Below are 230,686 nucleotides of genomic sequence, written 5' to 3'. Positions count from 1 at the left end.
AGTTGATGTGCTTCCGGCGCCGAAATGGTTTTTGCAAGAAGGCAAAGTTCCAGTACTTTTCTAGCCGGCATGATAGGAAGTAACGCTCCCATAACCTGCATGGGGAAAAGGCCGCGCTGCACTTCCGTTAAAGAAAAATCCACCTCGCGGGACGCTACCGCGAATGTACATCCCGCAACAATCAGAAAACCACCAGCATAAACATTGCCTTCCACGCAAGCGATTGACGGTTTCGTAAATGATCGAAAAATGTCGCCTAAATTCGGGTCGTTTTCAGCAACAGGAAGTGACGGATTCAGTTGATCCAAGTCAGGATTTTTAAACACTTTCAAGTCCATTCCGGCACAGAAAACCGGGCCTTCAGCCTTTATAATAACGTTCCATATGTCGCTGTTTCGTTGAGCATATTCCAGCGCAAAAGCCAGTTCCCTTATCATTGTCGGTGTAAAAGCGTTGCGTTTTTCCGGACGGTTTAGTGTGATCTCTAATAATTTATCTGCAAGTTCTGTTTTGATGAGCGATAACGAGACGTCTTCGAATCGATCAAGGTCTTCGGGTTTAAAATACATAGTCAGTGGTCAGAAATTAACTGTTTAAATGATTGAATCTGCTGCTGAAGTTGCTCAGTACGGATCCCTGTCGGGATACTCTTTTCATCAAAGAAACTGAGCAAATTTTCAGTAGCCATATTACCTACCAATTCGTCAGCAGCCATCGGGCATCCCCCAAATCCCAGCACCGCGCTGTCGAAACGCCGGCATCCGGCATTCCATGCCGATTCAATCTTCTCCTTCCAATTATCAGGCCTGGTATGGAAATGAGCGCCAAATTCGAGTCCCGGATGTTCAGTTAACAGGTTAGTAAATAAATAACTTATCGTTTCGGGTTCGGCAACGCCAACGGTATCAGCCAGGGAAAAGGTTCTAATCTCAAGTTTTTCCAGTTCGCCCATCCATTTTAACGCAACATCTGCGTTCCAATCGTCGCCATAGGGATTGCCAAACGCCATCGAAATATAGATAACGAGTTCTTTTTCATATTTGTGGCAGAGCTCCGCGATGACTTTAACGCGTTCAACAGATTCTTTTATTGTCGCGTTAGTATTCCGAAGCTGAAATGTCTCGGAAATCGAAAACGGATATCCAAGGCAGCTAACCTGGTAGAATTTGCAAGCCTCGGTTGCTCCCCGCTCGTTGGCTATAATAGCTAACAGTTTTGATTTTGTCGAACTGGTATCAAGCAGTTCCAAAACTTCTTTTGTATCAGCCATTTGAGGAATCGCTTTTGGCGAAACAAAACTTCCAAAATCAATTGTATCAAAACCGACACCTAAAAGCTCATTGATATATCGTACTTTCTTTTCAGTTGGAATAAATGGATTGATTCCCTGGATGGCGTCCCGGGGGCACTCGATGAGTTTTATCACGCTTTAGCTTCCTTTAAAATTTCCCTGGAAATTACGATTTTTTGAATTTCGGTGGTGCCCTCGCCTATTGTGCACAATTTCACATCGCGGTAGAATTTCTCGGCAGGATAATCCTTGGTAAAACCATAACCGCCATGAATCTGAACAGATTCATTAGCAACCTCAACAGCGATTTCCGAAGCGTAATATTTGGCCATTGCAGACACTTTCGTAACCTTTTGGCCCTGATCTTTTAACGAGCCGGCTTTCATAATTAGTAATTCTGCCGTTTCAATTTTAGTTGCCATTTCCGCCAGTTTAAAACCTATTGCCTGAAATTGCGCGATTGGTTTACCGAATTGTTCACGTTGCTGAGCATAATCTAGAGCCGCTTTATACGCACCTTTTGCAATTCCAAGCGCTAAAGTTGCGATGGAAATCCGGCCGCCGTCTAGCACTCCCAGCGATTGTTTAAAACCCTCGCCGACTTTACCTAAAACATTTTCGTTCGGTACGCGGCAGTTATCAAAAAACAAACAAGCGGTTTCCGAGGCACGCATTCCCATCTTATTTTCCTTTTTCCCGGCGGTAAATCCCGGGGTTCCTTTTTCAATTATAAAGGCAGTGGTACTATTTGATTCGCCTACAGCGCCTGTTCGCGCGATAACAACTGATACATCGCCGCTGATGGCGTGTGTGATAAAATTCTTTGATCCGTTCAGGATCCAGTCATTTCCATCGCGAACCGCCACCGTTTGCATGGCACCAGCATCCGAACCAGTGTTTGTTTCAGTTAAACCCCAGGCGCCGATCCACTTTCCACTTGCCAGTAACGGCAGGTATTTTGATTTTTGATCTTCATTGCCGAACAGTAAAATGTGATTGGTACATAGAGAGTTATGTGCCGCTAAAGAAAGCCCGATTGAGCCGCAAACCTGCGATATCTCATCCAGTACAGCGATATAAGCTTCATAATTCAACCCAGATCCGCCATAGGACTCAGGAACCAGAACACCCATAAAGCCCTGGTCTCCCATCTGTCGGAATATTTCTACAGGAAAAGTTTGCGACTCATCCCATTCCATCACGTGTGGCTTGATATACATTTGTGCAAAATCACTGGCGCTGCGCCTGATCAGATCTAAATCTTCGATCTGCGCATTTAAATTTTCGTTCATATTGGTTATAATTGGTTTTTAATAAACAACTAATAATAAATTTAGTTGGAGGGCGCAAATTTCAAATCTATCATTAGTTTTGAGATTCCTTATTAACTAACCAATTTTCCTTCCAAATGCAGCAACTACTTCAGGAACTCGAAGAAAGATACCAGGCCGTACAATTAGGTGGCGGAGTTGAAAAAATCAAGTCCCATCATAAAAAGAACAAGCTTACCGCCAGGGAACGAATTGATCATTTGTTAGATGAAGATACCGATGCCCTGGAAGTTGGTGCTTTTGCAGGAGATAATCTGTACGACGAATCCTGCCCGGGCGGAGGAGTGGTAGTGGTACTTGGATATGTTTCGAAACGGCTTTGCGTTGTTGTTTCCAACGATGCCACGGTGAAAGCCGGCGCCTGGTTTCCAATCACCGCGAAGAAAATCTTAAGGGCGCAGGAAATCGCGATGGAAAATAAAATTCCGGTGATTTACCTGGTTGATAGCGCAGGCGTTTATCTACCTATGCAGGAAGATGTTTTTCCCGACAAGGAACATTTTGGAAGGATTTTCCGGAACAATGCACATATGTCTTCTGAAGGCATTTTACAGGTTTCCGCCATTATGGGAAGCTGTGTTGCGGGCGGCGCTTACCTGCCGATTATGTCGGATTATGCCTTGATTGTTGAAGGAACCGGCTCTGTTTTTCTGGCAGGATCTTATTTAGTAAAATCAGCAATTGGTGAAGATGTAGATAACGAAACGCTGGGTGGGGCTTCCACTCATTGTGAGATTTCCGGAGTTACGGATAATAAGTTTCCGGATGATCAGTCATGTATAGAGGCGATAAGGAAAATCATCGATAAAACCGGGCACGCTTTAAAAGCCGGGTTTGATCGTATTGAGCCAGCTTCTCCGCAGAAAAACGAGGAAGAGATACATACGCTGTTACCGGAAGACCGAACTAAGCCCTATAATATGCTCGAAGTTATCGAGCGGCTGGTTGATAACTCTGAATTCGAGCAGTATAAAGAACTCTATGGTCAAACGTTGCTTTGCGGATTCGCCCGCATCGATGGCTGGTCGGTGGGAATTGTTGCCAATCAACGTAAAGTGGTGAAATCAAAAAGCGGCGAAATGCAGATGGGCGGCGTTATTTACTCCGATTCAGCGGATAAAGCAGCGCGTTTTATCATGAACTGCAACCAGCAAAAAATACCGCTCGTGTTCCTGCAGGATGTTTCCGGCTTTATGGTCGGCAGCCGCTCGGAACATGGGGGAATAATAAAAGATGGCGCCAAAATGGTATCGGCAATGGCCAATTCGGTGGTTCCCAAGTTTACGTTCATCGTCGGCAACTCATATGGTGCTGGTAATTATGCCATGTGCGGTAAAGCTTATGATCCCCGGTTAATTTATTCCTGGGTAACCGGAAGAATGGCGGTGATGAGCGGTTCTGCCGCCGGCAAAACGTTGCTTCAAATCCAGGAAGCAACTTTAAAGGCGAAGGGAATTGAGATTTCGCCTGAAGAGGAAAAAGCATTGCTTGATAACATCACAAAAAAATATGATGAACAGCTGAGTCCTTACTACGCCGCTGCACGGTTATGGGTTGATGGTGTGATTGATCCGCTGGAAACACGAAAAATCATTTCGATGGGAATTGAAGCGGCTAATCACGCGCCGATGACAAAGCGGTATAATGTGGGTGTGATACAGACGTAGGATTTAAGGTTAAAAAAAGAAGTTGAGACTTAGCGGGTTAGAAATAAAGATTGATATTAGGTTAATGTTTTTAGGTTTTGGATTTTCGAGAGCTTTAGTTGAATCGGGAAACTATTGTTGAAATTGATTGGAAAGCAATAGCAGTTTTCCATAGAACTGATAGTCCCGTCTTCCGCTTTTACTCCTCGCTCATCCGCACCGGCCAGGCTTCGCTGCGGGGTAACCGCTTCAACCGGGTTTAAAAATATTCTGTCCATCTTACTATTGACTGCGTAATCCAATGCCTAGTTTCTGATATGAGTTTTAGAAATATGCTTATGAAATTAATTTCGAAATTATCATTTGTCTTACTTCTTTTTTGCGGAAGTGAAATTGACGCACAGACGTTACGAACGGATTCCCTTCCCTCCTGGGCATTTGGCGGCTTTGTCCGGCCGAAGGATCTTAACCCCATAATCTCTCCAAATGAAAATTCGAGGTTTCCGGATCCGATTCAGAATAAGCTGGTAGACTGGGAATCGAATGACACATTTAACCCGGGAGCTACCAAAAAAGGAAAAGAAGTTGTGTTGCTTTACCGTGCCGAAGACAAGTTTGGAATTGGAATTGGATTCAGGACATCGAGACTTGGTTATGCTTCAAGTCGCGACGGGCTTCATTTTAAAAGAAGAAAACATCCGGTATTGTTCCCTTCAAACGATGATCAAAAGCAATTTGAATGGCCTGGCGGCTGCGAAGATCCTCGTGTTGCAGTCACGGAAGACGGAACTTACGTGGTTTTCTACACACAATGGAACCGGGATCTGCCACGGCTGGGCGTCGCCACTTCAAAAAACTTAAAAAAATGGACGAAACATGGGCCTATCTTCCAGGATGCGTACGACAACAAATTCTTTCATATTGCAAATAAATCGGCATCTATCCTCACCCAAATTAAAAACGGCAAACAGGTTATCGCCAAAGTGAACGGCAAATACTGGCTTTACTGGGGCGAGCTTCATGTGTTTGCTGCTACATCGGAAAATCTGGTCGACTGGCAACCATTGGTTGACAAAAACCAAAAATTGGTTGAACTTATTTCCCCACGAAAAGGCTATTTTGATAGCGAACTAACTGAATGCGGCCCACCGGCCTTGCTTACAGACAAAGGTATTTTATTATTCTACAACGGAAAAAATAAGGCTGGAGCTGACGGTGATCCGCGATTTAACGCCAACACGTATTGCGCGGGCCAGGTTTTGTTCGATAAAAACGATCCTACGAAAGCAATCGCGCGTCTTGATGTTCCTTTTTTGCGGCCGATGGAGCCGTTTGAGAAAAGCGGGCAATATATCAATGGAACCGTTTTTATACAGGGTATGGCCTATCTTAAAAATAAGTGGTTTTTATATTACGGCTGCGCTGATTCAAGGGTTGCCGTTGCAGTTTATGATCCCGCAAACCGCTCATTGCCCGACCCGATTCCGGTTAAATAATTCTTCTAAATTTGGAACTGAATTCAAAGGCTTACCAATGCAAAAATCTTCAAAACAAGACCAATACGAATCCCCGGATTATTACCTGCTCGACGAATTGCTTTCCGAGGAACATAAACTGATTCGTTCGACGGTTCGGCAATGGGTAAAAAAGGAATTAAGCCCGGTTATTGAAGATTTCGCTCAGCGCGCCGAATTTCCAAAACACCTGGTTAAGGGCCTTGCCGAAATTGGCGCTTTCGGACCGACGATTCCGGAAGAATACGGTGGTGCCGGTTTGGATTACATCTCATATGGCATCATCATGCAAGAGCTGGAACGCGGAGATTCGGGCATCCGCTCAACTGCTTCTGTCCAGGGATCGCTGGTGATGTACCCGATTTTTGCATTTGGAAGCGAAGAGCAGAAGAAGAAATATCTTCCAAAGTTGGCTTCAGGAGAATTCATGGGTTGCTTTGGTTTAACAGAGCCGGATTTCGGAAGTAATCCATCAGGCATGGTTACCAATTTTAAAGATGCCGGCGACCACGTTATTTTGAATGGCGCCAAAATGTGGATCTCTAATGCTCCTTTCGCGGATATCGCCGTTGTTTGGGGCAAGGATGAAAACGGCGATGTTCACGGATTGATCTTAGAACGAGGCATGGAAGGGTTTTTAACCCCTGAAACGCATGGTAAATGGAGTTTACGTGCCTCAGCAACCGGCGAGTTGGTTTTTGATAATGTGAGAGTTCCGAAGGAGAATATTCTTCCCAATGTTAAAGGAATGAAAGGCCCGTTAGGCTGTCTGAACCAGGCACGGTTTGGAATTTCATGGGGAGCACTAGGCGCTGCGATGGATTGTTACGACACTGCTTTACGCTATTCCAAAGAGCGTATTCAGTTTGATAAGCCTATCGGCGGTTTCCAGCTGCAACAAAAAAAGCTGGCGGAGATGATCACGGAAATCACAAAAGGACAATTACTTGTCTGGCGCCTGGGAACCCTTAAAAATGAAAACCGTGCAACTCCTGCCCAAATATCTATGGCAAAACGGAACAGCGTGGAAACGGCGCAAATCATTGCCCGTGACGCCCGGCAAATGTTAGGCGGAATGGGCATTACGGGCGAATACTCCATTATGCGCCATATGATGAACCTGGAATCAGTTGTTACTTACGAAGGAACACATGACATTCATTTGCTGATTACCGGCATGGATGTGACAGGGTTGAATGCGTTTAAGTAAAGACCAAGTATAGTATTATTGTTGAGAACACGAATACCGGGCAAGAAACAGATTTTAAGAGAATAATTTTTAGAAAAGCAAGGTTTAGCTTTCATCGGTTAATTCGACCCTGCTTTCCATTACAAGTCCGCACTCGTACCTCGTTTGCGGGCTTTCCATTTCAATCAGGTTTAAAATCGGCGGGATAACTAAGCTATTTACGTTATGTCGCGATTCCTTTTGTATACAATCCTTACATTTTAAACCCGGGCAAAGCGGATACCGGCCAATGTGGCTAATGCCTGTGCAGTATGAGCGGAGCACGGGAACAACCGTCCATATGAAAAACTATCATTGCTTTTCCATCAATAATTATTCAACTAAACTTCATTTTTTTGTTCTCGCTTTTACTATCAGAAAAATCGCGATAAACTGCCATTGCTTTTCAAAACCTAAATTTCAGACTCTAATGATATTTCCTCTTGTTCCCTTCTAATTAGACAAAATACTAACTACTCTTTCCGAACACCTCCAAATCCAACTTTTTCCGCATCTTTTTGACAGGTTTGTCTGCTGGTTCCTCATCGCCAAGCAGCATGCCCCAGGGTTTCAAGGTATCGATCCGATCAAAAATCACCTTCATGATGGCGATATACGGAATACAAAGAAACATACCCGGAATACCCCACATCATTTCACCGACCACAATTCCAAGCATAACGATCAGTGCATTTAGCTTCACCTTGCTGCCAACAATCAGCGGCATAAGGACATTGCCATCCAGCGCGTGAATACAAACCATCGCAATAGCGACAATTAGTGCCTTGCCTGCAGAAACTGTGGCAAAGGTTATAAGTACACTGATCAGCAAAGCGGTGAAGATTCCTATGTACGGAACAATATTGAAAATTGCAGTTACCAAACCAAGCAGGATCGCATACTTCACTCCTAAAATGGCTAGCACCGTGCAGGTTATAATGGCGATGACACACATTTGCAAAAACAACCCTAAAATGTATCGCTTAATGATATACTTAATTTGTTCAGATATTTCGTGAATGGTTTCTTTATGCTGACTATGGAAAACTCCTACGATGAAACTGAAAAGCAAGCGCCGGTTCAGCAACATAAAAAAGGTAAACAGCAATACGAACGCATAAAAAAGAAATGTGCTTGATACCGTTAAAAGCGTGACACCAACAACGGAAACCGTCGAACTAAGCATTTTTGACGTTCCCTCGTCAATATAGGACATTTGTTTATCAGCATTTATTTTAAAGGTTCGCTCCACCCAAATATGTAATTCACTAATCGCTTTGCCAACTTGCTTTTGAAGAACCGGCCAGTCGTTTACCAGGTTACTTAGCTGTGAACCAAGAAAATAAAGAATTAATCCAACGATGATCATTAGCACTAAAATTGATGCCAACGACGATATAGCTCGCGAAAACTTCCATTTCCGTTCAAAAAAATCGGCGACGGGAATTAGCAGAATAGCGAAAAGAAACGCAAACATGAGCGGAGAAATTATTTCCTTGCCAATAATAGCGAGATAGCCTAACGCAATCAGGCTAACCAGGATATACATTAACCGGCTATAGAAAGGAGTTTGTGATCGTTCCATATATTAAGGATACATCGAAGCTGTTAGTAAAGTTTGCGGCTCTTCTAACTTAAGAGATTTTATCTATTTTGCCGCAAATAACTATGATGAAGTTTTGCCTGGCCGCCTGCTTCCTGCTTTCAGGAACGCTTTCTTTTGCTCAACATGTAAAAATTAATGATACACACATCCGTTATTCCGGAAGAATTGGAATGAAAAAAGAGTTTGCTGAATTTTACTGGTCGGGCTCTTCAGCCACGCTGCGTTTTAAAGGGACCGGAGTTAGCGCGGACTTAAAAGATGAGCGTGCCGACAATTATTTTTACGTAGTTATTGACCGGGACAGCACCTATAAACTTAAGGTAGACTCTGTAAAAAAAACCTATCAGCTTGCCGCCGATCTTCCGAAAGGAAATCACCAGGTCGAGTTGTTCAAAATAACAGAATATGATCGCGAACGACCAGATTTTATGGCTTCAAGCTAAATTCAGGAAGCAAACTCAAAAATCCTCCAACCGCTGCTAAACACCGGATCGAATTTTATGGAAACTCAATTACCTGCGGCTACAGCGTCGAAGATACCTCCGACAAAGATTCCCCGGCAAGCCAGTATGAAAATCATTATTTAAGCTACGCCGCGTTAACTGCCCGGCATTTCAACGCAAATTATAACTGCATCGCTAAAAGCGGTATCGGAATTTTGATCAGCTGGTTTCCGTATGTAATGCCGGATGTTTATGACCGGCTTGATCCGAATGATCCCAAAAGCAAGTGGGACTTTTCAAAATTCAGTCCCGAAATTGTCGTGATTAACCTATTCCAGAATGATTCGTGGCTAACCAAACGCCCGGAACATGTAGAGTTTAAACGGTTGTTCGGCACTATACCGCCTACTGAGGACAAAATTGTCAGTTCTTACTTGTCGTTTCTAAAATCAATTCGGGAAAAATATCCCAAAGCGAAGATCATTTGCGCTTTAGGCAATATGGATGCAACAAAAGAAGGTTCACCATGGCCGGGATACATCAGCAAAGCGGTCTCACAGTTGGACGACCAAGCTGTATACACCTACTTTTTCCCGTATAAAAACACAGCCGGACATCCAAAAATAAATGAGCAAAAAGTAATGTCTAACCAATTAATTCAGTTCATTGAAGAAAAATTCAAGTGGTAACTGTAAAACAATTTCAGTCATTTTTCTTTTATGTGAAAAAACTTTTATGATATGAACAGAACCGTTGGCTTAATATTAATTGTACTTGGCGTTGTCATGCTTATCTGGACAGGCTTCACTTATACCAAGAAAGAAAAAATCATCGATGCCGGACCGATACAGGTATCAGCAGATAAACAGAAAACCGTAAACTGGCCTCCGTATGTTGGCGGGCTGCTGCTTGTTGGCGGAATTGTTGTTTTAGCTACTTCAAAGAAAAGCTAGAATTAAATTTCAATCGTTTGCCGTCCTGAGGGGAGTCGAAGGTCTACAATTGTCTCGACTCCACTCAACATGGCATATCTCTTCCTTAAGAATATACTGACTTAACTTTCTCTCTCAAGTTATATCCTGAAGCCATTACCTCGCCATAAGCACCGGCGGTTCTGATAGCTATTAAATCATTACGCTCTGACGCAGGAAGTTCCACTTCTTTTCCGAAACAATCAGTTGATTCGCAGATAGGGCCAACGACATCGTATTTATTACTTTCGGCAACATCACCTTTGGAAATATTCTCAATCTTATGATAAGCCTGGTAAAGCATCGGGCGCATCAGTTCTGTCATACCCGCATCCAGGATAAGGAAGTTTTTCTTTATACCGTTTTTTACATATAAAACCCGGCTGATCAGGCTGCCCGACTGCGCAACCAGCGCGCGACCTAATTCGAAGTGAATTTCCTGTGCCGGTTTCCTTTCCAGAAACTGATCGAACACTTTAAAATATCCTTCAAAATCAGGAATTGTATTAGTATCAGGATGGTGATAATCCACCCCGAAACCACCGCCCACATTTAGAACTTTCAAATTGAAGCCCCGCTCTTCAAACCATTGATGCAATTCATTTACCTTCACACAAAGGCTTTTAAAAACATTCAGGTCAGTGATTTGCGAGCCGATATGAAAATGAATACCAATAAGTTCGAGATTTGGCGACTGCCGCAGCGCGTCCGCGCAATCATTTAGCTCCCATTGGTTTATACCAAATTTATTCTCTTCTAAACCGGTTGTAATGTTGTGGTGAGTATGGGCGTCAACATTGGGGTTAATACGGATTGCAACCTTAGCTTTCTTACCTTTTACACCGGCCAGCGAGTTTATCACGCCTAATTCCTGTAACGACTCAACGTTAAATGAAAAGATATCAAGATCAAGGGCCTGATTAATTTCCTTATCAGATTTCCCAACGCCGGCAAAAACGATTTTGGAAGGATCAAAGCCAACTTCAGCGGCTTTTAAAACCTCATTTCCACTAACGCAATCTGCACCCAATCCGGCTTGTCTAATCTTTGAAATCACAGTTGGGTTAAAGTTGGCTTTCATAGCATAATGCACATGAAAGTTATACCGGTTTGCAGCGTTGGTGCAGGCGTCCAATGTTTGCTGTAAAACATTCAGATCGTAGTAGTAAAATGGTGTTTCCTCATTTTGGAAACGATTTAATATATCTTGATTAAACATGAATTATCCACTTTGTGACGTTAATTTTCGCTGATTTTGTCAGGCTGAGCGGAGTCGAAGCCTTATTTTAATTCAAATTTCGACCCGCTCAATGTGGCACTTGTAACTATTATTTGTCAAGTTGAGCCGAAATCCTGATTTAAAACAACCTGTTATGCAAACTTCGAAGCGCTTCCGTTTTATCTGCTGTATTTACAAGAAGCGAAATATTGTTGTTGCTGCCTCCGTATGATACCATGCGAAGCGGAATGTGCTTTAACGCGTCGAGCACCCTGGAAGCGTAACCATGTTGCTCGGCACCGAAATCGCCTACTACACAAATGATAGTTTGATCCTTATCGAGTTCTACCGAACCAAAGTCATTTAAATCCTTAATGATATCCTGCAAATAATCAGTTTCATCGATTGTTAAAGAAACGGCCACTTCCGAGGTAGTGATCATATCGATCGGTGTTTTATAGCGCTCGAATATTTCAAACACGCGGCGCAAAAATCCATAAGCAAGCAGCATACGGCTCGACTGAATTTTAATAGCCGTAATTCCGTCTTTGGCTGCAATCGATTTGATTTTTCCTTTCTCGCTATCGTTTGTAATCAATGTTCCGGCAGCCGAAGGCTCCATCGTGTTTAATAAACGAACGGGAATTTTATATTTCTGAGCCGGAAAAACGCTCTGCGGATGCAGGATTTTAGCTCCGAAATAAGCAAGCTCGGCTGCTTCGTCGAATGAAAGCTGCGCAATCGGTGAAGTTCCTTTAACGATACGCGGATCGTTATTGTGCATTCCGTCAATATCAGTCCATATCTGCACTTCTTCCGCCCGGATAGCGGCACCGATGAGCGAAGCTGTATAATCGCTTCCGCCACGACGAAGGTTATCGATTTCGCCAAATGAGTTGCGGCAGATGTATCCCTGGGTGATGAATAAAGTTTTATCCGGATGTTTATCAATCAGGGGCTGTAAATGCTGACCGATAAATTCAACCATCGGCTCATTATCTTCATCGATCTTCATAAAATCAAGCGCCGGTAAAAGCACCGATGATACGCCGATCTCATTTAGATAAAAATGGTACAAGGTAGTTGAAAGCAGCTCGCCCTGCGCCAGGATAATCTTCTCTTCGATTGGCGTAAACAGCTCATTCGAAAAACCCGATATCAGGTTAAAATGATAATCGATAAGGTTTTTACCGTTTGTAAGCCCTTCCTTAGAAGTGAAAAGTTCATTAATGAACAACTCATATTTATCGTGTAATGCCTTTGTAAGTTCTTTCGCCTTTCGCTTATCGCCGTTCAAATAGGCGTTAGAAATTTCGACAAGGCTATTCGTGGTGCCGGAAACAGCTGACAATACCACAATTTGTTTTTCCTCCGGACGGACGATATCCAGTAATTTTTTCATCCGTTCGGGACTACCTACAGAGGTTCCTCCAAATTTTAAAATTTTCATTCTACGGCTTAAGCTTCGATATTTTAACTAAGTAAATAAGGTTTTATTCGGGCGCTAAAATTAGTCAAAAAGGTGGGATTAACGCGTTTAAAGTGAATTAATTTGAAGAAAAATCACGTTCTGAAATTGATGGGAAGCAACGCTGTGAAGTTCATAGAGATGGCTTTTTTTAGCTACTGTATACGTGCTTCTCGACTGCAAGAAAAACTTACGATTTTTTTTTAAAAAAACAATGACAGACACTCTTTGGTCGCTTCTGTCCGCTGTAGTTTTGCTTGATTACGCAAATGAGCGGAATTGCTGAACGATACAAAAGCTGCCGCTTCCAATGAGTTTATTGATGTTAATACAATTCTTCTATGTTCAGATTGCCGGGCGCAACCGAAAACCAAGGATTAGTCCTTGCCCTTTAGCCCCGATAGCAGCGGTTACTCCGAACGAAGGGAAGATTTGTGTAGCGGGGTTAGGAGTAAAAGCGGATAGCGGGAACAAACTTTAAATCTTGAACTAACATTGCGCTTCAATAATAATCTGTTTAACGACGTAATTAATGTTGGCTAAAATTCATTGACTGGATGAAAATTAAAATGATTTTTCTATAAAACTTTAATTGATTTTAATTTCTTTTTAAGAAAAGCAATGACGGCATACATTGGCCGCTTCAGTCCCACTGTCCGCTGTAGTTTTGCTGGTTATGCAAAAATGATCGCAACTGCTGAACGACGCAAAAGCTGCCGCTACCATTGGGTTTATTGATGGCAGGACAGTTCTGCTATGTTCAGCTTGCCCGGCAACTGCCAAAAATTATGGAACAGCCCTTGCATTTTAGCCCGGATTGAAGCGGATACCGGCCCAAGTGGCTAATGCCTGTGTAGTATTAGCGGAAAGCCGGAATATACTTTAATTGCAGGATGGACATTGCGCTTCAAAAAGATTTAATTAAACAAAAATCAACTCATTTAAATACAGTCTAGCGTTAAAATAAAATGCCGCCATTATCAGTATGATTGCTCAAAAAACAAATCGCTCAAAAACTCATCTTTCAATACAACAGCTTAGCATTCTTTAAAATCAAAATTTACATAGCTCACGTTCTAAGCTGAATTTAAATCCATACCTTTACCCCATTCTCATGGGGTGCCTACTCTTCCTAACCGAAGTAACCAGGCTGAGATTATACCCATCGTTTGAGTTTAAAGTCATAAGTACTAAGTTATAAGCCCTGCCTTGATACTTTCTACTAACTACTCAACCGAGCACCTGATCCGGATAATGCCGGCGTAGGGATTTTGATAAACAAGCTTACATATTGCCCCTGTATGTTGTGCGCAAATAAATTTTATGCCGCAATTATTACTTTTTGACGTCCAGGAATGGGTCTCGCTTTTTATCGATCAGTTTAAGCATACCACAGTTTTTGAATGGCTGGCCGTTGGATTTGGCGTTGCCGAAGTATTGCTTGCCAGGAAAAATAACGTTCTCCTCTATCCTGCCGGGATCATTGCAACTGTTATTTCTACTGTGCTGTTGTTTAATGTCCAGTTATATGCAGAATCTGGATTAAATATTTATTACCTGGTGATGAGTGTTTACGGATGGATCCATTGGCACCGGAACAGAAATGAACCGGAACTCCCGATCACATCATCAAGCCGTGATGATTGGTTCATCACCCTGGCGGTTTCATTCGGCGGCTGGCTTGTATTATATCTTATTCTAAAATATTTTACTCCTTCCACGGTCCCTGTTTTGGATTCTTTTGTCTCGGCGACAGCCTGGGCCGGGATGTGGCTTTTAGCCCGAAGAAAGGTCGAAAACTGGATCTTATTGAATATTTCGAACCTGGTAGCCATTCCTCTTTTGTTTCACAAACAACTGATTCTGTTTGCATTGCTAACTATTTTCCTGTTCGTAATCGCCATTTTTGGTTATCTCGACTGGAAAAAACTTTTAAAAAAGAACCCGACACAAACCTTACAAGCCGCATGAATGTGATTGCTGATCATCCATCTAAACAATTAACTTCCGGCCAGGCAGACCTTATTCGGAACGAAGCTCCAGAAGCTGAAAAGATCAGCCAGTTAACGCCAAAACAACTCGGCCTTATTTATGATCAGAGATGGTTCAACGCCTATATCCCTAAAGAATTGGGCGGACTTGAGCTTAGCCTTCCAAAAATCGTTAAACTGGAAGAAGCCCTTAGCTGGGCGGATGGAAGCCTGGGCTGGACGATGACACTTTGCAGCGGCGCCGCTTTTTTTGCCGGATATCTTGACAAACAACTTGCGGCGGAAATCTTTAGTGATAAAAAAACAATTCTTGCAGGAAGCGGTGCAAGTACCGGCACTGCCGACATAACCGATGACGGATTTATAGTTAACGGAAACTGGCTTTATGCCTCCGGAATTCTGCACGCGACACATTTAACGGCCAATTGCATCATTCGGAAAAATAACATCGTGCAAAAGAACGAGGACGGCAGTGATATGATCCGCTCGTTTATTTTCAGGAAAGAAGAAGCAACGATACTTCCGGGCTGGAATTATATGGGGTTAAAGGCTACCGGTAGTCACTGGTACGAAGTCAGGAATTTAACGGTTCCGAAAAACAGGATGTTCTGCATCGATCCGGAACATGCAACAGATCAAAATATAATTTTTAACTATCCCTTCCTGCAGCTCGCCGAAGCTACGTTGGTCGCAAACTTCAGCGGAATGGCTATTCATTTCCTGGAGTTGGCTGAAGTGTGTGTTCAATCAAAAAATAATCTATCCAACGCTAAGTCGAAATATATTGACGGCAAAAAAGAACAACTTTTAAACGATTTCAATATCCACCGCGGTTCATTCTTCAAAGCGCTCGACGCTTCATGGAATGAATTGGAAACGCGGAAACCCATCACTGAAGAAACCTTAAAAAACGTCAGTACAACCAGTCGGAAACTGGCTCATAGCGCGCTTAAACTTGTCGACGACTTATACCCTTTCTGCGGAATGCAGGCCGCCAACAGCGATTCAGAAATTAACCGTGTCTGGCGGGATATTCATACGGCGAGCCAACATTCATTGTTAACTTTTCCGTTTAACTAAAGTTGAGCCGGATTATTCTTTTACCTGTTTGATAAAAATATTCCTCAAAATGAGTGCGACGACACATAGCGCCAGAAATATCAGGAGCCACTCTGTCAACCCAATATGATATTGTCCAATTTTCATGTTACTATTCAGTTTAATATCGGCATGCAAATGGGTAAATGAAGTACATTCCATAATATAACCGGCCGATAATGACGATATTAAAGGAAAGCAACCCGATGACTTTAAATATAGGCTTAATTAAAGTAGTAACCCGCAGTTTATCTATTTATATTAATTTAAATTGATCGCCTTCTGGCTGAACGAGCTTGAGCTTATCTATTCATAAAACGTTACGGGGCAATTTATTAGGTTTGGTTTTGGCTTAAAAGTAACAATAAGACCGTCACAAGTTCTGATTTGTTCTAACAGTGTGTCATTAGCTCCGTTCAGGTCGCTTTATAGCGCGTTAATTTTATTCGTATTTTTCTTATTTTGGATACCACTCAAAACCTTCCCTAAATGGACACCCAACTTCCCGGAAACAAGAAGACCTTGTATATTGTCGCAGCGGTTGCCGCCTTTTTATGTATCGGCATCGGCAGTTACTTTCTCCTTAAAAAACCCGCCTCGGAAAAAATCGATCCGGCGTTCGGTAAATACATCGATTCGTATACTTCGGGGGTTATTTCCAAAAGAGGAACCATTCTGATTCATCTCGCTTCTGAGGTAAGCACACTTCACAATCAGGGCCAGGCTGAGGATCAGGATTTATTTGAGTTCGACCCCGCTGTTAAAGGAAAAAGCTATTGGCTGGATGCGAAAACAATTGAATTCCGGCCCGCTCAGCCCCTGGCACCAGGAACGGAATATCACACCATTTTTAAGTTAGGAAAAGTCACCAAAGTGGCTGCTGATCTGGACGAATTCGAGTTCAATTTCCGGATAGTAAAACCATCCTTCGAAATGGAAGAAAACGGTTTAAAAGCGGCCGTCACCTCTTCACTCGATAAAATGAAATTTACGGGCGTCATTTATACGGCCGATTACGAAAATGACGCCAGCATTCAAAAGCTTATTACCGTTACTTACCAGGGTAAAAACTTACCCGTGAAATGGGCACATAACAGCGAACAGCATACATCTGCTTTTACCATCGAAAACATTGTACGCGGCAAAAGTGAACAGGAACTGCAGTTGAAATGGGACGGCGCGCCAATCAATTCGGATAAAAATGGTGAAAGCAAGATCAAAGTTCCTGCAGTGGGCGATTTTAAAGTGCTTACAGTAAAAGCCATTCAGGATCCGGAGCAATATGTGCTGGTTCAATTTTCGGATCCTATCCTGGTTTCGCAGGATTTAACGGGCCTCATCAGCGTCAGCAATCAAAAGGATTTACGATACACCATTGACGGAAGTGAAATAAAAATTTACGCACCCGACCGCCTGGAAGGCGATTATTCCGTAACAGTTAATGAAGGAATCGAAAATATCGTCGCTAAAAAGATCACGGCGACAATGGCCGCTAACGTCAACTTCGAAAACCAGTTACCCTCAGTTACAATTCCGGGAAAAGGCACCATTTTGCCTAATTCAGGCAAGCTTACGTTTCCTTTTGAAGCAATTAATCTAAATGCCGTTGACGTTACTATTATTAAGATTTATGAAAATAATATCCCCCAATACCTGCAGGCAAATGATGCAAATGGCGGCAACGATCTGAGAAGAGTTGCCAAACCGGTGATACAAAAAACCATCCGGCTGGACGGCGACAAAAGCTTGAATCTGAAGAAAAAGAACCGCTTTTCCTTAGATATTGACAAGTTTCTGCGCGCCGAGCCTGGAGCCATTTATCGCATCACCATTGGATTCCGGAAGTCGTACTCCATTTTCGCCTGTCAAGATGTATCAGCTTCCGGAACGCAAAGCGATGATGACGAAGACGGGAATAACTATGGTGAAAAGATCGACGAAGATGATGACTTCTGGACTCGTTACAACAACTATTATCCCGCAGGTTATAACTGGGATGAGCGTGAAGACCCCTGCTCGGATTCATATTACACTACCGAACGCTGGGCGTCGCGGAATGTACTTGCATCCAATATTGGTTTAATTACCAAGCGGGGCAACAACGGACAAGTGACCGTGATAGCAACGGACATTCTAACTACAATGCCGCTGCAGGGAGTTGAGCTGCAATTACTGGATTACCAGCAGCAGGTTTTACAGACTGCTACCACGAACAGTGATGGTTTGGCAACGATTGAAAATATCCGCAAGCCATTTATTCTCATTGCAAAAAAAGGTTCCGAGCGCGGCTATCTGAAACTTGACGATGGCAGTTCGCTTCCTTTAAGCCGCTTTAATGTAAACGGCGATGTAGTGCAAAACGGCATCAAAGGCTTCATTTACGGCGAACGCGGTGTTTGGCGTCCGGGCGATTCAATTTACATGAGTTTTATCCTGGAAGACAAGGAAAACAAGCTACCGGAAGGGCATCCGATCAGTCTCGAGTTTTATAATCCGAAGGGGCAACTGAATAACCGCATCATTCAAACGAAGTCGTTAAATGGATTTTATACATTCCGTTTAGCTACTAACACTACCGCTCCTACCGGTAACTGGCTGGCAAAAGTAAAGGTTGGAGGCGCAGTATTCCAGAAGTCGGTTAAAGTCGAAACCGTTATGCCCAACCGGCTTAAAATCAACCTAGACTTTGGAGGTAAAAAAGAATTGGTCAAAGGCACATCCGCGAATGGGACCCTTTCAGCGAGGTGGCTTTTTGGAGCGAGCGTTCAAAATTTAAAGGCAAAAGTAGATGTCACTCTAAATCCCGGAAAAACGACTTTTAAAAACTTTAATGGCTATGTTTTTGATGATCCCACAAGTGCTTTCCAGGCTGAAAATAAAACGATATTCGATGGCCGCTTAAACGGCAATGGCAGTGCGGCGATCCAGGCGGATATCAGTTCAACTACTGCAGCGCCGGGGATATTGAATGCTAACTTCACAACAAAAGTATTTGAGCCGGGCGGCAATTTCAGCATCAATAACTTCTCTATTCCCTACCATGTTTATAATTCATACGCGGGAATAAAGGTTCCGGAAGGCGACCGTTTGTCAGGGCGGCTGCTTACCGATCAGAACCACGTCATCAGTATTGCAAATGTTGATACTGACGGAAAACTCATTGGCGGAAACCGGCAGGTACAGGTTGAACTGTATAAAATTCAGTGGCGCTGGTGGTGGGATCAGGAAGATCAGAGCCTGAGTAACTTTACTCAAAACCGCTACAACCAGCTTTTGCGTAAAGAGGTAATTAGCCTTACTAACGGAACGGCCAAATGGAACTTAAAAATCAACTATCCTGATTGGGGCAGGTACCTTGTACGGGTTAAAGATCTGCAAAGCGGCCATACTACCGGCGAAACATTATACATCGACTGGCCGGGCTGGGCCGAGCGTGAACAGCAGAACAATCCAACCGATGCTTCGATGTTGTCGTTTACCGCGAATAAAGAAAAATACAAAGTTGGCGAAGAAGTGACCCTGACAATTCCATCTAGCAAAGGCGGCCGCGGGTTGGTAAGCATCGAAAATGGAAGTAAGGTTTTAAAAACCTGGTGGATTGAAACGCAGCAGGGACAAACCAGTTTCAAATTTAATATTGAAAAAGAGATGGCCCCTAACGTTTACGCGAACGTGACGCTGCTGCAGCCACATGCCCAAACAGCCAACGATCTTCCGATCCGGATGTACGGTGTTATTCCGCTGCTGGTGGAAGATCCGCAAACGACATTAAAGCCTGTGATCAGCATAGCCGGTGTTCTGAAACCGGAAACACAAAGTTCCATCACCGTTTCCGAAAGTTCGGGTAAAGCAATGACCTATACGATTGCACTTGTAGACGATGGCTTACTCGATCTTACACGGTTTAAAACGCCGGATCCTCACGGCAGCTTCTATGCCCGTGAAGCGCTGGGCGTTAAAACCTGGGATCTGTTTGACCAGGTGATCGGTGCCTGGGGCGGCGATTTGGAACGCATACTAAGCATCGGTGGCGACGGCGACCTGAACAGGAATGTAAATCCCGCGAAAGCGAACCGCTTCAAGCCTGTGGTCAAATTCCTCGGTCCGTTCGCTATTGGCAAAGGCGAAAAGAAAACACACCAGTTTAAGCTTCCGCAATATGTCGGCTCAGTTCGGGCAATGGTGATCGCCGGCCAGGATGGCGCTTACGGTTATGCGGAAAAGACAGTAGAGGTAAAACAACCGCTGATGTTGCTGGCAACGCTCCCGCGTGTCGCCGGTCCGGGCGAAACTTTCAAACTTCCCATCACGGTGTTTGCCATGGAAAACAGGATTAAAACGGTTAACCTGAAAATCGAAACGAATAACATGCTGACATCCTCGGGAACTAATCAGGTACTGACGTTTGATAAGCCTGGTGAAAAAATGGCTTTCGCCGATATAAACGTGAAGGATTTAATCGGTGTGGCGAAGGTCAAAATTACCGCAACAAGCGGAAGCGACAAAACTTCGTACGAGGTTGAGCTTGATGTTCGAAACCCGAATCCGTATATCACAGCTGTAACCGGCGCTGAATTACCTGCCGGTAAAAGCTGGTCGGCCACACTAACACCGATTGGAACCGGTGGAACAAACAGCAGCATGCTGGAGATCTCCGCAATTCCGCCAATGAATCTCACCAAAAGATTAAATTATTTGATCCAGTATCCGCATGGTTGTGTAGAACAGATAACTTCAGCGGCTTTCCCGCAATTGTTGTTAAACCAGGTGACCGACTTAACCGAGCCGCAGAAGGCAAACATCACCCGGAATGTAAAGGCTGCCATCAATCGCCTTCGCGGATTTCAAACTACCGACGGCGGCTTAAGCTACTGGCCGGGCGAAGGAAATTCCGATGACTGGGGAACAAATTACGCCGGACATTTTATGCTCGAAGCCCAGGCACGCGGTTACAGTTTGCCGGCAGGATTTTTAGACCAATGGAAAAAATACCAGCGTAACAAAGCCGTGTCCTGGATTCCAAACTCGGCGAACTTTTATGGCGGTGATCTGATCCAGTCCTACCGGTTATACTTGCTTGCTTTGGCAAAATCGCCCGAAATTGGCGCGATGAACCGGCTCAAAGAGTTTCAATATTTATCGTCCCAAGCAAAATGGCGGTTAGCGGATGCTTATAAAATGATTGGCCAGAACGAAATTGCAGGCAGCCTGGTTAAAGGGCTGACAACTGCAGTCAAACAGTATAATCAATTGGGACAAACATTCGGCTCTGATCTGCGCGACCAGGCAATGATCATGGAAACATTAACAGATTTGGGAAACCGGCAGGAAGCGGGTAAACTTCTGCAGTCTATTGCTGCCCAACTTTCGCAGGACCAATGGTACAGCACACAAACAACCGCCTATTCGCTGATCGCGATTGCTAAATATTGCGGCGTTGCCAAAACCGGCCCCAAACTAACATACACATATGCTTTAAACGGTTCGAAAAAATCGGTTAGTTCCGGCTCATTCATCAACCGGTTCCCTGGCGGTTCAACAGGTAATGTATCGGTTGTTAACCAGGGAAGCAACAGGTTGTACGTCAGGCTTATCCGGCAAGGTCAGGCTCCGGTCGGGTCGGATCTTCAAACCACAAATGATCCGTCTTCATTGGATATAAATGTAGTTTATAAAACTCAGTCCGGCGAGGTTGTGGATGCTGCAAAACTGCCTCAGGGCAAGGATTTCGTCGCGGAAGTTACCATTAAAAATCCAGGCAACAGGGGTTATTATGAGCAAATGGCGCTCACGCAGATATTTTCTTCAGGCTGGGAGATTATAAATACACGGCTGAACGACCAGGAAAGCGCAGCGGCATCGTCGTCCTACACGTATCGTGATATTCGCGATGACCGGGTGCTGACGTATTTTAACATCCGCGCAGGCGAAACGCTGACGTTTAAGGTATTGTTGAATGCTTCTTATTTGGGCAGATATTACCTGCCGGCAACGAATTGCTCGGCCATGTACGATAATTCGATCCAGGCAACGACAACTGGAAAGTGGGTGGAAGTAGTTAAGTAAAAAGCTGATTGAAAAAATTTTATAGTCGGTTAAGGCGGCCCAAAGTATTTATACCGGTTGTTTTGGGAATCGGCATGTTAACCTGGTTTTGGTTTTCACTTCCTCTTACACTGTTTAAAGCGCCTACTTCTTTCGTGGTTGAAGCCGATAACGGTGAGCTTTTAAGCGCATCCATTGCCAGCGACGGGCAGTGGCGTTTTCCGGCAAATGATTCCGTTCCGGAGAAATTTGCAAAGTGTATCACTGTTTATGAGGACAACCGGTTTTTTTATCATCCAGGTTTTGATCCGTTGGCGATGGCGCGTGCCATTAGTCAAAACTTGAATGCAAAGCGTGTTGTAAGCGGAGGAAGTACATTAACCATGCAGGTTATCCGGCTCAGTCGAAACAGGCCGCGTACCATTTGGCAAAAAATTATTGAATTAATCGTCGCCCTAAGGTTGGAAATGACCTTTTCGAAAAAGGAAATCCTGACGCTTTATGCCGGCAATGCACCCTTTGGAACCAATGTAATTGGCCTGGAAGCAGCAGCCTGGCGTTATTTCGGCCGAAGTGCGGACAAATTATCCTGGGGAGAGACAGCGACCTTAGCCGTTTTGCCAAATTCTCCATCGCTGGTTCATCCGGGCAGAAACAGGAACAGCCTGTTAGCAAAACGCAACCGTTTGCTTGACAGATTGCAAACGGAAAAAGTTATCGATCCGGTTACCTGCCGCCTTGCCAGGCTGGAACCTATTCCCGATAAACCGCTGCCTCTCCCGCAGCTGGCTCCTCACCTGCTTTCGAGGTTTAAAGCGGATTATAAAAAACAGCCGGAAGGTGTTACCCTTATCAAAAGCACCGTTAAACTTGCGTTACAGCAAAATGTCAGTTCGTTGCTTCAGCGCTATCACCAAACGCTTAAAGCAAATGGAATAAATAATGCCGCCGCCTTAGTTTTAGATGTAGAAACAGGGAACGCGCTGGCCTACGTTGGTAATATCAACGAACCGAACAATCCTGAAATGGAAAGCTACGTAGATATGATTCCTTCGCTGCGAAGCCCGGGAAGCACGCTCAAGCCCTTGTTATATGCTAGCATGCTTACGGACGGATTGATTTTACCGAACACCTTAATCCCGGATATCCCAACACAAATTGGTGGTTACACACCTCAAAATTTTGATTTGGGTTATGACGGAGCCATTCCCGCTTCAAAAGCGCTGAGCCGGTCGTTGAATATTCCCGCGGTTAAAATGCTGCAGCAATATAAATACGAACGTTTTCATCAGCAGTTAAAAAAGCTGGGAATGACAACATTAGTTAAACCAGCGGATTTCTACGGGTTATCGCTTATCCTTGGCGGCTGTGAAACTTCCATGTGGGAACTCTCGGGTATTTATGCAAGTATGGCCAGAACGCTGAATCATTTTGATCAAAATAATCGTCAGTACGATCAGGCAGATTATCATGCTCCGAAATATATCTTAAAGACGTTAGAGAAGTCTGAACATTCAAAGTCCCCTTCATCTGTTATCGATTACGGGTCGTTATGGTTTACCTTCCAGGCGATGCAGGAAGTAATGCGTCCGGGGGAAGAAGGATTGTGGGAGCAGTTTTCATCATCACAAAAAATCGGGTGGAAAACAGGTACAAGCTTCGGCTTCCGCGACGGTTGGGCGATTGGCTCAACCTCAAAATATGTAGTGTGTGTTTGGGTTGGAAATGCCGATGGCGAAGGCCGTCCCGGCTTAACGGGAATTGAAACGGCTGCTCCCATCCTGTTTGATATTTTCGACCTGCTGCCGCGATCAGATTGGTTCAAATCGCCGGTCGACCGGCTCATGCGAATCGAAGTTTGCAGACAGAGCGGCTTTCGTGCCGGTAAAAATTGCCCGGATAAGGATACGACCTTCGTTCAGATTCCAGGGGTTAAATCACCGGTTTGCCCGTACCATCAATTGGTTCACCTGGATAAAACAGGAACATTCCAGGTTACTTCGGATTGCGAATCACCGGAAAACATGCTTCATAAAAGCTGGTTCGTCTTGCCGCCGTCGATGGAATATTATTATAAACTACGTCATCGCGATTACGAGTCGTTGCCTGCTTTTAAAACATCTTGCCTGATTAACCAGGATGATTACCGGCCGATGGAACTCATCTATCCGAAAAACAATGCGAAAGTTTATATACCAGTCGAAATTGACGGCAGTCGTGGTAAAATGATCCTTAATGCTGCGCACAGGAATTCGGAAGCAAAGATTTTCTGGCACCTGGATAATCAATATATTGCAACCACAACCGACTATCATGAACTGGCTTTAAGTCCGCCCGACGGAAAGCATACTATCACCCTGATTGACGATAAAGGAAACAGGCTGGTGCAGGTTTTTGAGGTTTTGGATAAGAAGAGGTAGACACGTTGAGCTTATTTTTACTAACTTTGTTAGCAATGAAGCGTTCCGGATCGGCAGATTTACCTTTACATAACGGGCATGTACCCAAGTGGCTGGCCGAGAGAATGGGAAAACTTGGCCTGGCTATCACGGAAGCTATTCTGACTGAATACGGAAAAGCGGAAATGATCAGGCGCATGAGCGATCCCTTCTGGTTTCAAAGCCTCGGCGCTGTAATGGGAATGGACTGGCATTCGTCAGGAATTACAACATCTGTTATGGGTGCTTTGAAACGAGCGATCAATCCGCATTCTAAGGAAATGGGAATTTACATTTGCGGTGGCAAGGGTAAATCATCCCGTGAAACGCCGAATGAATTGATCGCAGTTAGCAACCGTACAGGACTTAACGGTAATTACCTGGTAAGATGCAGCAAGTTAAGCGCCAAGGTTGATAATACGGCCATACAAGATGGCTTTCAACTGTATCTTCATAGCTTTATTGTCAGCGATGATGGACATTGGGCAGTTGTGCAGCAAGGCATGAGCGACCGCAGTTCAACGGCAAGACGCTATCACTGGCATTCATCAAACTTAACTTCCTTTGTAAACGAACCACATACGTTCATTTACGGTAAGAACCAGGGAAAAATATTGAATATGGTAAGTCGTGATGCTTCGAACGCACGCAACACGATGCTGGAAATAAGTGCAGAGCATCCGGATAAAATGCTTTCCGAAGCCCGGAAACTGATCATGCCGGCTCATCACGATGTATGTTCCAAAGATGTAGATTTAAAACGCCTCGGTACGGTTCTTTGGCTGGCGCACGAAAAAAAACCATCCGATTTTGAGGATTTACTTTTGCTGGAAGGCCTTGGTCCGCGCACATTGCAGTCCCTTGCCCTGGTTAGCGAGGTTATCTATGGCGCACCGACCCGCTTTAATGATCCGGCGCGATTTTCGTTTGCACATGGTGGGAAGGACGGACACCCCTTTCCCGTTCCCTTAAAAGTTTATGATGAAACAATCGGAACACTTCAGAAAGCAGTTCATCAGGCTAAAATCGGGTATACAGATAAGCAGCAAGCAATAAAAAAATTGACCGAAATAGCCCAACGCGCGGAAAAAGATTTCCGGCCGAGCGCGAACTTTGAGCAGGTTATCCAAAATGAACGCGACAATTCATGGCGCTATGGCGGCAGAACTGTTTTCGGTAACGCTAAAGCGCCGGTCGATATCCAGCTTAAGCTATTTTGATGCCGCACAAACTTTATTCTCTTTATAACAAGCTGTTTGCTTAGGCCGGCCAGCCAATTATGTTGATTTTTCATTTTATCTGTTAAATTTACAGACATGCTAAATCAAATCGATCTGCAGCAGGTGCTTGTTCTGGATATAGAAACAGTGCCTCAATATGCCAATTTCAGTGAAGTTCCACCGCATTTGTCTGAACTGTGGAATCAAAAATCCCTTTATAAACGCAAGGAAAATGAAACGGCTGAAGAATATTATTCCAGGGCTGGTATCTGGGCGGAATTCGGAAAAATCGTCTGCATCTCGGTAGGTGCTTTTACCCGCCAAAGCGGAAAATTAGGTTTTAGGGTAAAATCGTTTTTCGGCCATGATGAAGCAGAATTGTTACACGGCTTTATCGATTTGTTGAATAAACAGCCGGCAGGCATTCAGCTGTGCGCCCACAATGGAAAAGAATTTGACTTTCCTTACCTCTGTCGACGCATGCTGATCAACTGTATTCCGATTCCCGAGCAACTTCAAATTAGCGGAAAAAAACCATGGGAGATCAATCACCTGGATACAATGGAACTCTGGAAGTTCGGCGACTATAAAAATTACACGTCGCTAAACCTGCTGGCTGCGATATTTAATATTCCAACTCCCAAAGACGATATTACCGGCGCAGATGTGCAGCGCGTTTACTGGAACGAAGGCGATGTAGCCCGGATTAAAACTTATTGCCAGAAAGATGTGATAACCACAGCCCAGCTATTGCTGCGTTTCAGGTGTCAGCCGCTTATTGCTGACGAAAACATTACGATTGTAGAATAGTTGAATTAAGAAAACGAATTAATGGCTAAAAACAAAGCTAACCACGTTCAGCTGGTATTAACACAGCTAATCAGCGATGTATTTGAAAAAACCGGCAACAAGCCGCTTAACTATAAACAGGTTTCAGCTAAACTCAATTTATCAGATAACGAGTCGCGTGACACTATTCGCGATATTCTGATTGAAGAAACCAGGAAAGGCCTGTTCCAGGAAACGGAAAAAGGCAGATTCAACCTGAAAGAACTCAAGAACTTTATTACGGGCAAGGTAGATATGACCGCCGACGGCTCAGCTTTTATCGTACCCGATGATGAGTTTGAGAATGATATATATGTAGCTCCACGTAAATTGCGAACTGCTCTCCATAGCGATATCGTAAAAGTATACGTTTACGCAAAAAGTAAAGGACGGCGTAAAGAGGGTGAAGTGGTAGAAATTATAAAGCGGGCCAAAACCGACTTTACAGGAATCGTAAAACTTTCCGAACGCTTCGCATTCTTCGTACCCGACGACCGCAAGATGCTGCATGATATTTTTATTCCGCTTGAGGACCTTAACGGCGCTAAAAACGGCGAAAAAGCCGTCGCAAGTATTGTCCAATGGCCCGAAGATGCTAAAAATCCGATCGGGAAGATTAAGCACGTATTGGGGGCCCAGGGCGAGAACAATACCGAAATGAATGCTATTCTCGCCGATTTCGGATTCCCGCTAGAGTTTCCGGCAGATGTAGAAAATGAAGCCAATGCAATTTCGGAAGAAATAAGCCAGGATGAAATTGCCAGAAGAAAAGATTTCAGAAACATTCTCACATTCACCATCGACCCTGTTGATGCTAAAGACTTTGACGATGCGATCTCTTTCCGCAGGCTCGATAACGGCAATGTCGAAGTTGGTGTTCACATCGCTGACGTTTCACATTACGTAAAGCCCAATACACACCTTGATAAGGAGGCGTTCGAACGGGGCACATCCGTCTACCTTGTAGACAGAGTGATTCCAATGCTTCCCGAAAGGCTTTCCAATGGTGTCTGTTCCTTAAGGCCTGATGAAGATAAATTATGTTTCGCTGCTGTATTTGAGTTAGATAAAGAGGCAAATGTGATCGATCAATGGTTTGGAAAAACAATTATCCATTCTGACAAACGCTTCGCCTATGAAGACGCACAAAAGCTAATAGAAGATAAGACAGGAGAATACAGTGAAGAGATTCTGGCGTTAAACGAACTTGCCTACAAACTCCGCGACCGGAAATTTAAACATGGTGCAATCAGCTTTGAATCAACAGAGGTAAAATTCAACCTCGATAAAAACGGAAAGCCAATTGGAGTTTATGTGAAGGAACGGAAGGACGCGCATAAGCTTATCGAAGATTTTATGCTTCTTGCAAACAAGAAAGTCGCTGAGTTCATTGCTAAAAAAGGAAAAGGGAAACAGAAGCTTACGTTTGTTTATCGCTCCCATGATGCACCGAACGAAACTAACTTGCTCGGATTTGCTCAATTCGCTATGAAATTTGGCTATAAGATTAACACAAAATCCGACCGTGAAGTTGCCCGTTCACTAAACCACCTGATGGAAGATGTGGAAGGAAAAAAAGAGCAAAATGTACTGACACAGCTTGCCATCCGGTCGATGGCGAAGGCCATTTATACTACAAAGAAATCGAGCCATTATGGCTTGGCCTTTGATTATTACACACACTTTACATCGCCGATCCGCCGTTATCCTGATGTGCTGGCGCATCGCTTACTCGAGCATTATCTTGATGGAGGGAAATCTGTAAATGAAGAAGAATACGAGAAAATGTGTGTCTATGCGTCACAAATGGAAAAGAAAGCTGCGGATGCGGAACGGGCTTCCATCAAATACAAACAAGCTGAATACCTGGAAAATAATGTTGGTGCCGAATACCAGGGAATAATTTCTGGGGTAACCGAATGGGGAATGTATGTTGAGATAATTGAAAATAAATGCGAAGGAATGGTACGTTTGCGTGATATTACCGACGACTTTTATGTCCTGGACGAAAAAAACTACTGTATCATCGGCCAGCGCAAAAAGAAAAAGTATCAGCTCGGCGATGAAGTGAAAATACGTGTTAAGAAAGTGGATTTAAGTAAGCGCCAAATTGATTTTACATTGGTCACAGACCGCTAAGAAACCAGAACATGCAATCTTTACATACTTTACAAAACCTGATAAATGAGGCTATAGAGGAAAAGCGTTTTAACGAAAAGCCGGCCGAACTTTACGATCCTATTAACTATATCATGTCACTGGGCGGCAAAAGAATGCGGCCCGTGTTTTTGCTAATGGCTTGCGATCTTTTCGGTGGTAGCGTGTTAAGCGCCCTTGACGCCGCGGTCGGGATTGAAATGTTTCACAACTTTACTTTAATGCATGATGACATTATGGATAAAGCACCGATACGCAGAGGCAAGGAAACGGTACATGTAAAATGGAATGAAAATGTAGCTATTTTATCAGGAGATATCATGTTTGTGGAAGCTTACAAACTGATGATCAAAGTAGAGGATAATATTTTACGTGATGTTCTAAAGGTTTTCGGAGATACTGCAGCTTCTGTTTGTCAAGGTCAGCAAATTGATATGAATTATGAACAAACAGATGAAGTAAGTGTAGATGAATATTTGGAAATGATTCGTTTAAAAACCGCTGTATTGCTAGCTGGCGCATTGGAAATTGGTTCACTCATCGGCAATGCAGGTCATGAAAATGCTCAAACGATGTATCAATTCGGCGAGAATCTGGGTATAGCGTTTCAACTTCAGGATGATATCCTGGATGTATACGGCGACCCGGAAAAGTTCGGCAAACAGGTCGGCGGCGATATACTGTCCAACAAGAAAACATTTCTATTGATTAAAGCCCTCGAAGACGCCGGAGAGCTGGATAACGAAGAGTTATCCTATTGGATTAATGCCGAGAATCCCGAACCGCAAACTAAAATACAGTCAGTTACTTCGATTTATAACCGCCTGGGAATTCGTCAACTTGCTGAACAGGAAATGAACAGGCACGCGGAAAAGGCCCTTCAATACCTTGAAGCATTGCCTGTCGACGCCGATAAAAAACAAATATTGCGAAGATTTGCAGAAGATCTGCTGGTGAGAGAAAATTAAAATGCAGGATTATGTCGTCATACAGCATCCTGATCATTTTGAGCGGGCTGGTAGTCTTATCTTATTTATTCGATCTCTTTGCGTCCAAAACCCGGGTGCCATCTGTTTTGCTATTGCTGTTTCTTGGAATCGGTCTTAGGTATCTTACTGATTACTTTAACATTAGACTATTCGACTTTAACAAAATATTACCCACATTAGGGTCACTTGGATTAATTCTTATTGTATTCGAAGGAGCGCTTGAGCTAAAATATTCAAACGAAAAAAATAAGTTTATAATTAACACTCTTCTCATTGCCTTCCTTATCCTTATAACGACGACGATCGTTATCGCACTACTGCTTTCCTATCAAACCGGAAATGCGTTTATGAGATGCTTTGTTAACGCTATCCCACTAAGCATCATTAGCTCGGCAATTGCAATCCCATCAGTGAGCGGCTTGAGCAAGCGAAAAAAGGAGTTCGTTATTTACGAATCGTCTTTTTCAGATATTCTGGGTATTGTGTTTTTTAATTTCGCGATAGAGAATCAAACGATCTCGATTACCTCGTTTGTTAATCTTGCAAAAGACACCATCCTCGTTATTGTGTTTTCGGCTGCGGCATGCCTTGTGTTGCTTTACCTGATGGGTAAAATAAGGCATCACATAAAATTCTTTCTGATCATTTCGATATTGATCATGCTTTATGCGCTGGGCCAGCAGTACCAGTTATCGTCCCTTATTCTCATCCTGGCTTTTGGCCTCTTTTTGAACAACGCCAACCAGATACATCTTCCCTGGTTTCAACGGTATTTTATTTATCATCATTTGTCACGCGATTTAAACCAGCTTTTACAGTTGTCGGCCGAAAGCGCTTTTCTACTCCGAACCTTCTTTTTCGTGATTTTTGGATTTACTATGAGGATAAACGAGCTGCAGAATCTCGAAATCGTCGAATACGGGCTGATTATTCTTTGCCTGATCTATCTGATCCGAATCTTCTTTATGAAGATGATCAATAAAACGGATATTCTACCGGAGACATTTATTAGCCCGAGAGGCTTGATCAGCATCCTGTTATTTTTTCATCTGCCCACAACGCTGCGATTGACTGAAGTTGGAACCGGCCTTTTGTTTATGCTGATAATCGGGACAAGTATCGTTATGACGACCGCTATTTTCTTATCCTCAAAAAAGGAAGTTTAAAAAAGTATCGCAAGCCTTCCGGTCTGCGATACTCGATATTAGCTACTTTACCTTTACATAAGGAACGATCGTTTTAATCGAGCCGTCCGCATTATGCGTAAGTTCTGTTACTTTAATGTTTCTCAAATGCGTTTTTCCAGACAATTGCGTATCATGGTAGAAGATATACCACTTATTTTTAAACTCAACAATTGAATGGTGCGTTGTCCATCCCTGAACCGGCTCCATCAGCACTCCTTTATAGGTAAACGGCCCATAGGGCGAGTCGCCTACGGCATAGGCCAGAAAATGAGTATCGCCTGTTGAATAAGTGAAGTAGTATTTACCCTTGTATTTGTGCATCCAGGAGCCTTCAAAGAAACGCCGGTTATTGTCGCCTGCTAAAAGTTCTTTTCCGTTTTCATCTAAAATCTTGATTTCTTTCACGGGTTCTGCAAACTCAAGCATATTTTTCGATAAACGTACCACTCTGCAGCCAATTGCAGGCTCGGTTGCTGCCGGTTCTTTACTATTCGCGTTATAATTGCCGGTTTGCCAGCGCTGAAGCTGCCCGCCCCAAATACCGCCAAAATACATGTATGAGCTACCGTCGGTATCGGTAAACACAGCCGGGTCGATGCTGTAACTGCCTTTTATAGGTTCAGGCTGTGCTTTGAACGGTCCTACCGGTGACTTCGATGTTGCTACTCCCATACGAAACACGTCTTGTTTGTCTTTTACGGGAAAATAAAGAAAATATGTTCCGTTCTTGTATGCGGCATCGGGTGCCCAAAGCTGTCGACCAGCCCATGGAATATCTTTAATATCCAGCGCAATGCCATTGTCGACAGCTTTACCAGGAATACTAGTCATAGAAAAGATATGATAGTCCTTCATGGCAAAATGCCCGCCTACATCATCCTCCGGAATTTTCGCATCGATATCATGCGACGGATAAATATATATCTTGCCATTAAACACATGGGCCGAAGGGTCGGCAGTGTAAATATCCGTAACCAGGGGTTGCGATATTGGCTTTAAACTATCCGGGATAGTCTGCGAAAAAGTTGTCCCTGAAACAGTCAAAAACAACGCGGTAATAAATAACTCTGATTTCATTTACTTAGGTTTTGCAATCGGTTGCAAAATGTAAGAATTATTCTTGAAATAGTCGCTATAAAAAACATATATAATTGTAAATCAGATTATAATTTTGTTTATCAAAACAACTTATTAACACCTCCACTTACCTGTTAAAATTAATGCCGGCAAACAGCTGTTTGAATCAGGTTTTCATAAAAATTACTGATGTTCATCCCTGCAGCTTTGACTTGCTGTGGAATAAAACTTGTTTCAGTTTGTCCCGGAATCGTGTTGATCTCAATAAAATAAAATTTGTCGGTGGCTTTCTCCAGGAAGTAGTCAATCCGCACCATTCCCTGGCAGTTAAGCTTTACATAAACATCTGTCACAACTTGTTCTACACGACTTCGCTCCTCTTCATTCATGCGGCCTGGAGTAATTTCTTCCGTCATACCCGGCGTATATTTTGCTTCAAAATCGAAAAACTCTTTTGGACTGATCACCTCGGTAGCTGGCAAAACCTTCACTCCTTCTTCATCGCGGTAAACGCCTACCGAGAATTCTCTGCCATCGATAAATTCTTCAACCAGGATTTGACTGTCTTCATTAAAAGCTTTTTCAAGTGATTCTGCAAGTTCAGAAATCTCCTTAACCTTGCTCATACCGATACTGCTGCCGCCGTTGTTAGGTTTTACGAAATAAGGAAGTTGTAAATTCGATGTTATAAGATCCTCTGCATTCTTTTGTCCCGCGAACAGTTGAACCGAACGGGCAATATGAAGGTTACGCAAGCCGTCTACAACAGCCTTCGTATATCCCTTATTCATGGTAAGAGCCGACGTAAGGGCGTTGCAGCTCGTATAGGGTAAACCGATCATATCGAAGTAACCCTGCAACTTTCCGTCCTCGCCTGGCGCACCATGAAGAATGATAAATGCAACATCAAATTTTATGATTTCATTATCTACAGCAATGCTAAAATCATTTTTATCTACCGGCACTTTTTGCTGGCCGATTTCAACGTACCAATCTTCTATTGTGATAATCACTTTATAAACATCGTACCTGGCAGGATCGATTTTACTCATAACAAAATCAGCGCTTTTAAACGATACGACTGACTCGCCGGTGAAACCACCGGTTACAAGGGCAATTCTCTTTTTCATCGAGCCAAAGATAGGAAAGCACCGTACGAAAATTTTAATTTCAATACTAAATAGTACTTTTGGAACCATTGTAATTAAACTTGATGAGCAACTTTTTTTTATATCTAAAAACCAGCGAATTCCGAAAAAACTTTCTATTCGCCCTTATTTCAGTTGTTGCATTTATTCTGGTCGTTTTCTTCAGTCTTCGCTTTTACACCCGTCATGGCGAAGGCACGCCGGTACCAAAATTAAAGGGCCTCAGTGTTGAAAATGCAATAGAAACTTTGGAAGCGCAGGGATTCAGATATCAGATAGATTCGGTGTACCAGATTGATAAACAGCCGGGATTGGTTGTAGAGCAGGATCCCGATCCGAATACAAATGTTAAGAAAAACAGAACCATCTATCTTACCATTATTACCCGCCAGGCGCCAAACGTCGGCTTCCCGGATATTTTGAAAATGACTTTTCTTGAGGCGCAGGCTATCTTAAGCAATTACGGCCTGAAAGTTGGCGACACGAGCTATATATCTGATATCGCACGGGATCGTATCCTCGACGTTAAATTTGGCGGGGAAAGCATTGCCAAAGGCCAGCAGATACCAAAAGGTTCAAAAGTCGATTTGGTATTAGGCGACGGTATGGGAGCCAGTGAGGTGGATCTTCCAGACCTGACCGGCTTTGGTATCGATGAAGCGAAATTCTCTCTTCGCGGCGCTTCCTTAAATCTCGGAAACATCACTTACGAAGGAGCCATAACCGATTCGGCAAACGTAAAAATCGTCAAACAAACGCCTGCATTGAGCGACAGCCTTACAAAAGTCTCAATTGGAACGCGTATTGATATTGTCGTCTCTAATCAGCAATAATGGATATTTTACCTGCCGAACTGAAACAGGCATTGACAGCAGGAAAGCCTGTGACTCTAATTGATGTGCGTGAAGAACTGGAATTCAATACGTTTAACATTGGCGGCATCAACGTTCCTCTGGGTCGGTTACCTTCCTTCCTGGAAGATGGCGACTTCGATACAGACGCAGAAATCGTTGTGATATGTCAGCGCGGCTTGCGTAGCGAGACTGCAAGACGTCAATTTGTGGCGGCGGGATACTTAAACGTAAAAAACCTTAAAGGCGGTTTATTGTCTTATAACAGATAAAAACAAAATATAATCATGACTGAAAAAAAGTCGGGACTTACAAAAAAGATAATCATCTCTCTGGCAGTTATCATCGTTATTGCGCTTGGAATAACTGTGTTTAATTACTACCTGAGGTATTTTGGGCCAAATGTAACTGGCGAGAAAAAATACTTATATATCAAAACCGGGGCAACGTTTGATGACGTTTTTAAAACCGTCAAAGACAGCAACATCGTTAAAGATACCACCTACTTTTTATGGACGGCTCATAACATGGATTATACCACACGCGTTAAGCCCGGCCGGTACACCTTAAAAAAAGGTATGAGTAACCGCGGCCTGATCAATATGCTAAAGGCCGGAAACCAGGAACCTGTAAAACTCAAATTCCACAACATACGCCTCAAAAAAGATTTTGCTAAATATATATCAACACAACTTGAAACGGACTCAACTTCGCTTCTTGATCTGCTGAATTCATCAGACTTTGTTGGAAAATATGGATTTACTACCGACAATGTTTATGCGATGTTCATACCGAATTCCTACGAGGTTTACTGGAACACACCTGCCGATAAGTTCTTCAAACGAATGTACGACGAATACCAGAAATTCTGGACAGCTGAGCGCAAGCAAAAAGCGCAGGCAATCGGGTTAACCGAACAACAGGTAAGCTCATTGGCGGCAATTGTCGACGCGGAAGCGCTTCATGATGATGAAATGCCGATGATCGCCGGGCTGTATATGAACCGTTATAAAAAAGGAATGAAACTGGAAGCAGATCCGACCGTCATTTTTGCCACGGGAGATTTCAATATACATCGCGTTCTTAATAAACATCTGCGTACAGAGTCGCCTTACAATACCTATCTGCATACCGGCCTCCCTCCCGGACCGATTATGATGCCAAGTATAAAAGCAATCGATGCAGTGCTTAATTACAAGAAACACGACTTTATTTACATGGTTGCGAAGGAAGATTTTTCCGGCTATCATAACTTCTCATCGAACATGGCGCAGCATCTTGCCTATGCCCACAAATTCCAGGCGGCCCTTGACGAAAGGAACATCAAGAAATAATGTTTGTTGTTGAGACAAGCCTCCGCGTCCGTTACGGAGAAACCGACCAGATGGGTTATATGTACTATGGCAATTACGCATCGTTTTACGAAGTTGGCCGTGTAGAAATGCTCCGTTCTATTGGAATGACTTACTGCGGAATGGAAGAAAGCGGCGTCATGATGCCTGTGCTGGAACTTAAATGCAAGTATATTAAGCCTGCCTATTATGATGAGAATATCAGAATTAAGGTTATTTTAGAGAAGATTCCGACAGCTCGAATCGTGTTCAAATATGAACTTTATAATGAGAAGGATGAGCTGATTAATATCGGAGAAACAACTTTGGTATTTATCGACATGGAACGAAACAGGCCATGTGCGCCGCCGAAAGATTTTATGGAAAAATTAAAACCACATTTCACCTAAAAACAAACCTGATAAAAGCAAGTTAAGACTAGATGAACTGGCTACATAAACAGCTTTGTAATGTAAAACCCTACCGCCAATTCATTGAGTGGACCAAAGTCGTTGTTTTTCCTGGCTTTAGTCCGCTCCCCATTTACACCGTAGCCGTTTTCTTTTTCAGAGAAATTGGAAAAGATTCTTTGGTTAACAAGGCATCGTCGCTTGCTTACAGTTTTATGCTGGCGATATTTCCTGCGATCATCTTTTTATTTACGCTCATCCCGTACGTACCGATAGCGCATTTCCAGGATCAACTGATGGAGATCATTCATTCTGTACTTCCAAACAACGCCTACCTGGCTGTTGAGTCTACGATAAAAGATATTGTGAAGATCCAGAACAGCAGTTTACTGTCGTTAGGATTTATCACCGCTTTGTTTTTTGCAACAAATGGGGTACACAATCTGATGCAAGCTTTTAACAAATCGTCGCTGATACTGGAAACCAGGGGTTGGTTAAAACGTCGTGCAGTAGCGCTTGCCTTAACGCTTTTAATGGTGATGGCGCTTATCATCAGCATTACTATTTTAACTATCAGCGAATACATATTCAGTTACCTGCAAAAGGAACTAACTTTTAAAGAATCGTTTTGGATCACTTTAATTGGCCTGGGGCGTTGGATTATACTGATCGGCATGTACCTTATAACTATCTCACTGCTTTACAGGTACGGCCCCGCCAACGCAAAAAAATGGAAGCTCTTTAGTGCCGGCTCGTGGTTAGCAACATTGTTAGCAATGCTTACGTCATGGGGCTTCGCCTTTTACATTAATAACTTTAGCAACTACAACAAACTTTACGGCTCGATCGGAACGCTGATCGTTATCATGATCTGGTTATATCTTAACTCGCTGATCATTTTAATAGGATTTGAGCTCAACGCAAGCCTGGATCTGTCGAAAAAAAGCATTCGAATCATTAAACCAATGTTCAATTCGTTCAAGGAACCCGTTGAAGAAACTCTAAAAAAGTAGGTTTCAGATAGCTTGAACAAATTTTTCTTCCTCAATTTGAAGCACTTAAGTTATAACACCAATAAAATAATCATTCCTATTTGCAGATTAAGTTCGTATTTGTACTTTTGCCCCCGGAGAAATGGCAGAGTGGTCGAATGCGGCAGTCTTGAAAACTGTTGACTGTAACAGGTCCGGGGGTTCGAATCCCTCTTTCTCCGCTGATAACTATATCAAAACATATAAAAAGCCTGTTAATGTATCATTAACGGGCTTTTTTGTTTTTGGGCCACACCAAAATATTCATCTAAAACCATGTTTCTGGTGAGTATTCTGGTGAGTTATTATCCAAAAGCACACAACTCACCAGAAATGGTTTAAACTACTGATTTACAACCAGTTCGATAGATAAACATCTTTTTTTAGCCACGCTGTTAAGTTAATTTTAAAACGCTTAAACAGATCGTTATGGAGAGTTATTTTAAAATCCTCTTTTATTTAAAGAAACCAAAAGGTTATTCAAGCGGCCGTTTACCAGTTTACGCACGAATTACCGTTGACCTTCAACGTATTGAAATGACTTCAGGCTGTCATGCCCTGCCCGGTCAATGGAACAAGACATTTGAGCGGCTCAAGGGCAAAGACGATGAAAGTCGAAATACCAACCAGGCTCTCGATAACCTTGAACAGAAGCTTAACAACATTTATCGGTTTTACCGCGAAATGGAACCTGATCTTGTTATAACTCCCAAATTGATTAAAGACAGGTTCCATGGTAAAAAAATAACCTGCAGAAAAATTCTCGAAGTTTTTCACGATCACAATGAAAAGGTAAAGGCCCTGGTCGGCAAAGAATATGCACCCGGCACGTATGAACGGTATCAGACATCTTTAAAACACACTGCTGATTTCCTCAAATGGAAATACAATCTCTCCGATATAGATATTCGTAAAATCGATCACGATTTTATTCGCGAATATGATTTTTATCTGCGGAGCGTTCGCAATTGTGCCAACAATTCGGCGGTAAAGTATCTGAAAAATTTCGGCAAGATTATCCGGCTTTGCCTGGCGAATGGTTGGATCAGTATAAATCCATTGAGTAATTATAAGATAAAAACCAAGACCGTAGAACGGGAATTTCTGACTAAAGAAGAAATTGCTTTAATGGCCACCAAGCGCTTTAATATACCGAGATTAGGACAAGTACGTGACATTTTCTTGTTTAGCTGTTATACAGGGCTGGCCTATGCAGATGTAAAAAAGCTAAAACGTTCAGAGCTTGTAAAAGGAATCGACGGAGAGATGTGGATACACACATACAGGCAAAAGACCTCTACACCCTCAAAAATCCCATTGCTCCCTTTTGCTTTAGAACTGATAAAAAATTATCAGGACTATCCGCAATGCCAGGTCAGCAATTCCCTCTTACCCGTTTTAAGCAATCAAAAGATGAATGCATATCTCAAGGAAATAGCTGATCTCTGCAATATCAAAAAAGATCTGACCTTTCATATTGCCCGGCACACCTTTGCAACAACCATTACACTTTTGAATGGGGTGCCTATCGAAACAGTGTCCAAAATGCTGGGACACACTAATCTTAAAACAACCCAGCACTATGCGAAAATCTTAGATATCAAGGTTGGTGAGGACATGGCCGCCCTTAAAAAAAGGTTAATGTGATTTGCAAATGAATACGAAACTCGCCATGATAGCATTCAAAAACTGCAATATGATTAGAATTGGCCATTGTCTGCATTTGTTATAATAAACAAATTTGTATGACGGTAAGATATAACCAGTTTTAGCGATGGCTGATAGAATTAATTGGTCTGCTTTTCCAAATCTGCGGGACTTCGACCGGTTTAATGTCGTTGAAACTACCGGCACACCAGGTGAAATAACAATTACCATGAACACCGCCTCAGCTGTAACCTTGTGGAAAAGCATCAAATTTATTAATATTCACACCGGCCGGATCCTTACCGAACAACAAACACAGGATGCCAACCATGGTCCTGTAAGGATCAGAATTTCGTCCGCCGACTACCCGGCGCATAAGTTCACCATCGCCAAAGCGAAGATATTCGGTATACATACCGACATGTACGACATTTTTGAACTGGTTGAAAAAGACGGGCGATCGATCACGTTGACCTGGCTTACCGACGGGCCGGACAATGTATTCAGCGCCATCGGGAGTTTTTTCAGTGACTTGGTTAACGGTGTTATCGCTGCCGTGACAACCGTCGTAAGAGCGGTCGTTACCGTTATTGATGCCGTTGTCGGATTTATCCTCAATGCCCTCGCCTGGGTTGCCGGATTCATTTTTTCTTTACCGGTCATCGGCAGAATCATTGAAGGCATCGTCAACATTATCGGCTGGTTGGTTTCCACTATCATTAACGCTGTCCTGGACATTATTTTCGGACTTCTCAGCATTATCGGTATCCGGCCTCCGGAAAAGTTACTGCGTATTGTCATTATCGTCCAGCAAGATGGGTTTGGTGTACCTGTAGCAACTGCCGCCGAGGTACAGGCCCAACTGGACGTCATGATCGAATTATATAAAGTAAGGGCCAATATCAAAGTCATCCCGTTCCGGCCGTTTCAGTTCACTACACCGTTTTCATCCCATGCTGCAACCGCCGTTGAAGACTTTACTGTATTTGAAAACCGGCCAAGTACCCCGCAGACGCTTGATGTCAATTGCGGCGCGGCCGCCTTTGGAGACGACCTTTTAACTACCGGGTCAAGCTTCGAGCTAAAAATCAATAATTTGTTTTGGGGGAACGCACGACGGCTGGTCGGGCACGGAGCGCCCATCTATGTTTTCGCCGTCAGAAGTTTTATTGGAGGAACATCGGCAGGCTGTTCCCTGGCCTTATGGTCCAATTATGTGACCGTACAGTTTAACAGCGGACAACCAGTAACCGGTATGGCCCACGAATGCGGACATGCCTGTAATTTATGGGCTCATACAACATCACCTCCAGCCTTCCCCAGCAACTTAATGCGGACCGGTACTCCCGCCACGTTGCCTGCGACCCTGGAAGACGGCCAGGTTATACTAATGAGAGCAGCCCACCATTGCACTTTCTTTTAATAACAGACAGAACCTACTCTAATGCCGGCCATCCGGGCAGACAGTTCCATAGCCGCGATGATCGTCAGCGAACGCACGACACCGATCCCCTTAAACCTGCATAGCTCATCGCTTGTCAATCCGGCCAATCGTTTCAAGTCCCCCTGGACACTGCTCATCATTTGCTGTGCTAAGTCAACCACCGTCCTGCCCGGTGTACCCGAACCGATAAGAATAGCCAGAAGTTCCGCATCGCTCAAATTTTCAGGTCCGTGTTGAACCAGTTTTTCGCGCGGCCGTTCTGACACCGGCCAGCTCTTAATTCCTGACGGTTGGCCTTCCTCAGAACATGATCGCTTTAAATCCTGTACCCGCACCTCTTTGCCGCTATACGCAGCAGTACGAAACAGGGATGCAAAAGCCTGGATCAGGAATTCAAAATCCTCCTCGAATACAACTACCGTCCGTTTATCAAAGCGATTACCCCCAAGCTCATCATTCCGGGAGATTCGTATGTAATCACGCTGGTTCACCGCCCTGTTAAAATCTAAATAATAATGTCTCCTGCCGGAAGAAAATGACTCGCTCGCTAAATGTACTGGTTTCATAATACCCTGTTTTCAGCAAATCTGCAAACACATACTGCAACTATCCGGTTAACATTCGCGTATACCGGATATACGCGATCCGGATCGGATATTCAGTTAATTATCAAGTTGATACAATTATACAAAGATCACCCTGAAAAGAACTGCCGCAACTGCGGAAAGGAACTGCACGGCCGTTCCGACCAGGTTTTCTGTAACGATACCTGCCGGAACACCTACAACCGCGGAAAACGCAGGGAAAGCCAGGGATCCCTGGATCCCTATATTGCCAAAGTCATCCGCGTCATCCAGCGCAACCACCAGATCATGATCCGGTATATGCCCGGCGGCGAACCAAGAGTAATCAGCCGTTATGAACTTATTGACGCCGGCTTTCATTTCAAATACTTCACCAGCATTTCCATTACCCGAAAACAGGAAATTTATCATTACTGCTTTGACCGTGGCTGGAAAGAGCTCGAAAACGGAAAGATATTACTCGTATTTAGTTTTGAACAACTGGAAATCTGATTTTAATCCAGGAATCGCTATATACAAAAGGCGAACCTCATCGATTCGCCATTGTTAGAGAGCATTTAGATACGCTAATATAAGTTACAACACCCATATCTGCAAATATTGTGAACGCTTACAAATTAAAGTTCGGTTTTAATACTTTTTCATACGCCCTTCTCGCGCCGCCCCGAAAATACACCTCCCCGCAATAACTATAACCCAGCTTTTCAAAAGTCTTCATCATTGCCGGGTTATCAAAGTTAGTATCTGCTTTAATACTCACTATTTGCATGCTCATCGCGTATTCTTCCACAAAGCGAAGTATAATTTTAGCTAAACCTTTCCCTGTGTATTGGTCGGAAACGGCGACACGATGTACAGCTACAAAATCACCATTAGTTAACCACTTGCCATCGATCTTTTCATAAGCCGGCTCATCATTTACAAAAACTGCACAGTAACCGATGACGGTATCTGCATCACATAACATAAAGCCGGCTTGTTTGTCAATGTCACTTTGTACGACTTCCGGATTTGGGTAACCGTCCTGCCATTGGCGGCTGCCATCTTCTTTTCTGCGAGCGATCGCCTGTTGCAGGACATCCCAGATATTATTTACATCCTTAGTTTCTGCTTTTCTGAATTCGTAGTGCATGATATGTTTATGTCTTCTAATAATTTAATTGATTGCCGGCGGGAACTGCTGATGACCACAGAGGCAGTTAAGATCAATGTCCCTTTAAGAGATAGCCGATGATCAATCCCACGATAACAGCGATTACAACTATCGTCCAGTTAACGGAAGCCTTTCCTTCGATTTGGGCAATCTGCTTTTTATAACTGTTAATCTGATCGTTTAATATGCCGACCCGTTCGGCCTGTAATTTTTGTTCACCGGCTAACTGACCGTTCAGCAACTCCATTTTTTCTTTGTAAACCAGTTCCAGGTCTTTGGCTGTTTTCAAACGAAGCTCCTCGTTTGCTTTTAATTTCTCATTCAGATTATCTATTTGCTTCTGATAACCGGCCGTAAGCTGGAGTTTGACGGATTCAATGAGCCTGGCTTTAGAATTCTCAAGTTCCGCTACAGTCTCATTGTAAACGTCGTTTAGAAACTGGCCTAATTCAGACGGCGTAATAAAGGATTTGTCAGCGACCCTTTGAAGCAGGGTAACATCATCTTTATGCCCGATGGCCGTAACAAATAAGGATTGAAGACTGACAGCCTTCTCAGCAATTGTAAACCTGTTAAAAATATCAAGATTTTCGCCACCACCGCGGGATACTGCTACCAGGCCGTAGTTTTCATTGCTGAGCCGGTCAAGTATCGTTAAAATTTCTTCCTCAGAACTCAAATTGACCCGATGAAAACTAAGATCATAAAAACCGATCGATTCCCGCAGCTGATGTTTGATATCGTTGTCGATTATCCCCGTTTTACCAATGACTATACCGATCTTGAACGGCTCTTCCGTAATTATCTTTTCCTTCAGCCAGCTGTAAACATCGCGGTAACCTGTAGCAGCTTTTGCCTGCATCAACTGAATTTTCCTGACATCATCCTCCGTGTATTTGTTCTGAGTCTGCCCGACCAGATCAGTAACGGTAAGCTGTATCTGAATGCTGCCCGATGAATTAATAATGCGCCGGGTTATAAAGCCGTTAACCGTAACAGTTTTATTTGGCTGCAGTTCGTTACGGATTAGTGGCGGCACCAGGATAGTAATCGCGGCATCAGTTGATTCGTCACGGAAAATATCGTAAAAGTATCCGCTGTACTGCATACCCTTGCCCTGGATATATATCCCCTTAAGCTGTACAATCCGCTTCGTCTCATTAACAGATAAGGAATTGTTGAACAGGTTTAAAACTGCCGCGGGTGAGTAAGTAACAGTTGCTGACTTTTCGGATTCCATCAGCGATAAAATTATCAATTTATCTATATGGGTACACTCTTTACAACAAAAAATGCCCGGCAAGCCGGGCATTCATATAAAGTGTGTTCGGGAATACGTCGCTATTTGGTATTCTTTTTTTCGGTGACCTCGGTGCGTATTTCCTGGGCCAGGTTTTTTAAGTCCTGCATTGCCTTACGCACCCGCGTCCCAGCGGCCGAGTTTTGTTTGCTGTAAAATTTGTCCGCGTCAGCTTCCACCGAAGCTACCAGTTCCTTTAATTTTTGAAATTTGTCCATAGTACATTTATAATTAGTGCCGTAAAAATAAAAGATTAAAATACACCTCCAAATGCAGCCCGCTTAAATTTTCAACCCGGAACGCTGGGTAACTTCTTCTGCCTGCCCCTTGCTGCGTGACGCTCCCAGCGACTGCGAGCTTTCCTTTAAAAACTGTTCCCTTTTTTCCATCTTCCCGTTCTCTGCAAAAAAGTTCAGCTGCTTAAAACGCGGCACCGCCTCGATAAACAACTTGACCTCCTGCCCTTCCTGCATGGAAGTGACCATCGGCCGGTTACCGTTTTTAAGCGAAGTCTCCAGCCTCTCCCTGTGACCCGGATCGCCCAGTTCGCGGATCGCATATTTATCCAGCACCTCCGCCAACTGAAAGCCATACGCCTCGGTATAACGTGTTACTGAAAGCTGCCCGTGCTGATCTTTCCCCTGTTCCTTATCCAGCTGCGTCCAGGCCTCATACGGCTTGCCGCTTAAGTTCAGCATATCCTCCCGGTACACCGCCCGGCCCTGAACCATATTAGCCGCCTGTTCCACCGAAAAGCCCTTGCCGCGTTCCAGCCAGAAATTCTGGGCTACGGGAGGCGCATAAAAAGCCCTGCGGAAGTCCTTATCGACTTCCGTCACTTTTCCATTCTCCATGCGTGCCAGCGTTATTTTATCGGAAGCATCCTTCCCCGCAGCCAGCTCATGCGTTCCCTTCTGGTCCCTGAAATATTCCACCGCCTCAGTCAGGTTTCCCAGCTTCTTAACCACATTACTACCCTCTGCCGGGGTGATCATCATATAAGCATGTCCCTCCTTCAGGTTATGCGACTGGTTATGTGAAGCCTCGAACTTATTCAGGTAATAATAATCCGACTTGTTACTCCGCTTAAAATACAGCGCCAGATCAACCTGTCCCCGGCTGGCCTCCGTATGCCCATACAGCTTAAACTCCGGCACATCCTTTTTCATCTGCGCCTCCATCTGCTTGATCAGCCCGGCGCTGAATCCCAGCGCGCCCATCTCCTTTTTCAGGTTCTCCAAATTGTTTTCATTCATCGCTACACATATTAGTTTATACTCTGTTAATTATCCTTACAAAAACTCAGTGACCATGCGTCTTATCCCGCAGTAATACCCGCTTACCACCCTCAAGACGCACCCTGATTGGCTTCGCCCTTCTTTCCAGCAGTGAACGCGCTGCTTCCATCCCCGCCTGTAATGCCTGGCCGCCCGCCGAAGCGTCCATGCCCGAAAGCGAAAAACCTCCCGCAACACGGGGCAACTGGCCGCTCAAACCTGCCAGCACCGCTTCCGGTGCGGCTAAGCCTTCCATTCCGTCCAGGTCGAAAGCCGCAAGATCAACCGGAACAATACGGTCACCGACCCTGATCGTGCGTACATCCAGCAATACCCGCTGGTTAAGCACCCGGCAGGCGCCGTAGAGCAGCTGACCTTTCGGCAAAAGCAGGCCTCCCGTCCGCACGCTGTCGGCAAGAGCCAGGCAAACCACTTCACCGTCACTTACCCGCTGCGCACCGGAAACTACTGCCGGAACGGTCTGGAACGCCGTATCCCTTGGAATAAGGGGGTCCTTCTGCGATCCCTCTGTCTGCCCCGCTCCCGATACGTCCGCACGCTGGATCTGCATTATCTTATCCAGCAAGCCACCCAGCTGACTGATCTCGGGATCCGCCTCCCCGTTTTCCCTAAGCATCGTCATCAAATCTTCCAGGCGATCCACGTCCCCTTTCATTTCTGCCGGCCTGGCTGCTTTTTGAATCATCCCGGCATCCGGCTGAGCTTCGTTGCGGCCGATCGCCCTGTTGATTTCTGCCAGCTTCTCATCGATCTGCCTGGCCGGCGCATCTACCGCAGAACCACCATCAGGCTGCCCGTTAAAAGCCAGCTCCCGCTGTACAGCCTTGTCAGCGCTTTTTATCCCGCTATCCCGTTCCGCCCGCTCATAAAAACCCAGTTTTCCCGACGGCTGCTTATCCCTGAAGTTTGCCTCCGGCAGCGAAGCGCTGATCTGAGCGCCAGGAATAACACCATTCCGGCTTTCAACCCCGCCCTCCATGCCATAAAAAAGCAGCGCCAGCAGCGGCAGACCAGCCACAGGCAGCAGCCACAGCATCCATTTTTTCTTTGTTTCCTTATCCATAAAATCACCGATTAATTTAAAAATCCACCAAACACCATATACAGGCACCAGCACACACCGCTTACCAGGAACACTCCAAGTACAAGCTTCCAGCGTCCCGGCGGCCAGCTACTCGTCCGGTCATTCAGCCAGCCTGCCAGCCGCCGGGAAAGACCATCCATCCAGCGCACAAAGCAACCTGCAAACACAGCCAGCCTGCCATCTTTCCTGCTACCATTTAACCTGTCCATCCGCTTCATCTGCCGGCAGGTAAGTCTCTATTTTCCAGTACCTGCCAGCGTTCAATTAAAAACCCGTGCGGATTCTGGTCGCTCCGGCTCACCTGCCGGAGGTAACCGGAAGTCACCAGTCGCCGCTGCACCGTGGAGCTGCTTCGCACCAGGGTTTCACGCGCAAAGCAGGTAAAGGACAGCGGCACCGCCAGCGTGTCCAGGGCAATGCTGTCCACCGAAATCCGCACAGAAATATTTCCTGCTATCAGCCCCGCATAAAAGCCCTGTTCCCGCAAATTGTCATAGGCCCGTTTAGCCGTCACATCAGCAAGGTTCAGCGCTGAGGCGATATGCCGGCTGATGACCTCATTGTCCGGGTCAAGAGAAAAGAAAGCCTCATGAAACCGGCGCACATGATCACGCGCCTCCACTGCCAGGTTATCCCCGCGCGAGGAAGCCAAAGCTTCTATTGCCGCGCCGCCGGCAAGCACATACACCTTTCCCTCCGCCAGACGCACCGCCTCAAAAGACTTCCAGCACACCCACCCGGACAGGAGCAGGCAGCAACACATAAATACCACGCAAAATCCCCGAACCAGCTTAAAAGCCGACTCGATATTCCGTAACTGAGAAAACATATCGTTTAGAATTAAAAAGACCTGAAAAAAACCACCCGCCGCTAAAGCGATGTCAATCCCCCTTAAGACGCTCCCGCTGATAGACAGATGCCGCCCCGTCCGGAAAATAGTCGCCATCAGCCCGGCCCTGAAACCCCTGAACCATGAAACGATCGGCATTACCCAGCGCATCAGCTGCCATACCCGCTGCTGCGGAACCGCCGGCCACCCCGGCCGAGGCGGTACCCGCAGCCAGCGCGGTCATTTTCACCAGGATCGAATTACCGCCCCCGGCATGAACCACATAATTGGCCACATTCGGCACCGAGCAATAACCCACGATCCCCATTACCAAAAAAATCAGGTAAGCCGTATCCGTCGCGCTGAAAAACGTATCCCCCTGCTCGCTGATCTGCGAGAGATCCAGCCGCAGCATATTCTCCTGTATCTTACCCAGGATACTGCCGAAGATATTGGCGATAGGCAGCCATAAAAAGATATTTACATAACGCGCCAGCCAGACCGTCAGCGTATTCTGAAATCCGTCGTACACTGAAAACCCCAGCACCAGCGGCCCCAGTATCGCAAGCACCACCAGGAAAAACGTCCGAAGCGTATTGATGCACAGACCGGCTGCCGCATAGAGCACTTCCAGTACCTGGCTCATCCACTGCTTGATCGAGTTCCGGAAATTATACGACTGCTTTTCCATCCAGAAACGCAGGTCGTTTCCCAGTCCGTCCAGCATGCCCTCATCCTTGCGGCCCGGATCATCCGGGTGCAGGTACTTATACCACTTATCGCTGTCGCCCATGCCGTCATCACCCACATATAACTGGTAATCCAGACTGTTTTTCACCGCTTCCTCCTTCTTCTTCAGCAGCGCAGCGATCGTACGGTTGCTCCCGCTCACCATCGCCGCCGTTGCGCTGACCGTCGGCTGCAGCGCCCCGTTCAGCAGGGCGATAACACCTGGAAAAAACACGATGGCAAGTCCCAGCGCAAAAGGCCGCAGCAGCGGATAAAAATCCACCGGTTCAGCCGCTGACAAATGCCGCCATACCCTTGCCGCGATATACCACAGCGCGCCGAATCCTGCAATCCCCCGCGCCACCCCGATCAGCTGCGAGCATAGCGGGATCATTTCCCCGTACACCCGGTCAAGTACCGGCTGCATACCCGTAAGGCTCGCCGCAACACCGCCCTGGGCAAACAGGCTTCCCGGCAAAAACAGCAATACCGGCATTATCAAAATAAACCAACTCCTTTTCATAACAATCCTGTTAACCGGCCGATCATTCGCCCGGATTATGCTAGCAATAAAATATTGATCTACTAACAGTTAAGAATAATCACTTAGACAAACCCAACACATTCCGTAAGCCTGAGTTCTCAGCGTTCGCAGCGATCCGCTGCAGGCGCAGTTCCTCCACCTGCCTGTTAAACCGCCTCAAAAACGTCAGCCTGTCCAAGGTCTCCGCATAGATCCGGTCGACAGCGCTAAGCCGTTCCTGATCGCTCATGCGCAGCGAAGAAGAAGTGATCACCATCGCCAGCTCATCGAGGTTTCGCAGGCTTCCCTCAAAAAGCTGCCTGTATACCGATGACAAATAAGACAGTTCCCCGGAACCGAACACCGCCGAAAGCCTGAACGCTTTCATCGCCGCCTGGTACTCCTGCACAATCGCTTTTTGCGACCGGGCGATATCAGCCACCCGGCGATATTTTTTCACTTCCGGGCTCACCAGCATCAGGCCGTCCAGGAATACCTCATGCAGCGAAAAATTGCCCTGCGAAATATCCCGAACCGCATTATAGCCCGAGGACACTACCTGGTAACCCTTTTTCATATCCTCCAGGATATTTTTCATCTGGCTCAGCTTTTCCACGTTCAGCAGCAATTGCTGAATTTCCGCCGACTGGGCATTCGCCCTGCCAACTCCCCACAGTAAGCCATTTAAAATCAACGCAACTACGATCAGGCACTTCCATAATCCCTTCATCATTCACCTGTTTAAAACCTGTATCCTAATTAAACCCATCAACAAAACCTACTCCTCCAGACCCTGCCCGAATAAAGCCCGCAAATGTTCGGTCTCCGCCTTTTCCTGCGAGCGCTGCTTTGCCAGCACCTGCACAGCCGACACAAACCTATTGCAAAAACCATATCGCTCTTCCACAGAAGCGTACAGCATTTGCAGGCGCCTTAATCGTTCCTCGTCGGAGAGCTGCAGGCGTCCCTGAGAAAGTACATCGGCCAATTCAACAAGATCTTCTGCACAACCTTTAAGCAAATCCGCCCTCACCTTCCTGCCATAAACTTCATACGCCGCCGGCAAAGCCCCTAAGCTGCCCAGCGAAGTCAGGCGCGCGGAGATCAGCAGCTGCATCCTCAGCACACCCGCTACCCGGCTGTCACCCGAAACTAGCGGGCTTACCGCAGACAGGGAACCAAAGAACACTTCGTGCAGGCCCAACTCACCGCGGGTGATTCCCTTGATTGTCTCCAGTCCGCCACTAACCAGCTCGTAACCCTTACGCGCATAACCCGCATACATTTCCAGCGCCGCCAGCTGTCTGACCAGGTACTGCTTCTGCGTCTTCTTCTGGTTAAAAAACTCTGCCCATGTCTGCGCGCGAACTGCACCGCAAAATCCCACAAAAAGAAAAGCCAGAAGCATAACTCTCAGCATGCCAACTATCTGTTCAGGCACATCTGAACTTTTACTCCGCGATTCCATACAACTCTTTTACACGCTTAACCTCCTCCAGCGAACCGGCCCGCTGCACACTCAGCAGCGCATTCTGCGAGTTAAACCGGCGCAGCCCCGCATAAATCTCATCCATCGCATTTGCCGCAGACGAGATCATTTCCAGCCGCGCAGCATCACTCATCTGCGTTTTAAAAGAATTCACCACAGCCAGGATACGGTCCAGGTTCTTTACGCTTTCCTCCAGCATTCCCGCATACACCTTTCCCATCGTCTCCACTTCGGAGGCCGAAAAATGCCCGTCCGCCTGCAATACCTCCCAAACGCGCCGGTATTCCGAAACGATCGCCAGCTGCTTATCCGTCAGCTCGCGGATCCGTTTATAGTAAGTGATCAGCGATTTAACCTTCCACAGCTCCTGGTAATACTTCCCGTATAAATCCCGCTGCCGCTCCGTCCAGTCCGCGATCTCCCCCAGCTTAAGCCTTGACAGCTGGTTTTCCAGCACTTTCTGCGCATTCTGCAGCCAGAGCGTCTCGTTCTGCAGGCGCTGAACCTTCAGGTCCACCGCCTTGATCACCTTTTTTACCCCCGCTTTGATCACCTCTGCGATAGCCAGCTGTGCGCTCGCGCCCTTTGGCAGCGCCACAAACACCGTCATCGTGCTCAGCGGCAGGATCACCATATACTTTTTCATTACCCTTCGTAACTCTTTTAAAAACATACCTCACAATTTTCTAAGCCCGTCAACCCATACCCCGGGGCAAGCCGAACTACCTAAACAACTAAGTTTTAGAACGCATCTCCGCAGCCAGCGCGGCAATGCCCCTAGCCATACTGCCATACCTGGCCGCATATTCAGCCACCCGCAGCTTCTCGCTCTCCTCGGTCGTATAAGCCAGGTATTCCTCCTCCGAGACTTCCGTCCGGTAAACCTTGCTCAACTGCCCTCCCAGCGAGATAAAAACCTCCTTATAGCGCCGCCCTGGATCGTTCGCCCGGTTCATGGAAAGGATCTGCGCCTTCTCCTTATCCGTCAGCCCCAGCAATTCCTGGATCTGGCTGAACTTATTCTGGTACTTTCGCTGATCCAGCAGGATCTTGCAGTCAGAGTTGCTGATAATCGCCTGTTTAACCACCGGTGAAGAGATAACATCCTCCACCTCCTGGGTAACCACCACCGCTTCCCCGAAAAACTTGCGGACCGTTTTAAACAAGTATCGGATGTACTCGGCCATCCCTTCACGGGCGATCGCCTTCCAGCACTCCTCGATCAGGATCATCTTACGAACGCCCGGCAGCTTGCGCATCTTGGCGATAAACACCTCCATGATAATCAGCGTCACCGCCGGGAACAGGATCGGGTGATCCTTGATCGCGTCCAGTTCAAAAACGATCAGCCGCTTATGCAGCAAGTCAAGGTTCTCCCGCGCGTTGAGCAGGTAATCGAACTCCCCGCCGCGGTAAAAGGGATTCAGCACATACAGAAAGTTACCGATATCGAAGTCCTTCTCCTTTACCTTGCCATCTGCCAGCACCTGGCTGTATTCCGCCATCAGGAACTCGTAGAAAGTATTAAAGCAGGGAAAGATATCCGGGCGCCCGGAAAGAAACTCATAATACAGCGTCAGCGCCGCCGACAGGGCCACATATTCCGAACGGCGGAACGACTCGTCATCCTTCTTCCACAAAGCCAGCAGCAGCGTCTTAATGCTTTCCCGCTTTTCCGTATCCAGCACATCCCCTTCAGCCAGGTAAAACGGATTAAATCTCACCGGATCCGCCTCACTGTACGTAAAATAATACCCTCCGGCCAGCTCGCACAATCCCCGGTAACTGTGACCCACATCCACCAGCAGCACATGACTGCCCTGCTGGTAATAAGAGCGCACCATATGATTGGTAAAAAAAGATTTACCGCTGCCGCTCGGTCCCAGGATAAACTTATTGCGGTTGGTGGTATAACCCAGGCGCATGGGCTCGTCCGACAGATCCACCAGCACCGGTTTACCCGATAAACGGTCGCCCAGACGAATACCGAAAGCTGAAACTGAACTGCGGTACGATGACTCCAGGTTCAGAAAACAGCAAGCCTGCTCAGCGAACGTATCGAAGGTATCGTTCATCGGAAAATCCGCCTCGTTACCGGGCAGCCCGGCGAACCAGATCTGCGCCTGCCCGTCCGTTTCCACCTTGGCCACCGCGTCAAGCTGCGAGCAGGCCGAAGACACCAGGTTTTTTACTTCCCGCAGCCTAGCCGGATCCTCCGACCAGCACAGCACATTGAAGTGCGCCTTCACCGGCATCCGCTGTCCCGCCACCGCCTCATTCAGGTAATCGTTCACCGCCTCGCGGCTCACCGCATTCTCCCGTGAATAAGCCGAAAGCGACTGCAAACGCAGCTTCCTTGTTTCCAGCCGTTTCAGCGTCGCAGCCGGATCATCCAGGAACACGTACTGGTTATAAATATGATCGCAGTTCAGCAGCCCGCCCAGCGGGCTGGCAAAACCGACAGAAAACTTCACCCGGTCGGAACTGTATTTATCGTAATTCGCCCGGCTGCCGCAAAGCCCGGGCAGGCTGTCCGGCTCGCAAAGCGTAAACAAGCGGCATTCCTTATCACCCACACGTAAACCATCCTTCAAGCCCACATCCGAAATTACCGGCATCCGGCCCGGCGGGATCAGAAAACAATACCGTTCCAGTACCCCCGCCGAAACCGCATTACCGGCCAGCCCCTCGTCATCCAGCCGCTTCATCCGCACAAAACCACTGTCCTCCATTATTTGCACGAACTGCTCCGCCCGGTCCAGGAACTCCCCGGCAAATACCCTGTTAAGTGCCGGAGCAGGCACCAGCGAGCGCCGCAACACATTGCTGTATCCCGAGGAAGAAAGCCGCCGCCCGGCAGGCTTCCGCGTCAGAAACACATAACAGCGATGCTCCAGGAAAGGGCGCTCGTGAAAGAACCGCTCACTGGAATGGGAAAGAAAAGCAGCCCCTGAATCTGTCCCGGCCGCCGCTGTACTTTCAAAATCCCCCTGGAAAGCCCCTCCAGTAAACCAGTCCTGCTTATGAAACACCGAATGATCAGGCAAGACCTTCAGCGCCCTCACCCAGGCCTGATGAAAAGCCTCGTACTCGCTTTCCGAAAGCGTAAAGATCTCAGGAAGCTCAAGCTCGTAACCCACCGTCAAATCTCCCTGCCCGGAAATCATACAGTCCTGCTCCACCTTATACACCGGAAAAATCTTTGAAATATCCATCGCTAATGAGTAGTAAGTAAAAAGTAGTTAGTACAATGAAGATCCGTCTTCGATCGCCGCTCTGAAACGAACGGTCATAACCGCTCAAGCATTCTCCGGTCCGCAAATCCCGCATACCGCAGGCCAGTAAATAAACGCCGCCCGGAAAAGCGCAGGCTAGCGGGCATCCGCCTGGCAGCCATCAGTTTTTCCAGCCCGTGTTCACCAAAACGCCCGTTCAGGTAAAACACCAGCCGGAAAATCCCAAGCCCCAGGCCGAATACTAATGGCAGCAGCAGCCACAAACGCACATCCATCACATACAGGACCGCAAAGCAAACCAGCAGCCCCACCAGACCCGCGCAAAACCAGGCAATATACTGTCCCTTCAAACCCTGGAAGAGTACCGGGCGGCCGACGCCCTTATTGATCCTGTAAACCGAGGCCATCTTAAATACCGAAAAAAGATTTCAGAACCGTCGCTACTACCACCAGGAAAATACAGCTGCCGAACCAAGCCGCCGCCACCTTATTGGTATCGGGTTCCCCCGCGTTCCATTTATTAAACACCTTGACCGCGCCGATAATCCCCACCACAGCGCCGATCGCATACATCAGGTCCGTACCCGTATCGAAGTAACCCTTCACTTTATTGGTCGCTTCACGGATCCCTGCATTCCCGTCCTGGGCTAAAACCGGCAGGCCACACACACAAACTAACAGGCACAAAAACAGCAAAGCAGTGGCTCGGCGGCCTCTAAAGCCGCTATAAAAAGCTTTCATCACAAAATCGTTAATGTTAAAAAATCAGATAAATCAGATTAAGGAATAAAGAACAAGGACAAAAAGAATAAGGACGGAAGACTAAACCAGTAATTCATGCCTGCATCGTCTACCCTAGTTCCACAAATTCTCCAGTTCCTCCGCGTTCAGTTGAAAAGGCGCATGCGCCGCCACATACCCGTTGATATGAGCAATCGCAGGGTGAGAAGCCAGCCCCGGATACCGCTCGCTCAGTTCACCGGCCGATTTAATAAAATCCCGCTTCGTCCCGTCCCTGTCCGAAATCGTACGGAAAATAGTCTTCAGCTCCTCCAGCACATCCGCCACCAAACCCAGCTGATCCACCCGCCGCTCTTCTTCCGAGACAAAGCAAAGATCCGAAGCACTCACCCTGCTCACCCCATCCGGCAATTTCGGCTTACCCATCACCTCAGGCACCGCCGCCGTTCCTGCAGATCCCTCTTTCTTTAAAGCAACACTTCTCTCCCGTTCCGGCAAACGCAGCGGCGGCCTGTCCGGCAAAAACCGTCCGCTGCGCAGCAGACCCGCCAGTTCCCTGCGGTAATACAAAGCAATCAAACCACCATACCAAAGCAGCGATAGAACCACAGCCGAAACCAGGAACTGCTGCCAGCTAAACTCACGTAACATAACTCAAGCTTTAACCCGCCGCCCCATTGCCGCGGGATTACAAAGCAAAAGTTCAAAACCTGGAAACAGGAAATTGACAAGCACCATGCGGAGCACAAAGAAATTTTTTGTCATCAACCGTGAGGTTAACGAACGCAAATAAAGAAACTGGCAAGTGCCATTTCGGAAATAATTTTTTGCCCCAAAACCCAATTATCAGTAATGAGAACATGGAAGCCATACAGCGCTGTCACAGTATAGTCTTTTTGCACAGAGTTTATAAACGATGATAGTTGGATAGCCCCAGTACTGCTGAATTGCCAGCCATATAGTCAAGGTCAAAGTATCGTTAGTTAATCCTCTTTTGCGAGTTTCATCTTGAATGAAATTTGCAATTTTTTCACACTTTAACGGTTTTTGACCAATCCACTTAACTGCCACTTAATTTCTTAGCGCGAATACTACTTTAGATAAACCCAAAGTACTATATAGGAAATGGCGGCAAATCAAACTCTTCATGAAAAATAAACATTTATGGATGTTGTGCCTTTCGGGACTCATTCTAAATTCTTGCCAAAAGAACCAGTCTCTTACAAGACCTCTATCTCAGAAGAAGTATCCTGTGACATTCAGGGTCGACGGGTTCGGAGTGGAAGTAAAACACATAGGAACTACCAAAAACCAAAACACAGTAAGTGGCCTACGAGATCAAATTAAATATTTAACATATTCTGTATGGGAGGAGTATTCACCGCACTATGATTCCCTAGTCCACGAAATAACCCAAACAGCAGATAATCCTAATTTTGGAACTATTGCTGATTCGTTGCCGGACAGGAAATTTAAGATTACGTTCGTTGCTTCGGATAAAGACGATTACGCAGTGACACTGGTTACTGGCCGAGCCACAAGCTTTATCATACCCACATTTAATTTTCGGACTGTGTACGGCGGAGATATATTTTACAGAGCAATCGGAGAATTTACTCCATCTTCAGCAGAGACTCAACATTTTACCTTAACTAGAGCAGTAAGCAAAATTGGAGTCAAAATAAAAGATGAACTGCCCGTGAATGCGGTGAAAGCAGTAATAACATTTGCCGATGAAGGATTGGGATTTGATCTTCTTGGTGATGGAGCAAATACCTATCCTGGGGTGGAAAATGAACGACGAGTACCATTTGCTATTAAAGATGAGGACAAAGGAAAATCGAATGTTCAATTTTCTACTTACATATACGGGAATAAGCGTTATTACCTTATAAAATTGGCGTTATATGACGCTTCAAATAATTTGATTGTAGATAAAGCCATCGTCTCGACAGACACGCTTTATAAGATAAATACTGAATATATCTATACTGGGTATTTGATGCCGCAGAGCAATACGTCTTTCACAGTTGCTGTGAATGATACTTGGAGCACGCCGGTAAACGTTGGATTCTAAACGCCAAAGCCCTTTTTAGGGCTTTTGACAATAATGTGTGTTTGGCGGGCGAAAGTATACGCATCACTGTGGCAGCATTCAAGCCAACACGCTCCCGTTTGGATTGCGTGAGCAAACCTTACTGATGGTCATACCGCTTACGAACAACTTGCAACAATTACTTAAATATGCTTTGCGCCTTTTTAATCGTTTTTTCAAGATCGATACCATCTCCCAAAACACCTCTGAAAAGATCTCCCGTTTCTTTTAAACGGTCCATCGTGTTATGAATGTTAAAATGCTGAATCGTCAGCCCCGGCTTCACCTCCTCCCAGCTCAACGGCATCGAAACTGTCGCCCCCGGCTTCGGGCGTAATGAATACGGCCCTGCAATAGTTGCCCCGGGACGGTTTTGCAGAAAGTCTAGGTACATCTTCCCTTTCCGCGCAGCGATGCTACGCTCCAGGCTTGTATATTCCGGGATTTGCTTATGCACCAGTTTCACCACAATATTGGCGAACAGTTGGGATTGCTGATAACTGTAACGGGCTCCCAGCGGTATATAAATATGCATGCCCGTAGAACCCGAAGTTTTCGGGTAAGACGGAACATCCATCGCGTCAAGAACATCCTTAGTAATACACGCTGCCTCCACCACCTGGTCATACGTATGTTTATCCGGGTCCAGGTCGATCACGCAGTAATCCGGGTTATCCGGTGTTTCCGCCCGACTGAACCAGGGATTTATTTCAATACATCCCAGTGAGTTCATCCACAGCAAACTTGCTTCGTCTGTCCCGACCAGGTATTTGGTCACCTTACCTTCATCCGTCACATGATCAAACGTCTTTGCCCAGTCAGGCGCCTTATCTGTCACGTTCTTCTGGTAAAAACTTTGCCCGTGAATGCCCCCGGGAAACCTGTTCAGCGACATCGGCCGGTCTTTCAGGTAAGGCATGATATATTCGCCGACCTTGTAATAATAGTTCAGCATTTCACCCTTGGTAATTTTATCCTCCGGCCAGTAAAGCTTGGTCGCATGATTAAACTTCAGGGAATGACCACAAACCTTTTTAACCTGCGTATCTTCCGTAGGATTAAGCAGCGTTTTGCGTTCCGTATTCCTGACCGGTTCCAGTTTCAGGTCCGCCTTTTTTGTTGCAGGCTTTTTAACCGGCGTTTCCTTCTGATCAGCATCTGCTTCGGCCACTGTCTTCTCCGTATCAACAGGAGTTTCTAGTACCACATCCTTGGCTTTTTTATCCGACCGCATACCTTTAAAGGAAGCCTGCCGGAACACCCCCTCGCTGGTCACTTCGGCATAATTCACCTCGCAGACCAGCTCCGGCTTCAGCCAGGTCGGTTTCGCTCCCAGGCGCTGTGGCCGGAACCGCGAAGGCTTATCAACATCTACCTCGACATCGAAGGGGCTTTTATTCGTAATAAGCGGCCTGAACTGCGCCATCATCTCTTTTTGGAGAGCGTCCGAAAAACCGGTACCTACTTTACCTGCATATTTCAGTGTGTTGCCATCATACACGCCCAGAACCAGGGCGCTGAACTGCTTCCCGGTTCCCTGGTTTTTTGTAAAGCCCGCGATCACTACTTCCTGCCGGCGCTGTACTTTGATCTTCAGCCACTCGCGCGATCTCAGATCTGACGTATAGACGCTATCCGCTTTCTTAGCAATAATACCCTCCAGCCCGGCTTTTTCAGCCGCCGCAAAAAAGTCTATGCCACTGGCCGGAAACACTTTACTTTGCCGCACAATGTCTTCACCTGCCGGCAATACCGATTCCAGTATCGCATGCCGCTGGACGAGCGGCAGTTCCATGAGGTTTTTTCCCTCATACCACAGGATGTCGAAAACATAGTACACCAGGTGCCCATCCGCCTCGCTGCGCCAGTTTTGTAAAGCACCGAAATCGGAGATCCCCTTATCATTCAGCACCAAAATCTCCCCGTCCAGCACCGCGTTCATTTTCCAGCCCGAGAGTACTTTTTTTACCGGGTAATATTTATCGAAGGGTATATTATTCCTGGAGATAAGCGACACCTCTCCTTCGTTAATAATAGCAATAGCCCGGTAACCGTCCCACTTCACTTCGTATAACCAGTCAGGATCATCGAAAGGCTCGTCCACCAGCGTAGCCTTCATAGGCTTTACTTTTTCCGGAATTCCGGACCTGGATGCCCTTTTCAATAACCCGGCAATATCCAGTCCGGAACTGTCCGCCGTTTCCACCGCTTCTTCCAGTTGCTCCTCGGGTTCTGTGGCTACAATCGATTCCGACTTTCGTTTATCTTCTTTCAGATCCTCCTCATGCCCATACTGCCATACCTTTTCACTCGATTTCTCCATCTCCGCGATCGTCTTGCCAGATAAAACCGAACGGTCGATCCTAGTGATGTCCTTTGTTGAAGCATATTCATCCTTGTGTTTGATCAGCAGCCAGCCATTCTCGCCCATGCCATGCGTTTTCACCAGCGCGAATTCACCATGCAGTTTTTCCCCGTGCAGTTTAATTTTCAGCGAACCAGCGTTTAGCTGTTCCAGCAAATGCTTTTCCTGCGCTTTTTTTCCTTTGACCGGCTCAATTGGCTCGTACGTACCTTCGTCCCAGACGATCACCGTACCGCCCCCATATTCACCTTCGGGAATAATGCCTTCAAAATTCCGGTAATCAAACGGGTGATCCTCCACCATCATCGCCAGGCGCTTTGCCTTGGGATCGGTTGACGGGCCTTTCGGCACCGCCCAGCTTTTCAGAACGCCGTCCATCTCCAGCCTGAAATCATAATGCAGCCTGCTGGCATCATGCTTCTGTATCACGAACATCAGGTGATTTTTATCCTTGCTTCGCCCCGCTTTGGGTTCTTTCGTTTTGCTGAAGTCCCGCTTCTGGACGTATTTTTCGAGCGCCATCGGATGTTATTTCTTCTTCAGGTAAGCTTCTACCGCTGTAGCTGAAGTACCGGCAGCTTTAACCGCCGCTTTTAATTCATCAGCGCTCACGCCGAACTTTTCTGTCCAGTACTGAACCTCGTAATCTTCATTGACATTCACCCGGTCCCTGTCCGGGCTGCCTACTGTTTTTTTGTCATCCATGTTTTCATTGATTGATTGGAGAGATAACAGGAAAGCGGATGAATGGTTTACTGCCGGAATCAGCGCTAAGTTCCGGCAAAAGAGATTAAAACATTCGCCAGCCGCCAGTGGTTACTGTTACGTAAACTCATACAGATGAAGAAAACTGTCCTTCCAACTCTCTTTTTACTGGTTTCAATCAGCTTAAGCAGCTGCTCTGCTATTGAAGGAATATTTAAAGCCGGCGCCTTCGTCGGGATCCTTGCCGTTGTCGTCGTTATTGCGATCATCATCTGGGTGATCTCCCTTATCCGCGGAAGAAATTCCTAGCGTGCGTAACTTGAAAATTGTATAAAAAAACATAACCATGAATAAATATAAAATCAAAGACGAAAAGTCATTCCTGGCACCCGTTGTGATTGGCGTAACTCTCGCCGCCGTTGCCGCCTTTTTATTTACCACCGACAGCGGAAAGAACGCACGCAATGAACTTGCAGACAGAGCTGGTGATGAATGGGATAACCTGAAAGACAAGCTACCCAAAACGCAGCACGTTGAACAATTAAAAAACCGGCTTCTGAAAGCGGTGCTCACGGGAGTGAAAAACAAGCTCAGTGCTATAATTGATGAGCTTAAATAAAGCGTGAGAATTCCGGTGAGCTCGGTTTAGGCTTTATATGTTTTCCTTAGAAAAGAATCAACAACCAAAAATTTAAGACGATAGGCGGTTATGTTCGCCTAACCTTAAACTTACGAAACCACAACTAAGACGTGAGGATAAACCTTTGGCTTCCGATACAACAGCTATCAGGTGTTAATCTCAGGCGCCGGCACGTCAAATCCATTTAAAATTGTAGCGATAAGGCTATATCCACTGATCAGAAAGATAAGCTCGGCTACGCCGTCGGACCCAAGGACATGTACCGCATGTTGATAGCCCGAATTCGGGATTAAACGGTGAGAGACCAACGCATAAGCAATGTCATGAGCGATGATCTCCTGTTCGTTTAAGCCGTAAGGCCTTCCGCCGGCGGCGAGTGTTGCGATAATATCTGCAGGAATACCAAAGGCCGTTGCCATAATCTCGTGCGCGTATAGTTCGAAACGTGAACTATACGCCCCGCCTACCGTCAGGATGGCCACTTCCCGTACACGTTTGTCGAGTGTTGCGTGCTGGTCCAGCGACCGGAGAAAGGTTAATGCTGGTACGCCAAACTGTGGAAATTGTAACATTGGAGGAAAAGGCCCCAGCAAGGTACCCTGATCGTCGACCATACCCACCTCTCTTTGACTGTTCGTTATCAGACTAGCAATCTCATCGTGCACATAGCGAAGCTCCGGGCTAAGCGTTTCGGGCGGTAAGGGTTTAATACGCATAAATTTTATTTGATTGTTAAACGATTCCGCTAGTATAATGTCCGTCAATGAGTACAAAGGCCATACGGCAGTTGTGACCCGAACGATTTGACCAGGCATGATTCGTGCCGGCTTGGATGACGATATCCCCGGTGCGGATCGTTGTTTCTTCGCGATCAAGAATCAGTGTCATTTCGCCTTCAAGAACGATTCCGTAGTCAAGCGTTTCTGTCCGATGCATCAATGGATGCGGTGCGCCGGCAACGGATGCCGAAGCATTTTCGTCCCCCATCGATTTGAATTTAGCCGCCGCATCAGCGCCGGTAAGTTGACGTATCGCTTCGCTCTCCGGCGGGAATTCAATCACCCTTATACGGGTGCCGTTCTTTGGCGGAGGCAACATCAGTTTGTCTTCATCTGTTAATACAGGTTGTGGCTGAATGAAAGCCGGCGTTTCTGAAGTATGCCACACCTCAATGAAGGTCGGTCCGCCAGGCCCGCCGATAAGTTGTGCGTGTACCGGGGCTGCATCGGAAATAATGATGGCTTTACCATCTGCATCGTGACCCGTCACGATACGTCTGAATTTTTTTTGCTGCTGATCCATGTTTCAACTTTTAATAGACTTTTGATTTCTTAAAAACATATACCCCGAGGTAATGGAAGACTATCCCGATAGCCCAAGCAGGCGTTGACCATAGCGGCCAGGGATAGGCGCTGCCTGTTAAATACCAGACTAGCCAAATAATCGGAGTAACGATGACGAAAACAAGCAGGTGGATCCTAAAACCTTTTTTGGGATCAACTGACACAGGCAGATCATAATTAATTTGTTGTTTCATGATTTCGATTTATGATGTATTGATTTAAAAAGTCAGACCGGCAAAATACGCCTCATTAAAGGGGATTCATACTCTTTCATCTAACCAGCGTATGATGTCCTTAATTATAATTCCGTTGTACTTGTCATTAAGTAAGTCGTGATAATGTCCTTCATATAATTTGAGTTCCTTATCAGCCGAGCCAGCATTTTCCATGAAGTATTGGCTTCCTTCCGGCTTAGCTGCTTTATCTGCCGTACCATGAAGTATCAAAAGCGGCAGTTGTATCGCAGGCATTTCCTTCTTCAGGTCATCAGCAGCAAGCAATAGTTGCTGCGTTGGTTTTGAGCGGCTGTTTTTCATTGCGCAGTAAAGGGTCCTTGTTCGCCAGGCGAACTAAGCGCTGGGAATACCAGTAAACATTTGACCAGCTAATCAATAAATGCTACAAGCTGGTTAAGGTAAGCGGCTACCAGCTTATTAACTCGGGTCACCATGCAATCGTCCGCGAACAGGTTGACAGTAATCTCGTGGCAGGCAAGCCGCCGGCTTGACAGTATGTAGTATCAGCAAACTTTATGAACTGTTGTGCAAGGGGATTCCGGCTGGTTGACGTGAGCGGTTACACGGTTGTCACTCAACTTATAACCGCCGTCGTTTCAGCTTCCAGGATCTCTTTCTCCGAACGATAATCCGCCATTTCCAGTTCCCGGACATACTTGCAATTTGACGGACTGTGCGGCTCCAGAAATACCGGCATGTCAAAACCCAGGTTCGTATAATACTGCGTAATAAAAACGACCACCGGAAGTTCATTGGCAGTTTTCATAATTTCAGGCGTCAGCTGGGATAAAGGTTTTAGTAACAATTTAACCTCGTAAAGGCTGAACCCGTCGTCCTGGTGTATCCATAAGCGATGATTATCGATTTTAACCTGTATCGCATCCGTTTTAACCCCCGTCAATATTCCGAACTGATGTTCCCTCTCTTTTCCATATAAATAGCCGTGTAGACTTCTGATCCATACTTTCTGGCCGATGAATTTTGAAAAGATCTTTATTCTGTCCCAAGTAGTTAAGGAAAATGCCATAAAGCAAACATACAAATTACTAAATATATTAGCAATTATTTTAGTTAACAACTAAGTTCACTTCTATTTAATCTAGGCAAAATCAGCGGGGTTCTGACAATATGTTACTGCTCAGAAATAACTTCGTCCAAACTAGTACTAGTTATAGGATCGATTTTGTTTAAAAGGGTCTTAGTCGTAAACAAATTCGGAAAATGTTAATTATTCCGCTTTTTAAAAGCCTCCAATTCCGCCCACAATTGCTTATTTAAATCCTTTTGTTCCCTGTTTTCATTCCTTAACTCAATTAAGTAAAGCGTTACTTCTTCGATCTTTTTGAGTAACAACGCATTCATCTCAGCAAGATCGATACCATTTGCCTTCATTTCTGTGGCTGAAGGTACTTCGGGTAAATGATGATTTAGTAAAACAAAACGGCTCACAGAATCAAGTGATAATAAGGGGTACCCCTGTTCAAAAACGTAATCCGGTCCGGGAACCCTTAAGTCGACCTTTACTTGCTGGGCATGAACAGTTCCGCTGACGGCCAGCTCCGCATCCGGCACAGTTGTTCCAATTCCAACCTTTCCTGCAAAATAATTTGAGCTGCCGTTAAAATATGCGTTGGTAGCCAGCGTAGTGCCGTACGAATTGACATATGTGTCAACAGACGTTTTAAAAGTATGACTAGGACCGCCGGCTTCCGCCAGCGGCAAAGCATTTTGAATGCCATCATAAACCACCGGATCTACCCCGTAATTGCCATGATAAAAATAAGTCGTCCCACCTCCTTTTAACCAAATTATTATTCTTGAACTACCATTTCCGCCGCTTGCATCCTGCCAACCGGCGATAAAAGGAGTTGCACCTGTTCCACCATAATTATTTCGATTTTGAACCACATGCGCATTGATATAAGCTGAACCATTTCCCCAGCTGCTTGTATGAAACTCCAAGTCAGCCATCAGCGAGCCACGCCATGTACCATCCTTGTGAACTTCGGAGCGTCCTATTGCTAAATGGGTCGGTTCATTTCCACCCCAAAATCCTCCATCTAACCAGCTTACTGGGTAAAACTTATCTTCGTCGCCACCCACACGTATAGAACCGGATGATTGACAAAATACATTCACCGACCCGAATATTCCGGCAACAAAGATTATTACGCTGACTAACTTACACTTCATTTGCTTTTAGATTTTAAAACCTCTAATTCCCGCCTAAGCGACTTGATATCTTTTTGCTGCTCGACGAGGTATAAAGTAAGCTCTTCTATTTTTTTTAACAACCTTGTGTTTATATCGGCCACATCTATCCCAGATGTCTTAATTTCATTTTCCGATGGAATATCCGGCAGATGCTTATTAACAGAAATGAAATTCTCGACCTCCGACAAATCAGGGAGCTGGTAACCGCTGTCAAACACATAATCTGGCCAATTTGCCTGGAGCTTAACATTCACCGATTCCGCAACTACACCTCCTCCCACGGCAAGCTTATAACCTTTCGGGTCAGCAACGCCAATCGATACCGGATATGAATAGAAAACCGGGCTCTGATAAGTCAGTTTTTCATCGAGATCCGAAGAAACTGCTCCCACGGGCGGCGAAGCCATCATAAATCCAGGAGTCCAGTTACCTCCGGCAGCCAATAGTGACAAGGTGGCCCCATTCCCTGTGTAAGTCGCCAGAAGCGCATAAAAGTCCCAGGTGGAGTTATTTAGTTGAACTACCCGGACAGCGCCAATAAATTTCAAAGACCCGGTACTGGAAAAATACCCGCTGGCCAAGAAGCCATTTGTATTTGACTCATTATTGCTTGTCCGAAAATGAATCTGGCACTCCCCGTTTTGCCCATTAGTGGCATTATATCCACTTCCTCCGACAATGGTAATCTGGGCATCATTGCCCTGCTGTGTTAACGAAAGCGTCCCTAAGCGATACCATCCCGCTAAATGAATAGTATTTCCGAGCGGAAACTGCTGCGAAAATGCCTGCAAATGAAATCCTGCAAGCAGGAAAAAAATAATTAAACGGGTTATTTTATGCATAAGATGAACTTTGACGTAAATATCCGATAGCATACTGTCACGATATGACAGTGACAACTATTTTACGTTTTATCTTAGCCGTCATCTAACAATTCATTCGCCAAGCTCCCGATTTAGCGTTTCAGCAAGCGATATTTGCACAAACAGCTAGATTTAAAAGGAATCTCCCCAACTGTAATTACGCGGGTATATGACCTTCATTTTTTTTTTAAGCTTCTTAATTTCACAAGCCTGCCCTTCGATCAGCGATTGCTGCCTTGCCAGATCCTTTTCCATTTCAATTAAATACAGTGTCAACTCCTCTATTTTCTTTAACAGCTTTGCATTCATCTCCACTATATCGATTCCTGTTTTTTAAGTTCCTTTTCCAAAGGAATGTCCGGCAAATGCAGGTTCGATCTAATATAATTTTCAACTTCCAACAATGAAAGGCGCTTGATAAGCTTTCTCAACCACATAATCCGGCCAGCTACCCTGAAGTTTCACATTGACCGACTCAGCAACCATAGAGCCGCCGACTGCCAGCTTATAGCCCTTAGGATCGGTAGTAACGACACCCACATTACCCCTAACATACAGGCGGTCAGGTGAACTATATGCAGTGGGTCCGTTCCCATGCCTACGCCATCATATCCTCCCACTGTAAAACCTTCCCGCCCTCTGTAGAAGCAATATCAAACGATTGGTAATTTGTTGCATAATCTACAGTTCCCCAGGTACCTGCGTAAAATATTTCAGGTTAGTAGTCGTAGAAAGATCCCGCGCGCTATAGATATGGAGTTTCGCTGCAGGCTCCAGGATACTGATTCCCACTTTTCCATCCCGTTATATTCTGAAAGAAAGCGAGCAGAAAAGTAAGAGAAAGAAAACGTTTAATTTTATTTGAACGGGCTATAAGACAAGTTCTACACCTCCACTGCAACAAGGTGGCAGTGGAGATTAATCGATCTTATTTTTTTTCGACAAAGCCTTAATTGCCTGGTCCTGCTGATCGAGCCGCTTATTCTGTTCGATCAGCAGCAGAGTCAGTTCCTCAATCTTCTTCAATAAACCCATATTCAGCTTACCCAAGTCGATCCCATCTTTTTCAACCTGTGCCGCTGAAGGAATTTCCGGCAGGTGTTTATTTTTCCGTATATAGTCTTCGAGTTCAACAAGGTTCACCCGGGGGTAGTTATCGTCGAACACATAGTCCGGGAAATTTTCCAGTTCAACCTTGATTGCCTGCGCGTGGATTTTTCCCTTCACGTTAAGCAAGTAATCCTGAAAGGGAGATTCTGTGCCCAGGTTAAGCCTTCCCAGCAAGCTTAACTGGCTGACATTATTTACCTGGGACATATTGGGGTTGTAATCCTGGATGTCTGTCAGAATACTCTGATTCACCGGTTGACCATTAACCCGGTAATTGACACATTTTAATTTTTCACCGGTAGAATTTACCCAGCCGGCAAACTGATAGCCGTAATCATGAAATGCAGGGCTGTAAGGTACATCCAGCGCCATGTATTTCTTACCCTGATATATACAGGTCTTTAGTTTCCAGTGATTGTCCGTGGTTGAGGACTGGAGAGTAGCCGAAACACCGCCATAAGCCGACATGCTAGAAATTGTCGCGACACTCATCCGGTTAAAAGACACCGAGTTACCTCGGAAAGCGGTTAATGTACCCACAACGTTATTAAAATCCAGAAGCGTACCGTTATAAATCTCATGTAGTAAGATCAGGGAATAGGTATAATCACCCTGGCTGTTGTTGCCGATATCAATAACCTGGTAACCCTTTGATTCTGTGAGCGTTTGCGCAGATAAATCGATAAAGCCGGCGCAACAAATGAACAGTAAAAAAAATTTTCTCATTGTATTTAACTAAAAGTTCTTAAGTATTTACTCCATTTACAGCAGCCTATTTATTTCCGGGACAGTTGATCTTCCAAGCATTTAACAGTTTCCCGAAGACTTTTAATGTCGTCCTGCTGACTGATCAGGTAAAGGGTTAGCTCTTCGACTTTTTTAAGCAGTTTCATATTCATTTCGCCGACCGTGATTCCTTCTTTAGCAATCTGCGCAGCAGAAGGAATCTCAGGCAAATGATGATTTTGCCGCACGTAGTCTTTAATACTACTTAACTCCGGCAGCATGTAGTTATCTTCAAAAACATAATCGGGAACCGGTATATTCTGATCAACCCGGACCTCCTTAGCATGAACGGTTCCCGCGACGGTGAGCCTTGCATCCGGTGAAAACGTTCCGATACCTACCCTTTCCTGCTGAATGGACATATATTGACGAGTAGCCTGGTTTGGAACAACGACAGGTGATGCAACAGCCAAAGACCGCTTTATGGCGTCTACAGCCTCGGCATAAATGAGCGTACCTGCTATTTTGACGGTAATCAGGTTGCCTGTATTGGTTAGGTGGTAAATGGGTATGCGAAAGTTCTGGGCGTCAAAATCGCCCAACGCCCATTGATTGGCCATATTACCCGAGGCAGCCAATACTTCCGTCTGTTGATCAAAATAATCAGGAGTTCCGGCATTCTTGATAAGCATATAGCGTTTACTGACCAGCCCTTTTGTGTTTTGGTAATTGTAGCCGCCTGTAATTGAAACTTCGATGTTGCCCCAATAATGATAAGTAGGAAAGTTGATGTAAGCTACCTGATTCGCTACACCATCCGGAAACGAGACAGAAAAGCTCGAATCGAAGGTATAAGGCTGCGCCTGCGTAGATCTGGCGGCCAGTAAACCAAGACCGATAGAAAGAAAAGTGATTAATCGTTTCATGTGATTGTTTAGCGTTTTCTATTTTTAATATCGGCAGACAAGCCTGTAACTGCCGATCCTGCGGATAAGAAAAAGTTCTCATTAAGCCGGCTTGTTAGACAAATTATGCTTTTAACCGGCTGAAAATAAAAACCCACACTGCCATTTAACGTCATTGTGAGAAATATTGAAAAACTTTTCTGCGGGACCTAAGGATTGTTGCCTTCCAATTGCCGGATCTTTTCAGCTTGCTGATTAATGCTGATTCTTTGACTATCGACCTGCTTTTTCATGTCGATCAGGTAGAGCGTTAACTCCTCGATTTTTTTCAATAGTAAGGCATTCATCTCCCCCACATTAATACCGTTTACTTCAACGTGTTTGGCAGAAGGTATCTCCGGCAGGTGTTTATACATCTTTACATATTCCCCTACTTCAGCTAATGAGGAAAGAGGGTACTTGTCCCCGAAGATATAATCCGGCCAGGGAGAAGCTTCCACTCTGATTTCTTTTGCCCTGATTTTTCCATTTACGGCTAATTTTTCAGTTGGATTATTGGTTGCTATTCCAAAATTTCCATTCAGGCTTATTATCGCCTCATCGCAGTTATAAACCCTAACCTGCGTTCCCTGTTCGAAGTCATTATCGAGGCTTTCCACCATTAATGCGTTTGGATTAAAAGGCCTTACGCCTGTAGCTTGGTAAACATGCTGATTACGTCCATCCATTTCTTCAACCAACAATCTTACATTTGAAAACGGCGACCAATCAATCGTATTAATTAGGTGAGGCCCGGAAGTTACCGTGGCAACGGCATTAGGAGCATTTACAACCAGCGTGCGGGGCTTAACAACGTAAACCCAAACCGCTGTATTTTGAGGAAAATCCAGATCGATTCCTGGTACATTCATCGCGTTTAGATTGGCAGGCCTTACAGCGCCACTATAAAAATGACGATTGGTGCCGTCGAGGTTTTCCACTGAAATTGGGTTAGTTGCGTAAACGGACCAATCAATCGTTTTTAAAAGATGCGCACCCGCGCCAACCGTCGCTTGAATCTTTTGCGCCGTCGCTTGAACATTAATCAGGATTACCAGACATCCGATTGTCAAAAGTTTCTTCATTTATGGTATATTAAGTTGATACATAAGCTCTGCTACTTACTCAACAAGTTTCTTTTTTTCTTTAGCATTTGATACTGAGTTTGCGCGATCACTAATTATTAGCACCAACAAACTAGAAATGGAGTCCGAAAGAGGATTTCGTCTAATGGTTAGTTAAACAACTTAGTTAATATTGTTTTTTACGATACTATCTCCCAGTAATTTGATCTTTTGATTCTGTTGTAGGATCTTCTTGTTCTGATCTTCATTCTCTTTCTTCAACTCCAGTACATAGAGCGTAAGTTCCTCCACCTTTTTTAACAAAAGCATATTCATTTCACCGACGTTCATCCCGTTCTTCTCGATTTCGGCAGCCGAAGGAATCTCTGGGAGATGCCTATTTGCATCGATATAGGATCTGACGCTGGCCAGGGGCCTTAAGTCATAGTCCTCGTTAAACACATAATCCGGAACTGGCACGTAGAGATCTACCTTTACTTCACTTGCATGCAAGGTACCTTTCACCGCCAGCTTTGCATCAGGGTTCAAAGTTCCAATCCCAACATTGCCGCCCGGAATTATCACCTTTCCACCATACTGATTGAACTCAGGTGATCCTAACAGCAAAGTATTACCCCAACCGGAAGTTACCTGAAGATTCCGTCCGCTGCCCGATATAAAGTCATCCAGATTTGACTTCTGACCAAATTCCAATCCAAAATGGGGCACTTCCGAATTTTGAGCAATTCTTACGGAAACAACATCCCCATCCCCCTTCATATCCAGCTTGACAGCAGGGGAACTTGTACCCATACCGATATTTCCATTAGGTAAAATCTTAAACGGCGAGCTGCCGCTTCCCCTCCAGTTAAGTTCGATAGGCGTCTTAGAATTATCAGCTAATAACGGTGCCTCCAGTAACAAACCAGCTGATGTTGAATAAATACCTGATGCCTGGTACATAGAGCCGTCTAAACCCGCTCCCCAGATCAATAAAGGTGAATTCTGCGCCTCTGCAAAATGGAGCAAGAAAAAAACAAATGGAACAGAAAGTAAAAGCTTCTTCATTAAACAACTATTTAATACCGTCAAAAATAAAAAGCCACGCTGCCATTAACTGACAGTGCGGCTCCATTTGAATGACAAAAATCTTTAAACTTATTCCGACGTTAATAAAAACCTAAGCTCCTTGCGCTTTATTCTTTTTGAAGTATGAGCCTGCCTTTTTCATCAGGCGGTTGAATAAACTTATATTCTTCTTTTTAACCTTGGGCTGCTGTGCCTTGCCAGCTTTGTACATTGTGATTGTTTGTTTACCACCCTCAAAAACCACCTGCTTACCATTCAGCTTTCCCGCCTTATAAACACCCGATTCCACCATTATACCTGCAGTATCATACCTGAAATAACGTTTTTCCTTCAATCCACCAACGTAACCCACCAGGTCCTTAAGCCTGCCGTTCTCATACCAGTTCATCCAGTTTCCTGATTTCAGCCCATCTTTAAAAAAGCCACTTTCCCGCAAATTCTTGGTCAAATATATATCCACGTACTTCCCGTTCAGCAGCTTGCCGCTAAACCCGCCCTGCGTTTGCTGGATCGAATTCCCTGCGTACCAGAAATAAAAACGGTCAAGCTCTGTTTTAACCCGGTGTTCCACCGGATTAACTTCAGCAGTCACCACATGTTCCGGATAATTGACCGTTACCCTGTGAGGCACTAAATTTTTTAAGTCCTGGGCCAAAGCGTCCCCGCAGAAAACAGCCAGCAAAACGCAATAAACAGCTCGTTTCATCTTTATCTAAGTTTAACATATTTTGTTTCCCCGGCATAACGTACCTTGAGGGAGTCTTTAAAGTTCCTTACGATCTCCACTCCGGCAAACCGCTCGCCTTCGGCCAACAATTTTTCCTGCCCGCTGATTGTCAACAGCGCGATCAACTGGTGGGATGCCTGTCGCACTACAAAACCATTATACGACATCATAGGCCAGCTTACCACTGGTTTACGTACAACAGGTGCCTGAAGCATAACTTGCTTTTCCGGTACAACGGTGCTGACTGACTTATCAGCTATTGCACCGGTTTCCCCTGTAAACGGATCCGGGTAATTCAGCCAAAGCCTGGCGGTATCCGAAACAAAGTCTTTATCCGACAGAAACGCCGCCTGCACCCCTGGCCCAACACCAGGCACTGGTAACAGCTCGTCCTGCCCACTGAAAATCAGCCGGTAAATGATAATCCCCCATATTCCCAGAACAGCCAGGAGCAACAGATAAGTCAACTGCTTTTTTTTCAATTTACTGAATACTAAAACTTCGCAACGGGCTAAACACCCCTTTATTCCCAACGGCATCCACGGCGCGAACCTTCCAAAAAACCGTCTCGCCGGACGCACCTTCTGTAAAAGAATAAGACGTCCCGGATTGAATAACAGGAAAAGTTGCGCTGTATAAGCTAACTGAATCACTCTTATAGACATACAGCTCATAAGATTTCGCATCTGCTATAACCTCCCACGACAATTTCGCCGGCTTACCGACCACAGCCTTGTCTGCAGGATTTAACAGTGAAACAAGCTGCGGTGAGGTATTATCAAAACCAATTTTATAGACCGTCGACCATTTGGATTGCGCCGTATCCGATTCCGCCCGTACCCTCCATTGATAATGGCCATCTTTAGTGAACAAAAACGAAGACTCCGGACCGGATACCTTTTCATCGGCCACCAGGTTATTTTCATCTTTAAAATTATTGGTATCCAATTGAAACCGGTAGCGGCTGGCCCCGTACATTTTATCCCACTGAAATATCTGCGAAGCCGCATTAGTAAGAAATCCGTCCTGCGGGCTGCGCAGCTGCACCTGCTGGTTACTGATCGCCGAAGAAAACACCGTCAGCGACGCCGCGCTATAGCCCGTTTTACTGCTTCCGTTTTCAGCCCTGACACGCCACTGGTAAATCCCTGGTTCCAGTGTAAAAGAAAATTTGTTCGACGAAACTACCGTATCCATCACCAGGCGGCTTACCTTATCAAAAGACGGTGCAACGATCTGTAAACGGTAATTGAGCGCATCCTCCACCTGGTTCCACCAGAACGTTTGATTATATGTTCCGCTAACCGTGCTATCAGCGGGTGCCAGGAGTCCAACCTTCCTGCCCGAGATCGACGGTTCGATAAATTCCTTGCACGAAACCATCAAAAAACTTAGAAAAATCATCCAAACAAACTTCTTCATATATATATGTTCTTTTACATCGATCAATGGCTGCGCCTACCCGCAGAAGCACCCGAACCCTTCGCTTCCAGCTGCTTAATTCGTTTATCCTGCTCAATCAGGTATAAAGTTAGTTCCTCAACCTTTTTCAACAACCGGGCATTCATATCACCCAGCGAAACGCCATCCCGTCCTACATCCGCTGCTGAAGGTATACCCGGTAAATGCCGTTCAGCCTTCAAATAGTCCTCAACCGAAGACAGCGAAGGCTTCTGGTAAGAATCTCCAAAGACATAGTCCGGCCAATTCTCCGCTTCCACCTTCATTTCTTTAGCCCGAATCTTTCCGTTAACTGAGAGTTTCTCCCCCGGCTTCAGCGTGCCTAGCCCGATAGAACCATCACCTCTAAAAAAAGAAACAGACTCCTGGTTGCCTTGCGAACTCCAAACTAAACCTGTTGCCGGCGGAGTCTCCGAAGCAAAAAAAGGACTGCAGTCATAATCCCGCAGCAGGAAAGTCAGTCCAACGTGCCAGGCCGGCATTTTCAAATAAAAATCATAATACTCCTGGCCCGGCCCATAGGAAGACTGATAAACATACCAGCTGAAGTTATCCGCTGAATTTCCATTCAGAAGCAGTACCGGCTTTTGTGAGGAATTTAACGACTGCGGAAACGAAAAGTCCACATAGCTGCCACCCTCTCCCTGGTAATCAACAAAATACACACGTCCCGCAGCACCGCTTCTGCCCCAATTGCCCTGATTGGCATCAAAATTCTTGACACGAAACAAATGAACCCATTCCACTCCTGTGTGATTATAATACTCATAGACCTGGAGTATCGTCGCGTTACCAGTTCCAATATTCGTTTGAGCATAGCCGTCACAAAAACAAAGGCTAAACAGGCTAATCAGTAAATAGTAATAATATTTCATCTTGGCTGCTTCCCCTTTTTGTTTTCCAGCGAATTTACCCTCTCGGTCAGCTTCCCGATTAAAACCCGATCCTGGCCACGCTGTTTATCCTGCTCGATTACATACAATGTCAGCTCTTCAATCTTCTTTAAAAGCCTGGCATTCATATCACCCAAATCAATCCCTGTTTTAGACACTTCCCCCGCCGATGGAATTTCCGGGAGATGTTTATTTTCCACGATAAAACGTTCCACTTCGGCCAGCGGCGAAGGCTTATTCCCTTCTGAAAACACTTCATCCGGCCAGGCTCCCTGTAATTTTACTTTCACCGATTCAGCAATCATATTGCCAGCCACCGCAAGCTTATAACCTTTAGCATCGGTAGTACCGATGGAAACGTTACCTCCGGAAGAAATCCGCATGCGCTCGTCAGCTGCATTACTATTGGAAGCCGATGTCAAAAATGCCAGCCCCAGGCCATCACTTGCACCAATCCCCCGAACCATTTGAATTTCTGCCAGGTTGTTTGCGTACCAACTGAATCGAATTCCGCCTACGGGCGAATTAACCGGGTTATTAGGCGATGAAAAAATTGCCAAACCTTTTGGCTCACCATTAGAGAAATTAACATCCAGTTTACCGGCCGGATTAATCGTTCCGATTCCAATATTTCCGTTTTGATGCAATACCATGGCCGGAGCGGAACCAAGCTGACTGCTCAGAAAACCTAAGGCATCGGAGTTTCCTTCCAACTGGATAGAATATTTTTCCGACCCGATGGATCCGATATTCTGACCCGACGATGCGGTATTTTTAGCAAAGACAATTGAATTCCTCCCATAGGTTCCAAATGCCCATCCGTCGTTACCGTTTTGCAGTCTTCCTGTTAATACCAGGTTTGCGCGGCCATAGTCACTGGCATTATTGGTAATCCGCAACGCCGTGGTTCCATCATAATCCGATGGCGCCTTTAATTCCAATAGCGATGTAGGCGAGGTTGTTCCAATACCTATATAACCAGCATGATCGATATGTAAGCGAACAGATGGTTCACCTCCCTGATTCGTATTCTGACTCGTTAAAAATTGCAGATAGGTATCCCAGCCGCCACCCCTGTAAGAACGAATCTGCGCTTTGCCGGCAGCTTCAAACTCATAGGAGATCATACGCGCACTAGCGTCCCAAGCCGGCGAATTCTGACCGGTAATCCGTAGCGATACCGGATCTCCAGATAGCTTGGTTGTCGTAACCGTGTTGAACGAAGCGTCCTGGGCAAGAACTTGCGAACACGTTCCGCAAAAAGGTAGTAAAACGACGCCTAATAGTATATTTTTCATTTAACACCAGTATTTAGTTTTCTCTCCAATAATGCCAGGCGATCCTCCAGCTTCTTTTCCCGGGCAGTCTTTTCATCCAGTCGCTGTTGAGATTGCAACCGTTCATCCTGGCTGATCAAATGCAGTGTCAGCTCTTCTATTTTTTTAAGCAATAATGCATTCATTTCGCCCAACTTCAATCCATTAGCAGCCATTTCAGCTGCCGAAGGAACCTCCGGCAAATGATGATGTACAGTTACGTAGCTTTTAAGATCTTTCAGATCAGCAAGACGGTATGATGAATCAAATACATAGTCCGGACCTGGAACCGTTAAATCGACCTTTACTTCCGTAGCGTGCACTGTCCCGTTGACAGCAAGCCTGGTATCCGGCTGAGTTGTCCCGATGCCAACATTTCCGCTGGAATTCCATATTCCATTTCCCGGCAAACCGATATTAGCTTCGCCCCAGCCACCGTTGAAACCCAGCTGAATCAACCCGCCGCCGCTCCGGATAAAGTCAACGCGGCTGCCTGAATCGTGAAAACTAATGGAGGTATGATCGGCGCCATTTAACAATAACGTACTACCCTCGCCGGTCCAATTGTTTGTTGATGGTGTATAGTCCACCGCTGTATTACCCAGGCTTACTGCACCATCTGAATTCATCGGAATAGCATTTGAGCCGACGGTCAAACCTCCTCCAACAACATGCAGCCGGCTTTGCGGGCTGGCTGTACCAATTCCAATATACCCACGCCAGATCCTCATACTTTCATAAGGCGTCGTACCACCACCATTCCCGGTCCAAAATGAAATTCCGCCATGAATCGAAGTTAGTCCCAGGCCAACATTGCCCAGCCCAAACAAGCCATAGCCAAGATCCCCGGCATTATTACTACCCTGTATGCTAACATAGGGATAGGTTTGCGCACCGGCGGACAGGTAGATACAACACGCAGATACTACCACGATAAGTTTCTTTAGTCCACAGATAATTCTTCTAGTCATAATTATAGATTTATTTAAAATATGCAGCAAAACGAAGCAACATACCGACCTGCCTGTCCTTTTGGTCCTTCATTCCGGGTTCATCCCTTCTTTTCAAAGCCAGGGAATAGATCTTTCCGCAGCCCTTCAAATGCTCCAGTGAATCCAGCGATACAATCAGCTGGCGAAATTCTCCGTTCATGACAATCTCCTGCTTAGCAACAACCGATAACGAATCAGTTAGATAATTCTCCGTTTGCGGCTCATACACTACATCGCAGTTATTGCGGCTCCCTATACGCGAAACTTTCAGCCAGAAATCATTCCGCCATTCGGTGCTGTCCACCCGGTAGACCTTTAACACTGAATCAAGAAGGTGATCCTTCCGTTCCAGAAATTGCGGACTAAAGGCCAGACTCGCGCCCTGTTCAGCTTCCGTAGCCAGGCGATTATACCTACTTAACTCGTCCAGTGTAGGGCTAATCGCCAAACGATAAGAAAGCAACAATAAGCAAGCAGCCGCAGCCCAAAGCAGCCGGTTTTTAACAACAAATGACCATTCAGAAACCTTCATCATTTCAACTCAATTTGTACCCGGAACCGGTGCCCACCCTCGTTTTCATCCGGTTTGTATTGCTTCAATACTACCCGTTCCACCCAGTTCATATCTTTCAACCGGTAAATCCATTCATTTAAAGCGTCCGTTTCCCGGCAATCACCAGAAACTTCAATCCGGTCAAAAAAAACCACCGGCTCAGTTAACTGGCCCGACCTGGCCTCTGCAACCGGGTTAATTTCCAGTTTCTCCAACCTGAGTTCCCGCGGCATTGACCGGCCCATTTGATCGCATACCCAGGAAAACCGGAAACCTTTACGCCAGCCAATTTTTTTCAGCAGCTTTTCCCGTAATTTAACCGATTGATCCAGTACCTCGGACTGCCCGGCGTGAACCGATCTGCGATCCACCACATCCTTCAGCGCTTCATTTCTGGAATGATAAAAACTGAAGACAGCAAAATTCACCAGCAAAATCAAAAAAAATGCTGCCAGGATCGCGGCTGCCCGAACATGCATACGCTTTGTTTCCAACAAACTGGCTAAGGCATTCTCCAGAGAAGGGATAGTTATTCGCACCGGTTCCAGAAACCCCGTCATCAATAGCTGAAAACCTGTACCGTACGCTACAACATATTCCTCCGGTAAGATTTCCCGGTCAATCCTCAGCGGAAACGGCGCCCGGCGATCTTTCAAAAAGCTATATGATACCAGCTGCCCCGCATCCGAGAAGTTCAGTACGTGACCGTTAAAAACCAGCTCTGGCGAAAAATGATTAAAATGCTTTTTCACCGCAGCAACCGCAAAGGGACCTGCACTCAGTATCAGCAGCGACAATCCAGCCTTTTTAAAAGCAGCTATCAACTCATCAACAATCTCGCGCCGGCAAACGCTTAGCCAGGATATATCTCCAGCCTGGGCCAGCTGGCAATAAAAAGCAGCCGGATCGGTATGCGGAAAGACTTCCTGAAATACCGCAGAACCTAAAGATTCCACCCTGGCAGCCTGACGGATCAGCAAGCCCTTGCCCGTCAGGCTCAAACTTACCGGAATACCAGATGGCAAAGCCTTAAGCACTTCCTCCAAACTGCCAGAAACAGAACCCTTGGCTTCAATCCTCAGCTCAGCACCGCGCAGCGAAAGCAGGCAGTAGTGCAACACATAACCGCCCCCCGGCAAGAGTTCCAGCTCAAGGCCCAGGCAAGATTTTATCCGTTTCAGATCACGTAATCCCATCCCGTTAATACATGATAGTCGGTTTGATAAAAACCACTGTCACTACTTTATTAGTCGATTTTTCACGACTGCTAAACAGCCACTTTAATACCGGGATTCTCGATAACAACGGCACACCCGATCCTGATTCACTGCTCTCAGTCCGCTCCAGTCCCCCAAGAACAATCATATCCTCGTTTTTCGCCCGGATAATCGACTCGAACTTACTGGTTGAAGTCGGCGGTGGCGCATTTTCCGGCGGGTTGCCGATAAAATCCGAGATATCCACCTTGATATTCAGCGTCACCTGGTCATCTCCCGAAACCAGCGGCCGGATATTAATCGCCAGGTTAGCTTCTACCGGCGTAAACTGCTCAGTTACTACCGTCTGGGTCGTCAGTGAAGGAATCACATTCTGCGTTTTGGTACTATAATACCGTTTACTGCCGATCGTCAGGTTAGCCACATGGCCGTTCAGCGTCGACAACTTCGGTACAGACCGCACTTCCACATTATTATTATTTTCCAAAGCGCTGAGGCGCACATAAAAGTTTGGCGTCACCCTCCCCAGGTTCAGCGAAGTATTTCGTCCAAGCCGCGCCAGGAAATCATTAATAGAATTGGCGCCAAACGTGTAATCAAGTCCCGGCAGCACCGTGCCGCCCGTTTTCACGCTATCCGACACACCCGCGCTGATACCAGTTTTTACCGCTTTGCCTTTCCTGATATCCACCAGCGTCACTTCAATCAGCACCATCGGCACCACCTTGTCAATCTGCCGGATATAATTTTCAATTGCTGAGATCTGCGGCGATGAACCTGAAAGCAACAGCGTATTCTGCTCCCGGAACTCTTTAATTTCAACCCCTTTCTTCCACTCTGCCGGAATCATCGCCTGCACCGTATCCATCGAACGATATTGCAGCTGAATTACCTTATTGGTGCGTAAACCCTCCAGGTCCCTTTCACCAATGAGGTAAATGCCGTTATCCACCCGATAGGTATAATTGGTACCCTGGAACATCGACGTTAAAAAACTATCGTACGGAATATCATTTACCCGGGTCGTAATAGTACCCTTGATATCTGAGTAGATAAAGTAATTGGTTCCCGTTTCCTGTGAAGCCGCCTTTAGCACATCCAGGATACCGGCATTGCCAGCCTCGATACTTAGCACCTTGCGGCCCAGCAAACTCCTGCTGCTGATATTAAAGCCCCCGGCTCCCTGCTGCTGCGGCGCAGCCAATTTGACGCTTTTGCGTACTGCCGTATTACGGTCACCCGTCACATATAATTCCTCGCCTTCCCCCAGCGCCTGGAAAAGATAAATATGATCATTAGTCAACGTCAGTTTCAAACCATTGGCATAAGCCAGTTTCTCCATCGCCGTTTCAAAGGGAGCCTCCGTAAAAAAACCGCTGACCCTGTTATTCAATAAAGCCGCCGGCACCACCACATTTTTGCCCGAAACCTGTGATATCTTCTTAGCTACCTGGCCCAGGGTATCGTTTGTTAATTCCATGCTCAGCGCGTTACTCTCCGCCTGATAACGGATCGCTAGTGGTCTGGCCGGCACGACCGCCGGCGGGGGCAACGCCTCACGGGTAATAGACATAATCGATCCGGTCAGGTTAATATCCAAGCCATATTCCTTCACCAGGAAAAGCAACACATTCAGCGCCGTCTCATTGCTAAAGCTGTTAAACACCTTAAAATTCAGCTGCGGGTCAATATTCATATTCAGATTATTGGCATTAGCCAGCGAGCGCAAAAACTCCTGCGCCGAGGCACCCGACATATTCATCTGGACCTTCTGGTTCAAACCCGGCACCGTAACAGCCAGGTTGCGCAAACGCTCCTCCACCTGTTTGGTCCTGTCCTGCCGGCTTACATCCTGGGCAAAAGCCACCGAACCCATCAGCATCACTAACATTATCGCGTTGTAAACAACTCGTAAACTCTTCACGTACACCTGCTCAATAATTAAATAATAATGGATAAATTTCTTCTATCGTCGTCTGGCCGGCTGCAAAAAGCTCAAAAGCATTCTGCGCCAGCGTGCGTATCGAACGTTCAGCCAGCAGCTCTTCAATCCCAAGCCGGTCCTGCTTGATCACTTCCGCCAGCTCCGGGTCCACCGGAATCACCTCGTAAACTGCCTTGCGGCCTTTATATCCCGTATTAAAACACTTTTGGCATCCCACCGCCAGGAAATGCGTTTCCACCGGGTAATAGGGCCGGAACTGACGTGGATATAAAGACTCATCAAACGCAGCCTGCCGTTTGCAATCCGGGCACAGCAAACGCAGCAGGCGTTGTGCGACACTCGTATTAAGTGTATTGGCAACCATAAAACCAGGAATTCCCATATCCTTCAGCCTGGAGATCGTTCCCCAGGCCGAATTCGTGTGAATCGTCGATAAAACCAAATGCCCCGTCAGCGCCGCCCTGATCGCCATATTAGCCGTCTCAGGATCACGAATCTCACCTACCATAATCACATCCGGGTCCTGGCGTAAAAAAGTCCGAAGCGCCGAAGCAAAATTAAGCCCAATGCTTTCCTTTAGCTGTACCTGGTTAATTCCCTCCAGAGTATACTCTACCGGATCCTCAATAGTCAGAATATTGCGGGTCTCCCGGTTAAGATACTTCAGCGTCGCATATAATGTCGTCGTCTTCCCCGAACCCGTCGGACCGCTAATCAGCAAAATTCCATTCGGCCTTTTTATTCCCTGCATATAATTAGCCAGGTCAAAACCCGAAAAGCCCAGTTTCTCCAGGTCAATATCCGCTGCATTATTGTTCAGCAAACGCAGCACTACCTTTTCGCCATGCAACGTGGGAAGCACAGACACCCGGATATCAAACCTGTCGCCACCGTTATCAAAATGAATACGTCCATCCTGCGGCAAGCGTTTTTCAGCGATATCCAGACTGGACATAATTTTAAGCTTATTCACCATCGCCGGATATTCTTCCCTGGCGATCGTATACCGTTCCACCATCATTCCGTCAATCCGGATTCTTACCCGGCAAGTCTGTTTATAAACTTCCAAATGAATATCACTGCTTTTCAGCACTTTGGCTTCCCGGATCAGGTCATGCAAAAACTCCCCTCCCTCCTGCGTAAACGCGATCTTCTGCAAATCATACCCCGCATTCATACGCGGATAATACAGTGACAGCAATCCGGAAATCTCCTCCGGATCCCGTTTATCAATTTTCACTCTTCCTCCCAGCAGGACCTCCAGCTCCGCCTCAAGAACCTCTGAATCGCAAGAACTGTCTGCCAGAAACAGCAACTCCCGGCCGGAAACCGCAACAGGAATCACACGGTAATGCCATGCCTGCTCCCGGGAAATAATATTGCGAACCTCCGCCGAATCTAAATCCTGTTCCCCCATGTTAAAAAAACAACAACTGTAAGTTCCGGTCATTCACCCAATCAGGCAGTTCACAAAAACGACCCAACAGCAAGCATAGCGCTAGAAACACGGCCTGCAGTCCTGCCAGTGGAATCCGGTTAACGCCCTCTGAAGACTTTAGCCAAAGCAAAAACGCGACTACCATACAAAAAACCAGGCTTACCAAATAAAAAGCGAAAAAAACCAGCGGCGAAAGGTAGCACGCCGCGCAAAAGAGAAAGAGAACGTCGCCTAAGCCCAGATACCCCTGCGTAATATTAACGAGGCGGTGTTCCTTCAACGAAAAATAAAGCATCACTACCAGCAACTGCAAGGCCAAAAAAGCCAGGTTCAGTAAAGTGCCTTCCAACCAGCCGTCAAACCCATCTGTGTTAAACAGAGCTATCAGAATCAGAGTCAGCAGCAAAGGAAAAGTCCACCAGTAAACCGCCCGGTACCGGAGGTCCTGGTAAAATATGTAGATCAGGCAAAGCACCAGCAGCACAAAAACAAGCATTAATCCGGCGTTACTTCCTTTAAATTCTTATCCTGATCGATCTGCCAGACATTGAACGTCCCGTTTCCGTTAAAATCCGCCACCGCCGTCGCCCGGGCGACAAAAGCAGCGGCACCCGACTGAATAATCTCAATCCGGTAGTTGGCCCGGCCGTCCTTGCTATCCGAGCTCAACGGCTCCTGTACAAAACCCAGTTCAGCCAGATCCGAAGAATACTTGGACTTTTCAAAGAAATAATTGTGTTCCAGCGTATAGACATGCTCCAGCTGCACTTTGGCTTCTGTGCTCTTTGCCTTGGTAATCAGCGGCAACAAATTAGGAAGCGCCAGCAACACCAGGATTCCGATAATTACCAGGACCACCAGGATCTCGGTCAAGGTATACGCATCCAATTTTTTAGAATAAACTGATTTCATGAAAAATAGTGATTAAAGGTTAAAGGCAATAAACTAAACACAACATCAACGCTCTCCGGCAACAGAAACACCGACCGGTAGGCAAACTCCCTGAATATTAAATTTTTCAAAGCTATATTCCCTCACTGCCAAAAAATGGCAGTGAAAAAAATTCTCTAAAATCCGTTACTATTTTTTCGTTTCCAGCTTCTTCAGGCGCTCGGATAACTGGCCGATCAATTCTGCCTGGGACGCGCTTTTCTTTTCCTGTTGAATCAGGTATAACGTCAGCTCCTCAATTTTTTCCAGAAGCACCGAATTCATTTTTCCCAATTCGACTCCATCCTTTTCAACTTCATCCGCCGAAGGGACAGACGGCAGATGCTTATTCAGCCGGATAAACTGCTCCAGATCACTGAGTGAGGGAAGCTTTCGGTCCTGCTCAAATACATAATCCGGCCAGGGAGCAGCCTCCACCCGGATCTCCCGCGCCCGGATCTTACCATTGACCGACAGGCGCTCCGAAGGACTCGTCGTGCCAATACCGATATTGGCCGTGCTGCCCGAAATTACCAGCGCATCGCCATTTACCAGGGCGCCTGAACCATTAAAAACCTGGATATGCAAATCCTTGTCCGGCCCACCGTTATTAATCTGAAAAGCATTTCCCGCAGGATTGAAAATCTGCCCAGTATTCACCTCCCTGTTCAACCCGAAACTGCCGAAATAAGGATTCAGCCCCGGACTCATACTGATACCCGAACCATACTTCCTCAAAGTAAACATCGACTGCGGATCAGCAGTCCCCAGACCCAGGTTTCCGCCTTTCAGTGTCAGGTACGTATTAGCTGCATTACCCCAGCTCTGAATATCATGATTCGGATCGCGCTCCCACCATGTACGGGTATCCAGGCCAGGCGTTACGAACGACGCATCCACGTTAACTCCGTCATGAAGAGCTGTTGTAAACCAGTCGCTGCCAGCGCCACGGCGTACTAGCCAGTTTTTTTGCCGCATCATATTAGGCCCGGCAAGTCCTTCTACCGAGGATATCTCCAGGTTGCTCCCGTCCGAGCTGCCGAGCGTCTGCGCTACCGCGCCGGAGCCTGTAAACATCAGCACCCCTAAAAAACTATTTTTCAGGTAAGTCTTTACCAGCTTTTTGCATTTCATTTTTATCCGATACTTTTCATTACTTAATTTTTTCTTCCTGCCCCTTAAGCTTGGTATTCAAGCCATCAATCTGCTACTTTTCATCATATACAGCGTCAGTTCCTCTATCTTCTGCACAAGCAGCTTATTCAATTTCGCACGATTACCCCCCGTGGCGAGCCACCTCGGCGCAGCCGGAACATCCGGCAAGTGGCCATTATTACGGATATATGCCGCCACCTCTCCAACCCGCTTCAACGGATATCCCGGCTCGAACACATAGTCCCGCCAGCCAGTTTCTACCTTAATTTCATTCGCACGAATCTTAACATTCACTGAAAGCTGGTCATTTGGACCCACCCGGCACCAGGACCGTGCAAATATTGCACCCGGCATAGCCAAACAGCCCACTAGGCCCGCCCTTAAACACGTCCTTTAGATTCTGACAAACGGCTCCGGCGATCCGTTCGAGGCCGAAGACACACCGGGTGTCTGACTTTTGTAATTGATCCACTGGCTTTAATAATTTAACGAGAAATCATTGGTTCAAACGCTGAAAGGTTGCTAACCGGTTAATCTTTCGGACATACCGGTGTATTAACCGACAAGGCCTCTACCCTGGCTTCCAGCTGTTCCAGCCTTCTTTTTAGCTGCCCGTTTTCGGTAGCCGCTGCAGTCAATTGTTTGTCCTTTGCTATCATATACAAGGTCATCTCTTCGATCTTCTTTAACAGCAAGGCACTAATTTCACCCAAGGCGACACCGTCTCTTAATACATCAGCAGCAGAAGGTATCTCCGGCAAGCGCCGGTTTGTCTGAATAAACTTTTCAAGGTCCTGCAGACAAGGCAAGATGTGCTCCGGCCCGAACACGTAATCCGGCCAGGGTGAGGCCTCTACCCGAATTTCCTTTGCCCGGATCTTGCCGTTAACGGAAAGCCGTTCAGTAGGATTGGATGTGCCGATACCTACATTACCATTGAACTGGATTCGCATACGTTCCAAATTGGCTCCATCGCCACCAGCACCGGTGGCCCAGCTCGTCCGGAAGATCATACCCGTCACATCATCGAACGATCCCTGGTACCGGGTAATGTCAATCGATGCAAATTCCGCCCCCCTTCCAAAGGCAAGTTTTCCCATGGAACTACCATCCTGAGGGTTGATCTCATGATCAAATATCTGCAATACAGGAGTCGAATTATAAATCGTCAACGCAGCTCCGGGCGACAGGGTGCCCACACCCACATTACCGGTAGGCGGAAAGCTGTTAGTTTGTGCAACGGACATTTTGATGATAAAAAAACCGCATGCCAGGATTAAAAATTGCTTTTTCATTATTTAACAAATTGTTTTTTTAACTCACCAACTTCCTGTTGCAGCGTTTCGACAACCTGGGTAAGCTCCAGCAGGCGTTTTTGATTACGATCTTCCGTCTCCCGCTTGTCCTTATCCAATTCTATAATATACAAGGTCAATTCCTCGATCTTCTTCAATAACCGCAGGTTCATATCACCCAATTCAAGCCCTTTCTCCGCCATTTCCCCGGCTGAAGGAATCTCCGGCAAATGCCGGTGTTCCCTGATATAATTATGCAGCTCCGTTAAGGAGCCCAGCGAATAATCCTTATCAAACACGTAGTCCGGTGCGGGAACGTTCGCGTCTACCTTCACCTCCTGCGCATGCACGCGTCCGCTGACAGCCAGTTTCGCATCAGGAGATTGCGTGCCTATCCCAATATTACCATCGCCGTCTATCAGAATTCCTGAGCGACTGTTGGTCATGTTGTAACCGATAGAAAAAGATCCTGGTATTTCTACATAATCCCCAATAGCCCAGGTACGTCCATTCCCGGTATTGGCTATTTGGATTGCCGCTCCACCAGCTGAGCTTTCAAAACGTGCAGTAGTACCCTGCCCGACCACATGTAACTTAATCGTCGGTGTCGTAGTCCCAATCCCCACGCGGCCATCTGTTATACTCATTACGAAGTTCGCCCCCGTTGCCGCGTCATAGGCACCTGGGTAACCCTGATTATAAAACCGTATTCCGCCGTATAAGGAATGTGCAGACAAAGTCAACCCTGTATGATGGTTAATCATAAAAGGCGGAGCACCAGGAGAATAATATGGCCTTGGATCCAAAAGATTACTGGCTGCGTTGCCCCAGCCATAAACCGTCGCCGCCCCACCAGACTTTTCCAGGTCAGAAATACTAATCCGGTTATAAACAGCATCCTGGCCGAAAGCCAGCCGGCCGCTTGCAAGCAGCAATGAGAAAATCAGCGTTCTTTTCATTTAATTGTTTTCATGTTAAGTTTTGTTTCAATTGATGAGAGACGCTTTTGAAGCCGCTCAATTTTTTCGTCTTTTTCAAGCAGGTACAGCGTCAGTTCCTCGATCTTCTTTAAAAGCCGCATATTCATATCACCCAATTCAAGCCCTTTCTCCGCTATTTCCCCGGCTGAAGGAATCTCCGGCAGATGCCTGTGTTCCCTGATATAATTATGCAGCTCCGTTAAGGAAGCCAGTGAATAATCCGCATCAAACACATAGTCCGGCGCGGGAACGCTCAGATCTACCTTCACTTCCTCGCTATGTATACGTCCTTTGACAGTTAACTTTGCATCGGGTGACTGGGTCCCAATTCCCACATCGCCGTTTTCACGAATACGCATTTTCTCGGTAACACCCGCCGTTTCATTTGACTTGGTTCCGAATACAAGCGCCCCAGCATAGGTACCCTGGCCATTGCCGCCGTCCCGTAAAGAACTCCACAAACCCGCAACCGGCTGAATTCCCTCATTTGTAGCCGATTTCAGATAGATTGCTGCGCCATTACCAAAATGCCCGGCACCGTATTGCGGGCCAACGTCAAGCGCACTAAAAACTTCGTTAGCTATCCCCGAAAGCACACCTGTCGCAATGGACAACCTCGACTGCGGAGCATTAGTGCCAAGTCCCATATAACCATTTGAAGAGGCGATATAAAGCAAATCGGCACGTCCGGCAAAACTATTATGGGTATATTGGCTCAAACGGAGCGCATCCTGGGAGACCCCGTCCCATCCGTAGGAAAGCACCGCATCTTTGGCGCCACTAAAACCAAACCGGAAAGAACCACCCGACTCAGAATCACTACTGACCAAATGAAGCCCATTTATCGGGCTATCCGTGCCGATGCCCGTATAGCCCGTAGGAGGAAACTTGTTCTGGGCAAACAGGCAAAACGGTCCTGCCAGCAACAATATCATTGCAAGAATTTTTTTCATAAATAATTAGCTAAGAAATGAGTTTTGGAAAAGAAGTATTGATAGGCATAATAATATCAGGCCATGCTTTCATAAAATACCGGCTCCTGGGAAATAACCGGCAGTTCCGTCGCATACGAGCGAACCGGCGAAACACTCTTTTTAAAGCCAGCATAAAAACGGCCCTCCTCCGTATAATAATAACTGCGCCTGAGTTTACAGTAGCTGATCGGGGCACCCAGCTCCTTCATTTCTTCCAAAAGGCGGTAAAGAGCTCTTTCAGAAATATTCAATCTGCGGGCAAAAGATGTAGGCGTACCCGTTTTTCTAGCGCTGATAAGAAAATCAACCGCTTCAATGCGTTTAATAAGACGTTGTGACATAAGGAAATAGGTTATTTTAAGGTTTAGTGAGAGCGTTATCTTTTTACATATTGACTGATTAGAAACTATTACTTAACTGAAACATCGGCAGATACATCGCAATCAGGATCACGCCGACAATGAGTCCCAAAAAAATGATGATCAGCGGCTCGAGCACACTGCTGATCGTATTGGTACGGTATTCTACCTCATCGGTATATTGAACGGCCAGTTTCTCAAAAAAATAATCCAGCCGGTTAACCTCCTCGCCCACTTTAACCAACTGCACCAGCTTATCCGGGTAAAAGCTAAACTTCGACAGGCTCGCGTGCAGTGATTCTCCCCGTAAGATATCCTGCTCAACCACAGCCAGAGAAGTCTGCACCGGGTAAAAGCTTATCATCTTGCGCACCAGCGAAATCGATTGCAATAAAGGCGTGCTGGTGCTTACAAGTAAACTCATCGTATTGGCAAAACGCGCCAGGTAAACCTTTTGGATAATATCGCCCGCGACCGGTATTTTCAATACCGCTGAAGACATCAGCCGGCGAAACCAGGTTTTCCGCCGATTCAGCATTATCGAAAAAATACACAAGGCCACCAGGAGCAGCATGAGATAAAAATACTGGTCGAAAAACGAAGAAATACCGATAATTACGCTCGTTAGGTACGGAAGCTTCCCGCCAAACCGCAAAAATACCCCCGCGAACATCGGAACCACAAACTTGATCATAAAAAACACCGCCGCCAGCGACGTACACATCACGATCACTGGGTAAGTAATTGCCCCGACTATTTTACGCTTCTGCTGGATCCTGCTCTTATAATACGCGCCCAGATCCGTTAAAATCTTACCCAATTTGCCCGTTTCCTCGCCGATCCGGATGCTAAAAAATTCATAATCACTAAATTTACCCGATAAACGCAAAGCCTCAGAAAGCGAAGTTCCCGAGATAACCGAGTCGGCAACCTGCTGGAAAACCTGCCTGTCAGCCGGCTTCCGCTGATCCACTAAAATCAGATTCAGGGCCGAACGTAAATCAATACCAGACAACAACAGCGTACTCAGCTCCAGGTAGAACGCCTCTTTTTTCTTATCAGGCAGTCCCTTGCTCCCAAAACTTATCTCGCGATTCATCAGTTTTACCAACGAAGTCAGCGAGCTATCCTTAGCCTTCTTGGTTTTAAGGCCGTATTCCGACCAATCGATTGTCGCCATCTTAAAAATTATTCGTATGATCCATATTCATTAATTCTTCCGCGCTGTAGTCCTTCGTCAGCGAAAAAGGCACTTCATATCCCGATACCGACACAGGAACGACCAATACATCTGTTAGTCCGGCTGAAACATCTTTGCCGCCGAACCGCCCCAGCAGCCGGCTGGCTGACCTGCATAAAGTGTCCTCCCGCAAATCATACTGCTTACGGATCAGCAAGCTGTCCATGACCCGGTAAGAAATCTCACCAGAAGCATCGCGCAAAATCAGATCCTCATCCGTCAGCCTTGCTGCAGTCGCCCTGTTGAGATCATAAACGAGCTGTTTATTGGTCACCAATAGTTCAGCGGCATCATGCCCTTTTCTGTTAAACTCCAGGTACGCTTTACCCACATACCGGTAAGCCGAATAAGCCAATGCTGTAACAATGGCCGTCAGCAGCATTGCCACCGTCAGTTCAAACAGCGTAAAGGCCCTTACCTTTCCTTTACAGATTTTTCTCATCCCCGACCTTTACGAGCCTTGAAACCAGGCACAGTTGCACACCATTCTGAAAAGCCTCCACCTGAATCCTGCGCAGGTCAGTATAGTCTTTATATAAACTCACCTTCCTGATATAACGTAACCCACCTATATCCCAGGAGGATTCCCCAGTTTTTCCATCCCCCGCATCCTGGCTGGCCAGCGTCTCAGCCTGAGCCTGGGCCCGGATCCGCACCAGCGGAATCCCGGAAATACTGAGGCGGCCAATCAACGAAACAGCCACCAGCATCACCGTCACCATAATCACCATGGCAATCACCACTTCCACAATAGTCGAAGCTGACAAACGCCGCGGTGACCGCATCAGAATTTTTAAGTCAAAAGAATATCTCATCACAGTAACTCAGTTTAGCCATTTAGCAATCCCGGTCGAACCATCCGGCGCCAGCAGGGCGGATGACAAATAAAAAGCGCTCAGTTTCCGGCGGTTCAGCACCACATCCAACAAATAATTTTCATAGAGCGTAGACGGCGTCTGAATCAAAAAGCGACGGCAGGTCAACTGGCCGTCCACCTCCAGCGGTTTTTCCATCTTAAGAAATCCCGTTGCATAAACCTCTCCACGAACCAGCGAACCCTTACCGAGCGATATCAGCGTCTGCAGTTCCGAATGTTTCTTCTCATAAGAAACCAAAAGACCATTGAACACTGAATTACGGCCCAGCTCCAGCTTGGGCTGGGGCAGTCGTTCCGTATCCTTGTAAAGAACAAATGCCGAAGGGTAATCAAACACACATCCCGCACCCGTCACCAGCGAATCTTTTACAAAAAACTGCGCAGAGCCTCGAAATCCCCCCTCTATCACCACTGCTGGAGCTATCAAAATCACATTTTCCAGGCGGGCATCCCTGTCGACATGCAGCACCGTATCAGAAACCAGGATTAGCCTTCCCTGTGCCGAGAAGCCGCGGGGAAACGGCCGGTCTTTGTCAAACTGTAAAACCCTGGCATCCTGAAAAAACGAATTTAAAACCGAATCCCTCCCGGTAAACTTGTTACCCTTTAACAAAAACAAACGTTCCACCCGTTTAAGCATCTCTGCCTGAAGGGGCGGCAGCTCCGGTTTACTTTCCCTGATCCTCCCCTCCACCGGATTTTTACCCGAAAAAGGGCGGCCCTCCACATAAGCCTGCCGGATGCCCGACTTCGGCAACAATGCCTCGCCCGTAATACGGGTATCCCCGCTCACCGAGAGCGGACGATTTTCATCTGCCAGGTACAGAACCTGTCCCGCGTTTGGCTTTCTTCCCAATAAAAAAACACGTTGCAGCGTGTCCCGCTGCTGAAATGATTTGACCGCCGCCAGATCAAACACCCCCCAGGCATTTTTAGCCACCCAAATACTGTCAGCACCTCTGTCAAAAAGATCAAGCCCAGTTCCAAGCGAATCCTCTTTAAAATCCGAGGAAGTCACCAAAGCAACCGCCGAATGCAGGTTGGCAGCCAGGCGCACATAGCGGATATCCTGCTGAGAACGCAACCGGAAATAAAAAGCAGCAGCGATAATTGAAGACAGGATCAGTGTCAGCATAAAAGAAATCACGATAACCAGGTACAGAGCCGAGGCTTTAATCATCAACCAATCAATAATTTAACGCAAAAAAACTTTCTAAACGGAACGATACGGAAGGATCAGCAAAAATCGGGAAACAAGAATACGTGAAAATATTCTCAAAGTTTCACACTTTTTCACAAAAAATCACCCAATTTATCAGGGTGAAAACACCCTAAATTAAGGGGGTGTTTTTATAAGTGAATGTTTAATCACGTATTTTTAATACAAAATTATTCCGGCATTTAGTAAAACGTGGCGAACCCCTGCTAATTAAATAGGCTGTAACTAGCTTAAATCTCAATCTGAAATTCGAATGAAAAACCATTTAATTCATTTCAGTGAGCATGCAAGCAGCCCTATCGAGAATTGGTTAATTTTATGAAGTGGTTGACCCTTATAACAACTAGTACGTTATAATGAATGTATCCTGCAATTTCAACAGAGCGATGCTGGCCTGATGCTGCGAACTTGTACTAATATAAGGTTGACAGCGCTTTTCAGTTTCTTCACATCAGCAGTTAAATGCCTATTGTTAGTCTTTATTGGCCGAGTCTTGCTTCTCGTAGAGTGCTTAATACTCCAATTCCTTAATAAGTTAAAGTGGGTGCTTTACCATCTAAAAACCGTCATCACATTTGTCAAATGCACTTAAAGCTCTTAACTTGGCATAGAAAGACAAGCCCCGCATGGCCGGGCTTGTCTTTCTATGCCATAGGCCGTTTTCTGTACCTTTTATATATAATATTTATAATAAAGAACAGTACCGTAACATAACTGATTAAACCTAATATGAGTATACCTATATTCGCATGCCCCATATCCAAGTAAATTTTTTTGTCTCTAAAATAGTTAGTAAGCCAATTCATAAGATCTATATAGATAGTTATAATGATAATATAAATTGGTAAAATTATATACACCCACTTGGATTTTAAACCGATCGTCAAGCGTCTTACTGCAATTGATAAAATAATAACAATCGAATACATAATTAGCAGTACCAGTAATCCTTTCATAATTAATCGTGTTTTATTCCATCAAATAAATTGCCCGATGGCAAAGGGGCATTACTTTTTTGAAACCAATCCAAATATTGATTAGTAATTTTTTGCAGGTTACTGTTTTCGCCAGGGTAGAACAACTCTTGTGTAACATGATTAAATATTTGTGTGGCAGATGGGTGATCTGACCACTCTTGAAAACCAGCATGGGCAGGCGACGTTGCATCCTGCAAGGTGTGTAGGCCTATAGCAAATTGATAATATGCTTCGACGATTTTTCCTTCTGCTTTTAATTTCTTAGCCAATGCAAATTGTTTCCGTACAAAAGCATCTGCTTCACTCTTAGCTTGAGCAACAGTTTGACTTTTATTTCGCATGGCATGTCGATAAGAATTATCACCAGTTTGGAACGGATCGCTATCTGCATATTCTGTTCCTGCATTTAACTCATCCAGTTCTGTCGTCAATTCTGGATCGTTAGAATTATTTATACCTCTATACAATCCTACTCTATTCGCATGTTGATGAACATGAAATCCGTATTTAGATGACCAAGTTGGCCCTTTAGGCTCCTCTGAATTATCATCAGGTTCTTTATCTGACAATTGTGCTTTTAAGTCTTTAAACTTTGCGATGACATCATCACCAGTATACATTGTCCCCCGCGCTGTTTCTACAACCGCCATGCCATCAGGATCAATATTTCTAATGGGGTTATTCTTCCCGTAATTATAAGGCGACCACCGTCTATTAATTTCGGCTAATGGATCAACACTTGTCCACCGGGCAATTACCGGATCATAGAACCTCGCCCCGTAATCGTACTCTGTTAGCTCCTCCTGAATCTCCTTCTGATTGTAAAGGTACTTATTTCCCGCGTTTACCTGCCGTTCGACGTTCAAACCAAACGGATAATAATCCGCTTCACCACGCTTCACAATACTGCCGCTGCCCGTATCAAACATCACCCTGTTATTGCCCAAATGATCCGTTAAGGTATACTCATAATTGCTAAAGTTGCCGCTGCTGCTGATCGCTCTACCTTCTGAGGTTTTTACAAAATCGAGTGTGTTGTTATTGTACTGGATACCGTCTACATAGTCGGTTGTCGTCCCTGTTGTGGCGCTTACTTTCCTCAGCTTCCTGCCCGTTGCATCGTAGGTATACGTAATATTGCTTGTACCGCTGATCGTTTCCGGAAGGTTCAGGAAGTTATAACCGATCGACAGATTCTTCGATTGGCCGGCCATCGTCGTTGCTTCCGCATTCTTGTTTCCGTTCAGATCATAGCCAAATGTGCCAGCTTTGTACCCGCTAACTTCCATCAGCCTGTTGCCAATGTAGGCAGGATAGTTGATCGTCCCCTTACCCTGGCGTGTCAGCGACAGCATATTTCCATTTAAGTCATAGCTGATTCCCGTTTCACTGTAACCGGCACTCGAATTGCCGCCGGTCAAGCGGTTCATCGCGTCATAACTGTAGGTTACATACTGGCTGCCACTGATAGGCGCCGTATATTCCTGCTCGGAGATGTTTCCGTTGTACTGCGCCGCCGCACCATGTGCCGGGTTACCATAGCGCAACTGCTCGCTGAACAGCGGTGAACTGGAAGCATTCAGCCAACCCCGTTCATTGTAACTGTAAGTGATCGTCTGCTGATTGTTATGCAAACCTTTGTGCCATAACTGCCCGATGTCATTGTATTCCAACTGTGAAACCAGCACATTTTCCCCGGTCGCCCCTGTCTGCTGGAAGCTCTGTTTCAGACGGCCCATGTGGTCGTACTTATTCTGCGTGGTGATAGCCAGGCCCGCCACCGAACTGCTGCTATGCGTACGGGTCGTCTGGGTTAGCTGGCCGGTAATCTTATTATATACACTCACATACCTATCGGCTCCGCCTACATTATTCTGTACCACACTCTCCCGTAACCTTCCTTCTTCATTGTAGAAATTCACCGTCCACAGCATCACCCCCGTTTGCAGGTTGCGCACCTTGCTACCTGTTAGCAGACCCGTCGTCCGGCTGCTGATCTCCGTTGCCGTAGATGAATACGGCTTACCAGGAAAACTGTAGTCATCGTAGTAATTTACCGTGTACAGCTTGTTCCAGCTTCCCGGCCAGCTCTCCTGCGTATAGCCTTCCGTACTGTTATCCCGGCTCTCGAAATTCTTTTCCTGATTTACAAGCGCTGCGGCAATCACATCGGCCGTCCGAGCATCGGATACCTCACCGCTCTGGATCACCCGGCCCTGTCCGTCGTATTTGATAAAGGTATATTTCTGAGATGCTGCCTGCACCGCATCCTGGGTGGCAACTACCTGGTCCAACGCATTATATACCAGGCTCTCCCAGCCCTTACCCGGTAGCTTCTTTCTAACTAACCGGTTCCGGCCGTCATATCGGTAACCATACATTAATGACGTGAACTCCGTCGTATTCTCATCAAAAGCAGCAACCGTTACTTTTGGTGGAATCACAAAAACCAGGTTATCCAAATCATCGTATACATAATAAGTGCTCGCATAAGTAGAGCCGTCAACCTGAACCTTTTTTAAGATCACTTTTCCCTGCATATCCTTATATTCGATCGATTCATGCTGATTTTCATCGATCGTCCGTGTTTTATAAAGTGTAGCTGCGGTATATTGCCCGCTCACTGCGGCCCCATTTCCCGATACCATCCATTTGTTTACTTCTCCTGCCGTGTTTCCTTCATAGGCCTGCTGTACCGCATGATTCTGTCCGATCTGCCACAATGCCCCCGGAGCCCCCTGCTTCAATACCCGGTTCAGCGGAGAAGCCTCAAACTGCGTTTCTGCATATGCTCCCGATACTGGCGAAACACCTGCGGTTGGCGTATTATAATAAGCTTGCTGTAAACTAACAGCCGAAGACTTAAAGCTACCATCGTTACTTCCACTAGCATACGGCAGGTATTTCAAAACTTCGCGACCGTACTGGTCATATGCAGCCGGTGTTACAACATCCCGGCTGGCGTCGGCATTCCCTTTCACCCGGACCGTTTGAATGAGCCTGCCCAGCCCGTCCAGGTATTGCACAGATTGCATTACCTCGCAAACACTTTTTGATGGCAATTGCGAAGCCACCGTAATTTCCGTTTGAGGCACCCAGGTTACAATCCGGTTCATATTCGTACTCACACTGGAAGCAAGCGGCACGCAGTTGGCTACCAGTGGAACAATGCGTGCCGAAAACGTAAAACCATTGGTGCTAAAGCCCGGAGATAGCGTGATACTCCTGCCGGCCGTTACATCCAGGTTACCCGACAAGCCACTTGAAGCGCTTTTGTCATAAGCATCGGCCGTAAACTGGGCCAAACTATTCTTGGAGATTGCCAGTAAACAACCAGCAATCTGAAACGTGATAAGGATCTTTCTCATATTAAGGAATCTGGTAACCTGCGCCTGGAGTTAAAGAATAATAGTAGGAACTGACCATGTTGCCGTTCGGATCGTTCTGCTGGATCAAAGCCTGGGATTGTAACACAGTGGAATAGCCGTTACAACCGACCGTATATGAAGTAGTTCCACTTCCTCCATACTGCTGAATTTTATTATAGCTGACATTCAGATTAGAAACACTGATCGGTTGACTACAGGCAGCATCCGAATAAAAACTGACCACAACGTCAACCCGCGTCCAGCGTAAATTAGACGATTCATTCTCATAAGATATACGCGCATAGATAGTTCCCGGCGGCGGGGTGACTGGCGGTACACTGAAGCAATCAGTTTGCTGACCGGCATAGTCATAACAGATCTGCTTGAGGATATTCTGATTCTGGTCCCTGACTGTCCGCAACCGCTGAAAGCCGTCGTACTCATAATACGTCACCTGGTTCTTGGCATCCGACATACTGGTCATGCCAACCAGCGGTTCATACGTATAGGTCGTCATTTGGGCACCGGCCGGATACAACCGCAGATCGTCGAACCACACGGTTCCCGGATCGTTATTGTCAATACGCAGGTTCAGTCCCGTAATTCCGGCGGGAACATCAAACTCCTTTTCCATAAACACCCATTTCCCCGTCGTATAATTGTCAACATTGTCCACCATCGCCCACTGATCTCCGTTCATGCCCGGATTCCGCATAAATAAGAATATCTGCGTGCTTGGACCCGTACTATAAACCCAGCCCGAATACTTGAACCGGCGACTCACGCTGCTTTGTCCGATCTCTATCCATCTATTGGACACCACTGTTTTCTCCTGTCCGGCAACAGAATTCGTATTGACCAGTTTGCCGGCATATTTACCTGTGTGAACATGTGTGTTATCCAGTGATACTCCCGTAAAATCCGATTGCTCCTCGAAATTAAAATGCATGATTTCATTGGCTGCCGCATTAGCCGCTTCGGCAACCGGATAGCTGTCTTTATAACCCCATAAATAACTCAATGGAGCACCGTTTAATTTCGAGACGCTCAGAACGTTACCCGTAGATGAATAGCCGAGGTATTTAATTCTTGGTTCTGCTATGCTTCCGTTTGAAAAATTAACGAGCTGCGGAAATATTGACTTATTATTGCTATTCCAACTAGCATAATCGGTTTTTGCTGTTTTTAATATTTGTCCATTTTTATATTGGTCTTCTTGAACCACTTTCGTCCAATCATGGTATACATTGACCATATTTGAATATGGTTGTTGCCCGGCGAAATCATGAGGGTATTTATAAACAGTCGTGTAAATCTCATTCCTGCTATTTTTAACAGAAAACGAAGTCGGTTGAAGATGTGTCTGGTTTAAATATTGATAGGTAGTATACTCATTTATTTCTTGCCCTGATGCAGTAAATTCTGTAGTTATTACACTATCCAGTAACCGGATATCTTCAAACCCCGATGTGTTATCATATTCAAACTCATGGATGTATGAATCTAAATCAGTATAATTATTGGGGTAAAGCCATATACCGTTCCCCTCGTGAATATAGTCCTTTGTCCTAGCCACTTGGATGCCCGTATTAAATGAAGCAGCATGATATGTTGTATATTTATTTTTAACCCGCTTGCCGATTACATAATCACCATTGGTGGGTACAAAACGATAAGTCTCCAAAGAAGACAACAGAGGAGAAAACGTCCCATGGTCATATTGTGCCGCGGTTAAATACTGCGGTTTACTTAACGCTTCTCCCAAGATTCCGTATGGCGTCGGTGGCTCATATTCATAAACATTTTTACCGATACTGTTCGATTTATCTCCGAAATACTCGGTTACCCGTGTATAAATACATGACGCTCCATTAGACTGACCGAGTGAATATAAAGAGTTAGCAATTAGTATTTTTTTTGTCGAATTGTCTAAAAAACTATAGCGCTGCTCCATTATAGTTCCCGGGAAGGATGTGCCCTCAACTATATGAGTTACTGGCTGCTCGTAATAAAATTGATATTTATCAATATCCTGAGCAACGATACTGTTATATTCGTAGCTTTTTTTTGAAGCTACATTATTATTTTCGTCATACATGGTGATTTTATCCACCTTGAGGCCACCAATAGCATTTGGATAGGTCGTTGGATACCGGTAGTAATTTCCAGAACTCAAACCGTTTGGAGAAAATTCAAATGCTACACGCCCTCCGGTTGGATAACGGATTTCCCTTATGTTGTAAGCCTGCAGTGTTGCTGGATTGGAGTTTCTGCTGCCACCGTAAATATTAACTTGCGATCCCTGAAGAAATGACATATATTCTGATGGGAACGCGCTGTTGCCACCATTATAGTAACCCCAATAGTCTTCGCCGAAACCGAAGCGTCCCGTCGTGTTTCCGATGGATGAATCATAAGCATTGTAAAAGGGTATCGTCATACTTTCATTGTAATAAAACGAGTATTGCAACGGAGCTTCTAACGTCGATCCATAAATATTTACTTTATTTAATTTTAGGCGGCTATCCACTCGATTGGGTGTCGAATTATTACCAAAATAAGATTGCTCCAAAACAATCTTCTGTAGTGTTTTTCGGGTGCTTTTGTCAACAATTAGAATATTGTTGAGTCTTTTACCCCCAGCATCCAGCCGATCGTCCAAATATTTTAAAATAACAACTGCGTTTGATGTAACGATACTGTCAAGTTGTAACGGACTATGTGTGACAACCTTCATATTGTTCTTTACATCCGTGTAATTCTCGCTGTTCGGAGCATTGTTGTTTGTTGTTATCCATCTTTTTCCACTGACAATTGTCGGCGAAACATTCATCTCATGGATTGTCTTTCCCTGGGAATAAAAAAAATCTATTTTACTTCCACCGTCCGATGAAGTGATGGTTTTTAGCCGCCAGCCAGTTATATAACCGTCCGAATATTCGCAGCTTGAAAAATCGTATGTCTTTCCACTTTCGTCAATTATTTGGTATATGGTGTTTGGAGATGTACCGGAAGAAGAAATACTTAAGGGCGCATAAGGGATGGTTCTAACTGCGTTACTTAAAAAATCATATCTGAAAATGCCTGTGTGCCCGTCGAAGTTATAACTATACCTGTCCGACTGCATTTCGTACTGTCCAACGTACATTCCATCCAACTGATCTTTCAAATTGAGCTTAGCAGACACCGTCGTCGCAGCAGAAAGCATATTCCAAATTTCGTCCTTAGTCTTAAACGGAGAGGCTACATTCACCGCCGGACGGTCATCAGGATTACCTAAAATCGTTCGGCTGATCATTCCGCCTGCATTAAGCACCCAACCTAAGCCTACTTCGCTAGCAAAGTCCTTTACTTTAATTCCCCCTGCGTGGAATGACAATGAAATTGGTAATGTCAGGCTTCCGGATTTAAGCGTATATATCGGTATTTCAATCTTTGGAACCCCAGTACTGTGATCTACGGGGACTTCAGCGTATCTTGCTAACAACGCTCCGTCGGGCGTCGGCGGTATGATTTGAGGCGTTAACGTATTCGTTTGCGCAAATGAATAAGTATGTACCAATAAATAAACTAACCCGCACCAAATAAATTTTGGTAGCCGCAACGGACATTTTCCCATAATCTTTATTCTTTAAATTCAGGCGGCAATAGTAAAAACCCCCACTGCAAATAGATGGCAGTGAGTAATATTTTTGAAAATATTTTTAAGGATTGGGTTATCCTACCCAGTAAGTTTGAGGGCCATACTTCACTCTATTGATCGGCACCGGGTATTTTTCTGCGAGAGACTACTTTTGGCACAAAAAGCTTCCGGCAATCTGGTGATACTGCTCAACTTCTCCGCGGAAGACTTATGCTTGAATGGAATATTCGACCTGATGTCAGCATCATTGGCCAGTAAATAACCGATGAAGTGATGTCCGTACCGGAAGGGGCATCGGCTGAAGCCGAAACAGTCACCTGGTGGCCTGGCAAAATCAAACCTCCCAGCAGATATGAATTGACACTGATCGACCAATACGCAGACGACGATGGAATATATAGGTAAAAGTTAATATCAGTTCCGTTCTTATAAACCTTCAGATTTGAAAACCCCAGTCCATTCCCGCCTTCCGTAATTTGGTTGACAGACAATCCGCCGCGATTGGCTGCATAAAAAGTAGTTTACCGATATAATCAAAGCCCCAACTTCCGCCGAGGACCTCGATCTTAAGCTTTTGACAATTGGCGCTATTACCTTCATCATAACTCAGGGTTCCCACGTAGGCATAATTTACCGGCCAGACATTCGGACCGCTAACAATATCTGTCTGGGCTTTCCCGCTAAAGGAGATAAAGCATACAAACACTAAAATGAGCGGCAGAACTCGAAGTAAAGACGAGGATTTGCGATGACGTATCATAATTGAACTATTGAAATTTTCGTAAAATTTAGAACCTTATACGCAACCTGTTTGCAGTCTTCAAATTGGTTAACAAGCGGTTGTGCTAGTATATAAATGATGGGGAAACGGCGATTTCTGACAGTCAAATACCTACTGCTTATCAATCTTTTTTTCCAAATCTGACAACCTCTTTTCAGCATCCCTTTTCCAAACCTGGTCAGAATTTCGCTGATCCTTCAATTCCTTAATTTCCTGCTCTTTTTCTATCAGGTACAGCGCAAGCTCCTCAATCTTTTTCAGGAGCACCGCATTCATTGCCCCCAGATCAATTCCTTCAGCGCTTATATTACCGGCGGAAGGAACCTCCGGCAAATGCTTATTCTTCAAAATATAAGACTGCAAATCTTCCAGCGGTAATTTTTTGTAGTCGTCCCCAAAGACATAATCCGGCCAGTTCTCTACCTCTACCTTAACCTCTCTGGCGCGAATCCGCCCGTTAACCGACAGCTTTTCTTTCGGCACTGAGGTGCCGATCCCCACATTCCCAAGTCCCGTAATAGTAAAATCATCAGAATAAAAGCCCCTGGAATCACCTGGAACAACCTGCACATAATCCATAGATGCATCAGTAATTCCACCTATAAAACCCACGCCCCTTATTTCCAGGTTTTCTATATTATCGGGTATTGAAAACGGAATACTGAACACTTGCCAGGTATCCGGATTGGCGAACATATTAGGCGTGATATACAGATGACCGTACATAGCACCTCCAAGGCTGCTTACTATATCAATTGTGAACAAATAATCCGGCGAACTATTTGACTGCACCTTTAGCCGGACATTCAGCACATAACTGCCGCCTTTCAGATGCGCATATGGTCCGAACCAAAACGTATTGGTACCTGCCCCGGACAGCCTTTTAAAAGCTGAACCGCCACTGGCCGTTACATCTGAAATCACAGAAGTGCCGGGCCCGGGCGCCAGCACGTTTTCTTCAAACTGGTAGCTACTTACCTGCGCCCTTGCCGGGCAACTCAAAAACACCAAAAAATTAACAGCAGCGATTATCATCGCAAAAGCCCGGATTGGTAACTCATAACCCAATCCGGCGTGCCTCCTATTTTTTTTCATTTACACTGTTTTTCAGTCTGGATAAATCTTTTTCAAGCTCAATAACATATAAGGTCAACTCTTCTATTTTCTTCAGTAACCGGGCATTCATATCCCCCAGATCGATCCCTTTATCCTTAACTTCTGCTTCGGATGGAATCTCCGGCAGATGTCCGTTTTCATGAATATATCGCTCCACATCGGCAAGTTTCCTTCTTTCATAATCCTCTGCAAATACATCATCGCTCCAGCCTGTCATATCCACACGGACAACCTGGCTGTGAATAGTGCCCTTTACATCCAGCTTGTTTAAAGGATTGCGTTCCCCGATCCCGACATTGCCGTTTACTCCTGAAATAACCAGTGCATCCGGATCAATCTGGGCTCCAACACCATTATACACCTGGAAGTGCAAATTTTTATCAGTCCCGCCATTATTAATCTGGAAAGCACTTCCATTCGGATCAAAGATCGCTCCCCCAACCGCCTCCCGGTTAAAAGAAATCGTACCAAAATAATCATGACCGTCCCCCGGTTCGAAACTCAGGCCCGAACTTATCCCACGTATGGTAAACTTTGATCCAGGCGCCTGCGTAGCTAAGCCCAGGTTTCCGCTGCGCGTAATAAACAAGCCGGTGTTGCCGCCAAAGGAAGAAGTCGGTTGAAACGCCCAGGTTCCCGAGTTTGCCAACGCTCCCCATGACCACCAGCCAACTGTTCCTGTGGGATCCGAGTATCCCAGCAAGTTCAATCCGGGCTTACTGGGGCCGACCGGGTGAAATTGCGTCAAACGGTCAAAGCCTCCATAGCTGCGCGAAATATGCAAGGAGGCGTCCGAATTTCCGGAATGTTCCCCGATTGCCAGGCCCCCGCCACTTAGCTGCAACAGCGAATTATTTGCCGGCGTCGTCGTTCCAATCCCTACGGCGCCACTTGGAGGAAACCAATTAGTTTGCGCCAATAAGCAGTTGCAGAAAAAACAGGCAAGTAACAGTAAAATTAGTTTTTGCATAATTTTTAAATTTAGTAACACGCTATTAGTGAATTACTGACACAGTCCATTTGACTCCCCGCAGATCGTATCACTTTACAGCTTGATAATTCAAAACGCAAACTTACCTGTCCCTACTGCCACTAACTGGCAGTGAGCAAAACCTAGCTCGTTAAAACATACGCCATTAGCCGTACATCAATCCTTCAGTCAGGCGTGCCAGCTCGGCGGACTTGCCGCCTTCTTAAACCCTGGAAAAGCAACCTTCCTCGCTATAGTAATAGCTCTTCCTGCGCTTACAATAACAAATCGGTGCATCCAGCTACCGCATGATATCCAAATAATGATAAAGTGTTCTTTCGATAAATTCAGCTTTTTTGCAAATGCAGGCGGCGTACCTGTCGTCCTGGAGTTAATCAGAAAGTCGGTCGTCCCCAATTTTCTTATAAAATTATATAGCATAAAATCCGTGAACATATATGCGCATACCAGTAGGATCCGCTGAAATAATCATGAGCTGTATCCGGCCCCTGGCACTCACCTGATCTTGTAAGCGAAAAATTAACTCCCGGAATTCAGACCAAAAGCACAGGCCGGCGAGAGTCAACGCAAGAATATTATTAATACTACCACGATATCAATGTCCATTTAATGAAGCTATTATTGGGCCTTACTGGCCAGTTCCCTCAGGCGAATTTCCACTGATGCCTTCCAGGATTCCGTTTCCTCGTCCTTTTGTTTTAAAGCAACTTTTAACCCACTCAACTCCTTGTCCTTTTCGATCAGATAAAGCGTCAATTCCTCGATCTTTTTCAAGAGCCTGGAATTCATATCTCCCAAACTTAGTCCATCCCGTTCCACCTCTCCGGCAGATGGAATCTCCGGTAAGTGCCTGTTGGTATTGATGTATTCAGCCAATTCGGTAAGCGATAACCTGGCGTGATCCGGTTCGAAAACATAATCAGGCCAGTTAACGCTTTCAACCTTAATTTCCCGCGCCCGGATACTTCCGTTTACCGAAAGCTTCTCCCTGGGAGAGTCCGTCCCGATGCCGACAAAACCAGTAGTTCCGTACATCCAAATGCCGCTGGCTGAATAATCAATGCCTCCCGTCACACCGATCTTTGTAAAATCACCCTTACTCAAATCGTATCCTTTACCGATCAGAAGCGTTGACGGCCAACCGCCCCCGGGCGCGTCGACCCGAAAAGAACCCGTACCTGTAAAATCGCCGGCTGACTTAATCGAACCGTTGACGTGCAATCGCGCACTTGGGGTATTCATCCCAATTCCCACATTTCCGCTGCTGCCATATAACCAGATGCCCGAAGCAGAATAATCAGGACCGCCGGCAACGCCAATCCTGGTATAATCTCCCTGGCTCAGATCATAGCCTTTGCCGATAATCCAGCTAGAGCCCCATGACCCCGTTGTGACACGGAAGGCGCTTCCGTCAATCCTGCTGACAACATCTCCCGACAATTTTATATTCCCGTTCACCTCAAGCTTCTCGCCCGGCACCGTCGTCCCGATACCCGTATTTCCATCCGGGGGAAAAACATTCGTCTGAGCCATTACTTTCAGTGAAAGCAGGCAATCGAAAACCAGAAAAAATGAAATAATCTTATTCATTGGATTTACTATTTTACGTCCGAACCACTGGTTCTGCTGATCAATGAATTAATCTGTTCTTGCTGCTTTTCCAGCAGAAGACCCTGCCCCTTAATCTCCTTATCCTTCTCAATAAGATATAAGGTTAGCTCTTCAATCTTTTTAAGCAAGATTTTATTCAGTTGCCCCAGATCAATCCCATCTTTTATCACCTCCTTTTCATCCGGCACATCAGGCAAATGTTTATTAGCCCGAACATAATCACCGAGCGATTGCAACGAAGGAAGTTTATACCCCGGATCAAATACATAATCCGCCCAGTTAAGCAAATCCACTTTCACCGATTTGGCATGAATGCCCCCATTAACCTGCAGCCGGTAAGCCGGATCCACCACGTCCGTCCCGATATTCATGACCGCCACATCATGGTATTCGGCCAGATTTGGCTCAAAATCTTCAATATTATTTAAAACATCTTGGTTAATATACTGCCCGTTTGACCAGTAATTTACACTGGTCAGTGACAGTGCAGTCGAATTTGCCCAGCCAGCAAACTGGTAGCCCCAGTTCTGGTGGGCGAGAGCATAAGGCACGTCCAGAGCAAGATATTTAGTCCCGTTATACAAACAAGTCTTCAATTTCCAGGGCGCATCACCCGAAACAGACTGCACGCTGCCATAGGTACCATTATATGCGGAACTCGTGCTGACATAAGCTATATTCGTCCTGTTAAAGGCTCCCGGAGTTCCCCGGAATGCCGTGACCGTTCCTACAGCATTGTTAAAAGTTATAAGCGAGCCATTATACACCTCATGAAGCAAAATCAATGTCCTGGTAAAATCAGCTCCTCCGTTATTGCCAATATTAATAACCTTATAACCAGCCGGGCCCGTGACCGACTGGCAAAAAGCAAAACCCGCCCATAAACAGGCGATCATAAACAAGACGATTCGTTTCATTTATTTTAATTATTACCTCGACCATTGTTTAGCCTAAAACTCAGTCAAGCAGATGTCGCATTATTTATAATTGAAAGCAACACTATTTGCTTCTTCAGCGATTCCTTACCCGTTTTTAGAAGCTCATTTCTTACGGAACAATTCAAGTTCATTGCGAAGGTCTTCGATTTCTTTTGATTGGCGATCGGAACGAGCTTTCATTCCATCGATATCCTTGCTACTCTGGATGAGATAAAGAGTCAGCTCTTCAATTTTCTTCAGCAATCGGGCATTCATATCCCCTAAATCAATGCCATCTTTTTCTACCACTTCTGCGGAAGGTATACCCGGAAGATGACCGTTTTTGCCAATAAACTTTTCGACTGCCGCCAATCCGTCCAGTTTATGTGACGGATCAAAAACATAATCCGGCCAGTTTGCCGTTTCCACTTTAACTTCCTGGGCACGAATCCGTCCGTTAACCGATAATTTTTCCCTGGGGGTTGCCGTACCGATTCCAACGTTACCGTTATCAATAGCCCGGATCGCCAGATTGGCTCCATCAGCCGTATACGGATTACCGACGTATAAATTCCAGTCATTTGTCATGGGAAGAAATTTAGTCACGGTCAAGTCGTTTCCTGATGCATTCAATGGAATCCAGTTAGTATTCACATTGACCGAGCGAACCTTAATATACACAAACATGTCCTGAGTGGCTACTCCCGAATTATTGATCGCTCTGACCCTGAAACGTGGAACTCCGTACTGCGTATTACAGTCAATTGTAAATGTGGCATTTCCAGGGCTCATATAGCCATTATTATTTATCCTGCCGACTTCCCGCCATAATGCCGGGTTATAATGCGAAATACTTGCAAGGTGAGTTGCTGCCGCTGCTACATTTCCTCGTGTATAAGCAATTGATATTTCATAATATCCTCCGGCATTAGCACTTACCGGCGCAACCTGTAGAAACTCGACATAATCTCCAACCTGGAAATTTGCCGGAAAGGTTACACTCCCAGTGTAGAAATCAGCAGTCTGACCGAAAAGCTGTATAGGGAAAAGAATAGCTATCAAAGCCACTTTTAGAATTAGTTTCATGTTTAGTTCCTTATAAGAGCCAAACATAAAAGCCCACACTGCCATCAGATGGCAGTGCCCAACATCTGTAGATTTAAATTCAAAGACATTAAGCACTTTTTGCTAAACAACAATCAGCGCTTTACCTCCGATCCCTTTTCCAAAACATCCAGCCGGTTTTTTAGAGATGAGATAGTATTCTTTAGCTCTGTTTCCTGCTGCACCCGCGCGTTTTCCTGCTCAATCAGGTACCGCGTTAGTTCCTCAATTTTTTTTAACAATCTGGTATTCATATCTCCCAGGTTCAATCCCTCCTTCGCTATTTGTTTTGCTGAAGGAATATCAGGTAAATGGTGATTCTGCTTCACAAAGGATTTAATTTCGTCCAGACTCATCAATTTATAGCCCGGTTCAAATACATAATCCGGCACCGGAACATTCAAATCTACCTTTACTTCACTGGCATGCACGGTACCCCGGACAGCCAGTCTGGCATCTGGCGACAATGTTCCAACGCCGACACTTCCGGCAAAATAATTAGAGGAGCCGTTGAAATAAGTATTTGTTGCGATCGTGGCGCCATAGGAATTCACATAGCTGTCTACAGCTGTTTTATAGGTATAGTTAGAGCCACTGCTTTCAACAAATGGAAGGCTATTTTGAACGCCATCATAAACAACCGGATCCACCGGATAATTGGAATGAAAAAAATATGTCGTTCCGCCACCCCTTAACCAGATAACGACACACGTCGAGCCATTTGAATAACTAACGTCCTTCCATCCGGCAATAAAGTCAACATTAGAGCGATCATACCCGTTAAATCTCTGCATAATATCAGCATTGATAAAATTGGCGCCGTTTCCCCAGTTATTCACATGAAATTCAAAAGCAGCTATCAACGCTCCCCGCCAGAAAGTGTTTGTATGAGTTTGAGCCCCTCCAATGTTCAGGCTGGTAGCCTGGTCGCTAAAAAAGCCACCATCCTTCTGACCTCACCCCGTTAAATTGAGCAGTTTAAAGTAGAGTTTCGGGGCATAATTTTCAAGCCAACAGAACAATAATCTCTTAAATCACGAACAATTTCACATGAATCGCATGTGAAAATTGGACAGGTGACAAAGGCACCTCTAGAGTTATTAATAATTTTCACCTTTAAGTCCGTTCTTTCCATTAAGCATGAAGAACCTGACAAACTTAAAATGCCTAGCATAAATTTTTTAAGATTATTGATGCCCCCAATTTGACCATTTTTTAAATCCATTTCTTATAGCATTTAAAATATCATTTCAATTCTGCGGTAAGTATTAGGTTAGAGTAATATGTTGGATAGTTAAAATTACCAAGTCTTGAATTCTTGCCGTAAAAGTCATGTACTAATGTAGTTGCTTCCAATTCATAAGTTTGACGGTCATGTTCATAACTACTTCCTACGAAAGTTAAATTTAAAGTTTTAACAATGGTCAGATATTTTGTACCTGTAACAAGTTTCGCTAGAAAGGCAGTAGGTTTTTATAATAGCAATTAATTCGCAAAAACTCCTGGAATTTCTTTTCCAAGAATATGTCCCCCGAAGAGAATAATATAGATATTGATACTTATGAAAAACAAGAAGAAGGGCAGTATAACCAACATCCATATTTTGACATACTTATTTAATTTATAGCATTTTGAAAACATATTATTATAGTCGCCAATACTTCTTCGGAAAAAGGCGAGATATGTAAATAAAAAAATTAAAAGAATAATAGCGCCCCAAAAAAAACAAGAGTGTTTGATGTTATTTATAGTTATCGCAGAAAGCATACCACTGACCGTTAAGAATCTTTCCAAGTAAATGAGGAAAGAACCAACAATAAAAAACAACAACAAAGTCATATACATAAAGGTCCTTAAAATTGGACTGTCATTTTTATCATTGTAGGCATTATACATACGATAATATATATATTCAAAAAATATCATTAACTTTTAAATTACTTCCAACTATATATTACACCGCCGTCTAAAGATAAATTTATATTATCTGACACGCTTTTACCATTGTACAGGTATGAGGCCCCTTCTAATAAAAGTGCACCACCTCCAACAATTAAACCAGCACCAGGAATTATAGAAAGCCCTGTAATAGCTGCTTGATAAACCTGACCAGCATTTATTTGTTTATTAGCGACTGCATCAATCAGTATTGTGCCTCCCGCTACCCATGGAGCAATTCTCGCCGCGCCAGTTGCTGTTTTTGATACAAGCCCTAATAATTTAGTACTTGCTCTTGTTGTTAAACTTCCAATAAATACCGTAGTCCGTGCTAGATTATAACCTTCTGATATAGCATAAGTTGTGTTTTTATTTACAAAGTTTCTAGCTAAGTCAGCTGCTAAAAATCCCATATCTTTCCAGTTTTTAGATAAAAATGACTCTCCTTCCGGACCACCGTTTCCGGCCTTATCCACTTGTACAACGTTAACCATCGCGCTATTTCCTTTAATGCTAGTCGCGTTACCACTATTATCCCGATACCAAAGTGCAGATGTTGCATACCCTGAGCCATCATATTTAATATTTGATCCTGTACTAATGTTATAATTTTGGACAGCTTGACTATAATTTACGGCCCAACCAGGTTGCCTGCCGTATAAACCATGATCCAACATGTATCCTGCTCCCCCGGTCAACGCATCCGCTCCCGATCCATAGTATTGAGCTCCAGTAGCGTCTGAAAAATAGCCGCCACTACCACCAGGATTGTTAGCTTCTCTAAGAGCTGCTTCCCATAAGGCTTGGGAAATATCTCCATTAGGATCGTTATATCCTATAGGATTATCATTGGCATATTGGTAAGGCGACCAATTTTCAGCTAAATCCGCTAACGGATCCACACCCGTCCACCTTCCTAGCGCCGCGTCATAGTTCCGGTAATAGGTTTGATAATAATCCGGCAAATCTGCGAAATCATTTTGCCATTCCGATCCCGCATTGTACAAATTCCGGTTCGGATCGGAAGGTGTCGAGCCACCCGGCATGATCAGACCAAAAGCATAATAACTATTTTCCTGCCGCACAACTGCAGCACCATTTTGTTCCTCAAAACTAACCCGCACATTCCCTTGTTGATCAGCAATCATGTACTCATTTTTCAAGCTTCCAGATACATTCCGCACCCGCCCTTCCGGAGTGGGAAAATAGGCCAACGTGCTGTTTTCATATACAAACCCATCCACGTAATCCGTTGTTTTCTGCAGCAGATTGTTATCATAGGTCTGTTTACGTAATAACACACCACCGGCATCATAGGCATAAGTCAGATAACGACCGACCCCTGTCGTCACGGTAATCTTCTGAGTACGGTTCAATTCATTAAACTCAAGCGATATCCCCTTTTTCGGATCTACCTGTAAATTCCCGTTTGCGTCATAACTATAGGCACCTGTCGATCCGGTGTTGTTTTTAAAACCGGAAGCACTGCTACCTGCGTCCGTTACGTTATAGAGTCCGTTCCCATCATAGCTATAGGATAGGTCGTCGATAGCAGTTACGTTGCTACCAATTTTCGCATTCCGCTGCAAGCCAAGTATGTTCCCGTTCTCATCGTAACTCATATTCTTTTCATCAAAGGCGCCTGCATTGCTCCAAGCACCGCCAACAGCCCGGTCGGCATAAATGGCATTTTTCAACCGATTTAGCTGATCATAATCGTAGCGATAACTGCGTTCCTGCGGATTGGGGGTCATCGATCCGATTGCCCGCCATTTTACCGCGGACAATTGCCCGTTGTACAACGAGGTGTTTCCGAGGCTGGCATCGGCCTGGTCATATAAGAGCTCCATTCCAAACACATCATTGGTGTCATCATTCCGGCTATCAACTGTTAAACTGCTGTTGTTAATACTTGTAAGCTGACCGCGGACATTGTAACGATAATCCACTGCCTGCAAATAATTGGTAGCAATTTTTGCGGTAAAAATTGAGCCTGCTGCCGCATAAAAACCCGGCTTCAGTACGATGCTGTTACTGGCCACACTGTTTCGTTGACTGGAAGCGTTCACACTTTCGGCGGAACCCAGCTCCAGATTGGCAACTATTGATGCAGAACTTAATTGGTTCAGATTCCGCTTCACCAATTGCCCAAGCTCATTATATTCATATGCTGCCAGACGCAGCGGTGTCGATGAATTGTTGTAATTCTGATCAATAGCCAGCAGGCGGTTATAATGGTCATAGATATAGGAGGATAGCACCACAGTTGTACCACTACTGACCACCTTGGATACTTTTAGCTGAATGGTTTTTCCCACGAAATCTGGCACAAAGGTCTTCGAATCGTTCACCTGGGCATTTAACTGATTGTTCGTTAGTTGCTGAATCAGCCGGCCGTTTTTATCATAAAAAATTGCCGTGAACAGCCAGCTGTTGCCAAGGCTGGATCCAATAGTCCGCTTACGAATCATCGTCAGCATACCCCGCGTCTGAGCTGTAGCTACACTTTCACCCGCAAGACCTTGAGCCTGATACGCGTAGTCGGCAGTGCCATTGGCATCCAGGTCATAGTCTTCATAATAACTATATGCCAGTGGTTCAATGCCTGAAGTTGGAAAGCTGACATTTGTATAATAACCGTTTGAGACCCCGGAAGAACGTTCTTCGAAATAATTAGTACTGTAATCCTGCGAATTCACAAAAGACTGCATGGACGTTCGCGAGGTATAGCTCGCATTCGTGTAAATCCCCTGGCTAATCGCCCGGCCTTTTGTGTCGTATTTAATATAGTTCCATTTATTGGAAGACCTGAGATTTCCGTCCTGAATCAGAACGGGACGGTTCAAAGGATCATATATGATATAAATTGCCACTTTTCCGGGAATATATTTTTCGACCAAACGCCCCTTTTGATCATACTCATACCGAAAGATCATCTTATCCGTGCCCGCTTGCAGAAGGTTAAAATTCGAAGAAGCTTTCATGGCTGAGACAGCTTTTGGCTGTACCACATACCGGATCAATCCGGCATTGTTGTAAATATAATAGGTATCAAAGTAAGCTTGCAACACGCCGTTAACAGTTTCATTCGCTAATTGCCTTTTTAACACAATATGGCCGTCGATGTCAGTAAAGTTAAGCGTTTCTATCCCCTGTTCGTCCTTCACGTCTACGACCGAAAGCGCGCCTGCCGCATAATTTCCATCCATTGTTCCCGTAGGAGACCAATTTAAAACATTATCCGATGCAGTGTTTGACCGATAGGACACACTTTTATAATGCTGTCCGCTGGCCGTCTGAAAACCGGCGCCCACATTACCTTCTTTCATCAATCTCTGGAGGGGACTATTCTCAAACACCTGTTGTGAAAAAGGCGACTGGTCGTCAGCTACTTTATCTCCCGAGCCATTCGAATAAAAGGTATTTTGCTCAGTCACTGACGAAGCACGATAGTTGCCGCTGCCGTCTGCCGCGGAATAGGGAAGCAAATTTTTCGCCGGTCTTCCCATATTATCATAGGAATACGGCGTCACCATGTCCTTCAGCGTCGGACTTGCCTGGACATTGACCGTTTGGATAACTCTTCCCAGACCATCGAAATAATTTTTAGTCGTCCGTTTACTGGACTGAGGAAGACTGATTGCCTGGGCTTCGGTTAACACCCCGGGCACTTGGATCACGTCTTGCTGCACATAGCTTGGTGTTTGGGCCATAGCGGCAAACACTGTTGCATTAACCAAAAGAACAAGGAGGACAAAGCGCGCTGGTAAATAGTTTATCATGTCTGATGCGTATTTTAATTGCAGGTTCCTGCGTTCACTTCAAAATTTAAAAAAGTGGAATTGGAGAGGTTCATCGTGAAAGAATGTAGACCTTTCGTATAAGGCGTGCAACTGGCTACGGCGTCACCATGGGCATACAAACTTCCGTAGGTATCATCGCAATGCACCTTGACATCATATACCCCGAATGGAACTGTAACGATGCCCGCATCCAGGTCTGCTTTGTAAAAAGTATACAGCAGCGTCCCATTCTGATAAAATCTGACATAAGAAAATGTTCCAGTGGAAGTGTTGTTCGTATAAAGCAGGCGCACAGCTGGCGGAGGCGGAGGAGGTGGTGGATTTTCTACGTGCACGGTTACCGAAGTTGATTTTGAACCGTACCCTGCAACGGAAACAGTGTAGGTTACAGTGTAACTACCAACCGCTTGGAAAATATGACTTTGACCCGCATTAAGAGACGTCGAGGTGACCACAGTTCCATCACCAAAGTCCCAGGTCTCCGTAATACCTGTATATTGACATAAATTAAGATTATTGAATGGCGTGAAATTAGTGCTGCTACCGGCATAAATGTTTGGGGAAATTCCGAAGGCGGGATTTGTGAAAAGTTGGCCGGCAAAAGAACTTTGGTAACTTTTACGAAGTTTGATTTGCTTGTCCTGATCGTAAACCAACGTCGGGCGGCCGAAATTGTCATTAGAGAAATAATTGGCAACGCCGTTCGTATTGGTTTCGGAAATTTTAAAATTATTGGCACTATACGCATACGATGTCACTTCTGCATTTTCCGGGTAAAAGAACACATCATCGACTCCAATAGCCGTATTACTCTGGAATTTAGCGGTAAATCCATTTGAAATCAAGGTAACGGGAACCTTCAACTCGTAATATTTCCATTGCCCTGCCGCACTTACATAAGCCAGGTTGACGGCCGAAGACTGACCGGAAACATTATCTGTCAGGGAAAGTGTAATTGCTCCGGCGGCAACCGCATTAATCCAGCACGAAAAAATATAATTTTTACTGTTTACCGCGCGGTTAAGTGACTTGGAAAGCGTTGCTCCTGTTTCCAGCGACAAGGCAAACCCATTGCGACCTTGGGTATAATTATAAGGCGGGTTATCTTTAATAAACGAAGCCGGGAAAATCCAGTTGTCCGCGTCAAAACAACCCACTTCACTGATCCGTGCATTTGAAATAGCGGCAAGGAGATTATGCGTTTGATTTTTGGTAATAAATGTCGTTACCCGCTTGTTATTGTCATCCTGAGTTTGCAGATCTCCCCAGTAGTTATACGAGCTGTAATTTTCCTTCACATCGTATTGCGCATCGTATGCGAAAACATTCGAAACATTGGAAGCTGCCTGAAAATTGTCCAGGCCATCTGCCGAAGTTAGGCTTAATTGTTGCGCAGGCAAAATGTGAGTTTGCGACTGATCTGTGAAAAAACCGTATTTAGTCAACCTGGCAAGCACCGTTTTAAAAACCCCGGAACCTGCAGCTTTCACCTGAAGGTATTGTTCAACCGGCAAATTCATATTTCGTTGATTTAGCGTATACAGAGCTGAGGAGCTCGTAGCACCGGAACTGGTAAAATAATCCTTCGCGTAAGTAAAATTTTGTATTTCGGTGCGGCCATTACTTGTCGTTTCCTGCTGCGTCAGCAACAAGTGATTTGGACTGGTATAGCGATAAATGGTCGAAGTAAGCTGCGGCTGACTGACTGTTTCTGAGTCAAATACTTTGCTGGTAATCTGGCTGACAGCTTTAACTATGGAAGTTTTTATCGCATACTTTGAATAAGACTTGGCATAGTCATTATCCTCAAAGCGTAAACCGCTAATCACTATTGGAGTCCCTAAGAGCTGATAAGAATAGACGCTTTCACTCACTTCCTGTCCGGCTTCATTATAGCCGGTAATTTGCTTCAACTGTCCGCGTTCTACGTCGTAATTCAAATTTGGCGCAAATGGATATGCATAAGGTCTGTTCGATAAAACGCCAATCGAGCTACAATTCAATCTGCCCGCAAAAGTAAATGCTGGCGACCATTCGGCCGTGTTGTCCCAGTAGGTTCCGGTCGTATTGTATTCATATAGCGTATTACCGGCACCCAGCTGGCTTTCTCTTACGTGACTATAAACAATCGTATGATCCTCGTCAGACAGATCCTCCTCCGAGCGAACAACCGACGCGGCTTCATCTACGCTTGAATAAGGCCTGGAAAAAGCGAAAACCGGTAGCGACAGCGGTTTTCCACTAGTCAGTCCGGTAGCCGGATTGATGTAAGCGTAAGTTTTAACAATATTGTTTGCCGTTTGCATACCGTCATAGTCGGTTACTTTACTAACCCGAATCCCTCCGCCAGTGACCGCAGCGCCAGCGGCCACGTCGAAATAAGTATTGGGTTCGTACTCCAGCGTGGTGCTTCCGTTATCGAGATAACTGATTTGATTGAGTGTTCCCCATGCGACGCTCGCCGGGTTACACATCCTGTTAGAAGCACCAAGCTGAACCGTGTAATTCGGCCTCGAATAGGAATCGGTAACCAGCGCATATTTTGGCAGTGCCGGATTTGATGGGTTGGCAACCAGTGATGGCCTCAGATCACTGTTAGCCGTATTGTTGGCATAACCCCAATAGTCAATTGATTTCGACGAAGAGTCAGGCAGTAGAGTTGTGTACCGGTTGCTTGCAAAACTTTCTCCCAGGTAAGAAAAGTGGTAGTTAACAGGAGAATTGCATTGATCAGTACTAATATCACGCAAGAAATACCTGGAACCGACATTGGAATAGTTAAATAAATAGGCTGCTCCCGGCACGTAGATCCGGCTGATAAAAGAGCGGTAAGAAATCTCATTTAAATTATATTGAAAACTAACACCGGCTGAGCCCTCATAAATTCCCGCCGCATTTGCATTCGGGTTCGGGTTACTGATAGACATGCTGGTAACCCGTTTTGGGAGTGCATGATCTCTCAAAAAATAGATTACCTTCTTGTCCTGATTACCCGGTATGTAAAGCTCGAGCGGCGTGATATTGTCACGCTCATCGTCGTTATCATAATTCAAAATAATACGGTTACCATCCGCATCCGTTACGCTCGACAAATGCCAGGCGCTATTGAACCTCACGCCACCCTTATATTGATAATACTTCCTCTTAAAGTAAGCGATCGTCGATTCGTCAATCCAGTGCCCTAACCTTTCCGTTCCCAGCAGCGGAATAATGCCTTCCAGTTCGGTCACATCAAAGACGTATTTGATACCCTTATCATTGATAATTGTAAAGGAATTGATCAACCCGGCCACATCCGTCGTGTAAGTAATATTCAGGTCCCGCTGGGGTATAGTCCGCACAACATGATTTTTGTCAAAAACAAACTGGCAGGATAGTCCCGGCGCATCGATCGAAAACACGTCCGGTTCGGTATCTTTATTGTTTGCAAAATTTCCATTCAGATAATTGATGTCCGCCGTTTCATCCGGGCAGGTAGCGGTGTTACCGTCATTGGTGACCGAAAAATTTTCGATTGCCGAGCCTGTTGGATTATACAACCAGCCAGCCAGGTTATTGCCAAGGTTATCTTTTTGACAATCGTCCGGTAATCCCCTTAAATCTCTTCGTATTGCCCCGCCGACATTCAGCTGCCAGCCGATTCCCGCTTTCCCCTCTACATCTTTCACCTTTACCCCGGTAGCGCTGTAAACTACATTGACCGGAATAGACACGTTACCACTTGTTAGTTTATAAATAGGAATAACCACATTAGCCGTTCCTGTCAGCGGATTAACACTGACAATCTTGTTTTGGGCTTTCGCTTCAGCTAAGATGAATAACAAGAAAAATAACAAACACTTCGCGTAGATTTTTGACATACAGTCTGGCATATGATAAGAAATGATTTAATTCAAGAAAAGTCGATTCACCAACCTTTTTAATCGTTGCAATGCTACAAAGCCACACTGACATGTTTCGTCAGTGAAAAAAAAAGTTAAAGTTTTCCGGTTTATTTTTGCGGCAATCTGGTTGGCGCGAGGAGAATCTCTCACATATCATTACTAATAATTGCTGATTTGCTTTTCAATGGCATCCAGTCTTTTTATTAACGTTTCGTTTGACTGATGTTCTCGCTTCAATTGTTCGTCCTTTTCAATAAGATAAAGGGTGAGTTCTTCAATTTTTTGAAGCAGCTTCACATTCATCTCCCCTAGGTTGATGCCATCTTTGGCGACTTGCTGCGCTGATGGAATTTCCGGCAAATGATGATGCTGACTGATATAACAACGGAGATCGCTTAGCGCTGGTAACTGGTAATCCTCATTAAAAACATAATCCGCATAAGGAACGTTCAAATCGACCCTTACACCTTGCGCATGAATGTTACCGTATACCGTTAATTTTTCGTCCGGCAATTTCGTTCCAATTCCAACCGATCCGCCGATCAGCGTTAACTCGTCCTGATTTTTTCCAGCCCAGAAAGAACTTAATACCAGTCTGACGCGTGAATTGACGCCTTCTGCATAATCCAGGTAACTTCTAATCGAGGCCGAATGCGGATAATCATCGCCATATGGTGTAAACAGTATCGATGACCCGCCCCCCTTTATATTCTGATAATTTCGCAAGATCATGTCACCCGATACGTCCAATGGCGCTAACGGCGCTGCACCAATCCCGACCTTGTTATTAGCGACTAGGTTTCCGTAAAACGTATGATTACCTTGTTCGGCCGAATAAGTCACGTTACTATTATCATAACCGATATAACCCAGTCTTGAATTTTGTACACCGCCCTTGTAAAATTCAATATAACCTGCGTGTTCAGTATTTCCCGGAGACAGATATACATTACCTATGCCAACTCGATTAGTTGTAGTTGAACCATTATCTGTTACACTTTGCAGTGACTGCCCGGGTACTGAATACATGATACCGGAGAAGATTACTATTAAAATTGAACGCCTGTTAATCATTTTTTTGCCGATTTTCTTGTTGTTTATTTTCGCTCGCTAGCTGGCCAATCCTGCGGTTTTGATCGATCAGGGGTAAGGTTAGTTTCTCGTTTTTCTTAAGAAGCAATGCATTGATTTACCCAGGTTCAACCATCCCTGGCCATCTGATCTGCGGAAGGAACCTCGGGGAGATGATGATTATTATTATTATCTATATAGTCCTTAATTTGATTTAGCGGTGTTAATTGCAATATCATGAAAATGGCAGCAACCCATTATTAACAAACAGATTACCGTCCATTCTTTATCGCCTCCTGCAATTCCTTTTGTCCTTCTCTTAACTCCTGAATCTCTTTGTCTTTAGCGATCAGATACAACGTCAGCTCTTCGATCTTTTTTAACAGGCAAACATTCATAGCACCTAAATCGATTCCCTGATCTTTGACCTCCACCTCAGAAGGTATTTCAGGAAGATGTCGGTTTGCTTTTATAAACCGTTCTAGTTCTGACAAGCCCATCAAACGATAATCGTCTTTAAATACATAGTCAGACCAGCTACCTTGCAATTGCACCTTCATTGATTCAGCGATCATATTCCCCGCTACCGCTAATTTGTAGCCTTTTCCGTCTATCGTTCCGATGGAAAAATTGCCGATCTTATTCATGTACAGCCCCGGTTTATAATCCAGTAAGTTATATGAACTCGCGGCCGTGGCGTATTGAAGCTGAAACCCGGGTGCACCGTGATCGGTATCTACCAGAAAACGTACCCCATAAGAGTAATCTGGTCCTTCATGGTTAACAAACTCCATTGCCATGTTTCCGTTACCGGTCTGACCCAGTCGCATTTGCTCAAAGTTGTAAGTCCCCGGCAACAAGATCTCCTTTGAAATATTTGAATTATTTGGAGCCCCAATTTGCAGTGCCGTTGTCGGATTGTCCGTGCCTATTCCAACATTACCGTTTTCGGGAAACCGGTTTTGGCCAGCGGCAAATTCGCTGCTTAATAAAACGCTTACCATGCATAAAAATGCAGTGCTAATTTTCATTCCTTGATTATCTTAACTTTCCAAATTGCAACAGTTCGCCAGTCATTTCACGTGCCAGGCATTTTAGGAAGTCCTCTTCGTAGAACCACCTTGTTCACGTTTAAAAGAACAAATCTAAAAAGCCGCACTGCAATAAAATGACAGTGTATCTTCTCACTGGAAACACCTCATTTTTTATTCTTGCCCACCAAGTTCTTTAGGTTTTCAATCTCTACCGCCTGCAGTTTGTTCAACTCATTTTGCCGCTCGCTTTCCTTTTTTAGATCAATGACATACAATGTTAACTCCTCAATCTTCTTCAGCAGCTTCATATTTAACTCCCCTAGCTTCAGTCCATACTTTTCCATTTCAGCAGCCGAAGGAATATCCGGTAAGTGTTGGTTTTCCGCTATAAACTCCTTAACCTCGTTCAAATCCGGCAAAGGGTAGTCCTTCTCAAACACATAATCCGGTCCCGGTACATTCAGGTTAACTTTAACTTCTTTGGCATGAATGTCACCCAATACAGTCAGCTTAGCATCCGGCATCGTCGTCCCGATGCCTACATTTCCATTTGAAATATAGTGTACGCCCTCACCCGAAACCATTAAATTCTGCGTAGAGGTGAGAGGTGCATTAATCATTGTCGGCACCACAAAACCGGCAATTGGCTGCCCCACCGGGGCAAGATCAACTTTAATCTGGTTAAAGTCCGTCACCTCTTCCACCCTGTTTTGCAGATAAGTAATACGAACCACATATTTGGAATACTCATTAACATCCGCGTACACCGGCAATGCCCTATTAATCTGTCCTGCATAGGTGCTTTGCAAATTGTACGCACTGCCCAAAGAAATCTTCGCGTGGTGTTCTGTTCCACCTGATTCAAGCAGTAACACCTGCGGGTTCCCGGAGTTAATACCCGTACCAAAACCGTTATTCACTACATACCGTTCATATCCCGTCGCATAAAAGAGATTGAACAATTCAATCATTACCAATCCGCCCGTCTGCCAGTGATACGAATTATAACCGATCGTTGCAATCTGGTACCGCATCGCCTGGGTATTGTTAGCGGATATGTAATTTATAACCGATGATTTAAGACCATTCTGATCAGTATGACTTTGCGCATGTAGCGCAGAAAATCCAAAAATCAATGCCAGCAAAGACACTGTTACCTTTATCTTCTTCATATTATTTTTTACCTTTCTAAATTAACCACCCTGTTTCAAGTACCGTCAATTGCCGGCGGTGAATTAGTTTTTCTGTCGAACTATCGTGTATCCTGGCTAATCTAAAAGCATCAATGAACACCCGTCCTGGCCAATAAGAAATAACGCCATCCGTGTAGTCGCTGTGATTGTTAAGAGAATTTGCATCCGAACATATCCAAGAACTAAAGATTTTTGAGGTCATCAAATGATGATTTTACAACTTTTCTCCTTTAAATCTACAGTTTCAGCACTTAAAGTTATTATCCGAATGATCCGCTAAGGTATACTGGAGAGCTTCAAATGATACTTAACTACAATAATTTCCGCTAAAAATAAAAAGCCAAACTGCAATAAAATGACAGTGTAATTTTTTTGCTATCTTATCATCATGCAACCCATAAATACACTCGCAGGAAGGAATAACCTTGGCTAAACCGGCCAGCTAGGCTGCGTAAGCCCGAAACCAGCGTCTTTATCATCCCTCCAGTGAAGCCGCCGGTAGTTACGGCAAACAAGTTAAAATTTACGGCACGGCATCAGGTGGCATATTCCTTGAAAAGTCCAATATGTGCTACTGAATATTGACTGCGCTTATCCGAACAACGCTTTAAACATTTTAATTAAAGGACTAATTGTGATAAATTCTCATTTAAGCCTGAGCAATATTATAAATCAAAGAAAATTGTCGTAGAAGGAGTTGTGTCAGGTATAAAGACAAACCGGAAATAATAGTTACTGAACCCAAACAGATTCAGGTGATTGATTAACATTAACGGGGAACATTAACTTCATTCAAACAATTCCGATAGATTTACTTACGATATTTTCCGACAAATCAACTGTTAGTTTTGATAACTCAGAATCAGTGAAATTCAGTCGGGCGCCCTCGAAATAACAATAATTTGTATAATTGTTGATCAGAGAGAAAAGCGAGTCCCATTGTTTTTGACTAACATCTATTTCAGCGTTTAAATCTTTAATTGATATTAGGCCTTCTTGGTGAACTTTACAATTTAACATCAATCAGTTTGACTGAATTATACATTTAATTAATGAAGAAAACAGTTCCTTCTATGTTTTTCATCTAGAACGCCATTCTTTATGCATCTTTTTTGTGAATTACCGTATAACAGACGGCTTTATGTTTTAATTCAATATTTTCTCAACGTCATTTCTAAGTTCCTCTATTTTAGTGTCAAGTTTCTTTCGTTTCACAAGTTCAGCCAGTAAACCCAACTTCTGTAAAATAGATTGCTTGAGAAATCTGTGCCTTCCCTCTTCCGACTTGTTAAAAAAGTTTTCATCGGTAACTATTATCGGTACGCCAATTGCCTTCTCCTTTTTTCTATATGGTTCTATCTCCGTTAAATTCTGTAATTCAAGTGGAAGTGGATTTATATAAAACTGGAATAAAATGATCATTAAGTCCTTCCCATAAGTATCACTTTTCAGTTTCTTTAATCTATCGCTAATACCCATTTTACCCCATAAATAACTACGAAATAGTTTACCTTTTTCCGTCGCCATATCTTTTGTCGCTTGATCAGCTTCATAGAGTACCGCAGGACCTGATGCAAAACAACCTAAAAATTTCTCCTTCTCTTCCATAGTCTAATGCATGTTAAAATTTAAAGGGCCTCGTGAAGTTTGATTTTCTAGAAATTCCCATTCATAAGCAGCGGCCCTATTAGGGAATAAAACTTTCTCTCTCATATCTTTATCGAACATATAGGATTTTGTGTATCGTCGTTCAGGTATTACCTCAGAAGTGATGCCATTTTTTAAAAATGTACCATCAGCTGAATATAATTTATAACCCCAAGTAGGTTTCAAGCTTTTTAAAGAGTTACCATGTACAGGTAACTCTTCAGCTAAACTGGCTCCTGTCTGAGCAGATCTTGCTAAGGAAACATTTGGCACCGCACTTAAGGGAGCAAAAGTTACCGTTCCGTTCATCATACCTGCGACAGCAGCTGCGTCAGCTCTAGCCCGATCCTGAGGGCTAGCTGAAAAGTAATTTACATAGGTATTCCCATCAAGCATTGAGGCTAAAGACCAGTAGCTGTCGCTGGCCATAGACAACATATCTTTCCCAAACGTAGATTTTTCACTCAACCAGCCCCTCCAGGTGTCGTCAGCTGCTCCAAAAGGATTTGCTTTTGTCAATTCATTTTTGAATGTTTTCCAATAACCCGGCTTTGATCTATTGACGGTAACTTCGCTTAACATATTAGCCCCAGCATATGTAAAGCCAAGACCATATAGTCTATCAACATCAGCTTGGGAATGCACTAAAGGGTTGTTAAACGCCGGGCCATTATTTTTTGGAATAATCCAGTCCCAAATATCCATGCCATCCGGGTCGATATTATTTATCGGATCATTCCCGACATAACTATAGGGTGAAAGACCTGTATATGTTTGTCCGTGCGGATCTGCTGAATGCCATCTTGCCAGTATCGGATCATAAAACCTGGCACCGTAATCATACTCATTAATTTCTTCCTGAAACTCCTTACCATTGTATAAATATTCATTTAACAGTGACTGCGGAGCCACAGGCTTTCTTAGTCCGAATGCATAATAATTATCCTCCTGCAGACGCCGAGGTGCGCCGGTTGCCGGGTCTTTATCAAAGGTCAAACGAACATTACCCAAATGATCAGTCAGGTCATACTGATAGCGATAAGTGTTATCTGACTGGCGATACGCGCGGCCGGCCGCTGTCCATATAAAGTCGATTCCATATGAACCGCTTGACGAACCGTACTGAATCCCGTTGATGTACTCATTCAGCCCGGTCGAGGTGCTTTGCTTACTAAGCATCGCACCGGTAGCATCATACGTATAGGTAATGTTCTGACTACCGCTTATTGTTTGAGGCAGATCCAAAAGGTTATAACCCAATTGGATGTTGGCTTTCGAACCATCTATCGTTGCATTGCCGTTCGGGTCATAAGAAAACGGCAAGGTGTTTAAACCGCCTCCCGACACTGAATTTAGCTGATTTCCGCCACCGCTATAATTATATGTAATCGGATTCCCGTCCCGGTTCAGAGAAATGATATTTCCCATCTTATCGTACGATATAGCGCTCTCGGACATTCCGGGTCCAACACCATTGGTCAGACGATTCAGCTTATCATAATCATAAGAAAACGACTGGTTTAAACTAGTACCCCAAAGCTGATTACTGATATTTCCGTTGAATTGAGGGTTGCTACCTGCCAGGGCATCCTGATAACGCAGTTCCAGATTAAATAATCCGGCCGAAGCTTTCCTCATCCAGCCCCTCTCGTTATAAGTATAGGCGATGGACTGTAAGTAAGAAGTTCCGTTATTTTCCGAGTGCAGTTTACGATTACTTAGTTGCCCCAGCGCATTATAATCAAGCGCCTCGACAATTACTTCTGGATCGCTGTTGATTCTTTCACGGGTGCTGAGCAACCTTCCCATATGATCGTAAGAATACGAGGTCAGGGTTTTAATCATTTCCACCCCACCTGCTTTATGACTCCGGTAACTCCTTACAACCTGCCCGTTAAAATTAAACGATTCCCTGGTTTCGTCGTAATTGCCTTCATTAACTACTGCGCCCTTATAATGCTGAGTAAACGTTTTGACCAATTGGCTGCTGTCGTTGTAAAAGTATACCGACCATAGCATCGCCGAAGGATTATTTACGACCGCGGTCTTAGTCGCAGTCGACAATCCATCGGTCATCTTGCTGAAAGATCCGGCCACATTATATGTCGACGGAAGACCAGGGGCGGTATAATTATCGTAGTAGTTCACCATTAAATAAGCAGCGATGTTACTTGTTGGGATTGCGCTATTGGTATACCCATGCGGCTCGGCATCGTTGCGGGTCTCCCATAAGGTGGACTGACCCTCACAGCTTGACTGTAAGTTTATTCGGCGCGCGTTATTCAATGCATTTGGGTTCGCATCTACCTGGGTACCTGCATCATTATAAACACCCGTTAATATCTTCCTGCCCAAAGCATCGTATTTTGCAAAAGTCCACTGCTGAGACGATGTATTGCGCTGATTAGCATCCTGGCTGAAAACCAGTTGGTCTAATTTGTTGAAGACATAATACTCCCAGCCTTTTCCGGGAACTTTTCTTTCCACCAATCGCCCGTATTTATCGTAATTAAATTGATAACATAGATTATCCAGTGTTAACTGACTAGCAGTCGAATTATCAGCCTCAGCTTTTGGGGGTATAATAAAACTCAGCCGGTCGTATTGATCATAAACATAGTAAGTCGACAACATTTCAACCTGCCCGCTTTGGAGCTGATTATATGTTCTCGTGAGTATCAATTTCCCGTCGGAGGTTGTATACGTCTCCGTTGTACCCAAGCACCCGGCTGTCCAATTTTCATCCCTAATAATCGTTACTGTTAACTTATCATCCGCCCAATTGGAATTATTTAGCCGGATCAATTGAGTTGCTCCATCTAATGTTGATGTAGCGTAATAAAAAGCAACTTGCCTGGATCCTAGATTATTACCGGGGTAAAACGCGATAGAGTTATTGTGAGAATAACTGACTCTGGAAGTGTGCCCCGAGAGCTGCCAGGACGCCCCGGGAGCACCCTCCTCTACAACACGTTCGAGCGGTGAACCGTCATATTGAACTTCCTGCTTTGGAAACTGCGTAGCAGTCACTCCTGTGGGTGGACTATTATAATAATTAGCCAGTAATGACACCGCATTGGACTTATATGCGCCAATGTTCGCAGCACTGGAAAAAGGAAGATAATCAGCAATTTCCCTGTTGTACTTATTGTAGGCGAACGGCTTAACCTGATCATTCAGATCAGGACTTCCCTGTACCTGAATTTCCTGTATCTTCCGGCCAAGACCGTCCGTAACCGATACCATTTTCATTAGTTCGGCGGGGCCTTTATTTGCAAATTGTGAAGGATCTTTAATTCCCGGCACACGGGGTACTACTGTCATCAAAGAATTCACGGGATTGCAGCAGGGAACGAATATATAGGCGCGAAAGCTTTGTCCTGACTGCGGACTGGAAGAAAAGCCCGGACCGAGTGTGATACTGGTGTAATTGTAATATTCTCCCGTAGTAGTCGGGCTGGTCAGCGGGCTAGTCACCAGAATCTGCCCCCGCACGCTGTTATGCATCAGGAATAAAAACATCCAAAAAACAAAACGCTTTGTCGAGGGAAATAATTTAACCCACGCATCAACACGGTGTAATCCAACCGGCATAGCTAGCTTTAAAGTTTTCATCATTTTATTGGCATTGAGGGATGTAGGGAAACGAAGAGTTGTGAGATATATAATTGTATTTACTATCAACCGCCACACCGTTCTCATACAAAACCACATCAAAATCAACACGACCTGACCCGGAAGACTCGGAGTAATTGACATAGGCCGTTGCTGTGGTACCATTTCTCACAAAATTGGAAATACCGGCAGAGGCACCGCTATTGGCAGAATTGGCGGTAGTGGAAGTATAGGTCTTGGAAGGATCAAGATTGTAATAGTTGATGACATACCTTACAGAACAACCTGAATTGTCATTGCAATTCCCGCCTGTCCGGCAGCTTAAAGTTGGCGATCCAATTGTCGGAAGACATTTCGCATAGGTATCGGCATAAGCTTGTCCTTGGGTAAGCAGTTCGTTTTCAGCCTGTTGATCAGCTTCTAACTGACTATTATACGACGTGTATTTCCCCTCTTTTATTTCATAATAAACACGTGTACTGTTGCCCGTACAATTTTTTGTCATCGATGCATAGATAGGAGCGCTCAAAAAAAGATTGGCGGCTGCTGGCGAACTATCCGTGAAGCCATAATGCTTGATAATATCACCCTGATCATTTTTAATATCTGTTAACCGCGAGTAATCATCATAACAGTAGGTCATGGCTGCTCTTGTCGGTCCGGACCGGGATGTTATTCCCAAGCCAGGTTTAAAGGTAGACGTTGAAATTGACGCATCCCGGGGAATGACCACGACGTCGTCGATCGCGTCGCCAAGAGAGAGAGAAACCGGACCACTATAGGGAAGATACCCTGAGAACACCCACTTTCCGACATCCAGATACCAGTAGGAAAATTTATAACTGCGACCATTAGGTATAGAAAAATTCAACGGATAATCCCCCAGGTAGCAATTTGATCCGGAATGTGAAGTACTACTGCTGACTGCTCCGCTGCTAAGGGTTTCAAATCCTTCAAAAAAGCTTTCTGCAGGGTCGGCATTCATCATTTCACTTACCGGAAATAAACTATTATAATCCCATCGAGTCGAAATTGCCGGCCCGTTTTCCCTTGATAGCTTTATTGGATTACCAAATTCATCGTAAGCAAAATATTGCCTTGCTAAAAAGAATGCATTTTGGCTCTCTTTGTGAACGAATTCAGGCAACAGCAATTGTTTATTGTTAATAACCCAATTTTTGTAGCCTATTGTCGTCTTATCCAGAATGTAATTATTCTTTCTGAACGAGCTTTGCAGCAATAGTCCAAACCTGCCATTTGTATATAGAGAACTGGCTGCGGATATTTCGTTTGGTGTGTCATAGGGTACTGCATCTTTATTTACCACATATTTATAATCAGCTGAACTATTACTTCCATCACTATTAATTGTCGTTTGAAAGGTTACTAAAGACGGGTAGGTCTGATCGTACTGGTAAGACGTCGTGCTGTAAACAGCCGCCAACCCTGGCTCAAAACTTTCAACCTTTGAAGTTTTTAGTACCAACTTTTTAGAAATCATCTGATAATAGCCAATGTTATAAGTAGTGGAACTAATACTTTGAAACTGGAGATTTGTATTGGTGTTAATCTTTACTATGCCACTTCGAAATCCCCCTACATCCTGACCTAATGGTTTTAATTCATAAGTATTAGTGATCCTTTTGAGCAAAACACCATTTTTATCATAAACGGAACTTTCTTTTAAAAACCCACGTGCGAATGCATAAGACGTTGGTGGAGTAAAAGGAGCAATATTTGTAGCAATGCGTTTTGCATGATCAAATGTATTTCCCGTAATAGACATCTGATTTACCAGGTCCGGATAATCATTACTGTCCGTAAACTTGTTAACCGTTTTACCTTCGCCTGCATTTTCCTGAGTTACCTGGCTGTAAATAATATTATTACCGTTTATGTCAAAAAGATTGTTGTAAGAGGTGGAACTAACAGTTGTAAATGGAGTATAACTAACGCTACTAAATGATTGACCCGGTGATATAATGGATGTGGCAAGTTGTACTACTGCAAACGTCAATGCACCTTTTAGATTTGGAGTGTATCTTATCGGTATTACTAAACACCCCTTAACATTACTAGGTATGGCTGAATCTGATGGTTCTAAAGTATTGTCCGGGGGATTAGGTAATCCTAACGGTACAAACGGAGTCTGAGAAGTTGTATGTTGTAAGTAGGTGATATAAATTGGCTCCGACACCATTTGTAGGCCTGTGGAGTGACCCAAATCGTCCCGGTACGAGTATTTTTGCTCCACCGGAGGACTATTCATGTCTCCTACGCTAATAATATTCGCAATTCTCAATCCACCGCCGTCTACATTTTTGCCGTTGATTTGATCGTAATAATCGTTTGTTTCGTAAACAAATGACTTATAACCTCCAGTTGGGTATTTAATTTTTTTCAAAATGTTTGCTTGCATTCGCTTCCGATCAGGAGTCTTATAGGTTTCTATATTCTTAATATCGGTTATAAAGTCTCCTTCAATGTTCTTATTGTAATAACCCCAATGATCTGTTTGGGATGAATTTCTTGGCGGCAAAAGAGTGTTTTCGTTGTATTCAAAACCGAATAATGGTATCGATGCAGTCTGTGTCCTGTTATAAAGTGTGACACTGGTTAATTTTAAACGGTATTTATCCTGAGCAACAACCGGTTGTCCTTCATCTGTATTCCAATATGACTGATTGAATACGAAAGATTTAAGAGACTCGCCCTTGTAATTTTTAACTTCGATCTTATTCAAAGCTCTGGCATTTGTAAGATCCTGACGAAGAGTGGGGCTGTAGGAAAAATAAGCGCTTTCGTTAGTGGTGGTAATAGAGGCAAGGTATTTTGGTGAAGCAATTGTTTCCTCGACGCTATTATCCCATTCATTGGAAAAAAACTCTATATCCGAGGTATGCTGATCCGGCCAGATCGTAACACCAAAGTAATAAAAGCCTCTTTTAAAACTCTGTGTAATTTTGTTATAAGTTTTTTTCCTTCGGCTATAGTTTTTGATTGAAATTGAGCCTCCAGGCTCGTAACTAAAAGAAATATTTTCAATAGAATTTGTCGTCGTTATTTTATTGATATACCAGGTCGATGTAAAAGTCGGTATCGTGCGATCCGAGGTCTCACCATGCAATATTGTCTGGGTTTCTTCGGTGCTTGACACATCGCCCCCAAAATAATAAGTGTTGCCATCCAAATCTTCCAAAACCCATCCGTTCTGACCGAGCTCCTGTTTGAAAGGGCTATTGAGTATCCGTATACTGTTATCGTCTAAGTACACAGGGTTCCCGCTATAACTGAATGTAAACCGAAAAGCTCTGCCGTTAATTTTTACATAAAACAGGTCGGGCTCCCCATCTTTGTCTCCTTTAGCAACACCCTCTATCGAAGGAATATCCATTGGTGTACTTATTTTTGCTCCCATATCACTACCAAAAAAACCATTTGGACCCTCGTCCGGCAACCCCCTTACAACCCGTGTAATCATCATGTTGGCGCTTATATTCCACCCCAAGCCAACAGTAGTTGAAACTTCCTGAACTTTAACACCGCCACCATGGTAACTTAGATAAATGGGTATTTGGTAACCGCCTCTTGCAGAAATCGTGCATAAATCAGCTGTAATGTCTGCAATGCCGGTATTCATATTCACAGGAGTATTAACTGACTTTACAAGTGCACTCGCAGTAGGTGAAGGAGGAACATAAGTGATATTATTATCAAATTGGCTAAAAGCTGTTGTGCTAAGAAACTGTAAAGCAATAGCGCAAACTATCCTGTTTAATTTCCGGTAATTGAAATCCATGTGAAGGTTAGATTATGATTTAGTTTTCCACTCGCTAACAGCGAGTTAACAATTATAAAATCTCACACTGCCACTAGATGGCAGTGTGAGATTTTATAAAAAATTATTGTGGTTTATAAACAGCCATCTAATGGTCGTGATAGGCATGAAATCAAATGTCATGGGATGTGGTGTAGTCGTTTCCTCAGTTGGTGACGATAAAGCCCACTTTATAACCGCCAGGGCTAGTAACTGTCTGTCAGGAAGTTGTCGCCATGGGGTGGCGTAAGTCCTTTATCATTAAGCCTGCTCTCAGTGGTTCTAAGCTGACGGATCATAACGCAGTCGGTTGGCTGTATGCCATTTTTTTTAAAAATTCGGAATTTGAGGCAATAGTCGCAAAATAATAGACACTGGAAATTTTTTGTTTACAAGTCATAAGCTGGTACAAGTTCATATGATGACAGTTAATTAACGTCGCTGCGCTCTCAACACGAGTCGAAGTTTCATAACATCTAATGCTGTTGATAAGGAAGGTTAGCCGTCAATTTAGACGATGGTGAGCTCATTGAGCATGCGCTTTTTTAATTAAACTTAACGGAAATAATTTCTTAAGTATTCTTTTGAAGATCGTTACTCCAGTGCCTGCATGCGAACAAACCTTTACATTGTATTTAATTTCTTCTGCACGTATAAAAACATTCTTCAAACCATGACTTCCCGGATCTGCGTCATATAGATTATAAAAATAGCTTTTAAATTCGCTGGAATTCGGATCGTTCCTAAGCAAGGCTATCCGAGAATCTGACAAATAACCTGTTTCATCCTTTTGACCTCTTATTGTTCTCGTAATAACTCCTCCAGCCGCCAGGCTCCAACCCAAACCGACACTACCAGCATATTCTTGTAATTTTATTCCCGAGGATCCGGATATCTTATACTGACCTCCGTTTTTGCCGAATGTTCTTCAATTGATACCAGGGGTATATAACATCCGGTTTCCCTTGAAATAATCCGCATCGCATTTGGTTGCGTTTATTAGAGCCGATGCCCTAGATGGAGCAAGGAAGAAATTTTATGAGCAGAAACAGTTTTATTAAAAAAAATCGATTCGATAAAGAGAAAAGCACAAACAAGAATTCTACGTGACATAACATTCATTATGTTGCAATTAAAACGACAGACTGCCATTATTTTGCAGTGAACTTAAAATCGCAATAGAGAGTATAAACGAGGAAGTACATCTCTTAGCAACGTAACTTTTGACTTTTTAATAATATTTCGTTATTTAGATGTCGAGTATCTGCATTTTTAACGTCGCGTCAAAAATACTCTCTCAACTCAAGTATTTTTCCGCCAGTAAAAATCCGGCTTTTTCGGCGGCTTAAACTCGTCACCTTCGTCAATCCGCTTATTTACCGCTTCCCGCATCTGATCCAGGAACCTTGTCTTACTGATCGTCTTTCGCCTTTTGATCTCTGTAAAGCGCCGGAAATACCGGCTCAGGTTCACCCCGAAACACTGCTCCAGTACATCCATAATATCCGACAGGTCCGCCTCCCCGTTATTTAGCTGCCTCGTATCATAAATCCCGTAAGCAATCTCCACCAGGTTACAGCTATCCCCTGTCCAGCGCAGCTCCCTGCCCTTTTTACTGATATTAAGCATTTTTCTATCCACGTCCCCTGCCGGCATACTCATCTCGAAAAGCAAATAACGCTGCAACTCTTCAAAAGCGATAAACCTGGCAAACAGGGCATCTCCCGGGCTCGAAAATTCCCGGTCCCGTTCCGTCCATTCCGCAAGCAGCATGGGAGACCCATCTCCCGACCTTAAAAAAAACAAAGCATCCAGCTCCGAAGCATCCATGCGGTAATACTGGTACAAAAACCGGTGCTTATGAAAAAAACGCTGAACTAGTGACAGCTCCTCCTCCAGGTACCCCTTTAATGCGGCCGGATTCCCTTGTGGTTTGCCGCTTTCGATCGTATAAATTTCGATCGCCGTTATTCGCCTGGCAAGAAAAGCCGGCTTAATCCTTTTAAAAAAATTGATCTCCTCTGCCTCGTCGGCAAAAGAACCGGCAAGCAAACGTTTCCTTACTTCCTCCAGCGCAGCGTTTACTGCCGTCAGGGTCGCTTTGAGCTTTTCAAGTGGTGAAACGTCCTCCTTACCGGCAGCCTGTAATTTCTTTTCCATCTCTTTTAACAGTGACAATGCAACTTCCTGTATCATACTTCACTAATTATTTATGTATTATGTTATCTTCCTGATCAATAATAAACGTCTGCCGACAATGCCGCAGCCTCACTTATTTATATGCATCCAGGCCATCCATATGCTGTAATAACCCTTTGCTAAGAAAACTAAGGAACTTCGTACGGTCCTTTTTCCGGAAACGGCAGTCCTGGAAAAGGCGGTATAAATCACCCGGTTCCGTTTGAAAAAATTCGCTTAATTCCCTTGCCAGCTCCCTGATCGTTATACCCCCGTGATTGAATACCCCGCAGCAATGAAAGGCATACACCAGTTCAACGAAAGCCGCCTGTGAGGCCGTCCACTTTAACTGTATCTTTCTATCACAAAAACGCAGCTTCCGGAATTTCCTGTCCAGGACTGCTATTACCTGCTCATAGGCCTGGATTTTGGCAAGCAAGTAATCGTGCGAAGAGCTGAATCCAGGCTCGGCGTGGAAATCCACCACCGGCAAAAATTTCTCCCGGCTGCAAAGGACGAAGTAGACTTCATCCAGGTATGTTTGTCCGCTGCGGTAATACCTGTAAAATTCTCGGTGCTGCTCAATGAAATTGCCAAGCGCCTCTTTTTTTGACCGGTAATAGGCCAGCTGATGATCCTTATTTCCAATGGGCCGTTCGCATTCGATCGAATAAAAAGTGACAAAGTAAATAAAGCGGTTGTAAAGCCTCGGCTTCAACTTCTTAAAGTAGTTGATTTGGGATGGTATCGCCTGCAACATCTCCGCTGTGGTATAACGGCGCAGGATGAGCATCGCCTTTCTGGCTAATAAAACAGCATGATAATAAAATGCCGCGTCTTCGCTTTGTGACTCACCGAGAGCGGAGATAGCCGCAGATAAGGCAGCTTCCAGCCGGCATACCAGATCTTCCATTTTTTCCTTTTTTTTAACAAAGGAAAAAAACCTGGCGACGGCGAAAAAGTAAGTAAGTAGTATACTACCCTTTACTACCCTTTCAAGAATTTAAAGACTAATCAAAACCCTCGTCGAAAAAATCTTTTAAAGACATACCCATCTCGTGAACGATATTTACCAGGGTGGTAAATTTAAGATCCTCTCCGTTTTCATATCGCCCGTACTGGGCACGGGCGATATTATGTTTTAGGGCAAACTTTTCATAATTGCCATAGCCCTGTTCCATGCGAATCTTTCGTAAGCGATCACCCAGCTGACGGAGCGCTTTCTCCTGTACCGGATTAGAAACTTTTTTACGCGATGCGGCCATACCGCTAAATAAAAGAATCGCAGCCTTCTAATTTACCCCTTAAAAAGTCCTACTTTAAAGTAGCAAAGTCGTAATTTTTTTTTTAAATTTATACTGTTGTAACCATTCACGTTCAGTACATTTATACCGATTGCACCATGAGTGAACCGCTAAACACCACGACTTATTCCATCATGCAACAACCCGTGCAGGAGCTCGGCCTCAGTGAAGTTTTCTCACTTCGGAGTAAACTCATGGGTTTCCGTACACTGGAGGACATCGCTAACACCCCGGTGCAACAACTGTTATCCAAGGAAGATTTCAATTATAACTGGCTGGGAGAGCTGGTCGGATTTATGACCCAAAAAAACCTGCTAGACCGGCTGCAAGAACTACCGGGAAGTAATGCTTATTAATCCGGCTGGACATTCGCTGTAACAAACCCAAAACGTTAGCGGCCGTTACCTGGCTGATTCCATAAAACTCTTTGCTCAAACTACCCGCTGAAATATGCTCCTGCCGTTTAGAGCGGTAATGAGCTGCAATAAAACGGAACAACTCGCTGACATTGTCCGACAGGAAAACCTGTTCCTCGACCATCATCCGCAGCAGGCAGGCCAGCTGTGCTACGGAAAGATTCAAAGCCGCCTTGTCAATCTTGGCAGGCAGCACTGCCCCTTGTGGCAACTGGTTACTGATCAAAATTCCGACAGCAGTCACTTCATCCTGCAACCAGCTTTCCAGCATATGTTTTACCGAAGGCCAGTCTTTATGATAAAAGACATCCGGCTTGGTCTGCGTGGATTTTAGCGACGTAAGATAGCGCAAGTATACCGCCTGCTGATGCTCATACATATCCGAATCATCAGCCTCAGCCCGGATCATATCCTGACAATAGGCAAAAAAAGACAGCTGATTGAAATTCAGGTAAACCAGTTTACGGGCCAGCCTGAGATTGATATTGACTGTTGGTTCCGCCGCCAGGTCGCCGTTAAGCTCCTCCACAAAGGTTTTCAGGTAAATCAGTTGACGGTATGTTAAGGCAAGACGGGGACCGGCTTCGCCGCAGCCTTTAAGGTAGGCCCGGATACATTCCTGCAAATGCAGATCTATCTGCCGGTTAAGCATTGTTTCATCGATTTGCCGGATTGTCTCCCGCATTTCGTTCAGTGACAACGCCAGATAAGCTCTTGGAACCTCGAGGTCCTGGTTAAAAAACTTTGTAAAATAACGCTCAATAAAATTAAGCAGATCAAATAATGCAGAAAGGTATTTTTCACCCAAATGCCGATGATCTGAAACGAAAGCAGGCGCCGCTTTTTTTGACGTTTCACCCAGGTCAGCCTGAACCAGGTTACATAAATCAATCAGCCTTGTCTGGTTAAATTGTATATACCGCTCCAGCAGGCGGTCCTTTAATACGTCAAACAGGATACCGGTCCACAGCGCTTTCAGCCGGCTACATTCCCGGTCCAGCTCCCTCTCCCAGCTTTCCCGCTGGCCTGCAGCAGACAGATCACTTTCGTAAGCCGCGGGACTGATCGAAGAGCCCAGTTGAGTCAATATATTTAATTCATCGTGCAGCAATATTACCATTCTATAAGACAAAAAAACAGCCCTTGGCGGGCTGTTGCATTCAAAACGTTCCAGGGCCGGTTACTTTAAATGACTCACTGTCGTTAAAACGGTGATCGTTACGGTAGTGGGATCCGACTCTGTAGGATTTAAAGCGGGCTGTGCAACACCAGTGCCATAATCAAATAAAACCGTCGAACGTTTTTTCAGATCTTTTAATCTTACACTTTTCATAATTTTTTAGTTTATTTATTAAAAATATAATTACAAAAGATTCCGATCTATAAAATTATACCAACAACAGTTTGCTATATATCAACGACAAAGAAATTAATCTATAAAACGATGTCATCAATCAAGTCCGGTTTTACTCCACCGCTTTCCGTTCACCTGGCAGGCTGGGCGGCTTTGATAGTATACGAGATCTCGATGTATTACTTCGTGTTCTCCACCTTTTCCAGCGTTTCCCGCTATGCAACTTACTACGGGCTGAACATTAGTCTCTTCTACCTCCACGCTTACGGCCTCAACCTTGCATTTGATCAGCGGAAACTACCGTATCTGCGGGCAGCCGGATGGGTCCTGGCGGAAATACTGCTCTACGTTGTCGTCAACAATCTGCTTGACCAGCTAATTTATAGTAAGACAGGTCCCGTTAAGTTCCTCGATTTTAAAAAGAACTTCATCAGCCTTCCCTTCTTCCGAGGTATTTATATGATGGGATTGAGCACCCTCTGCTGGGCCTTCGTCCGGATGATCAATTACCGGAAAACCGCAATGGAAGCCGAACGACAATCCCTTATCAGCGCTAAACAAAACGCTGAGCTGGAAAGAAATCTCGCTTTGTCACAAAACGCCTTCCTGCAACAGCAGATCAATCCGCATATGCTGTTCAACTCCTTGCATTTTATACAGGCCAATATCAGTAAGCAATCAACCCGGCTGGCCTCGGAGGGAGTAATGCTCCTGGCCGATGTCATGCGCTATTCCCTGGAAGGAGCTGATCCGTCCGGTTATACCACCCTTGAAAACGAAATCGAACAAGTAAAAAATATTATCAGCCTGTCCGCCCTGCATAAGGACGGGCGTCAATACCTGGACCTGGATATCAGCGGAGACTTCAGTTCCGTTAAAGTACTACCGCTTTTACTAGTCACGCTAACAGAAAACGTCCTCAAGCACGGCGATCTTTCAGATCCGCGGGATCCGGCAAACATCAGGATCTCGATTGACAAAAACCAGCAATTAAGTTACATCTCCTCCAATAAAAAGAACGAAATTCACAAGCCCGGCTACGGCCTTGGCATCGGCAACACCCTGACTCGCCTTGAAACCGCCTACCCCGGAAAGTATCAGTTCGATACCAGGCAAGCCGGTCAATATTTTCACTTAACCCTTAAACTATCACTTTTACCATGAACTGCTACATTCTTGATGACGAACCGTTTGCTATCGACTACCTGAAAAACTTCATTGAAAAGACTCCCGGGCTGAAACTTACCGGCACGGCGACCGACCCGGCTGTAGCCATGCAGGAAATTACCGGGGACTGCCCGGTCGACCTTACGTTTGCGGACGTACAGATGCCCGGCATCAACGGGCTGGAATTCGCCGCTATTATGGAAATCTACACCGCCGTCATTTTCACCACCGCACACCGTCAGCATGCTTTTGAAGCCTTCGAACACAATGCCATTGACTACCTGTTAAAACCCTATTCCTACGAACGATTTTTAAAAAGCGTCAATAAAGCAAAGCGCTACCTCCGGGAGTCGCCCGCCCAGCGAAGCGTCGGGGAACAGTTTATTTATGTCAAGGCAGGGCAGAAAGGCAAAATCAACAAAGTCCAGCTTGCCGATATCGTCTACATCGAAGGGGCTCTTAACTATATAAACATCCAACTGGAAAGCAGGAGCATTATGACCTACAGCTCCATGGAATCAATTTTCCGTGCGCTACCGCCGCAACACTTTTCCAGGATTCATAAATCGTTTATCATCAACAACAACGCAATCGTCAGCGTTGAAAAAGGCCAGGTAACGCTTCGCGGTAAAAAGACCCTTAACATTGGCCGGTCTTACAGCGAAGCCTTTTACAACTACATGGATTCCTTCCGGCCTAAAGACAAAGGGCAGACAGGTGATTAAGCGGCTCCCGCTGATACGGCAAGCTCTCCTTTAAAAAACTTATGATAGTGGTAATAAACAACCATTTCCTGCTTGCGCTGATCGTCCACAAATAACCGGTTAAACTGCATATGCAGGATATCCGAGAGAAGTTTCCATCGCCGTTTCCGGTTCAGCCGACCAGAGCGTTCAGCCAGTTTGCCTGCGCTATCCATCACCTGTTGACGATAACCAAGCAGCCCCAGCGAACGATAGAACAACGGATCTGCCAGCAGCCGCTTAAGCCCGGGCCGCAATTGCCGGAATTGCCTGTCCAGGCTGATACGCAAATGCTTTTCCCGCGAAAACTCTGCGTAAAAGCTAATCGACAACTGCCCAAGAAAATTTAGGCGTTCCTCGTCCGAAGGCAACATCAGCGTCAGCAAATCACGCAGCAGGACAAAAGCCAGGCTATGATAAGCCGCAGCGGAAGGCACTTTTTGCAACCTGCTGATATAAGCCGCTGTCAGGTTACTTGATGCCATAAACAATTGTTCGATGCCCTCTATAAGCCTGACGGAATAACGCTCGATCTCGGGGCGGTACGTATCGGCCTGGTAATCGTGGATCAACTGTGCATTCAACTGATTGGAAACCCTGCTCCGAAAAAGACTTAAGATTTCTCCAAGATTATCCCCATTGAGCAGCACACGCAGGCGAAGGTGATAGTCCGGCGAATTATAACGGATAAAAAACCAACCGGCAATGCGGTCTTCCCGCTGAAGGCGCTTCAGCAAAGGGAAAAAACACCCGACCAGGATCTGGTTAGACATCGAAGGCGTACAAAACAATTTTAAAAACAGCCACCGGCTTCCCAGAATAAAATCTTTGGGCCTGCGAACCGTGTGATCGCTTGTTTGCTCACCCTCGTAGGTAACCTGCCTGTTTCCCAGCACGGCAATAAACTGATTGGCCATCGCCCCTTTAGCATTACCCGTTATATCCGCTGCCGGCCCGAAATGTTCTGTCAACTGGATATCACCCCTGGCAGCAGCCATCACCTCCCCGAAAAATTCCGCTTCCTCCGGCCGGTTGAGATCAAAAACCAGTTGCTGGTCAAACCGTGCAAAAGCAACTTTATCCGGCAGACCGAGATTCTCCCTGAGCTTGCCAATCGAACTATTTTTCATCGATTCGGCTTTTAACAGCCATTGCGCGGGCGAAATAATCGTCTGCCCATACTGCACACGCGGATAAAAATTCAGTCCCGGGAACAACGATTTAAAATCAAAACTGAAATTCCATCGCAAACCCTGGTATTGCAGATCACATAAAAAACGGAATACCGAAAGACTGTTTTGCGAATAATTATAAGCGCTCGACAGCCGCGGAACCACTATCTTATTGCGGCTAAGCGACTCCAAAACCACCTTTCCCCCAGCCACCGAAACCGCCAGATCACTCAGAGAGATAACCTGGGCAGGATCTTTCAGCGATACCGCATTTACCGGAATTTCATAATCGTAATAACTCCCCCTTCGGTTAATATTGTCCGCATGCGCATCCGATAGCTGGCACAACTCAGCAAACAACACCCCCGGATTTTGCTGCTGCTCCCACCGGGCGATCTCCTCACAATAACGGCCGATACCCGGGCATGTATGACCGAACCTTCCCAGCAACGAAAGCGACGAAGCTGCGCCCGCCGAATCGATAAGCAGCCCCTCACGGGTCCTGCGGAATAATACGGGGAAACTGGGCGGCAAACGCTCTTCCACAGCGTCGTCGCCCAGTACCTTCAAATCCTCTTTCGTCAATATCAGCGGTACCGACTTATCCGCCTGTGCAGCCCATTTACCAAGCAATAATTTATGCGCAGCAGACCAGCGCAGCTCCCCCGACCGGTCCTCAGCGGGACGAAATTCCAAATCCTCCAGCAGCGCGCTGCCGCCATGCTGGCGGGCAAGCCCGCTGTAATCAATTCCGCAGTCCGGATCCAGCGCCTCCAAAAGCGGTATTTTACGCTGGTCAAAACGCTGCCGGAAGCGCCTCACGAAATCCTTTAAAGCATGGGCGTCCCCGGCTGGCGGCGTCAGCGCCTTTAAGCATTTCAGCGTCCCTGCTAATTCTTCCTGTAAAGCACCTCCTACAGGCGGCAGCTCATAAGCCCGCTCCAGCACTGCATAAAAAGCACTGCGCGAAGCGGGCACTTCACCCGCAAGTTCTTCCAGCCTGCCACCTGCGTTCATGAGAGACCCCAGATCGCAACAGTCGTCTTCCCGCAAGCCCCTGAGCAATGCAGCCAGCTCCCCCGCCATTTCATTTCCCTTCATCTCAGCCGCCGAGACAAGCCGCTCCAGGTAATCCGCTCCCGTCAAATTAGGCGCCAGCGAACTCATCACAATCGTACTCTGCCGCAGAAATGCCGCGTAGTCACGGGCATCCGCTTCCGTGCAACCCGTAAAATCCATCAGCCAGCCGATCAATTCCGACCCCCTTCGCGGCCTTTCTTCCATCCAGCGGAACAGCGAAGCCGACAACAAATTAGTTTCCAGCGATTCCATACGGAACCGTATCTTCTCCGAAAGATTCGTTCGCACAAAACGATGCTGTCCGCCGCTGGTATACAGCACCGGATTAAGTTGCCAGACGATATCATCAAACCGTGCCGCCAGCAGCATCTCGGCCAGGTGCAGGCTGACACCCTGGTCCGGCAATACGTGCAGTTTGTAGCCCGCTTTGACATCCTCATCTCTTTCCTGATTCTCCCAGCCAACCAAACCTACCGCGGCAAAAGCCCCGTAGGGCGTTGGCCTGAAACACATCCGGTTAACATATTTACGAAGCGAAAAAGTCTCCTTTTTATTCAGGGAAGCCGCGACAAAGGAACGCCGTTTCAGCACCCGGTAAAACTCCGGCGAGGCCAGATAAACCGCCAGACGGAAACGCGGGTCATCCAAAAAGCCCTGCAAACCGGTTTCCCTGTAAGAACTGCACGAGTAATACGGTGTACGCAGCACCAGCTGCTCAAAAAATTTCAAATCAGGCATGCAGACAATTACGTATCAAATAAATCACAAAAATTACAAGGGGTATGAAACTGGTAAAAAGCCATAACCACCTAAATCATACTGTTAAGCCAGCCCCTTACTGCGGAACTTTAGTCCATGACCACAGTTCAAGTCCGTCAGCCGCCAAGAGCAGGAATTCTTTTCATCGGCATAACCCGGTTCCTGCTCATCCTTCTTTTCGTTTATACAGCCACCAGCAAACTGCTCGACTGGAAAGATTTCCAGTACCAGCTGCACAACCAGGTCTTTCCTGATCCTATAGCCGGGGCGCTGGCCTACCTGCTTCCTGCCGCTGAGCTTATTACCGCCTTACTATTAACCCGACGGCAGACCCTTTCCCATGGGCTGGCTTGTTCCCTTGGCCTCATGCTCGCATTCAGCATTTACACCGGCCTGGTACTCTTTCATTTCTTTCCCCGCGTTCCCTGTTCCTGCGGAGGCGTACTGAAAGCAATGAACTGGCAGGTACACTTTATTTTCAATATCGCATACCTGCTGCTCACCATAGCGGGCACTATACTTTACTATAAAAAGGAGGTCAGACCCAACGGATAACAAGCAATAACCGGCTTAGCAGGGATCAAACGCCTCTGATAAGCCCCGGGATGCCGCCACCCGGTCGCAAGGCGGCAATAGTCCAACAAACACTCATTTAAATTTAACATCATGAAAAAACCATCATTCAGTGCTCTTGCAGCACTCATCCTCGGCCTCAGCGCCGCCTTCGCCTTCAAACCAGCTGAAAAAAGAGCAGGAACCGTGTATATCCGTGATGAAAATTACAACTGGCAGGCTTTCAGCAACCAGCAATGTGAAGCTGCCGACGACGCCTGTAAGGTTCGTTTTCCCAGTAATTACACCCCGGTTAACGGCCCCAGCAATTATGCTTCGACCATGAGCCACGCAACGGAAATCGTCACCAATAACGGCCAGCTTCAGTAAGCGAAAGCTCCGCAGCACCCCTGCGGAGCTTTTCTTGCCTAACGCGGATTCTGCTCCAAATTATTCTGCTGCAGCTCCGCTGGTGGTATCGGAAAAACATACCGCGGATCATCCGGCGGCAGCGTATATTCAGCCCCGGCAGTCATCCGTCGCAGTGTCACCGCGAAATCCTTCTCCAGGTTATACCGCCTTAAATCCGTCCAGCGGATCCCCCGGTTTATCAGCTCCTTCCGCCGCTCGGACATCACCAGCCTCAGCGCCTGTCCCGCATCCGCTGCCTGCAAGCCTGTAAACGTCCCCGTCTTATAGCGGGTCTTCAGCAGCGTATTCAGATCGGTCATCGCCGCCTGCCCATCACCCAGGCGCGCCGAAGCCTCCGCCCGGTTCAGGTAAATTTCATCTGTCGCCAACCCCGTAAACAAAGCCCTTCCACCCGAATAATTCCCCTTAAACTGCACCTTACCCAAGGCCTTTGTTACAAAAAAAGCCTGCCTGCGCAGATCATTCGCCCCATAAGAACGGTACAAAAGCGAATCGACAAACGTCGTCGAGGCATTGAAAAAAGAGTAGCCCACCGAGTTATTGTAAAAAGCAATCTCCTCCCGCTGGTTAGGCAGCGGCACCGGAAACGTATAGGTCGCCGTAAAATTCAATGTATTAAAGTCCGTCAGCTGTGAATTAAAGCCAAGAGCTTCCGAAGCCGCCGCCCGCGCCGCAGCATAATCCCCCATCACCAGGTAAATGCGAGACAGGAACGCAGCAATCCCTGCCTTTGAAGGATGCGTGAGCACCGTACTGCGCTCCGGCAAAAGACCTTTCGCCTCCGCCAGGTCCGCCAGCACCCGGTCATACACCGCCTTCAGCGTACCCCGCGGCGGCCGGACGTTCACATTCGAACTCAGCGGCATCGGTATCCCCGGCCGGCCTTCATTGGCCGGTGAATACGGCACACAAAACAACTGAGCCAGGTTAAAAAACGCCCAGCAGCGAAAAAACAGCGCCTCACCCTTCACCTGGTCGAAGCGTTCCGCATCTTCCGGGCGGTTAACCCCGGCCAGCCCGTCCAGCACAATATTGGCATAAAGCACCTGCTGGTAAGGCGTATTCCAGTCCGGCGACAGCGTGCTGCCCTGGTAAATATCCGCAAGCCAGGGATACGCATTGCGTTCCAGCGCCGTCGAAGACGGCAGGCCGCTTTCATTATACAGATCATCCGTCGACAGCGAGCTCAGCCCCCCGCTCAGGTTCATCAAATCATTATTATTCAGCAACTCCTGGAAATCATCCAGCGTTGTGGGCACCAATTGCGATTTGTCCGGCTTCTCGTCCAGTACATCCTTATTGCAGGATCCGCACAGCGCCAGAAAAAAAATCAGCGCCGTAAAAAGTAGTAAGTTCTTCATGATTTAAATTTTTCATTCAATTAAAAATCCGCTTTCAAACCCGCCGAAAAGCTAAACGGCGGCGGCCCGCTCTGGTAGTCCGGATCAAGGCCCGTATCATTTGCCTGCCAGAGAATACCCAGGTTATTGGCATACAGGTACAGCTGCGCCTGCGGAAAAGGCAGCCAGTCCATCCGCTTCTTATCCAGCGTATAAGACAAGTTCACATCCTGGAACCGGATATGATCCCCCTTCTTAACCAGCACCGAGGAATTGATATAGAACCAGTCCCGGTTATAGTCTATGCCCTCCGGAAGACCAGGCACCGAAGTAAGCGACTCATCACCCGGCTTCATCCACCGCTTCTCATAATCCCCGTTGCTGCCCTGCCCCGAAAGCACATCGCTGTACACCACCGACTGCGTCCGGATATAATAACCCAGGCGAAAGCTGATATTCGCCGACAGCGAAAAACCCTTAAAAAGAAACGTATTGCGAAGCGCACCGAAAGTCGCCGGACGCGCCGGCCCGTTATAGTCCATTGCCGTTACCGGCGTATTGCGGATCGCCGCGTAGTCCGTGCTCAGCTGCCCGTCAACAGTACCCTGCGGTTGCCCTGTCTGCCCGTCCAAACCCGCCCAGGGATAACTGAACACTGAGTAAAGCGGCTTTCCCTTTACAGGGGCAAAACTGAACACGTTTGAAGCCGTCGCCTGCTGCGAGTAACCCGTCACCTCATCGTGCTGAAAAGTCAGCACCAGGCCGCTATACCACTTGAATACCCCATCCAGGTTCCGGGAATTCAGCGTCAGCTCCAGCCCGCTTCCCGAAGTTGAAGCATAATTCCCTTTAAACGAAGTGATCCCCGACGACGGCGGATACGGCGTCTGCCCGATCAGGTCCAGGCCCCGCTTCCGGTAATAATCGATACTGCCCCCCAGCACACTGTTCCGCAGGTTAAAATCCAGCCCCACGTTCCAGGTCCGAACCCTCTCCCAGCGCAGATCCGGGTTCGGCGGATTGATCAGCCGCGCATACGGCAAACGCGTCAGCGTCGTCGTTCCATTTTCATAAGCCGCAGTCGGATAAGCCGACAGCGAGTTATCCACGTTCCCGTTTTCGCCCAGGGAAGCCCGCAGCTTCAGGTAAGGCAGCCAGGCCAGCTTAAAAAACGGCTCATTGCTCACATTCCATCCCAGCCCCACCGAATACAGCGGCACCCCCTTCTGGTTCGTATTCACGCCGAAGATATTCGACTGGTCAAAGCGCAGGCTCCCCGAAGCCGTATAGCGGTTATCAAACGTATAAGCCCCGTTCGCATAATACGAAAGGTTCCGCAGCGCCGCCCCTCCCCGCTCATCCAGGTAAACCAGCTGCTGGGAATCATCGTAAGGATCCAGAAAAGACGTATACATCCCCAGGTAATCCACTACCTGGGCAGCCTCATGCGTGACATCATAGCCGTAACTGCGCCATTGCACACTGCTGCCATCCGACTGCCGCCGCTCATATCCCACCAGCGCCGACACCCGGTGACGTCCCCCCAGCACCCGCTCAAAATCAAGCTGCGCCCGGAAGTTTTGCTGCAGCGTCTCGGTGCTGCTCTCATCCAAAATCCCGCCCAGCGGCACCGGCCTTATCAAGTTGCCATCCGCATCCACCGCCGTCAGCCGGTTAATCTCATTACGCGTATAATACGTCCCCTGAGCCTGCAGATTCCTGCCCCGCAGCTCGTCCCGGCCATACTGGTACAGCAGCGAACCGTTCAGCCCCGGCAGCACATGCCAGGTCAGTCCCGCATTCACCAAATAGTTCAGATCCTTCAGCCGGTTATCCGACAATCCTACCTCCTCATACGGCCGGTACGACCAGTCCAATAATCCCTTGCTGGCGGCATACGCCGCCGCCTCCGGCCGGATCGTCTCCACGGCAAGCGCCCTGCCACTGCCATCCACCAAATCTGCATATGGATAAACCGAATGATAATTCGGGAACGTCACCTGCGCCGCACGGTTCAGCTCATTGCGGCTTCCCGTATAATAAAGGCCCGTCTGCAGCTCCAGCTTATTCTTAAAAAACCCATACGAATAATTCCCGTTCACCGTCACCCGGCTATAGGAATTACCCACCTGCTGGTAGCGGTTATGATCATAGCCCACCGACAAGTTAAAGCGCTGGCCGGCCGTACCGCCCGACAGGCTCCCCGCATACTGCTGGAGCAGCGCCGTCTGGTAAAAATAATCCCGCAGGTCCGTCCGCGTATCCACCCCGAGCAGCGCGTCGATCCGTGACGATACCTCCGAAGCAGGCATAACCCCGTCCCGTCCCGCGATCAGCAGCTCCACCACTGGCGTCAGGCCCGGGTAGCCCGGCGTTTGTTCCAGCTCCTGGTAATAACCCTCCCCAAACAGCTTCTCCTCCATATCGATATAATCCGAGGACGACATCTGCGGCACATAAAACAAATCCGGCCGCCGGGCCACCGTCACATTCCCGTTAACCGATAATTGCGTGCGCTGGTTATAGCGCCCCTTCTTCGTAGTGATCACAATCACCCCGTTACCCGCCTGCGCGCCCCAGATCGAAGCCGCCGCCGCATCCTTCAACACCGTAACCGACTCCACGTCATTCGGATTGATATTATCGATATCCCCCGTATACGGGAAATTATCCAGCACCACCAGCGGATCCCCCCTGGCAAACAGCGTACTCTGGCCCCGCACACTGATCCCCGTCCGCGAAGCATTCACCCCCGCCGTACCACCCACACCCCGGTTAAACGACACACCCGCCGCAAAATCCTCCATCCGGTCAATAATTCCCGTGCTCGTGCGGTAATTCAGCTGATCCTTTCCGATAGCCGAAAACGCACCCGTCGTCCGCTCCGGCGACAAACGCTGGTAACCCGTCGACACCACCACCTCATCCAGCATCCCCCCATTCTCCTCCAGCACAACACGCAGCGAAACCAGCGAACCCACCGGAACCAGCTTGCGGCTAAAACCCACGAACGACACCGCCAGCGTATCCGGCAGCAAAACATTCAACTTAAATCCGCCATCCGCCCCGGCAGACACCTGCTGCCCCGAACGGCGCGAAACAACCGTCGCCCCTGCAAGCGGCCTGTCAGAACCCGCCCGGAGCACCACGCCCGAAAGCGTCTGCTGCGCCACCGCCGGAACACCAGCCAGCAGCAACAGCCCATAAAAAACAAGGTATTTTTTCATCAAAAAAGGTTTGATTGATTGATATAAATTGATGCAGATTGAACCTAATCACATCAATAACTACTAAAAAATTATTCAGACCGCTTAACCGGCGAAGCACTCAAGGAACCCGCCCCGTCCCGCAGGACAAAAGTTTCCAGCACCGACGTACTTTTCACCAGCTTCAGGTCGTACGCCGCCAGCGCCTTATTGGTCGCCTCCAAATCCGACAGCAACACACCCAGCTCCATATCCACCGGGTGATCCAACCCCGTCTGGTTCACCACCCGCAAACCCAGCTTACTCATCCGCAGCGACAAATACGCCGTAAAAGCATCCAGCCAGAAATTCCGCAACACCACCGAAGCCGGCTTAAAGTCATTCACCGGCTCTGCCTCCTTATCATGCGGCAGCAGCTTATCCACCGAAGAAGTCCGTACCAGCGCCAGGCAGGGAACCTCCTTCTTTTCGATAAAAGGTTTATAAGGAAAGAACCGCGCAAGATCCGCCTGCATCATCCGGTAACCCTCCGCCGCCATCGAAGCCGGCAGCAGCAGCTCATAACAATAACCGCCCCCTTTACGCAGGAAATCAATATACTCCAGCCCCACCTTCCCGCTAATCACCCTGGCGGAATCCATTGTCTCCACCCGCGTATTAAAAGTTTGGAATCGCAAAGGATTTCCCCCGCAGTACGCCAGCCAGTACAGATTGATCAGCGAACAATTATGCGCCGTAATCTTCATCCGCACACTATCCACCAGGATACTCGATCCCGAACCCAGATGCTCGCTAAAGCCCGTCAGCAACGAATAATAATCCAGCCTGCCCGCCTCACCCCCGTTCCCTGAAAGAAACAGCGGCCGCTTATAATCATACGGCAGCAGCTCGACATCCTTCAGATCCTGCACCTTAAAACGCCCCTTTTTAAACGCCTCCCGCAGACCCGCATCACTCACCGACTGGGAGAACGTCCGGTACACCCCCGCCGAGTCGATCCACACATAATGCGGAATCGTATTATGCGGAAACATACCCCCCAGCTCCGAATCCGATACTACCCATGGCACCACGCTACCCTTCCCCCCGTTATAAGCCTTAAAAAACGAAGCCACCTCCGACTCCGTCTGCGACGTCACCGTCACAAACTGCACCTCCGAACCATACCTCTCCTGCAGCGAATCCACCAGCGGAATCCGGCTCACACAAGGACCGCACCACGACGCCCAGAAATCCAGCACCACCAGCTTCCCCCGCAACCCCGACAAGCGAACCACCTTCCCCCCCGCGTCCCTGAACAACGCCACATCCGGAACCCGCTCCCCTATCCGAACCCGTCCGGCGCCATAGACCCGGCAAACCCCAAGCACCGAAAACAGCTGCACCAGCACCACCGGAACAAACAATAAAAACACACGAACAACCCAGCCCAAAGGCCAAAGCCCGCCCCTAACGAAATAATTTGATTTCATTTTAAAAAACTAAACAGTAAAAAACCAAGGATTAAAAGATGCCGCCGGATAACAAGAAACAACGCGGCACCCCGGAGCAACGCTCCTATTCAGGCGGGCAAATCAAAACAGTCCATAAAAGAAAACCCAGGTCAACGATCCACATCGGCCCTCCCTTCATTTAACAGCGAAACGTCCCCATTTAACTTATACAGCGCCACCAACTCCACCCTCTGTTCTTTTTGAAAAACGGAAAAATTCTCCCGCTGAGCCATATTCAACGAACAAAATTTCCCGGAGACATCAAAGGAAAACAAGCGCCAAAGTCCTGTTTGCGATTTTAAAGTGGAGGTTGTAGCGACGAATTTTTTGATCGATATGGGTAGCATCGTTCGATCTGTGGAGAAAGTAATTGTAGCTGCATCCATTTTTATTAGTTTGTGGACGCCTGTATTGCAACAGGCGTGGAACCTAACTTATCGTGACTGAGGTACTGGTATACCCGACAACGAATAAGCAGGCCCACGCCTGTAGCGTGAGCACTATCACTTATTCCTCGTTGTCTTTAAATTACCAGTTTTCAGTCACGAGACCTTCAGTGCGAATGCTTCAAAATCTTAAAGAAGTTATCGCAAAAATATTTCTTTTTTCAGTTTTTAAACAATCTTCACTACGAATATAAACAAAGAATTAAATACTACAAATTTGTATTAATAAAAAACAGTATCCGATCCTCTCTTTGTTTATGGCAAAACAATACAGAGATCAAGAGTTTATAGATAAAATTAGGGCGCGGATTTTGGAAGTTCGAAAAGCTAAGGGAATTGTTCAAGAGGACCTTGTTGACAGAACAGGATTAAGCTTAATTCAGATCGGAAGGATCGAACGAGGAACGAGCAATACATCTATAAGCAACTTAGCGGCAATTGCACAAGCATTAGAAGTACATCCAAAAGAATTATTTGATTTCGATTTTAAGTTAAAGAAACATTCACCACTACGTAAGGATCGCAGACCTAAATGACAATCGCTGAAGTATTGTATTAACATTTGAAGTTAGATCAATAACAACCATACACTCTACACAACTGTAACTTTTCGCGTATTCCTCCTAAACCCGTTATCATTAAAAAATCTACCTATTAATTATTTGTCACGTTTTTAACGATCTCTTTCAACTCCTTTGCCTAGGACAGCATTCCGGCTAACCAAGAGGACAGTAAATACAATAAACACGTTTAAATTTATGGAACCGTTACCGAAGGCGCTTATGCGGAAATCAGGTGTCACTCTTTTAAACATCGACGGAGCTTATCCGAACAATGCACTGGCTATTACGATCAAAGGAGTGATCGTGCAAGTTCTCTTTCAAGCAGGAACAGTATTTCAAATCAAAGAAGATTTTGGTGGATGGAACGGTGATTAAGTATAACGATAAGCCGGAGATTACCGCTACCGATCCTAACAGATCACGATCGTTCCTTAATATGACCCTTCACAAATTCATCCAAGCGGATACCGAGCAGAAGGTCCTTGCCTTCTGGGAAGGCATTTTCATTGTCAGCCGTGCAGAAGGAAACTACGGATGAGATTATACCATTTGGGTTCTTTTTACGTGGAAGTGATTTACAATGTGGCTAAAAATCAAAGCGTAAATTTTAAACCTTTTAAAGAAGGGAGTTTACGATTTATATATTCTAACAAGATGCGAAGGCGAGCACCGTTTGGTAGGTTCATTATAGTAGACCATTTACAAAATTTGTCATAGCACGAACTGCTTTAAAGGATTATGAGGTAATTGATTGCCAGTTATCGACGAACTGGCAAAATCCAAGCCAAAATTCTCTAAACATAAGCCTTTATCTGATAGAGAACTCCATTTATAAAGCTCATTTTAAAGGAACTTAAATTACAAGAGAAAGATCTTATTGATGCACGACGTATACTAAAAAATCCACTTTAAAAATCTAAAAATTCATTTCGTTAGCAGTTTACAATACCGCTGCGGTTTCATATCTTGTATCCCTAACACTCTCATGATTCTTTTAATAGACAATTGTACCTTAATCCAGTTAGTTCATTCTGAAGCATATGGCCGATACCTTATCGAACTGGAAAATTACATCCAGACTGGTCAAATTACGCTTTTAACTCACCAAACGATTATTGAAGAATGGGAAAAACACAAACCGGCTAATAAAGAAAGGATAGTTAAGAAGTTACGGAAACAAAATAGCCAATCGATAGGCGACGGAAGTGCTTCCTTACCTACTCCAATAAATGTCAACCACATCGAACTGCAATATGAGCAAATAGACCGTCTTCTTCACAACGCAGAACTACTTACAACACCCGAAAAGATCGAATTTGAATTCGCTGAAAGGTATCGTAAAAGGCTTGCGCCATTTCACATTAAACGGGACAGTCAAAACGACTGGGAAATATTTGGCTCAGCGGCACATCACTGTGAAAGAATTGGAGAAACAAAACTTTTTTTTCTTTCATCAAATAGTACAGATTTCGCCGATCCGGAAGCACCTCAGCGAGCAATTCATCCTGATCTGCAGATCCGCTTTCCAAAAGTCAAGATTGCATATTTTAGAGAGATAGCAGACTTTTTAAATGGCATGTCAGAGCTAATATTACCGGACCGTTTGCTAACCTACAGTATTGTTCGAAATAAGAAATTCAGTTATAACGCTTCGGTTCGAAAACACGATCTGGATAGTCTTTACCATTTGCTTAAAAACACCTATTCAGAGGTGGCTTTCATTCCTCCTCATCTTCTCAAGAAGTATTACCCCTTTGCTAAATCTGCCAATTCACACGCCTACTATTATCAGTTTTCTCTAAATAATGTACGTTCGGAACTGGTTAAATTGTTTACGGGTATACAAGTAAAAAAAAGGGAAGTAACAATTGTTGACTATTCACTTTTTGCAGGCGTTAGCGATGCAAAAGAAAAGTTGGAATTTGTATTACTTCGGCTGACAGGAAATCTCATCTTCAAACTTAATAGCGCCCCAGATCTTACGTCGGTGATGATTCGCTACCACGCTCACAGTCCTTGCGATTGTGTGAGATGCGCATATAATAGACTGGAGTGGAACAAAAGTCTTGCCCAGTTAAACCAGAGTCATGAGAATCCTTTAGATCAGCTGAAGACCGCCTACTACAATTATCAATTCGGATATTATACAACGGCTGCAAGAATGATGATCGCTATAAGAAGTGAGGCTTTCGAACAAAAACAATATATTACTTACTTTATCTGTCAATTCAACCTACAACAACTCAGCTTTCTATCATCTAGTGTATTTTATCCTACATCGCTTAGCGCAGAGGAGATTGACAGCCTAAGAGAGATCGATCCTATAGAAGAAGCAGTTAAGCTGAAGTCATTTACAGACTATGATCTGTTGGCTTATATAGCTGACGGAAAATTCTTTAAAGCAGCCTTTGACAGAATCGTTCAGCTCTCATCGCAGATAGAGGATCACTATCACTCGTTTCTGCAAGGTGGTTGGAGTGTAAACAGCCATATAAATAGTCTTACTGCAGAATTTGCGGAATTGGAAACGTTCGTCAACGGAAATTTCATAGTTTACGATGTATATGAGAACTGGGACCGGATGTTCGATCATGTCATAAAAGGGTTATTTGCTTCTCATGCCATGCGAGAAACGGACAATAGTGCGCTGGAATATTTTGATGATTTTTGGATTTCTGCATTCATATTATACGGCAACAAGAAAACCATCGAAAAGTATTTCGAACGGTTTAACCTAAAAAACTTAGAATATAAGCGTTCGAACGCTAATGGAGGCTTCCAAAAAATGGCAGAAAATCATTTTTATACAAAGAAAGATACACTTGGCATATTGTCACATGTAGAACATGAAAACAACGAACATTATCATCAGCAATATGATAAGATTAGTCAAAATCTTCTAGTTTTAGCAGCGTTACTGGAACCAAATTCTTTCGATGTCAACCTATTCGCCCGACAAGTACTCACATACCTTATGAATAAAAGCACCTGGAATCGAAATGTTCTAACAGCCGTTGCTGATTTTATTTCAATGAAAGGGAAGTGTTTTAATCAAAGCGTTCACAAAGCTTACCTTAGTTATTTTATAGAAACTGTTGGGGATTATGAATTTAACCTTCTCGCTGCGATTATTAGCACTAGCCCCACCGGGAAAATTAAATCAAACGCCATTCAAAAAATATTACAAGTTATTTTATCGACGAAGAGAAATAGAGAAAAGATACCGGCCCTTGAGCTGATCCGTTTTACCGCAAAAAAATCAAATGACTCACAAAAAAAAATTATTACAGACACCATCATTACGCAACTGACCGAGCATTTCGAATTTCCACTTTTCTATTATGCAACGATGTATGACATCATTTCTCTCGATGAAAAACGATTGTTCAAGCTAATCGATGAAGTCGATTTGACAAAAAAAGGGCATTCTTTTCGGTCTTTTGCGACCGGCCACAACGATGAATATATTACAAGACTAGACGACTTGGTGAATATGTGTTTCAAATTCGATATCAACGTTAAACTGAAACGTTTTGAAAGACTTAAAGAAGCAGGTGATTATTACACATGGCTACTGAATATGGATGCTTTTGATTATAATAATTTTCGGTGCGAATGGCTGAACCATTACAAGACTAAATATTACTATAAAGCTATGGCGCGTTCAAAAAAGCTTAGACAAGTCATGCAGGCATACTTAAAAGAACATTCCGATCCAGTAGTTGAACAGGCATTGATACAAATTTCGGTTCATCTAAGCTGAATTATTTCTTCCAATCGTATTTTGTTTTGTCACAACCACACCTTACCGTTTTAGCTACTGTATCATAATTTTTTAATGAAACTTCCGGTTTAGTACACGTTGTTTCCTGACAACAAAAAAGATGTTCAAACTCCTTAATGTCATTCCAAAAAGCTTTCAGATCACCTAACTTTGGATTAAAAGGATTATCATGAGACAATAAATTGCCTAATACTGCGGAGCTAGCAAGACCGTCTATAATGGGGAGTTTCGCTTTCAAATCATTACTACTTTTATTAATTTTAGACTTTAATTCGCTCAACATTTCGTCCGGCATACGTTTTTCGTTAATATCATTAAAGCGAAAACTTAATTTGACTTCCAGATTCAGACAAATTATTTTCAATAGATGCTCTAGATACTTCCTAATCGGGTTTCCAAGAAAAGCAATGTTGCCTGACGCAATACTTGATTCGATCAGATCTTTCAATTCAGTTGGCAATTGATCTAAATGAGTGCCTTTTGCTTCGTTCCACCTAATTTCATTGATCAACCAGCCTTTCTTTTTGGCCAGTTGGCGTACATATTGGAACCATTGTTCTTCATGTGTCAACAATATGACCTGATGATCAGCGAACTTTTCAAACAATAAATCAGCAAATTTTTTCCGATGGTTAGTGTCAAAGCTTGATATGACATCATCTAAAACCAGAAATTTATTTTCTTTATTGAAAGCGACAACTGATGCCAAGAAAAAGGAGATACCGAAACAATTCAAATGAGATTCACTAAAATATTTTTGCGGAGGAGACACCCACTCTCCCTGGTACTTATATTCAATAGTAATGCCCGTCAACTCATCTTCATCCCCGATGGTTGCTATCCTGATTTCTTCAAACAACTCACCCGGATTCATGTATTGATAGAAATCGTTGATAGTACCTGAAAACGTATCTATGAAGTTTTGTAATCCTTCCTTTTGTTTTTTGACGAACTCGTTATAGACAAGCTCCAAGGATTTTTTTTGCGACTCAAGTTTCACCCGATCAACTTCAAATTGTTTGATTTTTAAAAATGCATCTTTTGCAGCAGATATATTGGCATACAGAACTGTCGTATTGTCGTTTGCGATGGCTCTATTTATGGTTGTAATTCTATCGGCTATAACGTGTTGCTCTGCAAAGTCAAATGCCTGAAGTTTCAGTTCAGAAGGAATATTTATTTTATTCCCGGATGTTACTTTCTCTGCAGCGGCTTTTTGATAAAACTGCATTTTTTGTTTTAGTCCGACGATCGCCGAATTAATACTGGCGTTCGATGCCTGGCTTAACAAAACCTCAGATGAAAGTATATCTAATCTTCTTATCCGCTCAGTTGCAATGGCGGCCATATTGGATTTAGCGTTGTCAAAGGAAGCTTTCTTTTTTGCGGATTCACCGATCACCTGAAGTCTCAACTTGATTTCGGCTTGTAGGTCAGTGATGTTTTTGGGTTGTAGACACAATGGACAACTTTCGTCTTCATGGAATTTTTTCTCGATGACATCATTGCCTACTTTAAGTAATTCCGCGAGAAAGGTTTGCATAATGCTTTGCACATCGCTTGCAATTTTCTCAAATTCAATGTAGTACTTGTCATATTCCGAATCAATGAATTCAATTTCATTTTCTAGGGTTGCAAATGAATTATGACAATTTTCTAAGAAACGCAATTCATTTACAAATTTTGCTGTTGTTGGCGTTTTTAACTTCGACAAAAGTTCATCAATATTGTTCATTGACGACACGTTAATACCTAAGCCGAGCGAAAGAATGATCTCGTTAATTTTCTCAAACAAGTTTGCTTCTTGGCTTACCGCAGCACCTATCTTTTCAATCAGTGTTTGCTTTTGAGTGTTAATTTGATTCTCAAAATTTTGGTTTTTGATTTCGGTCTTTATAGAATTAAAAGATTTCTTTAAGACTTCCTTTGCTTTAGTTACTTCCGAAAAACCTATGATATCGGATAGGTTTTTAAGTTTACTACCTTTCGTCTGATCAATAAAGTCCCTTAAAAATTGGTATCTAAGAATTAAATTTTCTTTTTTTGAATTTTCTATATACTCGTTAAAGTCGGTCGAAGTATTAGAAAACTCACATGCTAACTTTCCTTTTTTATTAAATAATTTTCGTTCAGAATTTATAATCGGTTTCGTGTAAGCAAGTTTTATCGCAGATTCAGTTTCGGGGGCAATGTATGAATTCCGCAAAGCATCTTTCAAATCAATTTCCTCCCCAGATAAATGTGATACGGCATCGGTATAAAACCACTCTAACGAGTCCGAAATACTGCTTTTACCCGTTCCATTATCACCATATAATAATATCGACTTACCTTCAAGATTTAGGGTAAACTGATCTTGTACCCCTCGCAGCCCTACAAGATCGAGTTGCTTTATTTTAATGGCCATTTTGTTCTCTTATCTTTTGTAGTTCGTTTTTAACATTTGTATCCGTTAGCTTGCCTTGAGCATATAGATCGGCTAAAGATTTTGCGATAACAGGGTCTACATTTTCTATATTTAAGATTTCTGCAAAAAAATCATCTAAGATCTCCTTGCCAGATTTGACGTTATTCGACATAGTTATTTAAAGTAGTTCCAATCAATTTTAAAGTGAGTATCAATGACGTTGTTTAATATTTCAAATCCCGTCTTGTTATTACATATAGGGTATACTCCAAAATGCTCTACGAAATTTAGAATGAAGTAACTTTCCAGATCTTCAATTCTATAAATCCAATTTTTTTTAAGCATATCAAAATTGATATATGTGAAATAAAGAGTCTCTACTTTTCTATAGTTGACCAGACCAACATTTTTTGACTTCCCTCCAAAGTGCCCTATGAGCCGGCTCCCAATGCTATTCGTTCTTTTTTCACTCATTCCGATGTACAATAGCCTTGAGGTATCAAATGGATAATTAATAAATGTTGATTTACTGAAAACAAAATACAGTCCGGCAATTCCGCCCAACGGGTTGATATTTACAGCTTCAAAGGGTCTGGGCTCGTCAAAATAAATAGAAATAATAGACATAATTTTATGGATATATTAGCTTAAAGGTATAGTCCTTTAATTCAATATATCATCATAACTTTCAATTATTCCTTTATCTCCCTGCGGTACCAGGCCAGATAACGGAGAAAAAAACTTCGTTACCCACTAAAAGACTCGTCGATTTTGACATATCATAAAGTTTCCTACCTATCAGGCCGGATAATGAATAACCTCCAACTTGGAAAGCCCTCAACAAATTACTACCTGTCAAAGACAAGCCGTGACAATAAGGTTCGACAATCCTGATACCACCATCTTAATAAAATTTCAATAACTGTTTTTTTTAGGATAGCGTTAGTAATTATCGTGATCTTACTAATTTTGGAGTAAAGGTTTCTATAAATGAAAGATTAGTTAGGCTACTCCTTACTTTGCAGCGGTTTGTAATTTTTTAAACGATGTGATAACAAATGCTTCATTATAATTTAACTATGTTGTCCCCAATCCCTAACAATAAACCATTTACAGGAAGCCCATGTAACGAATTCCGAAGGAAGAAAACGATCTTCTAAAAATTGAAGCGATATAATTCTGTCGTGATAAATGGGGAGATTGTGATTTTTTTTATCACTTTCATAGTCCCAAAAATGATAATAGTTTTTGCTTTGATCTGTTGCTCTCCTGAATGGTCCATAATCCAAAGGAGCACAAACTCTAACTAAGTTCAAGCCATCCTCTTTCGAAAAAAAGGTGACACGTATTTTAGTTTTCGCATGTATGGCGGCAATGAATGTATCGTGATCTTTTATCATTCTTTCTGAATTTTAATAATAAAAATGTATGCTGAACGTGACCAATTAATATTTCAATGGTGTGTCATCTAATATCACTCAAAGTTAAACCAGGTAGTTCAGACATATTTACGGCTTCCCGTAAATACATACATTATATAAAATGCGCTTCCCTATTTATTATGCTGCCAGCAATAACCACTTGAACCCGCATTACGCGAGCACCTTGTACCCTTTTTCGTCATCGCTTTGCAACGTGAACTTGTCGGAGTACTTTTTACCGTCCGGGAAGACGAAGAACAAACACCGCAAGTACCCCCGGCATTACAATGCGCACAGCGGCTGCAATTCGAGCAGGCGCTGCAATACGAGCTACCCGTACAGCGCCCCCAATGATCATTTAAATTTAATGGCGTATTAGCTTCGGACTTGTGCATACTCAACAGTCCGAGCGCACAAATAATGAGAACATAAATTCTTTTCATGTAAGGTTTATCAAGCATCCATACCGAGAAGGCATGTTTTTCACAGACAGGTTCGCAATATGCGAAGACTGCGACAAACAACTGTGATGCAAGACACCCTTTTTTCACCCGTTAAATCACCCATTTTTCCCCGGGTTATTTACCACGTTAAAGCCACATAATAAACTCTCACCAGGCTAAATAACCCGCCATATCTCCTGCTCCACTTCTCACAACTTCCCCGCCAGCACCGAAAAAAACGGATACCCCTTCCAGCCCTTCTTACTCCCGATCACATAAAACCTCCTCCTTGCCCTTGTTAAGGCCACATTCAGCATATTCGGCTTCTGCGACGCCCACTGCCTGGAACCCGGCCTGGCCGGATCACTTCCCAGCACCAAAAACACAATATCCGCCTCCTTCCCCTGGAACGTATGAATCGTTCCGCACAACACTTTTAGATTTATTACCTGTAGCTCCTGCCTGCAGCGATCCGCCACCGCCTTAAACGGAGAGATCACAAATACCCCTTCCCGCTCCTTCCCCAGTAAACGGATCTTCTCTTTCAATAAAACCAGCTCCTCTTCCACCACCTGCTTGTTATAAATAGTTACGCCTTCTACATCAAACCACCCAGAGGGCCCCAGCGGACAATCGAACGGAATATCATCCACCGCTTTTACCATCTGCCCGCCATAGGCAATTTCATTGGAAAGATCAAACATCGGGTTATTGCAGCGCCGGTGCGTACGCAACGGAAAACCCGTCCAGATCGCTTCATCCGCGTCACCCTGTTTCATCCAGGTACCCGTAGCCGTTACCCTGTCAGCCAGCATCTGCGCGGAACCTCTCAAAGGCGACCAAAGCGGATCGATCTCGTACGGCCCATTCAAAACGCTGATCAATTTCTCCGGCGTTGTTACCACCGGTTCAATCTGCAAAGGATCCCCGATGATGACACTTCGTTTACTACGGTATATCATACCCGCGGCAGACTGCGGCGTAGCCTGTCCCGCTTCATCCAGTAACAGCCAGCCAATACTCTCCTTTCCCAGGCTACCGAACAAACGGCTCACCGAAGCAAGCGAGGTAGAAACCACCGGAATGCAAAAGAACAAAGACCTCCATAAGCCCGGCGCCATCCGCTTATCCACCAGCACCTTACCATCCATTAAGTCCAGCAGTAAACTGATGTTGTTTTTAAATTCCTTGGCATTTCTTAAAACCGCGTATTCATGCAGCTTCAGGCCCTTCAGGAATAGTTCACTTCTCAGGCGATTCAACTTCGCCGACGACCAGGTATTAGCTTTATGGAAAGCCTTTTTATCGCTTTTAAAAGCCACCAGCAACTTTTCGCCCGGAATATCCTCATATGCAATTTCATAGCGCTCATGCAGTTCCTCCGTTTTCCCGTTATACACCCTTATATTTTGTTTGACCTTATCCAATTTTTCCTGCAGCGCCACCTGTTCCTTTTCTTTGCCAGCAATCCCGGCATCCAGCGCTTCCAGCTCCTTTTGCAGGCTGCTCCGCCGGGCCGATAGCTCTGAATAGTCATTCACCAAAGGAAGAAAAATCTTATTCCAAGCCTCAAACGGTCCGCTTTTAAAGAGCTTCTGAAAGAAGAAAAAGCCAGGTTTCACCGACTCATGCAGCCGGATAGCATTCCTGGCTTCGGCGATTTGCTCTTGTAAAGCAGACAAACCCTCTGTTAAACCCTGCCTGTTTTCCCGTAGCGGTTTTATGGACTTTGTTAGTAAACCGATTTCCTTTTCAAGTTTAACTGTAAGCTTCTGATCCTTTAAAAATCCGGGCAGCAACCGGTGGAATTCACCGGCAAACCTTTTAAACTCATTAAGCTCCTTTAACAGATCTTCAAATTCCGTTTTAGTTTCCTGGTAAGGTTCCACGAAATCAACCGTCCGGTCTACCTTCTCCGGGTTATTATAAAGAGATTGCAACGCAGTAGAAAAACCCGGTTTCCCCTCATAATCGTACCAAACCTCATTTTTAAACGCCGCCCTGTTTTCCGCATTCCCCAGGGCTGCAGCCAGCAATCCCCAGCTCTCCCCTTTGATCAGGTTTTGAGAATATTCAGTGAAATACCCGGCACCCGGAAAGGCTATCCGGTCAATCTTCCGTACATCCGGCAATTCCTTAGAGATATTCTCTACCGCTGCATTGTTATTACTTGCCACCACAATCCCGGCATCATCGAACACCCCGCTTTGAACAGGAAAATAATAAGAGAATCGGCCAGATTCCCTTTCTATGCGTTCACCCTTACCGAAAAGATTGGAACTATTGGTTTGAGCCAGCTTTTGCGCACGTAACACCACGATCTCGGCAATAACGTCAGCCAGCAGCGTCGTTTTACCAGTTCCTGGCGGACCGTTTATCCCGATGATGCCCTCAGTTTCGAGCAGCGATAAACTGGTATCTACCGCGCCGAGCTGAGCGGTATACAAGCCCTGAGCAGGATCAGACGGCCAGCGACCCGCAGGCATCTTTGCCGGATCCAGCGTCTGAAAAAAAGTATCCGCATCGCTTAATAAATCAATGCGCCCGTCCAGTTTCACGTCCTTGCTAAGATAACCAGCTAATCCTTTTCCAAAAGGGGCGGAATCAGTTATCAGCCTGTCCAGGTCATTCAGATAAAAGCTGTTCAAAAACGCCGTATCTCCTTTAACCAGCCTGGATACCTGCGCGGATTGTACATAAACCTGCGCATCACAAAGAACATCTTTGATGTTTAGCCGGTTCAGGACAGCGACCTCATTTTTCAAATGCGAACGAGTGAATACAGGCGAAGACATGTTTTCCAGGCTCGCTGCGTCCTGGCTATACGGATGCCGCTCCTTAAACTCTTCCTGTATCGCATCCAGGCGACTGTTAACCCCGGACAAGTACCTGCCATCCTGCAGGCATTTTATCCCGTGGAGGTAAGATGCCTGTAAATACGGGCTGTCGCCGGAGAGTCGTCCTTCTTCATCCAGGATCAGCACCGCCATGCAGGTGTTACCGGTGGGTTTCTGTAACCAGTCTGGCTTTTCTGTATAATCCCCTATCGCTTTTTCAATGACACCGATGATCTTTTCTTTGCTATGCTTACCGAAAAAGATCGTATGCCGCCAGGTACTGTTGGGCCTAGGTGTAAACGGAAGCTCCCAGGGTAAGGGTTTATCGAGATTGATTGCTTTAGCATCTGCTGGCAGTTCTGGTAAGGCGAATATTTCGATGTCTTTCCAGAATGAGAGTATGGATTGTTGGTGATTCAAGAGATTAGCTTGTTTAACAAAACTAATATTCTGCAACGATTTCAGTTGGAATCAAATAAAATATGGTTAACCCAACTTCACCAAATATGGAATATTATGAATTAGCTAATATTGCGGTGACACAGGAACGGCAAAGCTATATGTAATGAAAGTTGATAGATGGATATCCATATGATAGAATTACAGAGTCTTAAGCTCTGTAATTCACAAAGATTGCCAGGATTAAAGGTAAAATTTAATTTAACCGATTACAGTGCTGACATTTCGGCTTGCCTCCTGTGCCTGATCGCAGATTAGCTCTTTCAATGTTATTTCCTTCTGTACACTTGCTGTTGTCATGATAGACAGTTTGTTTAACAGAATGAAAGGGTGCTACTTTTGCCATTGTAAATAGATCTAGTTAGTACGTTAATGAATTAAATGCCATTACTTCACGTGTCAGGCAAAAGTCTCCGGTATCATTTTTCGGACAATCTGCTTTATTTAGTTCCTTCACGTAATTTGCCTCACAACGATACGACATGATTACCGATTCCCTTTGTTATTAAGCGACATAGCTAAGGGTATATTTTCAAAAGCATTTTTACGGGTTCCCGTAACACATGCGATACTTAAAATCAGACTCGATTAAGCGCAGGTTAATTAAAGAGTTACAAATTAAATACGTTGGCATACAACTTACATCGGCCATAATAGCGAGGCGACTAAAAATTAGCACTTTTGCTTGCTTCTATTATAAATAACGTGAAGCACGTTACCAGAAGCCACAAAAGGCTCATCTTCCATTCCCACGGTCCAACCACTGAAATATTCTATATTTATTTAGTTTTGCGTAATGGTCATAAAACTTCCCTCACGATTCTCTGATAATTTTGGGCACCCTATTCAAAGTCTTTTTAGCCTACTTGAACAGGTGCAAAGCGCTAGCGGTTGCAAGGAAATCGAGTTGAACTATCGCGAGGCGAAATTCACCCACCCATTTTACACGTTGGCCTTACCGTTAATAAAAAAGCAATATGGCAGGAGTGGTCAATCGTTAGTAATAAACGATGACTTTATCGACGCATCAACGAGCGAATACATGAATTGCCTTTCTTTTCCGAATGGAATCGATCCGTTAGACCTTTCAGATTCGTCATTTGAAAAATTCATGGAAAAATTTCAAAACAAGACTTACATTCCGATAATCACTTTTCCGGCGGGAGATGGAAATGAGGTATCAGCCATTCGAGACCAATTCCTAAGCGCCATTAATCGATTGCTTGTCAGAATCAGCCAAATTAAAAATCCAGAAATGGGAGCCTTGATGTATCTCCTGGACGAAGCAATAAATAACATCTTGCATCATTCATACGATGATTGCGGATATTTACTCGCTCAGTATTACCCTTCAAAGGGTTACATCGATATTGCCATAGCGGATATAGGGAGAACTTTACTTGAATCCTATCAGAATTTTGACAAATACAAAAATCAAATAAATACGCATTTAGAAGCTATGAAAGCGGCATTAAGTGGTCAATCAACCAAAGGCGGTAACGTAGATCGGGGATTTGGAATTAGCACCTCTAAAGAGGTATTGACAAAAGGTCTAAACGGTAAATACTTTATTTGGTCAGGTAATGTCTTTAATATTCATAATTCTGAATTAAATAACGTAATTGAATTACCTCAAACAATCTATTGGCAGGGCGTGTATCTATGTCTTAGAATACCAGTTGTTGCAAAAGCTGGTTTTAATCTATATAATTACACAGACTAACTTGAAACTCACATGATATAAGATGAGTTATATTTCACTAAATTTGCAACTTAAAGCATGACGTTATGACATCAGAGATCAAAATCGTTTCGTTTTTACCCGCTACGTTAGACACTCGAGAAAGTGCCAGTCGGCTTACAAACCTAATTAAAGAAGAATTAGGAACTAGTAAAAAAATAGAACTGGATTTTCAAAGTGTGCTATTTATGTCCAGATCTTTTGCTGATCAATTCCATAAAGAAGTCTCGCGACTTGAAAATATCGATTTAGTGATTAACAATGCTGATTTCGGAATTGTCGAAATGTTAAATAGTGTTGCAAAGACTCAGACTCAACGTAACCCAGTAAACACCAATTACAAAGTTTTGTCATTTGATAATTTAAGCAAATTGACGGATTTTTCTTATGCATGGTAATACCTATCTCCTAATGAAAAAACGGTAAATCGACAGACGGTATAAACAACCTCAAAACCGTTTGTAAAACGACTGAAAAGCTATAAACAACACCCACCACAAAAAACCCTTTAAACAAAAAATAAGAAACCATCTCTTCCTGCATCTGCACATGCTCATCTACTTTCCGGAACAACAGCCTGAACACCGATTCCACAACCAGGTAAAGCACAATAAACCAGCAAAGCGCCACTGCTTCGATCACCAGGATTGTTTTAGCGGTATTCATTTTTAACCCGTCAGCATCCAGCTTCAGCAAATTATCCGAAGCCTCCTGCACTGCTTTCATAACATCCGATAAAACAATCAAGCCTGCCACAAAAAGTCCCGAAAACCAGGTGACATACGCGGGATTTAAATTCCCGTCCGCCGCATTCTTAGATTTAAAACGTTTCCATAACAGCCCCCAAATCAGCCCAACTAAGACTATTAAAAAAACAGAAATTGCCAGAGACATGGTCAGAATCTTAAACGAAGTCATATCAGTTAGATTTTATAGTAATTTTCCAGTAATCCAGGTTAGCAACCGCACCTGCTATTAAACCGGGTTGAATACCGGCATAAGTCGTTTCCCACAGCACATAACGCTGGCCGCCGTCATTGAATGCAGCCCCGTCAAACGGCAGATCAATTCCCAGCAGTGAATGATTGTAATGCTCACTGCTTAACATCGCCACCCGGTAGCCATAATGAGACAATATTGAGTATAACAACAGCGTACGCGTATCACAATCGCCATGCAATGAGCCTAAAAACTCAACCGGCGAATTAATGCCGAAGCGCTGAAAACCTTCGCATTTCGGAGAAGGTGAGTTCAGGTAGGTGGAAATATACGGGTCATGGTAAAGATCCGGATTACAATCCTGCGGAAGTATGAGTGTGTAAGGAATTGACTGCACGAGTGAAACCACCGTCTCAGCAAAACGCGGAGCGGACAAGGAATCCGTTTTACGTATGGAATCCAGCATCCCATAAACCCCGTTAAGCGCTGTTGAATCATGTTCTTTCAAAGAAGAAACTATCCCGGCGTACCCGTTTACGCCAAACGAACCCGCATCCAGCTCGTTTTTAAATTTGCTGGCAGCCGTCACAGCGCTTTTTTTGACCCAGAAGCGCCCCTGGTATTTTCTGCCATCATAATCCTTCCAGGAAATGTCATGAACTACCAGCGTATCACGCGAAGGTTTAGCTGAATTTTTTTTAACAGGCTCGTAGTTCGTGGTCACGCTGTTTTCAGCCGGGTTATGTTGCCCGGCACGATTCCGGGAAGCAGTAAACAAGGAAATCAGCGCAGCCAGGGAAATCAGCACAAAACAGCTAATAACAACCATCACAATTCCGGTCCACACTTTTGGCGGCACAAATTGAAGGAGTATGATTAAAACAAAAAAAGGAACGATAAACAACAAGGCAGGGAGCAGATGATATAAGAAAATACCCGCCAGAATCAATCCGATCAACAGGCGCAAAGGGCCGGCACAACCCGCTGCACTTGCGTGGCTGCTGACAGGCTGGTACACCCAGTTTCCCCAGTATTTTTTCTTCCTGTCCGAATAATAATATTCAGTTCGAGAATAAGCACCTTTTTTTTCAGTTCTTCCCGTTGGAATGGTGGTAGGCTTCGGCGTATCGATAATCCAGTCCCCCCAATACGTTGAACAATCTACATGATAATACTGCTTCCGATAATGCCTGATGCCGTTTTCGAATTTTTCTTCGACATGCCCGGTCTCGCCGAAACATTCAGTGACTTCAATATCTTTCTCCTCACTGACGACTTTTCTGATATACGCATAGAAAACCCCGGTTAATGTTCCGTAACTGTCCCCCTCATGTTTTGTTACATCAACTATTTCCGGTGACGGTACCCTCACCTCGTTTAAGTCCAGCAGGTATCGTTCCGCCGTACCGTCGTTAGCTATAACCGTGGCGGACACGGGGCGGTCCAGTGGGATACTTATTTTCTTATTTTGTTCGAACACCTCCCTGAATTCCAGCGACAAGACGCCCTCCTCGCCAATATCCCTCCGGTTTATTATCGCAGAAATCTCTGTGGCCTTTAGATTATATGATATCTCTCTAAAGATATTTTCGTCCGGACGGTTTTCAGGAACCCCTTTAAACTTTATGCAAAGCGTCCCTTTGAGGTAACAACGATTTTCGCGATCGACGGTCACCGTTTTGGTATAAGTTCGCTTATTTTTTTCGGCCGGTCCCTTTTGAACGCTTGGCTGAAGTTTTAATTTATTTTCGAGATAAGCGTCATAAGCCTTCCGTTCATCTTCATTTCCCAAAACTTCGTACGCCTCATTAATCTCGGTCATTTTTGTTCCGAATGATGCCTGATCACCATGCAGATCCGGATGATATTGCTTAACCAGCTTCCTGTAAGCCCGCTTTATATCGGCGTTGCTTGCTCCCGGACTAAGTCCCAGGATTGCATAATAATCTTTTCTGAAATCACTCATGACCGGTCAGGCGTTCAAAAAATTCATCTTGATTCAAGTATGCCCCGTTAGACTTTTTTAACGAGTTAAAAGGAGGATCATCGAAGTGCTCATAAAACTGAATGTCCTTTAAACCGTATTTCTCCTGAAACAAGCGTTTATACCTGATCTTAAAGTCCCCGTAATTCGTTAAGATCAGGGACCTTTCATTTTCCTTCTTCTGTTTGTAATAATGACTTGTTGTCGGCACAAAATAAATCAGGGCGACGGGCATTAAAAAAATGATTAAAACGAGCGTCGTAATAATCGTTGTTTGCGGATATCTATTGGATAATTCTATTCGCTTAATAAAAAAACTAGAATCATCAATGGTTGCTGCCGCCAATGCATTAGCCTGCTCAACCGTTTGATTGATATCGGTAAGTTCCTTGTCAACCTGAATGATCTCCTCTTCGGCCGTCTCACCGCCCAGCATAATGAACCGCTGCTTTTTAGCATGAAGGTTGTTTATTTCAGTGCTATACAGCCGGGCGTTCTTTTCAGCAAAACTTTGATACAACTTTGCCTTAAAATCAGCAATATCAACGTCCAGCTTCGAACGCAGCAGAAAAATTCGAACTGGCTGAGCAATTAAAAATCCAAGTAATAAAACAAAGCCAAGCCGGGACAAATTAGAAGTGTTTAAGATTTTTATTCCGCCAAATCCCGGAAAACTTTCTTTTGAAAACGTCTGAATCAAAAAGACGTACAGATTGAAGAACATGACCGAAAAGAAAAGTGATAGCAATAACTCAGCATGCCATTTATCAAACATGAGGTCGAATGCATAGAACACCGACAGGAAACTGATAATCAAAATCAGGATCACAAAAATGCCGGTCATCGCAAATTGGACGGCATTCGAACGCCCGGATCGTTCAAACAACTCATAATCGACCCCGATCAGGCTGAGCAGAACTTTTTTACTAAAAAACGTTGAACGTTCAATCGGCTTCATGATTCTTCGGTCACAAAACTGTCCGGATCATTTAAAATATCCGTTTTCTTACGGACTTTCCAGCTATCGATTGCACTTTCACTCAGTTCAGCCTGTGTTTCCAGCAATTTAATCTTCTCCTTTAACACCTTCAGCACCTCGTGGTTGATAATCAAATCGCGCTCATGCCCCTCCCCGTCAGGATAGTAGTTGTACTTGATTTCGATTCCTTTATCCGCTTTGATCAACTCCTTGATATTCTCTTCCATATAGTCGTAGGGACTTTTTATGAGCATGAGTTTAAAAAAGATTGGCGTCAGCTCGATCGTCATAAACAGTAGCGTCACAAATAAAGAAATAACCCACCCAGCCTGCTCGTGTGCCAGCTTAATGCGTTCCAGCAACCCGTCTAAACCCGAGGAAACCTTGTCCGATTCTTTGAGTCGCAGGTTCCGTTCTGTCTCCAACTCATCGAGCTCCTTCTTTACTTTGATGTACTCCGGATCATTTTTAATACTGGCAATTTCCGCTTCATTAGCCGCCAGTTGGTTTTTGTACTCATTACACTTACTTCCGCAGTCTCCATGCGCCGTCTCATAAGCAATATCTGCTTTCCGCTGTGTACTGATTTCTTCCAGCTTTGCAATGCGGTCAAGCCGCTGCTGAATAGATTGCTCTTTTTTTGCTATCTCATCATTGAATACCTTGTCGATATTTGCCTTATAAGCCTGCTGCTGCTGGATCTGTTTTTCATGCAGCGCCACATCGATTTCCGTTTTAAACATCCTGATTTCAACCGGCTTGGAAATCGTCAGAGCAATAATGGCCCCCATAATAATTCGCGGCAATGCGCCAACCAGCTCCTTCCGGGTGATCGCCTCTGTTCCATCCCCTTTTCCCGTGCTGGTCACAATAAAGCGGTCGATATTGAAAATGATCGCTCCCCAGATCAGTCCGAACACAATCGATTTTAAAACCGTCGGTATATCTGTCGGATCATAATTACTGGCTACGCCCTCTACGGCTTTAAACGAATCAATCGCATTCCCTTTAGGAGCAAAAATGGTATAAAAAGCATATCCCCCGGCGATTGCAGCCATCACGCCCGTGGCGATAATAATCCCGCCGAGACAAACATATTTTACCTGGTCGCTATAGGTACTTCTTTCTAAAATATAACGGTCAGCACCAGCTGCCTTCCAAAAGAGCCGCATCGCAGCACTTGGCCTAGGAGATCTATACAGTTCGTTATCCATACTAAAGTTTATAATCTAAATTTTGAATTGTTAGAGAAGGAAGTACCCGCATCCTGCATGAAAAAGAAGCGACAGCTAATGTGCCCATGCTCTCGGACTTTCCGGGATGAAAACCAGCCAATGAAACAAGCGTTTTAACGGGCAGTGGCTTGAAAGCTATCCGGCTATCCAAGTGTATTTGTCTTAACCGGACACGCCGCCCGTCCTTCCGCCAAACGTTATTAATCCGGATATCAAGGCTGCCTAATCCTTCAGGCATGGCGATATAAGCAGTTCCCTGTTTATCGAATGACCGGTAATTTAGCTGCCCGATCTGCAATTGATAAGCGCCTTTAAACTTCCAGGAAATCATGAAACAGGGATGATTGTCAATCAAGAAATCCGTATACTCCAAATACCGGAAGGCCGGCTTGGAAAAATTCAGCAAGTTGACTACTGCATAAAAGAATCTTTTAACGCCTCGTTTCCGGCCGATTGACAAATAAGCAAGCATGCCTATGATTTGTGATAATTTCCGACCGCCAGCTCAAGCTGCTGGCTGTAGCTGTAAATATCGTCCAGGGAGCCCAAGTCATATTTTGTCTCCTTCCGGTCCTCTCCAAAAATGCCGATAGACTTTCTGGTCGATGAATTGAAATACAAGCGACAAATCGGCTTACGATTATTATCATCCAGCAAGACGCCGAAGTAAGACTGAACGTCGCGTGCTACAATCCTCCGTGCCTCGACTTTAGTTCTTAGGATGGATTTAACAATATGATACCCCTCCAATTCCTCATCGGTCGTAAGCACGCCGCTTTCCGCCGCCATAACCGGATCAGCCGTGACCTGAGCATCAGCGGCCTCGCTTTTTGCCTCCTGTTTATTCAAAGCGGTCTTCAGCCGGTTCGTAATTGCATCATTCAGTACCTGGTTGGAAGAGCGCTTTACGAGTTCACCAAATTGTGTCAGGATTTTTTCGGTAAGCTTATTGCCCGTGTAGACCTGGCTGGCAAAATGCCTGACAAATACTACCGAAGGATTGGCAAGCTCAGCAGTAATCAACGCTTTCAGTTCGCTGGTATATTTCAGATCCAGCGCTGTATTGGAGATATTTTCTATGTCGAAATACGATTTATGAAACTTTTTCAGTTCCTCAATCTGCGCATCCTTCATTTCAGTGATATTAAACTCGAAGAAGGGCTTCTCATCCATTTTATTGGGATCTTTAAGATCTGTATAAAACCGGTAATTTAAACCATTAGTCAGCAAGCTGAATTTAGCATTCGACACATGAAAGTACCTGAAAAGTTGAGAGTTATGCGGGTCAAGCTGCTCCTTATGGTGCTTACATTCCACGATTAGAATCGCCTTGCCGTCCTTCATAATTGCATAATCTACCTTTTCGCCTTTTTTTATCCCCAGGTCTGCAATAAACTCGGGGTTTACCTCAAACGGGTTAAACACATCGTAACCCAGAATCTGGATAAATGGAAGCACTAAGGCGTTCTTCGTTGCTTCTTCCGTTTGAATTTGAGGCAACAGCTTTTCTACTCTGTTTGCCAGTTGAGTGATCTGATCTTTGAAGTCCATAATTGGTCATTTAATTTGGCCTGCCAGCCGGCATGTTTTTCAGGAAAATTAAAAGGGAGAGTCATAGCAAATATTGGAAGACCGATGATATTCAGTGTGATGTAAAACACCCTTTTTGATACCGTTAAAAAACCCTTTTTTTGACAGGTGTTTTAAAACATCTTTCATTCTCCACCTGCTGCTTACGCTCGCTAGTCTTCCCAGCCACATAGCGTTCTTCCTCTCTTTTTCGCCTCTTCCAGCGTTATTTTTAAAATACGGTGATTACAATTTTTCAACCCCTTACAGGATGCCTGGTAATGGTATCGTTTGGCTCCGGTGCTGTCGCAGATATAAACTGTCGTTGAATCACTATGAGCGCAACCCGCGAGCAGTAGATACAAAAACAAGAACATTCGCATTCGCCCAGTAATCCATTTAGGTTTTATCAACCTTTCCTAAAAAAGCCCTCTTCTGCTTCTTCAAGCACTGCCAGGACATCAATTAGCTGGTATGACATAACCGTGAGCAAAACTTACATCCATTCACCTGTCTGAAAACTTTCTTTGCTTCAGTAACTGCGTCCCTGCAGTCCGAAAACACGCCCAGGTAGCGGCGGTTCGTCAAGGTCGGCAGATAATCACAGTCTTCACGGTGTACCTCATGATCGCCGTTTGACTGCTCCCGGTCGTTGACATAGTACTTATTATTCATAGCAATTAATTTTGATATGACTCAAAGTTATCCGGGGCAGACATTTCATTTTTACGGGTTCCCGTAAATAGCCAGGCGTTAAAAAAAATGGATTGGGAATTGAAAATAGCGTTTTAGAGCAGGCAAGTTTTCTTTACGCTCACGGTAAGAAAGTGCCCGTATTCCGGCAAGTAGCTCACATGGATGAGGACAGGCTTGCGGCGGCTGGATCACTCTTTACTGGTAGTGATAAATGTATTTATTGTACATATACAAAGTCAACGGCTTCAGGCGGATATCCGTGTAAACCGGGTGAAATCCGGCGGAAGTATAAAACTCAATTTTACCATCGATTTTTGCGTACCAGACATGCCCGACACCTCTTCTGCTAATAGTATCCGGCCGGCTGATTTTCTGCAGATGCATTAATTTATCCTTATCAAGCGCATAAAGCCGCGTGCCATCGGTTTTCCCGGAACAAGCTATCGCCTGGTAACGATCGCCGGTCCAGTACATACATTCCTCTTCACTACCAAGAGGCGCTCTGGGAGGAGAAACCTCGCCAGCCTGCCGACCCGGCCATAACAGAAAAGCTGCAATTCCGCCGATGCAGACAAGCAAGATTCCCGCGAGAACCATCTTTCTTCCTACCGTATTTCCACTAACCTTCTTATCTTCCTCCGGCGCAACATCCGTTGGCCCGATACTGGTCGGCTCTGGTTGACCCATCTCATCACCCGATGTGCCGCTTGTCAGACCGGAAGGGTCTTCCGATGTAGTTTCGGTTTCAGCCACTTCGGGTTCAATCCAGGAAAGTTCGCTGTCCGCCGAATCTTTCTTCTCCGATTGTTCAGAATTACCCTGCTCATCAACGAAATTCTCTGGTTTAAACGGCCTTGGTTCAAAATCAATCAACCAGGCCAATAGTTCGATGTTTTTTTCCTCTGTCTTACCTGTACTATTTTTCAGGTAATTATTTAAGGGTTTAAACTTATCTGTCTCAAACTTTTTGATGATTAGCCGAAAGTCGGCAGTTGGGTCGGCTGAAAAAAAAGAGCGGAGCATCGTTTCATCCTTTCGTTTAGACCTTTTTTCGAAAACCAACAAACATTCCGATTTAATCTTGGCGGAAGTCGGGTGCATCAGATTCAACGAAAGATCACCTGAGTTCCACTTTCTTTTATAAAAATCCAGCACCTGTTTTTGGTATTCAGCAAACATTTATCCAACAGATTTACAGGTAAAACTAATGGAATTTTCGGAATCGTACAGGCTTTTCCGGAATTCCGCCGGAAAGATCGGAATTACCGGAATTTTCCTTCCACAGGCACTTCAGGCCAGATAATTTTGCTTCAGAAATCAGGTAGAACCCGTTAGCTAGCGGGATTCATGTACATAACCGGTTTCAACAAATGAGCAAAGAAAACGGTGGCCGATAGCTGGCTTGGGAAGCGGTTACCAGCCCCCGTGATCGATGCTCAAACTTCCCAAAAATGTAAGAAGCGCTTCTTACGAGCAGTTGCAGTGCTGCCCCGGCTCAGAGCCGGGAGTACCTGCAGAATTATTAACCCTTTAAAAAAATACGATCATGTTTGAAATATTTGTTGCCATATTATTGGCCTTAGGAAGTTCTGTGTCCGCACCGAAAACTTCCAGCGATAGCAAACCTACAGTACTAAATGTAGATACCGGCGGCGAAGGCGGTCATATACCACCTACACCACCCCCGCCACCTCCGGGAAACTAAGCTCCCGATTAAATAAGGCAAGCATCGTCTTGCCTTATTTTTTGTACATCAAACCAGATTAATGGCAAAGCTTTTTTGCTATTTTTAGAGCATATTGAAACAAGGTTTACTCATCTTAAGTGCGCTGGTTTTGGTCTTTTGTTCATGTCAAAAGCAAATACCGCCTGTTGCCGTCAAAGAAAACCCGGACTATAAAAAGGCCCAATCTTTCCTCTACCATCAAAATGACTCTGCATTTTATTATTTCAATAAGGTTGTTTCCGGTTCAAAAGACAGTTTGCAGATTGCCGTAGCCTACAACAACATGGCTGTTATCCAGTCGGAAGCAGGTGACTTTTTCGGATGCCAGGAAAGCTTACTTTCCTCTCTCGGGTTTCTGAATGAAACAAAAAAGGCGGACAGGACCTGCCTGGCCTCCGATTTTAATGAACTCGGGTTAACCAGCCTCAATTTAAAAGACTATGATGCCGCCATCCGGTTTCACAATAAGGCCAGCACCTTCTCCGACCACAAGGATTTCCAGCTTGTCATTCAGAATAACAAGGCCCTCGCGTATCAAAAGAAAGGAAGCTATCCTCAAGCCATCAACTTATATAAAACGACTCTTGGCCAAACTAAAAAGAATAGTTCCGACTACGCGAGAATCCTGTCGAATCTGGCCAGGACAAAATGGCTGCAAACTCCTTCCTATAATGCTGCGCCGGAGTTGCAAAAAGCGATGCAAATCCGTCAACTAAAAAAAGACACCTGGGGATTAAACGCCAGCTATGCCCACCTGACAGATTTCTACACCACGCGAAATCCCGATTCAGCACTCTTTTATGCCCGTCAGATGTTTCGGATAGCGACTACCCTCGATAGTCCCGACGACCAGCTGGAAGCTTTGCAAAAATTAATCAAGCTGGCTCCGGCTAAAGCTGCACAACAATATTTTATCCGCTATCAACGATTAAACGATAGCCTTCAAACTGCCCGCAACGCCGCCAAGAATCAATTTGCGTTAATCCGATACGATGCCGAGAAAAACAAATCAGATAATCTAAGGCTTCAGAAGGACAATACCGAGAAAAAATTTCAGATCGTGCGGCAGCGCCTCATGCTCTATGGAATACTGGCGTTTCTTATCAGCGCTGCAACCATCGCTGTTGTATGGTATAAAAAACGAAAACGGCGAATAGAACTCGAAGCTCAAAATGCCATACAAGAACATAAATTACGCACCTCTAAAAAGGTACACGATGTTGTTGCTAACGGACTGTACCGGATAATGACAGAATTGGAATATAAGGATCAGCTTTCAAAGGAACAGCTCATTGATGAAATCGATGCACTGTATGAGCAATCCCGGGACATCTCCTACGATAGATCCTCCGTACACAGCCAAAGTTTTCACGAAAAGATTACCGGTCTGATCAGTTCCTTTGATCAGCCCAACACCAAAGTAGTTATCATCGGAAATAACCAACAAACCTGGTCAGGCACAAGTCCTGCTATGCAAAATGAGGTATGGTGCATTTTACAGGAGCTTATGATCAACATGAAAAAGCACAGCAAAGCCAGCCATGTCACCCTTAGATTCAAGCGGGAAACGGAAACAATATTTATTCGCTATCATGACGATGGAGTTGGTATGACAGAAAACGTTTTATTAGGCAACGGTCTTACCAATACGGGAAACCGTATTAGCGTGATGAAGGGAGAGCTTAAATTTGAAGCCGGACCGTCGAACGGTTTATGGATTACAATGTCGTTTCCTCTTGAATAATGCGATACTATGTTTAAAAACGTCTTAATAGCCGAAGATCATGAAAGCGCAAACATTTCTGTTCGTAAAACACTCGAAGATTTCGGAATCGGGAAAACGGACTATGTATTTTTCTGCGATGACGCGTTAAAAAGGCTGAACAAAGCCTCAAAAGAGGGCGATCCGTATGAACTGCTTATTACTGATTTATCGTTTGAGGAAGACGGAACAGTTCAACATATTAAGACCGGTCAGAACCTGATCGCTGCGGCACGGAAACATCAACCAGGACTAAAAATATTGGTCTTTTCCGCAGAAAATAAGGCAGGCGTCATTGAGCCCCTTTTTACTGAACTGGGAATTAACGGCTATGTCCGGAAAGCACGTCGCGACGCACAGGAACTGAAAGATGCGTTAGAAAAGATTTTCAGCGGACGGCAGCATCTGCCCGTTCATTTGCGCCAGGCCATCAAGCAAAAAAATGTCTATCAATTCAGTGAATTCGATATCGAGATCATCTCATTACTTGCCAAGGGAGTCCTGCAAAAGGATATTCCCCTACACCTGGAACGAAAACAAATCCGGCCATCGGGCTTAAGCAGTGTTGAGAAACGGCTTTTCACGATCAGGGAAGCATTGAACTGTGCAAAAAATGAACAACTCGTGGCGGCCTGCAAGGATCTTGGCATCATTTGATTAGCCGAGGACTAACTTAATCAAATTGTACAAGGTGGTTTTCCCGAAACCGTTTGGCCCGGCAAATCCCGGAACCTAGTTTTGGTCGGCATTAAAACAACCTGACCTGTTTTTGAGAAATACGCTTTTTTTTAAACTCACCATCAGCTATTTTTACGAATGTACCATCGTTGAATGTCCGGTAGACCCCATTCCGTTTTACTGTTGTCCGGCCCAAATTCAATGCGTCCACTTCCTGCAATACGCGCTTTGAACCTTTCTCGACCCGTTTGAGTACTACGGTTATCGGCAAATCGTCCTCTTCGTTAATTGATTTCGCTGTCATCCTGCACATTAATTATAATAAATAATGCATTACGTTTAAAAAGTATTTACAGAACCAGTATTAATGGACGAACATCTGGTTATATTGGATGCATATGTCTTCACATCAGCATCTATTTCCAGCAAATCTTTTTCACGATTATTGACGAAATAAATGGAGTTTCAAACGATCTGGCATGATTAATTCCCCCCGATCCAATGTCTGCTTTCTCAATTAAGACAACGGAGGTAAATTTCTTCCTTATCTAAACATTGAACCGATACTTTAAACAAGGCGTCCGCAGGAGCTAATCGACAAAAACGTAACCTGGCCAGAACTACGACCGTTGCAACCCAGGAAAAAATTCAACTATTTCCTCGACCGGAACCGCCAAAAATTGTTAAATTAATTCAATTAAATTAAAGCAATGATCGACGGTAAAAAAATTGCATTTTGGATAATTGCTGTCAGTGCTTTCATTGCATTTTTATTATTGCTGCTATACCTTTTTAAAAGCTCCGAATTATCTTCACACCGGTACATTAATCCGGAAATATTTTCCAGTTATGGAACACTCGTCGGCGGCCTGTTAAGCGCATTATTTTCCCTGGCTGGCATTTTCCTGCTAATCAACACATTGGACGCGCAGCAGGCAAACTTCAACAAGCAGCTCTTTGAGAGCAAGTTTTTCGATCTCATCAAAATACACCGGGAGAATGCAAACGATTTAAAGATCGGAGAATTCAGTGGTAAAATGGCATTCATCGTTTTGCAGGAAGAATTCAAATGCTGTAAAAAGATAGTCGAAGCTTTCAATAAGGACCAAAAACTGGATCTCGGAGAAGATCAGAAGTTAAATATCGCGTATCTGTGCTTTTTCTTCGGTGCCGTCGGTGAAACTTCCAAAACGATTTTAAACAAAAGACTGAAGGAACAGCCCTTTGAAAAGGAAATGTTATTTCAATACTTTCAGGAATGTCAGTCCGAATGCGCTCAAAACATTAACTGCCTTTTCGGCGAAAAGTATAAGATATTCAATGGCAATCAGGTCCGACTGGGGCATTACTACCGGCACCTCTATCAAACCGTCACATTCGCCGATGAACAGTCAAATAAACTATTAACATACGACGACAAATACCATTATATCAAGATCCTGCGAGCCCAATTGTCCACGCAGGAACAGGCCTTTCTCTTTTACAACTCCCTATCCGATCTCGGACGACCTTGGGAGCAAGCCCCCGGCCTCCCCTTAGAAAAACAGCTTATCACTAAATACAACCTGATTAAAAACATTCCCGATGGATTCACCAGCGGAATCGAAGTCAGATATTACTACCCAAACGTACAATACGATGGCGATAAAAAAACAAACACGCGGGACGAACTTGAAAAAGGCTATCGGGAAACGAATTAGGAAGTTAGCATACGGATGGCTGCTTTCCTTATTGCAAAAGTTCTATCCACTTAGATTTCCTCGCTTCGTCACGTTCTGCCGGAAGCGGGAAAAACGATTCTGGACGCTGGGACTATTTGGCGTGGCCATGTATTTCACTTTCCAGATTTAACCGTATTAAATGTTTTGATTAGTGTATTTTGAAACTTCTCCGGTTCATCTTTGTGTATTTGATCTCCGGAATTTTCAAACAGAAACAAACCTTTTAGGTGCTTAATAAAACAACACGGTGACAACGAGATCAGCCTGCTATAATTTCTAATTTACGTGGCCTTGATGACTTACCCAGTTGTAATTTTATTGGTTAAATTTCAAGCTACCTACTTAGCTTTATCTTACTTATAATCATATATTTATGTTAGCTATCCCTGCAAAAAGATTATGAACTATTTCGATTTCTTGGCTTCCCACTCAAAGGTTGAAACTGTAATTGGACTATTGTCATTCATCGTCGCCGCATTTCTTGGATACCTGACCTACCAAAATTCCATAAAGTTGAAAGGTATCGCTAAGATTATTTCTTCGGCAGACACACAAAGCAAAGCAGATCTCGCGACAGCGCTATTAAACGTCTTGCCAGCATATAAACTTCCTGATCTGAATCAAAAGAACGGATTTGAGATCATTAAGCTGCAAATGGAGCAGAAATCAAAGGAGTTTTCGATCAGGATGAATATACTTCGTTTCGGAATGGTTCTTTTTTTCGTGATACTCATTGCTATTGTATTCACCACCTACACTAAATTTTCAGATCAAAAACAAGGGCGGGGACCGCACACAAGCGGGTCGCAATCGCCTGCGATTTCTGGGAATGATGCCCGCGTGTCATATGGTGACACAACATCAAAAGATACCTCAATTGAGAAGATACCTTAACCTCCCAAAAATGAAAAATATCTTGGGCATTATTATATGCATGATAATATATTATTCCTCATTTTCACAAACCAGCACAGGTGCTAAAAGCCCGGTGATCATCGGTGCCAAGGCTAAGGTTGAATATACAAGTCAGCGCATTATCGCGCAGAAACTGCCGCCAACTTTGGCCCCGTATCTTGCCGGCTTGTTATTCGCAAATAAAGTAGGGTCCGATACCGCTATAATTAACAAAGCTCTCTCTACCTGGTTTAGAAAATACAGGGAATTGAAAAGTAAGAGCGACAATTTGCCCGATCAGGTCTTAAAAGGCGAGGCTTTGGCTAGTCTTTCAGAAGGTGATTTTAATCGTGTTGAGAATTTATTAAAACTCAGAACAAATTATAAACCGTTGTTGGCGACCTTTCCAAATTCTTTTCAAACAAACGGAAATGAAAGCCCGATCATAGTCGGCGATTTCGCAACGGTTACTTATGTCGTAAAAGAGGTGATCACCTATCAGCTTCCGGAAAGCATGACTTCCAATTTGTTAAATGAATTACGCTCCAAGGACAAGATCATTGGCTCACAAAGCAATCAGCTGGGAGACCTTAAAAGCGCCGTCGAAAGTCGAGAGACGATTATAAAAAGCTATATAAACAGGTATAACCTAATAAAAGAGGAATTGAAGAAAAGTCCTTTGGAGGTCTACAAAAGGGCGTTTGGATTATTTGAAAACAATAATATCGAAGGGGCGCTTAGAGTTTTGGATAAATCAGCCGGTAACGATCAGGCGTATGGAAAAACAAGCATACTCAAGGCGAAAATTCTCCTGTTACAGCTCAACTCAGCCAAATTGGATGAAACATTAATTAAAATCGATAACGCTTACAGCATAGGCGTACAATTGTCGCCGGATGCCGACAACTTTTTTGAGTATGGGAAATTCCTTATCGATTATCTTGGCAACTATTTAGCAGCCGTTCCGGTTTTAGAGAAAGCAGATGCTCTTAATATGGATCTTCAAAAACGCGTTCGCATACTTAACTACCTCGGCATCGCTTATTCGGCAACGGATAAAGTGAAAGCCAACGAGACTCACGAAAAGGCACTTAGCTTCATGGACACCATGGAACCCTTGAAAAACGATGATCTGATAACTTTAAGGGCTGTCATTTTATACAACATATCTACTGAATATTCTGCCAGATTTTTTGACCGCGCGACCATCAAAACGGCGATCAGTTTTGCACAAAGGGCCATAGAGCAATTGAATCGGTTAACAGTGTCGACGGAAGATTCCAAACAAAGGAGGTCGGCCATACAAATCCTCACAGGCAGAGAATATGCAATGATCAATGATACCGCACAGGCTTTTGCTTACTATCGTCAGGCATTAAGCTTTTTGAAAGCTGCGGTGATAAATAAGCCTGCGCTTTATAGCATAAATCTGTCTGCCGCATATTATGCCATGGCAGAGATTTATTACAATGCTGGTCAGCCCGTCAAAGCCCTGAACCTTCTTAACCAGTCGGTTACCGCAATTGCTCCGCGGATATCCGTTAATAGCCGGATCTATCTGGCAGCTTATGAACAACTGTTAACCTCCATACTCAAAAACCTGGGTGCTATGAATCGGGTGCCGGAAATGATCAACTATCTATCTGACTTGAACAGACAGCTAAAACCCTTCATAGCAAGCGACCCGAATACTTATCTCTTACATCAGGCATGGGTCAATACTGATCTTGGTCACCTTTACCTGGCGTCAAGAATGATCGATTCGGCTAAAAAATACCTGCCGCCTGCTTATGACTACTATATTGAACATTTGAATACAGCGCAATTCGATAAAGATAAATTCACAACCTGCCTTGCGCAGATGAACGAACTAATGATCCAATCTGGCAATTCCTGTCAAGCAATAACTAACAACCGTAACTTACTTGTTAAATTTACAAATACGGCTTTCATCAACAGGTTCGCCTACGAGGATTTGCCGCCACAGATCGAACGCCAGCAAGCAAGGGCGTTTACTGTAATGGGGCAAAAGGATAGCGCCAGTAAGCATATGAAAAATGCATTGAAGGTCATGGAACCAAAAGCCAAACAATATGGCACAACTTATTTGACGATCTATTTCGATTACGTCGTCCAAGAATTTCTTATCGATATGACTTTTAAAGATCAGGTAAAGGCAGAGCAGGATGTACAAAAGTTTATCAAAAATTGCGACATCATAATAGATATTGATCCTTTCGTTAAACAAAAGATGATGGCAATCGTTGGACAATGCATTTCAAATTTCGGAGTGGCTCTTTTCACTTTTTCCCAGGATCCTGCAAATCAATTAAAACCCACGGATAATCTGAAGCTTTTCCCTTTGATGTCCTCCTATTTTACAAAAGCTGAAAGTTACTTTCAAATGGCATTACAAAATGATCCCAATGATGGCGTTAAATATGCAATGGCGTTATCCGATGCCGTTTATCTCGAAAACTTTTGGATAACTCAACTGAGTAACGCTGAAGAAAAGCATATGCATCAGCTCAAGAAATGCGATATCGCTGGCAAGACTAACGCCTTGATAGCACAACTCCCCGCCTATCCGATCCTTTATAATATCCGTAATAAGGTTCAAATGCTTACCGCAGACTGTAACTAAACGAATTTGAGATTTCCAAAAGCGACTCGCCAAAACAGTTTACATGTTATCAGTTAATCTGTGTTGTCATTGTGTCCGTATCAAAATATTTTTTTGTTTTGCCGTTACCGAAAACGATAAATCAGTAAAAATCCAATCGCCTCCAGCAAACACATTGATGTTCATGCATATTCAGTCTTTTCTGCCCGCCGCTAACGGTGTGAAGCTACAAGAAGTTGGCAATTCGAAGCATTGATTTTTCTGTCACCACTGAACTTTGTACGAAGGAAAGATTCTTTGCCACTGAACCGCCAATTTCTTGCAAGTGCTGTTATCTGCCATATTTTTGTGGATAATCTTTTTTTACTTCCAGCAATTGTACTCCTTCGTCACCATGCCCAATCCAAAATACTTTCTGAGATCTATTTTTTAATACATCTAAATCACCAAGCAAAATTGATAATTTGCTAGTTGCGCTAAGTGATGTTTCCGATGAAATGTCGCAATCAAGCGTATAGCCAAGAGGATCTAAAGAACTTCGATTGCTAACTTGTTTTGCAGGATGTGCAATGCGTTTCTGAACTTCTCTTGGGAAATATAGGACGACATTTATTGGTATTAGAAAAGATTCTCCGGGATTTAAATCTTCTAGCTCTAAACTGACCTGCGACATGTTTTCGTTTGAAATTTCCCATGTCCGTTTAATTTCTTTCTGATATTTAGTCTGTAATCATTTCCACGTCATCAAAAAATAAGTTACGTGATTAATCAGCATTTATTTAATCAAACTATCGATATGAAAACAACGACTGAAAAAGTAGCATTATTTCTTATTCTCCTGGCAGGTCTTTTCTCCGCCTGCCAAAAAACAGAACTTAAAAATGAATCACAAGTGTTATTATCCGCCGGTAAAAACCTTGCAACTATCAAAAGTGCAGAAACGGTAACAGTTGATTTCAGCGTTGCCAGCTCGCCAGTGCAATACAAAGCTAGCGGGTTATTGCATGCATTGTTGCCATCCGCCATGGCAATCTCTCCGCCAGATTTATATGTGTTACCGATCAAACCTAAATACGCCAGAGTTACCGCAAATGAGGCTGCGCTACTGGTGAACCGGCACAAAAAATTAAAATTGACAACAATCGTTGTTTTGTCAGATGGATGGGACTATAGCGGTGCACATGGCTGGCCAGGCGACCCAAACTACGATGCGTGGCAAAAGGTGGTTCATGATCAGGTGTACGCAGTTAAAAACGCCGGTTATAACTTAGATAGCGTTCACTTTGATATTTGGAATGAAGCCAATGGCAGGGGATTTTGGAATCCAACTATGAAAACTGATGACGAGGACTATAATTATTATAATAATCAAACCACAGTGACGACAAACAGAAACAGATTTTTCGACATGTTTGCATTTACTGTTAATTATCTTCATCGACTTAGCGACACAATTCAACATAAAATTTGGATAGAAGGCCCTAGTTTAACCGACGTCGCGTTCCGGCCTGATTTTGAAAGACCAAACGGCCCTTCTTTTCCTTTTATAAGAAAATGGATCAGTTACGTAAAAACAAACAACGTTGCGCCTGATTACTTAACATGGCACTTTCCCGGAACAAGTTCAGTTAATCCATCTGTCCAAATTGATACGATTCGTAATATTTGGGGGGCAAACGTTCCACCCGTAATTATTAATGAATTTGTTGATGACAAAAGATTATGCAATTGGCAATAATGCAAGTCCCGGTCGTGTCGGCTGGCTGGCCTGCCAGCAGGAAAGATCAAATATCGTGGGGAGTTGCCATGCTATATGGGGTAATCTGAATGAGCTTGACAATATGATTTTCAGGCAGAGCGGTACATGGCGTACTAAAGGTGAATGGTGGTGGTGGACCAAATATGGAAGCCTTACCGGCACGAGAGTTTCAACTACCGCAGGCACTAACATCGACTTAATTGCCGCCAAAGACCCTGATAGCAGTTTAGCCAAAATAGTGCTTGGAAACAAGGGTGGTCTTGCAAACCAGCAAGTTACCGTTCAGTTAAACAATCTTAACCTTTCAACTGCCATGGAAGGTAAACAAGTATTTGTTGTTATCGAACATATTCCTTATCAGGTAGCTGGAGGGTTCGAAGTCAAAAAGACTGATATCGACACGGTTCTAATCGGCAACATGACGGTTGACGCCAGTAACTCACTTTCATTAAATTTCACGTGGGGATCTAAAGATGACAGTTATGTAATCAGGCTGGGAAGTAAACAAACTTCGCAAACATTTGAGGCAGAGGATATCACAAGTTATACTTATACAACTGGGCGAACTGTACAAACCACCGTAGATGCTAATTGCAGCGGTGGAAAATTCAGGAGTTTCAGTGCTGACGCTGCTAACGATTTTATCCGGTTTGTTTTACCGAACAACATCAATCCGGGAAAATATCTAGTCACTCTCAGGGTGAAAAAGTATACATCCAGAGGTTATTCCTTATTAAACGCGATGAACGCAAGCAGTTCAACCGGCTCTGATATTGGTACAGCTCAGGATTTATACAGCAGTACGGCCAAGTATGAGGATATAAACCTTAAATACTGGATTGTAAACAGTTCCAGCCTAAAAACTTTCAAATTTACGGCGACTACCGTGAATGATTCCAGCATAGCGCCGCACCGTTATACTTTGGCGTATGATTATTTTAAGGTTACGCCTTTGAGCAACAACTAATCCAGGCGGCCGTTCTGAGCTCATGTTTATAATGAAAAAAGCATCTTCAACCGGTATGAGTTATTTTATATTTGAAAGCATGGGGAAAAAAAGTAATATTCCGAAAAGCTGTTGTAAACTTTCAGTTTTCGAACCCCATGTAACTTTCCTCGCGCTTTCGTAACATAATGGATTTAAATTCCTTTGTGAGGACGCCGAAGTTTCGTATGGCAGTACCGATAACCTTTACATCGATACTGCCGTATTCTTTTAAACTGATAACGACCGACTATCTGGAAATCTCGCGTCCGACCGAAAACTGGCAGGATACTGCGCAATGCAGATGGATATCATTTGCGTCTTAGGTTGATGAAGAATTATCTGACCTGCTAAGCCATTCTACTGGAGTGCAATATTCCGCTCAAGGATTATGTTACAGACGTCGCTAATGGCCTGTTAACAACTTCGGCCGGCTCAAACGTAAACCTGCTTCCGATATCAGTGGTTTTGAAATTGATGCTGCTATGGCCTGAGTACTTCCCGCCGGGTCTTTAAATATTCTCACGGTTCCGACATCGGCAACTTTATTGTCAGGATCGGGGCCTTTACTCAGGATAACATAGCAATCATACATGCTTTCTAAAGGTAAGGGGGAATTCGGCTGGAGCTGCGGACTTTTACCACTTATTATCCAAAGCGCCTCGTAACTGATATTATTGGAAATGCCCGCCGCTCTAAAAAACACAGTGAAATTTAGCTTGCTATCCACATGTACCGTAATACTATCAATTTTGGTTGATCTGTCCAGGTTATCGTCAGTCATGTAACTGACAGAATTGCCAGCCGGTGCCAAAGCTAAATCCAGCCGGTAATCGGCATAAGTGCTGTTTAAGTTCTTCGGTGTCCGGTTATCGGAAACACAGGTATGCTGCAAACGATAGACACCTTTTAGCATAAAATAGTTACGGTAACCCGGATTGTCTTCCGTTATCGTCAATCCGGCCCCGGCTAATTTATTTAAAAAAACCTGATCAGAAAGGACCTGCCGGATGCTTTTCGGATAATCGTTTGTAGGGACAGGATCCTCATTTTCTTTACATGCCGGAGAAATAAATAACAGCATGACCATAAACCCACAAATTCTCTCAAAAATGGCTATCGTTTTCATGACATCTGATTAATTCAGTATAACGGTCAGCCAGCGCGAAACCGGTACGTAAATTTCTTCCACGAAAAATCAAAAGCTTTTCGCCGTAGACCTGCCATAATGCAGGGTTAAAACCTCCAGAAGAATAGAAATGATACTTACAAAAAAAATGACCAGTAACGAGTAACTTGTTATCAATTTCAATACATTTTTTTGAATAGAGTCCGGTGTCCAGACTTTACTCTTCTCGGCCGGCGAGCCAAATCCCTCCCTGATCAGATCATCATCGGACTGAATTTGCGGATTATTCCTTTTAAACTTTTTCGCCTGCTCGGTATACTCAGACCCGTTAACATAATAGCTTTTATGCCCGTCGAAATCCTTATACTGAAAAGTACATTCAATAAAATATTTGGTATGCATATAAATCGTGACGATTAACCCGAAAAACAGGACGATAGAGATGATCTTCACATTGTTCCTCACCGCCCTTTTCCAGGTACCCTTTAATAAAAAAGAAATAAGCAAGCTGACCACCAATGCAATAAGGCTCGCCAGAGCCGTATAATACCCGGCCATTTCATCTATATCCAGTAACTTTGACAGGGCGCCCCCGAAAAGCCCGAACATGATACTGATCAGCGCCGCCCTGTATTTTAACAGCTTAATCATTGCTTCAGGTATATCGGAATGATCATCATTTTGTTATGATATTGCTGCTGCGGCCGCTCATATATATCCTGCACATCTATTAACGGATTTTGCAGCGGCACCTGTTTACCGAATATATCCCGCACCTGTATATAATATTTTGAAGGATACAGGTTCGCGAAAGCCCAGGTAGCCGGATTAGACAGAACATGATAAGAGCTCTCAAATTCCTGTAAAGCCGGACAAACGTACCGTATCGTATATTTTTTTTCCACCTCCGGGCCTTTGGTGATAATCGTTCCGTCCGGGTGTATTTTATAGACAGCGAATGCAAACCCTTTAGTCTCAGGATCATTGGCCGCGGGTTTTGATCTTGCCGAAGAATACCGGTAAACGGCACGGGATTTTTTTTCATCGTTATTTAACGCAACGTTGTTTACCGAATAATAAAATGCCGCCAATTCCTGCTGTATTGATTTTAAATACAGGCTTGACTGCTTGTTTTTCTTGATCAATTCAGGCGGATACAGGATCTCGGACAAGTTCCGGATGATATTCTGGATGAGTTCAGCATCCTTCCCGTTAACCTTAACAGACGCCGTATTACGCTTTACCAACTGATTTAAAACGCTTATCAAATCCGCTATTAATCCGGATTGCTCCTTATTGGCATTTTCTTTTTTAGCCATGTATTCGTCAACGTTTTTTTCAGCAGTATTTAAGTTACTGGTCACACCGGAGTTATTACCCCCCGCATTTGGTTTTCGGGACTTCCTGAATTTTTCTAAACTCGATTTGAAAAGCATCAATTGTTCATTGAGCGCCGGTCCGGGTAGTTGTTCCTGGGTAACCGGTTGCGGCATTTCGGGAAAGTCCGGACCCTTGAGTTTATAATTGGAAGGAATATTATCCTGTCTTGGTATTGAGGGGTTGAGAGCGAATATCAGATTGATCGCATCTTGTGTCGGCTGGATATTATTTTTATACAGATAAGTCGTTACACGTTCGCGAGGCGGAATCTTGACCGGCTTTTTTTTGAATATGAAATAGGCAGCAGTCCCGGCGACCACCGCGCCTGCCACGACAGGCAGGACAATGGAAGATTTATCATCCGACGACGGTCCCGAGCCCCCTGTCGGCGGCGGCGGCCAGGGAGTTTGCGCAGATGCGACAAAAGCCCTGATCGCCAAAACGATAATTAAAAGTTTTGATATACCAGATTGCGTTTTTTTCATTTTATCATTAAAAATGAGAACGGAACCTAGGTCTGTTCAATCATGACCTGTAAGTCCGGGCAGGACATTAAATCACGTTATTTCCCGCACAACCGGGCCTCCCGTAGGTTAATTGAAACAATCCTGTAAGTTTTACTCCGGCGGCGTCATGCCCACCAGCTTAGGTTTAACGTCAGCAGTCCTATGTGTTCAAGTTAACCAATTATTATTACCGTATATATGGTTATTTGTAGCTATTTAATCGAAAATGGCTGGGCGGTTTACAGGCTATGAGCAGGAACAGAAGGCCTGAAACCGTAAAATTACCGTAGACAAAGATCACAATGCAGCTTAAAAACTCACTACACCATAGGCGATGGCAACACCCCCACTCCAGGTTTTAAATCCTTCTGTTTAGCCTGAGAGCTACTATTTACTACCCGGCTTGCGCTTGGTTAAGACCACCTCGGATGAAGCCAGCTGCTCTTTTGTCGTATCCCAGTAAAGCGACCGGCCACGCATAACTGTCCGGGCATTGTTCGGCTGCACTAAGTAAACAGAATGGCCTTTCTCATGGCCGGACTCCCGGATGGCTTCCAGAGATACCAGGTTAGCTTCAATAACGCCTTTTATCGAAAACAGTCTCGGAGAATAATGCGGCTCCGAGTCAGGCGCATCTTTCGCTCTCGTTCCGATTAAAGTTCCTTTAATACTATCCCTGCTATGCTCGATGGAGAAAACCAGGTCCTGAAGCTGACTTGGTTCGGGAAAATCGATCGCCTTATAGTCTTCATCCCAAATGCCGGATAACGAACCGTCGTCACTGCCCCCGATAAATATACTCTGATAAACAGGCTTTGCCAGATAGATCAATATAGCCGTCAGAATGCCACCAATAATGCCAAAAAAAACATTAACACCCTGTTGTAAAACCAGGCTCATCATGCCGACCTTCCCGGCCTGGTTAATCAGTATGCCGACGGTGAGGCAAGCGATACCGAAGATCACGGTTAAAATAATGCTGGCAGCAGCTTTTTTTCTCTTTTTCAGTTTGTTATTCATGAGAGATTTTTTAACCGATCTTATAATTGCATTGATGAACAGATTACTCCGGAAAATCGACCTGGAGATATAGATCATGCTGGCTTTAATTGATTTTTGTTACTCGTATATAATCCAGAACCATACTAAACGGATTTGTTCCGGTACTAAGAGGATCCTTACCAGTGACCTTGAATGTCAGTGCTTTCGACCCGTCAGTACCTATAATCCACGGAGATATGTTAAAATCTTCATATTTCGCCGTTGATGAGTACATATTCATGGGATAAGCGTTAAACAGCGTTCCGCCGAACGACGAAGACGTAGTCGCCCGGAGAACATATATACCTCTGGGGATATATTCTTTAGCATGCAGGGTAATAAGGTATTTTCCTTTTGTAAAGGAGCCAATCATTATCCTGAGGGAATCCGTTGACGCGCTGGCAGCAAACGTCCTGTAATACGAGTTGCTTGCGTCCGGATCCGCCGCGGGGTTAACATTGAACGTCCGGGATGCCGGGTAAGTTGTGAAACCAGATATTGATTCCGCTTCAATTTTAGTGGACGGCTTTTTTTGCAGCGTAATGATATAGGCGTCATTATTATCTGTCCATGGTATTTTTACTTTCAGGCTGCTTGTTCCTGAAATAGTTTTGTAACCGATCTGGACCGTATCTATATCTGCAAGATTGACTTCTCCGCCACCATTGAAAGGAATCCGTTCTACATACACAAATACCTGGTTTTGATCGACAGTTGTCGTATTGTTAAGCCCGTTCAATGTGACACTTACCGTGTCTCCCGATGCATTACCGCGTTTTCCCAGCAATACTTTTGCCACCTGGCCGGCCGCATCCCTGGCGGCAACCAGACCGATTTCAGAATCCGGGGTATTCGTGGTAGAGACTTCTCTTCCCGTCAGGCTGGCGTAGCGCTGATATAACCACCATTCTCCCCGTGTCTTCCATTGCCCGGCTGATTTGTAAATTAATGCATCCAACTGGTAAAGCGGGCCGAACTGAGCATGAATACTGCCTGCAACGTCCGATATCTGCTGCTGGGCGATCAGCCAGCCCACTCTGCCGGGATTAGGAGGAGGCGTCGACGGATCAACATCATCTTCGACGTATTCATCAATGAGAACCTGCGGCATAGTCTGAGACGAAGTGGGCGCTATTCCCTGAGGCCAGAGCGCTTCAACATTCAGAATTTCCTGTGAGGGAGTCGTTGAAGCCGTTCCCGGAAAATGCCAGGTCATAAAGTCAGGAACAGCGTTTTGAGCTTTCACGGAGTCCATCCATTGTCTCATCCAGGGATATGTCGGACCTGATTCCTCCCAGATCCCTTTCAGGTTGATTTCCGTAAAAGCGGGCCCCTGAATGGTCATTTTTTTATTCAGGGAGTCTCCCAGAAACCTCAGCCGCTTTACCGTATAAGTAAACATCTGGCAAAAAAGCTTCCGGTTTTTTAATACCGTCGCGGAGCTTGTCGCACCTCCATTGGCCGGATTCCAGTAATTAACAGTATTGCCTTCGTTCCAGACATCAAACTGTACACTGTCGGGGTTATACCCGTAATTATAAATATCCTTCACTGCTTTGGTGATCGCGCTATTCCATTTTACAAAACCAGGATCGTAAGGCTCACCGGGTACATTGGTGTGATTATAGCCGTATATTTTTTCCCAGGCATCTTCCAGTAATACAATAGTTTTAATCCCGAGGCTTTTATGCCTGTCTCTGATTGAGGGCTTTAAGGCAGCTCTGACGGATACCCGGCTGAATTGCGGCTTTATCGGCCCGACATACATGTCGGGGGGCGAATAAGGCATGCTGCCTGTCGTGTCGAGACCGTTGAGTATTCCGCTTGCTTTGTATTTCATATTCCCCAGGTCAGTCGCAAAATTGACACTCACTTCGTCCGTGCTCTGTATGAAAGCTATGTTCTTATCTGTTTCCGAAAGTGAATTTGTTTCCCTGAGGATCTCAGATTTCCGGCAGGCACTAAACACAGCGATACAAACGGACAAAGTGCCTAAAATCAGCATTTCAGATAAAAAGATCTTTTTCATTCTTAATTTGATTTAATGCTTAGTAAATCCATATGAAGGACCTATTGTTCGGGAAAGTCGATTAATGATAAAAAATAGAGAAGTTTGAATTGCGAAGCGGGAAATTTCCGGGCTGTGTCCGGAGTAAACACTATTGAAAGACCGGATCGTTCAAGTAATGGCCGGGTTGAAATTTTGAACAGGCAAGCACTCTCCTGTATCGTTCGATGCGTCGACCTTACCGAACTACAAAGAATTAAAAATGCAAATTGAGAAGCACCAGTCTTTATGCCGCAAGCCCATAAAAAGTGCCGTGATAAAAGCTGTTCCCGGTTTTGCCGACTCTGAAGCAGTTTACAGGTTAAACCTGTGAGAGAGTGATTTTACAATCAGCGAGATGAGTTCCTGCACCGTCTCATCAACAGGCGCGGACGCTTTCCAGTCCGCGCCTTCCCTTGTAAGCAGAAATAATGATTCGTCTATTACAACTCCAGTTCTTTCGTGTTCTTTGCCGGCTTTTCCGGGTTGATCAGCTGGTAAAAATATCCTGGTTATTAAAATGAATTCGTAAAGGCTGAGGCATATGTGTTTAGATCGAACAAAGATAAGCGCTTTTCTGCAAACACAAAAAGGCAGCGTTTACAAAAAAGGCCGTCCGGTATTCACTAAATTTTTGGTGCCCGCCAGCTGTAAAAAACAGCAAATAATGAATGCCGGTACGGCCTAACCATATCAAATTTCTACCGGTAAAATTGAGGATCAATATCTACGCAGTCAAGCGTGTAACTACGCAAACTGTTATGTGGCCAACCCTCTTTGCCCCTCTATTAAAACATATTACTATGCTTGTTAGCCTGCCATGATCAGGTAAACCAAAAGCACCGCAAAAATTAACAAGTCAGTCCACAGCGCAAACTTTTCGTTGATTCCTGCCGGTTTCCTGACCGCATGCTGTAATCCGGCAATACCATAGTACAATCCGCTTGCAAAGGCGCTGACTATGCGCCACTCCGGCTTGAAAAGTGAAATGATACCTACCAGGCCAAAACACAAATTAGCAAATCCTAACTCCCGGACAACCGGAAATATTTCAGTACTGTCGACATGGAATATCTCTTTCGCGGTAAAGGCAGGTTTAGTGGCCTGCTGAATACCAACGATTACCAACCGGAGTCCAACAGCCGAAAAAATAAACCATTTGCCAAATAAACTAAAAGAACCCGGTGTGTCATAAACAGGCCGTTCAATGATGAACCCCAGCACGGGGATAACGAACGTCATCACCGAAACACTGATCAGATATTTTTTATTCATAGCCGATTTAGCTAAAACATCCTTTTTCCGCCTGCTCAATCATACCGGTGCACGCGAATACTACAACAGTACACTAAATTAAAAAATTATCAGGAGCGTATCCTGACCATTTTGCGAACAACTAAGTCCACAGCCTCTTCTTCGGGCAGGAACATCAGGCCTGGTTTCAGAATTACCCTATGCTTCCAGCGGGTGAATAAACCGTAAAAGGTTTAACCCGGTAACGCTATGAGGCCTTCCAACCTGGTGTACATGCTGCGCGACGATATAGCCCTCCCGCTGGTTGCCCGTGGCGTTTGCAGGAATCGTATTTCCTTCTTCCGTACGGTAAGTGATCCCGTCCGGCATCACTTCAATCACCACTGCCGTGTGTCCACTGGTCGTACTGTTCCCATCTGCAAAAATAGCCATCGAGCCTACAACCGGAACTGTGGTGCTTGTCGGCCAGACGGGATCCTTATGGAAATTTTCCGCCATTTGCTGACTGTTAAGACTGTACAGGCTCCGGGCCTTCCCGGCCAGTTCCGGAACTGCGGCATAAGCCTCTGTCCAGTCCACGATGGCCGCCGCGGCGCACCAGGGCTCTCCTTTCTGCCAGCCCGTTGCATATATTTTAGCTGCATAAGAGGGATCCCTGAACCCCATATTGGGTTGTATTTCCTGTTGCCCGTCAAAGGACATGGCAATCTGCGCGATTTGTAATCCGATCATCATGATATGTTTTATAAAGAATTAACTTGAAAATATCGAACCTCACACCAGGCTAAAAACCGTGTTTGTCACCATGCTGATCAGGTCATTTTTAAACTGATCTGCCCGGACTTCGCCGAGGCCCGCCTGTTTAAGCGAGGTCATTTCGGTCAGTGAGGCCTGTTCCTTTAAAAGAAAGGCGAGGTCCTCCTGTGTCAGCGAGCCATCTGCAAGCTCCGCCGTCCACTGCTCAAGGCTGCTTTTCAGATCTCCCACCAATTGCCGGCCGTCTGCCGTAGCTGTGGACAGGTAATCTTTCAGGGTCGACTCTGCCAGGTTTTCCACGCCGGTATCCAGGGCGTTTATTAGCTGATTTATTGCTATTGTTTTCATTTTATAAAAAATCTAAAGGGTGTTAAAAAATTCCGTTACCTGCCCGCATCGGCTGATTTGATTTTTCCGCTTTCAAGTGCCGATATCTGATCGAATGAACGGCCGATCAGGAGTTTGGATTCAGTCACGAAAGCCGTATCGAGTACCTGCTCCTTTTGCCACCGCGAAACAAAGCCGCCGAAAGAATTACCGGCCGAGTCAGCCAGCACATTCCACATTTCCGTGGTAACCGTGTTCTTCGGTTTATTTTTTTCGTACTCATAAATTTTGCTCAGTTCAGTTTTCACCTGCTGGATATCTGCCTGGTGCAGCCGAGCGCTGTCAGTAGCTTTGGTCATCAGGTTTAACGCATCCACTTTAAGGGACGTAGTTTGCGCGTAAGAGTACTGATCATATCCCGCAATCGAGGCGCAGGAAGTCAGCAATGCTGTCACGCAGAGCGAAACGTGCAGCACAGGGTGTTTAAATTGAGTTTTCATCTTTTTTGAATTAATTTCATTTATTGCAGGAAGGTAAGCGCTTCCGTTTGTGACCAGCTTCGCCAGCCGATCTATTGTTCCAAAAGTAGCCCACAATAAACACCTGATATATAGCCAGATCAGGCTAATTTTAACTTGCCAGAATGTCGAAAAATGAGATGAAGTAAAGCTGGCGACGATCTTTGCTTTTTGCTACATTGCTTATGCCCCAGACGTGTTGGTACAGCGTTGTAAGCCGACAGCCAGTAAGCAACAAAGAGTTTCTCTTTGAGAAACTCTTTGTCATAAAAATCCGGTTAGTATGCAGCAAAGTCCTACGATGCTGGTTGCTGCGGGGTTTGCACAGCGCCAACCGGAACAACGGTGGCAGGCTCAGGCAGCGCATGCGCCGGCGGATCATTTTCCTGATTCTTTAATACCAGGTAGGTGGCGCTGCTGATTCCGGTCAGGGCCAGAAGGGTATCACTGAGCTCGGGAAGTTCTCCTCCCTTTGTTGTTTGTGATGCCTTGTAGAGATAAACGGTAATGGCGATAACCGTCCAGGCAAAATTCTGGAAGCGGTGCAGGCTGATCCCGTTATCATCCGACAGGATATCGATAAAAAAGCCCTGGGAGGGAGCATTCTGATGGCGCGGCCGGTTATCGCTCATCTCATTTTTATCCATGATAGTCGAGGCAGCGGCTGTACCGGAAAAGATACCCATCAGCACCAAAGCGGTTTGATTAATCGAACCTGCCGCGCAATCGCCACGGCATAGCGATACGTAAACGTAAACGGACGATATAATGACCGTCCAGATACCAAACTGCACTTTAGTCAGGCTGAACGGCGCGCGGGTATCGACCTTGATCCAGCTTTTGGTTTGCTGAAGTGTCTTGGCATTAGCGGCGAATTCATCATCATTGCTGATTTCATCCCGCAGCAGGTTACTGTAGCTGGCCAATGCAAGGAAAAGGCCGCCGATCAGGACAATTACCACCCAGGCAATTGTCTGTTTGCTATCATAAACAGCCTGCTTACCATCGAGGAATGAGGCAGACCGGCAACCGGCTGCCGTCAGGCAGGCGATCAGGATAGCAGAAATTGGAATGTAACGTTTCATTGGAGTATTTATGATTATTAAAATTGTTTATTGATTTTCTTGTTCTATTTCAGACATCACCTCCCGGTAAGGTTCATTGCTGACACGGGCGCTGCCTGCAAACGGGTGATCCAGGGCGTAAACCAGGAACATGCTCATAGCAATACAGGAACTCAGGAAAAACAGGTAGATACGTTTGACTCTCAGTGACGGAACACAAAAGAAATAAGAGAAAACGATAAGCATCAGGCTGCCGGCTTTCAAAACAAACCAAACCAGTTGCGGAACCTGTGAACGACTGTGACTCAACCGGGTTCGGCGCAGTTCACTGACCGAGCTCAGATCCTGATCGATAACCGAAAAGACACTTTGCTGCGTATCGTCCTGCGGGTGAGCCTGCAGCAACATCATCCGCAGGCTTGGAATAGCGCTTGGCGTTAAGGACCTGCGCCCGCTTTGCATTTTCCATTCCTGTTCAACCACACGGTTACAGTAGTTAAGTATGGCAGTATCCAGCGGCTTTTTTATATGCGGAGGCAGGGCTGCGCTGTGGGCCAGTATGCCGTTGAGCTTGTCAGCTTCATCTTCAATCGTGTTATTCAGGCTTTCGTAGTTTTCCCAGACTGCCACGATCACAAAGGCCAGCACCAGGGAATACAGCAAACTGATGCCGCCAAACACAATTCCGGCAACCTCATTTCCCTGGCGGAATTCCCGTTTTCCCAGCACGCTTTGGTACAACTGCAGTCCGGCCTGGGAAAGAACAACCACGACGACGATAAATACCATACAAAGTATCGTCGCCGGCAGGTTAATTAATCCTTGTAACATTGCTTGTAGTTTCATCACTTAATCCTTAAAGTTTATTTATTTCTGTTTTTTTTTCGGCAATAAGATTCCCCGCCGTGTGCCCGCAGGCATTTCCGGAAATTTCTTTTTAATAATTACCGTTGTTTATTTCGTGTCAGCAGCACTGACAGTACCACTGACTCGCTTATCCGCTGCTGCCGGTTTAACCGGCGCCCTATTTGTTTAGAACAAAAATACTTCAGCGCTCCTCCTGGGGAAATAGCCTGATCTGGCCAATTTTAACTGAACGCAGTCATACGATCTTCTTATTAATGGCCGTGGCCACCGCTTCTGATACACTGTGAACCTGCATCTTCTGATAAATCTTTTTGATGTGATTGTTGACAGTAAAAGGCGAAATAAACAGCTCGGCAGCAATCATTTTATGACTGTAGCCCTTCACCAGGCAACCGAGGATATCCATCTCTCTCCTGGAAAGATCGTACAGGTGCCGGTTATCTGTTGACGGTTTCTTGCTAAAGTGCTCCAGGACACGCTTAGCAATGGCCGGAGTCATTGGCGCTCCGCCGTTTACCACATCGTATATACCTTCAATCAGCTTTTCGTTCGGCGCTTTTTTCAGGATATATCCATTGGCACCGGCAAGCAGGCAATTGAACAGATTGTCATCGTCCTCGAAAATCGTCTGCATAATGATCAGGGTATCCGGGTAATTTTTCCGGAGAAGCTTAACCCCTTCGATCCCGTCAACCCCCGGCATATGAATATCCATCAGCACCACATCCGGCGGGTCAGATTTCAAATTACTTACCAGGTCCGAGCAATCCTCGTAATCGCCGATGCAGCGCATATCCTGCTGAAAACTGACCAGCAGCCTGAGCGCTTCCCGCCTTGCCTTATGGTCATCATATATCACAATCTTAATCATCTGTTGCATGTTTAAATCCATACTGACTATACCGCCTGAAACCCTGTAAGTCAGGCCTGTACGGACCTTCCCGGATTTCTAATACAAATTTACCTGCTGCCGGCCGGCCCGGCAATAGCTAAAACAGGCTAGTTTAAGCAGCCGGGAAACGAAGTACCAGTTCCGTGCCTTTTCCGGGCTGCGAACTGATGGTTATCCGCCCTTTCAGGGTGTCGGCGCGATGCTTCATATTTTGCAAACCGTTTCCACCCTTGCGTGCGTTAACGGCATCGAATCCTCTTCCATCATCTTTTATAGAGAGCGTGATCACATTATTTTGAACATACAGCGATATCCAGACATTAGATCCTCCTGCATACTTGGCGATATTGTTCAGCGCTTCTTTATAGATCAGGTAAAAGTCCCTCCTTTTTTCCATACTTAGCCGTAACCGCTGCAACTGTTCGTCAAAACTAAAGTTGATGGTGTAACCTTTTGCTTCGAACAACTCATAAGCATGCTCGCGCATGCGGCTGACGACGCTGTCGAATGAGTCATTTTTCGCATGAATGTTCCAGACAATGTCGCTCATGGATTCCATGACCTCCGTGGCAAACTCGGTGATCTTCTCCATCAGCGACTGATCGGTTACTTTTGAATTGGCCATATGATCCTGTACAATCCTGGAATAAATAGCTATCGTGCTTATAGAAGATCCGACCTCATCATGGAGATCCCGCGCTATACGGTTACGCAGTTTATTCAGCCGCGCCAGCTGCATTAAACGCTCGCGGTAAATCAGGTAGGTCGCTGAAAATACCGTCGTTACGACCAGTAAATAGAACCACCAGGTTTTCCACCAAGGCGGCACGATCAGCACGCCGATCCGGGCGTGCCCGGTTCCCCAGACGCCGTCCTCAAAGCTTGCCTGTACCAGGAATGTATATTTTCCCGGATCAAGGTTTGTATAAGTAGCCTCCCTGGCCACGCCTGAATAGATATAATTCTCATCGAAGCCTTCCATCATATACCGATACCGGATACTGCCCGGCTTCCGGTAGTCCGTGGCAGCGAACTGGAAAGTGATCACATTTTGCGCATAGCGCAGCTTAAGCTGCCTGACCCACCCGATTTCATTAGCCAGGATATCGCCAGGACGTCCCGCAGGTACCGGCTTATTAAATAGACGGAAATCAGTAAAGACAACCGGCGGCGGCTTCAGCGGGGATAACTTGTCCGGATCAAAGTAATTAATCCCGTTCAGCCCGCCGAAAACCATCATTCCAGCCGGCGTTTTGCAGAAAGCGTACCGGTTAAACTCGTTGCTTTGCAAGCCGTCAGCCACATCGTAGTTACGAAACTGTTTGTCAGACGTGTTAAAGCCGGAAATACCCTTATTGGTGCTCATCCATAGCCTGCCTTTCCGGTCAAATTGTAGCCCGTAAACCACGTTATTAGGCAGCCCGTCCTTCGTTGTAAAGTGAATGAAACTGCCGGTCTTTTTGTCGAGACGGTTTAACCCGCCGCCCTTGGTTCCCACCCACAGGTATCGGTTTGGCTGAACAGCGTCGTTGCAGAGCGTCAAAATAAAGCTATTGCTGACCGAGCGCTTATCGTAAGGTTTGTTAAAAAAGTAGTCAATGATCCGCTGCTCCCGCATGTCAAAGCAAAGAAGCCCCGAGGTTGTGCCCAGCCAAAGCAGGTTTTCGTCCTGGTAAATACATTGCAGAAAATCATAGTCTACCGACTGCTGACTCTGCTGGTAGCTATGCCGTTTAAATTTTCCGGAAAATGGATCAAAACTCACAAAGAAACTTCCGTAACCCATCCAGATCGTATTCTCCCGGTCGGCGTAGAGCGGGAACGGAAGAACGCGCGTCCCCGCAAACGGCAGGTCATAGCGTGTGGCTGATTTATCCCGTATATTATAGCGGATGATTCCCCCATTGATACCGTACCAAAGGTTTCCCCAGGTATCCCTGCTGAACGACAGCGGCAGAAATTTCGGAAACTTTTTCCTGATCAGACCCTGTGAGATAAAATCTTCTATCACCGGTCCGTTATCACCAAGGGTAATCGACTGATAATTGTTTGTAATTATTTCCCCGGACGGAAGCGTCAGCAGCTGATAGTGACTGAGACCGGATAAGATATGATGGAACTGTTCCGCCTCAGGGTCATATTTCAGAATGCCGTACCCCCCGGACCCAATCCATACTACCCCGGTGCGGTCTTTAAAAAAGACCGTAGCAGTTTGCAGGAAGCGATCCTGGGCAGGATCGATAGCCCCGAACACCCGTGTGCGGCCGTTTCGGCTATTGACGCTGACCACTTTACTCTGATCCAGGATCCAGAGCGCCCCATTCCCCCGGTTCACCCACCGGAGAAACGCTGAGTTGCTTCGATAAAGCGCTTTCGGGCGGGAAAAATCATAAGACGGAAAATGGATGACTGATTTGTTGTTGACAAAATACGAATGGGTAAGAGTGTCTTCGATCATTTCGGGAATAACTGTTGAATCAGCGGAAGTGAAACGATAGCGCTCCCTGATACCCAGGTTCCGGCTTTTATCTTTAAAGTACACTTCAACAATCCGGCTGTTGGTCAGCAGGTAAACATGCCCCCTGCTGTCAATAAACACCGCAGGTGGCTCTGCCTGATACTCTTCAGCTTTAACGGTTAAGCGCAGCTTAACCGGCGTAAACCGGAGAGCAAAACCGAAGGAGGAAGCAACCGACGCTTTTGCCTCCCCGTTTGGCGGGCCTTCCATGATCTCCATCCGGTCAATTCCTTCGCGGCTTCTGATCCACAGAGCCCCGCTCCTGTCTTCGGAGATAGCCAGGATATCATTAGAACTCAGTCCATTCAACCCCGCATTAATATGTCCAAAAATACCACGTTTACGATCGAAAACATCCAGGCCAGAATGCCTTGTGCCTATCCACAACCGGTTCCCGGAATCTTCAAAAATACAGGCGATGTCGTCACTTCCGATCGAATTTGCATCATCGGCGTCGTGATGATAAACGGTAAAACGGTAACCATCGAATTTATTGAGTCCGTCCGCTGTCGCAAACCAGAGCAATCCCTGCCGGTCCTGTAAGATACTGCTGATGTATCCCTGTGAAAGGCCGTCATTAATAGTATAGGCCTTAAAACGAAGCAGTCCGGCGATCTGGCCAGATCCATTGTATACGATCAGCAACTGCGCCAGCCCTGAAATAAAAATAATCCTTAAAAATAATCTTGGAATTATAAATAAGGCGTTCAATGGCATATACCAGTTTTCTTATGGCAGCTAAAAGGGTTTACATGGTATGAATAAAGGCGCAGCTTCGCCGGTCACTTAAGTTAGGCCAGAATTAAAAGCAGTCGAAGACCTTTCCACCGGACAACATGCAAACATTTAGTATGAAAATGCCAAAAAATATAAGGAATCGTATGTAAAAGATGTTAACACCCTGTAGAATACGCAGCTTATCGCAGGACCTGAGTATTAAAAGAGAGTTTCGACCAAGGGGTATAACCGGAAACAATTATTCTAACACATGCTGATCATAGCAGTTCAGCGGGGGTTTTGTACAATTTCCGGATTCATGGCAAGGTATTTTTTTGCGATCGGAAACACGTACCGGTTACTGTTAGGCTCAAGCATATAAGAAACACCTAAAAATATGCGGATTGTTGTTTTGGAGAATGCCGGCTCCCTGTTCAAACGTTTCTGATCGAACCACCGTGTTCCACGGCCGAACAACTCCCGCCTCCGTTCCTGCAAGACAAGCTGCAAAACTTCGGTGGAATTATTTGCAGCTAAAGGCAGGTAATGGTCCCGGGAGAACCGTTGCCTTCGGAGCGTGTTGACCGTTGTCATCGCTTCTGTAAAAGCACCCAATCTGGCTAAGCACTCCGCTTTAATCAGCATCATCTCCGGCACATCCGGCCCGACAGAAATTCCTTCGCCGGATAATTGCGAGCGAACAAGGCACCGGCCTGAAAAGGCGGGCCTGCCATGGGTCAACCCGTCAGCCGTGAACAGTTGCCAACGAAGGTCTTCCGGTGAAAACAGATGCTGCAGGCCTTCGCTTAGCGGGTAAAACGATAGCGGACCCGGACTTAGCTGCTTATAAAAAATAATCTCCGGATGAATCGTTGCAAGCGGCAGCGGATCAGACCGGTACAAGGACAGATTAAGCAGCGAGCTTTTTCTGGCCAGGGCGCTGTCGGCCGAAGCGAGGGCATCACGGTAGTTTCCCATATTCAGGTACGTTCTGGCAAGCGTGGCGTAGGCTGCTGCCGCGGATGCCCGTGTAACCTGTAGCGGCAGGGCAGGCAAATCCGGAAGCGCCGCTTTTAAATCGTTGATAATCTGCCCATATACAGCCTGAACGCTCGCCCTGAAAAGTTTTTCCGTGAAAGATGGCATTAGCAGCAGCGGAACTCCCGGGTCGCCTGCCGCTGTAGAAGGATTATACCAGCGCGCATACATACAGACCAGGTCCAGGTACGAGTAAGCCCGGTTCATTTTTGCTTCCGCGAGAATCTGCCGTTTTTGCTGCGGGGAGCCGTTGCGGCTCTCAGGGATACCGGCTATAATTTCATTAAAGATATAGACCTGTTTATACAAGCGGTCCCAATCCGGATCATTCTGATCGCCCATAAAATCGGCAGCCCAGATATAAACCTCGCGGTCCGTTCCCCACACCTGCTGCTGAACTGACGTATCAGAGATATCCAGATCATCGGCGGAGAGCCATGGCAGGTAATAAGAGTAATTAATATCAAAGGTATTGTTCAGCAGCGATTCGTAATCTGCGGTGTTTACCAGCGTTCCTTTATCCGGCTGATCGATTTCCACAAATTTCCGGCATTCCGCACTTATCAGGACGGTGATTCCTGCCAGAGAAGCGAAAAAGATCCACCGGTATAGACTTGACCATCCAGGCATTTTCACCATACCAGCACCTTCTTCCCTTCCAGCTTAAACCTCCCGGCCCCCGTGGTTTGAAGTACCTGCAAAACAGTTTCCAGGTCATCAGACCGCGAAAAAGATCCGCTGAATACCGCTGTTTTCAAGCGATCATCCCTAAATTCAGCTTTTACGTTATACCACCGCGAAATTTCGCTCATAATACTTTCCAGATCCTGGCTGTGAAACGTAAACAAACCATTTTTCCAGGCAAGAGCCTGCTCTGCGTCTGCCTTCTTAACCTGCAACGTGTTGCCGGTGAGGGAGGCGCTCTGACCGGGACTGAGCACCACCGGTCGATTGCCGGCGGCTGAACGGTCTTTACCCAAAGCCACCACCCGCACAGCGCCTTCTAACAGCGTGGTGGTCGTGACCCTGTCATCCTTATAGCCTTGTACATTGAATTGAGTACCGAGCACTTCTACCTGCTGCCTGCCGGTACGAACAATGAAAGGAAGCCGCTTTTTAACCTGTCTCCCGTTTTGCCCGGTCATCACGTCGCGTTTGGTCACCTCAAAATAGCCTTCACCGTTTAAAACGACAGTGCGTTCATCATCTTCGAACTGCACCGGGAATTCAAGTGAGCTTGCCGTATTTAAAAACACTCTGCTGCCGTCCGGTAAAACAAGCTGATATTGTCCGCCGGTGGCCGTGTTAACCGTATTGCGGGCCCGGCCATCCGGCGACCTGGCGGCATCGCTGACCTGATAGACAAGCACACCATCTTTTGTTTTCCTAACTGAAATCCCATTCTGATCGGCTACTATCCCGTCGGGAGCAGCGCCAAGATCGATCGTTCTGCCGTCAGCCAGTGTAAGCGTCGCACGCATCGTCTCCGGCCGGCCTGTTCTCGCTACCTCGGGAACCTGGGAATCCGTGCCCCGGTTAATATACCAGTAAAACGTAAAGGACAGGGCCAGGGTGATCAGGGCTGCGGTCCCCGTGATGTACCAGCCTTTCAAAGACGGCAACCGGCCTGATCCATGCTCAAATTCCCGGGAATGAATGATTGTTTTATAAACCCGCTCCCGAACATCAAAATGCGGCCCGGAAGCTGTATCGTTCGGCTCCTGCTCGTCCCAGATCCGGTCCATCGCCTCGCTCAGGTCCGGCTCATTGCCAGTGTTTTGAACATAGCTCATCAGCTCATCGTAGTCTGACCTGCTGATGGTTCCATCGGCGTACTGGCGAATCAATAAAGCTATGCGATCTTCACCGGTCATATTGTTTTCAGGTTATATACAGAATACATAGTTAAATCCTTTCAGGACTAGTGCGACACTATTTTCCTAGAAAAAAAACGTCGCCATCAATATAAAAAATGCGGAATCAGATCCGTTAAATTGCTTTTTCAGATTTTTCAGGGCAGCCACCAGGTGGTTTTTTACCGTGTTTGGCGAAAGGTCCAGTCTTGCAGCGATCTCATCGTAATTCAGGCCTTCATAACGGCTCATTTTAAATACTATACGCTGTTGCGGAGGAAGGCGATCCAGGGCACTTTCGGTAAATTGTGTCAGATCATTCAGTAATACCGTCTCTTCCGTCTCGTTGGTCAGGACAGCCATATGAGTCCATAACTGATCGATTGCCTTTTGGGAAGTTGCTATCCGGCGTAAAGCGTTGAGCGAAAGACGCCTTGTAATGGTGTACAGATAAGGTAAAACCGACAGCTCGTCGTTGATCTTTCTCCGGTTGATCCAGATAGTTAAAAAAACGTCCTGGACAACTTCCTCCGCCTGCTCGCTGTTTTTAAGAAACTTTAACGAAAAATTATACAGGCGGCGAAAATGCAGGTCGAACAGCCGACGAAACGCCGACTCCTCTCCCGCCTTCAGGGCGATGACCAGATCACGTTCAGTTTCTTCAGCAACTACCTGCATTTCACTGATTTAAAACCGGTTATACGCTTCTAAATTAAAGAATGTTTTGGTAATTGGTATTTATAGAACGCTAATTTTGAAAACAAAAAAAGGCGCAGGAGTTCCCTGCGCCTCATCGAGCATCAACTGGCTTTATCGGCCGGAATAAAGTTTTGAGCCATGCAGCAACCTGCGTAGACTAAATTCAAAAACACACTCGCGCCAAAAGCAATGTCGCTGGCCAGTTCCTCATTATCATCGTGCGGAGGCGGTATATTTACGATCGGTGAAATCCAGCCGCCTATATCAAAGGCAGTTCCCCCGCCGAAATTCACCCATCCGGCAACCTTTTTGTCTTCACCATCTACAAACAACGCAGCGGTGGTAGGTACCTGCCAGTAAATATTTAAAGCACAATCCAGCGCCGGTGACAGATAATAACTGTACTTGTCAACAAAACCCGTGAGTTTTTTAGGGTCCTTCGCATTAAACCCTTCGGTGTCGCCCGGCGTACATTTATAACAACATACGTCGACCATCGCCTTTAAAACACAGATGTCGGTGATCGTTTCATTAAAAATCTGCACCCAGTCCTTTTGATCTTTTTTGGGCATCAGTCCCATGATGTCCGGCGCGACATACGGAAGATAGCAAACGGCTCCCAGGAAGGATACGATACCCGTATTCCTGTTATACTTCTTCACGCCATTTACAAAACATAATACGATCGAAGCAAAGCAAGCCGAAGTATTAGCCATCGTCACAAACTTCTGATACAAAGGATCTGTATCCGAGATGTTAACGCTTTGCAGGGAAACAGCTGCCGGTTGTGCTGCAACAAGGGCACCACCCTCCGATCCATTACCCAGCGCTTCCAGACTGAATGCCGCAAGGCTTGGTGCAACCGGGCCGCCATTAGCCAGGATATCCTGCACCTCCGAAAAGCTCTGTGCATTGATAAATGCGTTTGTAACCGCATCTTCCGGAAACGGCGAGTCATTGTTAATCAGCTTATAGATCACGTTTGTTGGAATAGCGGAAACCAGGCAGATCAGGTCAAGGATACTTAAATCATCCCCCGTTTCCCTGCGATATACCCAGGAGATAACCGGGATGCTGATCGGCGCATCAAGGATGTCCATAAATCCTTCAAGCAGTGTCTCAAACAGATTTACAATAGCAATCACAATATCCTTCGCTGTGTCAATCATAGCCACAGCAAGGATATCGATGACACGCTGAATAACTTCTGCAGCAGTTAAAGAAGAAAAGTTATCCGCAAGATCCTTGATCTTGTCATATACCCCGGTGATTACCTGTCCTTCGGCCTGTACCAAATCAAGAAGGTCGTCTATTAAATCCTCAGCCTGATCATATGGTTTGTCGTAGCTGGTGGTTAGGCCGGAGGAGTTGCTCTTGACATGGTGCACGCCCCATTGTGACTGTGCCGTTTGATGAGCATCCGAGCCATCAGGCGCAGTGTAGTCACCCATATTCTGGTCATATTGCGGAACACCGGCCCAGTTATTTATATTGTTGTCCAGGTCGTTAAAACAATTCTGGATCTGTGTCTTAGTGGTTTCAATATTTGCAACGGCATTCAGTGCATATAGCTTCAGTACATTCTTCAGCACTTTATGCGTACGCACAATATCACCCCAGTTGAAAAGAAATCCAAGATATTTGATCAGGTCTTCAAAAAACACCTTAATCTGGTTGAACACAAATTCCAGCGCATTAACCACCGCACTGGCACAGTCTATCAGGAACTTATAGATCTTTCCTTCCAGTTTAACCAGCAAATGATAACCGTCTTCAGCCAGGTCGACAAAAAAATCCGTCACCTCATCCCATTTCGTTTTCAGCCAGTTATATCCATCCTCGGCGTATAAGAGAATCGTATCCCCCGGATCGTCAAGCAAGGACGGATTTGAAGCTCCAAGTGCCATCGGAATCGCGGCACTTAAGCCCGCCCGGCTCATCAGCAACTGTGTCTGAGCGCCCTCATGATAGGTCCATCCGGACTTATCAAAACTCATCCCCCAGATCACGCCTGTGGCTGAAGGTGTTGCTGCTGCAGCTGGCGTTGCCACCGCTGCAGCCGGAGAAGCGGTAGTTGGCTGAGCCGGTTTTTTAGAACCGTCGGAAGGTAATGACGAAGCCATTGTAACAAACTGTTTCAGCGCATAAGCCGTTGAGTCCTTCTGATCCTGTGAGGTTCCTGCAGGTAGTAGCGGCTTCTGGGTGCCATCGCCATTATCCAGCTGAACGGCATCCAGGTCGCTTCCTGACTGAACCTTTGCTATAATGTCCATCATTTTCGCCATCGGATTGATATCCAGCGAAGCGCCGGTATCTTTATTCAAGACGTGGTAACAAACAGCGCTCAGTCCCTGCGTTTCCTGAACGATCGTTAAAACACCGGTAGCATCTGTATTGATCACTGTCGCTGTATGCGGAGACAATTTATAGTATAGATCATCTACATAAATACTTGCCGGGCTGGAAGATGTGATGGAGAGAGCAACCGGGCTACCAGATACGCGGCCGTCATCGTTAACCACGTTGATATGGGTGGTGAAACTGTTATATTCCAGGACATCGTCATCAGTAGTCCCGGGCAATAGAATATTTCGCTGCTGCCAGGTGGCAGCCGCTGCATCCTGGGTAAGCTGAATAAGCGAGTCATCCTGCATATGCGCAAAAATGACGCTATGCCCAAGCACATAGTGGATATAGGATGCAAGACCCTGTGCGCCTTCCAGTATCGGTACCGGGAAAGACCATGAGGCTGAATCACTTTCATTGCCGGCAGCACAGCGAAGGTTTATAACCTGATTGGCGTCATTTAATCCCCAAACCAATACATTTGTACCGTCATTATCAACATGAAGGCTGCTCAATCCGCTTAAATGATCGTGTGTATAAATCTGGGCAGGTTGCGCGCCATCAGTTTGCTGGTCATACGCCAGGTAATAAAGGGTACTTCCGGCGGCAAAGAACATGTCCGTATAGCCATCCGAATTAAGGGAGACCGCAATCGCCGTCGTTCCTTCCGGTAAGTTAAAACGCGTCGCCGACGGCACGGTATAAACCGATCCTTTTTTTGCAAACGGATTATACAACGGTGTATAAATTACTTCCGTCTCGGCACCAACCGCACCCATGGTGTAAATACCGTCGCACAACTGCCCGTTCTTACGGCCCATCAGGTTCACGATTTTGCCAGCCTCAAGGTCTGTCGATATATCATGCGCCTTCCAAACCGGCCCGGTCGCCTTTCCTGCAACATCCACAAAGTAGCGGTAGATAACCCGGGTTACCGGATTGGCGATTATATCGGCGGCGATAAATTCCGAGGACCCCGACTGACCGATATACACATCTGCAATGGACAGGCCGCTGAAGCCGTGAACGGTATCATCATAAGGCACCGCTGTAAACTGGACCGTATTAGCCGCCCAGTCAGCATCCGCATTACCAACATTCAGCGCAGTATACAAATAATCACTCCCGTTCACCGTGATAACCAGTGCAATGTCGGTTGTGCCCTGATCGAGATTTTGAGCAATATCGAATGTCTTTGCCGAAACCTCGGCGTTATTGTAGTTAGCTGAAAGCGGCGAGCTCAGGTCAATTCTCGACCAGCCGCTTTTATCCTTCTGCACTTCCCGGGTGCAGTAAAACGCATTATCGGAGCCGATGGAGAAAAAAAGGGCTTGCCCTTCGTTGGTTTGTAACACTTTGAACTGCTGATCCGGCGCCATGACTACGGCGTGTTTATGGTTCTTCATCAGTTCACTTGAACTATTGATTTTCATGATTTCTTATTTTAAAGCGGACGGTCACCGGCGACTGCACGTATTTCCCTGTAATGGTTGTTATTGCCTGACGAAACCTTGTACTGTGCCTGCAACCATCCGCTGATTGTTAATTAATTGGTATTTAAGATGGATCCGCGTAGGAAATATGACCTACCAGATCCTGATTGTCTGAGAATACCGCGTCCTTGAAAAGGAAGGTTTTACCGCCAGGAAATACAAAATCCTGGATTACCGACAAAGGGATATCGGTGAAACTGGTTGCGGTAAGCCCCTGTACCCATTGTTCTACAGACTCAGTCAGATCATTTACTTTTGAAAAGAAGTTCAGGAACCCGTTCACGCCCGGTGTTTGTGAATTGTCTGTTGTTTGCGAATCCAGGTTTGCTGTCAGCCTTCCGTAATCATCAATCTCCAGGGTGTAAGTGTCGACGATTGTCTTATCGATGATATTACCACTATCAGAGGACAATTCCACCTTCACTTTGGCATAGATCAGCAAATGCTGCGTGATCACAATCTGGTTCCCGGTGAAGTCGACCTGCAGCGTGTAGGATGGACTCAGGGTCATTTGGCCTTCATCTCCATTCAGCCCGGCCTGGTCACTGGCAGAATTGCTGTAGGAATAACTCAGAACCGTTTTACCAGTCGCCGGCGCAGAAATGGTGGGCTGCTGTCCGGCAGTCAGGTTCCATTCGTAATTGATGTGCGTATCTAAATCCGATAAGTATACATGGACATAGGGAAGGAAGCTGTTGCTCAGCACCGGTACGTTCAGTTCATTTTTAAAATAATTCGCAATAGTGTTGCGGTTGATTGCAATGACGCCGTCAAACTCACCGGCCTCCTGATCATTTTCCACCCAGTTCCAGTTGAAAGGAACAGCCGGCGGCAGGGTATTGCCGTTAGCAGCACATAAGTAATTCAAGGTCAGTAAGCCTTCTTCATCTACCGCCAGCTGTATTTCATTTCCGCTTGCATCCACGAATGGGTTAGCCTGCAGTTCGAAGTCCGATAGTTTTAGCGTTGAAGGATCCACCTGGCTTTGCTGAATGGTATAACCAAGAACCGGCTTCCCTGCCGCCTGCAAAGCGGAGAAATAAGCTCCCATAAAAACACCCTTCAGAGCAGTATCCACAGCCGAACCAGGTTCGATACCTTCAATGGACGCGGAAGTATCCAGCAGTGCGTTATCCAGGTCAAAAATTAATTGCTGTACGCTGAACGCCGTGTCCCCAAGGTTATTCACCTGCTGCTGTACCGCCGGAGGAAGATTGGTGCTGTCGGTAACGCTCTTCAAATCTACCGTTGCCTTAAACATCCACGCATTCCCGTCAGGCTGCGACTGATTGATATAGCTGGTTAAACCTGCACGGTCTCCGTTTGCTTCCACTACCTGGAACTCGGAACACATCAGCTGAAAAACAACCGATTTGTTATCCGGGTTCAGGCTGATAATATCAGGAAGATCGCTGGGATCGTAACCCGGGGCTAAACCGATCTTTGCCCGGAATGCATACATGAACTTAGAGCTGTTAATTACATCCAGGTAATCAGGCACATCGTCGTCATCGTCACCATCCCATTCTTTCAGTTTGAAAGGATCGGTATTGTTGAGCTGGGTCATCAGCGTCGCCTGATCCACCAGAACCGGGTTTCCCTTTTTGTCCATGTTGTAATACATCCTGACTTCCGGCATCGTCGCACCGGAAAGGTACTCTTTCATTGTACTGTTAATACTTGCCTGCGTGGTTGCTACCACGAAATCATAGCCATACCTGGCTCCTGATAAATTTGATTGAGTTGCACTCATGATTTGTTGTTTTGTTTTGTTATTTATTTAATTGTTTATTTATTTAATAAGTTGATTTACAGATACTTAAATCAATATTGACCATAAAAACCAAGACATAGTATTCCCCAAGCGCGTAAAACGCTCATTAACCAGTTAAAAACAAGGGCTAAGGTTGACTCAGGGCAGGCAGTGGCCGAATCCAGCGATTTCGAAAGACTAAAATCAGTTAACGTATACTTCGCATCAGGCGATTAACCCTTACTTGCCATCAGCAGCTTATCCATCTTTCTCATTTGCTTTTGTATTTTTTTGTTGTTCCAAAGGTATCATGACGCAACAGGCTGATATATAGCTAAAACAGGCTAATTTATTCCGCCGCTTTCCAGCGTTCTGCAAGTAAACAGGTCCATTCCCGGAACGCAGCGGAAAGCCGGGAAAATATTTTCAGCAAGACTAGTCCTTCTTGTTATTCATCGTGTAATGATGTAAAAGCCGGCTGCTTACAGCCCGCATTCATTTGACAACATGACTATACAACAAAAAATCCCTGTACTTCTCCTGGCGCTGAGCCTGTGTTCCTGCGCCGGACCATCACAAATTATCAGCAACTGGCGGGACCCTGGCACGACCATCAGCCGCCCGGATATTCACAAAATCGCCGTCGGCGCGCTTATACAAGACCAGGTTGTACGCCGGCAGATTGAAGATTATATGGCAGGTCTCTATCCTGGAACGGCTGTCCCGTCCTACCAGATCTTTGGCTCAGATACCTTACTCAACGCAAATGAAGCAGGTTACAACCAGCGACTAAAGCAGCAGGGCTTTGACGGTATGGTACTCATGCAACAGATAAGTGAAAAGACCAGCCGTCAATATATTGCAGGTACACCACCCGCTTACTATAATAGTTGGTACAACTACTGGCATCACGGCCGGATGCAGCCTGTGCTGACCCAAGCGATTATACCGGGAACACCGGGACATGTGCAGACGGACCGAACCTGGAATGTAGAAGTAAGCGTTTTCTCGATTGAGGCAAATAAGCTGATCTGGGCGGCCAATACCAGTACCACCAACCCCGGCGGTCGGGTTGAGCTTTTTGAAGACGTCTGCCGGGCTGTGCGAAAAAAAATGAATAAACAAGGCTTTCTCCAATAATTCCAGACCATGAACGACCATCAACACCCGAGAACCTGCCAGCACATACTGGGCACATCCAGCACGCTCCTGGGATTCTGTCTTTTCGTTATCACCTCCTTTCACCTGTTAGACAAGGCAAAAAGCACTCTTATCGATGATTGCGCTTCTCTTATTGCGCTCATTCTGATTACCTCCGTTTTCTTATCCTTTTTTTCTATCCGGGCAACCGATTCCAAAAAAGCAAGGCGACTGGAGGGAATTGCCGAATACATCTTCGTCGCTGCTCTTGCCGGAATCCTTATCATCATTCTAATGATCGTAACTCATTTTATTAATTAAACATTATTTATAAATCAATATTCAAACATGACCGAACAATTCATTAAGGCTGCTCTGACCAACTTTACTATCACTTTTTTCGCCATAGGGTTACTGTGCGCGCTGATAAAAATTTACCGGTACCGCAGAGAGCTATCGCCGGGCTTCGTCATCGAGTCTATATTTTCCAACTATTGTTTTTGGGCGCTCGGAATTACCTCGATCTATAATGCTATCATGCATATTGTTTTCCATAAAATGGCGGCTCATTTTATCGGATGGCCGGATAATCCCTTCCAGCTGGAAGTCGGCTTTGCCAGCCTCGGCCTGGGTATAGCCGGCATACTGGCTTTTCATAATGATTTTGGACTGAGGCTCGGCCTGATCACCGTCCTATCTATCTTTCTGTGGGGCTCAGCGGCCGGTCATATTTTCCAACTGATAAAATTTCAGAATTACGCCCCGGGCAATGCCGGGATTATGCTTTGGACGGGCCTGTTGCAGCCGCTTGTGAACCTGCTCTTATTCTACCTGTCTATTAAGTTTCCTTACAATGAGCAATCTTACGAGCACCGATTGGTTAAACCATTTAAAGCGCCGGTTACAAGGTCAGGCTGGCGCTTATGATAAAAGCAGGAGCAGGTTTTAAACCACCGAAAGTCGCGCCGGGAATGTACAGCGGGTCGATCGAGGCAGCGGTCTTTTTCCAGATAACTCCAAGGTTATTCGCGGCCAGGCCAAGGTTAAATTGCTGCAGATTACCCAACTTTTTAAGGATTGATGAAGAAAAGGCATAGTTCAGCGACAATTGATCCAGACGGATATTGTCGCCATCTATCACATTGATATCTGCATATAAATACCGGTTTTGAGATTCCGTGGTTATATGAAGAATTCCGGGAACATTTGTCAGCGACTCATCGCCCGGACGTCTCCACCGCGTAGCCAGCGCCGAAGACGTGCTGAGATAGCCGACGGAACCTGAACCGGTCGGCAAATTGTACATATCAACCGGCGCATAACGTATTTTGTAGCCCAGGTAATAGTTTATCCTGGCAGAAAAGCGAAAGTTCCGGTATATAAGATATTGATGCAAACCACCCGTGTAAGGCGGCTGCGATTTGCCCATGTACCTAAGATCTTTAAACCTCAATGAACCGGTATTTGTTATTGGAACCTGTTCGCCGGAAGCATTAGCCAATACGGGCTGACCGTTATGGTCAAGCCCCGCCCAGCGAAAGGCAAAAAGTCGGTCAACCGGGTAACCGCTCAGGATATTAACCTCAGCCGGGCTGGTAATGCCATCCGTGCCGAAACGGCTATCGGTTACCTTTGTAGTCATATAGGTCAGGTTCAGTAAAGCAGTCCAGCTGAATTTCTGTTTCCGGATAATCTGTCCACTTAAACCAATATCAACTCCGCTGCCCTTCATTTTGCCGGTATTATAGGTAAGAAAAGACCATCCGTAGGTCGGGTTGACCGGCAGGGACATCAGGATTCCGTCAGTGTTTTTAAAATAAACGTCCAGGGTAGCATTTAAACGAGTTCGAAGAACCGACAGATCGATTCCCGAATTAAGCATAAATGTTTTCTCCCAACCCAGGCTCTCGTTTCCCGGCTGGATGACACTTCCGTAACGCAGCTTAGACAAAGCATCATTGCCCCAAGCCATGTAAGTGGACCGCGCATTTCCCCCGACCGGAACCTTGCCGCCCGTACCTGCTGAAAATCGCCACCTTAGCCGATCAATGAAGGATGCATCATTCAGTATACTATTTTTTAAGTCCACGCCAAGCGCAGAAGACCAAAAAGGCCTGGCCCTTCTGCGGCGCTCAAGGCCAATCTCGGTGTAATCATCAAATCGGAGACTTCCCGAAAGCGTGAGATAGCGATGAAAAAAATAGCTTAAATTGCTGTAATAAGAGAGATACCGGGTAACCGGCCGCGCAACGAAATCGTCAAAGCTTCCCAGCACTTCGGTCCCCCCGAGATATGTTCTATAGGGAACCGTTACGTCGACAGGAACAGACGTGCCGCCAGCCTCATCATAACCATAACTCGTGCCCGTATGCCCTTCCCCTTTCAGTTCCCTGAGATCTGTGCCGGCAATAAAGATAATCCGTTGATTCCGCGCGATCGTTTTATCCATATTCAGCTGCAAACGAACATTCCAGTCACGCCAGTCCGTATTGCTTGTACGCAGGATTGCGCCTGGCGGTACTCCGTAAATTAAATTACCGTGGTCATTAAAAGTAGCTCTGTTAATGAGATCTTTGGTGAAGTAACTCGTTTGATCATGAAGATCGTTCATCCGGGTCGAATTACGCTGCAGCATGCCGCTCAGATCCAGATTCAGCCAATCCGTCAATTGTCCTTTTAAACCGGCGTTTAAACGACCCTTGTTGGTTCGATAACTGGTCTGCGATGCCGTCAGCTCATCCAAGCTATTGTAAGTCCAGGGATAATAACCCAGATTGGCCAAACTATCCACGACCGGTTTGGTAAATGACAAATACCGGTCGATAGGATCTCCCGCCACATCCGCCAGCAATTCATAGGGCCGCAATCCCAGTGAAGTGGGTGAAAGTGCAAAAACAGCCGCCGTATTCATACGGCTGCCGGTATGTAGATAGTTCATGCCGATATTAAGTGACAGCATCTTTTTAAGAAAGCTGGTTTGAAAATTTGCCTGAAATCCGCAGGTGGATGACTCGTTATTTTTGTATTCTGTTTGGTCACCGGAATAATTTCCCGACAGGAAATAACTACTGGCATTTCTGCCTCCGCTGACGGAAAGATTGTATTGCTGGGTAACGGGCGTTTGAAGCAAATATTTTTTAATCTGCGACCGGTTATTCACCTGTCCAAGCTGATTTAAGGCATTATCCAGCTGCGCAGAAGTCAGTTTCCCGTTCCGCTCAGCGAAAAGTAACTGCACTGCCTCACTGACGGCCGGCGAGCGCCAGTTGACCGACGGATCCTGGAATATATTGGCATTGAATAATTCTTTCTCAAGATCTATATATTGTGCGGAATTCATCTGATGAAGATCATCAGGGTCCGGACGCGGCGAAATACTGATTGCCCCGGTAAAAGAAATTGCGGGACTCGCCTGCCGTCCCTTCTTCGTTTCTATAACGATCACCCCGTTAGCGGCCTGGCTTCCCCAGATAGAGGCCGCGGCGGCATCCTTCAGAAAGGTGATACTTTGTATGTCATTTGGATTGAAAAGATTGAGCAGTGCGTTATTTGTCCCGGGTGTCATCGTCCGTTCCAGCGAAGTGCCGGGATGATCAACCAGCTTATTTTCTATTGCCGGAAAGCCGTCGATAACCACAAGCGGCATACTTTCACTACTTTGCCCCAGGTAACTGTTCGGCGAACGTATCTGGATATGATTGGTAAGTAAGTCAAAGCTTACCCCCGGCACAGTTCCGTTAAGCCGCTCCATAAGATTATATGAAGAGTTAGCTTCAAGGTCGCCGGCCGTTACAAGATTAAATGCACCCGTTGCCGTCGCTTTTTCCATCTGCTGATAACCTGTCGATACCATCACCTCGTTCAACGGCTGAACCAGCGTTTTTAAGGCAATCAGCATTCCGGGCATTACTTTTAACTCCCTACCCTGGTAACCCACGCAGGAAATCAATAGTACAGCGTGCTCACTTAAGTTCGTTAAGCTGAATTCCCCGGAAGAGGAAGTCTGGCTGATGACCGGGCTGTCCTTTATCCGGATAGTTACATTTGCTAAACCATTACCACTTGCCTCATCGATGATTTTTCCGGAAATGTTAAACTTTCCGTCTGTGACGAGCTGGCCGGAGGCAGGCGCATCCCGTACAACGATCGTCTTATTGACTAAGGCGTAGGTTAGCCCGGTCCCTTTCAAAACAGTTTTTAACAGCGAATCCAGTGTGACCGAATGGAAATTCGCATCAACCGTCAGGCGATCATTGACCAGACCTTCCTGCCAGAAGAAACCGTATCCCGTTTGGTTTCGGATCTCAGCAAACACTTCCCGCAGCGTCGCCGCCTTTTTTACATAAGACACCGTCTGTGCCCCGCATTCACGGCACAATAAAACAGATAAAACAAACACTAAAAAAATATGCTGTTTCATGTGAACGTCCAGGTTTGGTTCCTCAGAACTCGTGCGCAACGCCCGGGCATGGCAGTATGGCCTTTTACGAAGGTATAGGTATAGACGAATTTAATAAAATGATCTGGAAGAGTTCTGCACGTATGATATCCGTTTCCATATAAATGTTCCGGCTAAGAAAGCAGCCGCGCCTTAATTTCATATTCCCTGCTGTAAAAAGAAACCGGCAGCAAAAACACCTTACCCATTCCGCATTAACAAAGTTTTGAACGGCCCTTATCCAGGCGGCAGGACAAAATTTGCCGGAAAGCCGTATCTTTCAGCGCCATGACCTTATATGAATTCATTCAGGCGGACACCGATCAGAAGGCGCTCGCCGTGTGGAACGGAATCTATATCGCCGACCGTCAGGAAGGACGGTTGCGTATGCAATTATATCATTTAGGCAGCTTTTATGTCGAAGTCGTATATGACGTGCCACAAAACCGTATTCTTCATTTTAAGCCGTTCCGGAAAGGCTTGCTGCTTGCACCCTACCTGGAGCAAATCCGGCTGAGTTTCTGATCCTGCGATAAACGATACCAATTATTGACGGCGCCGATAATTTCGCGCCAGGCGAAAGAATCAGCGGTATTTATATTACGCTGCTTACGGTAATGAGATTCGCCCGAAAAATCTTACCAGCCCTGACTCCAGGAAAACGGAAATTTCCTTTTAAAGGTTATAAAGCATAGTTTTGGTCAGGGACTTGCCTTGAAATATCTAAAAAAATTGCATCTTGACAGACTAATCACAGCAAATGTGTTTGTTTCAACTGTCAATTCACCGCTTATGACGCTTCAAAAAATCATTTACGCTTTTCTATTCGTACTGGTTTCCCATGCCGCTTTCAGCCAGGACAGCGTTTCTACTAAAAGCATCAAAGACTATTACCAAAAAGAAGTCAAGGTGTACGGAACCGTATCCGGGGCAAAATATCTTGAACAGGCAGGAATAACCCTGATAAACATTGACGGCACTTATCCCGATAATGCATTAACCGTTGTCATTAAAGGCGACGATAGGAAAAAATTCAATCCCTCCCCGGAAATCGCCTATATCAATGCCAAAATAATGGTTACAGGTACGATAACTGTTTATAAAGACAAGCCGCAAATCGTCGTCACCGACCCGAAACAAATCCGTGTTATTCCCTGATAATCTATCAACGGCGTGGGGTTATTCCGGGTATTACAAGAGCTGGTTTCTCCATATCGACTCCTGAATACAATAGCTTGGAAATTTCGCTTGTATGATCACCATCGTCAGGCAACGCCGGAAGCCAGGCTTCGCGCCATCCGGTAACGGCTTGAATTCGTTAATGTGTTGCTGATATATCGATTTTATATCCGGCAATGCCGAAATGTCGCAAGCACAATTCGTTACCTTGCCGCAAGACATTGAAAACCAACTAATTATATATTGGCCCGGTATTTCCTTATCTCCGGGATGAACTCATAAAAGTTTATCGTGAATATAAATACCCAGGAAACAATGACAGGATCAATTTTTCATTCAGGAGAAAAATTCGTGCAGGAGCTTTCCGGCGAAAAGTTTATAGCGCAGCGAAACAGCGGCATCATCAGTGATACGCTGAATGCAGGCGAAGCAATCTTTATTCGCAGTCAGAAATTCTTTTTTGCTTCTTCGATGGACTCCCGGGGGAATGCTATGGGCCTCGGTTCTGGCAGGCCGGCCAGGTTTTCTTGAACTTGACGAACAGCAGCACATCTACCTGAACCCCGAGCTGTTGTTATCTAATCCGGAAGACATATTCTGGCAAAACATCAGGACTTCACCGGGCATCGGCTTGCTGTTCATAGAGTTACTTACCCGGCGCAGATTCCGTATCAACGGAAAGATAAACTTTGACGGCGCACGCTGGCGTATAGAAATAGACCAGGCGTACCCCAACTGCCCTAAGTATATCCAGCGCCGCAAGCTCATCGATGAAACCGGGATTACATCTGTTTCCACTCATGACATGCGAACCTGGATTAACAAAGCAGATACGATTTTTGTAGCGAGCGCAGATAACCAGAACAATCTCGATGTATCGCACCGGGGCGGAGAGACTGGTTTTGTGCAATATATTGATGGACAGACACTGCGGATACCGGATTACGCGGGCAACAGCATGTTCAATACATTGGGTAACTTCCATATAAATACTGCAGCGGGCATCCTTCTTATGGATTTTACAAACGGAGAAACCTTGCAGCTGAGCGGCCAGGCAATTTTGCATATTAATGACGAGGCGGCTGATGAATTTACAGGCGGTACAAACCGTTTTTGGGACTTTAAGATTCAGCAATCACTTTTCAGCCGTTCATTATTTGATTTCAGCTTCCGTTTTATTGATTTCTCACCATTTAATCCTTAAGCTTGTGGTTATTTATCCGTTATTTTAATCATCGATAAAAATGAGCGTTCAGCAAATACCCAGCAGTCATCGTTGATCTGAACACCACGGTTTTCAATCGATTTAACGTTGGGTTTAACCGCATACCATTCCGTAAACGAATCCAACGTGTCCGCCAGTTCCTGGTGTAACGATGATACACCCGGAATAAATTACCCGGCAGCTAATTCAGAAATATTAAATCTATAATCTTCTGATCGTGCAATAGTTATTGACGGGTCAGCTTAAATGTGATCTTATTACCAGCCTGAAGGCCGCTGACGCCACCGCCGGTATAGGAAATGGCGTACTCTTCAGCCGTAAGGCTATAATTGTCGGCCAGGTTAACCACCGTGCTGATGCTGTCGTGCGGAGGAACTTCTATATAGGCTTCCGGCGGAGGCGGCATTACCCGCCTGGCCATAGCGCCTCTGAAAAGCGCCTCGTTACCCTGCGCGTCCTTTACCTCGAAATATTTACCCAGCCGGGGTTCAAACGGTGTCTCCCATTTGCAGAACCGCTGAGTTTCGCTGGTATTATTTGTCACTGTAAAAGACAACAGAGCGGAATCTTTCGTCAACCTCCTTCCGGCGGTTGCCATACGTGTTTTAAGCAATTTTGAGCCGGCGGTTACCGGCCTTGTTTCATCGTTTTGGGCTACCGGCTTCTGGGTGTGGCATCCCGCTGAAAGAACAGCCGCGGTAGCCATGACTGTAAAAAATTGACGGATCATTCGATTATACCTTTTTAGGACTAAGACAGCTTTTTCCTCAAAAGGTTTGACCGCCATTCTTCTGAGCGCTTCGTTTGACTCTGACAGGACATCAACGGTCAGCGACGAAGTAATTTTAATTGACAGTATTAAAGAATCCCTGAAAAATACCGGGGTGGTTGGTAAATTTGTTGAACAGCCGCTGTATTACAATACTTGCCGGAAGTGTGATACAAAGGCTGGCGAAAAATAAACGGAATACTCACCCTGTAAAAGTCCATTATGCTACCGTATCCCGGAATTCCCTATGGCCCGGCGCCGCAATGGTGTTACTTACTCGCGGAGTTCGTCCCTTATGTTCTTTTGATTCTTTGCCTCATTTACGCCTGCCGGAACAGTATCCGTGATGTCTCTTACCTCCTGGGCGGCGTTTTATTTGGTCTCCTGCTTGAGTACATGGAAGTAATGATGGGCAGTTATACCTACGGTCATTTCCGGTTGATGCTAGGCAGCGCCGCCCTGGCGGTTCCGCTATGGATCGGTGTAGGCTGGGGAATTATCATGTATACCGCCCGCCTTTATACAGACAAGCTCGGGCTTACATTATGGCCGGCCGCGGCATTTGATACCCTGTTGGCATTGAACATCGACCTGAGCATGGACGTTGTCGCCTACCGGACGCATATGTGGCACTGGGACTGGTCGGACACGGATTTCAATCCCCTGACAGCCCAATGGTTCGGGATTCCCTTCGGCAATTTTATCGGCTGGCAAACGGTCGTCTTCAGTTATTCGCTTTTCAGCCGGATCTTTGAGAAAAAAATACGGTGGACGGTACGGCCGGCAATCGTGCAGAGTACCCTGACAGCTCTCCTCTCTTTAATTTGTTCATTAGCGGCGCTGTATCTGACGCAGGAGATCTGGCCATATCTGACTGAATATCTCGGTATCCGGTCCGTTCACCGGTTTACGGGCATATGTTTGATCCTGGTCATCCTCACGGTAACCGGTTGGCGCAAAAGAACCGCGATATCTGCAAGTTTGCCGGCTATTGCGTGGCTGGTGCCGTTCTGGTTCCACCTTTTTTTCGCGGGGTGCTTTTTTATTCTTGGTTTTTTCAGGGAAAACTGGTTAATGACGTTCGTTACGCTGCTTAACCTGCTGACCGGCCTGCTCATTCATTATTTACCCTTAAAGGCGAGAAAGACAGCGAAATCCGCGGATCTTTTACCGTCATGAGGTAATGCTTATGGGTGCCGGCGGAAACCCGTTTGATAACTAGATTACAGCCGGTATCCGTTAAGTCACACAGCTACCGTAGCAGGTGCCCGCTGATGTCGTGTTCAGATCTTCGCAGGAGAATGTCTTGCTTCCAATCGATGCACCTCTTATTTGAAGATATTTGAAGGATCAACTATCCCCGATTGCCGCGAAATTTATTATAGCAGACATAATTGAGAAATTAACATATAAGAGACGCTATATACCGTACCGGCTTGCCAGTGAGCGCACAATCAGCGCCACTACCTCTTCACGGGATTGTTCCAGCGATCCGGATACCGTCCAGCCCGCTTCATTTTTCAGTAGTTTGAGTGATGAGTTATCCAGGAGCAGTTCGATCTCGGTCGTTTCCCTGGTTAGTTTACGGGGACTGATCAGCTGGTAAAAATAATCCTTGTCCTGGTGATGAATTCGTAAGGGTTGAGTCATATGTCGATGAGGCGAATTTACATTCTTTCCGGGCAAGGTAAAAGAGCCGCTTAACTTCTTCAGTTTTTTCGTGCTTTTGAAAACCATCCCCGTATGCGCCTGATCTGCCGGGCTACCCAGCGATCAAGCGGATACTCCTGTAGCTGATATTGCCGGTACCCCAAGTAGCAAAACGTTAAGAGACAGAGCCATTCTAAAAGGCCCATTTTATTATTTGTCAAATGAACGGCCATCAGGAAACACGTGACAGCAGGATATTTTACGACGATAAAAAACATGATTCAATCAACTAATGAACAGCCAAATCTTTTACTGTTAATCCTGTAAAAAGTTGCACGCCGGAACGACGATTTTGGAAGCCGTTATCTCGGCATACTGTGGTAAAACAAATGCTACCAGAGCCCGCTCAGATACATGCAGACTGCGAAATAACTCAATAAACTATTATAATAAATGGCTGTTTGATCATATCACGTACCTTAAATCTCATCGTCCGTTTAAGACACAAGCGATCAGCGAAGCAGCACATGCATCCCGCAAAGCTGCAGGGGTATTAGGAGCGATAAAATCCCGGTAAGGTATTCTACCGGCTGGTAAATCAGGACAATGTAATATGATAGCAGCGATATAGTTAGCCCGATCAAGGTATATTTGATCTTTTGTATCATTACATCACAGTATATAAACCCAGCCCTGCACCCCCCCAAGGCCGATTCGTCAGCCGCTCCCTGCAACGTTCTTTTTTCTGCAGAATGGCCTGCAACATCACGCATCTTACTACTCACATCTCCCCGCTGTCAGCAAATGAATAATAACAGCCTTCCGGGCAGATAATCAAATGATCGTTAACGGCTATATCCAGGAACGATCCGGCATGCTGCAGCTTAGCAGTCAGCGCACGGTCTTGACTGCTTGGCGCTAGGTTACCCGATGGATGATTATGCGCCAGGATCATGGCCGAAGCACCAGCCTTCAGGGCAATCGCAAATATCAGTTTCGGATCCGCTATTGTACCGGAAAACCCGCCTGAGGAAATCAGCGACACGCCCAGCACCCGGTTGCAGCGGTTCAGCAGCATCACGTAAAAATGCTCCACCAGTTCCAGCCGGTCCTGATCCCACATCCCGTAAAACACTTTATAGGCATCAGCCGAACAAGTGACCTTCGGCCTGTTGGATGCTTTAACTTTCGGACAATAAGACACACTGATTTCTGCAACTTCCATCACTGTACTGATTTTACTGAGATTTTCCATAACACAATTTTTGAGTGATTAATTATGGCGCTCAGCAAGCCGGCCTTTCAGCCGCCGGCAAAGTGGAGAGCCGGAAAATGCGGAGGCTCCGCCACAGGCGGATACCCATTTTCCGGATACTACTTTGGCGCAGCGAACCGGCGTAAAAAAGACCGGCTAAATTGGTGTGTAATTAATCGCAGCGATTTAATGAGAATCAAAAACTTGGCGGATTATCGAAAGAACACGAATAAACATATTAAGTGCTGAAGCGGCCGGATCAGCGTATTAAAAACAGTATGACAATCATGAACAAACCTTACCTGCCTCCGCGCTGGCCTTCCCATTAAAAATTACACTTCATAAACCCGGAAAACACTGCCGGATTTTATTTTCGCGGTTCGAAATGCTACAGCAGTATGCTAACCTGATCGCATATCACAAAAAAAATTTACAGGGACTGTTGCGTTTTTGCGACCGGCCCCGTTTAGCAGGGTAAAACAAATAATATGAGAAATTTTACGACCGTTTCCTCTCTGTTGAAAAAACCGATTTTAGGTCTGGCCGCTATCGCTTTACTGGCCGGCTCCTGTAAAACCAACAACGATGCCGATAACCCTCCATCTTCCGCCATCTCTGTCGTACATGCAGCTCCCGGCACGTCCGAACTGACTTTCGTCATTAACGGCTCTAAAGCCAACCATGCACGGCTGACTTACGGAACAGCCCTTGCATACGGAGTTATACAGTCAGGAAGTTATGAATTCAGTGTTACCAAAAAAGATTCAACCAGGCAATTTGCAAAATCGACTAATGCGTTAAAGAACGGCACCTATTACTCGCTTTTCGTTGTCGACGTACCCTCGAAAGAAAGCACCTTATTAACCGAAGACGACCTATCAGATCCTAAGACGGATCAGGCTAAAATCCGCTTTATCAACCTGAGTCCTGACGCCGGAAGTCTCGACCTGAACATCTCCGGTACCGACACGCTCTTTGTAAAAAAAGCTGATTTTAAGAAAACGTCAGCCTTTTCAACGGCAGCACCCGGCACTGAGAAGACTTTTGAAATTCGTGAGAACGGGAAAACCGAAGTACTGGCAAGAATTGAAAAAGTAAAAATTGAAAAAGGAAAAATTTATACCATACTGGCGAAGGGACTGCGCGCTAAGACCGACAGCACCAAACTATCCCTGCAAGTGATAAACAATAAATAATCTACCGATACAGGCTGTCCGTCCAAAACGGCGGGCAGCCTTCAGATGAATGAAAGCCGCAGCCATTTTTTTAAAGTTTCGCGATAAAGAACGGGTGATCAAACCGATCAAAACGCTGGATGAAATCATCGCCGGCTGTTTAAACAATGATGAATCCTGCCGGGAATGGATTTATAAATCTTTTTATGGCTATCTGACCGGCGTTATCAGGCGATACACCAGCGACATACAAAACGTGGAAGAATTAGTGAATGACAGTTATATAAAAATATTCAGAAAACTGCAGAGCTTTCAGCATCCGGAAGATCCGGCAAAGCTCATGGCCGCCTTCAAGGGCTGGATGGCGAAAATAGCATCCCGAACTGTCATCGATTTTCTGCGTATCGATAAAAATCAGTTTCCCCTTGTAGAACTGACAGAGCTTCACCCGGTGGCGGAACATCTCACAGTCATTGACAAAATGAATGCAGCGGATGTCCTGAAATTACTCGATGAACTACCGCAGCTGCAACGTGTCATCTTCAACCTGTATGAAATCGAAGGATTCAGCCACGAAGAAATAGCCGCTGAACTAAGTATCACGGCCAGCCACAGCCGCACCTACCTTGCCAGAGCTAAAGCCCGGCTGCGTACACTTTATCATCAACAAACCAACTATTCAGCGGCATGGACGAAATAACAGATCATTTGAAAGAAGAGCTGGCTTCGCTTGATTTCGGATACAGGCCAGGAGCCTGGGAAGACTTTAAGAAAAGGGAGAAAAAACGCCGTCGTTTAATTTTATGGCGCAGAGTCAGTGTAGCAGCTGCCATTCTACTGGTCGGCATTGGAACCTACCTGCAAATAAATAACTCTCAGCAAACAGTCGAAAAACTAAGTTATAAAACCGAAGAACGGCAAAACAAGCTTGCTATCGCTGAAGCGGAAGAAACAACTCCACGTGTCCTAGCAAGCATCACCCCATCGAATTCATCAAAACACTTATCCTCATTGTTCGGAAACAGGCAATTGCTGCCTAGAGCAGGCAGTGCCGGAATTGCTTTACCGCAGGTTAGACAAACATCATTCGTTATTGCCCGCCCTTTTACCACTTCCAATGCACCCGCGGACGCCACCAATATTGAAAAAGCGCCATTTTCAAGGCCTGTTGAAGAACCCGGAAGCCCCACCGGCAAAAGTTCAAAGCCCCGTGCCTGGACCTTTGGACTGGCTGTCGGCCAGGGGATCGACAGCCGTTCAAAAATGGACCTGAATATCGGCACCCAGTTAAGCTACAAGGTCAGTAAGAAGTTATCTCTCAGCACAGGACTTTATTACTCGGAACTGGGGGGAGCAAAAAAAATCACACCGGATTATGCCGCTTTGCGATCCGGCCGAATGCTGAGCAGCACCACGGCTACAATGAGGGGAATAGACATCCCGCTGGAACTTCAATATCATCTGACTTCTAAAGTATATGCCCGTCTGGGTGTTTCGGCTTTCGCCGTAACCTCCCAGGAGCAGTCCCTTGAGTATACGAGCCAATCGACGGGCGTCAGCACATTCGTAGATGCGAGCGGAAATACCCAAACACAGGCAGTAACAACCAGTTCAGTCAGCTCCGAATCCGTTGCAAAGAACCAGCTTGAAGACTATCGTAATTTTGGTTTATACAACATGGCAATAGGTTTTGACCAAAAACTCACATCGAAAAACACCATTTCTATCGAGCCGTTCGTTAAAATACCATTCAGTAAATTTTCTGAGCACCAGGTAAATCTGGCACAGGGAGGACTTCGCCTGAAAGTTAGTTTTTGAAAACCAAAACCGGTAATAAACACTCACCGCGCCATTTTACCTAAGGCCGCTGCCCTCAGCTGCCTCACCCTTTCAGTTGAAACACCCAGACCTAATGCAATCTCGGCACAGGTAAGACATTGCCCCCCGGTTAACCCGTAGCTTAACTCTACGACCGAGCGTTCTCGCGGGGTCAGCCGTCTTAGCAAATCCTTCACCAGCTGAATTCTCGCGTCGTTCTCTATAAATTCCAAACTCGCATCCCGCTGGCCGGCCAAACGGTCAAGCAGCGTCAGGTCGCCTTCACCATCGATAAGCGGCGCATCGTAGCTGGTGCAGGTACCGGAATAGTGCAAACCATCAGCCAGTTTCCCGGCGTCTAGTTCCATCAGCCTGGCAAGCTCCTCCTCTGTCGGCGTTCGTTCCAGCTGCATTTCAAGCGCTGCGGACATCTTTCTCGCTTTGCTCAGCAAGCCCTGCCGGTGCATCGGTAAACGGATCGTTCGCTGATGCTGGCAAAGCGCACTTAAAATCGCCTGCCGTATCCACCACACCGCAAACGAAATAAACTTAAATCCCCGCGTATCGTCAAACCTGCGCGCCGCCCGGATCAGCCCCTCGTTCCCTTCATTGATCAGATCCGTCAGCGGCATACCCAGGTTCTGGTAACGCTTAGCGACCGAAACCACAAATCGCAGGTTTCCCTGCACCATCCGGTTTAAAGCCCCCTCGTCCCCGTCCTGGATACGGCGGCAAAGCTCGATTTCTTCGGCGGCGTCCAGCAACTTAAACTGCGAAATCTCGCGAAGGTAACGCTCCAGTAAATGTGTTTCATGCCGGGTAATGCTCGGCGAGATCACTAACTCTTTCATCTTTGGTCATAATTGGTATAACCAAAAGTCAGGATACGCCACATTCAAAGCGAGCAAGCCGGATAAGTCCGTTAATTTTTCGGGAACCCGCAATCATCGCCGCAAATTTTTCGCCCAGCAGGATCGTAACCACGCTGCCGCCGAAAAAAGAACAAAACAAGTTTCAAAAACACCACTCTTACACTAAGCCTGAGTAAGCCAGTAACCTGCATGGCAAAAATATTTATCACCTGTACCCTTGTATTAGTAAAAAAAACCGGTGCACGTTTGTGACCAGTTAACCAAAACCGCTAAAAACCTAATTGTAACAAATACACTAAGCATATGAATTCAGGCCAAACTCTTTCGCGATTCCTGCGGGAATCAACCGGTCAAAACACCCTTGCCGGGACACCGCTCGCCTCAGTCCTTGAAGCTTTCAGCGGTGCCGCCGTCCGATTAAGCAGCCAGGTAAGCCAGGGCAGACAGCTCCTCTCCACAGCGGCAACCAGTTACAACGCTTCCGGAGAAGCGCAGCAGGCGCTGGATCTACGGGCTAACCAGCTATTTATCTCGGCATTAAAAGAAAGCGGACTTTGCCGCACACTGGCTTCTGAAGAATCGCAGGAATTGCTTACTCTTAATAAAGACGCACCGTACCTGATTGCCATCGATCCGCTTGACGGATCCACCAATGCCGAAAGCAATCTTCCGATGGGAAGTATTTTTTCAGTTTACCAGGCACCTGCGAAAGAAGACATCTCGAAAATGCCTTTTCCTGCCGGCAAAGAACAAATCGCCGCGGGCTATTTTCTCTATGGGCCGGCGACCATGCTGGTCTTCACCGCCGGACATGGCGTTCATGGCTTTACCCTTGACAGAACTACGCAGGAATTCCATCTCAGCCATCCCGGCCTGAAAATCCCTCACGCAGGCAGCTTCTACTCCATTAACGAAGGGTACTATTCCCTGTTCTGTCAGGGCACCAAGCGCTTTATTCACTATTGCCAGTATCCGGACTATGAAACCGGGCGTCCCTTCAGCAGCCGCTACAGCGGAGCCCTGGTGGCAGACCTGCACCGCATACTTCTGGACGGCGGAATTTTCCTGTACCCGGCCAGCAGCAAATATCCGCAGGGCAAACTGCGTCTTCTTTACGAATGCCAGCCACTTGCCCTGATCATTGAACAAGCCGGCGGACGCGCGACAAACGGAACAATGCGCATTTTGGATCTTCAGGCCGCAAACCAGCACCAGCGGACTCCCCTGCTGACCGGCTCGGCCAGTCTTGTCACCCTGGCCGGCAAAATCATTCATCCGGCACTTAAGGCCAATCTAGATATCAATAACCATTTTTTTATGAAAAACCTGCAAGCAAACACCCTTAACCTGTCTTATCTCGGCTTTCCCGGCAGCCAGTCCTATCATTACCAGCTTCCTGTTGAAGAACTCCGTCAGCATATTGTTGCCGGCGGCGAAGGCCGGCTTTCTAATCACGGAGTATTGGCAGTTTCTACCGGAAAATTTACCGGCCGTTCGCCCAAAGACCGGTACATCGTTCAGGACCGGCATACCCAGGACACAGTCTGGTGGAACGATATCAATATTCCGTTCAGCCCGACCGCTTTTAATTTCCTTTACAACAAAATGCTCCACTACCTGCAGACCAGGACCGTCTTTGTCCGTGACGCCTTTGCCTCGGCCGAGGAAGACAACCGCATCAGCCTGCGCATCATCAGCGAAAAAGCCTACCAGGATCTGTTCGCACACAATCTCTTTATCCGGCCGGCAGCGGACACCGAAAACCAGCCGGAGTGGACCGTCCTGGCTGCGCCCGGCTTTAAGGCAGATCCCGCGCTCGACCAGACCAGGCAAGCTAATTTCTCCATTATCAATTTCTCCCGCAGGATCATTCTTATCGGCGGAAGCGGTTATACCGGTGAAATCAAGAAAGCCGTTTTCAGCGTTCTCAATTTCCTGCTCCCGCAGCGCGGCATCCTGCCCATGCATTGCGCGGCAAACCTGGGAAAAGAAGGCGATACCGCTATATTTTTCGGATTATCCGGCACCGGGAAAACCACCTTATCCGCCGATCCCGTAAGGCGGCTGATCGGCGACGATGAGCACGGCTGGAGCCGGAAAGGCATCTTTAACTTCGAAGGCGGATGCTACGCCAAAACGGCTGGGCTCTCCCGGCAAAATGAACCGCAGATCTGGCAGGCCATTCGCCCGGGAGCTTTGCTGGAAAACGTCGGTTTCCATCCTGACAGCGACCAGGTCGACTTTAACGACACCAGTATTACCGAAAACACCCGGGTATCCTATCCCTTATCGTATGTCAAAGACGCAGCCGACCCATCCACCGGCCCGGCGCCGCGAAATATCTTTTTTCTCACCGCCGACGCCTTCGGTGTCCTTCCGCCCGTTGCCAGGCTAAACATGGAACAAGCGCTCTATTACTTCAGCCTGGGTTACACCGCCAAAGTTGCCGGAACAGAGTTCGGAATCAACGAACCGCAGGCTACTTTCTCCCATTGCTTCGGCCAGGCCTTTATGCCCCTGCACCCTTCAATCTATGCAGGCCTGCTCGGCGATCTGATCAGCGAACACCAGCCAAACATCTGGCTGATCAATACCGGCTGGACAGGCGGCTCGTATGGCACAGGTCAGCGCATTTCTCTCAGCTATACGCGGGCGATCGTCCATGCGGCACTTTCCGGAGAACTGGAACAGGCCGGCACCGGATTACTGGAAATATTCAAACTTGAAATTCCTAAAAGCTGTCCGGGGGTACCGGCGGAAATCCTCGACCCGGCAACCGCCTGGACCGACAAGGAAGCATACCGCCAGGCAGCAATCCAGCTGGCAGAAAAATTCAGAAGGCAGCTAAGCAGCATCCTGCAGAAAACAGACAACGACTAAAGCACCAGCGCCGTCTCCATCTTGGCCTCCCGCATCACAAACGTACTTTCCAGGTGGGCGATCAGGCCGGTAGAAAAGATCTTTTCCATCAGAAAGTTATGGTAAGCCTGTAAATCGCTTACCGTAACTTTCAGGATGAAATCAAAATGGCCCGAGGTATGGTAACATTCCATCACTTCGTCCAGGGCCGACACCGTCGACTCGAACCGGTAAAGCCCTTCCCGGGAATGATCCTTCAGCTGTATATTGGTAAAAGCCGATAACTTGCGGTTCATGCGGTTATAGTCAAGAATTGCTGCATAGCGCCGGATGATCCCATCCTGTTCCATTCGCTTGATCCGCTCGTAAATAGTGGAAATAGACTTGTGAACTTTCAGGCCGATCTGCTTACAGGTCTGCCGTGCATCCTCCTGAAGGAGGCAAAGGATCTTTAGATCCAAAGAATCTAATGTCATAGTAAGAAGGGGTGAAATAATTGGTTATAAAGGATTAAGGTAGACATTTTCTTAAATAGCATCCAAACTCCCGCAAATATTTGCGAAAAACCAGTTAGCCGCGACAAAGCACAAATGAAAAATTGAGCTAAGGCCAAAAATAGTAACGCTCGCAAGCATGCAGCAAGCGGCCGTTACAGAAGTAAGATCTGGTATGGCACCCGACTTAACGCTATTATGCCTGAATGGACTCTATTTGAAACGTAAGGGTAGCTTTACCACCCTGTTTGGCGAACTCTAAATCGACATCTATTGTTCCACCGGCATTAATCACATCGGAAAGCCTGATTTTTCGAAATATTCCTTTAAAACGATCATCAGCATTTGGCCAGTTGTCATCTTCATTGAGCGATCCCTCCAGGGTAAAAAAAGCCCGGTTATCGTCATAAGGCATGGTAAAGATTCGCGTATATTTATCGTCTAAAATAACGGCGCCCGGCTTGGCAAACAACTCTTTATCTCCTTCATCAAGTTCTATATAGACTTCATCTGCGTCGCTTCCAATTGGAATTACAGGAACTACGCTGAAAATTTTGCTTAATACGGGAACCTTAAGAGGCTTGTTGTAATGATACCGGTCCGAAATTTCAACATGTTTGCCATCAAAAGCACGTATGCGGGCACTTCCATAGTATTCCTCCGTGCTACCGCTATCGCTGTTTTTATTACAGGTCAGACTCTTCAATGAAACCTTAAAGGTATTGCCCTGAACATCGACTATACTCGAATCCATTACCAGCCCGGAGCTGATCTTTGCAATATCGCCATTTAAAAAACTCAGGTGATAGCGTAAAGGATAACCCCAACTGTTTTTATAGTTGGTGGCCTTGCCAAGAAAACCGGAGATCTCATGTTTTATATTTTTCAAACTGAGCCCGTCAAAGCCGATTTCTTTAGCACCCCAGACCTTTATATTCACTGACTTCGTTTTGTGAAGACTGCTATTTTTGATTTCCAGACCGGCATGCGCGCCGGCAAATCCTATTTCAAACGAAGCCTCAAAACCGAAATCATCTTTCGTTAATACCGTATCCGACTCTATCAAGATAAGAATACGCTGGCCGAAAGTCACGCGTGAAACCATTACCCAGTCTTTGTCTATCTCGACATTGGCATCTTTGAAAAAAGTTTCAGGCTGCTTTTGCGGCATTTCTATATTAAGTGCATATAACTCGTTAGTAACATCGACAAGGTATTTGCGGCTGGTGCTTTTTTGACTGGAGGAGTAAAATGCCTCCATCTCGGCGGTAAAATAATGGCCTCCTGCATTCACGTGCAGATAGAAGTCAGTTTTGCTGAAGATTTCATTGATTTTAATTAAAGCGTCTTTACCGACGGGCGCATCCTGTCTACGGGCACGCAGTTTTTCCATGGCAACGGCTATTGTCGATTCATCGGGATCATCAATAACGACACTTGCATTGTTGACAGGCAGCCTGTCGGCATACAAAACGACCGGATTCCTCGGAAGATCAATTTTTTTATACTTCGACCCGGCAATGTCCTTCAGATCATAGATCAGGCCCGGTTTTAAAAGGTCGGCAAGATCGGTATTGAAGGAACAGTTGAAGTTGTCTGTATTTATTTTACAAGTAACTTGCCTGGTGATAGTTTCAGGAGCGCCCTTTGATCCGGGAACTGGTTTGGCTTGTTTAACAGAAATCCTAAGCCCATCCTGTTCCGCTGCTTTCGGGTCGTTTTTTTTCGAAACTTTCTTCTTGGCTCTGGCGAATTTCAGCTTTATTAAGTTTTTTCCGACAGACAGACTGTAGTCCGGGTATCCCTTTTGAATTTTAATTTTTTTTGTTTTTGAAGATTTGCTGGCCTTGCTGCCTGCTTTTGCAGCGCTTTCAATAATTGTTTCCATAATTGATAATTTAGGGTAAGAAAATTTGTTGGCTAATCTGCAGCTGAAACAGGCGGTTGAAAATGAATGCGCCCTATCGTTTGAAAACACACAGATTTATTCATTCACAAAGTAATTTTCCCGGGGCGAGAATTTGTTGTAAAAAAGCGTCAATTTAAAAAGCTGCCAAGTTGGAATTTAAAATTACCTGGTTATAGAGCTGGTATTCTGGAGCACAAAAAGTGGATGGAGACTGTAAACTGAAAGTCTGAAATTCCTTATTAAAATGGGCAGGATCATAGTAACCGCAGTGGTAAACGATTTCCTTTAATGCCCAAGGATCTGCATGATTCATCAAAGCAAGGGCATGATGAAGTCTCTTGATCCGGGCGTAAACTTTGGGCGTGACGCCAACCTGTTCTGTAAACTTTCGCTCAAGCGTACGCAACGACATATTTGTATGCCAGGCGAGATCTTTCATGTTTATCAGCCCGTCAGTGACTATCAGTTTACGGCAGGCTTCCCTTATCTGACCGTAATCATACCGTTCAGAGCATAGTCTCACCAGGAAAAAATCATTCAATACAGAAACCTGTGCTGCAAAATCTTTTGCTTCTACCAGTCGTTCAAGAAACATAAATCCTTCAGAAGCGCCGGTTATAAGGGAAAAGTCCGGAAGCTGGTTTGTCAGCTCAGCCATATCTCTGCGAAATAAGGCGGAGAATCCCACCGGCTTAAATTGAATAATGATCACCTGTACCTGTTCATTTCCCTTAAAATGAAAGGTATTGGCAGATGTTGTCAAAGCATTGTAATAGGCAAATGCGGACTGACCTTTTGCAGAGATAGGACCGGATAAATGTTCACGGTCATGTTGCAGCTGAACCGGACCTAAAAAAAATGAAACCGCTGGTCTGTCGTAAGGAAGAAATCGCTGCTCCAGAGAAGGCAATATGGATGTGTGAAAAGAATGATACAAATATTGCTCTATATACTTTCGTAATGCAGGATGCGGGGCCGATTGCAAAAAAAGCATAGCTCGATTGAGTAAGGTTGGTTTTTAATCTTCTGAGCAGAACGACGACAATGTCCGGTACAATTTACCAAATTGCTACTACATCCAACGAAATTTTTAAATCTTATACCTGATTAACAGATACTTAACAAAACAAACTACAACACGGAAACAAATTGCCATTCGCTGAAAATTATGTTTTTACTCGTCCGGAACCTGGTAAAGGCAGTCTCGATAACTACTATTAACATATTCTAAAAAGACACAGCCGTTTCCTGGCCCGGATGATCCCGGTTCTCTCCTGGTGAAATACCCGCAGTCAGCTGAACCTCACCAGCTTTATAATTCCTGCCGCTACCTGTTTCCACGCCCGGCGCGGAACGCAGGCAACGAAGCTCGGTATTCAGCAAGCTTTCAATATCCGACTTTATGCGCAGGTAATTTTCCTGTACGTCCTCCTCGCTGACCCTTGCAATCCGGGGCAGCGGCCGGTATAGACCTTCCTCGGCTGCAATAGCCGCGTGATCATTACAGACGGCACTTTGAAACACCTTCAGATTTATCTTTTCTTCCGGGTTATCGGCTACCATGCCGGCAAATTCGCCTGATGACAGGGCGGCTATCTTCGACTGCGGCACCGCGTAATCCAGCTGCCAGGATCGCGTCAGCGAAACATCCGAGCTATTGATACTGCGACTGCCCCGCTCCTGGTTGATCTTACCCAACAGTTCGGAAAGCCTGCGCGCTGTATCCCCCGTCACCTGGCCGCTGATTATATTTCCGACAATACCCGTGATCACCTCGGCCTGCTCAGCCCCGTAATCCTTTTTCAGCTGGCTGTAGTCCTGCACGGCCAGCGTTGTCGCTACACGGTTACTGCGCGCCGTAGCGATCAGGCTATCCATATGATTAAAATAGATCGTAGGAAACTCATCGAATACCAGGCTGCTTTTCAGCTGATCCTTCCGGTTTACCAGCTTGATCATCCGCGAAATGTATAGCGACAGCACCGCTCCGTAGATTTGAAGCTTTTGCGGATTATTACCAAGGCAAACCACCTTAGGCTCCTCCGGATTATTGACATCCAGGGTAAAATCATTGCCGGAAAGCACATAATAAAGCTGCGGTGAAGAGAGCCTGGCCAGTCCGATCTTCGCACTTGCCACCTGTCCCTCCAGCTGCTCCCGCGCCTTATTTTGCCAGGCCGAGATAAACGGATTGATCAGTACCCGGATCTCTTCCTGCCGCTCCAGCACAGTGAACAGCGGGTCATAATCAGCCTGCATCAGCTCTATCACATGCGGCAGCGTGCAAAATAGACCGTCCCGGTATTTTCGCAAAAACCAAATGATCGCTGTCAGGAAATTTATCGGACTTTCAACAAAGAAATCGCCCTGCTTACGAATCCAGTCCCGGTTCAGACCCAGCATGATCGTGCGGCTTGCCTCCGTCGCATCGGTAATGTCAGTCATTGCCGAAGGGTCAAGAGGATTACAGCGATGGCTTCGCTCCAGATCATCAAAATTGATCACGTAAAAGGCTGGCCTCACCTTAAAGGCAGACTGGTAACGCAAAAGTTTATTGTAAGCGATCCTGCTCAGGTCATCGTATTTGAAATCATAAACGAACATGGAAAATCCCTTAGACAAATGCTGATCAATGATATGGCGGATCACAAAATAGGACTTTCCTGCTCCCGGCGTCCCGGCAACCAGTATACCCCGGAACGGGTTAATGATGTTAATCCAGCTTTTACGCATCCGCCCTTTAAGACGATAAACGGCCGGCAAGTTCACTGAATATTCGTTTTCAAGCAGCCGCTCCTCCTGGGGAAAGGTTTCGTTTTCCGTATTAAAAACATCCGCTGCGAACCGGTCAAAAAGAATACGCGAACACATTACCCCTCCTCTGATAATGGCCAGATAAGCTGAAATGGTCACTACCATATATAATCCCGTCAGCCAGCCCGAAGAAACAGTCAGGTAAAAAATCGCACTGCTGACAAAAAAAACAGCCATGCCCGAACCAAGCCAGATCAGCGCGTCTTTCAGCCCAAGGCCTTCCTCCTTGCGTCCTTTAACGGCCGATAAAGAAACCGCCAGCAGTACCAGGCTCCCCGCCTTCGCCGCAAGACCGCTATGAAACAACGGCGTATCGGCCAGCGCCCGCAGCACCTGGTCGCTCGGAAAACTTCTCAATCCCATCCCGGCGAACACCGCATAGCAAGCCAGGTAAAAATGTAAAGCCAAAACCGATACGCTTAAAAGGCGCGTCAGATCAGCGATCTTGCGCAAAGCCTGCATGTCTTCCCCTGTATTCATGACCAAAATTTAAAGCCGACCGTTTCATCCTCTTTTATAAGCTCCTGCCTCCTGACCGGGTTACCGTCCCTTTTTTCTTTTTACGCCTGAGCAAAGGTTGCTGAATATCTTCATGAACTTTACTGAGCAGGACATCGAGCAAGTCGCTTGCAACCTTTGTGTCCATAGCCTCGGGAGAACTTCTGACAGAGTTTTGAGATGCCTTCTGACTATGTTCAAACAGTTCCGAGCGCTGGCTGATGCTCCCATGTTTCAGGATGTTTGCAAACCGGAACGTTTCGTCCATTCCCCTTTTGTAAGCAAATAGCTCATCGAATAGCGTTTCCGACCGGTGCTTAAACGCTACCCGGTCAAACTGCCCGACCTTTTCACTGTGCTTTGCGTTACTGCCTTTTGAGTTATTCAGCGGGCTGAGCTTAATGCTGTTGCTTTGATCTTTCCGGCTGACGATGACCTGGAGATGCATCTGCTCGCCAGGTTTTGCCTGGCCCCGTTTAGCCATGCCCCTTTTTACTTCCTGATCCCGGAAGGAATAATACCGCCGGTTTTCCAGCTTGCCGTAATAGACCAGGTCGCCGTTGCTGCTGATCCTATCCCGTTTAAAGTTTCTTGCATAGGCATTCATTACTTCATTAGCATAGGCTTTGAACTGCGCTTTAGCTCCTTCCCTGCCATAGCGGTCAACCAGGTGGTTAATTTCTTTTTCACTGGGCGAGATATTGATCAGGTAAAATTTAGCTTCATCACCAGCCAGCTTCCGGATATTCCCATCAATGCCTGTCCGTACCTCATACACCTTGATATCGTTTCGTTTTTCGTTGAACCAATACTCGGGCCTATAGTCCAGCCCGCCAATCTTTTCAGCCAAAACGTTTTCCTTTTCCAGGTAGGCAACCAACTGCCCGCAGCTTCCCTTATTATTTCCTGTCTCGCTTTTACTGATCTGAATAAACATCCATTCGCGCTAAATGGTCAATCTTATTTTTATAAACTATCGCTGGCTGCTTATAAATTCTTCACCTGCTCCCGGATATGCTTATTCAGGCTGTCCTTATCCGCCTGCTTGCTTAACACGCCCAGCTGATCACGGGCTTTGATATAATACTCCATTAATTCCTGAAAGCGGGATTTCAAAAGTGCCGTTTCATAGCGCGCCCGGTCCGTCTTTTTAAAAGATTCAACCAGCCAGCCGATTCCGCGTATTTGATTTTGACAGGCATCCCGCTGCTCCTGGTTGTGTTTAACAACATGCGAAATCAATTCGACCAGTTTCACACTCGTTGCCAGCAGTTTCTCCGTGTCCTTTTTAACCGGGATGAATAAATCCTGTTCCTGAGCCCGGATGATACTGATAATACTATTCGTCTTTTTCTGCAGTTCTGTTTTCAGCAATTCATCGCTCAGATCCCTGGGATCTTTCTTTGATCTATAGAAGTACTCCACCATGTACCGGAAAAAGTCCAGTTTGGTTAAGCCACACTTTAAAGCAATCGCCTGTAGTTTTTCATCCGTTTTAACCGAGAAACGGATGGTCTTTACTTTTTCCTCACTCATCACAAAATGAAACCACCACTTCGCAGCCTCAATTGAGCAGTAGTAGCAAACAATCTTAAGAATCAGAAAAAACACGGTTTGACAATCACCAGCAGGCTTGCCTAAGATTGATTAATCAGCGTATACCCGCCGGTATACCAATAAAGGCCTAACAAAACGAAAACGGGGGGCAAATATACCGCAGGTATCCTGTAAACGGCCCTGCTGGGCAGGGCAAGCAGGAAAGTCGGGTGCAGCCCGACTTCCGCTTGCTCCCCTGATTAAGCGACTAAACGATGAATATACAACGTGTATTTTTTGTCAGATATATGATTGCCTATTAAGCCGCCTTAACAACCGGTTTTGATTAAAGATTTCGTTAAACTTTTTTATAATTTAATCGATATCAGTTTGAACGGCCAGTGCAATGACATGATGGACCATAAATGTATCAATCAAAGAAAGTGCATAGTCACGGTCGACCGGCAGAATATCTGGCTTAAGTGCAAATACATCGATATATTCTTCCGGATTCCACAATTCGCGCACTAATTCGGGATGTTCAGGTTCAACTCTTTCTATTACACGCTCAAAAGCTGAGTTGGCCGTTTCAATAAACTTTTTTCTATTTGCCCCGGTTAACGGCAAGGAAAAGATTTCGGCTGTGGACTTCTTTTTCATGGATTTAATTGGTTGATTTTCAGTGGGCGTTATCTTCTTCTTTTTCAGCCGGTAGTCCGCAAACATGCTTTCATGGCCGTCAACATTGGCGAAAACCATTGTAAAAATTTCCAGTCTCGTTTCAGCGTCAAATATTACATTGCTGTCGTCTTGCTGCTGCACAAGATACATTTCCCATTCTACCGGCTTGATCTTGTGCATGTTGTCAAAAAGAAGTTTTGCAAGTTGCAATTCTGCATCGGAAGCCTTTAACAGTCTAGTCCACTTTCTAAACCCTGCCATTTTCGCAATAAGATGCTGGGCATACATTAACGTCAATTTCTCTTCGTCCGGATCGAAGTCTAATGTAATTTGGGTAACGTCAAAAAATCGCGGGGTGTAATCGTACCACTCGCCGTCAAAAAATTGGGTTTTAAAATCTCGATGAAGATTTTTTGCTTGGAGTTTGAAATAATCGATGATGTTCATAATACATACCTTATTGCTGTCCTCATCATCCGAATAATTTAGCGTTCGTAATCTTGGTAGGATAATAAGCGCAGCGGGTCTGCATTATTAAACCATTGGCTGATGAAATCTTTGCACGAACGAGCTGGCTTGCCAAAAGCACAAACAATTATACTTAGAAATTTTAAGTATTAAAAATAAAAGTGCCGATTGGAAAATGAGCAATGTGCAGCCTTAAAGATTGTAAGGCCTAATTCACTATATGTTATGATCGAACATCATAGGGCGGTTCTGAGATCGGCCACCATTAAGAGGCTGCTTCTAATTCCCCCCCTTTTGGCTTCAAACTTTCGAAAATTCAGTCAGTGTATAAAAACCAATTGATACGAATAATCGAATCCCCAGGAATCGGCGGGAACATTTAGTTTGACTTACTGCTAAGCCGAGCTGAGATTCAGGGTGACGTGGTAATCTTCGAGATTAAAACTTCGCAGACAGGAAATTTGACCTAGTCAAGTAATATTCAATACCATCTCTTTCAAATTCCGCCAGTAAATGATACTCCCTTTCCTGGGATGATAAGATGGAACATATTTGATAAAACCCTTTTCTGAAAGCTCCTTGATACATTTATGATAAGTAGCAATGGATGCAATGCTTGAATAGTTCATTAGCTGCCTGCGGGTGACGTGGAAAGGGCTCACCGAACCGCTTCTGCGAAAACAAACGAACAGTGCGGTAAATAAACTGATATGAGTAGCCGACAACTGCTTATCAGCCGAGATTCGCAAAACCAAAATAGTAAATCCTTTAGTTTCATTGCTCATCGTTTAGCCTCCTTTCCCTACTCGGGCGATATTTCTTCCGCTGTTACTGCTTCCCATCAGCTTGTCAATGTCTTCCTGCCTGTAGTAAAGTATTCCTCCGATCTTGTTAAATTCAAGTAATCCGTTAACACGCAACGACTGAAGCGTACCTGGTGAGATGCTAAGCATCTTACGGACCTCGCAGCTGCGTAGCCATTTTTTTGCCACAGGCTGTTTCAATTCCATTAATGCCCGGATCTCGGCGATCAGCTCTTGTTTGAAATCGCTGAGATCCTGTTTTGTTATCAGTTCTGTTGCATTCATGTTTTCGCTTTGAAAGTTGAAATGAAAGTGCATAAACTGTTGTCCTATCGATGACAATCACCAGACAAGTCCCGTCAATTACCTATACTTTAAAAAAGATTAGTGCTTAGCAGCTGAACAGTTTTGAACTGTAAGAAATTACAATTAATTTTAAGTCGAAAACAGTCAGGCTAATAAAAGTGAGTTTCCGGTGAGTAAGCGAAAATTACACTACAAAATATAGCGATTGGCAACTGAAACGGGAATAGTTCATTACCCTCTTTCTCCGCTGATAACTATATTAAAACTTATAAAAAGCCTGTTAATGTATCATTAACGGGCTTTTTTGTTTTTGGACCACACCAAATTATTAGTCTAAAACCATATTTCTGGTTAGTTATTATCCAAAAGCACAACCCACCAGAAACTATCTAAACTATGATCAGTAAACCCAGCGCTATGCGAAAATCTTAGATATCAAGGTTGGTGAGGACATGGCTGCCTTTAAAAAAAGGCTAATGTGATTTACAAATGAATACGGAACGGCCATGATAGCATTCAAAAACTGCAATATGATTAGAATTGGCCATTGTCTGTATTTGTTATAATAAACAAATTTGTATTACGGTAAGATATAACCAATTTTAGCGATGGCTGATAGAATTAATTGGTCTGCTTTTCCAAACCTGCGGGACTTCGACCGGTTTAATGTCGTTGAAACTACCGGCACACCGGGTGAAATAACAATTACCATGAACACCGCCTCAGCTGTAACCTGGTGGAAAAGCATCAAATTTATTAATATTCGCACCGGCCAAATCCTTACCGAACAACAAACACAGGATGCCAACCATGGTCCTGTATGGATCAGAATTTCGTCCACCGACTACCCGGCGCATAAGTTCACCATCGCCAAAGCAAAGATATTCGGTATACATACCGACATGTACGATATTTTTGAACTGGCTGAAAAAGACGGGCGATTGATCACGCTGACCTGGCTTACCGACGGGCCGGACAATGTTTTCAGCGCCATTGGGAGTTTTTTCAGTGACCTGGTTAACGGTGTTATCGCTGCCGTGACAACCGTCGTAAGGGCGGTCGTTACCGTTATTGATGCCGTTGTCGGATTTATCCTCAATGCCCTCGCCTGGGTTGCCGGATTCATTTTTTCTTTACCAGTCATCGGCCGAATCATTGAAGGCATCGTCAACATTATCGGCTGGTTGGTTTCCACTATTATTAACGCTGTCCTGGACATTATTTTCGGGCTTCTCAGCATTATTGGTATCCAGCCTCCGGAAAAGTTACTGCGTATTGTCGTTATCGTCCAACAAGATGGGTTTGGTGTACCTGTAGCAACTGCCGCCGAGGTGCAGGCCCAACTGGATGTCATGATCGAATTATACAAAGTAAGGGCTAATATCAAAGTCATCCCTTTCCGGCCGTTTCAGTTCACTACACCGTTTTCATCCCATGCTGCAACCGCCGTTGAAGACTTTACTGTATTTGAAAACCGTCCAAGTACCCCGCAGACGCTCGATGTCAATTGCGGCGCGGCCGCTTTTGGCGACGACCTTTTAACTACCGGGTCAAGCTTCGAGCTAAAAATCAATAATTTGTTTTGGGGGAATGCACGACGGCTGGTCGGACACGGAGCACCCATCTATGTTTTCGCAGTCAGAAGTTTTATTGGAGGAACATCGGCCGGCTGTTCCCTGGCCTTATGGTCCAATTATGTGACCGTGCAGTTTAACAGAGGACAACCAGTAACCGGTATGGCTCATGAATGCGGACATGCCTGTAATTTATGGGCTCATACAACATCACCTCCAGCCTTTCCCAGTAACTTAATGCGGACCGGCACTCCCGCCACGCTGCCTGCGACCCTGGAGGACGGCCAGGTTATACTCATGAGAGCATCCCATCATTGCACCTTCTTTTAATAATAAGCAGAACTTACTCTAATGTCGGCCATCCGGGCAGACAGTTCCATGGCCGCGATGACCATCAGCGAACGCGCAACGTCAACCCCCTTTAACCTGCATAGCTCATCGCTTGTCAATCCAGCCAATCGCCCTAGAAATACCTGTTATGCCGTAGTCTTTTGGCGGGCCGTACGAAGGGCCGCAGCGCCAGCTTGGCTGCACTTCTTTCCGAACCAGGAAAGCAACCCGAAGACAATCTTCTACGCGCCACAGGCAACATACCTGTCATCCAGGAGCAGTTCGATCTGGGTCGTTTCCGTGGAATGATCAGCTAATAAAAATATCCTTGTCCTGGCGATGCATTCGTAAGGGTTGAGTCATATTTCGATGAGGCGGATTTACATTCTTTCCGCGGATTTTAATTTCGCGCTTCGAAATGCTATAGCAGTGAGTTTACCTGATCGCATATCGCATAAAAAAATTACAGAGACTGTTGCGTTTTTGCGACCGAACCCGTTTAGCAGGGTAAAACAAATAATATGAGAAATTTTACGACCGTTTCCTCTCTGTTGAAAAAACCAATTTTAGGTCTGGCTGCTATCGCTTTACTGGCCGGTTCCTGTAAAAACAACAACGATGCCGATAACCCTCCATCTTCCGCGATCTCCATCGTGCATGCAGCTCCCGGCACATCCGAACTGACTTTCGTCATTAACGGCTCTAAAGCCAACCATGCACGGCTGACTTACGGAACAGCCCTTGCATACGGGGTTATACAGCCAGGCAGCTATGAATTCAGTGTTACCAAAAAAGATTCAACCAGGCAGTTTGCAAAATCGACTAATGCGTTAAAGAATGGCACTTATTACTCGCTCTTCGTTGTCGACGTACCGTCAAAAGAAAGCACCTTATTAACCGAAGACGACCTTTCAGATCCTAAGACAGACCAGGCTAAAATCCGCTTTATCAACCTGAGTCCCGATGCGGGAAGTCTTGACCTGAACATCGCGGGTACCGACACGCTCTTTGTAAAAAAAGCTGATTTTAAGAAAACGTCAGCCTTTTCAACGGCAGCACCCGGCACTGAGAAGACCTTTGAAATTCGTGAGAACGGGAAAACCGAAGTACTGGCAAAAATTGAAAAAGTAAAAATTGAAAAAGGAAAAATTTATACCATACTGGCGAAGGGACTGCGCGCTAAGACCGACAGCACCAAACTATCCCTGCAAGTGATAAACAATAAATAATCTACCGATACAGGCTGTCCGTCCAAAACGGCGGGCAGCTTTCAGATGAATGAAAGCCGCAGCCATTTTTTTAAAATTTCGCGATAAAGAACGGGTGATCAAACCGATCAAAACGCTGGATGAAATCATCGCCGGCTGTTTAAGTAATGATGAATCCTGCCGGGAATGGATTTATAAATCTTTTTACGGCTATCTGACCGGCGTTATCAGGCGATACACCAGCGACATACAAAACGTGGAAGAATTAGTGAATGACAGTTATATAAAAATATTCAGAAAACTGCGGAGCTTTCAGCATCCTGAAGATCCGGCAAAGCTCATGGCCGCGTTTAAGGGCTGGATGGCGAAAATAGCATCCCGAACTGTCATCGATTTTCTTCGTATCGATAAAAATCAGTTTCCCGTTGTAGAATTGACAGAGCTTCACCCGGTGGCGGAACATCTCACAGTCATTGACAAAATGAATGCAGCGGATGTCCTGAAATTACTCGAGGAACTACCGCAGCTGCAACGTGTCATCTTCAACCTGTATGAAATCGAAGGATTCAGCCACGAAGAAATAGCCGCTG

Annotated in this window: 197 protein-coding genes and 1 tRNA gene (2 of these 198 running past the window's edge); 61 read left to right on the top strand and 137 right to left on the bottom strand. The window is 45.4% G+C overall.

Translation table 11 applies throughout. From position 1 onward, the window contains the following. The 3 genes in view from GS399_RS05740 to GS399_RS05730 are tightly spaced (at most 2 nt apart) and all read right to left on the bottom strand, a layout consistent with a single transcriptional unit that may run on beyond the window. On the bottom strand, positions 1–569 hold the 5' portion of the coding sequence (locus tag GS399_RS05740; RefSeq protein WP_160843639.1) for an enoyl-CoA hydratase/isomerase family protein. It extends 253 nt beyond the left edge of the window; 569 of the gene's 822 nt are visible here — the first part of the coding sequence; the start codon lies at positions 567–569; its stop codon lies beyond the left edge, outside the window. 2 nt (positions 570–571) lie between these two features. Further along, positions 572–1,426, bottom strand: a complete 855-nt coding sequence (locus GS399_RS05735) for a hydroxymethylglutaryl-CoA lyase (RefSeq protein WP_369410101.1) — start codon at positions 1,424–1,426, stop codon at positions 572–574. Beyond that, entirely contained in the window at positions 1,423–2,583 is a 1,161-nt protein-coding gene (locus tag GS399_RS05730; protein ID WP_160843638.1) for an acyl-CoA dehydrogenase family protein, read from the bottom strand. Before GS399_RS05730 ends, GS399_RS05735 begins: the two co-directional genes overlap by 4 nt. Before the next feature lie 116 nt (positions 2,584–2,699). Between GS399_RS05730 and GS399_RS05725 the strand changes: the two genes are divergently transcribed. After that, complete coding sequence (locus GS399_RS05725) at positions 2,700–4,289, top strand: acyl-CoA carboxylase subunit beta (protein WP_160843637.1); 1,590 nt, start codon at positions 2,700–2,702, stop codon at positions 4,287–4,289. A 56-nt stretch (positions 4,290–4,345) separates the two neighbouring features. Here GS399_RS05725 and GS399_RS05720 read toward each other — a convergent pair whose 3' ends face one another. Beyond that, entirely contained in the window at positions 4,346–4,546 is a 201-nt protein-coding gene (locus GS399_RS05720) for a hypothetical protein (RefSeq protein WP_160843636.1), read from the bottom strand. Positions 4,547–4,606: 60 nt separating this feature from the next. Between GS399_RS05720 and GS399_RS05715 the strand changes: the two genes are divergently transcribed. Next, positions 4,607–5,764, top strand: coding sequence for a beta-1,2-mannosidase (locus tag GS399_RS05715; protein ID WP_202409383.1), 1,158 nt, complete (start codon positions 4,607–4,609; stop codon positions 5,762–5,764). A gap of 37 nt (positions 5,765–5,801) precedes the next feature. After that, entirely contained in the window at positions 5,802–6,992 is a 1,191-nt protein-coding gene (locus GS399_RS05710) for an acyl-CoA dehydrogenase family protein (RefSeq protein ID WP_160843635.1), read from the top strand. Positions 6,993–7,479: 487 nt separating this feature from the next. Here GS399_RS05710 and GS399_RS05705 read toward each other — a convergent pair whose 3' ends face one another. After that, positions 7,480–8,595, bottom strand: a complete 1,116-nt coding sequence (locus GS399_RS05705) for an AI-2E family transporter (RefSeq protein WP_160843634.1) — start codon at positions 8,593–8,595, stop codon at positions 7,480–7,482. 83 nt (positions 8,596–8,678) lie between these two features. Here GS399_RS05705 and GS399_RS05700 point away from each other — a divergent pair, with 83 nt between their 5' ends. Genes GS399_RS05700 through GS399_RS05690 form a run of 3 tightly spaced genes read left to right on the top strand, consistent with a single transcriptional unit; the run spans position 8,679 to position 10,012 of the window. Continuing rightward, the gene (locus GS399_RS05700; protein WP_160843633.1) at positions 8,679–9,059 is read left to right on the top strand and encodes a hypothetical protein; all 381 of its coding nucleotides are present in this window, start codon (positions 8,679–8,681) and stop codon (positions 9,057–9,059) included. 47 nt (positions 9,060–9,106) lie between these two features. Then, positions 9,107–9,748 carry a GDSL-type esterase/lipase family protein gene (locus GS399_RS05695; RefSeq protein ID WP_160843884.1) on the top strand — a complete coding sequence of 214 codons (642 nt, stop codon included), beginning with the start codon at positions 9,107–9,109 and terminating at the stop codon, positions 9,746–9,748. Positions 9,749–9,799: 51 nt separating this feature from the next. Continuing rightward, positions 9,800–10,012 (top strand): hypothetical protein, encoded by a 213-nt coding sequence (locus GS399_RS05690; protein ID WP_160843632.1) that lies wholly within the window; start codon positions 9,800–9,802, stop codon positions 10,010–10,012. 85 nt (positions 10,013–10,097) lie between these two features. On the opposite strand, the gene lysA is transcribed toward GS399_RS05690, so the two are convergent. Together lysA and GS399_RS05680 are read right to left on the bottom strand one after the other, a co-directional pair. After that, positions 10,098–11,249: a diaminopimelate decarboxylase gene (lysA, locus tag GS399_RS05685; protein ID WP_160843631.1), complete on the bottom strand. Its 1,152-nt coding sequence runs from the start codon at positions 11,247–11,249 to the stop codon at positions 10,098–10,100. A 139-nt stretch (positions 11,250–11,388) separates the two neighbouring features. Next, positions 11,389–12,699 carry an aspartate kinase gene (locus GS399_RS05680; protein ID WP_160843630.1) on the bottom strand — a complete coding sequence of 437 codons (1,311 nt, stop codon included), beginning with the start codon at positions 12,697–12,699 and terminating at the stop codon, positions 11,389–11,391. A 1,341-nt stretch (positions 12,700–14,040) separates the two neighbouring features. Here GS399_RS05680 and pnuC point away from each other — a divergent pair. From pnuC to GS399_RS05635, 9 genes are all read left to right on the top strand, one after another. Next, positions 14,041–14,688, top strand: coding sequence for a nicotinamide riboside transporter PnuC (gene pnuC, locus GS399_RS05675; protein WP_160843629.1), 648 nt, complete (start codon positions 14,041–14,043; stop codon positions 14,686–14,688). Next, a complete protein-coding gene (locus GS399_RS05670) occupies positions 14,685–15,788 on the top strand; it encodes an acyl-CoA dehydrogenase family protein (RefSeq protein ID WP_160843628.1) in 1,104 nt (367 codons plus the stop codon). The genes pnuC and GS399_RS05670 overlap by 4 nt, the downstream gene beginning before the upstream one ends. 507 nt (positions 15,789–16,295) lie before the next feature. Beyond that, positions 16,296–21,872 (top strand): alpha-2-macroglobulin, encoded by a 5,577-nt coding sequence (locus GS399_RS05665; protein WP_160843627.1) that lies wholly within the window; start codon positions 16,296–16,298, stop codon positions 21,870–21,872. Positions 21,873–21,880: 8 nt separating this feature from the next. Then, positions 21,881–24,271, top strand: a complete 2,391-nt coding sequence (gene pbpC, locus GS399_RS05660; RefSeq protein WP_237487872.1) for a penicillin-binding protein 1C — start codon at positions 21,881–21,883, stop codon at positions 24,269–24,271. A gap of 35 nt (positions 24,272–24,306) precedes the next feature. After that, positions 24,307–25,509, top strand: a complete 1,203-nt coding sequence (locus GS399_RS05655; protein WP_160843626.1) for a DUF763 domain-containing protein — start codon at positions 24,307–24,309, stop codon at positions 25,507–25,509. Between the two features lie 96 nt (positions 25,510–25,605). After that, positions 25,606–26,319, top strand: coding sequence for a 3'-5' exonuclease (locus tag GS399_RS05650; protein ID WP_160843625.1), 714 nt, complete (start codon positions 25,606–25,608; stop codon positions 26,317–26,319). Between the two features lie 21 nt (positions 26,320–26,340). Then, the gene (rnr, locus tag GS399_RS05645; protein WP_160843624.1) at positions 26,341–28,476 is read left to right on the top strand and encodes a ribonuclease R; all 2,136 of its coding nucleotides are present in this window, start codon (positions 26,341–26,343) and stop codon (positions 28,474–28,476) included. 11 nt (positions 28,477–28,487) lie between these two features. Then, on the top strand, positions 28,488–29,462 hold the full coding sequence (locus tag GS399_RS05640) for a polyprenyl synthetase family protein (RefSeq protein WP_160843623.1): 975 nt from the start codon (positions 28,488–28,490) through the stop codon (positions 29,460–29,462). A gap of 11 nt (positions 29,463–29,473) precedes the next feature. After that, positions 29,474–30,649, top strand: a complete 1,176-nt coding sequence (locus tag GS399_RS05635; RefSeq protein WP_160843622.1) for a cation:proton antiporter — start codon at positions 29,474–29,476, stop codon at positions 30,647–30,649. A 42-nt stretch (positions 30,650–30,691) separates the two neighbouring features. Here GS399_RS05635 and GS399_RS05630 read toward each other — a convergent pair whose 3' ends face one another. Both GS399_RS05630 and GS399_RS05625 read right to left on the bottom strand, forming a co-directional pair. After that, positions 30,692–31,747, bottom strand: a complete 1,056-nt coding sequence (locus tag GS399_RS05630) for a glycoside hydrolase family 43 protein (RefSeq protein ID WP_160843621.1) — start codon at positions 31,745–31,747, stop codon at positions 30,692–30,694. A 140-nt stretch (positions 31,748–31,887) separates the two neighbouring features. Continuing rightward, complete coding sequence (locus tag GS399_RS05625; RefSeq protein WP_160843620.1) at positions 31,888–32,877, bottom strand: D-alanine--D-alanine ligase; 990 nt, start codon at positions 32,875–32,877, stop codon at positions 31,888–31,890. Positions 32,878–32,960: 83 nt separating this feature from the next. On the opposite strand from GS399_RS05625, the gene GS399_RS05620 reads away from it, so the two are divergent. The 8 genes from GS399_RS05620 (at position 32,961) to GS399_RS05585 (ending at position 39,588) form a co-directional block, all read left to right on the top strand. Further along, on the top strand, positions 32,961–33,728 hold the full coding sequence (locus GS399_RS05620) for a PASTA domain-containing protein (RefSeq protein WP_160843619.1): 768 nt from the start codon (positions 32,961–32,963) through the stop codon (positions 33,726–33,728). Next, entirely contained in the window at positions 33,728–34,018 is a 291-nt protein-coding gene (locus tag GS399_RS05615) for a rhodanese-like domain-containing protein (RefSeq protein WP_160843618.1), read from the top strand. Before GS399_RS05620 ends, GS399_RS05615 begins: the two co-directional genes overlap by 1 nt. Before the next feature lie 15 nt (positions 34,019–34,033). Beyond that, positions 34,034–35,080: an endolytic transglycosylase MltG gene (gene mltG / locus GS399_RS05610; protein WP_160843617.1), complete on the top strand. Its 1,047-nt coding sequence runs from the start codon at positions 34,034–34,036 to the stop codon at positions 35,078–35,080. Then, positions 35,080–35,487, top strand: a complete 408-nt coding sequence (locus GS399_RS05605; protein ID WP_160843616.1) for an acyl-CoA thioesterase — start codon at positions 35,080–35,082, stop codon at positions 35,485–35,487. The genes mltG and GS399_RS05605 overlap by 1 nt, the downstream gene beginning before the upstream one ends. Positions 35,488–35,519: 32 nt before the next feature. Next, positions 35,520–36,500: a YihY/virulence factor BrkB family protein gene (locus GS399_RS05600; protein WP_160843615.1), complete on the top strand. Its 981-nt coding sequence runs from the start codon at positions 35,520–35,522 to the stop codon at positions 36,498–36,500. 115 nt (positions 36,501–36,615) lie between these two features. Then, positions 36,616–36,700 (top strand) — tRNA-Ser (locus GS399_RS05595). A 247-nt stretch (positions 36,701–36,947) separates the two neighbouring features. Next, a complete protein-coding gene (locus GS399_RS05590; protein ID WP_160843614.1) occupies positions 36,948–38,165 on the top strand; it encodes a site-specific integrase in 1,218 nt (405 codons plus the stop codon). A gap of 127 nt (positions 38,166–38,292) precedes the next feature. Next, positions 38,293–39,588, top strand: a complete 1,296-nt coding sequence (locus tag GS399_RS05585) for a hypothetical protein (RefSeq protein WP_160843613.1) — start codon at positions 38,293–38,295, stop codon at positions 39,586–39,588. On the opposite strand, the gene GS399_RS05580 is transcribed toward GS399_RS05585, so the two are convergent. Then, the gene (locus tag GS399_RS05580) at positions 39,585–40,175 is read right to left on the bottom strand and encodes a UPF0758 domain-containing protein (protein WP_160843612.1); all 591 of its coding nucleotides are present in this window, start codon (positions 40,173–40,175) and stop codon (positions 39,585–39,587) included. The two genes, GS399_RS05585 and GS399_RS05580, sit on opposite strands and share 4 nt — an antisense overlap. Here GS399_RS05580 and GS399_RS05575 point away from each other — a divergent pair. After that, positions 40,161–40,685 (top strand): hypothetical protein, encoded by a 525-nt coding sequence (locus tag GS399_RS05575; RefSeq protein WP_160843611.1) that lies wholly within the window; start codon positions 40,161–40,163, stop codon positions 40,683–40,685. The two genes, GS399_RS05580 and GS399_RS05575, sit on opposite strands and share 15 nt — an antisense overlap. A 118-nt stretch (positions 40,686–40,803) precedes the next feature. On the opposite strand, the gene GS399_RS05570 is transcribed toward GS399_RS05575, so the two are convergent. From GS399_RS05570 to GS399_RS05500, 15 genes are all read right to left on the bottom strand, one after another. Continuing rightward, on the bottom strand, positions 40,804–41,325 hold the full coding sequence (locus GS399_RS05570) for a GNAT family N-acetyltransferase (RefSeq protein WP_160843610.1): 522 nt from the start codon (positions 41,323–41,325) through the stop codon (positions 40,804–40,806). A 73-nt stretch (positions 41,326–41,398) separates the two neighbouring features. Continuing rightward, positions 41,399–42,586 carry an exodeoxyribonuclease VII large subunit gene (locus GS399_RS05565; protein WP_160843609.1) on the bottom strand — a complete coding sequence of 396 codons (1,188 nt, stop codon included), beginning with the start codon at positions 42,584–42,586 and terminating at the stop codon, positions 41,399–41,401. Between the two features lie 101 nt (positions 42,587–42,687). Further along, positions 42,688–42,864 (bottom strand): BF3379 family histone-like protein, encoded by a 177-nt coding sequence (locus GS399_RS05560; RefSeq protein ID WP_160843608.1) that lies wholly within the window; start codon positions 42,862–42,864, stop codon positions 42,688–42,690. A 63-nt stretch (positions 42,865–42,927) separates the two neighbouring features. After that, a complete protein-coding gene (locus tag GS399_RS05555) occupies positions 42,928–43,902 on the bottom strand; it encodes a hypothetical protein (RefSeq protein WP_160843607.1) in 975 nt (324 codons plus the stop codon). A 46-nt stretch (positions 43,903–43,948) separates the two neighbouring features. Next, positions 43,949–45,007, bottom strand: coding sequence for a conjugative transposon protein TraM (gene traM / locus GS399_RS05550; protein ID WP_160843606.1), 1,059 nt, complete (start codon positions 45,005–45,007; stop codon positions 43,949–43,951). Between the two features lie 11 nt (positions 45,008–45,018). Beyond that, positions 45,019–45,237 (bottom strand): hypothetical protein, encoded by a 219-nt coding sequence (locus GS399_RS05545; RefSeq protein ID WP_160843605.1) that lies wholly within the window; start codon positions 45,235–45,237, stop codon positions 45,019–45,021. A gap of 5 nt (positions 45,238–45,242) precedes the next feature. After that, positions 45,243–45,857, bottom strand: coding sequence for a conjugative transposon protein TraK (gene traK / locus GS399_RS05540; protein WP_160843604.1), 615 nt, complete (start codon positions 45,855–45,857; stop codon positions 45,243–45,245). Positions 45,858–45,909: 52 nt separating this feature from the next. Continuing rightward, positions 45,910–47,109 (bottom strand): conjugative transposon protein TraJ, encoded by a 1,200-nt coding sequence (traJ, locus tag GS399_RS05535; RefSeq protein WP_160843603.1) that lies wholly within the window; start codon positions 47,107–47,109, stop codon positions 45,910–45,912. Between the two features lie 79 nt (positions 47,110–47,188). After that, positions 47,189–47,842, bottom strand: coding sequence for a TerB family tellurite resistance protein (locus tag GS399_RS05530; protein ID WP_237487871.1), 654 nt, complete (start codon positions 47,840–47,842; stop codon positions 47,189–47,191). 45 nt (positions 47,843–47,887) lie between these two features. Further along, positions 47,888–48,577 (bottom strand): hypothetical protein, encoded by a 690-nt coding sequence (locus GS399_RS05525; RefSeq protein WP_160843602.1) that lies wholly within the window; start codon positions 48,575–48,577, stop codon positions 47,888–47,890. Then, entirely contained in the window at positions 48,561–49,271 is a 711-nt protein-coding gene (locus GS399_RS05520; protein WP_160843601.1) for a conjugal transfer protein TraI, read from the bottom strand. The genes GS399_RS05525 and GS399_RS05520 overlap by 17 nt, the downstream gene beginning before the upstream one ends. A 61-nt stretch (positions 49,272–49,332) precedes the next feature. Further along, on the bottom strand, positions 49,333–51,813 hold the full coding sequence (locus GS399_RS05515; RefSeq protein ID WP_160843600.1) for a TraG family conjugative transposon ATPase: 2,481 nt from the start codon (positions 51,811–51,813) through the stop codon (positions 49,333–49,335). Between the two features lie 74 nt (positions 51,814–51,887). Next, positions 51,888–52,241 (bottom strand): DUF4133 domain-containing protein, encoded by a 354-nt coding sequence (locus tag GS399_RS05510; RefSeq protein ID WP_160843599.1) that lies wholly within the window; start codon positions 52,239–52,241, stop codon positions 51,888–51,890. Between the two features lies 1 nt (position 52,242). Beyond that, complete coding sequence (locus GS399_RS05505) at positions 52,243–52,575, bottom strand: DUF4134 domain-containing protein (protein ID WP_160843598.1); 333 nt, start codon at positions 52,573–52,575, stop codon at positions 52,243–52,245. Positions 52,576–52,689: 114 nt separating this feature from the next. Then, positions 52,690–53,226 carry a hypothetical protein gene (locus GS399_RS05500; protein ID WP_160843597.1) on the bottom strand — a complete coding sequence of 179 codons (537 nt, stop codon included), beginning with the start codon at positions 53,224–53,226 and terminating at the stop codon, positions 52,690–52,692. A gap of 496 nt (positions 53,227–53,722) precedes the next feature. On the opposite strand from GS399_RS05500, the gene GS399_RS05495 reads away from it, so the two are divergent. Then, the gene (locus GS399_RS05495; RefSeq protein WP_160843596.1) at positions 53,723–54,652 is read left to right on the top strand and encodes a hypothetical protein; all 930 of its coding nucleotides are present in this window, start codon (positions 53,723–53,725) and stop codon (positions 54,650–54,652) included. Positions 54,653–54,809: 157 nt separating this feature from the next. Here the strand turns inward: GS399_RS05495 and ligD are convergent, their stop codons facing one another. Next, positions 54,810–57,557 (bottom strand): DNA ligase D, encoded by a 2,748-nt coding sequence (gene ligD / locus GS399_RS05490; RefSeq protein WP_160843595.1) that lies wholly within the window; start codon positions 57,555–57,557, stop codon positions 54,810–54,812. Positions 57,558–57,563: 6 nt separating this feature from the next. Then, complete coding sequence (locus GS399_RS05485; RefSeq protein WP_160843594.1) at positions 57,564–57,740, bottom strand: DUF3606 domain-containing protein; 177 nt, start codon at positions 57,738–57,740, stop codon at positions 57,564–57,566. 135 nt (positions 57,741–57,875) lie between these two features. On the opposite strand from GS399_RS05485, the gene GS399_RS05480 reads away from it, so the two are divergent. Both GS399_RS05480 and GS399_RS05475 read left to right on the top strand, forming a co-directional pair. Continuing rightward, positions 57,876–58,049 (top strand): phosphatidate cytidylyltransferase, encoded by a 174-nt coding sequence (locus tag GS399_RS05480; RefSeq protein ID WP_160843593.1) that lies wholly within the window; start codon positions 57,876–57,878, stop codon positions 58,047–58,049. A gap of 37 nt (positions 58,050–58,086) precedes the next feature. Further along, entirely contained in the window at positions 58,087–58,359 is a 273-nt protein-coding gene (locus GS399_RS05475) for a YtxH domain-containing protein (RefSeq protein ID WP_160843592.1), read from the top strand. Between the two features lie 167 nt (positions 58,360–58,526). Here GS399_RS05475 and GS399_RS05470 read toward each other — a convergent pair whose 3' ends face one another. The 54 genes from GS399_RS05470 to GS399_RS05205 all read right to left on the bottom strand — a co-directional run bounded on the left by GS399_RS05470 (position 58,527) and on the right by GS399_RS05205 (position 127,493). Then, positions 58,527–59,096, bottom strand: a complete 570-nt coding sequence (locus GS399_RS05470; RefSeq protein WP_160843591.1) for a carboxymuconolactone decarboxylase family protein — start codon at positions 59,094–59,096, stop codon at positions 58,527–58,529. A gap of 16 nt (positions 59,097–59,112) precedes the next feature. Next, positions 59,113–59,649 (bottom strand): cupin domain-containing protein, encoded by a 537-nt coding sequence (locus GS399_RS21075; protein ID WP_202409382.1) that lies wholly within the window; start codon positions 59,647–59,649, stop codon positions 59,113–59,115. A 43-nt stretch (positions 59,650–59,692) separates the two neighbouring features. Further along, positions 59,693–59,917, bottom strand: a complete 225-nt coding sequence (locus tag GS399_RS05460) for a 2TM domain-containing protein (RefSeq protein ID WP_160843589.1) — start codon at positions 59,915–59,917, stop codon at positions 59,693–59,695. A 66-nt stretch (positions 59,918–59,983) separates the two neighbouring features. Then, entirely contained in the window at positions 59,984–60,259 is a 276-nt protein-coding gene (locus GS399_RS05455; protein WP_202409381.1) for a serine aminopeptidase domain-containing protein, read from the bottom strand. A 274-nt stretch (positions 60,260–60,533) separates the two neighbouring features. Then, positions 60,534–60,986, bottom strand: a complete 453-nt coding sequence (locus GS399_RS05450) for a hypothetical protein (protein ID WP_160843588.1) — start codon at positions 60,984–60,986, stop codon at positions 60,534–60,536. Between the two features lie 197 nt (positions 60,987–61,183). Further along, on the bottom strand, positions 61,184–62,152 hold the full coding sequence (locus GS399_RS05445; protein ID WP_160843587.1) for a hypothetical protein: 969 nt from the start codon (positions 62,150–62,152) through the stop codon (positions 61,184–61,186). Continuing rightward, complete coding sequence (locus tag GS399_RS05440; protein WP_160843586.1) at positions 62,149–63,015, bottom strand: hypothetical protein; 867 nt, start codon at positions 63,013–63,015, stop codon at positions 62,149–62,151. The genes GS399_RS05445 and GS399_RS05440 overlap by 4 nt, the downstream gene beginning before the upstream one ends. 153 nt (positions 63,016–63,168) lie before the next feature. Beyond that, complete coding sequence (locus GS399_RS05435; protein ID WP_160843585.1) at positions 63,169–63,345, bottom strand: hypothetical protein; 177 nt, start codon at positions 63,343–63,345, stop codon at positions 63,169–63,171. A gap of 609 nt (positions 63,346–63,954) precedes the next feature. After that, a complete protein-coding gene (locus GS399_RS05430; protein WP_160843584.1) occupies positions 63,955–64,872 on the bottom strand; it encodes a hypothetical protein in 918 nt (305 codons plus the stop codon). Between the two features lie 50 nt (positions 64,873–64,922). Beyond that, on the bottom strand, positions 64,923–65,798 hold the full coding sequence (locus GS399_RS05425) for a hypothetical protein (RefSeq protein ID WP_160843583.1): 876 nt from the start codon (positions 65,796–65,798) through the stop codon (positions 64,923–64,925). Between the two features lie 188 nt (positions 65,799–65,986). Then, positions 65,987–66,901, bottom strand: coding sequence for a hypothetical protein (locus GS399_RS05420; protein ID WP_160843582.1), 915 nt, complete (start codon positions 66,899–66,901; stop codon positions 65,987–65,989). 162 nt (positions 66,902–67,063) lie between these two features. Next, on the bottom strand, positions 67,064–67,948 hold the full coding sequence (locus tag GS399_RS05415) for a hypothetical protein (protein WP_160843581.1): 885 nt from the start codon (positions 67,946–67,948) through the stop codon (positions 67,064–67,066). A 112-nt stretch (positions 67,949–68,060) separates the two neighbouring features. Beyond that, entirely contained in the window at positions 68,061–68,675 is a 615-nt protein-coding gene (locus GS399_RS05410) for a toxin-antitoxin system YwqK family antitoxin (RefSeq protein WP_160843580.1), read from the bottom strand. A gap of 2 nt (positions 68,676–68,677) precedes the next feature. Beyond that, positions 68,678–69,178 carry a hypothetical protein gene (locus GS399_RS05405; RefSeq protein WP_160843579.1) on the bottom strand — a complete coding sequence of 167 codons (501 nt, stop codon included), beginning with the start codon at positions 69,176–69,178 and terminating at the stop codon, positions 68,678–68,680. 1 nt (position 69,179) lies between these two features. Further along, positions 69,180–70,118, bottom strand: a complete 939-nt coding sequence (locus GS399_RS05400) for a phage tail protein (RefSeq protein ID WP_160843578.1) — start codon at positions 70,116–70,118, stop codon at positions 69,180–69,182. Between the two features lie 23 nt (positions 70,119–70,141). Continuing rightward, on the bottom strand, positions 70,142–71,032 hold the full coding sequence (locus GS399_RS05395) for a hypothetical protein (RefSeq protein WP_160843577.1): 891 nt from the start codon (positions 71,030–71,032) through the stop codon (positions 70,142–70,144). Further along, entirely contained in the window at positions 71,029–72,348 is a 1,320-nt protein-coding gene (locus tag GS399_RS05390; protein WP_160843576.1) for a hypothetical protein, read from the bottom strand. Before GS399_RS05390 ends, GS399_RS05395 begins: the two co-directional genes overlap by 4 nt. Then, on the bottom strand, positions 72,345–73,337 hold the full coding sequence (locus GS399_RS05385; RefSeq protein ID WP_160843575.1) for a hypothetical protein: 993 nt from the start codon (positions 73,335–73,337) through the stop codon (positions 72,345–72,347). The genes GS399_RS05390 and GS399_RS05385 overlap by 4 nt, the downstream gene beginning before the upstream one ends. Before the next feature lie 10 nt (positions 73,338–73,347). Next, positions 73,348–73,893: a hypothetical protein gene (locus GS399_RS05380; protein WP_160843574.1), complete on the bottom strand. Its 546-nt coding sequence runs from the start codon at positions 73,891–73,893 to the stop codon at positions 73,348–73,350. Then, positions 73,890–75,107, bottom strand: a complete 1,218-nt coding sequence (locus tag GS399_RS05375; RefSeq protein ID WP_160843573.1) for a type IV pilus biogenesis protein PilM — start codon at positions 75,105–75,107, stop codon at positions 73,890–73,892. Before GS399_RS05375 ends, GS399_RS05380 begins: the two co-directional genes overlap by 4 nt. A 4-nt stretch (positions 75,108–75,111) precedes the next feature. Beyond that, a complete protein-coding gene (locus tag GS399_RS05370; protein WP_369410100.1) occupies positions 75,112–77,052 on the bottom strand; it encodes a type II secretion system protein GspD in 1,941 nt (646 codons plus the stop codon). 10 nt (positions 77,053–77,062) lie between these two features. Next, a complete protein-coding gene (locus GS399_RS05365) occupies positions 77,063–78,490 on the bottom strand; it encodes a GspE/PulE family protein (RefSeq protein ID WP_160843572.1) in 1,428 nt (475 codons plus the stop codon). A gap of 1 nt (position 78,491) precedes the next feature. Next, on the bottom strand, positions 78,492–79,007 hold the full coding sequence (locus tag GS399_RS05360) for a prepilin peptidase (RefSeq protein ID WP_160843571.1): 516 nt from the start codon (positions 79,005–79,007) through the stop codon (positions 78,492–78,494). Further along, positions 79,007–79,423, bottom strand: coding sequence for a type IV pilin protein (locus GS399_RS05355; protein WP_160843570.1), 417 nt, complete (start codon positions 79,421–79,423; stop codon positions 79,007–79,009). The genes GS399_RS05360 and GS399_RS05355 overlap by 1 nt, the downstream gene beginning before the upstream one ends. Before the next feature lie 168 nt (positions 79,424–79,591). Then, positions 79,592–80,575, bottom strand: a complete 984-nt coding sequence (locus GS399_RS05350; protein WP_160843569.1) for a hypothetical protein — start codon at positions 80,573–80,575, stop codon at positions 79,592–79,594. A 57-nt stretch (positions 80,576–80,632) separates the two neighbouring features. After that, entirely contained in the window at positions 80,633–80,950 is a 318-nt protein-coding gene (locus GS399_RS05345; protein ID WP_160843568.1) for a hypothetical protein, read from the bottom strand. Positions 80,951–81,126: 176 nt separating this feature from the next. Then, entirely contained in the window at positions 81,127–81,891 is a 765-nt protein-coding gene (locus GS399_RS05340) for a hypothetical protein (protein ID WP_160843567.1), read from the bottom strand. Then, complete coding sequence (locus tag GS399_RS05335; RefSeq protein WP_160843566.1) at positions 81,891–82,850, bottom strand: tail fiber protein; 960 nt, start codon at positions 82,848–82,850, stop codon at positions 81,891–81,893. Before GS399_RS05335 ends, GS399_RS05340 begins: the two co-directional genes overlap by 1 nt. After that, the gene (locus GS399_RS05330) at positions 82,847–83,824 is read right to left on the bottom strand and encodes a tail fiber protein (protein WP_160843565.1); all 978 of its coding nucleotides are present in this window, start codon (positions 83,822–83,824) and stop codon (positions 82,847–82,849) included. Before GS399_RS05330 ends, GS399_RS05335 begins: the two co-directional genes overlap by 4 nt. 56 nt (positions 83,825–83,880) lie before the next feature. After that, positions 83,881–84,186 carry an HTH domain-containing protein gene (locus GS399_RS05325; RefSeq protein ID WP_160843564.1) on the bottom strand — a complete coding sequence of 102 codons (306 nt, stop codon included), beginning with the start codon at positions 84,184–84,186 and terminating at the stop codon, positions 83,881–83,883. 58 nt (positions 84,187–84,244) lie between these two features. Continuing rightward, a complete protein-coding gene (locus GS399_RS05320; protein WP_160843563.1) occupies positions 84,245–85,384 on the bottom strand; it encodes a type II secretion system F family protein in 1,140 nt (379 codons plus the stop codon). Position 85,385: 1 nt separating this feature from the next. Next, complete coding sequence (locus GS399_RS05315) at positions 85,386–85,886, bottom strand: prepilin-type N-terminal cleavage/methylation domain-containing protein (protein ID WP_160843562.1); 501 nt, start codon at positions 85,884–85,886, stop codon at positions 85,386–85,388. After that, on the bottom strand, positions 85,870–86,259 hold the full coding sequence (locus GS399_RS05310; protein WP_160843561.1) for a hypothetical protein: 390 nt from the start codon (positions 86,257–86,259) through the stop codon (positions 85,870–85,872). Before GS399_RS05310 ends, GS399_RS05315 begins: the two co-directional genes overlap by 17 nt. A 9-nt stretch (positions 86,260–86,268) precedes the next feature. After that, positions 86,269–87,501 (bottom strand): hypothetical protein, encoded by a 1,233-nt coding sequence (locus tag GS399_RS05305; RefSeq protein ID WP_160843560.1) that lies wholly within the window; start codon positions 87,499–87,501, stop codon positions 86,269–86,271. A gap of 997 nt (positions 87,502–88,498) precedes the next feature. Further along, entirely contained in the window at positions 88,499–91,885 is a 3,387-nt protein-coding gene (locus tag GS399_RS05300) for a DUF6443 domain-containing protein (protein WP_160843559.1), read from the bottom strand. 1 nt (position 91,886) lies between these two features. After that, positions 91,887–95,447, bottom strand: a complete 3,561-nt coding sequence (locus GS399_RS05295; protein ID WP_160843558.1) for a hypothetical protein — start codon at positions 95,445–95,447, stop codon at positions 91,887–91,889. Between the two features lie 517 nt (positions 95,448–95,964). Then, complete coding sequence (locus tag GS399_RS05290; RefSeq protein WP_160843557.1) at positions 95,965–96,288, bottom strand: hypothetical protein; 324 nt, start codon at positions 96,286–96,288, stop codon at positions 95,965–95,967. A gap of 132 nt (positions 96,289–96,420) precedes the next feature. Beyond that, on the bottom strand, positions 96,421–97,404 hold the full coding sequence (locus GS399_RS05285; protein ID WP_160843556.1) for a carbohydrate binding domain-containing protein: 984 nt from the start codon (positions 97,402–97,404) through the stop codon (positions 96,421–96,423). Further along, positions 97,391–98,395 (bottom strand): hypothetical protein, encoded by a 1,005-nt coding sequence (locus tag GS399_RS05280; protein WP_160843555.1) that lies wholly within the window; start codon positions 98,393–98,395, stop codon positions 97,391–97,393. Before GS399_RS05280 ends, GS399_RS05285 begins: the two co-directional genes overlap by 14 nt. Positions 98,396–99,034: 639 nt before the next feature. Further along, positions 99,035–100,006 carry a hypothetical protein gene (locus tag GS399_RS05275; protein WP_160843554.1) on the bottom strand — a complete coding sequence of 324 codons (972 nt, stop codon included), beginning with the start codon at positions 100,004–100,006 and terminating at the stop codon, positions 99,035–99,037. A gap of 8 nt (positions 100,007–100,014) precedes the next feature. Beyond that, on the bottom strand, positions 100,015–100,944 hold the full coding sequence (locus GS399_RS05270; protein ID WP_160843553.1) for a hypothetical protein: 930 nt from the start codon (positions 100,942–100,944) through the stop codon (positions 100,015–100,017). Between the two features lie 123 nt (positions 100,945–101,067). Further along, positions 101,068–102,030, bottom strand: coding sequence for a hypothetical protein (locus GS399_RS05265; RefSeq protein WP_160843552.1), 963 nt, complete (start codon positions 102,028–102,030; stop codon positions 101,068–101,070). Positions 102,031–102,143: 113 nt separating this feature from the next. Further along, positions 102,144–102,842: a hypothetical protein gene (locus GS399_RS05260; protein WP_160843551.1), complete on the bottom strand. Its 699-nt coding sequence runs from the start codon at positions 102,840–102,842 to the stop codon at positions 102,144–102,146. A 1,143-nt stretch (positions 102,843–103,985) separates the two neighbouring features. Further along, on the bottom strand, positions 103,986–107,768 hold the full coding sequence (locus GS399_RS05255; RefSeq protein ID WP_160843550.1) for a DUF6443 domain-containing protein: 3,783 nt from the start codon (positions 107,766–107,768) through the stop codon (positions 103,986–103,988). Positions 107,769–107,782: 14 nt separating this feature from the next. Then, entirely contained in the window at positions 107,783–111,649 is a 3,867-nt protein-coding gene (locus GS399_RS05250) for a PKD domain-containing protein (protein WP_160843549.1), read from the bottom strand. A gap of 183 nt (positions 111,650–111,832) precedes the next feature. Further along, positions 111,833–112,702, bottom strand: coding sequence for a hypothetical protein (locus tag GS399_RS05245; protein WP_160843548.1), 870 nt, complete (start codon positions 112,700–112,702; stop codon positions 111,833–111,835). 314 nt (positions 112,703–113,016) lie between these two features. Further along, a complete protein-coding gene (locus GS399_RS05240; RefSeq protein WP_160843547.1) occupies positions 113,017–113,775 on the bottom strand; it encodes a hypothetical protein in 759 nt (252 codons plus the stop codon). A 167-nt stretch (positions 113,776–113,942) separates the two neighbouring features. Continuing rightward, complete coding sequence (locus tag GS399_RS05235; RefSeq protein ID WP_160843546.1) at positions 113,943–114,950, bottom strand: hypothetical protein; 1,008 nt, start codon at positions 114,948–114,950, stop codon at positions 113,943–113,945. A 1,167-nt stretch (positions 114,951–116,117) separates the two neighbouring features. Continuing rightward, the gene (locus tag GS399_RS05230) at positions 116,118–116,579 is read right to left on the bottom strand and encodes an Imm44 family immunity protein (protein WP_160843545.1); all 462 of its coding nucleotides are present in this window, start codon (positions 116,577–116,579) and stop codon (positions 116,118–116,120) included. Positions 116,580–116,582: 3 nt separating this feature from the next. After that, a complete protein-coding gene (locus tag GS399_RS05225; RefSeq protein ID WP_160843544.1) occupies positions 116,583–120,236 on the bottom strand; it encodes an RHS repeat domain-containing protein in 3,654 nt (1,217 codons plus the stop codon). A 1-nt stretch (position 120,237) separates the two neighbouring features. Beyond that, complete coding sequence (locus tag GS399_RS05220) at positions 120,238–124,032, bottom strand: DUF5977 domain-containing protein (RefSeq protein WP_160843543.1); 3,795 nt, start codon at positions 124,030–124,032, stop codon at positions 120,238–120,240. A 1,320-nt stretch (positions 124,033–125,352) separates the two neighbouring features. Continuing rightward, positions 125,353–126,246, bottom strand: coding sequence for an RteC domain-containing protein (locus GS399_RS05215; protein WP_160843542.1), 894 nt, complete (start codon positions 126,244–126,246; stop codon positions 125,353–125,355). A gap of 76 nt (positions 126,247–126,322) precedes the next feature. Beyond that, entirely contained in the window at positions 126,323–127,141 is an 819-nt protein-coding gene (locus tag GS399_RS05210) for an RteC domain-containing protein (protein ID WP_160843541.1), read from the bottom strand. Between the two features lie 97 nt (positions 127,142–127,238). Beyond that, complete coding sequence (locus GS399_RS05205) at positions 127,239–127,493, bottom strand: helix-turn-helix domain-containing protein (RefSeq protein WP_160843540.1); 255 nt, start codon at positions 127,491–127,493, stop codon at positions 127,239–127,241. Between the two features lie 137 nt (positions 127,494–127,630). On the opposite strand from GS399_RS05205, the gene GS399_RS05200 reads away from it, so the two are divergent. Next, complete coding sequence (locus GS399_RS05200; RefSeq protein ID WP_160843539.1) at positions 127,631–127,888, top strand: hypothetical protein; 258 nt, start codon at positions 127,631–127,633, stop codon at positions 127,886–127,888. Here the strand turns inward: GS399_RS05200 and GS399_RS05195 are convergent. Together GS399_RS05195 and GS399_RS05190 are read right to left on the bottom strand one after the other, a co-directional pair. Then, a complete protein-coding gene (locus GS399_RS05195) occupies positions 127,827–129,068 on the bottom strand; it encodes a hypothetical protein (protein ID WP_160843538.1) in 1,242 nt (413 codons plus the stop codon). The genes GS399_RS05200 and GS399_RS05195 overlap by 62 nt on opposite strands. Positions 129,069–129,128: 60 nt before the next feature. Then, on the bottom strand, positions 129,129–129,281 hold the full coding sequence (locus GS399_RS05190; protein ID WP_160843537.1) for a hypothetical protein: 153 nt from the start codon (positions 129,279–129,281) through the stop codon (positions 129,129–129,131). Positions 129,282–129,392: 111 nt separating this feature from the next. Here GS399_RS05190 and GS399_RS05185 point away from each other — a divergent pair, with 111 nt between their 5' ends. Next, entirely contained in the window at positions 129,393–130,466 is a 1,074-nt protein-coding gene (locus GS399_RS05185) for a sensor histidine kinase (protein ID WP_160843536.1), read from the top strand. Further along, entirely contained in the window at positions 130,463–131,194 is a 732-nt protein-coding gene (locus GS399_RS05180) for a LytR/AlgR family response regulator transcription factor (protein WP_160843535.1), read from the top strand. The genes GS399_RS05185 and GS399_RS05180 overlap by 4 nt, the downstream gene beginning before the upstream one ends. Here the strand turns inward: GS399_RS05180 and GS399_RS05175 are convergent. Beyond that, a complete protein-coding gene (locus GS399_RS05175; protein WP_160843534.1) occupies positions 131,191–134,202 on the bottom strand; it encodes a lantibiotic dehydratase in 3,012 nt (1,003 codons plus the stop codon). The genes GS399_RS05180 and GS399_RS05175 overlap by 4 nt on opposite strands. A gap of 117 nt (positions 134,203–134,319) precedes the next feature. Between GS399_RS05175 and GS399_RS05170 the strand changes: the two genes are divergently transcribed. Further along, positions 134,320–134,778, top strand: coding sequence for a MauE/DoxX family redox-associated membrane protein (locus GS399_RS05170; protein WP_160843533.1), 459 nt, complete (start codon positions 134,320–134,322; stop codon positions 134,776–134,778). A 111-nt stretch (positions 134,779–134,889) separates the two neighbouring features. After that, positions 134,890–135,165, top strand: a complete 276-nt coding sequence (locus GS399_RS05165; RefSeq protein WP_160843532.1) for a DUF6520 family protein — start codon at positions 134,890–134,892, stop codon at positions 135,163–135,165. A 38-nt stretch (positions 135,166–135,203) separates the two neighbouring features. Here the strand turns inward: GS399_RS05165 and GS399_RS05160 are convergent, their stop codons facing one another. From GS399_RS05160 to GS399_RS05145, 4 genes are all read right to left on the bottom strand, one after another. Then, a complete protein-coding gene (locus GS399_RS05160) occupies positions 135,204–136,568 on the bottom strand; it encodes a RagB/SusD family nutrient uptake outer membrane protein (protein WP_160843531.1) in 1,365 nt (454 codons plus the stop codon). Between the two features lie 20 nt (positions 136,569–136,588). Next, complete coding sequence (locus tag GS399_RS05155; protein ID WP_160843530.1) at positions 136,589–139,774, bottom strand: SusC/RagA family TonB-linked outer membrane protein; 3,186 nt, start codon at positions 139,772–139,774, stop codon at positions 136,589–136,591. A 71-nt stretch (positions 139,775–139,845) separates the two neighbouring features. After that, positions 139,846–141,225: a TlpA family protein disulfide reductase gene (locus tag GS399_RS05150; protein ID WP_160843529.1), complete on the bottom strand. Its 1,380-nt coding sequence runs from the start codon at positions 141,223–141,225 to the stop codon at positions 139,846–139,848. Positions 141,226–141,356: 131 nt separating this feature from the next. Further along, complete coding sequence (locus GS399_RS05145) at positions 141,357–141,632, bottom strand: hypothetical protein (RefSeq protein WP_160843528.1); 276 nt, start codon at positions 141,630–141,632, stop codon at positions 141,357–141,359. A gap of 317 nt (positions 141,633–141,949) precedes the next feature. Between GS399_RS05145 and GS399_RS05140 the strand changes: the two genes are divergently transcribed. The 3 genes from GS399_RS05140 (at position 141,950) to GS399_RS05130 (ending at position 146,018) form a co-directional block, all read left to right on the top strand. Continuing rightward, positions 141,950–142,228, top strand: a complete 279-nt coding sequence (locus GS399_RS05140; protein WP_160843527.1) for a helix-turn-helix domain-containing protein — start codon at positions 141,950–141,952, stop codon at positions 142,226–142,228. Between the two features lie 222 nt (positions 142,229–142,450). Beyond that, on the top strand, positions 142,451–142,630 hold the full coding sequence (locus GS399_RS05135; protein WP_160843526.1) for a hypothetical protein: 180 nt from the start codon (positions 142,451–142,453) through the stop codon (positions 142,628–142,630). A gap of 610 nt (positions 142,631–143,240) precedes the next feature. Then, positions 143,241–146,018 carry a PIN domain-containing protein gene (locus GS399_RS05130; RefSeq protein ID WP_160843525.1) on the top strand — a complete coding sequence of 926 codons (2,778 nt, stop codon included), beginning with the start codon at positions 143,241–143,243 and terminating at the stop codon, positions 146,016–146,018. Between the two features lies 1 nt (position 146,019). Here the strand turns inward: GS399_RS05130 and GS399_RS05125 are convergent, their stop codons facing one another. The 6 genes from GS399_RS05125 to GS399_RS05105 all read right to left on the bottom strand — a co-directional run bounded on the left by GS399_RS05125 (position 146,020) and on the right by GS399_RS05105 (position 153,567). Further along, positions 146,020–148,446, bottom strand: a complete 2,427-nt coding sequence (locus GS399_RS05125; RefSeq protein ID WP_160843524.1) for an AAA family ATPase — start codon at positions 148,444–148,446, stop codon at positions 146,020–146,022. Then, positions 148,436–148,618 carry a hypothetical protein gene (locus GS399_RS05120; RefSeq protein WP_160843523.1) on the bottom strand — a complete coding sequence of 61 codons (183 nt, stop codon included), beginning with the start codon at positions 148,616–148,618 and terminating at the stop codon, positions 148,436–148,438. Before GS399_RS05120 ends, GS399_RS05125 begins: the two co-directional genes overlap by 11 nt. Positions 148,619–148,620: 2 nt before the next feature. Next, positions 148,621–149,073 (bottom strand): hypothetical protein, encoded by a 453-nt coding sequence (locus GS399_RS05115; protein ID WP_202409380.1) that lies wholly within the window; start codon positions 149,071–149,073, stop codon positions 148,621–148,623. Positions 149,074–149,519: 446 nt separating this feature from the next. Then, entirely contained in the window at positions 149,520–149,846 is a 327-nt protein-coding gene (locus tag GS399_RS05110) for a hypothetical protein (protein ID WP_160843522.1), read from the bottom strand. 152 nt (positions 149,847–149,998) lie between these two features. After that, positions 149,999–150,070: a DUF5763 domain-containing protein gene (locus GS399_RS21070; protein ID WP_369410105.1), complete on the bottom strand. Its 72-nt coding sequence runs from the start codon at positions 150,068–150,070 to the stop codon at positions 149,999–150,001. A 449-nt stretch (positions 150,071–150,519) separates the two neighbouring features. Then, positions 150,520–153,567 (bottom strand): DEAD/DEAH box helicase, encoded by a 3,048-nt coding sequence (locus GS399_RS05105; protein ID WP_160843521.1) that lies wholly within the window; start codon positions 153,565–153,567, stop codon positions 150,520–150,522. 835 nt (positions 153,568–154,402) lie between these two features. Here GS399_RS05105 and GS399_RS05100 point away from each other — a divergent pair. Both GS399_RS05100 and GS399_RS05095 read left to right on the top strand, forming a co-directional pair. Then, the gene (locus GS399_RS05100) at positions 154,403–155,329 is read left to right on the top strand and encodes a hypothetical protein (RefSeq protein ID WP_160843520.1); all 927 of its coding nucleotides are present in this window, start codon (positions 154,403–154,405) and stop codon (positions 155,327–155,329) included. A 65-nt stretch (positions 155,330–155,394) separates the two neighbouring features. Continuing rightward, on the top strand, positions 155,395–155,745 hold the full coding sequence (locus tag GS399_RS05095) for a DUF4325 domain-containing protein (protein WP_160843519.1): 351 nt from the start codon (positions 155,395–155,397) through the stop codon (positions 155,743–155,745). Between the two features lie 10 nt (positions 155,746–155,755). On the opposite strand, the gene GS399_RS05090 is transcribed toward GS399_RS05095, so the two are convergent. From GS399_RS05090 to GS399_RS05055, 8 genes are all read right to left on the bottom strand, one after another. Beyond that, positions 155,756–156,265 carry a hypothetical protein gene (locus tag GS399_RS05090; RefSeq protein ID WP_160843518.1) on the bottom strand — a complete coding sequence of 170 codons (510 nt, stop codon included), beginning with the start codon at positions 156,263–156,265 and terminating at the stop codon, positions 155,756–155,758. 1 nt (position 156,266) lies between these two features. Next, a complete protein-coding gene (locus GS399_RS05085) occupies positions 156,267–158,252 on the bottom strand; it encodes a DnaJ domain-containing protein (RefSeq protein WP_160843517.1) in 1,986 nt (661 codons plus the stop codon). Continuing rightward, positions 158,245–159,228: a DUF4407 domain-containing protein gene (locus GS399_RS05080; RefSeq protein ID WP_160843516.1), complete on the bottom strand. Its 984-nt coding sequence runs from the start codon at positions 159,226–159,228 to the stop codon at positions 158,245–158,247. Before GS399_RS05080 ends, GS399_RS05085 begins: the two co-directional genes overlap by 8 nt. Further along, complete coding sequence (locus GS399_RS05075) at positions 159,225–160,463, bottom strand: DUF4407 domain-containing protein (protein WP_160843515.1); 1,239 nt, start codon at positions 160,461–160,463, stop codon at positions 159,225–159,227. The genes GS399_RS05080 and GS399_RS05075 overlap by 4 nt, the downstream gene beginning before the upstream one ends. A 1-nt stretch (position 160,464) precedes the next feature. Continuing rightward, on the bottom strand, positions 160,465–160,815 hold the full coding sequence (locus GS399_RS05070; protein ID WP_160843514.1) for a hypothetical protein: 351 nt from the start codon (positions 160,813–160,815) through the stop codon (positions 160,465–160,467). Positions 160,816–160,958: 143 nt separating this feature from the next. After that, positions 160,959–162,035 (bottom strand): type I restriction endonuclease, encoded by a 1,077-nt coding sequence (locus GS399_RS05065; RefSeq protein ID WP_160843513.1) that lies wholly within the window; start codon positions 162,033–162,035, stop codon positions 160,959–160,961. Between the two features lie 483 nt (positions 162,036–162,518). Continuing rightward, entirely contained in the window at positions 162,519–162,728 is a 210-nt protein-coding gene (locus GS399_RS05060) for a hypothetical protein (RefSeq protein ID WP_160843512.1), read from the bottom strand. A 216-nt stretch (positions 162,729–162,944) separates the two neighbouring features. Continuing rightward, positions 162,945–163,928 (bottom strand): hypothetical protein, encoded by a 984-nt coding sequence (locus GS399_RS05055; protein WP_160843511.1) that lies wholly within the window; start codon positions 163,926–163,928, stop codon positions 162,945–162,947. Positions 163,929–164,295: 367 nt separating this feature from the next. Between GS399_RS05055 and GS399_RS05050 the strand changes: the two genes are divergently transcribed. The 3 genes from GS399_RS05050 to GS399_RS05040 all read left to right on the top strand — a co-directional run bounded on the left by GS399_RS05050 (position 164,296) and on the right by GS399_RS05040 (position 166,894). Beyond that, positions 164,296–164,454, top strand: coding sequence for a hypothetical protein (locus tag GS399_RS05050; RefSeq protein ID WP_160843510.1), 159 nt, complete (start codon positions 164,296–164,298; stop codon positions 164,452–164,454). A gap of 94 nt (positions 164,455–164,548) precedes the next feature. After that, positions 164,549–166,219: a tetratricopeptide repeat-containing sensor histidine kinase gene (locus tag GS399_RS05045; protein WP_202409379.1), complete on the top strand. Its 1,671-nt coding sequence runs from the start codon at positions 164,549–164,551 to the stop codon at positions 166,217–166,219. A 9-nt stretch (positions 166,220–166,228) separates the two neighbouring features. Beyond that, positions 166,229–166,894: a response regulator gene (locus tag GS399_RS05040; RefSeq protein ID WP_160843509.1), complete on the top strand. Its 666-nt coding sequence runs from the start codon at positions 166,229–166,231 to the stop codon at positions 166,892–166,894. Positions 166,895–166,985: 91 nt separating this feature from the next. Here GS399_RS05040 and GS399_RS05035 read toward each other — a convergent pair whose 3' ends face one another. Then, complete coding sequence (locus GS399_RS05035; protein WP_160843508.1) at positions 166,986–167,219, bottom strand: hypothetical protein; 234 nt, start codon at positions 167,217–167,219, stop codon at positions 166,986–166,988. 406 nt (positions 167,220–167,625) lie between these two features. On the opposite strand from GS399_RS05035, the gene GS399_RS05030 reads away from it, so the two are divergent. From GS399_RS05030 to GS399_RS05020, 3 genes are all read left to right on the top strand, one after another. Continuing rightward, entirely contained in the window at positions 167,626–168,615 is a 990-nt protein-coding gene (locus GS399_RS05030; RefSeq protein ID WP_160843507.1) for a putative phage abortive infection protein, read from the top strand. A gap of 420 nt (positions 168,616–169,035) precedes the next feature. Then, complete coding sequence (locus tag GS399_RS05025; RefSeq protein WP_160843506.1) at positions 169,036–169,530, top strand: hypothetical protein; 495 nt, start codon at positions 169,036–169,038, stop codon at positions 169,528–169,530. Positions 169,531–169,540: 10 nt separating this feature from the next. Beyond that, a complete protein-coding gene (locus GS399_RS05020) occupies positions 169,541–172,174 on the top strand; it encodes a tetratricopeptide repeat protein (RefSeq protein ID WP_160843505.1) in 2,634 nt (877 codons plus the stop codon). A gap of 310 nt (positions 172,175–172,484) precedes the next feature. Here the strand turns inward: GS399_RS05020 and GS399_RS05015 are convergent, their stop codons facing one another. Continuing rightward, a complete protein-coding gene (locus GS399_RS05015) occupies positions 172,485–172,826 on the bottom strand; it encodes a hypothetical protein (RefSeq protein ID WP_160843504.1) in 342 nt (113 codons plus the stop codon). Between the two features lie 123 nt (positions 172,827–172,949). On the opposite strand from GS399_RS05015, the gene GS399_RS05010 reads away from it, so the two are divergent. Further along, positions 172,950–173,891, top strand: a complete 942-nt coding sequence (locus GS399_RS05010) for a hypothetical protein (RefSeq protein ID WP_160843503.1) — start codon at positions 172,950–172,952, stop codon at positions 173,889–173,891. Then, positions 173,863–174,879: a hypothetical protein gene (locus GS399_RS05005; protein WP_160843502.1), complete on the top strand. Its 1,017-nt coding sequence runs from the start codon at positions 173,863–173,865 to the stop codon at positions 174,877–174,879. The genes GS399_RS05010 and GS399_RS05005 overlap by 29 nt, the downstream gene beginning before the upstream one ends. Positions 174,880–175,303: 424 nt before the next feature. On the opposite strand, the gene GS399_RS05000 is transcribed toward GS399_RS05005, so the two are convergent. The 18 genes from GS399_RS05000 to GS399_RS04915 form a co-directional block, all read right to left on the bottom strand. After that, the gene (locus GS399_RS05000; RefSeq protein WP_160843501.1) at positions 175,304–176,026 is read right to left on the bottom strand and encodes a hypothetical protein; all 723 of its coding nucleotides are present in this window, start codon (positions 176,024–176,026) and stop codon (positions 175,304–175,306) included. 69 nt (positions 176,027–176,095) lie between these two features. Further along, complete coding sequence (locus GS399_RS04995) at positions 176,096–176,677, bottom strand: hypothetical protein (RefSeq protein WP_160843500.1); 582 nt, start codon at positions 176,675–176,677, stop codon at positions 176,096–176,098. Next, entirely contained in the window at positions 176,674–177,891 is a 1,218-nt protein-coding gene (locus GS399_RS04990; protein ID WP_160843499.1) for a hypothetical protein, read from the bottom strand. The genes GS399_RS04995 and GS399_RS04990 overlap by 4 nt, the downstream gene beginning before the upstream one ends. 408 nt (positions 177,892–178,299) lie before the next feature. Then, on the bottom strand, positions 178,300–178,932 hold the full coding sequence (locus GS399_RS04985) for a hypothetical protein (protein ID WP_160843498.1): 633 nt from the start codon (positions 178,930–178,932) through the stop codon (positions 178,300–178,302). Between the two features lie 85 nt (positions 178,933–179,017). After that, positions 179,018–180,982 carry a hypothetical protein gene (locus GS399_RS04980; RefSeq protein ID WP_160843497.1) on the bottom strand — a complete coding sequence of 655 codons (1,965 nt, stop codon included), beginning with the start codon at positions 180,980–180,982 and terminating at the stop codon, positions 179,018–179,020. Between the two features lie 828 nt (positions 180,983–181,810). Beyond that, a complete protein-coding gene (locus tag GS399_RS04975; RefSeq protein WP_160843496.1) occupies positions 181,811–182,275 on the bottom strand; it encodes a DUF6790 family protein in 465 nt (154 codons plus the stop codon). 177 nt (positions 182,276–182,452) lie between these two features. After that, complete coding sequence (locus GS399_RS04970) at positions 182,453–182,989, bottom strand: CHAP domain-containing protein (RefSeq protein WP_160843495.1); 537 nt, start codon at positions 182,987–182,989, stop codon at positions 182,453–182,455. 39 nt (positions 182,990–183,028) lie between these two features. Further along, positions 183,029–183,358, bottom strand: a complete 330-nt coding sequence (locus GS399_RS04965) for a hypothetical protein (protein ID WP_160843494.1) — start codon at positions 183,356–183,358, stop codon at positions 183,029–183,031. 35 nt (positions 183,359–183,393) lie between these two features. Next, a complete protein-coding gene (locus GS399_RS04960; RefSeq protein WP_160843493.1) occupies positions 183,394–183,837 on the bottom strand; it encodes a hypothetical protein in 444 nt (147 codons plus the stop codon). A 314-nt stretch (positions 183,838–184,151) separates the two neighbouring features. Then, on the bottom strand, positions 184,152–184,940 hold the full coding sequence (locus GS399_RS04955; RefSeq protein ID WP_160843492.1) for a hypothetical protein: 789 nt from the start codon (positions 184,938–184,940) through the stop codon (positions 184,152–184,154). 27 nt (positions 184,941–184,967) lie between these two features. After that, on the bottom strand, positions 184,968–185,765 hold the full coding sequence (locus GS399_RS04950; protein WP_237487870.1) for a bestrophin-like domain: 798 nt from the start codon (positions 185,763–185,765) through the stop codon (positions 184,968–184,970). Positions 185,766–186,021: 256 nt separating this feature from the next. Beyond that, entirely contained in the window at positions 186,022–186,657 is a 636-nt protein-coding gene (locus GS399_RS04945; protein ID WP_202409378.1) for a response regulator, read from the bottom strand. Between the two features lie 133 nt (positions 186,658–186,790). Further along, positions 186,791–189,913, bottom strand: a complete 3,123-nt coding sequence (locus tag GS399_RS04940; RefSeq protein ID WP_160843489.1) for a sensor histidine kinase — start codon at positions 189,911–189,913, stop codon at positions 186,791–186,793. A 288-nt stretch (positions 189,914–190,201) separates the two neighbouring features. After that, the gene (locus GS399_RS04935; protein WP_160843488.1) at positions 190,202–191,590 is read right to left on the bottom strand and encodes a RagB/SusD family nutrient uptake outer membrane protein; all 1,389 of its coding nucleotides are present in this window, start codon (positions 191,588–191,590) and stop codon (positions 190,202–190,204) included. After that, a complete protein-coding gene (locus GS399_RS04930) occupies positions 191,584–192,825 on the bottom strand; it encodes a FecR family protein (RefSeq protein ID WP_160843487.1) in 1,242 nt (413 codons plus the stop codon). The genes GS399_RS04935 and GS399_RS04930 overlap by 7 nt, the downstream gene beginning before the upstream one ends. A gap of 66 nt (positions 192,826–192,891) precedes the next feature. Beyond that, positions 192,892–193,482 carry an RNA polymerase sigma factor gene (locus GS399_RS04925; RefSeq protein WP_160843486.1) on the bottom strand — a complete coding sequence of 197 codons (591 nt, stop codon included), beginning with the start codon at positions 193,480–193,482 and terminating at the stop codon, positions 192,892–192,894. A 122-nt stretch (positions 193,483–193,604) separates the two neighbouring features. Then, positions 193,605–197,282 carry a hypothetical protein gene (locus GS399_RS04920; RefSeq protein WP_160843485.1) on the bottom strand — a complete coding sequence of 1,226 codons (3,678 nt, stop codon included), beginning with the start codon at positions 197,280–197,282 and terminating at the stop codon, positions 193,605–193,607. A 124-nt stretch (positions 197,283–197,406) separates the two neighbouring features. Then, entirely contained in the window at positions 197,407–199,095 is a 1,689-nt protein-coding gene (locus GS399_RS04915) for a hypothetical protein (protein ID WP_160843484.1), read from the bottom strand. A 507-nt stretch (positions 199,096–199,602) separates the two neighbouring features. Here GS399_RS04915 and GS399_RS04910 point away from each other — a divergent pair. Genes GS399_RS04910 through GS399_RS04900 form a run of 3 tightly spaced genes read left to right on the top strand, consistent with a single transcriptional unit; the run spans position 199,603 to position 201,162 of the window. Beyond that, positions 199,603–200,235, top strand: a complete 633-nt coding sequence (locus GS399_RS04910) for a hypothetical protein (protein ID WP_160843483.1) — start codon at positions 199,603–199,605, stop codon at positions 200,233–200,235. Between the two features lie 9 nt (positions 200,236–200,244). Continuing rightward, positions 200,245–200,556, top strand: coding sequence for a hypothetical protein (locus tag GS399_RS04905; protein WP_160843482.1), 312 nt, complete (start codon positions 200,245–200,247; stop codon positions 200,554–200,556). Positions 200,557–200,583: 27 nt separating this feature from the next. Beyond that, positions 200,584–201,162 (top strand): DUF6790 family protein, encoded by a 579-nt coding sequence (locus GS399_RS04900; protein WP_160843481.1) that lies wholly within the window; start codon positions 200,584–200,586, stop codon positions 201,160–201,162. Here GS399_RS04900 and GS399_RS04895 read toward each other — a convergent pair. Continuing rightward, positions 201,137–204,655 (bottom strand): SusC/RagA family TonB-linked outer membrane protein, encoded by a 3,519-nt coding sequence (locus tag GS399_RS04895; protein ID WP_160843480.1) that lies wholly within the window; start codon positions 204,653–204,655, stop codon positions 201,137–201,139. The genes GS399_RS04900 and GS399_RS04895 overlap by 26 nt on opposite strands. A gap of 306 nt (positions 204,656–204,961) precedes the next feature. On the opposite strand from GS399_RS04895, the gene GS399_RS04890 reads away from it, so the two are divergent. The 4 genes from GS399_RS04890 to GS399_RS04875 all read left to right on the top strand — a co-directional run bounded on the left by GS399_RS04890 (position 204,962) and on the right by GS399_RS04875 (position 207,056). Continuing rightward, positions 204,962–205,198 carry a hypothetical protein gene (locus GS399_RS04890; RefSeq protein ID WP_160843479.1) on the top strand — a complete coding sequence of 79 codons (237 nt, stop codon included), beginning with the start codon at positions 204,962–204,964 and terminating at the stop codon, positions 205,196–205,198. A gap of 267 nt (positions 205,199–205,465) precedes the next feature. Then, positions 205,466–205,831 carry a hypothetical protein gene (locus GS399_RS04885; protein ID WP_160843478.1) on the top strand — a complete coding sequence of 122 codons (366 nt, stop codon included), beginning with the start codon at positions 205,466–205,468 and terminating at the stop codon, positions 205,829–205,831. A gap of 312 nt (positions 205,832–206,143) precedes the next feature. Continuing rightward, positions 206,144–206,383 (top strand): hypothetical protein, encoded by a 240-nt coding sequence (locus GS399_RS04880; RefSeq protein WP_160843477.1) that lies wholly within the window; start codon positions 206,144–206,146, stop codon positions 206,381–206,383. Next, the gene (locus GS399_RS04875) at positions 206,340–207,056 is read left to right on the top strand and encodes a PNPOx family protein (protein WP_160843476.1); all 717 of its coding nucleotides are present in this window, start codon (positions 206,340–206,342) and stop codon (positions 207,054–207,056) included. The genes GS399_RS04880 and GS399_RS04875 overlap by 44 nt, the downstream gene beginning before the upstream one ends. 247 nt (positions 207,057–207,303) lie before the next feature. Here GS399_RS04875 and GS399_RS04870 read toward each other — a convergent pair whose 3' ends face one another. Beyond that, positions 207,304–207,807, bottom strand: a complete 504-nt coding sequence (locus GS399_RS04870; protein WP_160843475.1) for a hypothetical protein — start codon at positions 207,805–207,807, stop codon at positions 207,304–207,306. Between the two features lie 261 nt (positions 207,808–208,068). On the opposite strand from GS399_RS04870, the gene GS399_RS04865 reads away from it, so the two are divergent. Next, the gene (locus GS399_RS04865) at positions 208,069–209,025 is read left to right on the top strand and encodes a carotenoid biosynthesis protein (RefSeq protein WP_160843474.1); all 957 of its coding nucleotides are present in this window, start codon (positions 208,069–208,071) and stop codon (positions 209,023–209,025) included. A gap of 240 nt (positions 209,026–209,265) precedes the next feature. Here the strand turns inward: GS399_RS04865 and GS399_RS04860 are convergent, their stop codons facing one another. The 3 genes from GS399_RS04860 to GS399_RS04850 form a co-directional block, all read right to left on the bottom strand. Further along, positions 209,266–209,496: a hypothetical protein gene (locus GS399_RS04860; protein ID WP_160843473.1), complete on the bottom strand. Its 231-nt coding sequence runs from the start codon at positions 209,494–209,496 to the stop codon at positions 209,266–209,268. 512 nt (positions 209,497–210,008) lie between these two features. Then, positions 210,009–210,164: a hypothetical protein gene (locus GS399_RS04855; RefSeq protein ID WP_160843472.1), complete on the bottom strand. Its 156-nt coding sequence runs from the start codon at positions 210,162–210,164 to the stop codon at positions 210,009–210,011. Positions 210,165–210,277: 113 nt separating this feature from the next. Then, on the bottom strand, positions 210,278–210,751 hold the full coding sequence (locus tag GS399_RS04850) for a JAB domain-containing protein (RefSeq protein WP_160843471.1): 474 nt from the start codon (positions 210,749–210,751) through the stop codon (positions 210,278–210,280). 488 nt (positions 210,752–211,239) lie between these two features. On the opposite strand from GS399_RS04850, the gene GS399_RS04845 reads away from it, so the two are divergent. From GS399_RS04845 to GS399_RS04835, 3 genes are read left to right on the top strand one after another with little or no spacing between them, the layout of a single operon-like run. Next, positions 211,240–211,947 (top strand): DUF4397 domain-containing protein, encoded by a 708-nt coding sequence (locus tag GS399_RS04845; RefSeq protein WP_160843470.1) that lies wholly within the window; start codon positions 211,240–211,242, stop codon positions 211,945–211,947. 49 nt (positions 211,948–211,996) lie between these two features. Beyond that, positions 211,997–212,626 (top strand): RNA polymerase sigma factor, encoded by a 630-nt coding sequence (locus GS399_RS04840; protein ID WP_160843469.1) that lies wholly within the window; start codon positions 211,997–211,999, stop codon positions 212,624–212,626. Continuing rightward, positions 212,614–213,744, top strand: coding sequence for an outer membrane beta-barrel protein (locus GS399_RS04835; protein ID WP_160843468.1), 1,131 nt, complete (start codon positions 212,614–212,616; stop codon positions 213,742–213,744). The genes GS399_RS04840 and GS399_RS04835 overlap by 13 nt, the downstream gene beginning before the upstream one ends. A 23-nt stretch (positions 213,745–213,767) precedes the next feature. Here GS399_RS04835 and GS399_RS04830 read toward each other — a convergent pair whose 3' ends face one another. Next, the gene (locus tag GS399_RS04830) at positions 213,768–214,583 is read right to left on the bottom strand and encodes a sigma-70 family RNA polymerase sigma factor (protein WP_160843467.1); all 816 of its coding nucleotides are present in this window, start codon (positions 214,581–214,583) and stop codon (positions 213,768–213,770) included. 336 nt (positions 214,584–214,919) lie between these two features. Between GS399_RS04830 and pckA the strand changes: the two genes are divergently transcribed. Then, positions 214,920–217,496 carry a phosphoenolpyruvate carboxykinase (ATP) gene (gene pckA / locus GS399_RS04825; RefSeq protein WP_160843466.1) on the top strand — a complete coding sequence of 859 codons (2,577 nt, stop codon included), beginning with the start codon at positions 214,920–214,922 and terminating at the stop codon, positions 217,494–217,496. Here pckA and GS399_RS04820 read toward each other — a convergent pair. From GS399_RS04820 to GS399_RS04780, 9 genes are all read right to left on the bottom strand, one after another. Then, positions 217,493–217,951, bottom strand: coding sequence for an Lrp/AsnC family transcriptional regulator (locus GS399_RS04820; RefSeq protein WP_160843465.1), 459 nt, complete (start codon positions 217,949–217,951; stop codon positions 217,493–217,495). The genes pckA and GS399_RS04820 overlap by 4 nt on opposite strands. A gap of 214 nt (positions 217,952–218,165) precedes the next feature. Then, the gene (locus GS399_RS04815) at positions 218,166–219,857 is read right to left on the bottom strand and encodes a thiol-activated cytolysin family protein (protein WP_160843464.1); all 1,692 of its coding nucleotides are present in this window, start codon (positions 219,855–219,857) and stop codon (positions 218,166–218,168) included. Between the two features lie 154 nt (positions 219,858–220,011). Then, complete coding sequence (locus GS399_RS04810; RefSeq protein ID WP_160843463.1) at positions 220,012–220,872, bottom strand: helix-turn-helix domain-containing protein; 861 nt, start codon at positions 220,870–220,872, stop codon at positions 220,012–220,014. A 233-nt stretch (positions 220,873–221,105) separates the two neighbouring features. Next, the gene (gene mobC / locus GS399_RS04805) at positions 221,106–223,172 is read right to left on the bottom strand and encodes a conjugal transfer protein MobC (RefSeq protein WP_160843462.1); all 2,067 of its coding nucleotides are present in this window, start codon (positions 223,170–223,172) and stop codon (positions 221,106–221,108) included. Positions 223,173–223,206: 34 nt separating this feature from the next. Continuing rightward, positions 223,207–224,127, bottom strand: a complete 921-nt coding sequence (locus tag GS399_RS04800; protein WP_160843461.1) for a DUF5712 family protein — start codon at positions 224,125–224,127, stop codon at positions 223,207–223,209. Between the two features lie 50 nt (positions 224,128–224,177). Next, positions 224,178–224,801, bottom strand: coding sequence for a BfmA/BtgA family mobilization protein (locus GS399_RS04795; RefSeq protein WP_160843460.1), 624 nt, complete (start codon positions 224,799–224,801; stop codon positions 224,178–224,180). 300 nt (positions 224,802–225,101) lie between these two features. Continuing rightward, the gene (locus GS399_RS04790; RefSeq protein ID WP_160843459.1) at positions 225,102–225,854 is read right to left on the bottom strand and encodes a hypothetical protein; all 753 of its coding nucleotides are present in this window, start codon (positions 225,852–225,854) and stop codon (positions 225,102–225,104) included. A gap of 491 nt (positions 225,855–226,345) precedes the next feature. After that, on the bottom strand, positions 226,346–226,660 hold the full coding sequence (locus GS399_RS04785; RefSeq protein ID WP_160843458.1) for a hypothetical protein: 315 nt from the start codon (positions 226,658–226,660) through the stop codon (positions 226,346–226,348). Positions 226,661–226,663: 3 nt separating this feature from the next. Further along, positions 226,664–226,963: a helix-turn-helix domain-containing protein gene (locus GS399_RS04780; protein ID WP_160843457.1), complete on the bottom strand. Its 300-nt coding sequence runs from the start codon at positions 226,961–226,963 to the stop codon at positions 226,664–226,666. Between the two features lie 629 nt (positions 226,964–227,592). On the opposite strand from GS399_RS04780, the gene GS399_RS04775 reads away from it, so the two are divergent. The 4 genes from GS399_RS04775 to GS399_RS04760 all read left to right on the top strand — a co-directional run. Next, complete coding sequence (locus GS399_RS04775; RefSeq protein WP_160843456.1) at positions 227,593–228,888, top strand: hypothetical protein; 1,296 nt, start codon at positions 227,593–227,595, stop codon at positions 228,886–228,888. A 161-nt stretch (positions 228,889–229,049) separates the two neighbouring features. Then, complete coding sequence (locus GS399_RS04770) at positions 229,050–229,205, top strand: hypothetical protein (RefSeq protein ID WP_160843455.1); 156 nt, start codon at positions 229,050–229,052, stop codon at positions 229,203–229,205. A 204-nt stretch (positions 229,206–229,409) separates the two neighbouring features. Beyond that, positions 229,410–230,117: a DUF4397 domain-containing protein gene (locus GS399_RS04765; protein ID WP_160843454.1), complete on the top strand. Its 708-nt coding sequence runs from the start codon at positions 229,410–229,412 to the stop codon at positions 230,115–230,117. Between the two features lie 49 nt (positions 230,118–230,166). Continuing rightward, positions 230,167–230,686: the 5' portion of an RNA polymerase sigma factor gene (locus GS399_RS04760; RefSeq protein ID WP_202409377.1), read on the top strand. It continues 110 nt past the right edge of the window; the window shows 520 of its 630 coding nt (coding positions 1–520); the start codon lies at positions 230,167–230,169; the stop codon falls past the right edge of the window.

Origin of the sequence: Hufsiella arboris (genome assembly GCF_009834875.1) — a bacterium.
GTDB lineage: Bacteria > Bacteroidota > Bacteroidia > Sphingobacteriales > Sphingobacteriaceae > Hufsiella_A > Hufsiella_A arboris.
The sequence above is the reverse complement of the archived record's forward strand: the minus strand, read 5'-3'. Positions and strand labels throughout refer to the sequence as shown.

Bases quoted from the DNA above. Each gene is read 5' to 3' on its own strand.
- GS399_RS05270 (WP_160843553.1), bottom strand. From the start codon at position 100,944: ATGAAACGAATCGTCTTGTTTATGATCGCCTGTTTATGGGCGGGTTTT.
- GS399_RS04800 (WP_160843461.1), bottom strand. From the start codon at position 224,127: ATGTTTATTCAGATCAGTAAAAGCGAGACAGGAAATAATAAGGGAAGC.
- GS399_RS04870 (WP_160843475.1), bottom strand. From the start codon at position 207,807: ATGATCCGTCAATTTTTTACAGTCATGGCTACCGCGGCTGTTCTTTCA.
- GS399_RS05125 (WP_160843524.1), bottom strand. From the start codon at position 148,446: ATGGCCATTAAAATAAAGCAACTCGATCTTGTAGGGCTGCGAGGGGTA.
- GS399_RS05450 (WP_160843588.1), bottom strand. From the start codon at position 60,986: ATGGCATTTTCCTTAACTACTTGGGACAGAATAAAGATCTTTTCAAAA.
- GS399_RS05585 (WP_160843613.1), top strand. From the start codon at position 38,293: ATGGCTGATAGAATTAATTGGTCTGCTTTTCCAAATCTGCGGGACTTC.
- GS399_RS05580 (WP_160843612.1), bottom strand. From the start codon at position 40,175: ATGAAACCAGTACATTTAGCGAGCGAGTCATTTTCTTCCGGCAGGAGA.
- GS399_RS05710 (WP_160843635.1), top strand. From the start codon at position 5,802: ATGCAAAAATCTTCAAAACAAGACCAATACGAATCCCCGGATTATTAC.
- GS399_RS05195 (WP_160843538.1), bottom strand. From the start codon at position 129,068: ATGGTAATATTGCTGCACGATGAATTAAATATATTGACTCAACTGGGC.
- pnuC (WP_160843629.1), top strand. From the start codon at position 14,041: ATGCCGCAATTATTACTTTTTGACGTCCAGGAATGGGTCTCGCTTTTT.
- GS399_RS05565 (WP_160843609.1), bottom strand. From the start codon at position 42,586: ATGGAATCCGAAAAGTCAGCAACTGTTACTTACTCACCCGCGGCAGTT.
- GS399_RS04910 (WP_160843483.1), top strand. From the start codon at position 199,603: ATGACTATACAACAAAAAATCCCTGTACTTCTCCTGGCGCTGAGCCTG.
- GS399_RS04960 (WP_160843493.1), bottom strand. From the start codon at position 183,837: ATGAAAACTCAATTTAAACACCCTGTGCTGCACGTTTCGCTCTGCGTG.
- GS399_RS05190 (WP_160843537.1), bottom strand. From the start codon at position 129,281: ATGAAAAGTGTAAGATTAAAAGATCTGAAAAAACGTTCGACGGTTTTA.
- GS399_RS05155 (WP_160843530.1), bottom strand. From the start codon at position 139,774: ATGAAAAAATACCTTGTTTTTTATGGGCTGTTGCTGCTGGCTGGTGTT.
- GS399_RS05530 (WP_237487871.1), bottom strand. From the start codon at position 47,842: ATGATGAAGGGATTATGGAAGTGCCTGATCGTAGTTGCGTTGATTTTA.
- GS399_RS04920 (WP_160843485.1), bottom strand. From the start codon at position 197,282: ATGAAAATCAATAGTTCAAGTGAACTGATGAAGAACCATAAACACGCC.
- GS399_RS05170 (WP_160843533.1), top strand. From the start codon at position 134,320: ATGACCACAGTTCAAGTCCGTCAGCCGCCAAGAGCAGGAATTCTTTTC.
- traK (WP_160843604.1), bottom strand. From the start codon at position 45,857: ATGTTTTCTCAGTTACGGAATATCGAGTCGGCTTTTAAGCTGGTTCGG.
- GS399_RS05655 (WP_160843626.1), top strand. From the start codon at position 24,307: ATGAAGCGTTCCGGATCGGCAGATTTACCTTTACATAACGGGCATGTA.
- GS399_RS05240 (WP_160843547.1), bottom strand. From the start codon at position 113,775: ATGAAAATTAGCACTGCATTTTTATGCATGGTAAGCGTTTTATTAAGC.
- GS399_RS05690 (WP_160843632.1), top strand. From the start codon at position 9,800: ATGAACAGAACCGTTGGCTTAATATTAATTGTACTTGGCGTTGTCATG.
- GS399_RS04975 (WP_160843496.1), bottom strand. From the start codon at position 182,275: ATGAATAAAAAATATCTGATCAGTGTTTCGGTGATGACGTTCGTTATC.
- GS399_RS05210 (WP_160843541.1), bottom strand. From the start codon at position 127,141: ATGGAAGATCTGGTATGCCGGCTGGAAGCTGCCTTATCTGCGGCTATC.
- GS399_RS05725 (WP_160843637.1), top strand. From the start codon at position 2,700: ATGCAGCAACTACTTCAGGAACTCGAAGAAAGATACCAGGCCGTACAA.
- GS399_RS05730 (WP_160843638.1), bottom strand. From the start codon at position 2,583: ATGAACGAAAATTTAAATGCGCAGATCGAAGATTTAGATCTGATCAGG.
- GS399_RS05665 (WP_160843627.1), top strand. From the start codon at position 16,296: ATGGACACCCAACTTCCCGGAAACAAGAAGACCTTGTATATTGTCGCA.
- GS399_RS04790 (WP_160843459.1), bottom strand. From the start codon at position 225,854: ATGAACATCATCGATTATTTCAAACTCCAAGCAAAAAATCTTCATCGA.
- GS399_RS05705 (WP_160843634.1), bottom strand. From the start codon at position 8,595: ATGGAACGATCACAAACTCCTTTCTATAGCCGGTTAATGTATATCCTG.
- GS399_RS04945 (WP_202409378.1), bottom strand. From the start codon at position 186,657: ATGATTAAGATTGTGATATATGATGACCATAAGGCAAGGCGGGAAGCG.
- GS399_RS04860 (WP_160843473.1), bottom strand. From the start codon at position 209,496: ATGACTCAACCCTTACGAATTCATCACCAGGACAAGGATTATTTTTAC.
- GS399_RS04925 (WP_160843486.1), bottom strand. From the start codon at position 193,482: ATGCAGGTAGTTGCTGAAGAAACTGAACGTGATCTGGTCATCGCCCTG.
- GS399_RS05505 (WP_160843598.1), bottom strand. From the start codon at position 52,575: ATGAAAGCTTTTTATAGCGGCTTTAGAGGCCGCCGAGCCACTGCTTTG.
- GS399_RS05225 (WP_160843544.1), bottom strand. From the start codon at position 120,236: ATGATGAAAACTTTAAAGCTAGCTATGCCGGTTGGATTACACCGTGTT.
- GS399_RS05280 (WP_160843555.1), bottom strand. From the start codon at position 98,395: ATGCAAAAACTAATTTTACTGTTACTTGCCTGTTTTTTCTGCAACTGC.
- GS399_RS05130 (WP_160843525.1), top strand. From the start codon at position 143,241: ATGATTCTTTTAATAGACAATTGTACCTTAATCCAGTTAGTTCATTCT.
- GS399_RS04780 (WP_160843457.1), bottom strand. From the start codon at position 226,963: ATGAATGCAACAGAACTGATAACAAAACAGGATCTCAGCGATTTCAAA.
- GS399_RS05430 (WP_160843584.1), bottom strand. From the start codon at position 64,872: ATGAGAAAATTTTTTTTACTGTTCATTTGTTGCGCCGGCTTTATCGAT.
- GS399_RS05470 (WP_160843591.1), bottom strand. From the start codon at position 59,096: ATGCGTATTAAACCCTTACCGCCCGAAACGCTTAGCCCGGAGCTTCGC.
- GS399_RS05575 (WP_160843611.1), top strand. From the start codon at position 40,161: ATGTACTGGTTTCATAATACCCTGTTTTCAGCAAATCTGCAAACACAT.
- GS399_RS05175 (WP_160843534.1), bottom strand. From the start codon at position 134,202: ATGCCTGATTTGAAATTTTTTGAGCAGCTGGTGCTGCGTACACCGTAT.
- GS399_RS05275 (WP_160843554.1), bottom strand. From the start codon at position 100,006: ATGAATAAGATTATTTCATTTTTTCTGGTTTTCGATTGCCTGCTTTCA.
- GS399_RS05300 (WP_160843559.1), bottom strand. From the start codon at position 91,885: ATGAGAAAGATCCTTATCACGTTTCAGATTGCTGGTTGTTTACTGGCA.
- GS399_RS05180 (WP_160843535.1), top strand. From the start codon at position 130,463: ATGAACTGCTACATTCTTGATGACGAACCGTTTGCTATCGACTACCTG.
- GS399_RS05435 (WP_160843585.1), bottom strand. From the start codon at position 63,345: ATGAATGCAAAGCTGTTAAAGAAAATAGAGGAGTTGACACTGTATTTA.
- GS399_RS05305 (WP_160843560.1), bottom strand. From the start codon at position 87,501: ATGATTAAAGCCTCGGCTCTGTACCTGGTTATCGTGATTTCTTTTATG.
- GS399_RS04835 (WP_160843468.1), top strand. From the start codon at position 212,614: ATGGACGAAATAACAGATCATTTGAAAGAAGAGCTGGCTTCGCTTGAT.
- GS399_RS05055 (WP_160843511.1), bottom strand. From the start codon at position 163,928: ATGTTTGCTGAATACCAAAAACAGGTGCTGGATTTTTATAAAAGAAAG.
- GS399_RS05220 (WP_160843543.1), bottom strand. From the start codon at position 124,032: ATGGATTTCAATTACCGGAAATTAAACAGGATAGTTTGCGCTATTGCT.
- GS399_RS05265 (WP_160843552.1), bottom strand. From the start codon at position 102,030: ATGAAACTAATTCTAAAAGTGGCTTTGATAGCTATTCTTTTCCCTATA.
- GS399_RS05335 (WP_160843566.1), bottom strand. From the start codon at position 82,850: ATGAAAAGAACGCTGATTTTCTCATTGCTGCTTGCAAGCGGCCGGCTG.
- GS399_RS04985 (WP_160843498.1), bottom strand. From the start codon at position 178,932: ATGAATAACAAACTGAAAAAGAGAAAAAAAGCTGCTGCCAGCATTATT.
- GS399_RS04895 (WP_160843480.1), bottom strand. From the start codon at position 204,655: ATGAAACAGCATATTTTTTTAGTGTTTGTTTTATCTGTTTTATTGTGC.
- GS399_RS05110 (WP_160843522.1), bottom strand. From the start codon at position 149,846: ATGATAAAAGATCACGATACATTCATTGCCGCCATACATGCGAAAACT.
- GS399_RS05400 (WP_160843578.1), bottom strand. From the start codon at position 70,118: ATGAAGAAGTTTGTTTGGATGATTTTTCTAAGTTTTTTGATGGTTTCG.
- pckA (WP_160843466.1), top strand. From the start codon at position 214,920: ATGAATTCAGGCCAAACTCTTTCGCGATTCCTGCGGGAATCAACCGGT.
- GS399_RS04965 (WP_160843494.1), bottom strand. From the start codon at position 183,358: ATGAAAACAATAGCAATAAATCAGCTAATAAACGCCCTGGATACCGGC.
- rnr (WP_160843624.1), top strand. From the start codon at position 26,341: ATGGCTAAAAACAAAGCTAACCACGTTCAGCTGGTATTAACACAGCTA.
- GS399_RS05560 (WP_160843608.1), bottom strand. From the start codon at position 42,864: ATGGACAAATTTCAAAAATTAAAGGAACTGGTAGCTTCGGTGGAAGCT.
- GS399_RS05620 (WP_160843619.1), top strand. From the start codon at position 32,961: ATGAGCAACTTTTTTTTATATCTAAAAACCAGCGAATTCCGAAAAAAC.
- GS399_RS05510 (WP_160843599.1), bottom strand. From the start codon at position 52,241: ATGGCCTCGGTTTACAGGATCAATAAGGGCGTCGGCCGCCCGGTACTC.
- GS399_RS05080 (WP_160843516.1), bottom strand. From the start codon at position 159,228: ATGAAGCCGATTGAACGTTCAACGTTTTTTAGTAAAAAAGTTCTGCTC.
- GS399_RS04980 (WP_160843497.1), bottom strand. From the start codon at position 180,982: ATGAAAAAGATCTTTTTATCTGAAATGCTGATTTTAGGCACTTTGTCC.
- GS399_RS05380 (WP_160843574.1), bottom strand. From the start codon at position 73,893: ATGATGAAGGTTTCTGAATGGTCATTTGTTGTTAAAAACCGGCTGCTT.
- lysA (WP_160843631.1), bottom strand. From the start codon at position 11,249: ATGTTTAATCAAGATATATTAAATCGTTTCCAAAATGAGGAAACACCA.
- GS399_RS04865 (WP_160843474.1), top strand. From the start codon at position 208,069: ATGCTACCGTATCCCGGAATTCCCTATGGCCCGGCGCCGCAATGGTGT.
- GS399_RS05025 (WP_160843506.1), top strand. From the start codon at position 169,036: ATGAACTATTTCGATTTCTTGGCTTCCCACTCAAAGGTTGAAACTGTA.
- GS399_RS05085 (WP_160843517.1), bottom strand. From the start codon at position 158,252: ATGAGTGATTTCAGAAAAGATTATTATGCAATCCTGGGACTTAGTCCG.
- GS399_RS04820 (WP_160843465.1), bottom strand. From the start codon at position 217,951: ATGACATTAGATTCTTTGGATCTAAAGATCCTTTGCCTCCTTCAGGAG.
- GS399_RS05525 (WP_160843602.1), bottom strand. From the start codon at position 48,577: ATGGAATCGCGGAGTAAAAGTTCAGATGTGCCTGAACAGATAGTTGGC.
- GS399_RS05350 (WP_160843569.1), bottom strand. From the start codon at position 80,575: ATGAAATGCAAAAAGCTGGTAAAGACTTACCTGAAAAATAGTTTTTTA.
- GS399_RS05120 (WP_160843523.1), bottom strand. From the start codon at position 148,618: ATGTCGAATAACGTCAAATCTGGCAAGGAGATCTTAGATGATTTTTTT.
- GS399_RS05325 (WP_160843564.1), bottom strand. From the start codon at position 84,186: ATGTCACAACGTCTTATTAAACGCATTGAAGCGGTTGATTTTCTTATC.
- GS399_RS05135 (WP_160843526.1), top strand. From the start codon at position 142,451: ATGGAACCGTTACCGAAGGCGCTTATGCGGAAATCAGGTGTCACTCTT.
- GS399_RS05415 (WP_160843581.1), bottom strand. From the start codon at position 67,948: ATGAAGAAGCTTTTACTTTCTGTTCCATTTGTTTTTTTCTTGCTCCAT.
- GS399_RS04900 (WP_160843481.1), top strand. From the start codon at position 200,584: ATGACCGAACAATTCATTAAGGCTGCTCTGACCAACTTTACTATCACT.
- GS399_RS05360 (WP_160843571.1), bottom strand. From the start codon at position 79,007: ATGCTTGTTTTTGTGCTGCTGGTGCTTTGCCTGATCTACATATTTTAC.
- traJ (WP_160843603.1), bottom strand. From the start codon at position 47,109: ATGAAAAGGAGTTGGTTTATTTTGATAATGCCGGTATTGCTGTTTTTG.
- GS399_RS05320 (WP_160843563.1), bottom strand. From the start codon at position 85,384: ATGGCGACAATCGATTGGTCGGAATACGGCCTTAAAACCAAGAAGGCT.
- GS399_RS04810 (WP_160843463.1), bottom strand. From the start codon at position 220,872: ATGCTTTTTTTGCAATCGGCCCCGCATCCTGCATTACGAAAGTATATA.
- GS399_RS05145 (WP_160843528.1), bottom strand. From the start codon at position 141,632: ATGGATGCAGCTACAATTACTTTCTCCACAGATCGAACGATGCTACCC.
- GS399_RS05230 (WP_160843545.1), bottom strand. From the start codon at position 116,579: ATGGAAGAGAAGGAGAAATTTTTAGGTTGTTTTGCATCAGGTCCTGCG.
- GS399_RS05670 (WP_160843628.1), top strand. From the start codon at position 14,685: ATGAATGTGATTGCTGATCATCCATCTAAACAATTAACTTCCGGCCAG.
- GS399_RS05205 (WP_160843540.1), bottom strand. From the start codon at position 127,493: ATGGCCGCATCGCGTAAAAAAGTTTCTAATCCGGTACAGGAGAAAGCG.
- GS399_RS05420 (WP_160843582.1), bottom strand. From the start codon at position 66,901: ATGAAGAAACTTTTGACAATCGGATGTCTGGTAATCCTGATTAATGTT.
- GS399_RS04940 (WP_160843489.1), bottom strand. From the start codon at position 189,913: ATGCCATTGAACGCCTTATTTATAATTCCAAGATTATTTTTAAGGATT.
- GS399_RS05425 (WP_160843583.1), bottom strand. From the start codon at position 65,798: ATGAAACGATTAATCACTTTTCTTTCTATCGGTCTTGGTTTACTGGCC.
- GS399_RS05260 (WP_160843551.1), bottom strand. From the start codon at position 102,842: ATGCAGAGATTTAACGGGTATGATCGCTCTAATGTTGACTTTATTGCC.
- GS399_RS05680 (WP_160843630.1), bottom strand. From the start codon at position 12,699: ATGAAAATTTTAAAATTTGGAGGAACCTCTGTAGGTAGTCCCGAACGG.
- GS399_RS04950 (WP_237487870.1), bottom strand. From the start codon at position 185,765: ATGAAACTACAAGCAATGTTACAAGGATTAATTAACCTGCCGGCGACG.
- GS399_RS05570 (WP_160843610.1), bottom strand. From the start codon at position 41,325: ATGCACTACGAATTCAGAAAAGCAGAAACTAAGGATGTAAATAATATC.
- GS399_RS05460 (WP_160843589.1), bottom strand. From the start codon at position 59,917: ATGAAACAACAAATTAATTATGATCTGCCTGTGTCAGTTGATCCCAAA.
- GS399_RS05255 (WP_160843550.1), bottom strand. From the start codon at position 107,768: ATGATAAACTATTTACCAGCGCGCTTTGTCCTCCTTGTTCTTTTGGTT.
- mobC (WP_160843462.1), bottom strand. From the start codon at position 223,172: ATGAATACAGGGGAAGACATGCAGGCTTTGCGCAAGATCGCTGATCTG.
- GS399_RS04785 (WP_160843458.1), bottom strand. From the start codon at position 226,660: ATGAGCAATGAAACTAAAGGATTTACTATTTTGGTTTTGCGAATCTCG.
- GS399_RS05475 (WP_160843592.1), top strand. From the start codon at position 58,087: ATGAATAAATATAAAATCAAAGACGAAAAGTCATTCCTGGCACCCGTT.
- GS399_RS05520 (WP_160843601.1), bottom strand. From the start codon at position 49,271: ATGTTTTTAAAAGAGTTACGAAGGGTAATGAAAAAGTATATGGTGATC.
- GS399_RS05345 (WP_160843568.1), bottom strand. From the start codon at position 80,950: ATGCCGGGTGCAATATTTGCACGGTCCTGGTGCCGGGTGGGTCCAAAT.
- GS399_RS04855 (WP_160843472.1), bottom strand. From the start codon at position 210,164: ATGATACAAAAGATCAAATATACCTTGATCGGGCTAACTATATCGCTG.
- GS399_RS05315 (WP_160843562.1), bottom strand. From the start codon at position 85,886: ATGAGAAAAATCTGTAAAGGAAAGGTAAGGGCCTTTACGCTGTTTGAA.
- GS399_RS05185 (WP_160843536.1), top strand. From the start codon at position 129,393: ATGTCATCAATCAAGTCCGGTTTTACTCCACCGCTTTCCGTTCACCTG.
- GS399_RS05625 (WP_160843620.1), bottom strand. From the start codon at position 32,877: ATGAAAAAGAGAATTGCCCTTGTAACCGGTGGTTTCACCGGCGAGTCA.
- GS399_RS04935 (WP_160843488.1), bottom strand. From the start codon at position 191,590: ATGGTGAAAATGCCTGGATGGTCAAGTCTATACCGGTGGATCTTTTTC.
- GS399_RS05100 (WP_160843520.1), top strand. From the start codon at position 154,403: ATGGTCATAAAACTTCCCTCACGATTCTCTGATAATTTTGGGCACCCT.
- GS399_RS05630 (WP_160843621.1), bottom strand. From the start codon at position 31,747: ATGAAATCAGAGTTATTTATTACCGCGTTGTTTTTGACTGTTTCAGGG.
- GS399_RS05310 (WP_160843561.1), bottom strand. From the start codon at position 86,259: ATGAGATATTCTTTTGACTTAAAAATTCTGATGCGGTCACCGCGGCGT.
- GS399_RS05140 (WP_160843527.1), top strand. From the start codon at position 141,950: ATGGCAAAACAATACAGAGATCAAGAGTTTATAGATAAAATTAGGGCG.
- GS399_RS05290 (WP_160843557.1), bottom strand. From the start codon at position 96,288: ATGATACGTCATCGCAAATCCTCGTCTTTACTTCGAGTTCTGCCGCTC.
- GS399_RS05455 (WP_202409381.1), bottom strand. From the start codon at position 60,259: ATGAAAAACAGCCGCTCAAAACCAACGCAGCAACTATTGCTTGCTGCT.
- GS399_RS05515 (WP_160843600.1), bottom strand. From the start codon at position 51,813: ATGGATATTTCAAAGATTTTTCCGGTGTATAAGGTGGAGCAGGACTGT.
- GS399_RS05160 (WP_160843531.1), bottom strand. From the start codon at position 136,568: ATGAAGAACTTACTACTTTTTACGGCGCTGATTTTTTTTCTGGCGCTG.
- GS399_RS04930 (WP_160843487.1), bottom strand. From the start codon at position 192,825: ATGACCGGTGAAGATCGCATAGCTTTATTGATTCGCCAGTACGCCGAT.
- GS399_RS05355 (WP_160843570.1), bottom strand. From the start codon at position 79,423: ATGAAATCAGTTTATTCTAAAAAATTGGATGCGTATACCTTGACCGAG.
- GS399_RS05590 (WP_160843614.1), top strand. From the start codon at position 36,948: ATGGAGAGTTATTTTAAAATCCTCTTTTATTTAAAGAAACCAAAAGGT.
- GS399_RS05640 (WP_160843623.1), top strand. From the start codon at position 28,488: ATGCAATCTTTACATACTTTACAAAACCTGATAAATGAGGCTATAGAG.
- GS399_RS04840 (WP_160843469.1), top strand. From the start codon at position 211,997: ATGAAAGCCGCAGCCATTTTTTTAAAGTTTCGCGATAAAGAACGGGTG.
- GS399_RS05070 (WP_160843514.1), bottom strand. From the start codon at position 160,815: ATGATTTCCTGGAAGTTTAAAGGCGCTTATCAATTGCAGATCGGGCAG.
- GS399_RS05395 (WP_160843577.1), bottom strand. From the start codon at position 71,032: ATGAAATATTATTACTATTTACTGATTAGCCTGTTTAGCCTTTGTTTT.
- GS399_RS05485 (WP_160843594.1), bottom strand. From the start codon at position 57,740: ATGGATGACAAAAAAACAGTAGGCAGCCCGGACAGGGACCGGGTGAAT.
- GS399_RS05020 (WP_160843505.1), top strand. From the start codon at position 169,541: ATGAAAAATATCTTGGGCATTATTATATGCATGATAATATATTATTCC.
- GS399_RS05410 (WP_160843580.1), bottom strand. From the start codon at position 68,675: ATGAAACGAGCTGTTTATTGCGTTTTGCTGGCTGTTTTCTGCGGGGAC.
- GS399_RS05215 (WP_160843542.1), bottom strand. From the start codon at position 126,246: ATGATACAGGAAGTTGCATTGTCACTGTTAAAAGAGATGGAAAAGAAA.
- GS399_RS05330 (WP_160843565.1), bottom strand. From the start codon at position 83,824: ATGAAAAAAATTCTTGCAATGATATTGTTGCTGGCAGGACCGTTTTGC.
- GS399_RS04875 (WP_160843476.1), top strand. From the start codon at position 206,340: ATGCTATGGGCCTCGGTTCTGGCAGGCCGGCCAGGTTTTCTTGAACTT.
- GS399_RS04845 (WP_160843470.1), top strand. From the start codon at position 211,240: ATGAGAAATTTTACGACCGTTTCCTCTCTGTTGAAAAAACCGATTTTA.
- GS399_RS05010 (WP_160843503.1), top strand. From the start codon at position 172,950: ATGAAAACAACGACTGAAAAAGTAGCATTATTTCTTATTCTCCTGGCA.
- GS399_RS05090 (WP_160843518.1), bottom strand. From the start codon at position 156,265: ATGACTTCGTTTAAGATTCTGACCATGTCTCTGGCAATTTCTGTTTTT.
- GS399_RS05030 (WP_160843507.1), top strand. From the start codon at position 167,626: ATGATCGACGGTAAAAAAATTGCATTTTGGATAATTGCTGTCAGTGCT.
- GS399_RS05480 (WP_160843593.1), top strand. From the start codon at position 57,876: ATGAAGAAAACTGTCCTTCCAACTCTCTTTTTACTGGTTTCAATCAGC.
- GS399_RS05720 (WP_160843636.1), bottom strand. From the start codon at position 4,546: ATGGACAGAATATTTTTAAACCCGGTTGAAGCGGTTACCCCGCAGCGA.
- GS399_RS04885 (WP_160843478.1), top strand. From the start codon at position 205,466: ATGACGCTTCAAAAAATCATTTACGCTTTTCTATTCGTACTGGTTTCC.
- GS399_RS05065 (WP_160843513.1), bottom strand. From the start codon at position 162,035: ATGGACTTCAAAGATCAGATCACTCAACTGGCAAACAGAGTAGAAAAG.
- GS399_RS05605 (WP_160843616.1), top strand. From the start codon at position 35,080: ATGTTTGTTGTTGAGACAAGCCTCCGCGTCCGTTACGGAGAAACCGAC.
- GS399_RS05050 (WP_160843510.1), top strand. From the start codon at position 164,296: ATGTTTGAAATATTTGTTGCCATATTATTGGCCTTAGGAAGTTCTGTG.
- GS399_RS05115 (WP_202409380.1), bottom strand. From the start codon at position 149,073: ATGTCTATTATTTCTATTTATTTTGACGAGCCCAGACCCTTTGAAGCT.
- GS399_RS05390 (WP_160843576.1), bottom strand. From the start codon at position 72,348: ATGAAAAATATACTATTAGGCGTCGTTTTACTACCTTTTTGCGGAACG.
- GS399_RS05545 (WP_160843605.1), bottom strand. From the start codon at position 45,237: ATGGACAGGTTAAATGGTAGCAGGAAAGATGGCAGGCTGGCTGTGTTT.
- GS399_RS04995 (WP_160843500.1), bottom strand. From the start codon at position 176,677: ATGATTAAGCTGTTAAAATACAGGGCGGCGCTGATCAGTATCATGTTC.
- mltG (WP_160843617.1), top strand. From the start codon at position 34,034: ATGACTGAAAAAAAGTCGGGACTTACAAAAAAGATAATCATCTCTCTG.
- GS399_RS05365 (WP_160843572.1), bottom strand. From the start codon at position 78,490: ATGGGGGAACAGGATTTAGATTCGGCGGAGGTTCGCAATATTATTTCC.
- GS399_RS05635 (WP_160843622.1), top strand. From the start codon at position 29,474: ATGTCGTCATACAGCATCCTGATCATTTTGAGCGGGCTGGTAGTCTTA.
- GS399_RS04905 (WP_160843482.1), top strand. From the start codon at position 200,245: ATGAACGACCATCAACACCCGAGAACCTGCCAGCACATACTGGGCACA.
- GS399_RS05165 (WP_160843532.1), top strand. From the start codon at position 134,890: ATGAAAAAACCATCATTCAGTGCTCTTGCAGCACTCATCCTCGGCCTC.
- GS399_RS05500 (WP_160843597.1), bottom strand. From the start codon at position 53,226: ATGTTACGTGAGTTTAGCTGGCAGCAGTTCCTGGTTTCGGCTGTGGTT.
- GS399_RS05495 (WP_160843596.1), top strand. From the start codon at position 53,723: ATGAAAAATAAACATTTATGGATGTTGTGCCTTTCGGGACTCATTCTA.
- GS399_RS05555 (WP_160843607.1), bottom strand. From the start codon at position 43,902: ATGAATGAAAACAATTTGGAGAACCTGAAAAAGGAGATGGGCGCGCTG.
- GS399_RS04775 (WP_160843456.1), top strand. From the start codon at position 227,593: ATGGCTGATAGAATTAATTGGTCTGCTTTTCCAAACCTGCGGGACTTC.
- GS399_RS05615 (WP_160843618.1), top strand. From the start codon at position 33,728: ATGGATATTTTACCTGCCGAACTGAAACAGGCATTGACAGCAGGAAAG.
- ligD (WP_160843595.1), bottom strand. From the start codon at position 57,557: ATGGCGCTCGAAAAATACGTCCAGAAGCGGGACTTCAGCAAAACGAAA.
- GS399_RS04915 (WP_160843484.1), bottom strand. From the start codon at position 199,095: ATGAGTGCAACTCAATCAAATTTATCAGGAGCCAGGTATGGCTATGAT.
- GS399_RS05715 (WP_202409383.1), top strand. From the start codon at position 4,607: ATGAAATTAATTTCGAAATTATCATTTGTCTTACTTCTTTTTTGCGGA.
- GS399_RS05375 (WP_160843573.1), bottom strand. From the start codon at position 75,107: ATGGGATTACGTGATCTGAAACGGATAAAATCTTGCCTGGGCCTTGAG.
- GS399_RS05040 (WP_160843509.1), top strand. From the start codon at position 166,229: ATGTTTAAAAACGTCTTAATAGCCGAAGATCATGAAAGCGCAAACATT.
- GS399_RS05245 (WP_160843548.1), bottom strand. From the start codon at position 112,702: ATGTATTCAGTACCCGGGCAGTCACTGCAAAGTGTAACAGATAATGGT.
- GS399_RS04955 (WP_160843492.1), bottom strand. From the start codon at position 184,940: ATGAAACGTTACATTCCAATTTCTGCTATCCTGATCGCCTGCCTGACG.
- GS399_RS05700 (WP_160843633.1), top strand. From the start codon at position 8,679: ATGATGAAGTTTTGCCTGGCCGCCTGCTTCCTGCTTTCAGGAACGCTT.
- GS399_RS05005 (WP_160843502.1), top strand. From the start codon at position 173,863: ATGACAAAAGATTATGCAATTGGCAATAATGCAAGTCCCGGTCGTGTC.
- GS399_RS04890 (WP_160843479.1), top strand. From the start codon at position 204,962: ATGACCTTATATGAATTCATTCAGGCGGACACCGATCAGAAGGCGCTC.
- GS399_RS05285 (WP_160843556.1), bottom strand. From the start codon at position 97,404: ATGAAAAAAAATAGGAGGCACGCCGGATTGGGTTATGAGTTACCAATC.
- GS399_RS04990 (WP_160843499.1), bottom strand. From the start codon at position 177,891: ATGAAAAAAACGCAATCTGGTATATCAAAACTTTTAATTATCGTTTTG.
- GS399_RS05035 (WP_160843508.1), bottom strand. From the start codon at position 167,219: ATGACAGCGAAATCAATTAACGAAGAGGACGATTTGCCGATAACCGTA.
- GS399_RS05445 (WP_160843587.1), bottom strand. From the start codon at position 62,152: ATGAAGTGTAAGTTAGTCAGCGTAATAATCTTTGTTGCCGGAATATTC.
- GS399_RS05385 (WP_160843575.1), bottom strand. From the start codon at position 73,337: ATGACTAGAAGAATTATCTGTGGACTAAAGAAACTTATCGTGGTAGTA.
- GS399_RS05235 (WP_160843546.1), bottom strand. From the start codon at position 114,950: ATGAAGAAGATAAAGGTAACAGTGTCTTTGCTGGCATTGATTTTTGGA.
- GS399_RS05015 (WP_160843504.1), bottom strand. From the start codon at position 172,826: ATGTCGCAGGTCAGTTTAGAGCTAGAAGATTTAAATCCCGGAGAATCT.
- GS399_RS04850 (WP_160843471.1), bottom strand. From the start codon at position 210,751: ATGGAAAATCTCAGTAAAATCAGTACAGTGATGGAAGTTGCAGAAATC.
- GS399_RS04815 (WP_160843464.1), bottom strand. From the start codon at position 219,857: ATGGAAACAATTATTGAAAGCGCTGCAAAAGCAGGCAGCAAGGCCAGC.
- GS399_RS04765 (WP_160843454.1), top strand. From the start codon at position 229,410: ATGAGAAATTTTACGACCGTTTCCTCTCTGTTGAAAAAACCAATTTTA.
- GS399_RS05075 (WP_160843515.1), bottom strand. From the start codon at position 160,463: ATGGATAACGAACTGTATAGATCTCCTAGGCCAAGTGCTGCGATGCGG.
- GS399_RS05200 (WP_160843539.1), top strand. From the start codon at position 127,631: ATGAGTGAACCGCTAAACACCACGACTTATTCCATCATGCAACAACCC.
- GS399_RS05650 (WP_160843625.1), top strand. From the start codon at position 25,606: ATGCTAAATCAAATCGATCTGCAGCAGGTGCTTGTTCTGGATATAGAA.
- GS399_RS05060 (WP_160843512.1), bottom strand. From the start codon at position 162,728: ATGAATAATAAGTACTATGTCAACGACCGGGAGCAGTCAAACGGCGAT.
- GS399_RS05150 (WP_160843529.1), bottom strand. From the start codon at position 141,225: ATGAAATCAAATTATTTCGTTAGGGGCGGGCTTTGGCCTTTGGGCTGG.
- traM (WP_160843606.1), bottom strand. From the start codon at position 45,007: ATGGATAAGGAAACAAAGAAAAAATGGATGCTGTGGCTGCTGCCTGTG.
- GS399_RS05000 (WP_160843501.1), bottom strand. From the start codon at position 176,026: ATGAAAACGATAGCCATTTTTGAGAGAATTTGTGGGTTTATGGTCATG.
- GS399_RS05250 (WP_160843549.1), bottom strand. From the start codon at position 111,649: ATGTCAAAAATCTACGCGAAGTGTTTGTTATTTTTCTTGTTATTCATC.
- GS399_RS04970 (WP_160843495.1), bottom strand. From the start codon at position 182,989: ATGATGATCGGATTACAAATCGCGCAGATTGCCATGTCCTTTGACGGG.
- GS399_RS05600 (WP_160843615.1), top strand. From the start codon at position 35,520: ATGAACTGGCTACATAAACAGCTTTGTAATGTAAAACCCTACCGCCAA.
- GS399_RS05095 (WP_160843519.1), top strand. From the start codon at position 155,395: ATGACATCAGAGATCAAAATCGTTTCGTTTTTACCCGCTACGTTAGAC.
- GS399_RS05440 (WP_160843586.1), bottom strand. From the start codon at position 63,015: ATGCATAAAATAACCCGTTTAATTATTTTTTTCCTGCTTGCAGGATTT.
- GS399_RS05340 (WP_160843567.1), bottom strand. From the start codon at position 81,891: ATGAAAAAGCAATTTTTAATCCTGGCATGCGGTTTTTTTATCATCAAA.